The 230,686-nt window shown below is 72.0% G+C and carries 163 protein-coding genes and 3 pseudogenes (2 of these 166 cut by a window edge); 79 read left to right on the top strand and 87 right to left on the bottom strand.

Annotated features, from left to right (window positions below; translation table 11 throughout):
- From WMF42_RS03665 to WMF42_RS03700, 8 genes are all read right to left on the bottom strand, one after another.
- Nucleotides 1-727: the start of a hypothetical protein gene (locus WMF42_RS03665; RefSeq protein ID WP_437690191.1), read on the bottom strand. It extends 1,367 nt beyond the left edge of the window; 727 of the gene's 2,094 nt are visible here — the first part of the coding sequence; it begins with the start codon at nucleotides 725-727; its stop codon lies beyond the left edge, outside the window.
- Nucleotides 728-833: 106 nt separating this feature from the next.
- Complete coding sequence (locus tag WMF42_RS03670; RefSeq protein ID WP_061606917.1) at nucleotides 834-2,774, bottom strand: sigma 54-interacting transcriptional regulator; 1,941 nt, start codon at nucleotides 2,772-2,774, stop codon at nucleotides 834-836.
- Nucleotides 2,775-2,983: 209 nt separating this feature from the next.
- Nucleotides 2,984-4,738 carry a hypothetical protein gene (locus WMF42_RS03675; RefSeq protein ID WP_437690194.1) on the bottom strand — a complete coding sequence of 585 codons (1,755 nt, stop codon included), beginning with the start codon at nucleotides 4,736-4,738 and terminating at the stop codon, nucleotides 2,984-2,986.
- Between the two features lie 222 nt (nucleotides 4,739-4,960).
- A complete protein-coding gene (locus WMF42_RS03680; protein WP_437690195.1) occupies nucleotides 4,961-5,803 on the bottom strand; it encodes an SDR family NAD(P)-dependent oxidoreductase in 843 nt (280 codons plus the stop codon).
- An 84-nt stretch (nucleotides 5,804-5,887) separates the two neighbouring features.
- Nucleotides 5,888-7,036: an NAD(P)/FAD-dependent oxidoreductase gene (locus tag WMF42_RS03685; protein ID WP_434045534.1), complete on the bottom strand. Its 1,149-nt coding sequence runs from the start codon at nucleotides 7,034-7,036 to the stop codon at nucleotides 5,888-5,890.
- A gap of 6 nt (nucleotides 7,037-7,042) precedes the next feature.
- A complete protein-coding gene (locus WMF42_RS03690; RefSeq protein ID WP_437690197.1) occupies nucleotides 7,043-7,888 on the bottom strand; it encodes a 3'(2'),5'-bisphosphate nucleotidase CysQ family protein in 846 nt (281 codons plus the stop codon).
- The gene (locus WMF42_RS03695) at nucleotides 7,885-8,835 is read right to left on the bottom strand and encodes an aldo/keto reductase (RefSeq protein ID WP_081426293.1); all 951 of its coding nucleotides are present in this window, start codon (nucleotides 8,833-8,835) and stop codon (nucleotides 7,885-7,887) included. Before WMF42_RS03695 ends, WMF42_RS03690 begins: the two co-directional genes overlap by 4 nt.
- 111 nt (nucleotides 8,836-8,946) lie before the next feature.
- Nucleotides 8,947-12,378: a kelch repeat-containing protein gene (locus WMF42_RS03700; RefSeq protein ID WP_437690200.1), complete on the bottom strand. Its 3,432-nt coding sequence runs from the start codon at nucleotides 12,376-12,378 to the stop codon at nucleotides 8,947-8,949.
- A 513-nt stretch (nucleotides 12,379-12,891) separates the two neighbouring features.
- Here WMF42_RS03700 and WMF42_RS03705 point away from each other — a divergent pair.
- From WMF42_RS03705 to WMF42_RS03725, 5 genes are all read left to right on the top strand, one after another.
- Nucleotides 12,892-16,050 carry a DNRLRE domain-containing protein gene (locus tag WMF42_RS03705; protein ID WP_155798075.1) on the top strand — a complete coding sequence of 1,053 codons (3,159 nt, stop codon included), beginning with the start codon at nucleotides 12,892-12,894 and terminating at the stop codon, nucleotides 16,048-16,050.
- A gap of 366 nt (nucleotides 16,051-16,416) precedes the next feature.
- On the top strand, nucleotides 16,417-17,022 hold the full coding sequence (locus tag WMF42_RS03710) for a hypothetical protein (protein WP_061606192.1): 606 nt from the start codon (nucleotides 16,417-16,419) through the stop codon (nucleotides 17,020-17,022).
- Nucleotides 17,023-17,096: 74 nt separating this feature from the next.
- The gene (locus tag WMF42_RS03715) at nucleotides 17,097-18,203 is read left to right on the top strand and encodes a pectin acetylesterase-family hydrolase (RefSeq protein WP_437690203.1); all 1,107 of its coding nucleotides are present in this window, start codon (nucleotides 17,097-17,099) and stop codon (nucleotides 18,201-18,203) included.
- A gap of 240 nt (nucleotides 18,204-18,443) precedes the next feature.
- Entirely contained in the window at nucleotides 18,444-19,136 is a 693-nt protein-coding gene (locus tag WMF42_RS03720) for an ROK family protein (protein WP_061610765.1), read from the top strand.
- 113 nt (nucleotides 19,137-19,249) lie between these two features.
- The gene (locus tag WMF42_RS03725) at nucleotides 19,250-20,539 is read left to right on the top strand and encodes a cytochrome P450 (RefSeq protein ID WP_437690205.1); all 1,290 of its coding nucleotides are present in this window, start codon (nucleotides 19,250-19,252) and stop codon (nucleotides 20,537-20,539) included.
- A 49-nt stretch (nucleotides 20,540-20,588) separates the two neighbouring features.
- Here WMF42_RS03725 and astD read toward each other — a convergent pair whose 3' ends face one another.
- Nucleotides 20,589-22,058 carry a succinylglutamate-semialdehyde dehydrogenase gene (gene astD / locus WMF42_RS03730; RefSeq protein WP_061610766.1) on the bottom strand — a complete coding sequence of 490 codons (1,470 nt, stop codon included), beginning with the start codon at nucleotides 22,056-22,058 and terminating at the stop codon, nucleotides 20,589-20,591.
- Nucleotides 22,059-22,663: 605 nt separating this feature from the next.
- On the opposite strand from astD, the gene WMF42_RS03735 reads away from it, so the two are divergent.
- From WMF42_RS03735 to WMF42_RS03760, 6 genes are all read left to right on the top strand, one after another.
- A complete protein-coding gene (locus tag WMF42_RS03735) occupies nucleotides 22,664-24,199 on the top strand; it encodes a hypothetical protein (RefSeq protein WP_437690207.1) in 1,536 nt (511 codons plus the stop codon).
- A gap of 77 nt (nucleotides 24,200-24,276) precedes the next feature.
- A complete protein-coding gene (locus WMF42_RS03740) occupies nucleotides 24,277-24,534 on the top strand; it encodes an RAD55 family ATPase (protein ID WP_061606289.1) in 258 nt (85 codons plus the stop codon).
- Nucleotides 24,531-24,971, top strand: a complete 441-nt coding sequence (locus tag WMF42_RS03745; RefSeq protein WP_061606290.1) for a hypothetical protein — start codon at nucleotides 24,531-24,533, stop codon at nucleotides 24,969-24,971. The genes WMF42_RS03740 and WMF42_RS03745 overlap by 4 nt, the downstream gene beginning before the upstream one ends.
- Before the next feature lie 23 nt (nucleotides 24,972-24,994).
- Nucleotides 24,995-26,662 carry an ATPase domain-containing protein gene (locus WMF42_RS03750; RefSeq protein WP_063815702.1) on the top strand — a complete coding sequence of 556 codons (1,668 nt, stop codon included), beginning with the start codon at nucleotides 24,995-24,997 and terminating at the stop codon, nucleotides 26,660-26,662.
- 52 nt (nucleotides 26,663-26,714) lie between these two features.
- On the top strand, nucleotides 26,715-28,265 hold the full coding sequence (locus WMF42_RS03755) for an ATP-binding protein (RefSeq protein ID WP_437690209.1): 1,551 nt from the start codon (nucleotides 26,715-26,717) through the stop codon (nucleotides 28,263-28,265).
- Between the two features lie 96 nt (nucleotides 28,266-28,361).
- Nucleotides 28,362-28,637: a PRC-barrel domain-containing protein gene (locus WMF42_RS03760; protein ID WP_155798096.1), complete on the top strand. Its 276-nt coding sequence runs from the start codon at nucleotides 28,362-28,364 to the stop codon at nucleotides 28,635-28,637.
- Between the two features lie 113 nt (nucleotides 28,638-28,750).
- Here the strand turns inward: WMF42_RS03760 and WMF42_RS03765 are convergent, their stop codons facing one another.
- Both WMF42_RS03765 and WMF42_RS03770 read right to left on the bottom strand, forming a co-directional pair.
- Nucleotides 28,751-29,359 (bottom strand): nuclear transport factor 2 family protein, encoded by a 609-nt coding sequence (locus tag WMF42_RS03765; RefSeq protein ID WP_437690212.1) that lies wholly within the window; start codon nucleotides 29,357-29,359, stop codon nucleotides 28,751-28,753.
- Nucleotides 29,360-29,777: 418 nt separating this feature from the next.
- Nucleotides 29,778-30,908, bottom strand: a complete 1,131-nt coding sequence (locus WMF42_RS03770; protein ID WP_437690213.1) for a PAS domain S-box protein — start codon at nucleotides 30,906-30,908, stop codon at nucleotides 29,778-29,780.
- Between the two features lie 494 nt (nucleotides 30,909-31,402).
- Here WMF42_RS03770 and WMF42_RS03775 point away from each other — a divergent pair, with 494 nt between their 5' ends.
- Complete coding sequence (locus tag WMF42_RS03775) at nucleotides 31,403-33,985, top strand: bifunctional serine/threonine-protein kinase/formylglycine-generating enzyme family protein (RefSeq protein WP_437690215.1); 2,583 nt, start codon at nucleotides 31,403-31,405, stop codon at nucleotides 33,983-33,985.
- A 77-nt stretch (nucleotides 33,986-34,062) separates the two neighbouring features.
- On the opposite strand, the gene WMF42_RS03780 is transcribed toward WMF42_RS03775, so the two are convergent.
- The gene (locus WMF42_RS03780) at nucleotides 34,063-34,713 is read right to left on the bottom strand and encodes a hypothetical protein (protein ID WP_437690217.1); all 651 of its coding nucleotides are present in this window, start codon (nucleotides 34,711-34,713) and stop codon (nucleotides 34,063-34,065) included.
- Nucleotides 34,714-35,511: 798 nt separating this feature from the next.
- Between WMF42_RS03780 and WMF42_RS03785 the strand changes: the two genes are divergently transcribed.
- On the top strand, nucleotides 35,512-35,901 hold the full coding sequence (locus tag WMF42_RS03785) for a hypothetical protein (RefSeq protein WP_437690219.1): 390 nt from the start codon (nucleotides 35,512-35,514) through the stop codon (nucleotides 35,899-35,901).
- Between the two features lie 128 nt (nucleotides 35,902-36,029).
- Here WMF42_RS03785 and WMF42_RS03790 read toward each other — a convergent pair whose 3' ends face one another.
- Nucleotides 36,030-37,475, bottom strand: coding sequence for a sigma 54-interacting transcriptional regulator (locus tag WMF42_RS03790; RefSeq protein WP_061606312.1), 1,446 nt, complete (start codon nucleotides 37,473-37,475; stop codon nucleotides 36,030-36,032).
- A gap of 300 nt (nucleotides 37,476-37,775) precedes the next feature.
- Between WMF42_RS03790 and WMF42_RS03795 the strand changes: the two genes are divergently transcribed.
- Nucleotides 37,776-38,246: a hypothetical protein gene (locus tag WMF42_RS03795; RefSeq protein ID WP_061606296.1), complete on the top strand. Its 471-nt coding sequence runs from the start codon at nucleotides 37,776-37,778 to the stop codon at nucleotides 38,244-38,246.
- Nucleotides 38,247-38,450: 204 nt separating this feature from the next.
- On the opposite strand, the gene WMF42_RS03800 is transcribed toward WMF42_RS03795, so the two are convergent.
- Nucleotides 38,451-39,296, bottom strand: coding sequence for a GFA family protein (locus WMF42_RS03800; protein ID WP_437690221.1), 846 nt, complete (start codon nucleotides 39,294-39,296; stop codon nucleotides 38,451-38,453).
- A 148-nt stretch (nucleotides 39,297-39,444) separates the two neighbouring features.
- Entirely contained in the window at nucleotides 39,445-39,819 is a 375-nt protein-coding gene (locus tag WMF42_RS03805; protein ID WP_061606298.1) for a VOC family protein, read from the bottom strand.
- A gap of 174 nt (nucleotides 39,820-39,993) precedes the next feature.
- Here WMF42_RS03805 and WMF42_RS03810 point away from each other — a divergent pair, with 174 nt between their 5' ends.
- On the top strand, nucleotides 39,994-40,989 hold the full coding sequence (locus tag WMF42_RS03810; RefSeq protein ID WP_437690223.1) for a LysR substrate-binding domain-containing protein: 996 nt from the start codon (nucleotides 39,994-39,996) through the stop codon (nucleotides 40,987-40,989).
- A gap of 91 nt (nucleotides 40,990-41,080) precedes the next feature.
- On the opposite strand, the gene bioA is transcribed toward WMF42_RS03810, so the two are convergent.
- A complete protein-coding gene (bioA, locus tag WMF42_RS03815) occupies nucleotides 41,081-42,379 on the bottom strand; it encodes an adenosylmethionine--8-amino-7-oxononanoate transaminase (protein WP_437690225.1) in 1,299 nt (432 codons plus the stop codon).
- 299 nt (nucleotides 42,380-42,678) lie between these two features.
- On the opposite strand from bioA, the gene WMF42_RS03820 reads away from it, so the two are divergent.
- The 7 genes from WMF42_RS03820 (at nucleotide 42,679) to WMF42_RS03850 (ending at nucleotide 49,062) form a co-directional block, all read left to right on the top strand.
- Nucleotides 42,679-43,530 carry an alpha/beta fold hydrolase gene (locus tag WMF42_RS03820; protein WP_437690227.1) on the top strand — a complete coding sequence of 284 codons (852 nt, stop codon included), beginning with the start codon at nucleotides 42,679-42,681 and terminating at the stop codon, nucleotides 43,528-43,530.
- 102 nt (nucleotides 43,531-43,632) lie between these two features.
- Nucleotides 43,633-44,391 (top strand): RNA polymerase sigma factor, encoded by a 759-nt coding sequence (locus WMF42_RS03825; protein WP_437690229.1) that lies wholly within the window; start codon nucleotides 43,633-43,635, stop codon nucleotides 44,389-44,391.
- A 6-nt stretch (nucleotides 44,392-44,397) separates the two neighbouring features.
- Nucleotides 44,398-44,640: an anti-sigma factor family protein gene (locus WMF42_RS03830; RefSeq protein WP_434045557.1), complete on the top strand. Its 243-nt coding sequence runs from the start codon at nucleotides 44,398-44,400 to the stop codon at nucleotides 44,638-44,640.
- Nucleotides 44,641-44,655: 15 nt separating this feature from the next.
- Nucleotides 44,656-44,892: a DUF433 domain-containing protein gene (locus tag WMF42_RS03835; RefSeq protein WP_437690231.1), complete on the top strand. Its 237-nt coding sequence runs from the start codon at nucleotides 44,656-44,658 to the stop codon at nucleotides 44,890-44,892.
- A 1,049-nt stretch (nucleotides 44,893-45,941) separates the two neighbouring features.
- A complete protein-coding gene (locus WMF42_RS03840; protein ID WP_061606308.1) occupies nucleotides 45,942-46,673 on the top strand; it encodes a CPBP family intramembrane glutamic endopeptidase in 732 nt (243 codons plus the stop codon).
- Nucleotides 46,674-46,691: 18 nt separating this feature from the next.
- Entirely contained in the window at nucleotides 46,692-48,185 is a 1,494-nt protein-coding gene (locus WMF42_RS03845; RefSeq protein WP_061606309.1) for a B12-binding domain-containing radical SAM protein, read from the top strand.
- Between the two features lie 40 nt (nucleotides 48,186-48,225).
- Nucleotides 48,226-49,062 carry an acyl-CoA desaturase gene (locus WMF42_RS03850; protein WP_061606310.1) on the top strand — a complete coding sequence of 279 codons (837 nt, stop codon included), beginning with the start codon at nucleotides 48,226-48,228 and terminating at the stop codon, nucleotides 49,060-49,062.
- 81 nt (nucleotides 49,063-49,143) lie between these two features.
- Here the strand turns inward: WMF42_RS03850 and WMF42_RS03855 are convergent, their stop codons facing one another.
- Both WMF42_RS03855 and WMF42_RS03860 read right to left on the bottom strand, forming a co-directional pair.
- The gene (locus WMF42_RS03855) at nucleotides 49,144-51,210 is read right to left on the bottom strand and encodes a DEAD/DEAH box helicase (RefSeq protein ID WP_437690234.1); all 2,067 of its coding nucleotides are present in this window, start codon (nucleotides 51,208-51,210) and stop codon (nucleotides 49,144-49,146) included.
- A gap of 45 nt (nucleotides 51,211-51,255) precedes the next feature.
- Complete coding sequence (locus WMF42_RS03860) at nucleotides 51,256-51,702, bottom strand: hypothetical protein (RefSeq protein WP_061612933.1); 447 nt, start codon at nucleotides 51,700-51,702, stop codon at nucleotides 51,256-51,258.
- Between the two features lie 245 nt (nucleotides 51,703-51,947).
- On the opposite strand from WMF42_RS03860, the gene WMF42_RS03865 reads away from it, so the two are divergent.
- From WMF42_RS03865 to WMF42_RS03875, 3 genes are all read left to right on the top strand, one after another.
- Nucleotides 51,948-53,630 carry a protein kinase domain-containing protein gene (locus WMF42_RS03865; protein WP_437690236.1) on the top strand — a complete coding sequence of 561 codons (1,683 nt, stop codon included), beginning with the start codon at nucleotides 51,948-51,950 and terminating at the stop codon, nucleotides 53,628-53,630.
- Nucleotides 53,631-53,801: 171 nt separating this feature from the next.
- Nucleotides 53,802-54,872 (top strand): hypothetical protein, encoded by a 1,071-nt coding sequence (locus WMF42_RS03870; protein ID WP_437690238.1) that lies wholly within the window; start codon nucleotides 53,802-53,804, stop codon nucleotides 54,870-54,872.
- A 31-nt stretch (nucleotides 54,873-54,903) separates the two neighbouring features.
- Nucleotides 54,904-56,418: a hypothetical protein gene (locus tag WMF42_RS03875; RefSeq protein WP_437690240.1), complete on the top strand. Its 1,515-nt coding sequence runs from the start codon at nucleotides 54,904-54,906 to the stop codon at nucleotides 56,416-56,418.
- Between the two features lie 35 nt (nucleotides 56,419-56,453).
- Here WMF42_RS03875 and WMF42_RS03880 read toward each other — a convergent pair whose 3' ends face one another.
- Entirely contained in the window at nucleotides 56,454-57,923 is a 1,470-nt protein-coding gene (locus WMF42_RS03880; RefSeq protein WP_437690242.1) for a hypothetical protein, read from the bottom strand.
- The gene (locus WMF42_RS03885) at nucleotides 57,910-58,920 is read right to left on the bottom strand and encodes a hypothetical protein (RefSeq protein ID WP_061606740.1); all 1,011 of its coding nucleotides are present in this window, start codon (nucleotides 58,918-58,920) and stop codon (nucleotides 57,910-57,912) included. Before WMF42_RS03885 ends, WMF42_RS03880 begins: the two co-directional genes overlap by 14 nt.
- 459 nt (nucleotides 58,921-59,379) lie before the next feature.
- Here WMF42_RS03885 and WMF42_RS03890 point away from each other — a divergent pair, with 459 nt between their 5' ends.
- Complete coding sequence (locus tag WMF42_RS03890) at nucleotides 59,380-61,755, top strand: trypsin-like peptidase domain-containing protein (RefSeq protein WP_437690244.1); 2,376 nt, start codon at nucleotides 59,380-59,382, stop codon at nucleotides 61,753-61,755.
- Between the two features lie 228 nt (nucleotides 61,756-61,983).
- On the opposite strand, the gene WMF42_RS03895 is transcribed toward WMF42_RS03890, so the two are convergent.
- Together WMF42_RS03895 and WMF42_RS03900 are read right to left on the bottom strand one after the other, a co-directional pair.
- Complete coding sequence (locus tag WMF42_RS03895) at nucleotides 61,984-62,892, bottom strand: NmrA family NAD(P)-binding protein (protein WP_437690246.1); 909 nt, start codon at nucleotides 62,890-62,892, stop codon at nucleotides 61,984-61,986.
- Nucleotides 62,889-63,437 (bottom strand): nuclear transport factor 2 family protein, encoded by a 549-nt coding sequence (locus WMF42_RS03900; protein ID WP_437690248.1) that lies wholly within the window; start codon nucleotides 63,435-63,437, stop codon nucleotides 62,889-62,891. The genes WMF42_RS03895 and WMF42_RS03900 overlap by 4 nt, the downstream gene beginning before the upstream one ends.
- 147 nt (nucleotides 63,438-63,584) lie before the next feature.
- Between WMF42_RS03900 and WMF42_RS03905 the strand changes: the two genes are divergently transcribed.
- The 4 genes and pseudogenes from WMF42_RS03905 (at nucleotide 63,585) to WMF42_RS03920 (ending at nucleotide 68,335) form a co-directional block, all read left to right on the top strand.
- Nucleotides 63,585-64,526: a helix-turn-helix domain-containing protein gene (locus WMF42_RS03905; protein ID WP_437690250.1), complete on the top strand. Its 942-nt coding sequence runs from the start codon at nucleotides 63,585-63,587 to the stop codon at nucleotides 64,524-64,526.
- Nucleotides 64,527-65,261: 735 nt separating this feature from the next.
- Nucleotides 65,262-66,425 carry a hypothetical protein gene (locus WMF42_RS03910; RefSeq protein WP_437690252.1) on the top strand — a complete coding sequence of 388 codons (1,164 nt, stop codon included), beginning with the start codon at nucleotides 65,262-65,264 and terminating at the stop codon, nucleotides 66,423-66,425.
- Nucleotides 66,426-66,678: 253 nt separating this feature from the next.
- A pseudogene (locus WMF42_RS03915) lies at nucleotides 66,679-66,825 on the top strand (DUF1587 domain-containing protein); the annotation flags it as partial.
- Nucleotides 66,826-66,991: 166 nt separating this feature from the next.
- Complete coding sequence (locus WMF42_RS03920; protein WP_437690254.1) at nucleotides 66,992-68,335, top strand: DUF1552 domain-containing protein; 1,344 nt, start codon at nucleotides 66,992-66,994, stop codon at nucleotides 68,333-68,335.
- Between the two features lie 84 nt (nucleotides 68,336-68,419).
- On the opposite strand, the gene WMF42_RS03925 is transcribed toward WMF42_RS03920, so the two are convergent.
- Nucleotides 68,420-69,937: an L-fucose/L-arabinose isomerase family protein gene (locus tag WMF42_RS03925; protein ID WP_437690256.1), complete on the bottom strand. Its 1,518-nt coding sequence runs from the start codon at nucleotides 69,935-69,937 to the stop codon at nucleotides 68,420-68,422.
- Nucleotides 69,938-70,416: 479 nt separating this feature from the next.
- Nucleotides 70,417-71,880 carry an FAD-dependent monooxygenase gene (locus tag WMF42_RS03930; protein ID WP_437690257.1) on the bottom strand — a complete coding sequence of 488 codons (1,464 nt, stop codon included), beginning with the start codon at nucleotides 71,878-71,880 and terminating at the stop codon, nucleotides 70,417-70,419.
- A 357-nt stretch (nucleotides 71,881-72,237) separates the two neighbouring features.
- On the opposite strand from WMF42_RS03930, the pseudogene WMF42_RS03935 reads away from it, so the two are divergent.
- Nucleotides 72,238-73,119 (top strand): annotated as a pseudogene (locus WMF42_RS03935) (PA4780 family RIO1-like protein kinase); the annotation flags it as partial.
- 934 nt (nucleotides 73,120-74,053) lie between these two features.
- On the opposite strand, the gene WMF42_RS03940 reads toward WMF42_RS03935, so the two are convergent.
- From WMF42_RS03940 to WMF42_RS03955, 4 genes are all read right to left on the bottom strand, one after another.
- Complete coding sequence (locus WMF42_RS03940) at nucleotides 74,054-77,077, bottom strand: hybrid sensor histidine kinase/response regulator (RefSeq protein WP_437690259.1); 3,024 nt, start codon at nucleotides 77,075-77,077, stop codon at nucleotides 74,054-74,056.
- An 850-nt stretch (nucleotides 77,078-77,927) separates the two neighbouring features.
- Nucleotides 77,928-80,597 carry a hypothetical protein gene (locus WMF42_RS03945; RefSeq protein ID WP_437690261.1) on the bottom strand — a complete coding sequence of 890 codons (2,670 nt, stop codon included), beginning with the start codon at nucleotides 80,595-80,597 and terminating at the stop codon, nucleotides 77,928-77,930.
- A gap of 180 nt (nucleotides 80,598-80,777) precedes the next feature.
- The gene (locus WMF42_RS03950; RefSeq protein WP_437690263.1) at nucleotides 80,778-82,016 is read right to left on the bottom strand and encodes a GAF domain-containing sensor histidine kinase; all 1,239 of its coding nucleotides are present in this window, start codon (nucleotides 82,014-82,016) and stop codon (nucleotides 80,778-80,780) included.
- Between the two features lie 231 nt (nucleotides 82,017-82,247).
- A complete protein-coding gene (locus WMF42_RS03955; RefSeq protein ID WP_061610664.1) occupies nucleotides 82,248-82,661 on the bottom strand; it encodes a winged helix-turn-helix transcriptional regulator in 414 nt (137 codons plus the stop codon).
- 187 nt (nucleotides 82,662-82,848) lie between these two features.
- Between WMF42_RS03955 and gstA the strand changes: the two genes are divergently transcribed.
- Entirely contained in the window at nucleotides 82,849-83,469 is a 621-nt protein-coding gene (gene gstA, locus WMF42_RS03960; RefSeq protein ID WP_061610665.1) for a glutathione transferase GstA, read from the top strand.
- Nucleotides 83,470-83,635: 166 nt separating this feature from the next.
- On the opposite strand, the gene WMF42_RS03965 is transcribed toward gstA, so the two are convergent.
- Nucleotides 83,636-84,493 (bottom strand): LysR family transcriptional regulator, encoded by an 858-nt coding sequence (locus WMF42_RS03965; RefSeq protein WP_437690266.1) that lies wholly within the window; start codon nucleotides 84,491-84,493, stop codon nucleotides 83,636-83,638.
- Nucleotides 84,494-84,566: 73 nt separating this feature from the next.
- Between WMF42_RS03965 and WMF42_RS03970 the strand changes: the two genes are divergently transcribed.
- Nucleotides 84,567-85,028, top strand: a complete 462-nt coding sequence (locus WMF42_RS03970; RefSeq protein WP_199693938.1) for a DUF6326 family protein — start codon at nucleotides 84,567-84,569, stop codon at nucleotides 85,026-85,028.
- Nucleotides 85,029-85,776: 748 nt separating this feature from the next.
- Nucleotides 85,777-87,918, top strand: a pseudogene (locus tag WMF42_RS03975) (right-handed parallel beta-helix repeat-containing protein); the annotation flags it as partial.
- A gap of 245 nt (nucleotides 87,919-88,163) precedes the next feature.
- Here WMF42_RS03975 and WMF42_RS03980 read toward each other — a convergent pair.
- Nucleotides 88,164-89,477: an extracellular catalytic domain type 1 short-chain-length polyhydroxyalkanoate depolymerase gene (locus WMF42_RS03980; RefSeq protein ID WP_437690268.1), complete on the bottom strand. Its 1,314-nt coding sequence runs from the start codon at nucleotides 89,475-89,477 to the stop codon at nucleotides 88,164-88,166.
- Between the two features lie 265 nt (nucleotides 89,478-89,742).
- On the opposite strand from WMF42_RS03980, the gene WMF42_RS03985 reads away from it, so the two are divergent.
- From WMF42_RS03985 to WMF42_RS04005, 5 genes are all read left to right on the top strand, one after another.
- Complete coding sequence (locus WMF42_RS03985; protein ID WP_437690270.1) at nucleotides 89,743-89,982, top strand: hypothetical protein; 240 nt, start codon at nucleotides 89,743-89,745, stop codon at nucleotides 89,980-89,982.
- 61 nt (nucleotides 89,983-90,043) lie between these two features.
- Nucleotides 90,044-90,427 (top strand): hypothetical protein, encoded by a 384-nt coding sequence (locus WMF42_RS03990; protein WP_437690272.1) that lies wholly within the window; start codon nucleotides 90,044-90,046, stop codon nucleotides 90,425-90,427.
- Nucleotides 90,428-90,499: 72 nt separating this feature from the next.
- Entirely contained in the window at nucleotides 90,500-91,537 is a 1,038-nt protein-coding gene (locus WMF42_RS03995) for an aldo/keto reductase (RefSeq protein WP_437690274.1), read from the top strand.
- Between the two features lie 74 nt (nucleotides 91,538-91,611).
- The gene (locus WMF42_RS04000) at nucleotides 91,612-92,019 is read left to right on the top strand and encodes a bifunctional diaminohydroxyphosphoribosylaminopyrimidine deaminase/5-amino-6-(5-phosphoribosylamino)uracil reductase RibD (RefSeq protein ID WP_434048838.1); all 408 of its coding nucleotides are present in this window, start codon (nucleotides 91,612-91,614) and stop codon (nucleotides 92,017-92,019) included.
- A 353-nt stretch (nucleotides 92,020-92,372) separates the two neighbouring features.
- Nucleotides 92,373-93,677: an aminotransferase class V-fold PLP-dependent enzyme gene (locus WMF42_RS04005; protein ID WP_437690276.1), complete on the top strand. Its 1,305-nt coding sequence runs from the start codon at nucleotides 92,373-92,375 to the stop codon at nucleotides 93,675-93,677.
- A gap of 363 nt (nucleotides 93,678-94,040) precedes the next feature.
- Here the strand turns inward: WMF42_RS04005 and WMF42_RS04010 are convergent, their stop codons facing one another.
- The 5 genes from WMF42_RS04010 to WMF42_RS04030 all read right to left on the bottom strand — a co-directional run bounded on the left by WMF42_RS04010 (nucleotide 94,041) and on the right by WMF42_RS04030 (nucleotide 97,843).
- Nucleotides 94,041-94,967, bottom strand: coding sequence for a hypothetical protein (locus WMF42_RS04010; RefSeq protein WP_437690278.1), 927 nt, complete (start codon nucleotides 94,965-94,967; stop codon nucleotides 94,041-94,043).
- 111 nt (nucleotides 94,968-95,078) lie between these two features.
- Entirely contained in the window at nucleotides 95,079-95,921 is an 843-nt protein-coding gene (locus tag WMF42_RS04015) for a hypothetical protein (protein ID WP_437690280.1), read from the bottom strand.
- Entirely contained in the window at nucleotides 95,918-96,490 is a 573-nt protein-coding gene (locus WMF42_RS04020) for an RNA polymerase sigma factor (protein WP_437690282.1), read from the bottom strand. Before WMF42_RS04020 ends, WMF42_RS04015 begins: the two co-directional genes overlap by 4 nt.
- Before the next feature lie 97 nt (nucleotides 96,491-96,587).
- On the bottom strand, nucleotides 96,588-97,580 hold the full coding sequence (locus WMF42_RS04025; RefSeq protein ID WP_437690284.1) for a hypothetical protein: 993 nt from the start codon (nucleotides 97,578-97,580) through the stop codon (nucleotides 96,588-96,590).
- A 113-nt stretch (nucleotides 97,581-97,693) separates the two neighbouring features.
- On the bottom strand, nucleotides 97,694-97,843 hold the full coding sequence (locus WMF42_RS04030) for a hypothetical protein (RefSeq protein ID WP_437690286.1): 150 nt from the start codon (nucleotides 97,841-97,843) through the stop codon (nucleotides 97,694-97,696).
- 103 nt (nucleotides 97,844-97,946) lie between these two features.
- On the opposite strand from WMF42_RS04030, the gene WMF42_RS04035 reads away from it, so the two are divergent.
- Nucleotides 97,947-99,851, top strand: a complete 1,905-nt coding sequence (locus tag WMF42_RS04035; protein WP_437690287.1) for a response regulator — start codon at nucleotides 97,947-97,949, stop codon at nucleotides 99,849-99,851.
- 44 nt (nucleotides 99,852-99,895) lie between these two features.
- Here the strand turns inward: WMF42_RS04035 and WMF42_RS04040 are convergent, their stop codons facing one another.
- Complete coding sequence (locus WMF42_RS04040) at nucleotides 99,896-103,951, bottom strand: chemotaxis protein CheB (protein ID WP_061612082.1); 4,056 nt, start codon at nucleotides 103,949-103,951, stop codon at nucleotides 99,896-99,898.
- Nucleotides 103,952-104,350: 399 nt separating this feature from the next.
- On the bottom strand, nucleotides 104,351-104,878 hold the full coding sequence (locus tag WMF42_RS04045; protein ID WP_061612083.1) for a hypothetical protein: 528 nt from the start codon (nucleotides 104,876-104,878) through the stop codon (nucleotides 104,351-104,353).
- Between the two features lie 398 nt (nucleotides 104,879-105,276).
- On the opposite strand from WMF42_RS04045, the gene WMF42_RS04050 reads away from it, so the two are divergent.
- Nucleotides 105,277-105,783 carry a DUF1993 domain-containing protein gene (locus tag WMF42_RS04050; RefSeq protein WP_061612091.1) on the top strand — a complete coding sequence of 169 codons (507 nt, stop codon included), beginning with the start codon at nucleotides 105,277-105,279 and terminating at the stop codon, nucleotides 105,781-105,783.
- Nucleotides 105,784-105,829: 46 nt separating this feature from the next.
- Here the strand turns inward: WMF42_RS04050 and WMF42_RS04055 are convergent, their stop codons facing one another.
- Nucleotides 105,830-106,105, bottom strand: coding sequence for a hypothetical protein (locus tag WMF42_RS04055; RefSeq protein WP_061612084.1), 276 nt, complete (start codon nucleotides 106,103-106,105; stop codon nucleotides 105,830-105,832).
- Between the two features lie 350 nt (nucleotides 106,106-106,455).
- Here WMF42_RS04055 and WMF42_RS04060 point away from each other — a divergent pair, with 350 nt between their 5' ends.
- A complete protein-coding gene (locus WMF42_RS04060) occupies nucleotides 106,456-108,708 on the top strand; it encodes a prolyl oligopeptidase family serine peptidase (protein WP_437690290.1) in 2,253 nt (750 codons plus the stop codon).
- Nucleotides 108,709-108,814: 106 nt separating this feature from the next.
- On the opposite strand, the gene WMF42_RS04065 is transcribed toward WMF42_RS04060, so the two are convergent.
- Nucleotides 108,815-110,140, bottom strand: coding sequence for a trypsin-like serine protease (locus WMF42_RS04065; RefSeq protein WP_437690292.1), 1,326 nt, complete (start codon nucleotides 110,138-110,140; stop codon nucleotides 108,815-108,817).
- 543 nt (nucleotides 110,141-110,683) lie between these two features.
- Nucleotides 110,684-111,682, bottom strand: a complete 999-nt coding sequence (locus WMF42_RS04070; RefSeq protein ID WP_437690294.1) for a hypothetical protein — start codon at nucleotides 111,680-111,682, stop codon at nucleotides 110,684-110,686.
- Between the two features lie 482 nt (nucleotides 111,683-112,164).
- Between WMF42_RS04070 and WMF42_RS04075 the strand changes: the two genes are divergently transcribed.
- Nucleotides 112,165-113,046, top strand: coding sequence for a transglutaminase-like domain-containing protein (locus WMF42_RS04075; RefSeq protein ID WP_437690296.1), 882 nt, complete (start codon nucleotides 112,165-112,167; stop codon nucleotides 113,044-113,046).
- A 63-nt stretch (nucleotides 113,047-113,109) separates the two neighbouring features.
- Here WMF42_RS04075 and WMF42_RS04080 read toward each other — a convergent pair whose 3' ends face one another.
- The 4 genes from WMF42_RS04080 to WMF42_RS04095 all read right to left on the bottom strand — a co-directional run bounded on the left by WMF42_RS04080 (nucleotide 113,110) and on the right by WMF42_RS04095 (nucleotide 117,350).
- On the bottom strand, nucleotides 113,110-114,282 hold the full coding sequence (locus WMF42_RS04080) for a hypothetical protein (protein ID WP_437690298.1): 1,173 nt from the start codon (nucleotides 114,280-114,282) through the stop codon (nucleotides 113,110-113,112).
- A gap of 169 nt (nucleotides 114,283-114,451) precedes the next feature.
- Nucleotides 114,452-115,657, bottom strand: a complete 1,206-nt coding sequence (locus WMF42_RS04085) for a FecR domain-containing protein (protein WP_437690300.1) — start codon at nucleotides 115,655-115,657, stop codon at nucleotides 114,452-114,454.
- A complete protein-coding gene (locus tag WMF42_RS04090) occupies nucleotides 115,654-116,328 on the bottom strand; it encodes an RNA polymerase sigma factor (protein WP_437690302.1) in 675 nt (224 codons plus the stop codon). Before WMF42_RS04090 ends, WMF42_RS04085 begins: the two co-directional genes overlap by 4 nt.
- 74 nt (nucleotides 116,329-116,402) lie before the next feature.
- A complete protein-coding gene (locus WMF42_RS04095; protein ID WP_437690304.1) occupies nucleotides 116,403-117,350 on the bottom strand; it encodes a hypothetical protein in 948 nt (315 codons plus the stop codon).
- A gap of 240 nt (nucleotides 117,351-117,590) precedes the next feature.
- On the opposite strand from WMF42_RS04095, the gene WMF42_RS04100 reads away from it, so the two are divergent.
- From WMF42_RS04100 to WMF42_RS04110, 3 genes are all read left to right on the top strand, one after another.
- Nucleotides 117,591-118,493, top strand: a complete 903-nt coding sequence (locus WMF42_RS04100; protein WP_061608301.1) for a LysR family transcriptional regulator — start codon at nucleotides 117,591-117,593, stop codon at nucleotides 118,491-118,493.
- An 83-nt stretch (nucleotides 118,494-118,576) separates the two neighbouring features.
- Nucleotides 118,577-119,014 carry a DoxX family protein gene (locus WMF42_RS04105; protein ID WP_233561484.1) on the top strand — a complete coding sequence of 146 codons (438 nt, stop codon included), beginning with the start codon at nucleotides 118,577-118,579 and terminating at the stop codon, nucleotides 119,012-119,014.
- 232 nt (nucleotides 119,015-119,246) lie between these two features.
- On the top strand, nucleotides 119,247-120,971 hold the full coding sequence (locus tag WMF42_RS04110; RefSeq protein WP_437690307.1) for an ABC transporter substrate-binding protein: 1,725 nt from the start codon (nucleotides 119,247-119,249) through the stop codon (nucleotides 120,969-120,971).
- Nucleotides 120,972-120,996: 25 nt separating this feature from the next.
- Here the strand turns inward: WMF42_RS04110 and WMF42_RS04115 are convergent, their stop codons facing one another.
- The 5 genes from WMF42_RS04115 to WMF42_RS04135 all read right to left on the bottom strand — a co-directional run bounded on the left by WMF42_RS04115 (nucleotide 120,997) and on the right by WMF42_RS04135 (nucleotide 128,249).
- On the bottom strand, nucleotides 120,997-122,841 hold the full coding sequence (locus WMF42_RS04115) for a CotH kinase family protein (RefSeq protein WP_437690308.1): 1,845 nt from the start codon (nucleotides 122,839-122,841) through the stop codon (nucleotides 120,997-120,999).
- 340 nt (nucleotides 122,842-123,181) lie between these two features.
- Nucleotides 123,182-123,523, bottom strand: a complete 342-nt coding sequence (locus WMF42_RS04120; protein ID WP_437690309.1) for a hypothetical protein — start codon at nucleotides 123,521-123,523, stop codon at nucleotides 123,182-123,184.
- 54 nt (nucleotides 123,524-123,577) lie between these two features.
- Nucleotides 123,578-124,891 carry an endonuclease/exonuclease/phosphatase family protein gene (locus WMF42_RS04125; protein ID WP_437690311.1) on the bottom strand — a complete coding sequence of 438 codons (1,314 nt, stop codon included), beginning with the start codon at nucleotides 124,889-124,891 and terminating at the stop codon, nucleotides 123,578-123,580.
- A gap of 284 nt (nucleotides 124,892-125,175) precedes the next feature.
- A complete protein-coding gene (locus WMF42_RS04130; RefSeq protein WP_437690312.1) occupies nucleotides 125,176-126,624 on the bottom strand; it encodes a glucose/sorbosone family PQQ-dependent dehydrogenase in 1,449 nt (482 codons plus the stop codon).
- An 821-nt stretch (nucleotides 126,625-127,445) separates the two neighbouring features.
- Nucleotides 127,446-128,249, bottom strand: coding sequence for a DUF4339 domain-containing protein (locus WMF42_RS04135; RefSeq protein ID WP_061608305.1), 804 nt, complete (start codon nucleotides 128,247-128,249; stop codon nucleotides 127,446-127,448).
- A 188-nt stretch (nucleotides 128,250-128,437) separates the two neighbouring features.
- Here WMF42_RS04135 and WMF42_RS04140 point away from each other — a divergent pair, with 188 nt between their 5' ends.
- Nucleotides 128,438-129,229 (top strand): hypothetical protein, encoded by a 792-nt coding sequence (locus WMF42_RS04140; RefSeq protein ID WP_437690315.1) that lies wholly within the window; start codon nucleotides 128,438-128,440, stop codon nucleotides 129,227-129,229.
- A gap of 113 nt (nucleotides 129,230-129,342) precedes the next feature.
- Here WMF42_RS04140 and WMF42_RS04145 read toward each other — a convergent pair whose 3' ends face one another.
- From WMF42_RS04145 to WMF42_RS04160, 4 genes are read right to left on the bottom strand one after another with little or no spacing between them, the layout of a single operon-like run.
- Nucleotides 129,343-131,103, bottom strand: coding sequence for a chemotaxis protein CheA (locus WMF42_RS04145; protein WP_437690317.1), 1,761 nt, complete (start codon nucleotides 131,101-131,103; stop codon nucleotides 129,343-129,345).
- Entirely contained in the window at nucleotides 131,087-132,655 is a 1,569-nt protein-coding gene (locus WMF42_RS04150) for a methyl-accepting chemotaxis protein (protein ID WP_437690319.1), read from the bottom strand. Before WMF42_RS04150 ends, WMF42_RS04145 begins: the two co-directional genes overlap by 17 nt.
- Before the next feature lie 49 nt (nucleotides 132,656-132,704).
- Complete coding sequence (locus WMF42_RS04155) at nucleotides 132,705-133,283, bottom strand: YfiR family protein (RefSeq protein ID WP_437690321.1); 579 nt, start codon at nucleotides 133,281-133,283, stop codon at nucleotides 132,705-132,707.
- 27 nt (nucleotides 133,284-133,310) lie between these two features.
- Entirely contained in the window at nucleotides 133,311-133,670 is a 360-nt protein-coding gene (locus tag WMF42_RS04160; protein ID WP_061605452.1) for a response regulator, read from the bottom strand.
- Here WMF42_RS04160 and WMF42_RS04165 point away from each other — a divergent pair.
- Nucleotides 133,660-133,788, top strand: a complete 129-nt coding sequence (locus WMF42_RS04165; RefSeq protein ID WP_437690323.1) for a hypothetical protein — start codon at nucleotides 133,660-133,662, stop codon at nucleotides 133,786-133,788. The genes WMF42_RS04160 and WMF42_RS04165 overlap by 11 nt on opposite strands.
- Before the next feature lie 4 nt (nucleotides 133,789-133,792).
- On the opposite strand, the gene WMF42_RS04170 is transcribed toward WMF42_RS04165, so the two are convergent.
- The gene (locus WMF42_RS04170; RefSeq protein WP_437690325.1) at nucleotides 133,793-134,302 is read right to left on the bottom strand and encodes a chemotaxis protein CheW; all 510 of its coding nucleotides are present in this window, start codon (nucleotides 134,300-134,302) and stop codon (nucleotides 133,793-133,795) included.
- A gap of 657 nt (nucleotides 134,303-134,959) precedes the next feature.
- A complete protein-coding gene (locus tag WMF42_RS04175) occupies nucleotides 134,960-137,416 on the bottom strand; it encodes a hypothetical protein (RefSeq protein WP_437690327.1) in 2,457 nt (818 codons plus the stop codon).
- 84 nt (nucleotides 137,417-137,500) lie between these two features.
- On the opposite strand from WMF42_RS04175, the gene trmB reads away from it, so the two are divergent.
- The 5 genes from trmB to WMF42_RS04200 all read left to right on the top strand — a co-directional run bounded on the left by trmB (nucleotide 137,501) and on the right by WMF42_RS04200 (nucleotide 144,263).
- Complete coding sequence (gene trmB / locus WMF42_RS04180; protein ID WP_437690329.1) at nucleotides 137,501-138,169, top strand: tRNA (guanine(46)-N(7))-methyltransferase TrmB; 669 nt, start codon at nucleotides 137,501-137,503, stop codon at nucleotides 138,167-138,169.
- Between the two features lie 42 nt (nucleotides 138,170-138,211).
- Entirely contained in the window at nucleotides 138,212-138,694 is a 483-nt protein-coding gene (locus tag WMF42_RS04185; protein ID WP_061610404.1) for an SRPBCC family protein, read from the top strand.
- A gap of 340 nt (nucleotides 138,695-139,034) precedes the next feature.
- On the top strand, nucleotides 139,035-139,934 hold the full coding sequence (locus WMF42_RS04190; protein ID WP_437690331.1) for a DMT family transporter: 900 nt from the start codon (nucleotides 139,035-139,037) through the stop codon (nucleotides 139,932-139,934).
- Nucleotides 139,935-140,169: 235 nt separating this feature from the next.
- Complete coding sequence (locus WMF42_RS04195; RefSeq protein ID WP_437690333.1) at nucleotides 140,170-141,741, top strand: right-handed parallel beta-helix repeat-containing protein; 1,572 nt, start codon at nucleotides 140,170-140,172, stop codon at nucleotides 141,739-141,741.
- A gap of 194 nt (nucleotides 141,742-141,935) precedes the next feature.
- Entirely contained in the window at nucleotides 141,936-144,263 is a 2,328-nt protein-coding gene (locus WMF42_RS04200; protein ID WP_437690335.1) for a M48 family metalloprotease, read from the top strand.
- Between the two features lie 22 nt (nucleotides 144,264-144,285).
- Here the strand turns inward: WMF42_RS04200 and WMF42_RS04205 are convergent, their stop codons facing one another.
- Nucleotides 144,286-146,454 carry an alkaline phosphatase D family protein gene (locus WMF42_RS04205; RefSeq protein WP_437690336.1) on the bottom strand — a complete coding sequence of 723 codons (2,169 nt, stop codon included), beginning with the start codon at nucleotides 146,452-146,454 and terminating at the stop codon, nucleotides 144,286-144,288.
- Nucleotides 146,448-147,218 carry an FMN-dependent NADH-azoreductase gene (locus tag WMF42_RS04210; RefSeq protein WP_437690338.1) on the bottom strand — a complete coding sequence of 257 codons (771 nt, stop codon included), beginning with the start codon at nucleotides 147,216-147,218 and terminating at the stop codon, nucleotides 146,448-146,450. Before WMF42_RS04210 ends, WMF42_RS04205 begins: the two co-directional genes overlap by 7 nt.
- Nucleotides 147,219-147,481: 263 nt before the next feature.
- On the opposite strand from WMF42_RS04210, the gene gcvA reads away from it, so the two are divergent.
- Both gcvA and WMF42_RS04220 read left to right on the top strand, forming a co-directional pair.
- Nucleotides 147,482-148,384, top strand: coding sequence for a transcriptional regulator GcvA (gcvA, locus tag WMF42_RS04215; protein ID WP_437690340.1), 903 nt, complete (start codon nucleotides 147,482-147,484; stop codon nucleotides 148,382-148,384).
- Nucleotides 148,385-149,185: 801 nt separating this feature from the next.
- Complete coding sequence (locus WMF42_RS04220) at nucleotides 149,186-149,659, top strand: chemotaxis protein CheX (protein ID WP_233562027.1); 474 nt, start codon at nucleotides 149,186-149,188, stop codon at nucleotides 149,657-149,659.
- A 204-nt stretch (nucleotides 149,660-149,863) separates the two neighbouring features.
- On the opposite strand, the gene WMF42_RS04225 is transcribed toward WMF42_RS04220, so the two are convergent.
- From WMF42_RS04225 to WMF42_RS04235, 3 genes are read right to left on the bottom strand one after another with little or no spacing between them, the layout of a single operon-like run.
- Nucleotides 149,864-150,262 (bottom strand): hypothetical protein, encoded by a 399-nt coding sequence (locus WMF42_RS04225; protein WP_437690342.1) that lies wholly within the window; start codon nucleotides 150,260-150,262, stop codon nucleotides 149,864-149,866.
- Between the two features lie 23 nt (nucleotides 150,263-150,285).
- The gene (locus WMF42_RS04230; protein ID WP_061610396.1) at nucleotides 150,286-150,741 is read right to left on the bottom strand and encodes a hypothetical protein; all 456 of its coding nucleotides are present in this window, start codon (nucleotides 150,739-150,741) and stop codon (nucleotides 150,286-150,288) included.
- A gap of 18 nt (nucleotides 150,742-150,759) precedes the next feature.
- Nucleotides 150,760-152,292, bottom strand: a complete 1,533-nt coding sequence (locus tag WMF42_RS04235; RefSeq protein ID WP_437690344.1) for a hypothetical protein — start codon at nucleotides 152,290-152,292, stop codon at nucleotides 150,760-150,762.
- 479 nt (nucleotides 152,293-152,771) lie between these two features.
- On the opposite strand from WMF42_RS04235, the gene WMF42_RS04240 reads away from it, so the two are divergent.
- From WMF42_RS04240 to WMF42_RS04250, 3 genes are read left to right on the top strand one after another with little or no spacing between them, the layout of a single operon-like run.
- Nucleotides 152,772-155,753, top strand: a complete 2,982-nt coding sequence (locus tag WMF42_RS04240) for a nitrate- and nitrite sensing domain-containing protein (RefSeq protein ID WP_437690346.1) — start codon at nucleotides 152,772-152,774, stop codon at nucleotides 155,751-155,753.
- Nucleotides 155,750-156,289 (top strand): chemotaxis protein CheX, encoded by a 540-nt coding sequence (locus tag WMF42_RS04245; protein WP_061608811.1) that lies wholly within the window; start codon nucleotides 155,750-155,752, stop codon nucleotides 156,287-156,289. Before WMF42_RS04240 ends, WMF42_RS04245 begins: the two co-directional genes overlap by 4 nt.
- Nucleotides 156,290-156,325: 36 nt before the next feature.
- On the top strand, nucleotides 156,326-156,703 hold the full coding sequence (locus tag WMF42_RS04250) for a response regulator (protein ID WP_061608810.1): 378 nt from the start codon (nucleotides 156,326-156,328) through the stop codon (nucleotides 156,701-156,703).
- A gap of 20 nt (nucleotides 156,704-156,723) precedes the next feature.
- On the opposite strand, the gene WMF42_RS04255 is transcribed toward WMF42_RS04250, so the two are convergent.
- The 7 genes from WMF42_RS04255 to WMF42_RS04285 all read right to left on the bottom strand — a co-directional run bounded on the left by WMF42_RS04255 (nucleotide 156,724) and on the right by WMF42_RS04285 (nucleotide 162,398).
- A complete protein-coding gene (locus WMF42_RS04255) occupies nucleotides 156,724-159,171 on the bottom strand; it encodes a family 43 glycosylhydrolase (protein ID WP_437690348.1) in 2,448 nt (815 codons plus the stop codon).
- A gap of 151 nt (nucleotides 159,172-159,322) precedes the next feature.
- On the bottom strand, nucleotides 159,323-159,538 hold the full coding sequence (locus tag WMF42_RS04260) for a hypothetical protein (protein WP_061608809.1): 216 nt from the start codon (nucleotides 159,536-159,538) through the stop codon (nucleotides 159,323-159,325).
- A gap of 164 nt (nucleotides 159,539-159,702) precedes the next feature.
- Nucleotides 159,703-159,975, bottom strand: coding sequence for a hypothetical protein (locus WMF42_RS04265; protein ID WP_437690350.1), 273 nt, complete (start codon nucleotides 159,973-159,975; stop codon nucleotides 159,703-159,705).
- 165 nt (nucleotides 159,976-160,140) lie between these two features.
- On the bottom strand, nucleotides 160,141-160,497 hold the full coding sequence (locus WMF42_RS04270) for a hypothetical protein (RefSeq protein WP_233561577.1): 357 nt from the start codon (nucleotides 160,495-160,497) through the stop codon (nucleotides 160,141-160,143).
- A gap of 105 nt (nucleotides 160,498-160,602) precedes the next feature.
- On the bottom strand, nucleotides 160,603-160,851 hold the full coding sequence (locus tag WMF42_RS04275; protein ID WP_061608806.1) for a hypothetical protein: 249 nt from the start codon (nucleotides 160,849-160,851) through the stop codon (nucleotides 160,603-160,605).
- Nucleotides 160,852-160,870: 19 nt separating this feature from the next.
- The gene (locus WMF42_RS04280; protein WP_155798451.1) at nucleotides 160,871-161,332 is read right to left on the bottom strand and encodes a hypothetical protein; all 462 of its coding nucleotides are present in this window, start codon (nucleotides 161,330-161,332) and stop codon (nucleotides 160,871-160,873) included.
- Between the two features lie 292 nt (nucleotides 161,333-161,624).
- Nucleotides 161,625-162,398, bottom strand: a complete 774-nt coding sequence (locus WMF42_RS04285; RefSeq protein WP_061608812.1) for an acyl-CoA desaturase — start codon at nucleotides 162,396-162,398, stop codon at nucleotides 161,625-161,627.
- A gap of 385 nt (nucleotides 162,399-162,783) precedes the next feature.
- Here WMF42_RS04285 and WMF42_RS04290 point away from each other — a divergent pair, with 385 nt between their 5' ends.
- Nucleotides 162,784-163,602, top strand: coding sequence for a transglutaminase domain-containing protein (locus WMF42_RS04290; RefSeq protein ID WP_061608804.1), 819 nt, complete (start codon nucleotides 162,784-162,786; stop codon nucleotides 163,600-163,602).
- A gap of 97 nt (nucleotides 163,603-163,699) precedes the next feature.
- A complete protein-coding gene (locus WMF42_RS04295) occupies nucleotides 163,700-165,070 on the top strand; it encodes an MBL fold metallo-hydrolase (protein WP_061608803.1) in 1,371 nt (456 codons plus the stop codon).
- Nucleotides 165,071-165,129: 59 nt separating this feature from the next.
- Here the strand turns inward: WMF42_RS04295 and WMF42_RS04300 are convergent, their stop codons facing one another.
- On the bottom strand, nucleotides 165,130-166,278 hold the full coding sequence (locus WMF42_RS04300) for a hypothetical protein (RefSeq protein ID WP_437690353.1): 1,149 nt from the start codon (nucleotides 166,276-166,278) through the stop codon (nucleotides 165,130-165,132).
- 250 nt (nucleotides 166,279-166,528) lie between these two features.
- Between WMF42_RS04300 and WMF42_RS04305 the strand changes: the two genes are divergently transcribed.
- On the top strand, nucleotides 166,529-167,374 hold the full coding sequence (locus WMF42_RS04305) for a hypothetical protein (RefSeq protein WP_437690355.1): 846 nt from the start codon (nucleotides 166,529-166,531) through the stop codon (nucleotides 167,372-167,374).
- Nucleotides 167,375-167,410: 36 nt separating this feature from the next.
- Here the strand turns inward: WMF42_RS04305 and WMF42_RS04310 are convergent, their stop codons facing one another.
- From WMF42_RS04310 to WMF42_RS04345, 8 genes are all read right to left on the bottom strand, one after another.
- Nucleotides 167,411-168,517, bottom strand: a complete 1,107-nt coding sequence (locus tag WMF42_RS04310; RefSeq protein ID WP_437690357.1) for a substrate-binding domain-containing protein — start codon at nucleotides 168,515-168,517, stop codon at nucleotides 167,411-167,413.
- A 175-nt stretch (nucleotides 168,518-168,692) separates the two neighbouring features.
- Nucleotides 168,693-169,940 (bottom strand): PAS domain-containing protein, encoded by a 1,248-nt coding sequence (locus WMF42_RS04315; protein ID WP_437690359.1) that lies wholly within the window; start codon nucleotides 169,938-169,940, stop codon nucleotides 168,693-168,695.
- 321 nt (nucleotides 169,941-170,261) lie between these two features.
- A complete protein-coding gene (locus WMF42_RS04320; protein ID WP_437690360.1) occupies nucleotides 170,262-170,621 on the bottom strand; it encodes a hypothetical protein in 360 nt (119 codons plus the stop codon).
- Entirely contained in the window at nucleotides 170,618-173,044 is a 2,427-nt protein-coding gene (locus WMF42_RS04325; RefSeq protein ID WP_437690361.1) for a TonB-dependent receptor plug domain-containing protein, read from the bottom strand. Before WMF42_RS04325 ends, WMF42_RS04320 begins: the two co-directional genes overlap by 4 nt.
- Before the next feature lies 1 nt (nucleotide 173,045).
- The gene (locus WMF42_RS04330; RefSeq protein ID WP_061608796.1) at nucleotides 173,046-173,621 is read right to left on the bottom strand and encodes a YfiR family protein; all 576 of its coding nucleotides are present in this window, start codon (nucleotides 173,619-173,621) and stop codon (nucleotides 173,046-173,048) included.
- Entirely contained in the window at nucleotides 173,618-174,028 is a 411-nt protein-coding gene (locus tag WMF42_RS04335) for a response regulator (RefSeq protein WP_061608795.1), read from the bottom strand. Before WMF42_RS04335 ends, WMF42_RS04330 begins: the two co-directional genes overlap by 4 nt.
- A gap of 4 nt (nucleotides 174,029-174,032) precedes the next feature.
- The gene (locus tag WMF42_RS04340; protein ID WP_437690364.1) at nucleotides 174,033-176,273 is read right to left on the bottom strand and encodes a HAMP domain-containing protein; all 2,241 of its coding nucleotides are present in this window, start codon (nucleotides 176,271-176,273) and stop codon (nucleotides 174,033-174,035) included.
- Between the two features lie 204 nt (nucleotides 176,274-176,477).
- Nucleotides 176,478-179,117, bottom strand: a complete 2,640-nt coding sequence (locus WMF42_RS04345) for an ATP-binding protein (RefSeq protein WP_437690366.1) — start codon at nucleotides 179,115-179,117, stop codon at nucleotides 176,478-176,480.
- A gap of 217 nt (nucleotides 179,118-179,334) precedes the next feature.
- Here WMF42_RS04345 and WMF42_RS04350 point away from each other — a divergent pair, with 217 nt between their 5' ends.
- The 5 genes from WMF42_RS04350 to WMF42_RS04370 all read left to right on the top strand — a co-directional run bounded on the left by WMF42_RS04350 (nucleotide 179,335) and on the right by WMF42_RS04370 (nucleotide 198,734).
- Complete coding sequence (locus tag WMF42_RS04350) at nucleotides 179,335-180,105, top strand: SDR family NAD(P)-dependent oxidoreductase (RefSeq protein ID WP_061608792.1); 771 nt, start codon at nucleotides 179,335-179,337, stop codon at nucleotides 180,103-180,105.
- Nucleotides 180,106-180,621: 516 nt separating this feature from the next.
- Nucleotides 180,622-182,271 (top strand): PfaD family polyunsaturated fatty acid/polyketide biosynthesis protein, encoded by a 1,650-nt coding sequence (locus WMF42_RS04355; protein WP_061608791.1) that lies wholly within the window; start codon nucleotides 180,622-180,624, stop codon nucleotides 182,269-182,271.
- Nucleotides 182,272-182,298: 27 nt separating this feature from the next.
- Nucleotides 182,299-189,828, top strand: coding sequence for an SDR family NAD(P)-dependent oxidoreductase (locus tag WMF42_RS04360; RefSeq protein WP_437690368.1), 7,530 nt, complete (start codon nucleotides 182,299-182,301; stop codon nucleotides 189,826-189,828).
- A gap of 11 nt (nucleotides 189,829-189,839) precedes the next feature.
- A complete protein-coding gene (locus tag WMF42_RS04365; RefSeq protein WP_437690370.1) occupies nucleotides 189,840-197,684 on the top strand; it encodes a beta-ketoacyl synthase N-terminal-like domain-containing protein in 7,845 nt (2,614 codons plus the stop codon).
- Nucleotides 197,685-198,218: 534 nt separating this feature from the next.
- Nucleotides 198,219-198,734: a hypothetical protein gene (locus tag WMF42_RS04370; RefSeq protein ID WP_437690372.1), complete on the top strand. Its 516-nt coding sequence runs from the start codon at nucleotides 198,219-198,221 to the stop codon at nucleotides 198,732-198,734.
- Between the two features lie 320 nt (nucleotides 198,735-199,054).
- Here the strand turns inward: WMF42_RS04370 and WMF42_RS04375 are convergent, their stop codons facing one another.
- Nucleotides 199,055-199,276, bottom strand: a complete 222-nt coding sequence (locus tag WMF42_RS04375) for a YdcH family protein (protein WP_061612400.1) — start codon at nucleotides 199,274-199,276, stop codon at nucleotides 199,055-199,057.
- A 333-nt stretch (nucleotides 199,277-199,609) separates the two neighbouring features.
- Between WMF42_RS04375 and WMF42_RS04380 the strand changes: the two genes are divergently transcribed.
- Nucleotides 199,610-200,782 (top strand): tetratricopeptide repeat protein, encoded by a 1,173-nt coding sequence (locus WMF42_RS04380; protein ID WP_437690374.1) that lies wholly within the window; start codon nucleotides 199,610-199,612, stop codon nucleotides 200,780-200,782.
- Nucleotides 200,783-200,818: 36 nt separating this feature from the next.
- Here WMF42_RS04380 and WMF42_RS04385 read toward each other — a convergent pair whose 3' ends face one another.
- Nucleotides 200,819-201,952 carry a vWA domain-containing protein gene (locus WMF42_RS04385; protein ID WP_061612398.1) on the bottom strand — a complete coding sequence of 378 codons (1,134 nt, stop codon included), beginning with the start codon at nucleotides 201,950-201,952 and terminating at the stop codon, nucleotides 200,819-200,821.
- 1,271 nt (nucleotides 201,953-203,223) lie between these two features.
- Between WMF42_RS04385 and WMF42_RS04390 the strand changes: the two genes are divergently transcribed.
- Nucleotides 203,224-203,907 carry a hypothetical protein gene (locus tag WMF42_RS04390; protein WP_437690377.1) on the top strand — a complete coding sequence of 228 codons (684 nt, stop codon included), beginning with the start codon at nucleotides 203,224-203,226 and terminating at the stop codon, nucleotides 203,905-203,907.
- Nucleotides 203,908-204,023: 116 nt separating this feature from the next.
- Here WMF42_RS04390 and tmk read toward each other — a convergent pair whose 3' ends face one another.
- Nucleotides 204,024-204,725: a dTMP kinase gene (gene tmk, locus WMF42_RS04395; RefSeq protein WP_063815975.1), complete on the bottom strand. Its 702-nt coding sequence runs from the start codon at nucleotides 204,723-204,725 to the stop codon at nucleotides 204,024-204,026.
- Nucleotides 204,722-205,615 carry a pantoate--beta-alanine ligase gene (panC, locus tag WMF42_RS04400; RefSeq protein ID WP_061612396.1) on the bottom strand — a complete coding sequence of 298 codons (894 nt, stop codon included), beginning with the start codon at nucleotides 205,613-205,615 and terminating at the stop codon, nucleotides 204,722-204,724. Before panC ends, tmk begins: the two co-directional genes overlap by 4 nt.
- Nucleotides 205,616-205,658: 43 nt before the next feature.
- Between panC and ppk1 the strand changes: the two genes are divergently transcribed.
- Nucleotides 205,659-208,028, top strand: a complete 2,370-nt coding sequence (gene ppk1, locus WMF42_RS04405) for a polyphosphate kinase 1 (RefSeq protein ID WP_437690379.1) — start codon at nucleotides 205,659-205,661, stop codon at nucleotides 208,026-208,028.
- Between the two features lie 91 nt (nucleotides 208,029-208,119).
- Here the strand turns inward: ppk1 and WMF42_RS04410 are convergent, their stop codons facing one another.
- The gene (locus WMF42_RS04410; protein ID WP_437690381.1) at nucleotides 208,120-209,049 is read right to left on the bottom strand and encodes a hypothetical protein; all 930 of its coding nucleotides are present in this window, start codon (nucleotides 209,047-209,049) and stop codon (nucleotides 208,120-208,122) included.
- A gap of 1,404 nt (nucleotides 209,050-210,453) precedes the next feature.
- Between WMF42_RS04410 and rpsL the strand changes: the two genes are divergently transcribed.
- The 9 genes from rpsL (at nucleotide 210,454) to rpsS (ending at nucleotide 217,388) form a co-directional block, all read left to right on the top strand.
- Nucleotides 210,454-210,852: a 30S ribosomal protein S12 gene (gene rpsL / locus WMF42_RS04415; protein ID WP_012233473.1), complete on the top strand. Its 399-nt coding sequence runs from the start codon at nucleotides 210,454-210,456 to the stop codon at nucleotides 210,850-210,852.
- Between the two features lie 29 nt (nucleotides 210,853-210,881).
- A complete protein-coding gene (rpsG, locus tag WMF42_RS04420) occupies nucleotides 210,882-211,352 on the top strand; it encodes a 30S ribosomal protein S7 (protein WP_012233474.1) in 471 nt (156 codons plus the stop codon).
- Between the two features lie 318 nt (nucleotides 211,353-211,670).
- The gene (gene fusA / locus WMF42_RS04425) at nucleotides 211,671-213,785 is read left to right on the top strand and encodes an elongation factor G (protein ID WP_061612077.1); all 2,115 of its coding nucleotides are present in this window, start codon (nucleotides 211,671-211,673) and stop codon (nucleotides 213,783-213,785) included.
- A gap of 9 nt (nucleotides 213,786-213,794) precedes the next feature.
- On the top strand, nucleotides 213,795-214,985 hold the full coding sequence (gene tuf, locus WMF42_RS04430) for an elongation factor Tu (RefSeq protein ID WP_434045295.1): 1,191 nt from the start codon (nucleotides 213,795-213,797) through the stop codon (nucleotides 214,983-214,985).
- Nucleotides 214,986-214,995: 10 nt separating this feature from the next.
- Nucleotides 214,996-215,307: a 30S ribosomal protein S10 gene (gene rpsJ / locus WMF42_RS04435; protein WP_012233476.1), complete on the top strand. Its 312-nt coding sequence runs from the start codon at nucleotides 214,996-214,998 to the stop codon at nucleotides 215,305-215,307.
- Nucleotides 215,308-215,320: 13 nt separating this feature from the next.
- Nucleotides 215,321-215,944: a 50S ribosomal protein L4 gene (gene rplD, locus WMF42_RS04440; protein ID WP_061606796.1), complete on the top strand. Its 624-nt coding sequence runs from the start codon at nucleotides 215,321-215,323 to the stop codon at nucleotides 215,942-215,944.
- Between the two features lie 15 nt (nucleotides 215,945-215,959).
- Nucleotides 215,960-216,256 carry a 50S ribosomal protein L23 gene (locus WMF42_RS04445; protein ID WP_020733177.1) on the top strand — a complete coding sequence of 99 codons (297 nt, stop codon included), beginning with the start codon at nucleotides 215,960-215,962 and terminating at the stop codon, nucleotides 216,254-216,256.
- Between the two features lie 2 nt (nucleotides 216,257-216,258).
- A complete protein-coding gene (gene rplB, locus WMF42_RS04450) occupies nucleotides 216,259-217,089 on the top strand; it encodes a 50S ribosomal protein L2 (protein ID WP_061606795.1) in 831 nt (276 codons plus the stop codon).
- 2 nt (nucleotides 217,090-217,091) lie between these two features.
- The gene (rpsS, locus tag WMF42_RS04455; protein ID WP_061606794.1) at nucleotides 217,092-217,388 is read left to right on the top strand and encodes a 30S ribosomal protein S19; all 297 of its coding nucleotides are present in this window, start codon (nucleotides 217,092-217,094) and stop codon (nucleotides 217,386-217,388) included.
- A 113-nt stretch (nucleotides 217,389-217,501) separates the two neighbouring features.
- On the opposite strand, the gene WMF42_RS04460 is transcribed toward rpsS, so the two are convergent.
- From WMF42_RS04460 to WMF42_RS04485, 6 genes are all read right to left on the bottom strand, one after another.
- Nucleotides 217,502-218,548, bottom strand: a complete 1,047-nt coding sequence (locus tag WMF42_RS04460) for a tetratricopeptide repeat protein (RefSeq protein ID WP_437690384.1) — start codon at nucleotides 218,546-218,548, stop codon at nucleotides 217,502-217,504.
- Between the two features lie 5 nt (nucleotides 218,549-218,553).
- Nucleotides 218,554-222,807: a protein kinase domain-containing protein gene (locus tag WMF42_RS04465; protein ID WP_437690386.1), complete on the bottom strand. Its 4,254-nt coding sequence runs from the start codon at nucleotides 222,805-222,807 to the stop codon at nucleotides 218,554-218,556.
- A 471-nt stretch (nucleotides 222,808-223,278) separates the two neighbouring features.
- Complete coding sequence (locus WMF42_RS04470; protein ID WP_061611195.1) at nucleotides 223,279-223,923, bottom strand: tetratricopeptide repeat protein; 645 nt, start codon at nucleotides 223,921-223,923, stop codon at nucleotides 223,279-223,281.
- Nucleotides 223,923-225,515: a protein kinase domain-containing protein gene (locus WMF42_RS04475; protein ID WP_437690391.1), complete on the bottom strand. Its 1,593-nt coding sequence runs from the start codon at nucleotides 225,513-225,515 to the stop codon at nucleotides 223,923-223,925. The genes WMF42_RS04470 and WMF42_RS04475 overlap by 1 nt, the downstream gene beginning before the upstream one ends.
- Nucleotides 225,516-225,647: 132 nt before the next feature.
- Nucleotides 225,648-227,036, bottom strand: coding sequence for a GDSL-type esterase/lipase family protein (locus tag WMF42_RS04480; protein WP_437690393.1), 1,389 nt, complete (start codon nucleotides 227,034-227,036; stop codon nucleotides 225,648-225,650).
- Complete coding sequence (locus tag WMF42_RS04485) at nucleotides 227,033-228,175, bottom strand: SDR family oxidoreductase (protein WP_437690395.1); 1,143 nt, start codon at nucleotides 228,173-228,175, stop codon at nucleotides 227,033-227,035. The genes WMF42_RS04480 and WMF42_RS04485 overlap by 4 nt, the downstream gene beginning before the upstream one ends.
- Nucleotides 228,176-228,331: 156 nt before the next feature.
- Here WMF42_RS04485 and WMF42_RS04490 point away from each other — a divergent pair, with 156 nt between their 5' ends.
- Nucleotides 228,332-230,686, top strand: the 5' portion of a protein-coding gene (locus WMF42_RS04490) for a protein kinase domain-containing protein (RefSeq protein ID WP_437690397.1). Its footprint extends 1,260 nt past the window's final position; 2,355 of the gene's 3,615 nt are visible here — the first part of the coding sequence; it begins with the start codon at nucleotides 228,332-228,334; the stop codon falls past the right edge of the window.

The following is a 230,686-nucleotide window of genomic DNA, read 5'->3' on the forward strand; positions in this document are numbered from 1 at the left end:
CCTGGAGGAAGTGGAGCGCATAGGCGTGCTCGAGGAGCGCGTCGCGCCGCAGCGCCGCCCTCGCGCCGCCCGGCGCCTCCCTCGCGCGCGTCGCGAGCTGCAGCGAGCGCAGGTGGTGTCCGATGAACTGGCCGAGCGCGTTGTCGACTCGCCCTCTCCGCGCGACGTCCTCGGTGACCCGGGTCAGCGGCTCCCCCGCCGCCTGGAAGTGGGTGATGTTCTGCTTGGCGCGAGCCACGTAGTCGCCGTCGACGCCGAGGAGGTAGATATCGAGATCTCGGACGAGGTCGCTCCGGTCCGAGGGCGCCGCCGCGTCGTCGTCCTGCCGCAGCTTGCGGAGGAAATCGCGCCACTGGGTCCGAGCGCCGAACTGGAGCCGCTGCCCCGTCTCCCCAGCCTCGTCTCTTCGCACGAGACTCCACAGCTCCCCCGCGGTGCTCGCGTGGTCCCCCGCGAGCGCCGCGAGCGTGGCATAGGGGATACACGCGTCCCGCTTCAGCGAGGTCGTGGCGTAAAACGGCTCATCGAGCCGTTCGCACACGAGCGAGCTCGCGGCCACGTCCCTCACCGCCTCCCCGAGCGCCCCCCTGGCGCCCTCCGGCAGCCACGCCAGCCCCTCCTCGGCGAGCACGACGTGCTCGGGAAAATACCACGCGTTCGCCGTGCTGCTCAGTCCGACGAGCACCCCCGCCACGGCGCCCCCGATCCACCCCGCGCTCCGGAACATCGTAGTCTCATGCCCCGTCCGCGCCCCGACCGCCAACGCAACGCGACCGAAACGACCCGCTGTATCAAGCCCGCATTCCCCCCAACAGGAAGAGCCAGCGGGAGGATCAGATCCCGTATTGCCGGAGCTTCTTGTGGAGCCCCTCGCGCGTGATCCCGAGCGTCTTCGCCGCGTTGGTCTTGTTGTTGTTGTGCCCCCGCAGCGCCTCGAGGAGGAAGAACTTCTCGACGGCGTCCATCATCTCCTTGAGCGACCCCTTCGGCGTCCCCGCCCGCGCCACGAGCCCCTCGACCTGCCGGATCCGCGGCGAGAGCAGCTCGGGCGTCGCGAACGACCCCGGATCGAGCTGGATGACGAGCCGCTGCACCTCGTTCTGGAGCTCCCGGACGTTGCCCGGCCAGTCGTACGCGACCATGAGCTCCATCGCCTGCTGGCTGAACCCCCCGCACGGCTTGCCGATCTCGTCCGCGTACCGCTCCAGGAAGTGCCCCGCGAGCACCGGGATGTCGTCGCGCCGCTCGCGCAGCGGCGGCAGGCGGATCGGGAAGACCTTGAGCCGGTAATAGAGGTCCTCGCGGAACCTCCCCCGGGCCACCTCGTCCTCGAGGTTCCGGTTCGTCGCCGCCACGATGCGCACGTTGACGTGCTTCGGGCTCGTCGCGCCCACGGGGCGGATCTCGCCCTCCTGGAGCGCCCGCAGGAGCTTCGACTGGAGCGACAGCGGGGTCTCGGTGATCTCGTCGAGGAAGAGCGTGCCCCCGTCGGCGATCTCGAACAGGCCCTTCTTCTCCTCGGTCGCGCCCGTGAACGAGCCCTTCTTGTGGCCGAACAGCTCGCTCTCCAGCAGGCTCTCGGCGAGCGCCGCGCAGTTCTGCGCGACGAAGAGCTTGTCGCGGCGGCGGGAGCGGTAGTGCACGGCGGCGGCGATGAGCTCCTTGCCCGTGCCCGTCTCGCCCTCGATCAGCACCGTGACGCGCGTGTCGACCACCTTGTCGAGCTGGGCGATCACCCGGCGCATCGCCTCGCTCTTGCCGATGATGTCGACCGCGCCCCCGCCCCGGCGCTTCTCCTCGCGCCCCTTCAGGAAGCTGTTCTCCTTCTGGAGCCGCTCCTCCGCGAGCACGAGGCGCTTGATGAGCCGGGCGTTCGCCACCGCGAGCGACGCGTTGGCCGCCAGCACGAGCAGCGTCTCCAGGTCGCCCGCGTTCAGCATCCCGGGCACGCTCCGGTTGTCGGCCTGGAGCACGCCGATGATCTCCTCGCCCTTCCAGAGCGGCACGGCGAGGGTGCTGCGGATCGAGGCGCCCATCAGCGACTCGGTCTGGCCGACCTCGATGGGCGCGTCGGCCGCGAGCACCGCCGCCCGCTCCTTGATCACCTTCCGGTACACGCTGCGCGTGATCGGGACCGGCCCCGCCGGCGGCGCCCCGCGGCCCGACTCGGAGCGGACGCGCGTCAGCACCGGGACGAACGCCGCCGGCGCGGCCCCCGGCTCCTGATCGTCGTCGCGCAGCACCACGGTCACGTGCGTCGAGCTCGGCACCAGCGCGAGCACCGCGTCGGCGATCTCCGTCAGGACCTGGTCGAGATCGTTCGCGGCGCCGATGCGCTTCTGCGCCGCGTACATGGCCGAGAGCGCGCTCGGATCGCGCTCGATCTTCGCCTGGGCGGGCTCGATCTCGTCGAGGCGCCGGATCGAGACGACCCGCGCTTCGTCGGCCTCCTCCGGGATTGTCACGACCATCCGCGTCACCGCGTCGCCCGAGCCGAGCTCGATGACGTCCCCCGTCTGGAGCGCGACAGCGCTGCGCCCCGGGCCGAGCTCGATCCGCTCGCCCCGCCGCGTCACGCTCGTGCCGTTCGTCGAGCGCAGGTCCTCGAGGATCACCCCCTCGGCGCTGCTCACGATGCGCGCGTGCGCCCCGGAGATGTGGCGGTCGTCCAGCACGACCCGGTTGTCCGGCGAGCGCCCGAGCGTGATCAGCTCGCCCTGGAGCTCGAAGGTGCGCCCGGCAGCGAGACCCTGGGTTACCTCGAGCACGATCATGGTTCGTTCAGCCAGGAAGACCCGTGAAGAGGGCCCGGAGTAAACCGTCAAGACGGAGCAGATGCCAGGAAAAACCGGGGAGCCCGCCCCCCGGCGGATCCGCGGGCCCGGGCCGGTTGAATTCTTATGATGCTAGAAAAATCGCGTACTGCTGGACGGGGAGCCCCATCCCTGGCTGGCCGCCGGGATGGGGCGCGCGGCCGCCGCTGTCACTGGGCGCGGGCGGCGAGGCGGTAGATGACCGTCTTGAACGGCGCGTTGCCGGAGATCTTCTCGGCGTCCCTCGAGGCCTCGCCCTCGTCGACGATCTTCTGCAGCTTGCTCGCGACGTCGGCGTCGCCCTTCGGCGAGAGGGCGTCGATGACCGAGACCGACACGAAGCGGACGGCCGCGTTCGAGATCTTCGGCATGGCGTCGATGATCTGCTGCCGGACATCGGGAGAGCCGAGGACGCCGACCATGTAGGCGGACTTGATCCCCTGGAACTGCGTCTCCTTCGCCTGCGACGCCGGCTCGCTGAGCTTGCCGACGTAACACTCGACCTTGGCGCCGCAGGCGCCCAGCAGGTCCTTCGCGAGCTTGATCTCCTTCTCCATCGACTTGCCGACCGTGCCGCCGCCGCTCGTGCGGGTGTTCGCGAGCCGGTCGACGTCGGCGACCTGGTCGGGCTTCATCAGCTTGAGCGCCGTCTGGAGCGAGACGTCGCGGATCTGCGCGACGTCGTCCTCCTCGCCGCGCGCCTCGGTGGCCGTCTTCACGATCCACGGCACCATGCTGGCGTCGAAGAAGTTGCTCGCCGCCTCCGCGAGCATCACGCGCGCGTTGATGCCCGCCGGCGGGATCTGGAGCCCCGCGGGCGTCTTCTCGTAGGCCGCCTGGAAGGCCGCGATCGTCTCCGGGGTCCTGGGCACCTTGGTGAGCTCGCGCGCGATGATGGCGCGCGGGATGTCCTCGGCCTTGTCGAGCGCCGCGAGCAGCGGCTTCACCGACTCTTCGCGGCCGATGGTCGCGAGGACGAGCGCGGCGGCCGCCACGTGGGCGGTCTCCGCGGCCTTCTTCTGCTCCGGGCTCGCCTTGTCGCCGGCGCCCTTCAGGTTCTCGATCTTCGAGTACTCGATGAGCTCCTTCTGATCGCCCTGGAGCAGCGCGATCGCCGGCTGGATGGCGGGCTTGCCGATCTTCGTGAGGGCGAGGATGGCCGTCGTGGCGGCGTCCGCCTTGACCGGCGAGAGCACCACCTTGAGCAGCGGCACGACCGCCTTCTCGCTGCGCTGCCACCCGAGCAGCTCCGCCGCGGTGATCTGCCAGAACAGCTCGTTCCGCATCGTGGCGACGTCCTTGGGATCGTTGATCGGGCGCTCGACCATGGTGATGAGCTGCCCTTCCCAGGACGGATCGTTGATCTCGACCATCGCGTCGTGGACGTCGCGCGAGATCGTGGAGCCCTTCGGCTTGCCGTGCTGGAGCTTGATGAAGACCTCCATGAGCGGGCCGGCGGCGGCCTTCGACTTCATGGCCCCGAGGCCGCGGACGGCCCAGCGGACGTCCTCCTCGGTCGACTCGGGCTTGTAGTCCTTCAGCGCCTTGATGAGGCAGGCCTCGCCGCGCGGGTCCCGCGTGTCGGAGATGAACTTGATGAGCTTCGACCGCGTGCGCTCGTCGAGGTCGCCGCCCACGCACTTCTGCGTCATCGGCTCGATGATCTTGTCGAGGAGCGGCTTGACCGTCGGCCCGCTCCGGTCCTTGTTGTCGCGCGTCATCGCGTCCTCGAAGAACTGGACGAGACGGTTGACCGAGGGGGTGAGCGTCGCGGGGTCGTCGAGCCGCTTGACGTGCGTCTCGGGGTCGTTCTCGTCGGCGCATCCGGCGACGATGCCTGCGGAGAGCGCCATCGACGACGCGGTGGCGGCCCCCAGGAGGAGCGAGCGAACGAGCGGCAGGATGCTGCGTGCTGAGCGGGACATGGTGTTTCCTCCGGGACCTCGGTGATGCTGCCGGCCTGACCTCGCCGCCGCGCGGTGCGCGCAGCAGGAGAGGCGGTCAGCAACGAGCCTTCGTTAGCCTGAGGGGACGACAGCGGGCAACTACAGCGCGCGGCAGGGGGCGCGGCCCCCCTTCGGCCACGACGTGTCGCCGCCCCGTGACGGAAGCGGCGGAGCCGACGCTATTCGTCGTCAGAGAGCGTGTCAACGCGAGCGGGGTACCTGGACCAGCCGGCGGATCCCCGTGGCGAACAGGCGGTCGGGGATGACACGGCGCAGCGCGACGAGCGCGCGTGCGTCCCGGCCGATGAGGGTCCGGAACGGCGGCGAGGGGGCCTCGATGAGGCGGAGGATCGCGGCCGCGACAGGCGTGGGCGCCGGGGCCCTGGCGGCGTCCTCGAGGACGAGCCGCTCGATCGTCGTGGTCATGGCGGCGTAGGGCCCGTCGGGCGCGATGTGGGCGCCGCGGCGCTGGTTCTCGAAGAAGATCTCGGTCTTGAAGGTGCCGGGCTCGACGAGGCAGACCTGGACGCCGAAGGGGGCGACCTCCCAGCGCAGGGCCTCGCTGAAGCCCTCGACGGCGTGCTTGGTGGCCGCGTAGACGCTCACGCCGGGGAGGCCGACGAGCCCGGAGACGCTCGAGACGTTGATGATGCGGCCGCGCCCGGCGTCGCGCATCGCCGGGAGCACCGCGCGCGTCGCGGCCATGAGGCCGAAGACGTTGGTCTCGAACTGCGACCGGACGTCCGCGTCGGCCTGCTCCTCGAAGGCGCCGCCGACGGCGATGCCGGCGTTGTTCACGAGGGCGTAAGCGGGGCCGTGCTTCTGGAGGATCTCCCGGACCCTGTCGGCCGCGTTCGCCGCGGCGACGTCGAGCTGCTCGACCTCGAGCGAGGCGCCGCGCGCGCTGGCCGCGGCGAGGAGCGCGGCGGCCTTCTCGGGGCGGCGCATCGTGGCGACGACCCGGTGGCCCGCGGCCGCGCAGGCGACCGCCGTCGCGAGGCCGATGCCGCTCGAGGATCCGGTGACGAGGATGAGGTGACCCATGGGAGGGGGCGAGTATAGGCGATGCGCGGCTGGCGCGGCTGGCGCGGCTGGCGCGGCGGGCGCCGGGAGGCGGCAGGGCGCCGCTCAGCCGATGATCATCGCCTCGCTGAGGAGGCGGCCTTCCTTGAAGCGGCGCAGGTTCCAGCGGTCGAACAGGGGGAGGGAGGTGCCCTCGGCGATGTGCTGCGCGATGAGCTTGCCCATCACCGGCGCGATCATGAAGCCGTGGCCCATGAAGCCGGACGCCTGGTAGAAGTGCTCCACCTCGTCGACGCCGCCGACGATCGGGTTCTGATCCGGGGTGAGATCGTAACAGCCGGCCCACTGGCGCAGCACCTTCACGCTGCCGAGGATCGGGCACGCGGTGACGAGCGCCCGCGCGTAGAGCGCGAGGAACTTGTGGCTCGACCCCATGTCGAGGCCCTCGGGGACGTCCTCGTTGGAGACGCCGCCCACGATCTCGCCGCGCATCGACTGGGAGAAATAGAGGCCGTTCGAGAGGTCCGCGACCAGCGGGCCGAGCCAGGGCTTCAGCGGCTCGGTCGAGCAGATCTCGTGGCGGTGCGGGCGGTTCGGCAGCTCCACGCCGAGGAGGCGCGCGACCTCAGGGCTCCACGCGCCGGCGGCGTTGACGACCTTGTGCGTGCGGATCTCGCCGCGGTCGGTCACCACGGCGTCGATCCGCGCGCCGCGCGTGCGGAAGCCGAGGACGTCCGTGAAGGTGGCGATGTCGACGCCGAGCTTCTGCGCGCGCTCGGCGTAGCCCCAGACGAACGGCCAGGGGAAGACGACGCCGTCGTCGGGGTTGTAGCTCGCCGCGACGACGCCCTCGGTCGAGAGCTCCGGCACGATGGCGCGCGCCTCGTTGGCGGTGAGCATCCGCGTGCCGAGGCCGCACGCGTTCTGCACGGCGACGCTCTTCTCGAGCGTCCGGCGGCCGGCCTCGCTGCGCACGAGGAAGAGGTAGCCGCCCTGCCGGAACCAGACGTTGATCTTCATCTCGCGGGCGAAATCACGGCAGATGCGGATGCTCTCCTGCATGAGCCGGATGTTGCCCTCGCTCGAGAACTGCGCCCGCACCCCGCCGCCGTTGCGGCCGCTGGCGCCGCCGCAGAGGTAGCCCCGGTCGACGACGACGACGTCCGTGATGCCGTGGTGCCGCGCGAGGTTGTAGGCGATCGCGAGGCCCATGATCCCCGCGCCGACCACGACGATCTCCGCCTCGGACCGCATCGCGCCTCAGCCGAGCTCCGACCTCGCCGCGGCGACCACGGCGTCCTGGAGGGCGCCGTTCGATGCGATGATGCCGCGGGCGAGCTTGAGCCCGGGGCCGGCGTAGTCGATGGGCGCGCCGGAGAGGTCGGTGAAGCGGCCGCCGGCGCCCCGGAGCACCGCCTCGGGGGCGCAGCTGTCCCAGAGCTTGGCGCCGCCGCCGCCGTGCAGGTAGAGGTCGACCTCGGCCGTCGCGATCCGCGCGATCTTCACGCCGACCGAGCCGCACGGGACGACCCGCGTGATGCCGAGCCGCGCGAGGAGGGGCTCGAGCTCCTTCGGCCGGTGCGACCGCGAGACGATGAGCGACGCGTCGGCCGTCGAGCTGACGGAGGAGACCCGGAGGGGGCGGCGGCTGCCGTCCTTCGCCTCGAGGAAGGCGAAGCCGCCGCCGCCGTCGTCGCCGCCGACGCGGCCGGCCAGCGCCTCGCCTGTCGTGGGCATCACCACGACGCCGAGCGCGGCGCGGCCGCGGACCGAGAGCCCGATCATCACGGCGAACTCGCCGTTCCTGTCCGCGAACTCGCGCGTGCCGTCGAGCGGGTCGACGAAGAACACCCGCTCCCGCTGGAACCGCGCGGCGAGCTCCTCGGCGGCGGGGACGCTCTCCTCGGCGAGGATCGCCTCGCCGGGGAACGCGGCCTCGAGGGCGCCGCAGATGAGCGTGTTCGCCTCGCGGTCGGCCCGGGTCACCGGGTCGCCCGGGCCCTTCATCTCGACGGTGAACGGCGTCGCGTACACGTCCATCACGACCGCCGCCGCGGCGCGCGCGATGCGGACGATCTCGTCGAGCTCCCTGTCGTTCTGGTTCATCCTGCTGACACCTCGATGCCGGCGTGCTTGAGGCGCCCGGAGAGCTCCGCGAGCGTCGTGAAGTGGAGGTAGGGGGGCATCCCGGCCTCGCGCACGAGCTGGTCGAGCTGGGCGACCGAGCGGGGGCCGAGCACGGCGGACGAGACGATGTTGTTCGCCAGCACGAAGCGCAGCGCGACCGAGCGGAGCGAGACGACGGGGCCGCTGATCAGCGGCCGGAGCGCGTCGAGCTGGCGGATGCGGGTCCTGAACTCGTCCCGGTTCCACCGGTGCATGCGGTGATCGTCGGCGTAGAACTCGCGGTCGGGGCTCCACTGGCCGGCGAGGAGACCGTGCGCGAGCACCGAGCGCGCGAGGACGCCGGCGCCGCTCTCGGAGACGTCGCTCGCGACCTCGTGGAGGTCGCCGGGGAGGAAGGCGTTGTAGGCGATCTCGATGAGGTCGACCTCGTCGCGCAGCGCGGAGCGGGCGACGTCCGCGGAGCCGGCGCTCACGCCGAAGGCGCGGATCTTCCCCGCCTGCTTGAGGTCCCTGAGGAAGGCGAGGGGCTCCTTCGAGCGCATCGCGGCCACGGTGGGGTTGTGGAGCAGGACGACGTCGACCACGTCGCGGTCGAGCCGCTCCTGCGACCGCTCGAACGCGGTGCGGAGGTGCGCCGGGTCGAAGCGCTTCTTCGCGGGGAGCTCGTCGAGATCGGTGCCGATCTTGGTGACGACGAACGTCGGGCCGGCGCCCTTCAGCCGCTTGCCGAGGCGGCGCTCCATCTCGCCGCGGCCGTAGACGTCGGCCGTGTCGAAGAGGTCGATGCCGACCGCGAGCGCGCGGTCGATGACGCGATCGACCTCGGCCTCGGAGACCGGGCCATAGCCGTCGCCGGACAGACCCCAGGTGCCCAGGGCGAGCTCCGAGACCTCGAGGGATGTCTTGCCGAGGGGGCGCTTCCTCACGGGCGGCGATCTACACCAGCGCCGGAGGGGCGCCACGAAATAGGGCGCCGGGCCGCGTCTTCCGGCCGGCAGCCGCTCAGGCCGGGATCCGTGGGGCGGAGGTCGCCCGGCTCATGAGGCGCGGGCCTTTCCGCGGCGCGGCGCGGCGCCGCGCCGGACGCGCGGCGCGCGGCGTCGGAGGCGCGAGAGGAGCAGCCCCGCGGCGAGCCACAGCGGGCCGTACCCGGCGCCGCCCGCGCCGCCGCTGCTGGCGCAGCCGCCGCCGTGGAGCCGGAGCTGGCCCTTGCCGGCCTGGCCGGAGGCCGCCCCGGCGCCGGCTGGGCTGCCTCCAGCGCCGCCGGTCGCCGCGCCGTCCGGCCCGGTGCCAGGCTCGCCGCCGGCCCCGCCCGCGCCGCCAGCGGCGCCGCCCGCCCCTGGCTCGGCCCCGCCCAGCCCCCCGCCGCCGCCGCTTCCCGGGCCGCCTCCCTCGCCAGCGCCTCCGCCGCCGGGATCGAGCAAGCAGCCGCCGGCGATGCAGATCCCGCTAGGGCAGGGCGACCGCTCGAGCTTGTTGCGCTCGACGCACGCGCCGTTCTGCCCGTCGCAGGCCGTGAACCGGCACGTGCTCGGGTCGGGCTGCTCGCAGACGAACGGGTCGCCGCCGACGCAGCGCCCCCCGCGGCAGGTGTCCACCTGGGTGCAGGGATCGCCGTCGTCACAGGCGTCGCCGTCCTGCTTGGGCCTGTCGCAGCCGCAGGCCTGATCCGACGTGCTGCCCGCGTCCGCGACCGTGGGGCAGGCGTCGTCCGGGTCCAGCTTGCCGTCGTCGTCGTCGTCGTCGTCGCACGCGTCGCCCTGGCGGTCGTCGTCGCTGTTGGTCTGCGTGGTGTTCGGCGTATCGACGCAGTTGTCGACCGCATCGACGACGCCGTCGCGGTCGCGGTCGAGCGAGCAGGCGCCGCCGACGCAGGCGCCCTCGGCGCACTCGACGGCCGCGGCGCACGGCGCGTCGAGCGGCTTCTTCGCCCGGCAGACAGGGGCGTCGCAGTAGGCGCCGGCGTCGCATTGCTCGTGGCGCGAGCACCCGGTCAGGCACGCGCCGCCCGCGCAGACGTAGAGCCCGCAGTCCACGGCGGCGCGCGCGACGCAGGCGCCCTCCGCGGTGCAGACGCTCGGCGGAACGCTGGAGGTCGCGTCGTCGGTGCAGGCGCCGGGCGCGCACGCGGTCTCCGGCGCCGCGCGGGCGTCGTCGGGGCACGTGCCGCTGCTGCCGGTGCAGCGCTCGGCCGCGTCGCAAGGGCCGTCCGCCGGGCGGCAGACCTGGGTCGCCGGCGCGAGGGCGTCCGCTGGGCAGTCGGCGTCGGCGCCGGTGCAGGTCTCTGTCGCGTCGCACGGGCCCGCCGCCCGCCTGCACACGGTGGCGGCCGACGCGAAGGCGTCGGCGGGGCACGCGGTGGCGCTGCCTGTGCAGCGCTCGGCGACGTCGCAGGGGCCGTCCGCCGGCCGGCAGACCTGGCTCGTCGGCGCGAGAGCGTCGGCGGGACAGGCGGTGGCTCTGCCGTTGCAGCGCTCCTCGGCGTCGCAGGGGCCGCCCGCCGGCCGGCAGACCTGGCTCGTCGGCGCGAGAGCGTCGGCGGGACAGGCGGTGGCTCTGCCGTTGCAGCGCTCCTCGGCGTCGCAGCTCCCGGCCGAGGCGCGGCACACCTGGCCCGAGGCGCGGGGCCCGCACACGCCGTTCACCGCCGCGCCGGCCGCGGCGCTGCAGGCCTGACAGTCGCCGGGATCGCCCCCGCCACATGCGTCGTTGCAGCAGACCCCGTCGACGCAGTGGCCGCTCAGACACTCGCGGTCGGCGAGGCAGGACGCGCCGTCGGCGATCCCGGGGAGATAGAGCTCGGCGCTCGGCAGGGCGGCCGTTGTGTTCCGCCCTCCCGCGGCCAGGAGCCGGCCGTCGTCGAGCGTCACGAGCGTGTGGTAGCCGCGCGCGATCTGCATGTTCTCGGCCGCCGACCACGCGCCGCTCGCCACGTCGTACAGCGCTGTCGTGGCGAGGTAGCTGCCGTTGAAGCCGCCGGTGACCAGGACCGCGCTGTTCGAGAGGAGCAGCGCCGCGGCGTGGTTGCTGCGCGCAGCCGGCATGTCGCCGGCGGACAGCCATGTCCGCGTCACGGCATCGTACCGCTCCGCGCTCGTCAGGTGCGCCCCGTTGTTTCCGCCGGCCACCAGGACGTCGCCGTCCGGCAGGAGCGTCGCGCTGTGCGACCGCCGCGCCGTCGTCAGGCTGCCCGTCCGCGACCACGCGTTGGCGGCCGGGTCGTAGATCTCCGCGGTGGCCAGGTAGTCGGTGGAGTACCCGCCCGCGACGAGCACCGTTCCATCGCTCAGCCCGACGGCGATGTGCGTGTAGCGCGCGCTCATCGTCCCCGCGGCCGACCAGGCGCCCCTCTCGGCGTCGTAGCGCCGCGCGTCGCCGATCACGTTGGCGCCGTCGATCCCGCCGGCGACGAGCACGTCGCCGTCGTCGAGGCGCGTCGCGGTGTGGGACGCGCGACTGCCCATCTCCCCGGCGCTCGTCCAGGTATCGGCGTCGGGATCGTAGATCTGCGCCGTCCCCACGAAGCTCGCTCCGCTGCGCCCGCCCGCGACGAGCACCCGGCGCCCGTCGCCCAGCAGGGTCGCTGTGTGCTGGTACCGCCCCGTGGCGCCCATCGTGGCCGTGGACGACCACCTGTTGGTCAGCGGGTCATACAGCTCCGCTGTGTTCAGCGCGGCTGCCCCGTTGTACCCGCCCACGATGAGGACCTGGCCGGCCCTCGCGCCGCCCGCGATCAGGGTCGCTGTGTGCTCCCGGCGCCCCGCGCTCATCGTGGCGGGGACCTGCTCCCAGAGGGGGTCGACGAGCACCGCCTCTCCGTCGGCGTCGACGTGCAGCGCGAGCGTCGCGCCGTCCACCGACAGGCGCGCGCCGACGGGGCGCTCGCCCCCCGTGGCGTAAGCCTCCGGCGCTGTCACGCGCAGCCGCGGGACGCCGGCCCCGTCCACCGCGAGCACCACGTCGCCCGCCTGGCGCAGCGTCGCCCCCTCGACATGCCATGAGGCCACGGGGGCGCCGCGCCGGACAGCGTCCGCCTCGAGCAGCAGCCACTCCTCGGCCGCGCCGGGCTCGACGGTCCAGAACGACGTCCCTCCAGGCCGCCGGAGGGCGAGCGCGCGGCCTGCGCGCGTCACCTTTCCTCGCGCGCCCGCCTCGCGGACCCGGATCTCCAGCGCGTCCGGGCACTCCGTGGCTGGGCCGGCGCACCCTCCGGCGCCGGGGAGGCGGAAGCGGACCGGATCTGCGGCGTCGTGCGGCACCTCCACGGCGAGGCGCCCCGCGGCGCGATCCTCCGCCAGGGTGAAGACGGCGCCCTGCGCCACCAGCTCGTCACCTCGGTCGACGACGCGCGCCGCCACGGTGGGGAAGCGCGCCGAGAGCACCTCGGCCGCCGGCGGCTCCGGAGGCGAGCACGCGGCGGTGAGGGCCGCGAGCAGCCATCCCGTCAGCAGGCCAGTCCGGGCTGCCACGGTCTCGCACGGCGAAATGGGCACGCGCTTCATGCCGCCATGAGAGCCAGGCGCTCGAAACGGCGTCAAGGTGCAGGCCTGAGGCATCCCCTCAAATTTTGCGAAAAATTCACGGGGAGGCGGCGAGGCGGGGAGGGAGATCTTCAAACACTCCCTGTCTCCCCGCCTCCCTGTTCAATTTTTCGCTGAAAATGGCTGCACAATGAGCGAATTCCTCGGGGGGCAGGCACCTCCCGCGCGATTCCAGATTCCATCGTGAGCGGAGTACACTGGGGTGGAGGACGAGGACTCACTTCTTCGCGGAGCAGCGAATTCCATTGTCCTTCAAACGAGATCCGCGCGATGCGCGCGATGCGCGCGATGCGCGCGATGCGCCTACGGCCCGCGCCCCGCGGAATGCGCTGCGAATGAACGGTACGAACGGCGCCCCGGAGACAAAAAAGGATTCCATCGACCCCCGGGAGCATGCATTATCGTCGCGCCTCTTTGTGTGTGAGGCGAAACGAGGACAGGATGACGCGCAATGTTGGTCGGTGGGGGACCGCCGGCGCTCTGGTGCTTTGTTGGTGTCTACCCAGCGAGGCGCTCGCCGTCGGGCCGAACGCAGTGATCTATGACGAGGGTTGCTTCGAGAACACGCTGCCGCCGAACGACGACGGGTCGAGCGGCGTGCAGGGGCTCCCGTTCGAAGTCAATTTCTTCGATATCCGTTACAACAGCGTTTACGTCAACAACAACGGCAACATTACCTTCGACGGTCCGCTGAACGCCTATACGCCATTCCCGCTCGACACCACGGACCGCGCCATCATCGCGCCCTTCTTCGCCGACGTCGACACGACGGGCCCGGGCTCGGGGCTCGTCCACTGGGGCGTCGTCGAGAAGCTCCCCGGCGACGGCCGGCGGGCCTTCTGCGCGGTGTGGGCGAGCTACGACCCGAGCTCGGGGAGCGCGGCGGGCGTCGGTTACTTCTCGGCGAGCACCGACCGACTGAACCTCTTTCAGCTCCTGCTCGTGGACGCCCACACCTGCGACGCCGGCGAGCCGCAGTGCGACGACGTGATCTGCGACCCCGCCGACCCGGGCTGTCAGAACTGCAATCCCACGTCGCCCGAGTGCACTCCGCCCCCTGTCTGCGACCCCTCGGACCCGGGCTGCGCTCCGCTGCAGAACGCCATCTATCGCGCCCAGGGGGACTTCGACGTCCTCTTCAATTACGACCAGATCCAGTGGAACGCCGGCTCGGCGAGCGGCGGCGCCGCAGGGCTCGGCGGCGAGACGGCCCGCGTTGGCTATGCGCCCGGCGTGCTCCCGGACGGCACGCACCCGCGCGGGGCCTACGAGCTGGCGAAGAGCAAGGTCCAGCTCCCCTCGGATCCCGATCTCAACGACATCTTCATCGACACGGACCTTTCCTATCCGCTCGTCGGCCACAGCGAGCGGTCCCTCCAGCAAGGGCGCTACCTCTACTCGGTCAGGAACGGCAGCCTGAACGACGGGGACGGGGTCATCCGTGGGCGCGTCACGGCGGTCGACGACGCGGGCCAGGTGGTGGGGGTGGCCGGCGCGCCCGTGCAGATCTGCGAGAGCGCGACGCAGGGCCGTTGCCCCTGGTACGGGACGACCAACGAGCTCGGCGAGTTCACGGCGAACCGCATGCCGACGATCACGGCGTACAGGATCACGGCGTTCCCGCCGGCGGGGTCGAACCTGATCCAGAGCGAGGTCGACGTGGCGCCGTCCCCCATCTACGCAGCTCAGGAGATCGCGCTCGGCAAGCCGAGCGCGCCGCCCGCGGGCGTCGATCTCCAGCCCTCCTCCGTGGGCGGCGGCGACGTCCCCGTCGTCTACTGGCACGATCCCACCGCGCTGACCGCGCCCGGCTGCGCCGGCGGGACGGCGAGCTATGACGTGAAGTTCGGCGCCCTCACCTTCGCCGCGGGCCCGATGCAGCTCGACCAGGGAGGGCAGTTCCGCGCGGTGATACCGCCGTTCTACCCCAACCACGGCGCGGCTACCGTCCTCATCCGCACGCAGTGCGGCCCGACGACCTCGAGCTTCAGCTTCCCGATCTACATCGATCCGAGCGGGTGGATCCGCACCGTGGGCGGCGCGCCGGTCGAGGGGGCCACGGTCACGCTCCTCCGCTCCGACACCGGCGCTCCGGGCTCGTTCACCGTCGTGCCCGACGGGAGCGCGATCATGTCGCCGATGAACCGCGCCAACCCGAGCATCTCCGACGCGGAGGGGCACTTCGGGTGGGATGTCCTCACCGGCTATTACAAGGTCCGCGCCGAGAAGCCCGGCTGCCACGCGCCCGACGACGCCGAACGGCCGTATGTCGAGAGCGCCGTCATGCTCATCCCGCCGCCGGTCTTCGACCTGGATCTGCGGCTCGATTGCGGCACCGGCGCGGTCGGCGACACGACAGAGCCGACGCTCTCCGTGCCGGAAGACCTCGTGATCGAGGCGACAGGCGCGAACGGCGCGGCGGCCACCTTCACGGTCTCCGCGATCGATGACGTCGACGGCGCCGTTCCCGTGATCTGCACGACCCCCGAGGGCACCACCCTGCCGATCGGCGTGACCATCGTCCATTGCTATGCGCTCGACGCGACAGGCAACCTCGATTACGGCACCTTCGCCGTCGTCGTCGAGGACACGCGGGCGCCTGTCCTCTCCATCCCTGGCTCGATGACCGTGCAGCCGGAGGGGCCGTGGGGCGCGCAGCTCGCCTTCACCGCCGTCGCGATCGACGCGGTGAGCGGCCCCGTCGACGTGAGCTGCTCGCCGGCGCCGGGCGACGTGCTGCCGGTCGGCCTCACCGCCGTCACCTGCAGCGCGACCGACGCGGCGGGCAACACCGCGACCACCTCGTTCGACGTGGAGATCCCCGCGTGGGTCGACACCGACGGCGACGCGGTGAGCGACAGCCTGGACAACTGCCCCTTTGCGGCGAACACCGACCAGGCGGACGCGGACGCCGACGGCGTCGGCGACGCGTGCGACAACTGCCTCGTCGCGGCGAACGCCGATCAGGCGGACGCGGACGCCGATGGCGTCGGCGACCTGTGCGACAACTGCCCGGGCGACGCGAACCCGGGGCAGGGCGACGACGACGGCGACGGCGACGGGAACGCCTGCGATCCGATCTGCGTCGCGATCCACCGCGGCGGGGTCGGCGGCGCCGCCGACTCCTTCATCTCGTCCTCCGAGCCGAACACGAGCTCGGGCTCGTACCCCGGCCTCTTCACCGGCACCTCCGGCAGCGGCGTGAAGATGGGCCTCGTCGCCTTCGACCTCGGCGCGATCCCGGAGGACGCGACCATCGAGGGCGCGACGTTCTCGGTGCGGGCGCAGTACGCCGCCACGGCGGCGACGCTGGAGGTCCACGCGATCACGGCGCCCTGGTCCGAGGCCACCGTCACGTACAACACGCTGAACGGCGCCTTCGACGCGGCCGTCGAGGCCTCCCTCGCGGTGCCGGCCAACCAGACGACGACCGTGTCCTGCGACGTGACGGCGCTCGTCCAGGACTGGGTCTCCGGCGCGCTCGACAACCACGGCGTGCTCCTGCGCGAGGTCGGTCCGGGCAAGCGGACCCTCCGGTCGAGCGAGGAGTCCAGCGCCGCCGAGCGGCCGCGCCTCGATGTCTGCTACGTGACCCCGTGAGCAGCTAGGCAGTCCAGCGCGCCGCCGCGCTCCCGCGCGGCGCGCGCCTCCCCTCCACGACATCATCGCTCGCGCCGCGCGACGCGCTCGCGCCGGACGTCGAGGTCGAGCGCGAGCTCCTGTCGGTCCACCTTCCCGGCCCCGGGACGCCCTCGTCAAGCCTCCGCCCCCCCGGGCACACGGCGCGACGGCCCCACCCGCGTGCTGGACGAGATCGCCGGGGCGCCACGTCTTTGCGCGCTTCGCCGCGGAACGCTCCGTGCCAGGGAAGCCGGGGAAGGGGAGTGATGCGCGAGCGAGGGCAGGTCTCCGGGTGACATGCTGAGTCGAACCCTGCCAGTGGCCACACGAGGGGGGCTGTAGAACATGGCGAAAGGGCCTAATGAGGCAAGCAGGGCCGAACCTGCGAGCGACCGGAGATCGCGGCCGCCCGCGACGAGCGCCGCCGCGCGGCGCGCGCTGGAGCTCGTCGCCGTCCGAGGCAAGGACGTGATCGGCGTCCGGCACATGCTCGCCGAGGGGCGCGCGCACATCGGCGACACGCCCTCCTCGATCGCGCGCGTGCCGCTCGCGGAGCTCGACAGAGCAGCCCCGGTCATCGCGGAGGTGATCGGCGCCCGCTACGTGCTGCACGTGCCGCGCCGGACGCGGGCGCGCGTCCACGGCGCCGACGGGCTCGGGCGCCTGCTGACAGGCCCCGTCGACATCGAGCTCCAGGAGGGGGACCGCGCCGTGCTCGTGATCGGGCCGGTCCAGATCCGCGCGCAGATCGTGCCCATCGAGATCATCGCGCGGCTGGGCGCTTCCAGCCTGCGCTGGATCGGGCTCATCGGCGCCCTCTACATCACCGCGCTCGCCATCTGCGCCGTGCTCGCGCCGCGCGACAGGGCCCGCCTCGACGAGGGGTCGATCCGGCGCGCCGTCAGCGCGGCCGCGGCCCAGCTCTGGGCAGAGCCCGCTCCGCCGCGGTAGCGCACGGCATCATTCCGCGAAGGACGTCTCCGGGGGAGGAGCCCTGGAGTCGCGGAGTGCTATTCTCCACAATCATGCGAATCAAGGCCCTCTCGTTCCTTCATGTTCAACTACCGCTGTGCCTGTTCGCCCTCGCCGGCTGCGGCGGGCCGTCCGCCAAGGACGAAAGCCCGAACGGCGCGCCGCAGGCTGGAATCCTCAGCCTGTCGCCCGGGTGGAACACCATCGAGCCGGGCGGCGAGACGACTTGCTCGCGCGGCGATCCGTTCAAGTACTTCGTCCGCCCGGGCACCGTCAATCGCCTCGTCGTCGAGTTCCGCGGCGGCGGCGCGTGCTGGAACGCCACCACGTGCTCCGTCGCAGGCTCGCTCTTCCAGGAGACGGTGACCGATGAGCCGGCGGTCGTGAGCCAGCAGGGCGCGACCGGGATCTACGATCATGAGAACCCGGACAACCCCTTCAGGGACTGGCACCATGTCTATATCCCGTACTGCACCGGGGATATCCACTGGGGCGACAACGTGGCCACCTACGGGGAGGGGAGCCAGGCCGTCACCATCCGGCACAAGGGCGCCGTCAACGTCCGCGCGGCGCTCGGCTGGGTGTACGAGAACGTCCCCGCCCCCGAGAAGGTCTTCGTGACCGGCTGCAGCGCGGGCGCGTACGGCTCGATCATGTGGTCCGCGCACGTGCGGGAGCACTACAAGGGCGCCTCCGTGATCCAGTTCGGCGACAGCGGCGCCGGGATCATCACCGAGAGCTTCTTCCGGGACAGCCTCCCGTCCTGGAAGCCCGAGGGCGTCTATCCCACATGGATACCTGGCTTCGAGCCGGCCGAGCTCGCGCGGCTGTCCTCGCTCTACGAGGTGATCGGCGCCCACTACCCCGACATGCGCCTGTCGCAGTACAACACCGTCCTCGACGACGACCAGATCTTCTTCTTCAAGGCGATGGGCGGCGGCGGCGACCAGGCCTGGTCGGACGCCATGAAGTCGTCCATCGCCGGCATCGAGGCGTCGACGGCGAATTTCAGCTCGTTCCTCGCGCCGGGCAGCGCGCACTGCATCCTCTGGCGGCCGGAATTTTACACCGTCGAGTCGGGCGGGACGCGGCTCGTGCGGTGGCTCGACGACCTCGTGAACGGCGCGCAGCCGCCGAGCGTCGCCTGCGACGGCTGCTGAGCGGCGCGCCGGGGGCGCGGGAGGCCGGCGCTGCGGGGCGCGGCGAGGGCGCCTCGGGCGCGCTCGGGGGGGGGCGCGCCGGCGGCCGGAGCAGAGGGGCGGAGCCCGCGCCGGGGGGCGCGTTGCGGCTCCAGTTGACACTCCGCCAGAGCTCAAGATGATGGCCGCCGCGATCGCGGGGGCGCAGGTGCGCCCGCGGCAGCCCCGGAGGCAGCTCTCCGGGAGGAGACAGAGGAATTCATGCGCACGCTTTGCATCGATATCGGCGGAACGGGGATCAAGGCCACCATCCTCAACGAGCAGGGGACTCCGATGACGGATCCCGTGCGCGTGCCGACGCCTCAGCCGGCCTCGCCGGAGCCCATCCTCGACGTCATCGCGGACCTCGCCCGCGCGCAGGGGGAGTTCGACCGGGTGTCGATCGGCTTCCCCGGGGTCGTGATGGACAACGTGACCAAGACGGCGCCGCACCTCGACAACGAGGGCTGGAAGGGCTACCCGCTCGCCGAGGCCGTGGAGCGCCGCCTCGGGAAGCCGACGCGCGTCGCCAACGACGCGGGCATCCAGGGGCTCGCCGTCATCGAGGGCAAGGGGCTCGAGATGGTGCTCACCTTCGGCACCGGGCTCGGCTGCGCCCTGTACATCGACGGCCACTACGTGCCGAACCTCGAGCTCGGCCACCACCCCTACGGCAAGCGGGACCTCAAGTACGAGGACCGCGTGTTCGACGCCGAGTGCAAGCGCATCGGGCCGGAGCGCTGGAACGAGCGCGTGCGCCAGATGATCGCGCAGATCGAGCCGATCTTCAATTACCGCAAGCTCTACCTCGGCGGCGGCAATGCGCGCCTGCTCGACACCTCGCGCCTGCCCGAGAACGTTGTCGTGGTGGACAACGTCGCCGGCCTGCTCGGCGGCATCAAGCTCTGGGCGTAGCCACCCCGCGCGGGCTGCGGGGCGGGGAGCCGCCCCGCGGCGCGCGGTGTCGGACGAGCGCGGGGGTGGCCGCGCCGGTTCCCAAGCGGCCGCGACCGTCGTAGCCTGGCTCGATGAACTCGCCCGACGCACCGAAGCCCGACGCAACGCCCGCGGCCACTCCGGCGACGGACGCCGATCTCGACCCCTTCCGCCTTCAATCGCCGGAGACCCTCGCGAACCCGTACCCCGTGTACGCCAGGCTGCGCCAGGAAGCGCCGGTGTACTTCAGCGCGGGCTACAACGGCTGGCTCGTCACCCGCTACGACCACGTCGCCGCGGGCTTCCGCGACCCGCGCCTGTCGGCGAAGCGCTCGAGCGCCTTCGTGACGAAGCTGCCCGAGGAGGTGCGGCAGCGGCTCGAGCCGCTGCGCCGCAACCTGGCGTCGTGGGCCTTGCTGCTCGATCCGCCGGAGCACACGCGCATTCGCTCGCTCATCAACAAGGCGTTCGTGCCGCGGCTCGTCGAGGGGCTGCGCCCCCGGGTGGAGGCGCTGGTCAGCGATCTGCTCGACGCTGTCGCGCCGGCGGGGCGGATGGACGTGCTGCGCGACCTCGGCGACCTCCTGCCGCTGCTCGTGATCGGCGAGGTGCTCGGCGTGCCCGCCGAGGACCGCCACAAGCTGAAGGGCTGGTCCAACGCGCTCGGCGGGTTCCTCGGCGCGGGCCGGCCGACGCTCGAGATCGCGGGCGGCGCGCTGACCGCCGTGGCCGAGCTGGAGGACTATTTCCGCGGCGTGATCGCGTCCCGGCGGCAGAGCCCCGGGAGCGACCTGCTCAGCCAGCTCATCGTCGCGGAGGAGCAGGGGACGATCCTCGGCGAGCAGGAGCTGCTCTCGACGTGCTGCATGCTGCTCTTCGGCGGCCACGAGACGACGAAGAACCTGATCGGCAATGGCCTGCTCTCGCTGCTGCTCGACCGGTCCGCGCGCGACGAGCTCCGCGCGTCGCCGATGCTGCTCGGGCCGGCGGTCGAGGAGCTGCTCCGGTACGACTCCCCGGTTCAGTGGATGAGCCGGATGGCGCTGGAGGACATCGAGCTCGACGGCGTGACGATCCCGAAGGGCGATCGCGCCTTCCTTGTGCTCGGGGCGGCGAACCGCGATCCGGCGCAGTTCCCCGAGCCGGACCGGCTCGATTTCCACCGCACGGACATCCGCCACATCTCCTTCGGGCTGGGCGTCCATTACTGCGCGGGCGCGGCGCTGGCCCGGATGGAGGCGCAGGCGGCGATCTCCATGTTCCTGCGGCGGTTCCCGGACGCGGCGCTCGCTTCCGGGGGGCTTACCTGGCGGATGAACCCGGGGGTGCGGGGGCTGACGGCGATTCCGGTGGAGCTGGGCAAGGAGAAGGCGTCGACGTAACTTCCTGTCTCGATCCGGGGGGGGGCCAGGTCGAGCCGGCTTCGGGGGGTCATGAGCCGAGCTTCATCCCCGGCGCGAGCTGGGCGGGGAGGTTGATGCTGGGCGCCTCGAGGCCGGCGACGGGATAGGCGCAGTAGTCGGCGGCGTAATACGCGCTCGGGCGGTGGTTGCCGCTGCTGCCGATTCCGCCGAACGGCGCGGCGCTCGACGCGCCCGTCAGCGGCTTGTTCCAGTTGACGATCCCCGCGCGGGCCTCACGCCAGAGCTGCTCGTAAAGGTCCTTGCGATCGGAGAACAGACCCGCCGCGAGGCCGTAACGCGTGCGGTTCGCCAGCGCGATGGCCTCATCGAAGCTGCCATATCGCTGGACCTGGAGGATCGGCCCGAAATACTCCTCGTCAGGGAGATCGTCGATGCCGGATACATCGATGATGCCCGGCGAGAGGAGCGCCGTCCCCTCCTCGAGCCGGCGCATCTCGAGGATCACCTTGCCGCCGAGCGAGATCAGCCGCGCCTGCGCCCGGAGGAGCTGGTCCGCGGCGGCGAGCGAGATCACCGCGCCCATGAACGGCTGCTCCGCGTCGTCGTACCTGCCCACCTTGAGCCGGCTCGCCGCGTCGGCCAGGCGCTGCAGCAGCGCGTCGCCCTCCGGCGTCGACGGCAAGAGAAGGCGCCGGGCGCACGTGCACCGCTGGCCCGCCGAGATGAACGACGACTGAAGGATGTGGTGAATCGCCGCCTCCGCGTTCGAGACCTCCTGGACGATCAGCGGGTTGTTCCCGCCCATCTCGAGGGCGAGGATCTTGTCCGGATGGCCGGCGAGCTGGCGGTGCAGGGCGTTGCCCGTCGCGGAGCTCCCCGTGAAGAAGAGGCCGTCGATGCCGGGGTGGCCGGCGAGCGCGACGCCTGTGTCCTTCGCCCCCTGAACCAGGTTGAGCACGCCCGGCGGGACGCCGGCCTCCTGCCACAGGCGCGCGGTCTCCTCCGCGACCCTCGGCGCGAGCTCCGACGGCTTGTAGACCACGCAGTTGCCCGCGATAAGCGCCGGGGCGATGTGGCCGTTCGGCAGGTGGCCCGGGAAGTTGTAAGGACCAAACACAGCGACCACCCCGTGCGGCCGGTGCCGCACCACCGCCGTCGCGTCGCCCGCCTCGGCCTGCCGCTCGCCCGTCCGCTCCCTGTAGGCCATGAGCGAGACGTCGACCTTGCCGATCATCGTCTGGACCTCGGTGAGCGCCTCCCAGCGCGGCTTGCCTGTCTCCCGGCCGATCACGTCGGCGAGCCGCGCCTTGTGCTCGCCGAGCAGGCCCGCGAACCGCTTCACCAGCGCCGTCCGCTCCTCGAAGCCGCGATCGCGCCACGCCCTGAAGGCGCCGCGCGCCGCCTCGACGGCCGCGTCCACCTGCTCCTGCGCAGCGGCGCGCCCCTCGAAGACGACCTCCTGCGTCACCGGGTTCCGGCTCGCAAACGGCTCCCCCGCGCCGGCCACCCAGCTGCCGCCGATGAAATGCGTCGACATGATCCCTTCTCCCTCGCGGAACACCCCACGGGCTCAGCAGTCCACCCAGCGTCGCCGGGCTGCATCGGCCTTGCCCCACAGTGTGCATCGTACCAGAGCCCAGCGCAGCGAGCGCAGGCCCGCCCCCAGGCAGAACAGCACGCTCGCGACCCTCCCGCGGAAGAAACCCGACGTGACCGACGCGACGCGGCGACCGAGATGACGCGCGACCAAGGCGACCAGGCTTCACCGCCGAGGCCGTCGGGGCGCTCGACGAACGTGCGGGACGCGACCCACCGGGGGCGACCCCAACGGCGTGTGGGCTGATTCGATGGAGCCCCAACCGATGGTGGGCAGCGCACTCGGGGGCTCGCTCGATGAGAATCCTCGAAGGAAGGGCTCAATGCTCCCTGCGCCCGGCGCGCCGACAACGCACGTGGCGAACCCGCGACATTCACAGGAATGCACGGTGGCGAACGCGTGTGCGAGGCGTGTTCGCGCCTCCAAGCACGCTCCGGGCGCACCGCTTCAGGGCGGGCACGACAGCGGGTGACACCAAGTCTTGACCGTCCCGTGGCTGGCGTGGAAACGTGGACATGTCAGTTTCCCCGCCGATGCATCACACGGTGGCCATCTCAGACATCCATCTATGTGAGCTCGAGCCGACCGCCGGGCTCTGGATGCGCTATCGACAGGCGCCGTACTCCCCGGACGGGGAGATCGCGGCGATGCTCGACGCGCTCCGGGGCGAAGTACGGAGCGGGACGGGCGGCTCCGGGGGGCTCAGCTCGGCGCGTGACGAGCTCACGCTGGTCCTGAACGGCGACATCTTCGACCTGGATGCGCCGCGGGTGATCGACAACGAGAGCGTGGTCCACGACCTGCCGCGCACCGCCGAGCACGCCGTGCCAGCGATGGAGGCCATCCTGCGCGATCACCCGATCTTCGTCGGCGCTGTCGGCCGCGTCGTCGCGGACGGGCACACAGTGGTCTTCGTGGCAGGCAACCACGACATCCAGCTCACGCTGCCCGAGGTGCGCGACGCGGTGAAGCGGCGCATCGTCGACGCCGCCCTCGACGCGCGCTCCGCCCAGGGCAGCGGTGCTCCCGCTCGCCCCGGCGAAGCGCTCCGCGCGGCGCTCGAGGCGCGGGTGGTCTTCCGCGCCTGGTTCCACCGCACGACGGACGGCGTGATCGTCGAGCACGGCAATCAGTACGACGCGTACTGCAGCTATCGCTACCCGATGGCGCCGTTCGGCCGGAAGCCGGGCGAGATCCAGCCCACCATGGGCTCGCTGGTGAGCCGGCTGCTCGTGTCGCGCATGGGGTACTTCAACCCGCACGTCGACTCGTCGTTCATGCTCTCCGGCTTCGGCTACCTCGCGCACTGGGCGCGCTATTACCTGTTCTCGGGTCGATCTCTCGTGCTCGCGTTCGCCGTGGGCGCGCTCCGCACGATGGTCGAGCTCGCGCGCCGGCGCGACCCGTGCCGCCGCGCGCTCCGGCGCGCGGGCCTCCGCGCGGCCGCCCGCGAGACGGGGGCGCCGCTGCCCGCGGTGGCGAAGCACGCGCGGCTGTTCGCGCGGCCCGCCGAGGACTGCCTCGGCCGGGTGGCGCGCGAGCTCTGGCTCGACCGCCTCGGGCTCGCGCTGGCGGGGATCCTCGCCGCGCTCGCGTGCCTGTGCTGGATGCCCGAGGGGCTCGCGGCGGCGGCGCTGCTCGCCCCGACGCTCCTCGTCGCGTACGAGCGCGCGGTGCCGAAGCCGACGCTCGATGCTGTCTGGCAGGGCGTGAACCGGGCGGCGCGGCTCGTGGCCACGGCGCACGGCGCGAAGGCGGTGATCTTCGGGCACACCCACAGCCCGGAGGGGAGCTGGGAAGACGGGGTGTTCTTCGGGAACACCGGCTCCTGGTCCGCGGCGTTCGAGGACATCGCGTGCACGAAGCCCGTCTTCGAGGCGCGCCCGCTCGTCTGGCTGCGCTCCGAGGACGGCGCGGCCCCCGACGAGCCCCTGGCGGGCGGGCTCGTCATGTGGAAGGACGCGCGATTCCAGCCCTGGAGGGCCGACGCCACCCCGTCCGTGCCCCGGAAGGCCGAGATAGCCAGACGGCCGCGCCCGGCGGGGCTGCGACCTCAGGCGACAGCCGCCCTGCGCAGCTAGCACCTGGTCGCCAAGGCGCGCTCCTTCGGCCTGGGTGGTGGGGGCCGGAGCTCGACTTCGCCGGTTCCCCGCTCGATGTGCTCGCCGAGAACGTGATCCTCCTCCGTCATGTCGAGCTCCAGGGTGTCCTCAGGCGAATCCTGTCGATCCTGAAGATGCGGGAGACCGCCCACGACCACTCCATCCGTCAGTACGAGATCGGCGGCGAGGGGATCCGGGGGCTCGCACCGCAGGAGACCGCCGAGGGGCTGCTGACGGGGATCGCGAGGCTGCCGTCGGAGCGCCGGGTGAAGCGGCGGGGGACGGCCCCAGGCCGCCGCGGGAACGCGACGTGAGCGCGCCCGACGCCAGGGCTGGCGCGCTGTCGCGGCGGATCATCGAGCACGAGATCGCCGGCCGGGAGGCGCCGGCCGACGTCGCGGCGGTGATCGAGGGCGCCTTCCGCCGGCTCCACCAGGTCATGTCCACCGTGATCGGGCCGCTCGGCTTCCAGGCCGTCGTGACCCGCGCGGTTCACCTCACCCGGCGGGCCTGCCCCGGCTTCGACGCCTGCCATGTGACGTGCGGAGACACCGTCGTGATGACAGGGATGTCCGAGCTGATCGAGCGCGATGGAGCGGCGCAGGCGGGCGCGGCCGCGGCGGTGCTCCTCGCCAACGTCATCTCCTTGCTCTGCAGCTTCATCGGTGAAGACCTCACCTTCCGCCTGCTGCGCAGGGGCTGGACGGGTTTGCCCGGAGAAGGGGAACGCCCCGGCGCGGAGGAGGCCTAGGTGCCATGAGGGACGGAGAGAGAATGGGTCTGAAGCTCCTGTCGACCGGGATCCCTGGTCTTGACAAGGTATTCGGCGGCGGGCTCCCCGAGTACTCGTTCAACCTCGTCGCCGGCCCGCCGGGCGCCGGCAAGACGACGCTTGTCCACCAGCTCACGTTCGCCAACGCCTCGGCCGAGCGACCTGCCCTCTACTTCACCGTCCTGGGGGAGCCGTCCCTCAAGATGCTGCGCTACCAGCAGCAGATGGGGTTCTTCGATCCCGAGAAGGTGGGCACGGTGATCCGCTTCATCGACCTGAGCCGCGAGGTGATGTCGGAGAGCCCCGCCGCGCTGCTCGACAGCATCGTGAAGCACGTCGAGCAGACGAACCCCGCCATCGTGGTCGTCGACTCCTTCCGGACGGTGATGCGCTCGTACGTCGGGGGCGATATGGAGCTTCAGGCCTTCTTGCAGCGGCTCGCGCTCCACCTCACGAGCTGGCAGGTGACCTCCTTCCTGGTCGGCGAGTACGAGGAGAGCGAGATGCACAGCAACCCCGTCTTCACCATCGCCGACGGGATCTTCTGGCTCACGCACAACAAGGAGCGGAACACCGCCGTCCGCAAGATCGAGGTGATAAAGATGAGGGGGCAGGCGGCGATCCCGGGGCGTCACACCTTCCGCATCAGCCAGCAGGGGATCGAGGTCTTCCCGCGGACGATGTCGCGGCTCCCGGTCACAGCAGAGCACTCCGCCAGGCGCCGCGTCTCCGTGGGGGTGCCCGGCCTCGACGAGATGATGGGCGGCGGCGTGATCACGGGCGACGCGACGCTCGTGGCGGGCCCGTCGGGGACGGGCAAGACGGCCGTGAGCATCCAGTTCGCCGCCGAGGGGGTCCGGCACGGGGAGCCAGCGGTCCTCGCCCTCTTCGAGGAGCACCCGGAAGAGTTCGTCGCGCGGGCGAAGGAGATGGGGGTCGACTTCGAGGCCATGGCGCGGCAGCAGCAGCTCCGCTTGCTTTACTTCAGGCTGCTCGATCTCTCCGCCGACGAGATCCTCCACGAGGTGCAGCAGGCCGTGGCGCAGATCGGCGCCAGGCGTCTCGTGATCGACTCCCTGAACGGCCTCGAGCTGGCGCTGTCGCCCGGCTTCCGCGAGGATTTCCGGGAGTCGCTGTACCGCATGATCGGGGCGCTGACGGGCGGCGGCGTGAGCATCCTGCTCACCGTCGAGGTGACGGAGTCCTTCGACAAGATCCACTTCAGCCCGCACACCGTCTCTTTCCTGGCGCACAACATCATCTTGCTGCGCTATGCCGAGATCGACGGCCAGCTACGCAAGGTGCTCACCGTCGCCAAGATGCGCCGGAGCCAGCACAGCCCGTATCTGCACGCCTACGAGATCACGTCCAGCGGGATGCGGGTGACCGAGCCGATCACCGGCTACCGCGGCTTCTTGACGGGCGTGCCGACCCCGCGGCGCCTCGATCCGGCGGGATTGCCGGGGCTGATCGACAGGGAGCGCGCCGTGCTCGACCAGGCGCTGGCGCTGCGCGAAGCGACGGCCGAGCGCCTCGCCGAGGCGACCGGAATGGAGCTTCCCGCGCTGTCGCGGGCGCTGGCCCGCCTGGTCGAGCTCAACTACCTCATCGAGGTCCAGGAGAACGGGAGCGTGCTATACAGGTCGATTGCCCGACCGCTCGGACAGTAGACAAGGGAACACCTGGATGATGTACACGCTGTGCAGGGGTGAGGAAGCGCAAATGCCTGACCCAGACGTGGACCTCATCCACCGATACAGGCCTGCGGTCGAGCGATCTCTGCTCCCGACCCTCCTGACCGTGACGGAGCAGCACATCGTCCGTTATGCGAACCCCGCGTTCTGCGGATTGCCTGTCATGTCGCCGGAGTTGCCTGCCGAGGTGAGCTTCCCCAGCCTGTTCCAGGGCGCGGAGGCGTTGAGGGCGCTGCTCGATCGCGTGTTCCGGGACGGCGTCACCGACATGGCGGCGGACGTCGCGCTCGGGCGCCCGGGGGGGAGGGCCTTCCACGGGACCGCCATCGTGGCGCCGCTCCTCGACGAGCGGGCTCGCCAGCGCGGGCTCGTCGTGCAGATCCTCGACACAACGGAGCAGGTCATGGCGCGCGCTCGCGAGGCCCAGGCCGCCCGGGACGTCCAGGAGGCCAACGAGAAGCTCATCGTCGCCGGGATCCGGGAGCAGGAGCTCGCGGACCGGGCGAACCAGAGCGCGGCCGAGCTCAGGGCGCTCCTGGACGTGGTGTCCCAGGGCGTCGCGGTGTTCGGCGCCACCGGCGAGGTCGTCCTCGTGAACCCTGCCGGCCGCGCGAAGCTCGGTCTCTCCGGCGCGCGCCCCACGCTGGACGACTACCGCCGCTGCGACTTCAGGCATCTCGACGGAACGCCCCTCGATTTCGAGCAGGAGGTGCTGTCGCGGGTGATGCGGGGTGAGCCGTTCGCCGACGAGGACGAGGTGCTCCTGCACCGCCCGGACGGCGCCGTGCGGCACATCGTCCTGAGCGGCGGCGTCGTGCGCGACGCGCAGGGGCGGGTGGCGCTCGCGATGAACCTCTACCGGGACGTGACGCAGGTCCGCGAGCTCGAGCAGGTCCGCGAGCAGTGCATGTCGCTCATCACCCACGACCTGCGGAGCACGATGAGCGCGGCGATGTACGCCGCCGAGCTCATCAAGATCGGCCGGCCAGCGGACAACGTGCAGATGCTCGCGGAAAAGATCCTTCGCAGCATGAGCCGCATGGACGAGATGAGCCGCACGCTCCTCGACGTGCAGCGGCTCCGCGCCGGCCACAGGCTCCCGCTGCTGCTCGGCGCGTGCGACATTGTCGCGATCGCCCGCGAGGTGATCGACGATCTCGCGTCCTTTCATGACCAGCGCGTCGCCCTCCGGGGAGAGGCGCGCGTCGAGGGGATATGGAGCGCCGGGGAGCTGCGCCGCGCGATCTCGAACCTGGCGAGCAACGCGCTCAAGTACGGGGCCACAGGCGCGCCGGTCATCATCACGGTCGAGAAGACCTCGGACCGGGCCGCCGTCGCGGTGCACAACGAGGGCCCGCCGATCGCGCCCGAGGACCAGGCTCGCCTGTTCGCGCCGTTCGTCCGGACCAGGGCCGCCGTGGCGGGCGGGCAGCGGGGGTGGGGGCTCGGCCTCACGTTCGTGCACGGGTGCGCCGAGGCGCACGGAGGAAGGGTGACGCTGGAGAGCAGCGCGGAGCGCGGGACCACCTTCACCCTCGAATTGCCGCTCGACGCGCGCCCCTACCAGCAACCGGGCTGATCGCGGCGCCCTCGCGGCGGTGCGCGCGCGGGACACGGCGCGGCGGCGGCCAGGTGGCCTGCGTCGTGCTTTCGCCCCCGGCGCGGAGCAAGCGCCATGCGATTGACGTACGAGCAGGATGTGCGGGGGCACTCGGTTGTCGACGCCGAGGGGAGCGTGATCGGCGAGGTGGAGCAGCTTTACCTCGACAGCGACTCGTTCAAGCTGGCGGGGGTGCGGGTCAAGCTCCGGGCCGAGGCGGCCGACGTGCTCGGCGTGCAGCACGGGATCTTCCAGGCGGGGTTCCTCGACGTGCCGGCCGAGGCCATCCAGAGCCTCGGGCAGGCGGTCGTGCTGCGCACGGAGGCGCGGAACCTGCTGACGCCGAGCTAGCCCGGCCTGCGGTGGAGATGGGGGCTGGAGGCCGCAGTCCGCGAGTCCGTGCCTGCGGATCCATCGAGTCCGTGAAGCGGCCACGGCGCGCCCTCACGCGCTCGCGGCGCCGCTCAGGGGGCCGGCGCCTCGAGGGGCATGAACGCCTTGGTGCGGAACGTGCGCTTGCTGAGCCTCCAGCCCGAGGGCGTCCAGACCGCCTCGTTCTCGTACGTGCCGTGCGCCACCTGGACGCTGCCCAGCGGGTCGACGATGTGCGTCGCGATCAGGTACGAGGTGATCTTCGCGCGGTTGCCGCCAGGGAGGATGTCGATACGGATGTTGCTGATCAGGTGCTGCGTGTCGACGTAGCCGGACTCGGCGAACAGGACGCCCATGAAGTCGGCCCAGGCCTCGGCGCTGGGCACCGACACGACCGGCGGATCACCCGGAGCGGCGCCGGCCTCCCAGATCAAGACGGGGGCGTTCGGCGTGAAGCACCTCGAGAAGATCTGCTTGCCCTTCGCCAGATCGCCGCCGCCGATCGCGTCGGTCCCGGCCGCGTAGCAGTACTCGAGCTGCTCGATCTCCTGGAGCGCCTTGAGCTCCGGGAGACCATTCGAGCGCGTGCCCTCGGCGGGCCGCGCGAGCGTCAAGGTGACGGCGCCCGCCAGCGCGAGCGTGGAGACGACAGGAAAGACACGACGCAGAAAACTGCTGAGACCACCGCTGTTCGTGCTCATGGAACTCACTCCATTCGTTGAATGCCCCCACGTCGCTGAGAATCAAAGATCATTGTACAAATGTGTTAACAAATCCGTCAAGCGAAGTTCGCGGCCGGCGCGCGAGTTTCGGTGTTGCTGCGCCAGGACTCATGTCACACTCCTGATGTTCGAACTCCACAGGTCCAGCGCACGTGCGGACCCGTCGCCTGTGCGGCGCTCCCCGGTGACGTCGGCGCACGCTGTCAGACCGTCCGCCACCGCGGCGCGCTCTGCGCCCGGCTCGCCGCGGCCGCGGGGCTCGGTCTCCGTGTCGATGATCCGGTGCGCGAGCTCACGGATCCTGTGTTGATGATCCGGTGCGCGAGCTCACGGATCCTGTGTTGATGATCCGGTGCGCGAGCTCACGGCCTGCGGACGGCCACGGCGAGCGGCGGTATCAGCGCTCGCGGCCCATCCTTCGAATGCAGTACTCGAGCCCCTGCCGCAGCGTCGAGCGCGTCTCGATCGACGAGAGATCCACGCCGAGGCCGACGATGGTCTGGGCGATCGCGGGGTGGATCCCCGTGATGATCCCCTCGGCCCCGAGGAGCTTGATGGCCGCGGTGAGCTTCATGAGGTGGTTCGCCGTCTCGGTGTCCATCGCCTCGATCCCGGTGAGATCCACGATGGTGTAGCGCGCCTGCGTCCGGACGACCTCGCGGAGGAGCCCTTCCATCACGTCGGCGGCGCGCGCGCTGTCGAACATGCCCATGAGGGGCAGCGTGAGCACGCGGTCCCACACCTGGATGATCGGCGTCGAGAGCGAGCGGATGACCTGCCGCTGCCGCTCGATGAGATCGAGCTTCGCGCGGAGCTCCTGCTCGGTGCGCTTCGCGGGCGTGATGTCGAGCGTGACCCCCGCGACGTGGGTGACCTCGCCGCGATCGTTCAGGATGGGCAGGTACCAGGCCTCCCAGTGGACGCCGTCGATCTCGTTCACGAAGTAGGACATCTGGCCGTCGAGCGCCTTGCGCAGCACCGCCGTGCCAGATTCCGGGTAGAGGTCGAACAGGTTGAGCCCGATGAACTGCCCGGGCTTGAGCCCGGCGGAATCGAGCCCCTTCCCGTCGTGGAGGACGAAGATCCCCTTCCTGTCGATCGCCCACAAGCAGACAGGGAGATGGTCGTTGATCGCCCGGAGGAGCTTGAGCTGGATCTCGCTCTTGATCCGCTCCTCGACGTCGCGGAGCGCTCCATAGACCTCTTCCTTCTCGGGCACCCATCGCGCCGTGCACTGGAAGCACTTGAACGATCCGTCCGCCGTCTTCATCCTCAGGACGACGTCCATCGGCTTCGCCGCGGCGCGCAGGTGCTCCCACGCCTCGTCGAACGAGGCCCTGTCCTCGGGGTGAACCAGCTGGCCGATCTCCGCCTGCGAGCCCGCGTCGAGGAGCTCGGGGCCCATCGCCTCGGTGAGCGCGCGGCTCATCCGGAGGAGCCTACCGCCCTCGCCGGCGATGAAGACCAGCTCCATGCAATGCGAGAAAAAGTCGTCGAGCGTGCTGGTCGTGCTGTCTGGCTGGGCCATCCGACTTGGCAGAGTACATCGGTCAAGCGGGCAGTGTCGAGGTATAGAGCGCCCTCCGGCGCTGCGCGATGGCTCCGAGCAGCGTCGTTTGCTTCCAAGTGCGTGTCTGTAGGTGATGGATCGGCGTGATCGATCTCGGGCTCGTCTACAGGCGCACGGAGCACGTCTATCTGCACCTGGCCCTCGATCTCGTCAGGGGCTCGCCTGCGCCAACGGGTCTCGGGGACGAGCCCACGAGGCCAGCGACTCGCTCGTGCTCGGCCTCACCGGCGGCCCCGGCGTCCCGCTGGACACCCGGCCTGGCGCCGGGGCTGGACAGAAGCGCGCCAGGACGCCGCGGGCGCTTCTTCGGCGCGGTGGCCGCCGTGGGCGGCGCGCTTGCTCGGCTGCGCCCGAGCGCCCCGTCGGGTTGAGGCCCGCGCGAGCGGACGATAGAGTCGCCGCGGACCTCGCCTCGGGGAGCTTCCCGGCGCGATCCGCGGAGTCGACGGCGCATGAACCGCAGCCAGCGCGAGGAGATGGAGCGGACGAAGACCGCGTGCGCGCCGGCCGCGGCCGCGGCCGGCGGCGCGTCGCCGGCGGACGCCACGACGGACGTCACGTTCCGGCTGCGCGTGACCCCCCCGAGCCCCTCGTCGCGCGAGCCGCCGCCCATCTCCGTCACGGCGCCCGAGCGCCTCTCCGCCGAGGACCGCTACGAGGACCTCGGCTGCATCGGGCGCGGGGGCATGGGCGAGGTGCGCCGCGTGCGCGATCGCATCATGGGGCGCGTCCTCGCGATGAAGATCCAGTCGACCGAGGCGTGCGACGCCACGCCCGATCGCGCCCGCTTCCTCGCCGAGGCGCGCCTGACCGCGGCCCTCCAGCACCCGGGGATCGTGCCCGTGCACGACTGCGGCGCGCTCGCCGACGGGCGGCTGTGGTTCACGATGAAGGAGGTGCGCGGGCGCACGCTCGGCGACGTCATCGCCGAGATGTACGCGGCCGGCGGCGGGAGCCTCTCGCCCGCCGCGCTGCGGCGGGCGATCGACACGTTCCTCCGCGTCTGCGAGGCCGTTGCCTACGCGCACAGCCGCGGCGTGATCCACCGCGATCTCAAGCCGGCCAACGTCATGATCGGCGAGTTCGGCGAGGTCCTCGTGATGGACTGGGGCCTCGGGCGCCCCGCCGCGCCGGCGCTCGGGTCGCCCGAGGGCGCCGACGGCGCGGACGTCATCGAGGCGGCCCCGCTCACGCAGCCCGGCGAGGTGCTCGGCACGCTGCTCTACATGGCCCCGGAGCAGGCGCGCGGCGAGGGCGATCGCCTCGGCGCCGCCGCCGACGTCTACGCGCTCGGCGTCGTGCTCCACGAGATCCTCGCCGGGCGCCACCCCTACGACGGCCACCTCGCGGCCGTCTGGAGCGCGCTCCTCTCCGGCGGGCTCAGGCCTGTCGAGGCGCTCGCCCCGCACGAGGTCCCCGCGGAGCTCGCGGCCATCTGCGCCCGCGCGATGGCGCTCGCCCCGGAGGCCCGGTACCCCGACGCGGGCGCGCTCGCGGCCGACGTCCGGAGCTGGCTCGACGGCGCGCGGCGGCGCGAGCGCGCGCTCGCGATCGTCGCGAAGGCGCGCGCGATCCAGCCGGAGCTCGCCGCGACCCGGGCGCGGGCGCGCGCGCTGCGCGACGAGGCGCGGGCGATCCTCGACGGCCTGAGCTCGTTCGACCCGGCCGAGCAGAAGGCGCGCGGGTGGCGGCTCGAGGACGAGGCGGAGCGCCTCGATCGGGCGGCGTCGCTCGGCCAGATCGAGTGGATGCAGCTCCTCCGCTCGGCGCTGAACGAGGCGCCGGACCTCCGCGAGGCGCACGAGGCGCTGGCCGACCACTACGCGGAGGAGCTCGTCGAGGCCGAGGAGGCGCGCGACGCGCGGGCCGCCGCGCGCGCCGAGGCGCTCCTCCGGCAGCACGACCGCGGCCGCCACGCGGTGCTGCTCGCGGGCGACGGCGCGCTCGCGCTGGCGACCGACCCCGCGGGGGCCGAGGTCTCCCTGCACCGCTACGTCGAGCGCGACCGCAGGCTCGCGCCCGAGCCCGCGCGCGAGCTCGGCCCGGCGCCCCTCGAGGTGACGCTCCCGCGCGGCAGCTACCTCCTGAAGCTGCGCGCGCCGGGGCACCACGAGGCCTCGTATCCCGTGCTGATCGAGCGCGGGCGGCGCTGGGACGGCGTCCGGCCCGGCGAGGCGGCGCCGCGCCCTGTCCGCCTGCTCCGGCTCGGCGAGCTCGGCGAGGACGACGTCTACGTGCCGGCCGGCTGGTTCCTCGCCGGCGGCGATCCCGACGCCGGGGACAGCCTCCCGCGGCGGCGGCTCTGGTGCGACGGCTTCGTCGTCCGAAGGCACCCCGTGACCAACGCCGAGTACCTCGCCTTCCTCAACGCGCTCGTCGCGGCCGGGCGGGAGGACGAGGCGATCGAGTGCTGTCCGCGCCTCGCGCTGGGCCGCGCCGTCCCGGGCGCGGGCCCGGACTCGCTCCGCTTCGAGCGGTGCGACGACGGGCGCTTCCGCCTCGGGTGCATCCCGACCGACGTCCAGGAGGAGCCGAGGATGCCTGTCGCCTTCGTCCACTGGCGCGCGGCGATGCGCTACGCCGCGTGGTACGCCGCCGAGACGGGCGCGCCGTGGCGCCTCCTGAACGAGCTCGAGCGGGAGAAGGCGGCGCGGGGCGTCGACGGCCGCTGCGTGCCCTGGGGCGACTTCCTGGAGCCGACCTGGGCGTGCATGCTGGGCAGCCACGAGGGCGTCGCCGGCCGCCGCCCCGTCGACGACTTCCCGCTCGACGACAGCCCTTATGGGCTGCGCGGCGCGGCGGGCAACGTGCGGGACTGGTGCATCAACGCGTGGAAGCGCGAGGGGCCGCGGACCGAGCAGGGCGTCGTGCTGCTCGATCCGGCCGACGACGGCGACCCGGACTTCCGCGCGGCGCGGGGCGGCGCGTGGTCGACGTCGCCGAACTTCTGCCGCGCGGCGGCGCGCTTCGCGAGCAAGCCCGGGGATCGGTTCGGGGGGATGGGGTTCCGGCTGGCGCGCTCGCTGCCCGGGTGAGCGGCCGGCCGCCGCCCGGCGCAGGAGGCCAGTCCGGGCGCGCCTCAGGCGGCTTCAGGCGCGCGGGCAGCTCACGCCTACCGCGTGATGCAATGGTAGTGGTACCAGGTGGCCTGAGGGTCGATCTGCCTCGGATCGGTCGACGGGTCGTCGCCAGCGAACACCTGCGTGAAGGCCAGCTTGCTCGGGGTCTTCTGGAAGATCAGCCCGTTGATGGGCTGCTTCATCTTGTACCAGGTCATGCTGAGCAGCTCGTCGGCGCTCCCGCGCTCCACGAGCAGGCCGATCCGGTGTGTTGTCGGCTGATCCGGATCGACAGCCCAGTAGAGCGCGCTGTTCGGCGACTCGGGCACGTAGACGCCCTGAGCCCACTGCTGCGACGACACCTCCTGGGCCGTCGCGATGACGCTGCCCCCGGAGAGCCAGTCCTGGAGCTCCCCGGGGTACCCCGGCGTTCCCGGGCGGTTCGTGAACCCGACCGAGACCAGGGTCATCAAGGACGTCTTCAGGGGCCTGACCCTCGACCAGTACTCGACCTTGGCCGCGTAGTTGGGGGGAGGGTTCGAGCCCGTCACCGCCACCTGGAGGAGCGATACATTGGTCCTTGGATCGAGGAAGCGAAGCTTCGAGTCGACCGGGATCTGCGTCTGGATCGGCACCTCCGTGCCGTCCGGCACGAGGTCTCCGATGGTGTTCTCCGGCTCGCCGCTGTCCGATTCATCGCTCATGTCGAGATCATCTCCCTGATCGGTTGGGTGCACGTCCGGGATGATGACCGGTCCTTCGTCCACCCGGCATTCATCCTGCGGACAGCCGGACAGCTCCGCGCCTGACGCCCACGCGTTCGCCGGCAGGAGGTCCTGCGCGGCCATCTCTCCTGCGGGCGCCGCGACACAACCAACGAGCAACGAGACGGCCACCGAAGAAAACAATGCACGTACCATGGAGGGCTTCCTTTCGAGGGTTGCCTGCGCGCTCTCCTGCCGTGTCGGCGGCGGCTGCGCGCGGCGACCGGGGCTTTGCAGGCGCTGTGCCACGTGAGGATACGGGGATCGAGGCCGGATCCAGGGCGTGATCGCGCCGCGGCGCCGCGGTTCGAGTGTCCCCCGCGCGGGTTGAGCAGGACCTGCGCAAGCGCGGCGTGCGGTCCTGCGCGAGCCGTCGAGCGCCGATGCGCCGCGCTTCCAGCGCGCGGCGCGCTGGTCGGGGACGGCGCACCGCCGGGGCGCGCGCGGCCCGGAGCGCGGTCGGGGTAGACGTCGTGCGTCGGGCGCGACGGCGAGCTGCGGGTGCCCGCACTGCAATTCTTTACCCGCCGACGAGGGCGATGGACCGCCGCGCGGCGCGCGACCTATGCATTGCGGGCGCGAGCCAAGGTGTGATATGTGTCGCCTATGAAGGTTGGGGGAAGCTTTCTCATCACAGTCACCGCGCTCCTCGCCTGTGGGTGCGCGTCCTCCTCACCGCTGTCTCCCTCGACGCCGGAAGGCCTGGGGGAGCGCTCGTCCTCGATGGGCGGGTCCGATATGGCCGCTGGTGCGCCGGCTCCGGCCGCGGCCGCGCCGGCCCCTGCTCGTCCCCGGGCCCGCAGCTACCCGAAGGAGGAGCTGCAGCGGGTGGCCCGCGTCGCGTCCGCGCGCTGCAAGAAGGCGAATGCGCCCTCGGACTCGGCGTGTCTCCTCAACGAGGCGGCCCCGTTCCTCAAGTTCCGGCCCGAGGATCCGGATTGCCGTTACGTGTCCGGGACGGCGATCTCTGTGGCCGAGTGCTCCGATTTCAATGAGGGGTGCCAGAGCGTGGATCCGAAGGATCTCGATCATCAGATCGAGGCCCTGCAGAGCGCCGGCAAGGATTGCAATCGCGAGCCGACCGACTACGAGCGCGAAGAGCTGCTGAGGCTCCTCGGCTCGAATTGACGCCGCGGGCGCGGCGGCTCAGCCCTGCGCGAAGGCGAGCAGGTCGCGGCTGAGCCGTTCGCGGTGGGTGACGAAGAGCCCGTGCGGCGCGCCTCGTACACGACGAGGCGGCTCCCCGGGACTCCGGGTCAGTCGTTGCTCTTGCGCTTGCGCGGCCGCGGGATGCCGTAGGCGTCCAGCCGGGCCACGAAGGTGCGGCGGGGCATGCCGAGGAGCGCTGCGGCCTGCGTCTGGTTGCCCGCGCACTGCTCCAGCGCGTCGACGATCCGGCGCCGCTCGATCGCGTCGAGCTCGCGCCGCAGGTCGCCCGCGCTCTGGCCCGACCGCGCGGCGCCAGCGTCCTCGTCCGCCCTGGCGGTCGCCGCGGCGGGCGCGAGGCTCGTGTCCAGGGTCGGCGCCAGGGGAGCCGCCGCGGGGGGCGTGGCGGCCGCGTCGAGCAGGAGGTGCTCCGGGAGCACCGTGTCGCCGCCGGAGAGCACCACCGCGCGCTCGATGACGTTGCGCAGCTCGCGGATGTTGCCGGGCCAGGGGTGCGCCTCCAGGGCGGCGATCGTCTCGGGGGCGAACGCCGGCGCCCGGCGCCCGAGCGCGCCGGCGGTCCGCTCGGCGATCGCGCGCGCGAGCGGCGCGATCTCGGCGACGCGCGCCCGGAGCGGCGGGAGGGTCAGCGCGATGCCGTTCAGCCGGAAGAACAGGTCTTCGCGGAAGGCGCCGCGCTTGACCTCGGCGGCGAGGTCGCGGTTCGTTGCCGAGAGGAAGCGGACGTCGATGGGCCGCGGGCTCAGGCCTCCGACGCGCATCACCTTCCGGTCCTCGAGCACGCGCAGCAGCTTCACCTGGATGGAGGGCGGCAGCTCGCCCACCTCGTCGAGCAGCACGGTGCCCTTCTCGGCTGTCTCGAGCAGGCCGGGCTTCGCCTGGCCGGCGCTCGTGAAGGCGCCCTTCTCGTGGCCGAAGAGCTCGCTCTCCAGGAGCGACTCGGACAGCGCCGCGCAGTTGAGCCGCAGGAACGGCCCCTGCGCGCGCGGCGACCGCCGGTGGATGTGCTCGGCCAGCACCTCCTTGCCGGCGCCCGTCTCGCCGAGCAGGAGCACGGTGATCGGCGAGCCCGCCACGCGCTCGGCGAGCGCGTAGAGCTTCTGCATGGCCGGGTCGATCACGATGGGCTCGCCCGGCCCCTGGCCCGGCGCCGCGCTCGTCGCGCCCTCGCGCGGCACGATCACGATGAGCGCCGAGCCGAGGTTGACCGCGTCGCCCACGGAGAGCTCCATGGTCTTGCCCGGCTCGAGCTGGAGCTCGAGCAGCTTGGTCGTCGGCCCGGCGCTGCGCTCGCGGCGCAGGCGGGTGCCGTTGGCGCTCCCGAGGTCCTCGATCGCGATCCGCGGGCCGAGGTGGATGATCGCGTGCCGGCGCGAGACGGAGCTGTCGTCGATCGGGACGTCGTTCTCCTTCGAGCGGCCGAGCGACACCCGCCCCTCGGCCGGCAGCGGGTGCCGGGTCACGCGGCCCCCGGCGAACACCGTGAGCTCCAGGGCGGTGGGCGCGCCGCTCCGCGCATCGTTTCGGTTGGACATCGCGCCAGCCACGTCTCTCTCCTTGCTCACTGGGGCTCGTTCTACCTCGCCGCGCGGCCGGCGGGGCAGGTGTGGGCGCGACGCCTGTCGCCCTTGTCAGCGCGGTCACGGCGGCGGTGGGCGCCGGGGGGATCGGCCAGGCGGTGGTGGTGGGCGCCGGGGGGATCGGCGGCATCGGAGCGGCGCATACGCATCAGGCTGCCAGGATACCCGAACCCGCGCGCCGGGGCTGGCTTGCGGGAGCCGGAGGGGGGCGCGCTGGATTGCGGGGGCCGGAGCGGGCGTGGTACGTGTCGCTGCATGAGGCCCGAGGGATCTTCCTTGCTCGTCCTCGTCGTCGCGTGCGCCTTCCTCGCGTGCGCGTGCTCCGAAGCGGCGCAGCCCGCCGCGGGCCCGCGGACCGCCGGCGACGCGATCGCGCAGCCCGCTCCCCCTCGGGTCCGCACGTACCCGGCCGCCGACCTGGAGCGGATGGCGCGCATCGCCGCCGCGCGCTGCAAGAAGGCGAACACGCCGTCGGACGCCGCGTGCCTCGTGGACCACGCCTCCACCTTCCTGAGGTACCCGCCCGAGGACCCCGATTGCCGCTACGTCGCGGGGACCGCGCTCTCCGTCGCCGAGTGCTCGGAGTTCGAGGAGGGCTGCCTGAGCGTGGACCCCGGGGATCTCGTCCGCCAGCTCGACGCCCTGCAGGGCGTCGGCAAGGACTGCCAGCGCGACCCGACCGACGTCGAGCGGGCCGCGGTGCTGAAGCTCGCGGGCGCGAAGTGACGGGCTGAGTGCTCGGGTTCACGAGAGAGACAAGGAACCACAGAGGCACAGAGGGCACAGAGGCGAGAGAGGAGAGAACTGATGATTCATCTCTCTGACTCTCTTTCTCTCCTCTGTGCCCTCTGTGCCTCTGTGGTTCAAATTCTCTCCTCCGCGGCGCATTGCGTCGCGCGGGACGAACCGTGATAGCCTCGCTCTTCGTCGTCAGGCCTGGGGCGGGAGCTCGGCGTATTGCGGCAGGTCGCCCGTGATCGGGAACCAGCTCGCCCTGGAGGCGGTGAAAATGTGGGCTTCAGGGCGGACGCCGGGATCGGTGTCGAGCGTGCCCGCGGGCACCACGGCGAAGCCGTGCTCGGGCGACAGCCGCGGCGCCGCGCCGCCGCAGCGCGTGCAGAACGCCACGGTGAAGCGCCGCGCCTCGGGCACCCTGTAGCTCGCGACCTGCGCGTCACCGCGGACCCATCGGAACGTGTCCAGGGCGACGAAGACGTTGGTCGCGTGCGCGGCGCTGCGCCCGCGGCGGCAGCGCGAGCAGTGGCAGTTCATCATGCGGAGGGGCGCGCCGTCGAGCTCGAAGGCGACGTCGCCGCACAGGCAGCTCCCCTGGGTGACGCCCTCTCTGGGCGGGACCGCGGGGCGCGAGACGACCGGCGCCTGGCTCGGGGGCGGCCACTCCTCGAACTGCGGCAGGGAATCCGTGATCGTGTACCAGGGGGCCTTGAAGCGGACGAACTGGTGAAACTCTGGCGCGATGCCGAGATCGCCCTCGAGGCTGCCGGCATGGACAAGGGCGAACTGCCGCTCGGGGGCGAGCAGCGGCGTGGCCGAGCCGCACGTGGTGCAGAAGGAGCGATGACGGCTCGCGCACGACGCGCGGATGGCGTGCTCGCCGGCGAGCCAGCGAAAGCCCGAGAGCGGCGCGACAGCGGCCGTGGCGAACGCCGAGCCGTGGAACTTGCGGCACATCGAGCAGTGGCAGTGCAGCATGGCATGGAACGGACCGTCGATCTCGTAGCGGACCGTTCCGCATAGACACGCGCCCTTGGTCATGGTCGTACCTCCCGTGGTCGTGCTCGAACCGTGTGCGCCGGAGCGATGACCCGGGCGCACATTAGCACGCCCCACGAACATGATGATCGGCCAGGCGGCCACGCGCTCGGCGAGCGCGTCCGAGGCGACGTGCCCGGCGGAGGAGCCCTCAACGGGCAGGCTGCCAGAGCTCGATGGGGTTGCCGGACGGGTCATCGAGCAGAATCTGGGAGCCACCGACTCCGCTCACGATGTCGTTGCGGAACCGCAGCCCGGCCGCGCGGAGCCGGGCCACCTCGGCGGCGAGATCGGCCACGGGCAGCTGAATGCGGTTCCAGCCGCCGGGGACAGGCTGGCGCCCGTCGGGCATCGGTCGCGCGCCGGAGCTGGCCTTGCCGCTGAGCAGGAGCCGCAGGTCGCTGCGGGTGACGGCGGCGAACGCGGGACGGGCGTCCGATTCGAGCGCGAAGCCGAGGTGAGTCGTGTAGAAGGCAATGGCGGTGTCGACGTCGTCGACCATGTAGCGGACGCTGACCGTGCTCATGGGCCTCATTTCTTCTCGCGGTGACGTGCCTGATGAGGCGGCGCAGCCGGACAGCAACGTCAGCCACAGGACCGACAGGGCCCTGGACGCCGTCCTGGCGAGCGCTGATCTTCCGTTGAAGTACATGGGATTGCGCGTTCTCCGTTCCTCGATGGACACGATACGCGCGCGCGCGTGGATGACCAGCCGGAGCGCGGGCAAAGCATTGTCAACCACAGGTTAACGACCTATCCTCGCCGCGTGGACCTCTTCTCCGGCGTACTGCCGTTCGTCTGCGTGGCGGAGGCGGGGGGGTTCCGCGCCGCGGCCGCGCGCCTCGGGGTCACGGCCGCCGCCGTGAGCAAGTCCGTGGCCAGGCTGGAGGCCGAGCTCGGGGTCGTGCTCCTGGAGCGCACGTCGCGCCATGTGGCGCTCACGCCTGAGGGCGCCGTGTTCCTCGAGCGCTGTCGTGCGGCCATCGCGCAGCTAAAGGCGGGGCGAGAGCAGGTCGCCGGGGCACAGAGAGAGCCGCACGGCACCTTGCGCGTGACCTTACCGCCGATGCTCGGTCGAAGCGTCCTGCCGGTCGTCGCGCGGCTGTCGGCGCGTTACCCGCGGCTGGCGATCCGGCTCATCGCCACGAATCGCCTCCTGCCGCTCGCGCAGGAGGAGATCGACGTCGCGCTGCGCATGGGATCGCTCGAGAGCTCATCCCTCGTCGCGCGCGCTCTGCGCACGCCGCGCTGGATCACCGTCGCCGCGCCTGCCTACCTCGCGAGCCGGGGGGTCCCGACCTCGCCGGCCGACCTCGCGCGGCACGAGTGCATCAAGTTCGTGCTGCGCGGCAAGGTCGTCGATTGGCGCTTTCGTGCGGGCGATGGCGGCGTCGACGTTGCGACGCCCTCGCGCATCGTGCTCGATCAAGGCGATCTGCTCATGGACGCGGTGGTGCAGGCGATCGGGGTGGCGCAAGTCCTCGATTTCATGGCCGCTCCGCTGCTCGAAGCGGGGCTCATCGTGGAGGTGCTGGCGCCGTTCGCGACCGAGGGACCACCGCTGCACGCGCTCACGCCGGCGCGCCGGGCGTCCGTCCCGCGCGTGCGTGTCTTCCTCGAGGCGCTCGGCGACGCGCTCGGCCGCGGTGGTCACGGCCCTCGTAGCTCGCCGAAGATCCGCGCCCCGGCGGGCTAGTTCCTGGCGCGATTCCTGACGCACGGAGCTGGTGACGCCGTCTGTGGTGAGCCTCTTCCGTGCTGGCTTCGTCGGGATCTGCGCGCGCGGCTCAGAGCTCGGACACCACGCTCACGATCGCCCCGGTGATGCGCGACAGGTCTCCTGGCTCGATGATGTACGGCGGCATGGTGTAGACCAGCTTCCCGAACGGCCGCAGCCACACGCCGCGCTCGACGAACGCCGGCTGCACGCGCGCCATGTCGACGGGCTGCTTGAGCTCGACGACGCCGATGGCGCCGAGCACGCGGACGTCGGCGACCGCGTCGAGCGCGCGGCAGGGGGCGAGCTCGCGGCGGAGCTGCGCCTCGATGGCCGAGACGCGCGCGCGCCACGGCGAGTTGAGGAGCAGGCGGATGCTGGCCAGCGCGGCGCTGCAGGCGAGCGGATTGCCCATGTACGTCGGGCCGTGCATGAACGCGCCCGGCGCGTTGCCGGCGATCGTCTCGGCCACGCGCTCAGTGCAGAGCGCGGCGGCCAGGGTCATGGTGCCGCCGGTGAGGGCCTTGCCGAGGCACATGATGTCCGGCGCGACGCCCGCGTGCTGGCAGGCGAACAGCTCCCCGGTGCGGCCGAAGTTGGTCGCGATCTCGTCGAGGATGAGCAGCACGCCGTGACGGTCGCAGAGCGCGCGCAGCTCGCGCAGGTACTGCGGGTGGTAAAAGCGCATCCCGCCGGCGTTCTGCGCGATCGGCTCGAGGATGACGGCCGCTACCTCGTGCGCGTGCTGCTCGAGCAGCGCGGCCATGCTGCCCACGGCGTCCGGCGACCAGGGCGCGTCGAACGCCGGTCCGGGCGCCGGCGCAAAGAGGTGCTGCGCGAGCGCGCCGCGGAAGAGGTGGTGCATGCCGCCCACGGGATCGGTGACAGCCATCGCGCCGAACGTGTCGCCGTGGTAGCCGCCGAGCACGCTGATCAGGCGGCGCTTCTCGGGCCGCCCCTGCGCCAGGAAGAACTGCAGGGCGAGCTTGATGGCCACCTCGACCGACACGGATCCGGAGTCGGCGAGGAAGACGCGCGTCAGCGGCTCGGGGGTGATCGCCACGAGCGTCTCGCACAGCGCGACCGCGGGCTCGTGGGTGAGCCCCCCGAACATGACGTGGCTCATCCGCCCGAGCTGGTCGCGGACGGCCGCCATCAGCGCCGGGTGCGCGTAGCCGTGGATGGCGGCCCACCAGGACGACATGCCGTCGACGAGCTCGCGCCCGTCGGTCAGCGTGAGGCGGACGCCCTCGGCGCGCTCGACGGCGAAGAGTGGCGCGCTCGAGATGGGGGCAGCGTAGGGGTGGATGACGCAGCGCCTGTCGCGCGCGACGAGATCGTCTCGACTGGCCACGGAGCTCTCGGGCATCGCGACGCGTCTAGCCCAGAACGCGCAGCGCCACCAGGCTCCGGCGGGCGCGCCGTCGCCGTGCCCGGCAGGGCCTGGTGGGCCCGGCTGCCGCGCGGGAGGAGAGGCCGCGGCCCCCTCGGTACGATTTCGCGAACGGGCCGTAACGTTCGGGCCCCCTCCGAGACTGTGCTCGTAGCGGGATGAGCCGCCGCGGCGCCGGGAACACGCCCAGGCGCAAGGGCGCGCGTGTCCGTCGCACGAAGAAACACCGATGACGTCGCGCTCGAGGAGAGCCTGGCGACGATGAGGAGACATCCATGAACGGTCTGCTTCGCAGTGTCCTGCGGTTTGGCGCCATGATCTCGGCCGCGGCGCTCGTGTCGTCCGCGCTGCCCGGCTGCGGGGACGCGGGCGCGGACGGCGGGGAGGGGGGCGACGGCGCCCAGGGGTCCGAAAGGAACACGTATGTCCTTGTCCACGGCGCCTTCGTTGGCGGCTGGGCGTGGGACAAGGTGGTGCCGCTCCTCGAGGCGGGCGGAAACGAGGTGATCGCCCTCGATCTCCCCGCGCACGGCGACGACCAGACGCCGCTCGCGGACGCCAGCCTGCAGGCCTATACGGATGCCGTCGTCGAGGCCATCGACGGCGCCTCGCGCCCGGTGGTCCTCGTCGGCCACAGCATGGGCGGCACCGTGGTGAGCCAGGCGGCCGAGGCGCGGCCCGACAAGGTGAAGACGCTCGTCTATCTGACAGCGTTCCTGATGAAGGACGGTCAGTCGCTGAACGAGGAGTGGGCCGACGATGACGGGGCGGAGATCAAGGCGTACGCCGTCCCGTCGAGCGACGGCACCTCGCTCTCGTTCAAGGAGGGGTGGGCGGAGAACGCCTTCTGCCAGGACTGCTCTCCGGACGACATCGCGCGGCTCGAGAGCCACCTGCGCGAGGAGCCCGCGAAGCCGTTCGCCGAGCCCATTCACGTCACGGAGGAGCGGTGGGGGCGGGTCCCCCGGGTGTACATCGAGGCGCTCAAGGATCTCGCCATCAGCCCTGCCGAGCAGAAGCAGCAGCACACGGCCTCGCCCTGCGAGAAGGTCCTCTCGATCGACGCCGGCCACGCTCCCTTCCTGACGAAGCCGAACGAGCTCGCGGAGGTGCTGCGATCGCTGTGACCCGGGCGGCGTCCGCTGCCCTCCCTCCACCACGGGGCATGCCACCACCACGGGGCGCGCCGCCCCGGCGTCGATTGATGCGCCCCCGGGCGGCGTGATACCGTGCTCTGCGTGTCCCACGACGGCTCGACCGGCGCCGGCGCCGACGGCACAGCGGCCGCGCTGGCGTCGACGGCGAGGCGCGCGCCGGCCGACACAGGCCCGCTGCTCGCCGCGGGCGCGCCGGACGGCGTTGCTTCCTCGGATGTGCCCGCGGACGACGTCGCGCTCGTCCGCCGGCTGCTCGCGGGGGACGAGCAGGCCTTCGAGCGGCTCGTGACCCAGCTCCACACGCCCATGCTCCGGCTGGCCCGGACCCTCGCCGGCCCCGCCGGCGCGCAGGAGATCGTCCAGGAGACCTGGGCGGCGGTCTTCGACGGGCTCGTGCGCTTCGAGGGGCGCTCCTCGCTGAAGACATGGGTGTTCAGGATCCTGACGAACCGCGCCAGGACGTGGGGCACGCGAGAGAAGCGCACGGTGCCTGTCTCCTGGCTGGAGGACGGGGATCAGGGCAGCGAGCCGGCGGTCGATCCGGCCCGCTTCGACGGCACGGGCGACTGGGTGAATCCGCCCGCTCCGTGGACGGAGCAGAGCCCGGAGGGTCTCTTGCTGCGCAAGGAGATCGGCGCCGTGCTCCAGCGGGAGCTCGAGGCCCTGGTGCCTGGACAGCGCGCGGTTGTCCAGTTGCGGGATGTGGAGGGGTGTCCCTCCGACGAGGTCTGCGAGATCCTCGGCATCAGCGAGGCGAACCAGAGGGTGCTCCTGCACCGTGGCCGATCGAAGCTCAGGGCCGCGCTGGAGCGCTACCTGACGAGGGGGTGAGCGCGCATGGTCGTCACGTGCTGTCAGTTGACGGAGATGATCACCGACAGGAGAGAGGGGGCGCTCTCCTCGGAGCAAGAGGCGGGCTGCGCGCAGCACCTCGCGTGGTGTGACCGGTGTCGCACGTACCTGCGGCAGATGGATCTGACGATCGACGCGCTGAAGGGGATCCCGGGCGAGCCGCTGCACGACGAGGTCCGCGCCGCGCTGTTCGCCCAGTTCCAGAGGCGGAAGACCACCGCCGATTGAGGTGAGCTTCCCGGCATGCTGACGGAGCTGCTGGCAAGGATCACGCACGACCCCGCCGTGATGGGGGGCCGGCCCTGCATTCGAGGGATGAAGGTGACGGTGGGCACCATCGTGGGGCTGCTGACTGCGGGGCACCCGATCGAGAAGGTGCTCGAGCTCTATCCCTACCTCGAGAGGGATGACGTGATGGCGGCGCTCTCCTATGCGGCATGGCGCGCCGAGGAGGTCGAGCTCCCGCTGAAGGCATCATGAAGGTTCTGGTGGACATGAACCTCTCGCCGACCTGGGCATCGTTCCTGAGGGGCGAGGGGATAGAGGCCGTTCACTGGTCTTCAATCGGCGATCCTCGAGCATAGGGACGAGCTCGACCGAGGTGCGATTGTCACCCTCGACGGGACAACGTCACGGGTCAGGATCCTGCCGATTCGACGAGCGAAGGAGGATCCTGGTTAGCACCGTCGCCTCGGAGACCCTTCCGGGGGTCCGTGCCCGTCTCCCGTCCCGCGTCTCCCGTCTCCCGTCTCCCGGCCCGCGTCTCCGTGCGCGTCTTTCGTGCGCGTGCGCGTGCGCGTTCCCGATCCATCCCTTCTCCCGTCACCGTGAGACGTAGAGCGGAACACCGAGGACGGGAACGCGCACGCGCACGCGCACGCGCACGAAAGACGGGAGACGCGGGCCGGGAGACGGGAGACGGAGGACGTGAGAGCGCGGCGCTGCGGGCAGGGACACGGAGAAGGTCGCCAGGGACACGGAGAAGGTCGCCAGGGACACGGAGAAGGTCGCCAGGGACATGAGCCGACGCGCCAGGGACACGGAGAAGGTCGCCAGGGACACGGATACTGCCTCCAGGGACACGTGACAGGACCGAGCGTGACCGACAGGATTGTCGCCAGGGACACGGAAGTCGCTGCCAGGGATGAGAGGCGACCTGTCAGGGACACGGAGGCCGCCGCCAGGGACATGAGGCGACGCGCCAGGGACACCCCGGCGCGCCTTCGCCTGTCCCTGGCGGCTCCCACATCAGGCCGACCGCGGGTGTGGGCAAGTCCCACAGGGGCTCCCGCCGCGTCGGCAGCGCCGCCGGCGCATCCAGGAGCCTCCACCGCCCTCACGGACAGAGGGGGGACCTCCGTCCGGGTTGCGCCGTGTTCGCTCAATCGGCGCTGTCCCCGCGCAAAGAGCCCGCAGGAGAAAGGTAATCCGCGCCGCCCCCTGCTCCCTTGCGCGCAGCGGATCTCCCGCCCACGCCGCGCGCCGTTCGCGGGAAGTCTCATGGCATGTCGACTGCTCAGAGCGCCGGTATGACCATGAACGCTCCCGCGCTCACCGCGCCCGAGGCGCGCGCGCGCAGCCTCGATCCCGCCGGCGGGGCCGCCGCGCCCGATCTCCGCAGTGAGATATTCTCCTTCATCGGCCTCGCCGCGGCGCTGCTCCTCATGTCGCGCGTGGTCCAGCAAACGGTGGTCCCGGGCCTGCCCCCGGCGCGGCACATGGCGTATTCTTGGGGACTTCTGCTCGTCCTCCTCGTCCCCGTGGCGTGGTACGTGCGTCGCCAGCCGCTGCCGCTCGCGCGGATGGGCGTGACCACGACCGGTATGCGCCGCAGCCTCGCGGAGTCGCTGGTCGTCGCGCTCGCCCTCACGGCCGCCTGCTTCGCGCTGCGGATCGGCGCGTGGACCCGCGGAGAGCCCCTCGTCACCTGGGGATCGATCGCCGGTTACGACGCGACCTGGAGAGCGCTCTTCTTCGCCCTCTACGCGCCCCACTGCCTGCTCCAGGAGTTCGTGGCGCGCGGCGTGATCCAGACCTCCCTGGAGCGCTTCCTGCCGCGCTCGGGCCGGGCCGTCCACCTCGCGCTCGCCTCGGCGTTCTTCGGCGTCTACCACCTCCATGTCTCGCTCGGCTTCGCCTTCCTCACCTTCGCCATCGGCCTTCTCTTCGGCGCGCTCTACGCGCGGCACCGCACCCTGGTCGGGGTGACCCTTGCGCACGCCGCCCTGGGCCTCGCGAGCGTCGCCGTCGGCCTCAACTGAACCGGGAGCCCCCCCTCGATGCGCATCGCGATCATCTCGACCTACACGCACCCGAGCCGCCTTCACCGCAAGGAGCGCTCGATCATGCAGTCCTCGGTGCCCGAGCTCATCGCGGCCCTGTGCCCGCCCGGCGCCGAGATCGAGCTCTACAACGAGAAAGAGGCGGAGATCCCCCTCGATCGCGATTGGGACCTCGTGTTCTTCTCGTACCTGCACGCCTATTACGAGCACACCAAGGTGCTCTCCGCGCTGTTCCGGCGGCGGGGCATGACCACCGTGGCCGGCGGCCGGCACGCGAGCCACTTCCGCGAGGACGCGCTCCAGCACTTCGACGCGGTGATCGCGGGCGAGCCGGAGTCGAACGTCCCGGCCCTCCTCGCGGACTTCCAGCGGCGCGAGCTCCAGCCCGTCTACGCGCTCCCGCCGGTGCCGCCCGACCGTATCCCCACCTACCGCTACGATCTCATCGATTACAGGAACAACGTCGTTCGCCTGCCGGGCATCGAGGCGTCGCGCGGCTGCCCCTTCTCGTGCAACTTCTGCGTGCTGACCGGGCACGAGCAGTACCGCTATCGACCCGTCGATCACGTGATCCGGGACATCCGCGAACGGATGACCTTCAACCAGCGCATTCCGGGGGTGACCGGAGATTCGTTCGCCTTCCTCGACAACAACCTCGGGGGCTCGCCGCGCTACCTGCGGGAGCTCTGCGAGGCGCTGATGCCGCTCAAGAAGATCTGGGGCTGCGCGCTCACCTTCAACGTGCTGCGCGATCCGGAGCTTGTCCGCCTCATGGGGCGCGCGGGGTGCCGTTACGCCTACACCGGGCTGGAGTCGCTGAACCCCGAGTCGATCAGCGCGATGAACAAGGGCCAGAACAAGCTGAGCGAGGTGCGCGAGGTCCTGCAGGGGGCGTCCGCGAGCGGGATCGTCCTCTCCTTCGGGCTGCTCGTGGGCGCGGACGGGGACACCAACGAGTACCTCGCGCGGGTGCCCGAGTACCTCCACGACCTCGGGGATCACTGCCCGACCTTCCTCGGGATCGTCTGCCCCTACCCGGAGACGCCCTTCTTCGCGCAGGTGGCGGCCGAGGGCCGGCTCCTGCCCGGGGTGACGAGCCGGGATCTCGACGGGTACACCCTCTGTCACCGCCCGACCAGGCTGCACCCCTCCGAGACGATCGAGCACTTCCAGCGCCTGAGCCGCGCCCTGGGGAGCCTGCCCAGCGTGGGCCGCCACCTGTGGAGCCGGCTGATGACGAGCGATCTGCCCCGCTACAAGGCGTGCGTCGTGATGTCGGCGCCCGAGGTGCTGAGCCTGCGCGCGCCGCTCGCCAACCGCGCGCGCAGCTACATCGCCGGGCGCGACCCGATCGAGGCGTGGGACGCGGCGAGGATGCGGGAGCTCGACCTCGAGCCGCAGCGCATCGACGCCTCGTCCTGCCGGGCGGATCCACGGGGGCTGGCGCGGATCCGGTTGCGGCGGGCGAGCGGCTCCGTGGTGGCCGCGTGACGTGGCGCCGCGGCGGGCGGGGCAGGGGAGGAGGGCTGCGATGAAGGGCCGCGCGAACGGCGCCGCGATCGCCTACTTCGCCCTGGTGCACGCGCTGGCGGCCCTCGGGCTGATCCTGCCGATCCGGGCGAGCTCCGTCGCCCTCGCGGCCGCGCTGTACGCGGCGCTCCACCTCTCGACCATCGTCGGCCTGCACCGGCTGCTCTCGCACCGCGCGTTCCGGTGCCCGAGGTGGGTCGAGTACGCGCTTGTGTCGGTGGCGATGATCAGCGGGCAGGGCAGCCCGATCGCGTGGGTGGCGACGCACCGGCGGCACCACGCGCACACCGATCGCGAGGGCGACGTGCACTCGCCGCGGCGCGGGCTCTGGTACGCGCACATGGGGTGGATCATCGACGAGGGCTCGACCGACGCCCGCGATCCGGAGAAGTACTGCCGCGATCTGGCCGGCGATCCGTACTACCGGTGGCTGCTCCGGTGGCGCTTCGCGCCGCAGGTGGCGGCGGTGCTGCTCGCGGGGCTCGCGCTGGGCTGGGGCGCGGTGCCGTTCGTGTTCTTCCTGCCGCTCGTGGGCTGGATGCACGCGACCTACCTGGTGAACTCCGTCTGTCACGCGCCCGGCTTCGGCGGCCGCGCGTTCGACACCCGCGACGGGAGCCGCAACGTGGGCTGGGTGGCGGTCCTGACCTTCGGCGAGGGCTGGCACAACAACCACCACGCCTTCCCGCGCGCCGCCCGCTACGGGATGGCGCCAGGGCAGCACGACCTCGCGTTCCTGTTCATCCGGGCGCTCGCGGCGCTGGGGCTCGCCTGGGACCTCCAGCCGGGGCCGGAGGGCCGCGAGGGCGCGCGGGGGCAGGCGGCGGGGGACGGGTGACCTGAGCCAGGATCGGCTGTCGAGCCGCCGGCCGCCTCATCGCCGTGGCGGAGCGAGCGCGGGCGCGCTCCGCCGCGGACCTCAGGTCCGGGGACGACGCCGCGGGGGAGCCAGGCCCGCCGCGCCGCGGGCCTCGGCCGCGCCGTCCCGCGCCTCGACGGCAGCGCCGCGGACCCGGGGCTTGGCGGCGCCGCCGCGCGCCTCGTCGGCCGTGCTGGCGCGCGCACGAACTCCGGCCGCGATGACCCGCGGCCTGGCCTCGTCGGCCGCGCTGCTCCGCGGCCTGGCCTCGTCGGCCGCGATGACCCGCGGTCGGGCGCCGGCCGCGCTGCGCCGCGGCCTGACCTCGTCGTCCGCGCCGCCGCCGCCGCGGGCCTCGCCCGCGCCGCCGCGGGCCTCGTCCTCGCCGCCCCGCGCCTCGCCCGGAGCGTCGTGGTGGTCGCGGCGGACCTGGACCTTGCGGCCCTTGATGCGGGTGGCGCGCAGCGCCTCGATGACGGTGTCCGCCGCGTCGGCCGGGACCTCCACCACGGAGAAGCCGTCGGCGATCTGGATCGCGCCGATGTCGCGCGAGCTCAGCGACGCCTCGTTCGCGATCGCGCCGACGAGATCCGCCGGGCGGATCCCGGCGGTCCGCCCCGCGCCGATGTAGAGCCGCGCGACGTTGCCGTCGGCCTCCCCTCCCTCGCGCCGCGGCCGGGCCTGCGCCTCGCCCGGGCGACCGCGCGCGCCAGGAGGGCCGCGCCGCGCGCGGTCGTCGTAGGCGCGCCCCGGCCCCGGCGGAGGCGGCCGGAACGACGGGATCTCCGCCTCGTCCTCCTGCCGCTCCCCCTCCGTCGCGTGGTGGGCGAGCTTCACCGCCGCGGCGGCGATGTCCATGACGTCGAACTCCTCGGCGAGCTGCTCGACGACGACCCGGAACTGCTCGGCGCCGCCCTCGAGGAGCGCCTCGCGCAGCGAGGCGCGCGTCAGCTCGAGGCGCCGGGCGCGCAGGTCGGCCACGGTCGGGAGGGTGGCGGCCTCGATGCGCTGGCCCGTGAGCCGCTCGACGTTGCGGATCAGGTAGTGCTCGCGCGGCTCCACCAGCGTGATCGCCGCGCCCTCGCGGCCGGCGCGGCCCGTGCGGCCGATGCGGTGGACGTACACCTCGGCGGCGCAGGGGACGTCGTAGTTGATGACGTGCGAGACGTGCTCGATGTCGAGCCCCCGCGCGGCCACGTCGGTCGCGACGAGCAGGTCGGCCGTGCCGGCGCGGAAGCGGGCCATCACGCGGTCGCGGTGCTCCTGCGAGAAGCCGCCGTGGAGCGCCTGGGCGTCGTGGCCGCGCGCGCGCAGCGCCTCGGTCAGCTCGTCGACCTCGTTGCGGGTGCGGCAGAAGATGATCGCCGACGACGGGTCCTCCATGTCGAGCACCCGCGTCAGGGCGGCGGGCTTGTGCGCCCGCGGCACGATGTACGCCGTCTGGCGGACGCGGGGGAGCTCGCCGGGGGCCGCCTTCTCGGCCGCGATCTTGACCCGCACCGGCTCGCGGAGGTGCCGGCCGGCGATCGCGGCGATGCGCGGGGGCAGCGTCGCGGAGAAGAGCACTGTCTGCCGCTCGGCAGGCGTGGCCGAGAGGATCGCCTCCAGCGCCTCGGCGAAGCCCATGTCGAGCATCTCGTCGGCCTCGTCGAGCACGACCGTGCGGATGCCGTCGAGCAGCAGCGTGCCGCGGCCGATGTGGTCGAGCGCGCGGCCCGGCGTGGCCACGACGACGTGCACCCCGCGGCGCAGCGCGCGGAGCTGCTGCCCGAACGGCTGGCCGCCGTAGACCGACAGCACCTGCACGCCGAGGCGGCGGCCGTAACGGTGCATCGCCTCGGCCACCTGCATGGCGAGCTCGCGCGTGGGCACGAGCACGAGGGCCACGGGGCGGCTGGGCGGCTCGCTTCCGATCTCGAGCCCCTGGAGGAGCGGCAGCGCGAAGGCCGCCGTCTTCCCGGTGCCGGTGGCGGCCTGCCCGAGCAGGTCGCGCCCGGTCAGCAGGTGCGGGATCGCCTCGCGCTGGATGGGGGTGGGCTCTTCATAGCCGAGCTCGGTGAGCACGCCGAGGAGCGCAGGGCCGATGCCGAGCGCGGCGAAGCTGACAGACGAAGTGATCGGTTCCACGGGGCTCCCCGTCTCATGGGTTCACGCCGGCGTCATGGCAATCCGTCAGCCGAGCTTCGCGGCCAGGGCGCGGTACCGCTCCGGCAGGCGCGCGGCGTCCACCCGGCCGAGGAGCGCGCGCGCGCCCTCCTGCGCGCGGGGGTTGCCCTCGGGCGCGCGGCTCACCGCCTCCAGGTAGAGCTCGAGCGCGCGCCTGCGCTCCGCGGGCGCCTGCGCGGCCCGCCCCCGGAGCTCGAGGATCTCGGCCTGCTCCGCGCAGAGCGCCGCGTACGCGCCGATCTTCTCGTGGTCGCCGAGCAGGGTGGCCGCGCCCGCGGCGTCGAGCCGGTCGAGCATGTCCCGCATCGGGCCGAGGAGCCCGTCGGCGGTGGTGCGGACGAGCAGCTCCGCCTCGTCGAGCTGGCCGGCGCGCCGGAGCCCGGCGATCCGGCCGACGGCCTCGGCGAGCTGCTCGATCATGCGGAGGATGTAGTCGCGCTGGCGGATCGACATGAGCGCTCCTGGTATAGCCGCTCGCGGTCCGGGGCGCGCCCTGAACGTCCACGGAGGTGCGATGGCGCTGCACGCCTGCTCGTGGCACGCGGCGTGTCTGCTCCGCGGCGAGCGTGAGACCGGACCGCGATCGACAGCAGGACGACTGGAAGCGGAGCGACGGCGCCGAGGATTGACCCACATTCAGCGCGGCTCACCCGATGAGGTCCGTTCATGGCGCGCTGGCTCCGCCGCGAGAGAGGCTTATGTCAACGCTGAAGGCGCACCCACCTGCCGGCGCGGGTGTGACGATCAATGGCAAGTACAAGCTCGTCGCGAAGATCGGCGAGGGCGCCATGGGCTCGGTGTGGTCGGCGATCAACGTCGCCACGGGGCGCGAGGTGGCGCTCAAGCGGCTGATCCGCGCGGAGCCGGAGCTCCGGGTCCGCCTCGAGCGGGAGGCGCGGAGCTGCGGAGCGCTCCAGCACCGGAACGTCGTCGATGTCTATGACATGAGCGAGACGGACGCTGGCGAGCCGTTCCTGGTGATGCAGCTGCTCTCGGGCGAGACGCTGGCCGACCTGCTGCTACGCAGGCGCCGGGTCGCGCCGGAGATCGGCGCCGGCATCGGCAGGGACGTCGCGAGGGGCCTCGCGGCGGCGCACGCGCTCCACATCGTTCATCGGGATCTGAAGCCCTCGAACATCTTCTTGCACCGGGAGACCGGCGCGGACGGGTGGGTCGTCAAGGTGCTGGACTTCGGCGTCGCCAAGAACCTGTCGATCAACGACGGACTCCACACGATGCCAGGCGGGATGGTCGGGTCGCCGCTGTACATGAGCCCGGAGCAGGTCAGGGCGGAGAGGAACATCGATCATCGCACCGACATCTGGACGCTCGGCGTCGTCCTGTTCGAGATGCTCACCGGGGAGCGGCCGTTCCGTGGGGACGCGAGCGAGGTCTTCGCCGCCATCCTGACGGGCGAGATCCCGACGCTGGCGCGGGTCCTGTGGCGCGTGGACCGGCGGCTCGTGGACATCGTCGCCCGCTGCATGCGGCGGAACCGCGAGGAGCGGTTCGGGACGGCGGCGGAGGTGGCCGAGCTGCTGGATCGGATCGCGACGGCGCGAGGGGCGCCCCCGTCCGGGCCAGAGAGCGCGCGCGGAGCGCCGGAGGCGGCGCCGCCGCAGGCCACCGCGCGAGGTCCGCTCTCCACGCCGCCCTCGTCCCGGAGCTCGGGCGCCGACGGGACCGCGAGCGCCACGGACAGCGACAGGGCTGCAGCGAGCCCTCGGCGGGATCCTGGGAGCTCGACGACGCCGCTTGTCACGAGCTCGTCCCAGGTGAACCTCGCTGCCGGGGCCGTCCCGCCCGGAGCGCCTGCGCCGCCGACGCGAGGCGGTGGTCCGAAACGGAATCCCCGGGTCGCTGCCGCGGCCGCGGTGGCTGCCCTGAGCGCGGTCCTCGGGGCGGCGCTGGTCCTGCCGGGGCGACGTGCGTCCCGCGAGGAGGCGCGGGGCGCGCCGGCGGCGCCGGTGCCTGTGCGCGAGGGCTCCGGGGCGCCGGCGCCTGTGCGCGAGGGCTCCGGGGCGCCGGCGCTGCCGCCGCAGTGGCCGCCGGAGCCGCGCGAGCCGGGGCCTGCGCCCTCCGTGTCGGCGCCGAGCGCGGCGGCGCTGGTCCCGCCGCGTCCGGCGCGCGCCGAGGTAGGTGCGACGCCGATGTCGGCGGATGGAGCGGGCCTCGGGCCTGAACCCACGGCGCCGGTGCCATCATCCAAGCCGCGTGTGGACGCACGGCCTGCTGGCACGAGCGCCGAGAAGCCGCCTTTGCCCCTCCGGCCTGCGGCCAGACCGCCAAAGGCCGATCCCTGCGCGGGGAAGAAGGTATTTGAACGGATCCTCTGTCGCGACAAGGAAGCGCGAACGCGCGGCCCCCAGGACCCGTTGTGATGAGGAGGGGCGATATCCCGAGGAGGCGGTCGGGCGGACCTCCTGGGCCTGCCGCACCGCAGGGGGCTGGCGGGGCGGCGAGATGAAGGGGATGGCGGCGATCCATCGCCGCCCGGGCTCCCTCATGAATCCATGTCATCGACGCGCGGGAGGTACACCATGGCGGGTGTCTTGACGACTTCTGTCCGGCGTGCGGCCGGAGCGGCGCTGGGCGCGTTCTTCTGCGCGGCGACAGCCGGTGCTGTGGCGCTGGCGCAGACCGGCGGTGAGCCGGGGGCACCGCGCGACGACGGCGCGCTGGCGGCGAGCAGCTACAAGGTTGGGGTGGCGGCGGCCAGGGAGGGGCGCTGGCCGGACGCTTACGCGGCGTACCTCGAGGCGTGGAGGCTCAAGCGGCATTTCCAGATCGCGGCGAACCTCGCGCGGGCGGAGCTCAAGCTCGGAAAGCACCGCGACGCCGCGGAGCACATCGCGTTCTTCCTGCGCGAGGCCGAGGGCGTGAGCGAGCCCGATCGCGCGCTGGGGCGGCAGATGCTCGACGAGGCCAAGGCGCATCTCGCGACGCTCACGGTCGTCGTGAGCCGCGCGGGGGCCACGGTGCTCGTCGACGGCGTCCCGGTGGGGACATCGCCGCTCGGGCGGGAGGTGTACGTCGAGCCGGGGGAGAGGCGGCTGGAGGCGCGGCTCCAGGGCGAGACCCCGGCGCAGACCTCGGCGGCGCTGGCGCCCGGAGCGTCGCAGGAAGTGGAGCTCCGGTTCGCTGAGCGCGCCGCGGCGGGGGCGGTTCAGCCCGGGGCGCCGCAGCGGCGCTCGCCCGCGGCGCCGCGGCGCCCGCCAGCGGCTCCGGATCACGGCGCTTCCGGGCCGAGCACGGCGCTCATCGCAGCGGGCGGCGCGGCCACGGTGCTCGCGGCGGGGACGGCGGTCGTCTTGAGGGTCTTCGCGGATCGGAGCGCTCGGTCAGGCAGCGACGCCGCGGTGCCCGGCGCGGACTCGTGCTATTCGAACGGACCTCCGGCGCTCCATTACACCCGGTGCCTCGTGGTGGACGAGCACCGGACCGAGGCCGTGAGCCTGCGCAATGCCTCGACCGGCGTCTTCATCGCGGCCGGCGTGCTCGGCGCGGCGACGGTGGGCTATGCGCTGTACGGATCGTCGCGGGCCGGCGGAGGGCCAGCGGTGACGGCCGTTCCCGTGGCGCTGGCGCCCGGGGCAGGCGTCTCGCTGCGCGCGCGATGGTGACGATTGAAGAGTGACATGGAGGAGCGACAGCATGCGACATGGTCTGTTCGAGGAGGTTGGTCGATTCCGGTGCGCCGCCGTGCTCGGCGTGGCGCTGCTCGCGACCGCGTGCGAGGAGCCACGGCCGTGCTTGCACTGTGGGCCGGGGGCGCCGGATCCGCTGGACACGTGCGGGGTGTTCGCGAAGGCGAGCGCCGCGTCCCCAGGCACCGGGACAAGAGAGGCTCCGTACGCGAGCCTGCAAGAGGCGATCAACCACGCGGAGAGCATGACGGAGCGCCGGACTGTGTGCGCGTGCGCCGGCGAGCCGTTCACCGAGGCGGCGACGCTGCGCGCGAGGATCGATGTACGCGGGGACTACACGTGCGAGGCGGCGTGGAAGGAGAGCCCGGGCACGAAGAGCACGATCGAGGGGCCGCGGGGGCAGGTCGCGCTGACGTTGACGGAAGCGGCGGGCGGGGCGACGGTGCAGGGGTTCGAGATCAAGGCGGCGGCGGCGACGGAGCCTGGTGGGTCGTCCATCGCTGTTGCCGTGGCGAACATCGCGGCGACGCTGAGGCAGGTCAACGCCGTGGCCGGTGACGCGATGCGCGGCGCAGACGGCGAGACGCCGGCGGGCACGGCGACGGCCGGGGAGGACGCGCCGGCGGGGGATGCGGCGAACGCGTGCGGGGATGCCCCGAAGGGGGGCAACCCCGGAGTGAGGATGTGCGGTACCGTGAACACCAGCGGTGGCGCGGGCGGGCCTGGGGCGGTGTCGGGCTTGAGCTCCGGGACACCAGGTGCGGACGGCAAGCCGATCTCGGATGGGATGCAGACTGGCAAGGGGGGCTTTGTCCTCGAAGGGTACGGTTACCTCGGCCTCCCCGGTGGCCAGGGTGGCCCCGGGCAATCCGGCGGCAGCGGCAAGGATGCGAGGCTGACCCTCGCCGGTGCCTTGGGCGGCGACGGTGCTCCCGGTGGGATCGGGACACCGGGGCAGGGAGGAGGAGGGGGAGGAGGGTCCAACGTACTGGACGTCTGCCCGAATTCAAATGGAACCTTGAGAATCGGAGTCGGCGCGAGCGGCGGGGGAGGAGGCGCGGGCGGCTGCGGCGGTGCCGGCGGCATGGGCGGGAAAGCCGGAGGCTCCAGCATCGGAATCGTGAGCCTCGGGGCACTGCTGGTCCTGGACGAGGTGAGCGTCGAGGTCGGGAACGCGGGTGACGGAGGAAACGGGGCGGCGGGGCAACCGGGCGGGCGAGGGGGGCTCGGAGCAGCAGCCGGCGTTTGCACGAGCCACCCAGATGTGGACTATGCGGGAGTTGGAGGGAACGGCGGTCGTGGCGGTACTGGCGGTCCAGGAGGCGGCGGGCGCGGCGGGTATGCGACCGGCATCGCCTACGCAGGCGCCGCACCTGAGCGCGCGCCGTCGTTCGACCCGTTCCCCCATGGAAGGGCGGGCCTCGGCGGCCTGGATGGACGGAGCTCTTCCGCCGAGGCCGGCGAGCCCGGTGGCGCCGCCGCGTGCTGGCGCTTCGATACGAACACGCGCTGCGCGCAGTAACAGCGCTCCCCCGCGCCTCGATCGACGCCAGCGGCCTATCTGAACACAGGTGCGCTGTCGAACACCGTCGGCTCCGCGGTCTCCGCGGGGGCCGGCGGCGGCGTCCTGCGCTGCGTCCACCTCGCCGGAGCTCGCTGCGACCCCCGGCCCTGCGCCGTCCTGGTGCCTCGCGCAGCCGCCGGCGGCGCTTCCGGTGAGCTCGTGGCCATCCTCGCCTGCGAGGGCGCCGGCGCCGCCATTCCCGGCTCGCTCCCCATCACCGCTGCCGGCGGCGCCGCAACATCCGCTCTCCTCTCCTCCTCGCGCGCCGGCTCCGACAGGACGCCGAGCACCGACGCCACCGCGGCCAGCGTCGCGCTCGCGCCGACGACCGCCCCCTTGATCCAGCTCCGCCACGGCGGCCTCTCCACGACGGGCGGCTTCTGCGCCCGCCCGCCCTCCGCCGCCTCGGCTCGCCCGCCGGCACGGGTCGCATCGGCCGCGGCCTGCTCGCGCCGCGCCGCCTCGGCTTCCGGGCCCGTGCGCGCCGCGCCCTCGGGCGCACCGGCAGCCTGCGCGCCCTGCGCCGCGTAGCGCTCCCGCCAGCCCACAGGCTTCAGCTTCTCCAGCCCCGCGCCATACGGCCTCGCGCTGAATACCGTCCGGGCGATCGCCGCCTCGTCCTCTGGCACCTCCTTGATGCGCAGCAGCCGGCCCTGGCGATCCTCCGTCGTGACATCGCGCTCGGCCACGAGTCGCACCGAGAGCCCGCCCGGGATATCGGCCTCTCGACCGGTGGTGATCGCCGTCCACTTGATGCTCGAGCGGAACAGCACCGCCGCGAGCCTCGAAGCGACCCCCGCGACGGCCTCGAACGGCTCGTCGTCGCCGTGCACGATGACCACCCGCCTCGGCTGCGCGCCCGGATCGGCGGCCCACGCCAAGGAGAGGTCGCTCCGCGGCAAGCGCGGGAGATCGTCGAACGCCTCGACATAGCGCGCCAGCACCCGGGACACGCCGTCCGGATGCTCGAGGACCGCACGCACGTACGCCCGGTAGAAGGCGCCCGCGGGAGAGTCGGAGTCGCCTTCGTTCATCATGCGACGGTGGAACCCGGCCGCCGCTTCGAGCAGCGACGCCGGGCGCACCTCGCGATCGATCGCGGCGATGCCGTGGGCGAACGGCGGGTGCCCCCTGCCCGCGTGATCCGTCGCGCCGCCGATCCGGAACGCGAAGATCAGGGCGATCGCGCCGTGACCTGCCTCGTGCTGCGTGTCGTCGCGCGATAGATTGCCGATCGCGAACGCGTGCGTGCCGTTCGTCTGCGGCTCGATGTATTTCATCAGCCGCGCCATGTGGCTGAAATGCGTCGGGGTGAGCAGGCCCTGGGGGATCTCCGGGCCGTACATGAGATCGATCTGGTGCTCCGGGACGTTCCCGTGGAGCACATGGTACCACGCCGCGTCGTCCGCGGCGCGGTACCGCGGCGGCTCGTAGCCAGCGGCGCTGGTTTCATTTCTGCGCATGGGATCCGACCTGTGGCGCCGAGAGCCGCGCTGTCTGGGAGACGGCCGCCGGCGCGACGACATCCTGCTTGATGCGCTGGAGGAGCTGACCGTCGTAGGCGTGCTTCGGCAGGATGCGCTCGACGAAGTGCGAGAACAGGTGATGCGTGCTGTGGCCGTAGCTCGCCGAGCCCACGAGCACCCGCGTGTCGACGTGGTTCTTGAGCCGCTCGAGCGCGCTGATCAGCGGCTGGTAGTGCCTGTGCGCCTCCTGCTCGATCTCGGCCGGCGTCCCGGAGAGGACGTCCGACTTGTTGATGAACAGGACCACCGCCTTGCACGCGGTCAGCGTCTTGGAGCCGAAGAAGTAGCGCAGCGACTGCGGCTGAAACTCCCGGATCTGATCCTCGATCCGCGCCGGATCCACCTGCCTTCCGTCCTTGATCGCGAGATCGACAACCAGGAGGAGGCCGTGGACCTCTTCCACGACGAGCTCGTGCTGGGCCTCGACGAGGTGCTCTCCGCCCCAGTCGCCGATCTCGAAGACATGCTCGGTCAGCTCTTCCTTGGTGGACACGTGGCTCACGGTCCGCTCGTAACGCTCGATCTTCGTCCCCTGCAGCTTGCCGAGGTCGACGAGGGGGTTGGCCCACTTCAACGTGAGCGATGTCTTCCCGGTCCCTTTGATGCCGAGCGTCAGGATCTTGTACCGCTTCTGCGTGACCTTGGGCCGGGCGTCCAGCTCCCTCCGCAACCACTCGATCTCTCGTTGCTGCGCGTCGAGCCACTCGACCTTCTGTCGCTCCTCGCTCCGGGCGCGGTCGAGCGCCTCTCGGTCCTGGGCGCGCTCGGATCGCGCCTGCTCGAGCTGCGTGTTGGCCTGGCGGAGCGACTCTGCGTTCCGGGCGGCCTCGCGCAGCTGTCCTTTCAACGAGGCCGTCCGGGCTGCGAGCCAGGCCATGCCGGCGCCGCAACCGAGCGTCCCGAGCCCGAAGAGGATCGAATAATCTACAGCCATTTTGACACCCCTCGCCCCGTGGCAGGGTCGACCGAGTCGCTGTTCCCAGCGGACGGCCCGCGGGCGCCCGGGGCCCGTTGGCCTAAGTGCTATCACAGCGCGTCTGGACGACCAGCCGAGTCCGGGCGTTGCCGGTGGCCCGCGACGCCATGTCCGGAACGTCGCTCGCGACGGTGCGGGCCAACGCGCATCCAGCCGCAGGACGCGCTCGACGATTCCATCCCGGTGGCAAATGTCACACCTCGGCGCATTCAACGTTGCACGACCGCACCCTGGCCAACCGGCGGTCGGGCCGGGGACCCCACGGTAAATAGTCCGAAGGGGCGCGCCCCATGGCGGCATCAAGCGCTGTGTGCTGTCCTGGTCCGGGCGGCGAGCGGTCACCTGTGTGCTCCGGGTCGAGGCGCGCCTCCCTGGGGGCTGCTGGGCGGCCATCCAACTCCCGACAAAATTCTGCACATGCACACGAACCAGGGCATCAGGAGGCATCGACGGCGCGGCGCGGCGACGGCGTCGCTCGTCAGCGCGGCCGCATTGACCTTCGTTGCTTGCGCGGATCTCATGGATCCGCCGGCCCCCGACGGCGCGGACCCGCCCCCCGCGACGTCGGCAGAGCCGCACCTGATCCCGACGAGGCCGCCCCTGGAGGAGCCGCACCCGGCAGCGGTGGGGCCGCTCCGGACGCCGGAGCTTGTCTCCGGCCAGGACCCGAAGAACGCCCACCTCCGCGCCGTCGGTTCGATGTACCGCCATTGCACCGCTTCCCTCATCAAGACCGGCGACAACGTCGACGCGCCCGCCTACGCGCTCACCGCAGGTCACTGCGTCAAGTATCCTTTCGAGACGTCGATGTATTTCGGCGTGGGCGTCGACGAAGACCCCGAGGGCACCCTGGTCTTCACGTTCAACTATTTCCACGATACGCCCGATGACGAGCTGGTCCAGGCGATGGGGACCCGGATCGCATATGTCACGATGAGGGGAGCCAACCTGGCGCTTGTCGAGCTCGATCGCACGATCGGTGAGCTCCAGGCGCTCGGCATCGAGCCGCTCCCGCTGGCCGACGCGCCCCCGGCCGCGGGAGAGCCCATCGAGCTCGCCGTGGTGCCGGTGGAACACGACGGGGGCGAGTACCTGGAGGAGTACGTGCGCCGCGCCCGCTGCGCGGAGGGCGGCAGGAGACCCGACGTGATCGAGCACCAGTGGCACTGGGTCGACATGCACGTGAACGACTGCCAGGGAATGGGCCCCGGCGCCGCAGGCGGCCCGGCGCTCGACAGGCGCGGGAGGGTGTTCGGGGTCTTCAACACGCATTTCAGGACGGCCGAGCCGCCGGAGCCCTGCTATGTGGACTACCCGTGCGAGGTCGGCGACGGCAGGCCCGAGCGCGGCGTCGAGGGCGCCAGCTACGTCGCGGATGCCACGGCGATCGCCGCGTGCTTCGACGCCGGCGGCCGCTTCGACCTAACGGCCGCCGGCTGCGCGCTCGATCCGGGGGGCCATGCTTCCTTGAGCAAGGCGCCGTCGCGCGTCGCCACGCCGACGCTCGGCGAGCCGCCCGAGCCGAGCGGCTGGGACGTCCGCTTCTCCTCGGCGTCGGATACGCACTACCGCTACAAGGTCGGCCCGGCAGCGAGCGTCGACTGCCGCTCCGCCGACGGCTACTCCGACCCGATCGCGATCGAGGACGACCGGCTCGCGAAGCTCCCTGTGCCCGCGGAGGAAGGGCTCTATGCGATGTGCGTCCTGACCGGCTCGGGCGACGTCGGCGGCGCAGCGTGGCAGTCGACCGATCACCCGACGGTGATCGTCAAGAAGGTCCGCGCGGCCTCCAGGGTCGAATCGGGCCCCGACGCGGGCGATGTCACGACGGAGCAGGCGTTCGACCTCGCGAACCGGGCGGTGGACGCCTACCGGGACCACCTGCGGGATCACCGGGCCCGCTTCGCGGTGACCGTGGGGGTCGTGACCGACACAAGGATGGAGATCACGGCCGATCGCACCTGGTACATCCACCTGGGCCTCGACTTCCGCAAGGAGGGCGTGACGCCGCCCGACGTCGCCTCGTTCATCGCGTGCCACGAGATCGGCCATGCGCTCGGGGGGTTCCCCTTCAAGCGATCGCCTCCTCAGTACAGGCAGGTCGAAGGGCTGGCGACGGGGCAGTACGGGACGGTGAGCAGCGCGGAAGGCCAGGCGGATTACTTCGCGACCAAGGAATGTCTCCCGCGCCTCTGGTCCACCGAGCGCGATGTGAACGCCCTGTTCCGTGAGCGGGTGACCGAGTACGCGAAGGCGCGCTGCGACGCGGCGTGGGAGGACGTCGGCGCGCAGGACCTGTGCTACCGGATCGCCGCTGTCGCCGAGGGCTTCGGTCGCTGGGCGCGGAGGCCGGGCGACTCCCGTCCTGTCCCCGAGCTGAGCACGCCCCACGCCGGCGAGGTGATGGTGACGAACGAGAACAACCCGCCCCTGCAGTGCCGGGTCGACACCATGCTCCAGGGGGCGCTCTGCGGGATCAGGTTCCGCGGCACCGCCATTCCCGGCCTCATCCCGCCGTACGAGCAGGTGCTGACGTTCAGCCCCGAGGTGGAGGCGGCCGCGGCGCCCGACGCGTGCACCGAGGGGCCGGGCTCGCGCCCCCGCTGCTGGTTCGCGCCGAACGCCACGGCGGTCGACTGCACGGGCATCCCCGAGCTGGGGATGTGCGACGTGATCGATGGGCGACCCGCCGTCGTGCAGTGCAGCGCGGCACGCGGCATCGAGACGTTTGTCTGCGCGCCAGGCTCGAGATGCGAGCTCGAGGCAGACGGCTTCGCGCTCTGCACCGAATAGCACCTCTCCCCGGCCGTGCTTTCCTTCGATCCCATGAGGCCGGTCGGCGTCCGGAGAGCCGCCGTCCAGCCAGCACCGGACCCCATCACAAGAGCTCGGCCATGCGGACGCCAGGCGTGATCCACGGCGCGAGGACGATTGTCCTGTGGAGCCCGCAAGGCTGCTTTGCGCGGCGCGCGGCGCGCGGCGGGCCCAGGGCTCATGGCCCGGCCCGGTCGATCGGGGAGCTCACGCCGTCGCGCCGTCGCGGCGCGCGGCGGGCGGATCGCGGAAGACGTGCGCGTGGGCGCGCGCGACGTCGCGGAAGGCGCGCGGCGCGCGGCCGGTCACGCGCTGGACTGTGTCGGTCACGCGGTCTTCGGCCCCATCGCGGATGGCGAGATCGAGCCGCACGAGGAACGCGGCGTAGGCCGCGGGCATGCCCCCCTGGACGAGGTGCGCGCGGGCGGCGTCCTCGTCGGCGCGGACGTGGCGTATCGCGCGGCCGGCGACCTCGGAGAGGATGGCCGTCACGTCATCGTAGCTGAGCGCCTCCGGACCGGTGATGACGTGCGCCGTGTCATGCGGCGTGTCGTCGAGGAGCGCGCGCGCGGCGACCCCCGCGATGTCGTCGGCGTCGACGAAGCCGACGCGGCCGCCGCCCGTCGCGGTCGTGATCTCGCCGCGGGCGGCGATCGCGGCGAAGTGCGGGTGGCGCGGGTCGATGAAGTTCTGCATGAACCACGAGGGTCGCAGGACGGTCCACTCCGGCGCGCGCTCGCGCAGCGCGCGGTGGACGGCGCCGATCCCGGGGGCCCCCTCCGGCACGGCCGACGCGCTGAGCAGCACGAGGCGGCGAACCCCGGCGGCGAGCGCGCGGCCGACGAAGGGCAGCATGAGCGCCGAGGGGTCCTCGACGGCCGCGGGCGCGACGAGGTACGCGCGATCGACGCCGCGGAGCGCGGCGTCGTGCGTCGCGGGATCGGCCCAGTCGAAGCGCGCGTGCTCCAGGCCCTCGCGCGGGGCAGGCGCCGCTCGGCTCGCGACGCGGACGCGCGCGCCGGCGGCCTCGAGCCGCGCGGCGATGGCGCGCCCGGTGGTGCCGGTCCCGCCGGTCAGCAGGACGCGCGGAGCGCCGCTGTCAGCGCGCGCGCTCACGGCGCCACCGCGCGATCCGCGCCGGAGGCCGCGCCGGAGGCCGCGCCGGAGGCCGCGCCGGAGGCCGCGCCGGAGGCCGCGCCGGCGTGCGCGTCGATGTCGCCGAAGGCCTCGAGCGCGGGCGCCGGATTCCAGTACTCGCGGTACCGCGCGACCTTGCCGTTCCTCGTGACGACGAGCATCACGTAGTCCTGCTCGTAGCGCCTGCCCGCGGGCAGGATGGTCGCCGAGCCGTGCACCTCGGCGAGCGCGACGTCGGGATCGGTCGTCGGGTAACGGCGCAGGTCCCGGAGCGAGAGGTCGCGAAAGCGCTCCAGCATGCCCTCGAAGTGGCGCCGGATGGCCGCCTTGCCCTCGAGCACGGCCGGCGCGCCGAGCGCGGGCGCATACGGGAACTCCACGACAGCGTCGTCGGCGAAGAGGTCGAGCCAGCGCTCCGGGTCGCGGCCGATGAGGGCGAGGTGCGCGTCGAGCGCCTGCGCGGCGGTGAGCGGCGGGGGCTCGGGTGATGCATGCGGCGGGGATTGCGGGCTGAGGTGGTCCATCGGGATCGTTCCTTTCGTGGCGGCGAGGCCGTCGTGCGTTGTGACGAGGCCCAGCGTAGGGACGCCGCGATCGCCGGGCGTCCGGCTCCGCGATCCGCGCGTCCAGGGTTGGCGCCGGCCGTCGCGCGCCGTAGAGTCGATGGCGCCATGTCCGCCGCCTTCGACGAGCTGGCCCGGAGCGTCGTGGTCCGCGAGACCGAGGTGCTGCGCTTCGCGCTCGGCGATCGCTGGGGCAAGCGGCGGCCGGCGCAGCGCGCGTCCGCCCGGGTGTACGCGGCGATGCACGGCGGCGGCTGGGTCGACGTGATGGGCCGGCGGCTCGCGCTGGGCCCGGGAGAGCTCGTGTTCCTGCCGCGCGCCGACGAGCACGCCGTCCGCGATCGGCCGTCGACGCCGCTCGCGCACCCGGAGGCCGTCTGCGTCGGGATGCGCGCGGTCGGCGACGGCGCCCTGGCGACGGCGGCCGCGCCGGAGACGCGGCTCGTGATCGTCGACCTGCACCTCGACGCGGCGGGCGCGCCCTGGCTCGCGCTGCTGCCGCCGGCGGTGCATGTCACGGCGGAGGCGCCCGGGCTGGCGCGCTGGCTCAACGAGACGCTGGCGCTGCTCGCCGGGGCGCCGGATCTGTCGCCGGCGCTGCGCCGCGCTGTCGGCGAGGCGTGGGGGCACGCGCTGTTCGCGAGCGCGCTGCGCGACCCCGGGGCGGCGCTGCCGCGGCGGGAGGCGCTCCGGGACGAGCCGATCGCGGCCACGCTCGCGCGGGTGCGCGCCTCGCCCGAGCGCGCGTGGGAGCTCGCGGACCTCGCGCGCCAGGCGGGGCTCTCGCGCTCGGCGTTCGCGGCGCGCGCGACGGCGCTCCTCGGCGAGCCGCTCGGCCATCACCTGCGCCGCCTGCGCCTCTCGCGCGCCGCGGTGCTGCTCGGCGAGACGACGCTCCCGGTGAAGGTCGTCGCCGCCCGCGTCGGCTACGACAGCGAGCCCGCGTTCGCGCGCGCCTTCGCCCGCGCCCACGGCGTGAGCCCCGTCGCGTACCGGCAGGCGAGGCGGCGAGAGGAAGGCGCGCTCGAGGCCGGGCGCGCGGGGGGATGAGGCGGGGGCGCGGGGGAGCTCTCCGCCGCCCAGACAGCCACGCCCGCGTCCGGCGCGCCTGTGCCCGGTGCCGGCGCGTGGACCTCATGTCTCCCAGCGGGTCAGAAGAGCACGGCAGTCGAGGAAGTGGAGCCACCAGTTGTTGAGCTTGCCGTCGGACACGCTCGTGAAGCGCGGGATGGGGCCGGACATGAACTGATCATACCCATCGTCGGTGCAGCCCAGGCGGTGCACGACACGCCGGTGGTGACGTCCTGGAGGAAGGAGTAGTACTGCCAGCAACGGCGGTCGCGGAGGCGACGCCGGCGGCGGGCTGGGCGGCGCATCCGTCGGCATCGCCTACGTGGCGCCCAACTTCGCCGTTCGACCCGGGACCACCATGATTGCCGGACGCCCCGGTGACGGCGGCCCGGCGTGGCGCGACGAACGACTGGAGAGGAGCGGCCTTGGCCCCATCTCCTCCAAGCAGCGTCGTTCGTGACAGAAGGCGTGGGCGAGGTGAGCTTACGTGAACCCCAGCCGTTTCTCGATCATACCGAGCGCTTTGGGATTATTTTTACGTTCTACCCTCACCGAAGACTCTCTGTGCTATAGGCCCCGTGTTTGCACCTGGATCAGTACAATCGTCGAGGGTATCTCATGAAAATCTCTCCCGAACGCTTCGGGGTCGTAGCATCAGCGTGCGCCGTGGCCGGTCTCCTCGCTCGTGGAGCCTCTGCGCAGTCGGCGCCCTCCGTGGAGACCAAGTACGTCGAAGCGCCTGCGACCGATCCGGGGCGCGTGGAGGGCTGGTCACCGGGGTTGCTCCTCGGCGGCACGTTCAACCTGGCCAACAACCGCAGCGTCGTCGGGCAGGCAGACGGGACAGGCGTGTCCGCAGGCTTCATGCTGGAGGGCTCCCTCGACTTCAATCAGGCCGCCCATGAGCTCCGCATGACGCTCGGGGCTGGCGCTGGCGTGACGCGCACGCCGGCCCTGGATACATGGGTCAAGACGCGCGACGCGCTCGCCTTCGAGGCCATTTACCTTTACCACGTCGTGCCCTGGTTCGGGCCGTTCGGCCGCTTCGCCCTCGATACGCAGATGTTCCCTGGCAGCGACCCGCGCTCGACGCCGACGACCTACGCGATCACGCGCGCAGACGGGACGACCGAGGCGATCACCGGGACGCGCCTTCACCTGAGCGATCCGTTCCAGCCAGTGACGCTCAAGCAGTCGCTCGGCGTCTTCGTCCAGCCTGTCAATCGGGAGTCCATTCTTGTCGAGGCTCGCGCCGGCGCTGGCGCGCAGGAGGTCATCACGTCGGGCGTGCTCGCCCTGGGGGACGACGACGGGACGCCCGATGTCGAGGTGAGCGAGCTCTCGAGCTATAACCAGCTCGGCGCCGAGGCTGTCATCGAGGCCTCGGGCGCGCTCCGTGAGAAGCAGATCACGTACAGGGCGGGCATCGCCGCCCTCTTGCCGATCGTGTATTCGGATCTGGACGCAGGCGACGAGCGCGGCGCGCTGGACCTCATGAACGTCGACATCGTCGGGGGGCTCTCCTTCAAGCTCGTGGAGTGGGCGTCCCTCGACTACCAGCTCCATGTCGTGCGCCAGCCGCAGCTCATCGATGCGTGGCAGGTGCAGAACAACCTCCTGCTCACGCTCTCCTATGCCGTGGGCTCGAAGGTGCCAGGGCTGCCGCCCTGCGTGCCCTGCAGGCCGGTGCCGACCAAGGCGGAGCCCGCGCCAGCGCCTGCGCCTGCGCCGGCCCCGGAGCCTGCGCCTGCGCCGGCCCCGGAGTCTGCGCCTGCGCCTGCGCCGGCCCCGGAGCCCGCGCCCGCGCCTGACGCGGCGCCTGCGCCGGACGCTGCGCCTGCGCCTGCGCCTGCGCCTGCGCCTGCGCCGATGCAATGATTGAGCGCGGCGCGAGCACGCCGGCCGGGGTGCCCTCGTCGGCGCCAGGCGTGCGGCGATGCCGGCGACCTCCTCGCGCGCGGGGGGCGCGCTCCTCCCGGACCGCGCGCCGGTAGCGCGGCAGGGATCCACGTCGCGGCGAGCCGCAGGCTCACGCTGCGACAGAAAAACTTCGCTCCGGCAATATCTACTCTCGTGGTGAGCCGGTCCGATGGCGATCTGCTACTGCCATCGTTGAAACCACAACAACAGCGTGCGCGACCTCTTCGGCGGCACGACGGGGTCGGCCTTCCCGCTGCCGGGCGAGGACGTCGGAGATCGCTTTGGCAACGACGCGGACACGCTGGCGGTCTCGAGCCTCTTGGCCGAGCGGCCGGGCACCGTCGCGGAGGGCGTCGCCCAGCGCGCGACAGCCACGAACACGACGAACCCCGTGGTCCGCGGTTCGTCCGTGGCACAAAGTGAAGCAGCTCCTGATCGAGCTCACGAAGACGGATCCTTTTCACTACACGGCTGCACGATAGGGGGTGGTCATCATGTCGAAACTCCGCTTGAGCCGACGTGCCATGCTGCGAGGCGCCGGCGCCATCGCCATCGCGCTGCCGTGGCTGGAGGTCATGGGAACCGAGCGCCCGGCGCGCGCGCAACCCGCGCCCGCCCGGCGCTTCCTCGCCGTCTACACGCCCGGCGGGACCGTGATCGACCGCTGGCTTCCGACCGGCACCGAGACGAGCTTCACCCTGGGTCCCATCCTGGCGCCGCTCGCGCCGGTGCAGGACCGGCTGCTCGTCGTCGATGGCCTCGACATGAAGAGCGCGCGCGGGGAGCAGCACCAGAGCGGGATCATCGCCTGGCTCACGGGCACGGAGCAGATGATTGAAGCGACCGGCTACGCGAGCGGGCCGTCCATCGATCAGGTGATCGCCTCCCGGATCTCCGCCGGTCAGAAGGCGAAGGCGAGCCTCCAGCTCGCTGTGCGCTGGGCGACGGGCAAGTCGCACGGCCTGATGTCGCCGATGAACATCGCCAATTTCGAGGGCACCGCGCCGTACAGCCCCATCCCGCCGCGCCTCGATCCGGTGGATATCTTCACCGATCTCTTCGGCACGCTGGACCCCGGCGCCAGCGACGACGCCGCCGTCCGCCTCGCGCGGAAGCGATCCATCCTCGACTTCCTCGACCGGCGCTACGCGACCCTGTCCGCGCGGCTCGGCGCCGCCGACCGGCAGAAGATCGACCAGCACCTCACGAAGATCCGCGAGATCGAGGTGAGCCTCAGCAGCCTGCCGGCCGCGACGAGCGCCTGCCAGCCCCCGGATCTTGTCGACACGTCGGACTATAACCCGCTCACGGGGCTCAACGCGGACGACAACGGCTCGATCGTGGACAGCTCGACCGACGCGGCGATCCCCAAGGTGGGCAAGCTGATGACGGACATGCTGGTGATGGCGCTCGCCTGCGACATCACCGCGGTCGGCACCCTGCAGTGGAGCGACACCGAGGCGAAGCACACGTTCCCGTGGCTGAACCTGGCCAATAACCACCACTTCTACCAGCATAACGGCGGCTTCAGGCCGGCCGAGTGCGAGCTCATCCACACCTGGTACTCGGAGCAGCACCTCTATCTCTTGCAGGAGATGGAGAAGGTCGACATGGGCGGGCACTCGCTGCTCGACGAGAGCGTCGTCTTCTTCGGCTCCGAGATCTCGGATCCGGCGTCCCACAGCAAGGCGAACATGCCGTTCCTGCTGGCCGGCGGCGGCGGGGGCCTGCGGACCGGGCGCTGGGTCCGGTACCCGAGCCTCCCGCACAACAACCTGCTCGTCTCGATCTTGAACCTGTTCGGCGACCCCCGGACCAGGTTCGGCTCGCTGGCGTACTGCACCGGGCCGCTCACGAACCTCACGTAGGCATTCCCCGCGATGCATGGCTGAAGGCGAGCTCCGCCGCCGGCGCGGACGGCCGCGGTAGCGGCCCCGGGCACCGAGCTCCTGTCACAGATGCTCGACCGTCGTGTGCTCGTAATACTCGACGAGCTCCAGGCCGGACCCGTTGAGCCCCGCCTGGGCGTTGATGTAAGGCAAGGCGTCCCGGACGGCCTTCATCGTCGTGGCGATGGCACGCCGGGTCCCCACGACCAACGCTGTGTGGTGCTCCACCGCCCGCCGCGGATCGGTGACGTAGCGGAAGAGCCTCTGGATCTCCGGGATGTACACGCGCCCGCGCGTTCCGAAGGTCTGGATGCGCTCTTCCTTCACCTGGCCCACGCCGCCGTACATGAAGATCTTGCCTTCACGCGCGTTGGTACAGGGGCGCAAGAACGCGCAGGTCCCGGGCTTGAGGTCTCCGTCGACGGCTCCCCAGCTGTTCTCCCGCCCCACCACGTCCGCCAGGATCTGGTGCTCGGTGATCCTGGAGCCTGGGTGCATCACGCTCTTGGCCCACACCCCACAGTGGAAGAGATCCACCTCCTGCTTCTCGTCGTCGAACATGTTGTTCCAGTCCCCCAGGACCGGGATCAGCCCCGAGGCGCTCTGCAGCATGTACATGCCCATCCAGCCGGCAATGTCGGTCTCGCAGGCGGCGGGCAGCAGGCGCTCGGAGAGCATGCTCATGCAGGTGCAGGGCATGACCCCCACCTCGCCTCCCACCTGGTACTTCTGCATCTCCGTCCAGCAGCGCACGGCGATGCCGTCGAGGTCGTTCTCCTCGACGAAGCGGTCGAAGACGACGCCCATCCGCCCGATGGCGTCCAGCGACGCCGAGGGCACCTCCTCGGCCCCGAAGTGCTCGCGAATCTCGTCTTTCTTCGACGACAGGCGCGACGGAGGCACGTTGCGCATCTGGCGATCGAGGGCGATCAGCTCCAGCCCCACGGTGCTCAAGCCCAGGTGCCCCAGCAGCTCGGTGGACACGGTGGTCACGGTCTGGAAATCGTCCGGCCCGGAGCCGACCAGGCCGAGGCGCACGCCTCGCCCTCGCCGACGAAACTTCGAGGCCAGCACGCAGGTGGCGTGAAACGCCCGCAGGTCGTCGGCGAAGGCGACCGAGTCGACAGCTTCGCAGTGCTTCGAGGTGAGGGTGTAGGGATAGCCGATGTGGCGCAGGGCGTTGGTCGCGGAGAAGCGACCACAAGCTCCGTCCCGGCGCCCTCGCTGTCCCATCTTGCCCTGACCGCGCACGTCTGGCTCTGTGTGAATCAAGACGGGTACGTTCAGATCCGCCAGGCGCAGGAAGTCCCGGATGCCGTTCTCGTCCGAGAAGTTGTACATCGAGCAGACGACCCCGATGGCCCCGCCGCCGTCCACCCCGGCGCGGTGCTCCTGCGCCTTTGCCGCGGCACGCTTGGCGTCTGCATAGGTCTCTACATTGCCCAGGTCGACGTATTCCACTGCATCGCCGAGCAGCCCCCGCACCACGGAGGCCGTGGCCTGGGCGCCCTCCACGGCGAAATCGGTGGGAAAGCTGCCGCGGTTGCCCATGAATCCCAAGATCACCGGTTTCCGGCTCATTGTCGTCCTCCTGAAAAATGCTCCAAGTCCGCGAACTCGAAGCGCCTCGCCCCGAGCCTCTCTCGGCCCAGCCGCGCGGACGCCTCCGGGTAAACCCCAGTCTTCGGTCGTCCCATCAATGGGGACGTGCTGCGGCGGCACCTGGCGAACATCGCCGAGCGTGCCCGGGAGTCCCGAGGGGCCAGGGCAGCCGGCGCGACGCGCGTCGCGCGCAGCAGCGTCGGCCGGCTGTCTTCCCCTCGATCGCTCAGCTCATCGAATCCACCGATCGACGACCTTCTCGTGCAGCGCCTGCTGACCGCTCGTGAGCGCGACCTCACCACAAGGGAAGCGCTCTCTGCCTCCCGTCACGACGGTCATGAAGCTCTTCAGCCCGTGCTTTCCGTGTGTTTACATCAGAGGAGGGGCTTAGGCAAGACTATTTACGAAGTGGCGCCAGGGTGCCGGCCTCGGGACCTGGGTGGCGTCATCGCCTCCAGCTACGCCCCCGTGGGCGGACCGAACCACGTGGTCAGGGCCTCACGAAGGCCCTGGTCCGTGCCGTCTCCCACCCACGCGACGTATCCATCGGGCCGGATCAACACGGCCCTGGGCGCCGCGACCGCGCCGAGCACCGGGAGCGCCCACGCCCCGGCGTACAGCGCGTCGACCCGCTTCACCCGATGCGCCCAGGGACCGAGATCGAGGGCCCCGGGCTCACCGAGGTCGAGCAGCACCGGCCGGGCCTCGTGCAGCAGCGTGAACATCCGCCGTGGCCCGCCCTCGGTCTCCACGTCCAGATCGGGCATGCGGCGGCCGAGCAGCGGGTGTCCCGGGCCGAGGTCGTAGCGGATGTCCAGACCCGAGATCAGCCCGGCGTACCGCTTGCGCGCCTCCTCCAGCATCAACAGCTCGGCCATTGTCTCGCGCAGGGCCTTCGTCCGCTCGTCGCCCCGATGGACAGCGGTCGCCGCCATGGTGTGCTTGAGCACCCGCGCCCCGACCGGGTGCCGCTCGGCCTGGTATGTATCAAGCAGGCTCTCCGGCGAGGTCCCGTGGACCACCTGCGCCAGCTTCCACCCCAGGTTCACCGCGTCCTGCACCCCGAGGTTGAGCCCTTGCCCGTTCGCCGGGGAGTGCACGTGCGCCGCATCGCCTGCCAGCAGCACCCGCCGCTCCCTGTACGACGCCGCCTGCCGGGTCGCATCGCTGAACCGCGAGAGCCACGTGACGCCGTGCACCCCGAAGTCGGTCCCGTAGGAGGCGACGAGCGCCTCGCGCAGGTCGTCCACGGTCGGCTCCTCGTCTTGCCGGATCTCCCTCTCGCACAGCACCGCCCGCGCCCGCTTGCCGTCCTCGAGCGGCCCGATGCCATAGACACCCTTGTCCCCCTGGCGGATGCCCAGCGCCGGCTCGACCATCTCGCACTCGGCGACCAGGTAGCTGACCGACGGCTCCCACCCCGGGAAGCCGATCCCTGTCTTCTTGCGGATCAGGCTGCGCCCACCGTCACATCCGACGAGGTACGCCGCCCGCAGCGACAGCCCGTCGGACAGCGCGACATCGACCCCGGCGTCCTCCTGGGCGAACCCCGTCACCTCACACCCGCGGTAGATCGGCACCCCGAGCTCCGCGACCCACGCGGCGAGGATGCGCTCGAAGTGCTTCTGCCACAGCGCCAGCCCGTAGTTGTGGCGCGTCGGAAAGTCGCTGATGTCGAGGGGCGTCGTCGCGAACGACGCTGTCTGAGCGATCTTCCCTTCCGCGAGGAAGCGATCAGCAATCCCGCGCTGATCGAGCACCTCGATCGTGCGTGCGTGCAGCCCACCTGCGCGCGACCCCGCGAGCTCCTGGCTCTCGCGCCGCTCGACGATGGCGACGTCCACCCGCGCCAGCGCGAGCTCCCCCGCCAGCATCAGCCCCGTCGGCCCCCCACCAGCAATGACCACTGCGTGCTTTGTCATGGCCAGGGAGTGTGCGGCATGATCCGGGGCTTCCAGCAAGCCCCTATGTCTGGTATACGCTTGCAGCGGGAAGGGGAAAACGTGGCCTTCCCCCGCGCGCTCCGCGTGAGCTCCCCCGCGCGAGCCGCGGCGCGCAAATGCGGCGCGGGCGAACCACCGCCGCGGCGCTCGGATCGCGGGCGGCTGCATGGCGGACTCGATGAGGGTGAGCGTGCGGACAGCGGACGGTCGACGCGCCGCGGCGGCCAGCGCGCGACGCAGCCGCCGGAGCGTCCGATACGGTTGCAGCGCACCATCTTTTGCGGCAAGAGGACGCCGGGAGATTTTTCCTCCCACGAAACGAAAACCCACGAGAACATGCAAATTCCGAGCAACCTCGCGTCGCTGGTCGACGAAGGGCTCATCGACGAGGTTGTGCGGCCTCTGATGAGCGGAAAGGAAGCGGTTGTCTTCCTCGTCCGGTCGGGCGGCGAGCTGCGCGTCGCGAAGGTCTACAAGGACGCGCAGAACCGCAGCTTCAAGAACCGCGCGGCGTACACCGAGGGCCGCAAGGTGCGCAACAGCCGCGACCAGCGCGCGATGGACAAACGCTCGCGCCACGGCCGGGCTCAGGACGAAGCCGCCTGGCGCTCGACCGAGGTCGACATGATCTACCGCCTGCGCGGCGCAGGCGTCCGCGTGCCGACGCCGTACCAGGCGATCGACGGCGTGCTCGTGATGGAGCTGGTCGTCGACGCCGACGGCAGCCCCGCGCCTCGCCTCGCCGAGACGAGCCTCGACCGAGATCAGGCCACGTGGGTCTACCATCGCCTGATCGGCGAGGTCGTGCGGATGTTGTGCGCCGGCGTCGTGCACGGCGATCTGTCGGACTTCAACGTGCTCATGAGCGCCGACGGGCCGGTGATCATCGACTTCCCCCAATCGGTGGACGCCGCGAGGAACCAGAACGCCAGGAAGCTCCTGCTCCGTGACGTCGACAATCTCCATCGCTTCCTCGCGCGCTTCGTGCCCGAGCAACGGCGACCCGCCTATGGCGAGGAGATGTGGGAGCTCTACGCCAGCAGCGCGCTCACCCCGGAGACCCGATTGACCGGCCGCCATCGGGTCTCCGAGCGAAGGGTGGATACCCGCGCCGTGCTCGACCTCATCGGCGACGCGAACCACGACGAGCGCAAGCGCCGCGAGCGTCAGGGCATCAGCATGCGGGGAGCGCCGAAGACGGCCCAACCGCCCGCGCCCGAGGGGCGAACGACCGAGGGGCGAACGACCGATCCGCGGGACCGGCCGCGTCAGGCGGAGAGGCCGGCTGCGCATGCCGGGAACGGGGGCGGGCCAAGGCCGCAGCAACACGGAGCAGGGCAAAGGCCGCAGAACGCCGGGCCTGACCGGAGGCAGCAGCACGCGGGCAACGCGCCTGCCCGGAGGCCCCCGCAGCACCCCTCGGGACAACCGCCGGTGCAGTACGAGGCGAGCCAGCGACCCCAGCAGCATGGGCCAGACCATCGGCCGGCCCAGCATGCGACGGCGCAACGGCCCGCGCAGCACCAGGCCGCGCACAGGCCGCAGCACCACCACGAGGCGGCGCACAGGCCGCAGCACCAGGCGGCGCACAGGCCGCAGCACCACCACGAGGCGCCGCACAGGCCGCAGCACCACCACGAGGCGTCGCACAGGCCGCAGCACCACCACGAGGCGTCGCACAGCAGGCCGCAGCACCACCACGAGGCGTCGCATACGCCTGAACAGCACCAGGCGACGCAGGGGCCGCCGCAGCAAGGGGAGCCGCAGGCGGCGTCGCGGCCACGCCGCCGCGTCGTCATCTCGGTGAGCACCAGCGATCGGCGTTCGGGCACGCGCCGGAACCCCTGATAGGCCCCGCGTGGGGTCGCCCGCGGCGGGGCCGCGCGTCACCGCGTCTCAGGTGGACTCGGCCCTGCCTCGCCGTGCTCGGCGGCATGCAGCAGCGGTGGCTTCAGCCGCGAACGGCATCCCGGACCGCGTTACGCGCTGGGCCGCCAGTTGCCGTGGGACCCGAATGGCACGCGGTGCGGCAAGCGGGCGACAGCGACGGGCCAGCGGGAAGGTCCAGGCATCGAGCACCAGCAGGTCGCTGCGCTTCTCCTGTTCACGCCAGGCCACGGCGAGCAGCCAGCCGTCTCGTGCTCTTCCATGGCTAGGGCGGCCCCCCGTTGCCTGCCTGCGGCCGCGCCTTTCTCGCGCCGCGCGCTGCCAGTACCTCGATGGCCGCCATGAGCTCCGTCGGCTGGATCGGCTTCGCAAGGTGCGTCTGGAAGCCGGCGAGCAGCGCTCTGGTTCGGTCCTCGTTTCCGGCGTAGGCGGTGAGCGCCAGCGCCGGCACGTCCCCGCCGCGCTCCTGCGGCAGCGACCGGATCCGGCGGATGAGCTCGTAGCCATCCATCCCGCGCATCCCGATATCGCTCACGAGCACGTCCGGCCTCTCCAGCTCGAGCAGCCTCAGCGCCTCTTCCCCTGATCCTGCGAGCCTGACGCGCGCCTTGCCTTCCTCGACGAAGGCCCTGACCATGTCGCGGGTATCCGGGGCGTCGTCCACGAAGAGCACCGAGATGCCGCTCAGGTCGGAGAGCTCGCAGAGGTTGTCGCCGCTCGCCCGGGCGTCGACCTCCCGCCCGTCCGCGGCGCCCTCCGCCGGGGCGTGGGCGACGCCGAGCGGGAGCTCCACGGTGAAGGTCGTGCCCTTTCCCACGCCGGCGCTCGTCGCCCGCACGGTGCCGCCGTGGAGCTCGACAAGGTGCTTCACGATGGCGAGCCCCAGGCCCAGCCCGCCGTGCCGCCGCGTCGTCGAGGCGTCGGCCTGGCGGAAACGCTCGAAGACACAGGGGAGGAAATCGGGCTTGATGCCTTCTCCGGTGTCCGAGACGGTGATTCCGACGTGATCGCCGGCGCGGGAGACCTTCACCTGCACGCGCCCGCCCTCCGGGGTGAACTTGATGGCATTGCTCAGGAGGTTCCACACCACCTGTTGCAGCCGGCTCGGGTCGCCGCGCGTCACGCCCACGGCGGGGCTCGAGATGTTTTCGAGCTGGATCCCTTTCGCCTCCGCCGAGGGCGCGACGGACGAGACGGCCGCGCCGACCACCTCGTGCAGGTCCAGAGGCTGCACGTCCAGACGGATCTTGCCAGACGTGATGCGGCCCATGTCGAGCAGGTCCTCGATGAGCTGCGCCTGCGCGCGGGCGTTGCGGTCGATGACAGCGAGTCCCTTGCCGAGGTTCTCGTCCTCGCAGCTCACCCGACGGCGCAGGAGGTGCGCCCAGCCGAGGATGGCGGTGAGCGGGGTGCGCAGCTCGTGACTGACCGTCGAGAGGAACTCGTCCTTCAGCCGGTTCGCCCGCTCGGCCTCGCTGCGCGCGGCCTGCTCGACCTCGAGCAGGCGCGCCCGCTCCTCCTCGGCCTGCTTGCGGTCGGTGATATCGATGACCGAGCCGACATAACCGAGAAACTCGCCGCTCGGGCTGAACCGCGGGGCCGCAGCGTCGATGCACCACCGGTACTGCCCGTCACGGTGGCGGAGGCGGTAATCGAGGCGGAACGGCTCCCGCGCCGCGTTGGCGGCGCGGAAGATGCTCGCCGAGCGCTCGACGTCCTCCGGATGAAGCATGTCGAGCCAGCTGAACCCGAGGCCGGCGGCCTGGGCCTGTCCCGTGAAATCGGACCATACCTTGTTGAGGTAGGTGCAACAGGCGTCGGGCCCGGTCACCCATATCATCACGGGGGAGTTGTCGGCGATGTTGCGGAATCGCTCCTCGCTCTCTCGTATCGCGTCCGCGGCCGCTCGCTTCTCCGTGATGTCGGTGACCATGCCGATCATGGAACGAGGCTGTCCTGCCTCGTCGTGCTCGACGGTGCCGAGGTCCGTGACCCAGCGGATCTGCCCGTCGGGGCGGACGATGCGGAACTCGGTCGTAGAGCCCGCCCGCCCCTTGATGGCCGCTTCCGTCTCCGCCCGGACCCGCATCCGGTCGTCGGGGTGAATCCTCCGCTCGAACGCCTCGAGCGTCCCCTCGAACGTGCCAGGCGGGATCCCGAAGATGTCGCACACCTCGTCGGACCAGACGACGCGGCCTGTGACGAGATCCCAGTCCCACACGCCTGTCTGCCCGGCGCGCAGCGCCAGCCGCAGCCGCGCCTCGTTCTCCCGCAGCGCCGTCCCCGTCCGCTTGCTGTCGGTGACGTCCAGGTCGATGCCGCCAACGCCGATCGCTCGCCCGGCCGCGTCGCGGCGGATGTGCACAAGGTCGAGGATCCACTGCTCGCCCCGCCGGGGGTGAAGCACGCGAAACTCCTCCTGCCTGCCCTCGGCCCGCGATTCCAGCGCGCCCCGGACGGTCTCGCTGTTGCGTCTCTCGTCGGCGACGACAGCCAGCACCAGCGTGGTCAGGGTGGTAGCGCCGATGAACTCCTGGAGCAGCGCGAACTGCAGCGCCTCAGGGGGGCCGAACGGCCCGTGCCCGTGGGTCGTGGCGTGGATCGCGACGGCCGCGACGGGGAGCATCGCCGCTGTCGCGCCTCGAACGCCCCACGTCAATGCGGCCCAGGTCAGGGCGGGAAACGTCAGCCATGGGCGGACCATGCCGGAGGATTCAGGCCCGAAGCTCAGCCTGGCCAGGGCCCAGGCAGCCGCCATGCACAGCGCGAGGTGCAGCCACCGCCCCCTGTCCCGGCCGACCGGCTCGCCACGCGCCCAGCTCAGCACGAGGGGCGCCGCCACGATCACCCCCGTCACGTCGCCGGCCCACCAGTCGAGCCATGTCACGAGAGCCTGCATGAAGCCCTTGTCGAACGCGCCGGCCAGCGCGAAGGCCGCTGTCGTGGCGGAGACGGCCGAGCTGCCCAGGGCGGCGGCGCTGACGACGAGCACGTCGGTCAGGCGCGTGAGCGCCGGCCGCAGGCGAGCGCGACGCAGCGCCCACGCGCCGCCCAGAGCTGCCAGCGTGTTCCCGGAAGCAAGGGCGGCCTTGACCCACAGCGGGAGAGAGGGCGCTTCCACGAGGAACGCGGCCATCGTCCCGGCGAACACCGCCGGCCACAGCCTCGTGCCCCCGAGGAGGAGCCCGGCGAGCGCGACCCCCGCGGCGGGAAACACAGGGGAGGCGGCGCCGCGGACCGTCGCCCACCCGAGACCCAGCACGGCCAGGAGGAAATAGCTCGTAAACAACGCGGCGGCAGGGCCAAGGGAACGTGGCCAGTCAGCGTTTTCGCCTGTCTTCACGGCGCATCTCCTTCTGCCTTCGCGCGACGCGCGGGTCGTGACGGCCGGCTATTGCCCCGTTGGCGGTTTCAGCCTCTCGCGGATCACCTCGCCCGCAGGGCCGCCGATGCTGGAGCAGACCTCCTCGGCGATGCGTCTCCGAGGCGCCAGAGCGAATTGGATGGTGAGGGGGCATTTTACGGACAAAACGTCGCTCATGACCCGCGCGCGAGCTTTCTCTTACGCCTGAAGGAGGAGCCGTCCAGGCTCCCAGCCGCCGCGCTGGCGAGCGCGTCACGCGGCGGCAGCGCGGCGGCGACGCGGGCCGCGGCGGCGGCGGGCGGCTGCCGCCGGCCGGGCTGTCCCTTCGGACAATCCCCGCGAGCGCCTCCGCGGAAGGGACAAGGGTCTCTCCAGACAACACCTGCCGGACCTGTTCTTCGAGAAGACGCCATCCGGAACGATCGCGTGATGGTCTTGTTTCAAATCGAGGCCACTCCGGAGGCGCGTACACTGGAGCGGTGACCGCTGAGCCCAACGGGATACGCTTGCCCGCTAAAATTACCAGGGTCTTCCGGGTGGCACGACCACGTCGTTGTTGTGCGATGATGTCAACCGAACGTTGGGGCGAGCGGGCACTTGCCTTTGCAAAGGCGTTTGGACCCCTGCCCACCGAGAGCTGCGCCAGGAAGGGCATCGGTGTGGGCGTGGGGACCGGCCCAGCGGGGGACGGCGCCAGCACCCCCTGCGTGTCGATCGCCACGGTCCGATGCCCCCGCTTTGCGCCCGGCGTCCCCATCGTGCTCCCGACCCCTCTCTACCGCAGGGTAGCCCAGCCGGCGGCGCGGCGGGAGCCCGCGTGCCAGCGCGCTGCCCGGCGCGATCGCGGCCGCGCGGCGGCCGCCGCCAGGCAGAGCGCGAGCCCCGCGATCGCGGCCACCGGGCTGTCTCCCGCCGCCGCGCCGGCCACCCGGCACCCGCACCCCTCGTCGTGCGCAGCAGCGTCCCCGCCGCCGCCTTCGCCTTCACCACCGCCCGGGCCGTCGCCGCCAGCGCCGCCAGCGCCGCCGTCGGGCGCCACCTCATCGCTGAGGACGTAAGCCGCGACGCGATGACCTCTCGTGTCTCCCCAGATGATCTCGTAGGCGTCATGGGCGACGAGCGTTCGCCCGGCCCCGTTCGAGGCGACCTGCAGCTTCTCCTCCACCACCGACGGCGTGTCGGTCACCGCGAACGGCGCCGAGACCTCTCCTGTCGTCGAGAGCCGCACGGCGAAGACGTCGCACGCTTCCAGCTCCCCCACCTTCCTGTACCGCTGCTCGATCCAGGCCACGACGAACCGCTCCCCGTCGAACGCGACCGCCGGCTCGTGCACCACCGCATCGCCGTCGGTCGTCGGGATATCGGCCTGCGCGAGGAGCTCCCCGTCCGGCGCGACGAGCGCGGCGTGGACCGCCGAGTCCGCGCGCGGTCCGCCCCACACGATCAGGAACCGGCCGCCGCCCTGCGCGACGCGAGGCCGCGTGTTCGGCCCGGCGTTGAAGGAGGGCAATGCACGCAGCCGGGCGGCCGTGTACCCGCGCAGAGAGCGCGCCTCGAGCTCCCCGCTGTTGAACGCCGTCCAGACGACCATACAGATCCCGCTGTCGCAGGCGATGTCCGGAGCAGAGGGCTCCTGCTCCACGTCGAGCTCGATCGGTCCTGTCACCCTGCCGTCGGCGCGGATCCGCCCGATCTGCACGCCGCCGGCGTCGGAGGGCCCGCGGAAGCGGCTCGCCATCACGAAATCGTTGCCGTCCAAGGCGAGGCGCGGAGATTCCGGCGTCGTTTCGTTCCACGCGGAGAGGTCGAGCGCGCGGGCCTGACCCGTGGGGTCGAGGAGCGCCCCTTCGAGCGTCTGGTCCTGAATGTGCACGACGGCGTGCTGGGCGCCGTCGAACGCGACCGCCGGCTCCCCAATGTTGTTCGCGGTCGCGAGCACCGAGGGCGCGCCCTGGACCACGCCCTCAGGGGCGGTCCAGGCGACGCGGAGCTCCCTTCCCCGCTCTCCGTCCGTGCGCTCTTCGCTCCACGCCGCGAGGAAGCCGTCGCCGGAGGGGGCCGCGGCGACGCCGCGCTGATCGCTCGGCACATCCGAGAGCAGGACGTTGCCTTCGAGGCGCGCGCCCCCGGGCGACAGGCGCGCAGCATGGATGTCCGGGTTCCTCTGCGAGGAGGCGCTCTGCGCGTCGGCCCACGCGACGAGGTAGGCCGCGCCGTCGAAGGCCGCCGCGACCTCCGCGTCGGGCTCCGGGGTCGTCGACAGGAGCGTCAGCGCGGCGTCGGGCAGCCCTGTATCGCCGTCCACGCGCATCGCCGACGCCCGGTGCTCCCCCACGCCCGTGGCGTCGTCGTGGTGCGAGTACCCCACGACCACGAGGTAGCCGGAGCTGTCCGCCGCGATGGCGAACGGCCCACGCCAGCTCTTGCCCTGCACGAGGGAAGTCCCGGCGGCGTCGAGCACCGTACCCTCCGACGTCACGCGCGCCGCGACGACGCCCGGGGTGCCTTCGCTGGCATCGAGCCACGCGACGAGGCACTCGCCGGGGCGGCACGCGACCGCCGGGCGATCGCGGGGGGAGGTCGAGGTGGACGAGGAGGAGAGGGAGATGGTGAAGCTCTCGGGATCGAGGGCCACGCCCGTCGGCGTCACGCGCGCGCCGCGGACGTGGTCGCTTTCCGTTCCACGGGGGCCGCTCCAGGCGACGAGGTAGTTGGTCCCGTCGTACGCGACGGCCGGCGGTCCCCCGCCGTGCGTGGTCCCCGCGACGTCGATCGGGGCCTCGTCGAGGAGCGCGCCGTCTCCGCCGACGCGCCGGGCCCGCCGGTCGTTCGGCGTGTTCCACACGACGAGGAACGTGGCGCCGTCGGAGGCCACGGCGGCGCCGTCGAGCCGGTGTTCCTCGGCGACGAGGAGGGGCTCCGCGTCGAGCGCGGCGCCGTCGTGGTCGAGCCGCAAGGCCAGCAAGCGCTTGTCGCCGCCGCCGGCGGCCTCGGCCCAGATCACGAGGTACCCAGGGCCGCCGGCCGCGATGGCAGGCCTGGCCTGGGGCCCGGACCGCGGCGTCACCTCGAACGTCCATGGGTCGACCAGCGCACCGTCGAGGATGCGGCGCCCGAGCACGTTCCCGGGGAAGCCGCTCGTCTCTTCCCAGAGCGCGAGGCACCCGCCCGCGCCGCACGCCGCCGCCGGCGCGGTCTGGACGCCGGGCGCGGCGACAGGCGCCGGCTGCCCGAGCTGGAGCTCGTCCGAGACCTCGGTCGCGGCGGCCGAGCGCGGAGCCAGGATCAGGCCCAGGAGGAGCAGCGCGCCCGCGGCGCAGCGCCTCGCGGCGTCCTGCGCTGCGCCGCGCCGCGGGCGGCGCTCGGTCAGGCCAGCCCGCGTCCACCGCGGGGCCGCGCGCGTGCGCGACGACAGCGCATGTCGAACAAGGAGGGTATTCAGCATGGGTCTCCGTGCAGGGGGCGCAAGCGCGCTGCGCCGGTCGTGGAGCCCATCTTCTCATCGAGCGGCGGGCGGACGCCGCAGCGGAGCAGGATTTCACGGCTGCCCGGACCCGGGACGCCGCCCTCGGCGGCCTGCCCGCGGAGCGCCTCCGGCGTCGCGCCGGTTCTCGGTGGACGGCCTTCACTCTCTATCCAGCGTGATCGCGGGCGGTCCCGCGCAGGGCAGCTCGACGGTGAACGTCGATCCCGCGCCCGGCGTGCTGTCGACACGAACCGCGCCGCCGAGCGCCTCCACGATCCGTCGAACGATGTAGAGGCCGAGCCCGAATCCTCCGTAGTTGCGCGTCGACACGGCGCGCTCGAAGCGCTCGAACACGCAGGCGACGCGCGCGGGCGGGATGCCGATGCCGCGGTCCTCCACCGTGAGCTGTGCCACGCCGTTCCGCCGTGCAACGCTGATCGAGACGGGCTCGCCGGCGCCGAACTTGAAGGCATTGTCGAGAAGGTTCGCTATCACCTGCTCCAGCCTGAATCGATCCCACGTCCCGACGACGGGCGCCTCGGCGTGCACGTGGAGCGGCGAGCGGGATTGCGCCATGCGCTCGCGGAACGGCTCGACGGCCTCGCGCACGACAGCGGCGAGGTCGACCTGCTCGAGGTGGAGAGGGATCCGACCGGCATGGGCATGGATCCGGGAGACGTCGAGCAGCTCGTCGATCAGGCGCTGGAGCCGATCGATCTGCCGCTCCGTGGTCCACAAGGCGCGCGTGATCTGCTCCACGGTCGCGGGCTCGCGCTTCCGTCGCAAGAGCCCCTGAATGGCCAACCTCATCGCGGCGATCGGGGTCCTCAGCTCGTGGGAGGCGACGGTGATGAACTCCTCGCGCACGCGCATCCCCTCCTGGGCGTCGCGGTAGAGACGGGCGTTGTCGACAGCCATCGCGGCTCGACGCGCCAGCTCCTCGGCAACGGCCAGCTCCGAAGGCCCGTACGAGCGTGTCGGGTCCGCGGTGCCCATGGTGACGGCCCCCAGCGTCCTTCCCCGAGCGATCAGCGGCACGGCCATGGCGCTGTGCGCCCCGATCTCGCGGAGAAGCCGGGCGCGCTCGTCGTCTCGGCGATGAAATTGCACGACGGCCTCCGTGAGCCCCGGCAGCACGACAGGCACGCCGGAGGTGAGCACGCCGGTCGACAGCTGGGGTGAGGTCCAGTCAGGCGGATCCCGCTCGTGCAGCGCGCGGAGCGCCATCTCCTTTGCAGGATCGGCGTGCTTCTCGGCCACGCGCCGGATCTGTCCGTCCTCCTCGATCACGTCGATGAAGCACCACGCGGCGAGCGTGGGAACGACGAGCGACGCGAGGCTCCGCAGGGTCGTCGGGTAGTCGAGCGACGCGGCGAGCTCGCGCTCGCGGCCATACAAGCGCTTTGGCAGCGGGAGCTCCTTGCCCAGGTCGAGCCGGCCCAGCTCGAGCGGTCCTGCCGTTCATCGTGTGCCTGGAGATCACAAAATACCGGCAGCGGTGAATCTCGGAAGATGTCCCGGAGCTCCAGACCATCACGCTGGCCCCACGGTGGTTTAGGGCGCCGCTCTCGCGATGGCGAGCGCCCGTCCGGCGCCGGCCGAGCGGGTGCGAGGGGCCCGGCCCCGCTCTCAGTCGGCGTGGCTCCGCGCCGGGGCGGCCGCGCGCCTGCGCGAGCGCGCCCCGGGCCCTGGCAAGGTGTGAGGCTCCCGGATGTTGAGCTTTCTGCCGACCTCGACGATGGCACGGAGCGCGGGCACCAGCTCTTGGCCGAGCGGGGTGAGCTCGTACTCGACCGAGGGCGGCGAGGTGGGCATGACGCGGCGGCTGACCATGCCCCTGGCCTCGAGCTCGCGCAGGCGCGCGCTCAGCACCCGCGCCGAGATCGGCGGGATGTCGACGCGCAGCTCGCCGAACCGGCGCGGCTGCCCGCTGAGCGACCAGATGACGTTCGGCGCCCAGGCCCCGCGCAAGAGCGCCATGCACAGCGTCAGCGGGCAGAGGGGCGGCGGGGGGACGCGATTCTTTCGTACCGGCAGTGCCATGGGTAACCCCGAAGATACCCCTTTTTCAGGGATCCGGCACCTGGCCAGTATCCAGGAGTAACTTCGCGCGCTAGCTTGCCGGTCTCGATGGCGCCGGCCCATCGCCGCCCCGAACGCCCGGGGGCGCGTCGCCGGGGCGGGTTCGTTCGGGTTCTCACCAGCACAACATCATTCGAGGGATGCTTCTATGAAATTGTATTTCTCTCCAGGTGCCTGTTCTCTGTCTCCGCACATCGTCGCCCGCGAGGTCGGCATCGAGCTGACGCTCGACAAGGTCGACCTCGCGTCCAAGAAGACGTCGTCGGGCCGCGATTTCTCGGCCATCAACGCGAAGGGGTACGTCCCCGCGCTCGAGCTCGACGGCGGCGAGGTCTTGACCGAGGGGCCGGCCATCGTTCAGTACCTGGCCGACCAGAAGCCCGAAGCGAAGCTCGTGCCGCCGCCGGGCACGATGGCTCGCTACCGCGTGCAAGAGATGCTCGGGTACATCAACGCTGAGCTGCACAAGTCCTACAGCCCGCTCTTCAACCCGAAGACCTCGCCCGAGCAGCGGCAAGAGCGCGAAGAGTACCTGCGCAAGCGCTACGGCGTGATCGAGGCGGCGCTCGCGAAGGGGCCCTACCTGTTCGGCGAGCAGTTCACCGTGGTCGACGCCTACCTTTTCACGGTCACGAGCTGGTCCAATTTCGTCAAGCTCGACCTGTCGGCCTTCCCCAACTTGCTCGCGTTCCAGCGGCGGGTGGCCGCGCGCCCCGCGGTGCAGGGGGCGATGCGGGCCGAGGGGCTCCCGGTCGAGGGCGGCAAGTAAGGGGGGGCCGCGCGCGCCGCCCCCTGCGGCGGGGCGCGCCGCGGGCGCTCAGGGCGGGGCTGCCCCAAACCGCTTCACGGCTGCCCTTTTCGGACCAGGCCTCGGCCCTCGCGCGCATCCGCGGGGCGGACACGGACAGCAGCCCGAGCGGCGTGCGAGCGCGGCGTCAGACCGACAGGGCCTCGGCCATGTGATCCATGAACGCGCGGATGCGGTTCACGTTCTTCAGCTCAGGGAGCGTGAGGAGCCAGAGATCGCGGTCGTGCGCGGGGTCGATCGGGCCGATGCGCGCGAGCCGCGGGTCGCCGTCCGCCGCGATACAGGCGAGGAAGTGCGCGCCCACGCCGGCGGCGACAGCCTCGTGGATCGCCATCGAGCTGAAATCCACCCGCATCGCGATGCGCGCGTCCGGTACGTTCGCCGCCAGCCACGCGTCGAGCCAGCGCGGGTCGAGCCGCTCGTCCCAGTGGATCCAGGGGAAGTCGGAGTAGCTCGCCTGCGGTCCCGCGCGCTCGACGAGGGCCTTGCTCGCGTACACAGCGAACTGGATGCGGCCGACCTTGCGTCCCACGAGGTGCTCCAGGGGCGAGCTCGTCATGCGCAGCACGACGTCCGCCTCGCGGCGCGGCAGGCTGACCTCGCTGTCGCCGGCGGCGACCGTCAGCTCGATGCCCGGGTAGCGCTCGGCGAACGACGAGAACGCCGGCTGGTACACGCGAAAGAGCATGTCCATCGTGGACACGCGCAGCTTTCCCTGGAGCTGCGCATCCCGGCCGAGCACGCGCGCTTCGAGCGCAAGCAACTCGGCCTCTGTCCGCTCGGCGACCTCCACCGCGTCCTGGCCCGCCGCCGTGGCCTCGTAGCCGTCGGGCATCTGCGCGAAGAGCCGGACCCCCAGGCGCTCCTCGAGGGCCCGGATGCGGCGCGCCACCGTCGTGTGGGTCGTCCGCAGCTCGACGCCGGCTCGGCTCAGCGTCCGGTGCCGCGAGAGGGCGAGCACGTGCCGCAGGTCGTCCCAGTCCACCTGTGCACTGTTGCACAGCGGATCTGCCGATTCAATCAGCAACTGAACGTGGATGAGCCGCTACGCTGGCGGCATGCCGAGCACCGAACGCACGCTCTCGACGCCGTCCGCCGCGATCTCCCCGCCGCCCCGGGACATGAAAGGCCTCCTCTCGGCGCTGTGGGTCTTCGCGATGTTCAACTACCTGTATGCCGACGTCATGGGGCTGATGGACTCCACGCTCCTGACGCAGTACCTGCGCGGCCAGGTCGACTCGCTCCGGATCACCCGCGAGCTCCTCTTCGGCGCCGCCGTGCTCATGGAGATCCCGATCGCGATGACGCTCTTGTCGCGCGTCTTGCCGCATCGGGCCAACCGGTGGGCCAACATCGTCGCCGGCATCATCAAGACCGCGGCCGTCGCGGGGACGCTCTCGATCGGCTCGGCCACAGGCTATTATCTCTTCTTCGCGACGATCGAGATCGCGTGCACGACGCTCATCGTGGTCCTGGCCTGGCGGTGGGCGCCTCCGGCCGCTCGGGAGGCCAGGACGTAGAATGCGCCTTCTACCGCCCGGGCGTCGGTTGTCGGGGCGCCTCGGCCGGCCGCCGCTGCGCATCCCGCCGGATCGAGGACATCCGCGCGCCCGTCCATTTCGGTTGACGCCAGTCATGTGAACGTTCACATTTGCGCCAGGTATTCTCTGGCGTTGCCCTGGACAGGTGCGTCATGCGCGCCGGGGCTCTCTCCTCGTGCGCGTTCACGGTGCCTGTCGGGCTGCTGGCTCCAGGTGAGGCGCATGCAGGGGAGGGGCGTGCCGGCGGACGCGCTCGGCCGGCGTCGCTGCTTCGCGATGTACCGCTGCTTCGCGAGGCGCTGGCAGGGCTCGCGGCAGCATCGCTGCGGGTCGGTTCCTCAATCCTCACCGAGTCGACGTGATCTGGAAGCGGCGCGGTGCTCCGCGCAGGCGGCTGGCTCACCTGGCGTTCGAGGCAAAAATCATGCGTGAGAGTCACGATTCAACCGTTCGTCACGTCAAGCTGCTGGTCGCCGCGTCACTCACGGCGTTCGCCGGGCTGGCTGCCTGTTCATCGGACGGGACGGGCCCCGACCTGGCCGGCGGCGACACGTCGGCCGGGGGCAGCAGCGCAACCGGCGGAGCCGACGCCGCTGCAGGAGCCGGAGGAGCGGCAGCGGACGGGGGAAGCGACGGCGCCGGCGCGATGGCTGGTGGAGGAGCGGGCGGCGTCGGCGGTGGCGGCGGCGGCGAGGTTCCAGACGAGACAGGGACGCGGCAGGCGGCGTACTACGTGTCGCCTTCCGGTAGCGACGACAACCCGGGCACGGCCAGCGCGCCGTTCAAGACGGTCACCAGGGCGCGCGACGTCGTCCGCACCGTCAACGCCGACATGACCGGCGACATCTACATTTACCTCCGGGCTGGCACGTACAGCCTCACCGACGCCATCACCTTCGCGCCGTCGGACTCGGGCACGAATGGCCATCGCATCTACTATCAGGCTTACCCCGGGGAAAAGCCCGTCTTGAGCGGCGCGACGAAGGTGACCGGATGGACGCCAGACGCGGGCAATATCTACAAGGCCAGGCTGGACCGAACGACGAAGCTGCGCAACCTGTACGTGAACGACGCTCGTGCCCTGATGACGAGCAAGCGGGTCACGTCGCGCGGCGGGGTCGGGACGTACAGCGTGACGGCCGGGCAGCAAAGCTGGGCCTGGGCGAGCGGCCGCGGCAGCGACGGCGCCAAGTACGACCTCGACGCGGTGCCCGCCATCGCCAGCAACAAGGACGACCTCGAGATCGTGAACGGCACCACCTGGAACGAGAACATCGTCTGCGTCCGCGATGTCACCACAACGCCGGACAACTTCCGCGCGCTGCTCTTTCAACAGCCCTACGGCGCCATTGCGCAGACCCCCGGTTGGAACTCGGGCTTCAGCGTCTCTGGCACCCACACGATCTACAACGCGCGCGAGTTCTTGAGCTCACCTGGTCAGTTCTATTTCGACAAGGCGACGGGCACCCTCTACTACTACCCGCGGCAGGGCGAAGACATCGATCAGGCCGACGTGCAGGCGCCCGTCGCAGAGAAGCTGATCGACATCGCCGGCGCCTCCACGGCCAGCCGCGTCGAGAACCTCACGTTCCAGGGCATCACCTTCGCCAACACCGACTACAACCTGTACAGCGTGGGCTCGTCGCGCGGCAAAGCGACGGTGCAGGGCGCCACCATCTACGTCGCTTACGGCGACGGCAACTGGCACAACAGCAAGTACGAGATCACCGACACGCTGCCCGGGATGATCACGGTCAACAACGCCGACTCGATCGACTTCATCGGCAACGTGGTGAAGCACAGCGGCAACGAGGGCATCTCCTTCGTCAACGACGTCGTGAATTCCAGCATCGTCGGCAACTACATCACCGACATCGCCGGCAGCGGCATCACCGTCGGCCACCCGCAGCACCTGTACGTGGGCGACACAGGCCCGCACCAGAAGTTCGGCTCGGGCGTCGAAGGCATCTGCAAGAACGACACAATCAGCAACAACCTGCTGTACGACGTGAGCTCGCTGCCGGGCTTCGGTGGCCACTCGGGCATCACCGCGTTCTTCGTCGATGGCCTGAAGATCACCTACAACCAGATCCAGAAGACGGCCTACAACGGCATCAACCTGGGCTGGGGCTGGCGGAACTTCCCCGACTCGACCACGTGCAAAGACAACGCGATCAACAACAATCGATTCATCGATACGTTGAGCAGGCTGCACGACAGCGGCGCTGTCTACACGCTGGGTCAGATGCCGGGCACGACCATCAACGAGAACTACGTCAAGGGTATTCCGCCTGCGACGAGCGGCCCCACGTACGGCCTGCACAACGACGAGGGCAGCGCGTACATCACGCAGAACGACAACGTGCTCGACATCGATCCCGGCGTGAAATACACGATCAACTGCGAGGATTTCGGGGCCAAGCACCACCTCACCATCCTGAGGACGTACGCCACGGTGAACAAGATGGGCGTCAACCCGCCCGACAGCAGGATCGACCCGCCGATCGCGGTGCCGGACAACATGTGGCCGGCGGCGCAATACGAAGTCTGCCTGAGCTCCGGCGTCCAGGAGCAGCACCGGGGCATCATCCCCAGCAGCCTGCTCGCGGTTCAAGACTACGTGTTCCCGGCGAGCGCCTCGGTGGCATCCGGCACCGCGACAATCAAGATCAGGAGCGCCGGCGCGGCGGCCAACGCCGTCTGGCTCGCGCCGGCCGGCACCGGCACGTTCACGGAGGGCGCGACGATGACGAGGGCGGCGGGGGACGCCACGTCCATCGCCGTGCCGGCCAGCGTCGGGACGTACAAGCTGTATGTCGTCGATGCGCAGGGCGAGAAGCTCGGTGAATCGGCGGCGCAGCTGCGGGTGCGCTGACATGCCGCGGTGGGCGCCACAGCAGCGGCGCCCACCGCGTTCCCCCGACAGGCCGTGGCGGCGGGCGCTGGCGAGCGAGGCCGCCTCGAGCGTACGCTGAGCTCAGGCGCGCTGCGCCGGCTGCTGCAGCCACTATTCGAGCGGCAGCGCGCGGCGGCCGAGCTCGGCCCCCCGTTCCGCCAGCGTGGCGCGCGACGGCATCGAACGGCGTGGGCACGTGATCCGAGAGGGGTCCCGGTTCAGGTTGACCCCACCGCCGTCCTCCGACGACGACGACGGATCAAGGTCGAAGCTGCGGCTGCCAGCGCCACCAGGGAGGTCCCGACGGACTCGCCCGGATCGGACCTGCCGACCGCGCACGATCCGGAATCGGCGCTGCCCGCCGGGCCACCCGTCGTGACGGCGCCGCCCGCTCCGCCGCTCCCGCCGCTCCCGCCGCTCCCGCCTGCGCCTCCGCTTCCGCCTGCGGTGCCTGTCGCCCCCGTGCTCCCCGCGGCGACGCCGCCCATGCCACCCGGCCCCTGTCCGCCACCCCCACCGTCTCCGCCGGCTCCGCCTGCGCCTCCGCTTCCCCCCGCACCACCGCTGCACTGCTCTATCTCGGGGTCGACCGGCCCGGTCTTGTCGAGACCCAGAAAGGGGATGACGTACTCCGCGGGGAATAGCGCGTCGGACGGGCCGTGATCGCCGCCGATCGAGGTGAACGCGTCGAGGACCACGTAGCCGCACTCATTCGTCCAGCGCTGCCGCGTCGCATCGTGGTTGCCGAGCCGGACGCCCATGTCGGTCGACGTCGGGCTCGCGCTCACGCCCAGGACATCGGTCCATTGCTTGATGGCTTCCGTGTGGTTCGGGTACTTGATGATACTGTCGGCATCGCCGTGGAAAAGCTGCAGCCGCGGGCGATGTCCCGCGTACCCCGGGGCCAGCGTACGGGCGATGTCCCCCCACTCCTGCGCTGTGTGGGTCACCGAGCCGCCTGCGCACGCTCCGCTATACCCGCCGTTGTTGCCTGATTCGTTGGCTGCGCGGCACCCGGCCGGCATGCCCGCGAACGCGGCGCCTGCCTTGAAGACGTCCGGGTAGAGGGCAAGCAGGAGCTCGGTCATCATGCCGCCGGACGAATCTCCCGTCGCATAGACGCGATCCGCGTTGCCTCCGTACGTGTCGAGCGCGTACTTCACCATCTGCCTGATGGCGTGACTGTCGCCACCGCCTTCACGCGTGCGCGTCTTGTCCGACACGACGTCCCAGCACCGTCCGCTGCTGGGGACGACCATGATGAAGCCATGCTCGTCCGCCGCGTCGACGATGCCCCCGCCCCGCGCCTGGCCAAAGACAGCGCTGGCGGTCCCGCCGCAGTAGTGCACAAGAGCCAGAACCGGAGGATTCGGCGCCACGTGGTCCGGGACATAGACGTGCATGCTCACGTCACCTGGCAGACCGCTCGCTCCCCAGCCGTTGACCTGCTGCAACGTCGCCGCGCGCGCGGAGGGCACCGACCCCAGCATGGCTGCGAGCAAGGCGCCCCAGGCAGTCCAGTTTCGGCTCATGATGGAGTTCTCTCCTGTAGGTGAATTGGCTCTCTCGAACCAAGCAAGGCCGCGGCGTGGCAAAAAGGTGCCGAACGGGCGGATTGTGAACGTTCACATGAGCAGCGTCAATTCCAATCGACCGACCCGCTGTGTCGTCCAGTCCGAGGGAGAAGGGGCTGGCGGGGCGCCTCTGGAGCGCGGCGTCACGCGACGTGGTCCTCGCTCGATGCACGGACGAGCCACGGCGCGAAGCGCTGCCGGAGCCACCCGATGGCTGGGTAGCATGGGGGAACACCGGCGCGCGCCTGCGTCGGCGGAGGCGGCACTGGCCCGGGCGCCGGCGGGGGCAGGCGGGGCCGGCGGCGCAGGCGGGGAGACGCCCGGCGTCCCGGCCTACGGGCGCTTCGGCCAGGCCACGACAACCTTCACGCTGCCGGAGCCCGCGCCGAAGGAGGGCGAGCGCCCCGCGATCGCATATCCCGATCTGACCGAGTCCTTCCCGGAGGTCGACTGTCCACCATAACGTCCTCGGGCCGGGGGCGGTCCGGTGGCGGTCGGCGTTCGACCATTCCCAGGACGGCAACGTGCAATACGGCCAGCGCTACGGCAGATCGAGCTTCCACCACAACATCGTGATCGGGACGGGCGACCTCTTCGTCGAGCTGTTCCCGACGCGCGTGGCCGAGGACCCGCGCGCCGCCGGGGACACGATCTCGTTCACGGACAACTACTTCGCCGATACCTCGCTCTCCGGGGCGTACACGCACGCGGTGGACACGGGCGCCACGATCCGCTTCGAGCGCAACACGTTCCTGGGCTTCCACTTCAACGATGGCGAGGTGTACCCCCACACGTCCGCTGGCCGCCGCCGTAGCGCGCGAGCGCGGCGCGGGGGCGCCGCAGCGCGGCCAGCGCGGAGCCGCCTGGCCCGGGCGAGACCAGGCGCCCCCGGGGTGTGTCCGCTATGAGAGATGCTATGTCCGTTATGGTAGACGAGGGCGCCGTGCCGTGGTACCTGGCGATCAACGGACGGAACAGCAATGCACTACCGACAACTGGGTGACAGCGAGCTCCGGGTCTCGGAGCTCTGCCTTGGGACGATGACGTTCGGCGAGCAGAACACGCTCGAGGACGCCAGAGCGCAGCTCGATCGCGCGTTCGAGGCCGGGATCAACTTCGTCGACGCGGCCGAGATGTATCCAGTGCCGACCCGCGCCGAGACGCAGGGCCGCACGGAGAGCTACATCGGCGAGTGGCTGAGCCAGCGGCCGCGCGACAAGGTGGTCCTCGCGACGAAGATCGCGGGGCCGGGCCGGCCCATTCCGTGGGTCCGCGACGGCTCCCTCGCGGTCAACCGCGCGAACGTCCGGCGCGCTGTCGAGGACAGCCTGCGGCGCCTCAGGACCGATTACATCGACCTCTACCAGATCCACTGGCCCGATCGGTACGTCCCGCAGTTCGGCGCGACGGCCTACGATCCGGCGAACGAGCGGTCGAGCACGCCGATCCCGGAGCAGCTCGCGGCGTTCGCGGAGGTGATCCGCGACGGCAAGGTCCGGTATATAGGGCTCAGCAACGAGACGGCCTGGGGGGTGACGCAGTTCAGCCGCGTGGCGGAGCACCTGGGGCTGCCGAAGCCTGTGTCGATCCAGAACGCCTACAGCCTGATCAACCGCACGTTCGACTCGGCGCTCGCGGAGGCGTCGCGCCGCGAGGACGTGCCGCTCCTGGCCTACAGCCCGCTCGCCTTCGGGCTGCTCACGGGCAAGTACCTGGGCGGACCCCCGCCGGGCTCGCGGCTCGCCCTGTTCGAGACGTTCGGCCAGCGCTATAGGAAGCCCAACGTGGACGAGGCGGTGCAGGCCTACGTGAAGCTGGCGCGCGCGAACGGGCTGACCCCGGCGTCGCTCGCGCTCGCCTTCGTGCGGAGCCGCTGGTTCGTGGCGAGCACGATCATCGGGGCCACGACGCTCGATCAGCTCGAGGAGAACCTGAAGAGCGCGGGCGTGGTGCTCGGCAAGGACGTGCTCGCGGAGATCGACAAGATCCACGCCCGGTACCCGAGCCCGGCGCCGTGAGCGCGCCGGCCGCAGAGCCGCTGCCCCCGCGGGGCGCGCGGCGCTCGTTCGCCGAGGCCGAGAAGCGGCGCTTCATGGCGAGGGCGCTGGAGCTGTCGCGCGGGGCGCTCCCGCGCTGCCGACCCAACCCGCCGGTGGGCTGCGTCGTTGTGCGCGGCGCGAGCGTCGTCGCGGAGGGGTTCACGCAGGCGCCCGGCTGCCACCACGCCGAGGCGATGGCGCTGGCGAGGCTCCCCGGCGATCTCTCCGACTGCGCGGCGTTCGTGACGCTGGAGCCCTGCTCGTTCTTCGGCCGGACGCCGTCGTGCGCGCGGGCCCTGATCCAGCGGCGCATCGGCGCTGTGTTCGTGGCCGTGATCGACAGCGATCCAAGGAACCTCGGCCGCGGGGTGGCGATGCTGCGCGCCGCCGGCATCCCCGTCGAGGTAGGGACGCTCGCCGACGAGGCGGAGGCGTTCCTCGGCAGGTACCTCATCCGCTGACGCCACGGCGGCGCGCCGCGGCGGCCGGAGGAGCCCGCCCCGCGATCCGGCGAACGGCGCGCCCTCGAGCGGCGCGCCGCGCAGAGGGAGCCGTGGTGATCCGGGATTATCCTGCGCGCGCCGCGCGACGGGATTGCGCCGACACAGCGGACCGGCTGCGATCTGCCCACCATCGCGAAAATACGTTTCTTTTCGAATGCTTATGCTCGTTGGTGGCCGCCGTGCATACTCCGCGGGCTGCGCGGGGCGTGGGAGGGGGAGGCTCCCCTGCTCGCGGAGGCGCGGCGCGCGCCAGGCGGGCAATCCTGCGGTTCCGGAGGGGTTGCGCCCGGCAGGAAGGGAAGAGACGCAGAATGACGAAGCTACCCAGGCGAAGCTTGCTGGAAGGCCTGCTGGCGCTCGGCGCCGCGGGGTGCGCGGCCTCGGCGACGGCGACGGCCGCGAGCGATCGGCCGCAGGCGCGCCCGCCGACCGACGCGTGGCAGGGCGTCCGGGACGAGTTCGATGTGTCGCCGGCGTGGATCCACATGACGGGCTTCCTGCTCGCCTCGCACCCGCGGCCGGTCCGCGAGGCGATCGAGGCGCTGCGGAGGGAGCTCGACGACAACCCGGCGCACGCGCTCGAAGCGCACGAGGATCCGGCGCCGGTGCGGGAGGCGGCCGCGGCGTACATGGGCGCGGGGGCCGAGGAGATCGCGCTCACGGGCAGCACAACGATGGGGCTCGCCTCGCTGTACCTCGGGTTGCCGCTCCGGGCGGGCGACGAGGTGCTCACGACGGTGCACGATCACTACGCCACGCACGAGTCGCTCCGGTTCGCGGCGGAGCGGACGGGCGCCACGGTGCGCAAGATCGCGCTGTACGAGCGGAGCAGCGCCGCGACGGCGACGGAGATGGCGGGGGCGATCGAGGCGGCGATCACGCCGGCCACGCGGGTCGTGGCGATCACGTGGGTTCACTCGGGCTCGGGGGTGAGGACGCCTGTGCGCGCCATCGCCGAGGTCGTCGCCCGGGCGAACCAGGGGCGGGCGCCGGGGGATCGCGTCGTCTGCTGCGTGGACGGCGTGCACGGCTTCGGGGTCGAGGACGCCACGATGGCCGACCTCGGCTGCGACTTCTTCGCGGCCGGCTGTCACAAATGGATCTTCGGTCCGCGGGGCACGGGCGTGCTCTGGGGCAGGGCCGAGCTCTGGCCGATGCTGCGCCCGAGCATCCCGCACTTCGGCCAGGAGGGATACGGGGCCTGGCTCCGGGGGCAGCCGGCGCCGCCGACCACGGCGAACATGATGACTCCCGGCGGGTTCCACGCCTTCGAGCACCGCTGGGCGCTGCCCGCGGCGTTCGCGTTCCACCGGCGCATCGGCAAGGCCAGGGTCGCGGCCCGGATCCACGCGCTGAACCGGCAGTGCAAGGAGGGGCTCCGGGCGATGAGGCACGTCACGCTGCACACGCCGATCGACGACGCGATCTCCGCGGGGCTCGTCTGCTTCGAGGTCGCGGGGATGTCGACGGCGGCCGTCGTGGGGAGGCTCCGCGAGCGGAAGATCATCGCGTCGGCGGCGCCGTACGCGACGCGGTATGCCCGCGTGGCGCCGAGCCTGCTCAACTCGGAGGCGGACGTCGAGGCGGTGCTGCGCGAGGTCCGGGCGCTCGCCTGAGGGGAGGGGGGCGTTCGAGGAGCGCCCTGCGCGCGCGTACCGCGCTGGCCGTCGTTCAAGCGACCAGCACGGCGCGGAACCGCGCCTTGCCCTCGCGGGGGTCTAGAGCGACAAACGGATTGAAGAGGCGAAGAAAGAACGAGAATTTAACGCAAAGGCGCAAAGGCGCAGGGACAAGGATCTCTTTTTACGTCTTTGCGCCTTTGCGTCGTTGCGTTGATCTCCGGGCTTCCAAGCTGATCGATGCTCTAGTGTGATCCAGAACGAACAGGATGGACGGGCGGCTCTCCGTGTAGACACGCGCGCCTCGACAGGCGCGACGACGACGCCATGGCCGCTCCGGACGAGGCTCCCCCGCCAGACTCAGAACTCGCCCGAGACAGTGAGGCCCGCGGCGCCCTCGGGGCCCGACGGTGCGAGGCTCAGGCCGGCCCGGCGCAGGTCCTGCTGATAGGACTGCGCTGGATGGTCGAGCTGCAGCACGGCGAACGACCACGCGCAGGTGAGCAAGCCGGTCGTCACGCTCATCAGGCGCTGTGACTCCGGCAGGTCGGGGTCGAGCGCGGGCAAGGCAGCGGCGACCCCGCCGAGCGCGACCGGCAAGTGAATGGCCCAGCTCGGGATCGCAGGCGCGGTGCCCAGCAGATCCCGCTCGATGCCGGCGACCTGCGCGCCTGACAGCCGCGCGCGCCACGCGGGCGTCGCCACCAGGGCGTGGTCGGCGCGGAGACGGGAGACCGGCGTGTAGCTGGACAGCACCAGGTTCAGACCGGAGAGGGCGCCGGATAGGTAATATCCCGCCGAGAGGACCACCGGCGTCATCCTCGGGAGCGTGCGGCTGTCGAGGAGCGAGAACCCGAGCCAGAGGCTCCCTTGCGAGAGCAGCCCGGCCGTCGCCAGGGTGCCCCGCCGGTAGGTCTCCGGCGCAGCGAACCCGACGAGGCCTCCGGCGAGCATCGTCGCGGACCCCGACGCCCAGACGATGCGCAGCGGCGCGTCGAGGTCTCCGGCCAGGCTCACCGCCGCGAGGCTCGCCGCGCCGAGACCGCCGAAGAGGATCGGCAGCGCTTTGCCGGAGGAATGGAGCCTTGTCGCGTCGTGGAAGTGCGTCGCCAGCAGCGCGGCGCGCTCGCGCCGCTCGGCGACTTCCTCCGGACGCTCGCTCTCCTCCCATGTCGGGGCCATCGCCTCCTGCGCGGCGGCGCGCCCCGGCAGCGACAGGCACGCCGCCGCGGCTCCCACCATGACTGCCCACCGCGCGCGGCGCATGAACCATGACGACCAGACCATAGGAAGCCTCTCCGTTGAATCATCTCGTGTCGACTGCACTCGACACCTTCGACGAACCGAGCACGCCAATCCCCCTCTGGAGCGCTCTTCAAAGCACGTTCGCGCCGGTGATCACCTGTCCGTCGTCGCGCCGAGGAGCGCGCGCACGCCCGCTGCGTGCGGGCTCGTCGGGCGTGAGGCGAGGAATCGCTGGCCCAGATCGGCAGCGCGGGCCCGATCGCCGAGGCGGATCAGCGCCTCGATGCGGAGCACGGTGGCCTCCTCTCCCATCGCGCTCCGAGGGAACCTCGCGTCGTGGGCGTCGAGCGCTGCAAGGCACCCCGCCGCGTCGCCTGCGCCGAGGGCGTCCCGCGCGCGATCGATCATGGCGACCTGCTCGCCGAGCGCGTCGGCCGGCGCGACAGGCGCGGATCGCGCGCGCGACGCGGCGCCCTTCGGGCGCGGAGGGCTCGCGACGGCGGCGGGCGCCGCGCTCGGCGAGGCGCTCCCCTGGAGCGGGCCCGGCGCGCGCGTCACGGGCCCCGAGGGCGCCGGTGCGGGCATGACGGGCGGCGGCTCGTCGGCGACCGGCGGCGGCTCGTCGGCGACGGGCGGCGCGGTCACAGCCGGCGGCGCGCTCGGGGGCGCCGCGGAGGGAGGCGCCGGAGGACGGAGGAGCGCGACGCCCGCGCCGAGGAGGCCGGCGCCGATCACCGCCCCGAGGCCCCACTTCGCGAGCGTCAGCAGCTTGCCCGCGGCCGCCTTCGGCGCGGGCGCGGCGTGCGCGTCGGGCGCGGCGTGCGCGGCGTGCGCGTCGGGCGCGGCGCTCGTCCCCGCGGCGAGCCCGGCGATGGCGAGCGCGCGCGCCCGCGCCGACGAGGAAGGCGACTCGTGCTTCCACGAGCGGAGGAGCGCGCGCTCGAGCTCGGTCGTCTCCTCCTCTCCGAGCTCTTCGAGCGGCTTCGGATCGGTCATCGCTTGCCTCCCCTGTGCAGCGCCCTCGCCTGGGCGCGCTTCACGATGGCGTGAAACTCCTCGCGCGCCCGCCGGAGGCGAGACGCCACGGTGCCCCTCGCGAGCCCGAGCATCGCGGCGATCTCCTCGGTCGGGACGCCCTCGAGCTCGAAGAGGACGAAGACGACGCGGAGGTCGTCCTCCATCGCGTCGAGCACCTCGTCGAGCAGCGCGCGCGCCTGCTTCATCTCCATGAGCTGCTCCGGGTTCGGCGCGCCGTCGGCCGCGGCCGCCATCGCGTCGTCGTCGCAGCGCTCGCGCCGGCGCGCCCCGGCGCGGCGCGCGTTCGCCGCGACCCCCATCGCCGTCCCGAAGAGGAACGAGCGCTCGCGGCCGGGCGCGATCTCACCGAGCTTCTGGTGCGCGATCAGGAAGACGTGCTGCGCGGCGTCGTCAGCCGTCGCGGCGGGCACGCCGAGCCCGCGCAGCGAGCGCCAGATGAAGTCGAAACACGCGTCGACGAGCGCGCGGTAGCGCTCGGCGGAGGGCGAGGGCGCGCCGCGCTCGGCGCCCTCTGCGGGCCCGGTCACGGCCGCGTCGCGCGCCGCTTCCGCGCGGGCAGGGGGGCTGGCTCGGGTCGCGCTGATCATCGTCTACCGGCGCCATGTCCGGAGGCGGGGGCCGGGATCACGGAATCGCCCACCCGAGCCCGATCGCGGAGACGCCCTCGATCGGCGGCGGAGCGACCGCCTCGGCGCCCTCGACGAGGAGGCCGCCGCGCAGCAGCGGCATGCGGATGCCGGCCTCGGCGTCCAGCACGAGCGGGCCCCAGAGCAGCAGCCGCGCGCGCACCGGCACGGCGATCGCGAGCCACCCGCGCGCCGTGCCGCGCACGGGGGCGTCGCCCCGACGGCTCGCCGAGAGGAGGCCGCCCTCGACGCGCGCGCAGGGGGCGAGGCGCAGGGCGCCGTACGCCGCGCCGAACGGGCACGCGTCGGCGGCGACGGCCGCGAGCCGGAACGACGCCGAGCCGCCCGCCGCGGGGATGTCCGAGGACACCTCGAGGTCGGCGTGGAAGCGCAGCGGGCCGATGTCGCGGTCCGTCGCGCCGACAGGGGGCTCGGCGAAGAGGCGCGCGCCGAAGGCTCGCGGGCCGACCATCGCGCCGTAGAGGAGCTGCGCGCCGAGCGTCAGGCGCGCCGCGGCGTCCGTTGCGGGCACGGGCGGGGGCGGGGGCGCGGGCGCGGGCGGTCGCGGCAGCTCACCACCGACCGGCGCGGGCGGCGCGGCGGCGGCGCTCGCGGAGGCGGAAGCCACCGGTACGGCGGCTGTGGTGGGCGCGTCCGCGGCGTGGGCGCCGATGGCGAGCGCGGTCACCACCGCGAGCGCGGCGACGACATCGTCGCAGGTATCCCCCGAGACATCGCGGTCGGACGCCGCCCCGTCCGCCGCGCGGACGCCGAGGCGCCCGGTGAACCGGCGATCGCGCTTCTCGACGGTCACGACGTACGCGGTCGCCGCGTCCGCCGCCCCGAGGGGCCGGCGGAGGCGCGCGACGACGCGCTCACGAAAGTCCGCCTCCGTCGGGCATCCAGCCGCCGCGCGATATTCGAGCTGCAAGGGCGCAGCGGTCGGCTGCGCGCGCGCGACAGCGCCGCCGGCGAGCACCGCCGAGACCATGGCGAGGCGCGCCGCGGATCTCCCTCGAGGACCGCGTCGCGCGCGTCGGCCAGGAGGGCGCGACACAGCGGCTCCGGGACCCTGAGCCGCTTGAACGTCCGCGTGAACGCCCACTACGGAGCCTGGCGCGCGACGGCCGCCCTGACGGCGCGCTCAGGCGCCTCGCCGTCCTCGGTCGAGAGGGCGCGCACCGCGCCGTGGGCGGCCCGGGCGGCGTCGCTCGCGCCGAGGCACGGCATCTTGGGGAACGGGAGGAGATCCATTCCGGGCGACTATAACGCTGATGGCGCCGCCGGTCGTCAGATGCCGAGGAGGCTTGACTTCAGGGAAAGCCTCTGGGTCTCCTTGACCTTGGGGGGGTGATCCATGTCCGCAGAACCCGGCCGGGCTCCGCCGGCCCCGTGCTTTCGCCTCTTGCTGATCGAGGACAGCGCCATTGCGGCCTCGATCGTGCAAAGCCACCTCGACGCGGTGCCGTGGCAGCGCGCCGAGCTCGCGCACGCGGAGACGCTCGCGGCGGGGCTCGCCCGCGTGAAGGAGGGGTGGGACGTCGTCCTCCTGGACCTCGGTTTGCCGGACGGCGAGGGCCTCGAGGTGGTCGAGCGCGTTCGGGACGTCGATCCCCGTGTGCCCATCGTTGTGCTCACGGGCCATGACGATGTCGGCCTGGCCGAGCGCGCGCTCGGCGCCTCGGTGCAGGACTACCTGGTGAAGCGCCGGCTCGACGCCGACGCGCTGTGGCGCGCGATCCGCCACGCGGTCAGCCGTCAGCAGCTCGTCACGCAGCTCGCGCGGACCATGGCCGAAGCGCGGGAGAACGAGGCCAACCTGCACCAGCTCATCGCCCGGAGCGCCGACGGGGTGGTCGTGCTGGAGCCCGGCGGGACGGTGCTGTTCGCGAACCCGGCCGCGGAGGGGCTCCTGGGCGACGGGCGCCTCGTCCGCGGGCGGGGCTGCCCGGTGGCGCTCGGGGCGGGGGAGACGACGCTCGATCTGGACGGCCTCCCTGTCGTCCTCGACGTCCGCTGGGTCGACGTGGACTGGCAGGGTCGGCCGGCGAGGATGGCGCTGCTGCGCGACGTGACAGGGCGGCGCCGGGCCGAGGAGCTGAGGCTCCGGCTCGAGCGCAGCGAGCGGCTCGCCGCGGTGGGCCAGCTCGCGGCGGGCGTCGCCCACGAGATCAACAACCCGCTCGCGTACGTGGTGGCGAACCTGGAGCTGCTCGCCCGCGAGATCAAGCGCCTGGCCGACACCGGCGCTCCCACAGAGCGGCTCGGCCAGCCGCTCGCCGACGCGTGTCACGGCGCGGCGCGGGTGATGCACATCGTGCGGGATCTCGGGGTGTTCGCGCGCGGGGAGGCCAACGAGGCGATCGGGCCGACGGACGTCAATGCGGTGATCGAGAGCGCCCTCAACATCGTTCACACGCAGATGAAGCACCGCGCGCGCGTCGTGCGCGAGCTCGCCCCGATCTCCCGCGTTGGCGGGGCGGAGGGCCGCTTGACGCAGGTGTTCGTGAACCTGCTCATCAACGCGGCGCACTCCATGGGAGAAGGGCGCGTTGCCGACAACCTCGTCGAGGTGCGCACCCGCGAGCAGGACCGCGAGGTCATCGCCGAGATCGTCGACTCGGGCTGCGGGGTGGCCGAGGAGCACATGCACCGGCTGTTCGAGCCGTTCTTCACGACGAAGCGCGCGGGGGAGGGGACGGGGCTCGGGCTCGCGATCTGCCGGAGCATCGTCGAGTCGTGCGGCGGGAGCATCGGGATCAGCAGCAAGGTCGGCGTGGGCACGTGCGTCCGCATCCGGCTGCCCGTGTGGGCGAGCGAGGAGCCGGCGGCGCTGCCCGCGCCGGCGCGCGACGAGGGGGCGGCGCGGCGCGGCCGGATCCTGATCGTGGACGACGAGCCGCTGATCTTGCGCGCGCTGCGGGGGATCCTCGGGACGACGCACGAGGTCGTGGGCGTGGGCTCGGGGGCGCAGGCGCAGCGCACGCTCCTGCTGGACGCGGGCTTCGATGTGGTGCTCTGCGATATCGTGATGCAGGAGGGCACGGGCATCGAGCTGCACGAGTGGATGGAGGCGGAGCTGCCGGCGCTCGCCGAGCGAGTGCTGTTCATGACGGGGGGCGCGACGAGCGAGGTGAGCCGGCGGTTCCTGGCGGCGCACGGGGGGCGCGTGCTGGCGAAGCCGATCGAGCCGGCGGAGCTCGTGGAGCGGGTGGAGGCGCTGCTCGCGGGGAGGGCTGTCGACGCGGCGGGGGCGGCGTAGCGGCCGGGCGGCGCGGCGCCAGAGCGCCCCGCGGGGCGAGCGCGTCAGGCGCAGCGCTCGCCGGCCGCCGGCTCGCCGTCGGCGAGCAGCCGCTTGAGCGTGGCGAGGTCGACGGGCTTCACGAGGTGCTCGTCGAACCCGGCTCCGCGCGCCTTCTCGCGGTCGTTCTGCTGCCCGTAGCCGGTGAGCGCGATCAGATAGACGTCGTCGTGCTGGCGCTTCTCGCGGACGCGGCGCGCGAACTCCAGGCCGTCGATCCCCGGAAGCCCGATGTCCACGATGGCGATGTGCGGGCGCACCGCGTCCATGAGCTCGATCCCCGAGATCCCGTGGTCGGTAGAGTGGCACTCGAACCCGGCGCGCGTCAGGAGCGCGCAGAGCGCCTCGCGGCCGTCGGCGTTGTCCTCCACGACGACGACCCGCGATCCCTTGGGAAACCTCCTGAGGAGCGACCCGCTTGCCGTCTCCTTCTCGTACGCCCGCTGGGTGATCGGCAGCCGCACCTCGAACTCGCTGCCTTTGCCCTCTCCGTCGCTCCGCGCGCTCACGGTGCCGCCGTGCTTCTCCACGAGGCCACGGACGAGCGTGAGCCCCAGGCCGAGCCCCCCCGCCGACCGGTCCAGCGTGCGGCTCGATTGCACGAAGAGCTCGAACACGGTGTCGAGCATCTCCTTCGGGATCCCGACGCCATCGTCCCTCACGCGGATCACGGCGTGTCCGTCCACGCGCCTGGCCTCGAGGGTGACGTGACCGCCCCGCGGGGTGTACTTCGCAGCGTTGTTGAGCAGGTTCACCTGGACCTGCTGGAGCCGCGCAGGGTCGCCCTCGACCCAGATCGGCTCGGGATCGACAACGGCCGAGAACCTGACGCCGCGCCTGTCCATCAGGTTCTTGGCCGCGTCGGTGGCGTCCTTCACCACGGAGCCGAGGTCGAGCACGCGCTTACGAAGCTCGATCTTGTTCTGCGTGACGCGGCTCGCCTCCAGCAGATCGTCGAGCAAGCGCGCCATCTGCGCGGACTGACGCTCGAGGATCTGCAAGACCTTCTCGTCGACCCCGGAAGCGCCGTTCGACGCGGCGCTGTCTTCCTTGAGCAGCGCCGTGGCGTGGACGATCGCGCCGAGCGGATTGCGGAGCTCGTGCGACAGCATGGCGAGGAACTCGTCGCGCCGCCGCACGGCGTCCTTGATCTGCTCCTCCGAGCGCTTCTGCTCCGTGACGCTCCGGAAGATCCCGATGATGCCCACGATGTGGCGCGCGGCATCCATGAGCGGGAGCCGCGTGACGAGGTCCCACTCCACGCCCCCGTCCTGCCGCAGGCGCTTCTCGAGCTTGTAGTGCTGCGCCTCGCCGGTCCGCAGCACCACCTCGTCCTGCTGGTGAACGGCGAGCGCCGCCTGGTGCCCCGGGAGCTCGAAGCCCGTCTTGCCAGCGGCCTCGCGCGGGTCGGAGAGGCCGAGGCGCTCCGCCATGGCGTGGTTGGTGCGAATGAACCGGCCGCGCGCGTCCTTGAAATAGATCGCGTCGGGCACGCTGAGCAGCAGGCTGTTCAGGAGATAGCGCTCGTGGAAGAGCGCGTCCTCCGCCGCCTTGAGGCCGCTCACGTCGATCAGCGTGAGCACGACCCCCGCGACGGTGCCCTTGGCGCGGTAGGGGAGGATGCGGAGGAAGAACGAGCGATTGTGTCGATCGCGCAGCTCGCGCTCCACGCGCTCCCCCGTCGCGAGCACGCGCCGGAGATCCTCGGTGAGCTCCGGGTGATCGACCGCGTACGTGAACGTCTCGATCGGCCGGCCGACGTCCTGCAAGAGCAGGTTGAAGCTCTCCGCGATCTGCGGCGTGAACTTCCTGATCTTGAGCTCCTTGTCGAGGAAGATCGTGCCGATGTCCGTGCTCGACAGGAGGTTCTCCATGTCGTTTCCGAGCTCGGTGAGATCGGCGATCTTCCGCTGGTACTCCGCGTTCACCGAGTAGAGCTCCTCGTTGACGCTCTGGAGCTCCTCGTTCGTGCTCTGCAGCTCCTCGTTGGAGGCGAGGAGCTCCTCGTTCGCCGCCTGCAGCTCCTCGTTGCTCGCCTCGAGCTGCTCGGTCGTCGCCTGCAGGCTCTGCCTCGTGTACACGAGCTCCGCCTCGAGCGCGCTGAGCTGCTCGCGCGAGACGTCGTCGAGGTTGATCTCCTTCTCCGGCATCGCCGCCCGCCGCGGCGCCCCCTCGATCGCGTCGAAGGTGATGAGGACGTGGGGCAAGGTGCCTCGCCGGCTCTCGACCCGGCGGATCGTGACCTTGTACACGCCGCCCTCCGCGCGCACCCCCTTGAACACGATCGCCGAGGGCTCCTTGAGGGCGCGCTGGAGGCCCCCCGTCAGCATCATCTTGAGATCGCAGTCCAGCATCTCGAACGCGTTGAGCCCCTGTCTGCCATCCTTGACCTTCAGGAAGCGGCTCGCCCCGCCGAACGCGTGGACGAGCTCGCCCGCGTCGTTGACGAGGAGGCTCGGAGGCATGAACTCGTCGAGCAGCGCGTCGTAGGTCCCGAGGAGATGCGTCACCGGGTGGCGCGCGACGGGCGCGGTGATCCCGGAGCGCGGGGCGCCCTGGCCCTTCGGCGACGCCGGCTGGAAGCGCGGATCGACCTGCATCCGGCGGTCGCTGTACTTCCGGTAGATCCGCCACTGTTTGTTGACGACCTCGAAGTCGTGCGCGAGGTGCCCCGGGGTCTCGCTGGGCCCGAGGAGGACCACGCCCCCGCGGTTGAGCGCGAAGTGAAAGAGGCTCAGGACCTTCTGCTGCGCCGCCGGCTGGAGATAGATGAGCATGTTGCGGCAGCTGATGAAGTCGACGCGCGTGAACGGCGCGTCCTTGATCACGTTGTGGTGCGCGAAGACGACCGCCTGGCGCAGATCGGGGACGATCTGGTAGCTGCGTCCGCGCCGGATGAAATACCGCTCGAGGCGCTCGGGCGAGACGTTCCCCACCGCCTCTTCCTCGTAGATCCCGCGCGTCGCGAGCTCGAGCGAGCCGTGGTGCACGTCGGTCGCGAAGATCTTGAACGGGCGCTGGCCGCTCCGGGACGTGAGCTCGTGGAGGAGGATGGCGAGCGAATAGACCTCTTCGCCCGTCGCGCAGCCGGCGACCCACACGCGGAACGGCGCGTCGCGCGGCCCCTCCCGCAGGAGCGCGGGGAGCACCTCCTCCTCGAGGATGCCGAACGCCTCCTCGTTCCGGAAGAAGCGCGTCACGCCGATGAGGAGGTCGCGGTAGAGCACGTCGAGCTCTGTCGACTCGCTCTTCAGGCGCCTGATGTACTGGTCGAGATCGTCCGTGTGCGCGAGCTGGATCCGCCGCTCGATGCGCCGGGTGATGGTGCTCGGTTTGTAGTGGGTGAAGTCGATGCCGAACTGCTCCTCGAGCATCTGGTAGACACCGGTCATCGCTTGATCGACGCCGGCCACGTGCCGCTCCGGCCGGCGCCCCTCGGACCTCACGTGCTCGAGGAGGACGCGCGGCATGTCCTGCGGCGGCAAGACGCAGTCGGCGACGCCGGCGTCGCGCGCGGTCTTCGGCATCCCGTCGAACTGCGCGCTGTCGACGTCCTGCACGACGACGAGGCCGCCCGCCTCGTGGACCGCGCGGATCCCGCGCGAGCCGTCGCTCCCGCCCCCGGAGAGGACCACGGCGACCGCCCGCGTGCCGCAGTCCTGCGCGAGGGATCGGAAGAACACGTCGATGGGCAGCGTGAGCTCCTGGTCGGGATCCCTCTCGCTGAGGAGCAGGTGACCCCCGGAGATGATCATCTCCTTCTTCGGCGGGATCAGGTACACGTGGTCGGGCTCGACAAGCATCCCGTCCTCGACGAGGTGAATGGGCAGCTCGGTGCGGCGCCCGAGGATCTCGTCCATCAGGCTCCTGAAGTCCGGCGACAGGTGCTGGACGACGACGAACGCCATCCCGCTCTCCTTCGGGAGGTTGTTGAAGAAGTGCTCGAGCGCCTCGAGCCCCCCCGCCGATGCGCCGATCCCCACCACGTAAGGCCCGGCCGCCGGCGGGGCCGCGCGGGGTCTTGCGTTGGTCGCGTCGCGCATCTCGCGTTCGGTCGGCATCCCGAGCTCAACGGCAGCAAACGTGCCCAGGCTGTGTCCGCTCGGGAGAGCGTCCACGGGGCCGAACTTCCCGGATCTCGGGCAGCGGGCGGCCGTCCGAGCCGTGACAAAATGCCACACCTTGTGTCACATCGCGCGCCACCTCGTCACGTTCTCGGCGACGGAGCGCCGGCTCGCTGGGCGACAAGGTCAGCCGGCGCGAGGAGCGCGAGGCGGCGGCGCGGGCCTGACGCGGGCCGCCCTGGAGCCCGGGGCGGGCCGGCTTCCGCGGTTGGCCGGCACCCCGGATGAAGAGATCGACCGACAGCGTACGATTCCGTGAAATCGGTCCCTGCAATGGACAGCGATCCCGGCGCGCTGACCGCCGCGGCGCTGCTCATCTCCCGGGCTCCCCGGCGCTCAGCTACCGCCGCAGGCCTCGTACTGCGACTTGCACGCGTCCATCGCCGCCTGTTCCACGCAAGGCCCGCAGTCTGCCGTCAACCCCCTGCCGGCGCACTCCGACGCGCACGCGTCGGCGCAGACGTCTGCCGCGCACACGCACGCGATGAGCGCGTCCGTCTCGGGGTCCTGGTTGAACGCCGTGCTCGGATCGCAGCCTGGCACGCAGGCGCAGCAGATGCCGTCGCCCTGACAGCACCCGTCGCCGCGCCCCGTGGGGCAGGAGCAGTCGCTGCCGTCCTGTTCCATGCACGGCCCGTAGCCGCTGCCGTCGGCGAGGCACGTGGCGACGCCCGGCTCCCGGACGGCGTGGCAGGTGCACGACATGGTCGTTCCCGGCGCGCAGGCCGCCCCGGTGGCCGAGCTTTCGCTTGTCGAGGTGGCGGTCGACCCGCCGCTCCCGGTCGGATCCGGGTCGGTCGTCGTGGAGCCGCACGCGACCGAGAGCGCAGCCGTGACCAGGCAGAGAGAGAGGATGTCTCGCATGGTCACACCCTATATCCTGCCGCCGGAGCCGACGTCGAGTCGCATCACGGCGCTCCCACGAGGAGCCGGGCGCGCGCCCGGCGCTGCGCCCTGCACGTGGGGGCGGGCGCATGCGCAGTCGAGATGGTTCACACTACTTCACAGGCGCGCCTCGAGGGGCGCCCTGCGTGCCCTGTTCTGCGCGCCTGCGTGGTGGAGTCCGCGGGCGCGGCGCGCGCGGGCCGTGCTGGAGCATGGCAAGGCGGCGGGCGGTGCTGGCGCGACATCGCGCTTGCGCGAGGGGGATGGCGTCTCTATGTTCGCGCCCCGCGCTTCCCCGCCGGCGGCGCCCCTGCGCCGCGCTGCATTTGTCGTGCGGGGCCGCGCGGCTCGTCCCGTGCGGTAACAAGGAGATGAACATGGCGATCTCGATGTATCAGGCCTCGATTCCTGTGCTCGTGAGGATGTTTGGCAACCTCTCGGCGATCCTCACCAAGGCCGCTGCGTATGCCGAGGCGAAGAAGATCGAGCCGCGCGTCCTGCTCGACGCGCGCCTCGCCCCGGACATGCTGCCTCTCACGCGTCAGGTGCAGATCGCCTCGGACACGGCCAAGGGCTGTGGGGCGCGTCTCGCCGGGGTCGATGTGCCGAAGTACGAGGACAACGAGGCCAGCTTCGACGAGCTACAGGCCCGCATCGCGAAGACGGTGGCGTTCCTGAACGGCCTGCGGCCCGAGCAGATCGACGGCTCCGAGGATCGCGACGTCTCGATCCCCACGCGCGGCCAGCCGTTGCAGTTCAAGGCCCTGCCTTACCTGCTGAACTTCGCCCTGCCCAACTTCTATTTCCACGTGATGACCACCTACGCCATCCTGCGCCACAACGGCCTGGATATCGGCAAGATGGACTACCTGGGCCAGCCTTGAGGAGAGGCGGCCGGGCAACTCGGGCTGACCCCGACCCGCCGCGAAGCTACCTCTCGCCCTCTTCGCCGTCGTCCTCCGCAGGAGGAGCCGGCCGCTCGCCCGCCGCTACCTGGAGCTCCCGGACGATCGAGAGCAGCGCCGGGCAGCAGAAGCGCTCGACGACGGACCCGTCGGGCGCGAGCTCGAAGCTCGGCGGCCCGCCGTGCATCGGACACGCAACGTCCGCGTACCTCGACTCGAGATCCTTCAGGACGCTCTCATCCACCTCGCGGACCTCGATGTCCCCGGTCCCGAGCGCTTCTTCCTTCTCGTCGATCGCCATGCGGCGCACGCTAGCACGAAGAGCTCCGCGCCTCGCGCGCTCACCTCGTCGCCTGACGAGCTCATCTTCCGGCGCAGGGACGTCAACAGCCGTCCGAGATCAAGAAACAAAATAGCAGCGCCGCCGGGCGCCTCGGGGGGTAGCGGAGGCCGCCGGCGGTGCTGGCTGTCGGATAAGCACCCTTCGTACCAGGCGCAGACCCCCGAAATCCCCGAGATTCTGTCCAGGGCATGCCCGACGCCTTGCGATCCTGCGAGGCAGGGGCTTGCACGGCTGCAGGATCGTGCCCCCGCCCCCGGGCCGATTCTTTCTTCCTCGCGGCGCCTGCGGCGGCGGCTAGCTTCGCAGGCATGAGCCGCCCGCACACGACCACAGCCGTCACCCTGGCGCTGCCGCTGCTCGCGGCGTGCAGCGCGCCCTCGCCCCGGCCGCCGGAGCAGCCCGCCGCGGCCCCGCCCGCCGCGGCCTCGTCGCCGTCCGCCGCGCCCGCCGCCCCCGGAAGCGGCGCGCGCCTGCCGTATCCGGAGACCGCGAAGCGGCCGGTCACGAACGAGTACCACGGCACCCGCGTCGTCGACGAGTACCAGTGGATCGAGAGCGGAAGCTCCCCCGAGGTCCAGCGCTGGATCGCCGACCAGAACCGGCTCACGCGCGGCTACCTCGACGCGCTGCCCCTGCGCGCCGCCGTCCGGGCGCGCGTCCAGGAGATCCTGTCGGCGACGTCCGCGAACTACTTCGCGCTCGACGAGGCCGGCGGACAGCTCTTCGCGCTCAAGGCGCAGCCGCCGAAGCAGCAGCCCTCCCTCGTCGTCCTGAAGTCCGCGAGCGACCCTGCGGCCGAGCGGATCCTCGTCGACCCGGAGGTCGTCGACCCGAAAGGTCACACGACGATCGACTGGTTCGTCCCCTCGCGCGACGGCAAGAAGGTCGCTGTGTCCATGTCCGAAGGCGGCACCGAAAACGGCACCGTGCGTGTCTACGACGTCGCGACGGGCAAGGAGACGGGCGACACAGTCCCTCACGCGAGCAGCGGCACCGCCGGCGGCAGCCTCGCGTGGAGCGGCGACGGCAAGGGGTTCTACTTCACCCGGCACCCGCACCCCGGCGAGCGCCCGCAGGAGGACATGGGGTTCTTCCAGCAGATCTACTTCCACAAGCTCGGCACGCCGGAGAAGGAAGACCAGTACGCGCTCGGCAAGGAGTTCCCCCGCATCGCCGAGGTCGAGCTCACGACGAGCGAGAGCGGCAAGCTCGTGCACGCCAGCGTGCAGAACGGCGATGGAGGCGAGTACTGGCACTACCTCCTCGACGCCTCGGGCAAATGGACCCGCTTCGCCGACCTGCCGGACAAGATCCTCCGGGTCAGGTTCGGCGTCGACGACCGCCTCTATCTCTTGTCGCGCAAGGACGCGCCGCGCGGCAAGGTGGTGCGCCTCGCCCCGGGCAAGCTCGACCTCGCGCAGGCGGAGCTCGTGGTGCCCGAGGGCGAGGCGGTGATCCAGGACTTCCTGCCCACGAAGACCCGGCTCCACGTCCTGGACCTCCTCGGCGGCCCGTCCCAGGTCCGCGTCTTCGACCTGAAGGGCAAGGCGCTCGGGGAGGTGCCGATCCCGCCGATCTCCTCGGTGCGCCAGCTCGTGCGCGCGACCGGCGACGACGTGCTCTTTCGCGGCGTGAGCTACACCGAGCCGGCCGCCTGGTACGCGTACTCGGCCAGGGACGGCAAGGTGACGAAGACGGCCCTCGCGATGACGGCCCCTGTCTCGTATGCCGACGTGGAGGTCACCCGCGAGGTGTGCACCTCGAAGGACGGGACCAAGGTGCCAGTCAGCGTCCTGCGCCGCAAGGGGACGGCGCTCGACGGGACCGCGCCGGCGCTGCTCACGGGGTACGGGGGGTACGGGGTCAGCCTGTCTCCCGGGTTCAACCCGCTCTGGCGGCTCTGGTTCGACGAGGGAGGGGTGCTGGCCCTCGCCAACCTGCGCGGAGGCGGCGAGTTCGGCGAGGCATGGCACCGCGGCGGCAACCTGCTCAACAAGCAGAACGTCTTCGACGACTTCGCCGGGTGCGCGAAGCACCTCGTCGACAGGCGCTTCACGAGCCCGGATCGGCTCGCCATCCTCGGCGGCTCGAACGGCGGCCTGCTCATGGGCGCGCAGCTCACCCAGCACCCGGAGATGTACAAGGCGGTCGTCTCGCACGTCGGCATCTACGACATGCTCCGGGTCGAGCTCACCCCGAACGGCGCCTTCAACGTGACCGAGTTCGGCACGGTGAAGGATCCCGCGCAGTTCAAGGCGCTCCACGGCTACTCGCCGTACCACCATGTCAAGGACGGGACCGCGTATCCGGCGACCCTGTTCCTGACGGGCGCGAACGACGCGCGGGTGGATCCGTTCCATTCGCGGAAGATGGCGGCGAGGATGCAGGCGGCCACGTCGGGCGCGGCGCCCATCCTGCTCAGGGCGAGCGGCTCGACGGGCCACGGGCTCGGGACGCCGCTCTCCGAGCAGATCGAGGAGCAGACCGACGTGTTCTCGTTCCTCTTCGCGCAGCTCGGGCTCGACTTCCCGCCGGCGAAGGGAGAGGGGGCGCCCCGGTGACGAGAGCGGCCGCGGGCCGCGCGCCCGGTCAGGCGTGCGGCCCCGGCCCCGTCGAGGCGCGCCTCGGTCGACGCGCCTCGATCACCAGGTCTTCACAGGTCCCGGGCTACCAGGTGCTGAAGTAGGCCCACGCCTGGTTGCCGGCGGACGCCTCGAAGCAGTAGCCGCCGTTGCGCTTGGCGGGCAGCGTGATGTTGCCGCCGTTGCATGTCACGGTCGTGCCGTTGACCTCGAACGTGCGGCCGCTCGCGAAGTTGCCGCAGTTGGCGCCGGTCAGGTTCGCCGTTGTCTCGAAGCAGACCGCGCTGGTGCCGAGGTTGCCCGAGTTGTAGCTCGGGCCCGAGAACAGGGTGGGGCTCGTGCAAAGGCCGCTGCACGCCGTCCCGCCGCCGGCCTGGCAGACCCCGGCCACGCAGTTCGCGCTTGTGCAGTCCGCGTTGACGCTGCATGTATCGCCGTTCGCGCAGTCGGCCGTGCAGGTGCCGCCGCAGTCGACGTCGGTCTCGGTGCCGTTCTGCACGCCGTCCGTGCAGGTCGGCGCGGTGCCGCCGTTGATCACGCTCACCCCGAGGGCCTGGAGCCACGAGGTCACCGTGTAGCGCGCCGAGGTGTCGAGCCGCGTGTGCCAGTTGGTCTGCGACGGGTTCGAGCCGGGCGCGGAAGGGAACGTGTAGTAGGCGTTGACGCCCACGACGATGAGATCGGTCGCGCTCTGGCGGTAGAGCGGGCCGCCCGAGTCGCCGGGGCACAGGCTGGCGTTGGAGGTGCTGGCGTAGTAGCCCGGCGTGAGCACGTACGACGCCGCGACGTCGTTGATGGCGGTGCCGGAGACGTAGGAGCCGGGGTGATTCAGGATCGAGGAAGCCGCCGCGGTGAGGTTCTGGAGCTTGAAGATGTTGGACATCCCTGCGCCGGGCGTCTCGCAGCCGTAGCCGGTCGCGACGACGGGATCCCCCACCGCCACCGCCGCCCCGTCCACCGAGGCCGCCGGGATCGTCGGCGAGAGCTCGTTGACGACGACCACCGCGAGGTCGGGCGTGTGTCCCGGGTTCAGGACGTTGACCCCGCAATCGGGCGCTCCCCCCGCCCGCGCGGCTGTGCAGTCCGCGATCCACTGCGGGTGGATGTACGTCTGCTCGATCGTCAGGTTGACGTAGGGCGAGATCGGGGGCGTGTTGTCGGCGCTGACCGAGTAGGACCCGCCCGGCCCGAACCACGGTTCCACCGTGGCGGTGTACAGGTCATCCACGCAGTGAGCGGCGGTCAGGAAGTGACGCGGTCCGACCTTCGCCGCGGTGCAGCCCCCTGCGAGGACGGTGGAGGGGTACTGCGTTTCGAGCGCCGGCGTCCCGCCGATCAGCTCGTCGTTCGCCGCGGCGATCTCCTCGGAGGTCTCGTCGTAGCCCTCCACGCTGCAGGCGGCCAAGGACAATGAGAGCAAAGCATAGACAGGTGCGCGCACTGGTTGCTTCTCCTGTCGTCCCGATGCGCGATGGCCCCGCGCGCCGCCGCCTGCCTCGCGCGCGTCCCCCCGGGGGTGGCGCGCGAGCCCGCCTGTGGCGCCCGCGCCCCGCGCGCCGCCCGCTCGGAGCGCGGCCTCGGGGCGCGGATGCGCGGATGTCAGGGGGTCGCGTGCCCCTCCAGGGGTCCACGTCGAGCGCTCAGGAAGCGCGGCAGTCCAGGGGGACTGCCCGCGCGGGATCACGTCGTGATCGGTCCGACGCCCACTGTCTAGTCCGCCCGGCGGCCACCATCCAAGTCGTAAACAGCATGGACGTCATGCAGTGCGTGCATAGCACTTTCCCGACGCCAGCCATGATGCGCGACTCCGGCCGTTCGCGGTCCGCGCTGGACTATGAACCGATTAAGTTCTCCGCTCGCCCCCGTTCCTTGCACGTTCTGGAGCCGGGCCAGCGCACCGCCGCGACCGTCCCGGCGAGCGCTCACGCGCCCGACGGCGCTTACCAGCGACGCTTCAGAGCTTCGGCGCGAGGAGGTCGCGATGGACGTCCACGACGTAGCGCATCGTGCGGCGCACCTTGTGCCAGTCGTAGGCGCGAACGGAGTCGAGGATCCCCGCGACATCGAAGGACGGCAGATCGGAGGACTGACGCACGAGGCTGCCGCCGAGCGAGAGGAAGAGCTGGGTCCGCTCCGAGCCCGTGCCGACGATCTTCTCGAACTTGTCGTCGAGCGTGCCGCTGAGCGGCTCGATCTCGATGGCGAGGCGCGGCAGGAGCATCGCGAACATGTCGTCGACGGTCTCCACCTCGGCGGCACGGACATGCTGGAGATTCCAGATCAGGTAGCGGCGCAGGCGGCTCTCCGCGAGCGTCTTGATGCTGTCCCCCTGTTCGACGCGATCGAAGATCTCCATGCCACGGACAGCGGTATCGATGTAGTCCCGGGCGATCTGCTCGAGGCTCTGGTTCTCCGGCTTCACGCGCGCGCGCCATGCGATCGCGGTGGCGAGCGACACGGCATCGGCGATGTAGTCGATCTCCTCCAGGACGACCGAGGCATGAGAGACGCCGGAGTGATTCGATGTATAGAGGCCCTGATCGAGGTGCAGGGTCTCGTGCAGGACCATGATCTGGACGAAGCGCTCGAGCGTCGCGGCATCGAGCTGCCGCATGGTCTCGATCATGCCTTCACCGAACTCGATGTAGCCGTCGAGGAGGTTCAGATCGTAGAACCCGGCGGAGGCCTCCGGCCTGAGCTTGATGCGTCGGAAGTGACGGACGAACTGCTTCTTGTCGGAGGTCCCATCGGACGGCACGTCTTCAGGGGCGATGGTGCTCTGGATCTCCTCCAGGGCGTGCCTGATGCCTTCGAGCACCTGGGCGCGCACCGCGCGGTGTTCATCGGCGTGGCTGATGGACTGTGGACTGGTCGGCTGATAAGGCCGGTGCGTCGACGGGTTGATGACAGACGCCGCGTCCGTTACAGCGACACTCGTGCTCTCGCCGATCATGGATCCTCCGCGTGGGTTGAGGGGATCCAGGAAGAGCAAAACGGTTGACCGATGTCAAGGCGAACGTGTTGCGCCTTACCGTTGCGGCGCAAATTCATAGTGCGAGCGGCGTGTCTTCCGGAGATGCTGTGCCAACTCCGTAGGTTGTCTGGCCCGGTCGTTCGGAGGCTCAGGACGGACACCGTAGGGCCTTCCCGCCCAATCGTCGGCTCGAGCTCCGCTGGCGCCAAGAGGAGGCGAGAGTTCAGGGTATTCATTCCCCTCGCGCCCCTGCGTTTTCGCGTCTTTGCGTTGAAGCCCGCGGGATTTCTGTCGCGCGACATCAGCGCGCGGCAGGGAGTCTCCAGCGCGCGGCAGGGCGTCTCTTCGCGCCCTCTCGCCACCTCGCTTCCCGCGCTCCCGCCTTCATGCGAAGCTCTTCCGCGCAGGCGGCAGCGCCCCCCGGATCAACATAGCGCGACACTGCTCGTGGAGGACGCACGATGAAGGCACCCCAGGAGATCCTCGACTTCTACACGCGCCCCGCGGCGATGACGTCCGCCGGCGCGCACGCGCCCCGGCTCGACGGGCTCCCGCGCGACGTGCCCTCGCTCGTCCGCGTCGTGCAGGGCCTCTTGCTGCACCAGCACTGGGCGCAGGCCTACGGCGTGGAGCTCTCGGACGAGCGCCGCGACGAGTCCCACCTCCGCCCGGTGGACCGGATGCTGGATCGCCTGCTCGCCCTCGACGATCGGCCGCTCTCCGCCGCCCGGCCGCTGGAGACGCGCCTCGTCGGCGTCTGCCGCCACTTCACGGTGCTCCTCACCGCCCTGCTGCGCGCCAGAGGGGTCCCTGCGCGGGCTCGCTGCGGCTTCGCCGGGTATTTCAACCCCGGCACCTTCGTGGACCACTGGGTCTGCGAGCACTGGAACGCAGCCGAGGCGCGCTGGGTGCTCGTCGACGCGCAGCTCGACGACGCGCAGCGGGCGGCGCTGCAGCCCGACTTCGACCTGCTCGACGTGCCGCGCGACCGCTTCGTTGTCGCGGGCGACGCCTGGGCGAAGGGCCGCGCGGGGGAGGCGGATCCGATGAAGTTCGGCTTCCTCGACGAGGGCGGGCTCTGGTTCATCGCCGGGAACGTCGCGCGCGATCTCGCGGCGCTCAACGGCATGGAGATGCTGCCCTGGGACGACTGGAGCGCGATGGTCGGCCCCGACGAGCCGCTGCGGGACGACCAGCTCGCGCAGCTCGACCGGCTCGCCGCGCTCACGCGCTCCCCCGACGCGCGCTTCGCCGAGCTGCGCGCTGCCTATGAGGGCGACGAGCGCCTGCGGGTGCCGGCGACCGTCTTCAACGCCGTGCTGAACCGTCAAGACACGATCTGAACGGCCGCCCCCCGCACCGCGCTGGGCCCCGGAGCGCGTTCGCCGTGCTCCGGGGGCCGCGGTTCACCGCGGGACGTCGAACGGCTGGCACACGCCGTTCGAGCACACGTCGCTGGCCCAGCAGCAGTCCGAGTTGGCCGCGCACTCCGCACCTGACTCGCTGCAGGTCTCGCCTTCGCCCGGATCCTCGCCCGGATCCTCGCCCGGATCCTCGCCCTCGTCGCCCCCGGGCGGGTCGTCGTCCTCGCACGTCGACTGGCACGGCCCCGGCGTCACGGTGAGCGTGTCCGACGGGTACTTGCTCGGCGACGCGTGCACGTAGCTGATCGTCGCGTCGCCGAAGCCCGCCGCGCCGAACGCCGAGGCGCTCAGCCACACGTCGTACACGACGCGGTAATCCCAGTCCGGCGACTCTGCATTGGGGGTGTAATTCTCGTCCGTGGCCGGCGAGTCGACCGTGTACCCGCCATAGCCGCACGCGTTGAGATCGCGGTCGAGCGACGTGGTGGCAGCGACGATGGCGCTCGCGTCCCCGAGGAGCATCTTGCCCTCTCCGCCGAGCACGCCGAGCGACCCGTAGCCGGAGGGCTTCGCCTCATCGGCCGAGAGATAGTCGACGAAGAAGTCGAGCACGAGCGCGCCTGTCCCGTCCGTGATCTGGAACTGGGCCTTGTCGCTGCCCACGAGATCCTTGAACGTGTGCCCCTTGTGCCCCTTCGGCTTCGGCGCATCGCCGGGCTTCGGCGCATCGCCGGGCTTCGGCGCGTCGCCGGGCTTCGGCGCGTCGCCGGGCTGCTCGCCGCCGCCCCAGCCGATGGCGGTCTCGCCGTACGTGTTGTCGACGAACGCAGGGTTCAGCGTCAGCCGCACGTGCACGAGCTCCTCGCCCTCGGCGATCTCGACGACGCGCTCGACGAAGGCCATCGGGGTGGTCTGATCGCCGTTGGCGTAATAACAGTCGATCTCGGCGGTCTCCTCCACCGGGGTGAACCGGCCGCGCCCGCCGCACGACAGCGGATCGAGGGCCGAGGTGATGGGATCGCCGGCGCCGGACAGGCCCGATCCCGGGAAGGTCGGGGCGGGCGTGCTCCCGCCCTCGTCCGAGGAGACGCACTCTTCCCCGGCGACGACGCCGCCGCCGGCGGTCCCTGTGCTCGGTCCGGTGCAGGCCGCGCCGACGACCGAGAGAAACAGCAGCCCACCACCCACCGATCCTGTGAACGCGAACGAACGCATGGAAGTCCTCCCTGCTCGAAGACGAGCACGACTTGGAGCGCGCCCGGCGATGCCGATCGCGGGCGCGATGATCTCCTCGATGCAGTGGAAGTAACCGGAGGCGCCGAGAGCAGGCAGCCGTTCGTCAGAAAGTGGCGAGGGCCGTCCGCCGGCCGTCAGCCGCGGGCGATCACGGGCGCGCCCCGCCGGCGCGGGACGCGGACGTGGCCTCCTCGTGCCCGAAGCCCCGCGGGTAGTCCTTGAGGTACCGGCGCGCCTCGGCCGCGGTCCGGTCCTTGTCGCCGAGCATCCCGATCGCCCGCAGCCGCTCCACGCGGGCGATCTCGGCGAGCGGCGAGTCCGGGTAGCGTCCGAGGAGGCGGTCGAGCCGCTCGATCGCCCGCCTGGGCTGCCCCTGCCTCCGGGCCTCCATCGCGCCCTGGAGCAGCTCGTTCTCGGCCGCCAGCGACGCGCGCGCCGGCCCTCCGCGCGCCCCGCGCGGCTCGCCGGCCCCGCCCTCGTCGCCCTCTCGCGCCGCGCCGTCCTGCTCCCGCGGCGGCGCCTGCGCGTCGCCGCGCTGCTCCTCGGCGGGCGGGTCCTGCCGGCGGGCCGGCTCGTCGTCGCGCGATGACCACGCCTCGCCCGGGCTCAGGAAGCGCTCGACCTCGCCGCGGCGCACGGCGACGCGCCCCTCGACGACCGACACGCGCGTCTCGGCCGCCTCGTCCGCCGCGCCGGGCCGCCGCTCGACCGAGAACCGCGTCCCGTGGACCGTGACCACCGCGTCCGCTGTGCGCACCGACAGGGTCACGCCCGCCGGCAGCGGCGGCACGTCGACCGAGATCCGCCCCCGATCGAGGGCGACGACGTCGTCGAAGCGGTCGCGCCCGGCCCCGGACGGCGTGAACCTCACGCGCGTCGACGGCCCGACCTCGACGGTGGCGCCCGTCGCGAGCGACGCCCTCGCCATCGCGCCCTCGCCTGTCCGCAGCTCCTCGCCGCTCGTGAGCGGCACGAGGGCGAGCGACGGCGGCGAGCGCGTCGCGTCCCCGGCCGCGATCTCGACAGCGCCCTGGAGCGCCGTCACCTGCGCCGCGGCGTCGGGGAGGGGGCGCGCCCGGAACACGACAGCCACGCCCGCGGCCGCCGCGGTCAGCGCGGCCGCGAGCGCCGCCGCGGCGATGGCGGCGCGCCTCCGCCGGCCAGCGCGGGCGCGCCGCGCCGCTTCCTCGGCGGCGAGCCTGTCGATGCGGCCGGCGATCTGCTGCTGGAGGTACCGCGCCTGGGCCCTGGGCAGCGGCGGCACCGGCTGCTCGACAAGCGCCCGCAGCGAGGCCTCCACGACCGGCGCCGCGGGGCGCTCCTCCGGGGTGGCGTCCACGTCGTCCTGCTTCATCGTAGCTCCTCGGGTCGAGCGGGGTCGGGTCGCGTCGCCGGGCCGGATTCCCAGCGCGCCTGGAGCTCCCGCCGCCCCCGCGACAGCCGGGACTGGGCCGCGGCCGCGGAGACGCCGGTCAAGTCTGCGATTTCATTGAGGGAATAGCCCATGACATGGAGCAGCAGCGCGGTCGCGCGGTCGCCGTCCATCGCCGCGAGGTGCCGGCGAAGCGCCTCGAGGTCGCGCTGCGCGCTCACCTCCCGCTCGGGGTCAGCGCTCCGCGAGGGCGGCTCGGGCCCGCCCTCGGGGGCCGGCGTGCGATCGATGACCCTGCGCTCGCGCCGGCGGGCGCGCAGCGCGGTCAGCCCGATGTGGCAGGCGATGACGGACGCCCAGCCGGCCAGGCTGCACTCCCCCGCGAAGCGGCGCTTCGCGAGCGTGCTCACGATCTGCTCGAACGCGCCCTGCACGAGGTCGGCATGGTCCTGCTCCCGGCAACCGAGGATCCGGTACAGGGTCCGGTCGACCACGGGAAGCAGGTGCTCGTACAGGCGCAGGCCGATGCCTCGCTCGCCCCGCTGGAAGGCGAGCAGGAGCTCCTCGTCGCTGGCGGGCGCGGGTTGCTCGGCGCCTGGAGCGGAGACGAGCCTGAGCCGGCGGCTCGCTTGTCGTGGCTCGGCGGTTCCCATGCTGGTGGAGTAGCCGCTCCGCCCGGAAGCAGGCTGAGCCGCTGATCTTCCTCGCGCGGCGGCGCCTCGCCGCCCTACTGTAGGCGGAGCTGGAGCCCCAGCATCCCCGTGAAGCCGCCGATCGGCAGCGTGGTCCTGGGCTTCGGGGGCCCCTCGAGCGCGGTCCCGTGGATCCGCACGAGCGCCTCGGCGCTGCCGACGAGCGCCACGTCGCCGTCGGCGGGCCACAGCAGGTCGACCGCCGTGCGCGTCCCGAGGGCCCACCCGCGCCCCGCCTCCGGCGGCTTCTTCGGGTCCTTCGCGGAGGCCGTCACCGCGTCGACGGTGGCCTCGACCCTCGCCCGCACGAGCGCGTCGAGCGGGCGGATCGGCGCGGCGAGGCCGCCTCCGCCGCCGAGCGTGAGCCACTGGACCGACACCCCCGGGGCCGGCTCGCGCAGGGTCGCGGCGTAGGACACCGACAGCGTCCCGAAGAACCCCGAGCGCCAGTCGAGCGCCGTGGCCATGATCCAGCCGCCGGCCCGCGCGGGGCCGCCGTCGAGCCCGCTCCCGGCGAGCCCGCCGGCGCCGACGAACAGGCCGAGCGGGCGCGGCGGCTCCGTGGCCGAGGCCTCCTCGGCGTCCGTGGCCGGGTCGGCGCCTGCCGGCGCGGGGGCCGCCGGGGCGCCGGCGGCGGGGGCCGCCGGGGCACCGGCGCGCTCCGCGGCCAGGGCGGCGACAAGCAGCCCCGCGGTGCGGTAGCGGTCGGGCAGCGGGTCCTCGGCGCGGAACTCGATCTGGCGCGACGACAGCGTGCCTTCGGGGGCGCCGAGCGAGGCGACGTCGACCCGCAGGCGCAGGTGGTCCGGCCCGTCCAGCCAGACGACGGCGAGCGCCCTCACCGCCGTCCCTGTGCGCTGCGGGGGGCCGAGCGCGCACCCGCCGCCCCCCGCGGCGCGAGAGCACGCTTCCACGAGGAGCGCCGCGAGCTCGCCATCCATGGCGGGGCCCGACGCGAGCTCAACGACGATCGGGGCCGCCACGGAGACTCTACCTGGAGCCGACGCTACCGGCCGCGAGGCGCCAAGGCAAGACGGAGTTGCGCCGCCCTCCGGCGGACCGGCAGGGCGCCCCCCGACGGACCGGCAGGGGCGCCCTCGGTCCGACCTGATCGAGCTGCTGCAGGGCCACCGGGCACCCGCGAGCGCCTGAGTCGCCCGCGCGCCCGCGCCGCGGGTTGTTCTCGGTTGCGAACAGTTCGCGCCCTCGCGCACCCTGGGCGCATGATCGACCCCCTCTTCGACGATCTGCCCGGCATGCTCTGCTTCGCCCGCGTGGTGGAGCGCCGCTCCTTCACCGCGGCAGCGGCCGAGCTCGGGGTGTCGAAGTCGATGGTGAGCACCCGGGTCGCGCGCCTGGAGGAGCGCCTCGGCGAGCGGCTGCTCGTGCGCACCACGCGCAAGCTCACCGTCACGGACGCGGGCATGAACCTCTACGCCCGCTGCGCGCGCGTGCTCGAGGAGGCCAGCGCGGCGGTGCGGGGCGCGTCCGACGCCGACAGGGGCCGCATCCGGCTCAACGCGCCGGTCACCTTCGCGCAGATGTACCTGGCGCAGCCGCTCGCCCGGTTCCTCAGGGCGACCCCGGGGGCGCACGTCGAGCTCGCGCTGAACGACAGGCTCGTCGACCTCGTGGAGGAGCGCGTGGACCTCGCCCTCCGGATCACGAAGCTCAGGGACTCGAGCCTCGTCGCGCGCCAGATCGCCGTGACGGCGCTGAACGTCGTCGGCGCGCCGGACTACCTCGAGCGGCGCGGGCGGCCCGAGCAGCCGGGGGATCTGCTGGGCCACGACTGCCTGCGCTACGTCCACCTGCGCGTCGAGGACGAGTGGCGCTTCTACGGCGCCGCCGGGCGCATCTCCGTCCCCGTCGCGGGCCCGCTCACGGCGAACAACGGCACCGCGCTGCGCGAGGCGGCCGTGGCCGGCGTCGGCCTGGCGGTGCTGCCGCGCTTCATGGTCGACGAGGATCTCCGGGCCGGGCGCCTCGTCGCGCTGCTCGAGCGGTTCGCGCCGCGGCCCATGGGCATCTACGCGGTGCACGCGGCCGGCCGGCGCCCGCCCGCGCGGGTGCGGCGGCTCATCGACTTCCTGGCGGCCGCGTTCCGCGGGACGTCGTGGGCGTAGCCGGCAAATCGTTCTCCTGCGAGAACAATTCGTTCCCGGGCGCGCTCTACCGCGGCGCGGTTCCGCGGCTTATTCATCGAGCCATGGAACAAACACTCATTCACCGTCTCGACACGACCCTCTCCGTCCCCCGCTCGACCGATCTGGCCGCGCTGACACTGCGCCTCGGCCTCGGCGCCGTGTTCCTGGCGCACGCGCTCGCCAAGCCGCTCGTGTTCACGATGCCGGGCACAGCGGCGTTCTTCGCCGCGAGCGGTTTCCCGGGCTGGACGGCGTACCCGGTGTTCCTCGCCGAGCTGCTCGGCGGCCTGGCGCTGCTGGCCGGGCTCAGGACGCGCCTTGTCGCGCTGGCGCTCTTGCCCGTGATGGCCGGCGCGCTGCTCGTGCACCTCCCCAACGGCTGGATGTTCTCCGGTCAGGGGGGCGGCTGGGAGTACGTCGCCTTCCTGATGATCGCGCTCGGCGCGCAGGCCCTCCTCGGCGACGGCGCGTTCGCCCTGGGACGGCGGCAGCGCGCGTAGCCCGGCGCCGCCCGGGCCCGCCAGCGCGCCCCCGCCGGCGGGCCCGGGGACACTGACCTCCTGCGGGTTGACATGCTCCGAGATGAACCGGTAAAGTTCGCGCCTCGATGGGTCGCGGCGGACGCGACCGGCGGTCCCGACGTCGCATCGTTCTGCCGCACCGGGCGGCGGTGCCGCCTGATGGGCTGACGTGGACTGTCGCGGGGACGAATCGCCCGCGTGGAGCATGCCGATGAAGACTCGAACCATGACGCGCCGCGTGTTCGCGCTGGCGGCGCTGGCCCTCTCGGCCGGCGCCGCGGGCTGTCCTTCCAGGGACGAGGCGCGGCCCGCGCCCGGCGCGAGCGGCTCGGCGGCCGCGCAGCAGGGCGCGGCGCCCGCGAAGAAGGGCCCGGCGCTCGTCACGATCTCCAGGGAGCAGCAGGCCTCCTGGGTGCGCAACTTCAACCCGCTGCTCGCCGAGGGGAGCGTCCGCTTTCCCACGCTCGCCGGCATCTACGAGCCGATGCTCGTCTTCAACACGATGAAGGGCGAGTACACGCCGTGGCTCGCGACGAAATACGCGTGGAGCGACGGGAACAAGAAGCTCACCTTCACGACCCGATCCGGCGTCAAGTGGTCGGACGGACAGCCGTTCTCGGCGAAGGACGTGGCGTTCACGTTCGCGCTCCTGAAGAAGCACCCCGCGCTCGACCTCTCGGGCGTGTGGAAGTTCGTCGAGTCCGTGAAGGCGACGGACGACGCGACGGTCGAGTTCGCGCTGGCGCGGGCTTACGTCCCGGGGCTCAGCTACATCGGTCACCAGCCGATCGTGCCGGAGCACACGTGGAAGGACGTCGCCGACCCGGTCACGTTCTCGAACGAGAGCCCCGTGGCGACAGGCCCGTTCACCGAGGTGAAGGTCTTCCAGAACCAGGTGTACGAGCTCGGCAAGAACCCGAACTACTGGCAGCAGGGGAAGCCTGCCGTCGACGGGCTCCGCTTCCCGGCGTACCCGGGCAACGACCAGATCAGCCTGGCGATCATCAACGGCGAGGTCGACTGGGCGGGCGCGTTCGTCCCCGAGATCGAGAAGGTCTATGTCGCCAAGGACCCGGCGAACCACCATTACTGGTTCCCGCTCGTCGGCGGCATGGCCACGCTCTACCCGAACAGCACGAAGAAGCCGTTCGACGACGCGCGCGTGCGCAAGGCGATCAGCATGGGCATCGATCGGGCGCAGATCGTGAAGATCGCGTCCAACGACTACACCCAGCCGGCGGACGCGACAGGGCTCGACGACTCCTACGAGCGCTGGCGCAACCCGAAGGCCGTGGCGTCGGGCGACTGGGTGAAGCTCGACGTGGCCAGGGCGAAGCAGCTCCTCGACGAGGCCGGGTGCGCTGTGGGCCCGGACGGGATCCGGGTGAAGGACGGCAAGCCGATGCGCTTCGAGATCAACGTCGTCACCGGCTGGTCCGACTGGGTCCGCGCGGTGCAGATCATCGCGCAGAACCTGAAGGCGCTCGGCATCGACGCCTCGCTCAAGGCGTACGATTTCAGCGCGTTCTTCGCGGCGCTCCAGAAGGGCACGTTCGACATGTCGATGGGGTGGACGGTCGTCGAGCCCACGCCCTACAACTACTACCGCGAGCTCATGTCCGCGGAGCTCGTGAAGCCCGTCGGCGAGGCGAGCGCGCGCAACTGGCACCGTTACGGCGACAAGGAGGTCGACAAGCTGCTCCAGCAGTTCGAGTCGGCGACGGAGTTCGCCGAGCAGAAGCGCATCCTCGACGAGGTGCAGATGCTCTACGCGCAGAACGCGCCGGTGATACCGCTCTTCAAGAACCCGTCCTGGGGCGAGTACAACACGAAGCGCTTCACGGGCTTCCCCACCAGGGAGAACCCGTACGCCAAGCTGTCGCCGAACAACCCGCCGGAGTACCTGCTCGTCCTGACCGAGCTCAGGCCGAGGTGATCCCGGGCGGCCGCCGAGATCGTGGTCAGGGCAGCCTGCAGACGTAGGGCAGCTCGGTGTCGCAGGGCATGTCGTTCCAGCGACCGCTGGCCCCGTCCGCGAGCTCCACGCAGTGCTCGCCGCCGCCGGCGTCGTTCGGCTCGCCGCCGTTCCAGCGCTCGTAGTCGAGCGGCGTGCCGTCGGTCCAGACGAAGTCCCCCTCCGATTCCGCGTCGGTGAGCCCGATCCACCAGTCGCCCTGCTGGAGGTCGGAGGCGGCCGAGAACACGAGATCCTGCGTCTCCATGTCATGGATGGACACGAGGTGCCCGTCCTGCGCGGTGCAGTCGCGCTCCGCGTCTTCCCACGTCGCGGGCCTGAAGCAGAGCGCGAGGGCGCCGCCGTCGGGCAGCGGCTGCTGGACGCAATGCGGGCACGACGGATCGTCGTCCACGACCCCGTCGCAGTCGTTGTCGACAAGGTCGCACAGCTCGGGGGCGCCCGGGTACACCGAGGCGTCGCCGTCGTCGCAGTCCTCGTCGCAGCCGGACGAGAGGTCGCCGTCCGCGTCGATCCCCGACGGGTCCTCGCACGCGAGCTGCGCCCGCACGCCGGCGGGGCGGTCGTTCAGGAAAGCGATTGTCGCGTCGATGCTCGCGCTGACGATATCGGGGCTCGAGTCCGTGCGCGGATCCTCGAGCACGTGGGGCCAGATCAGGGCGCGCGCCGCCTCGGCGTCGCTCGCCAGGTCGAGCTCCGCCGCGCGCTCGAGGACGCGCTCGAACGCCGCCGCGAGCGCCTGCCGGCAGGGCGGCGAGGCGGTGCACATCTGCTCGAGGCGGGCGACGCCGCCGAAGGGATAGAGGTCGTCCTCGAATGTCTGATCGAGGCCCCACGGCAGGAAGGTCCAGCGGCCGTCGTCCGGGCGCCGCGCGATGAAGTAGTTGTTGCGCAGCCAGACGTAGCCGTCCCAGTGGCCGATGAAGGTCTCGGTGGCCGCGAACGCGAGGTATCGCTCCATGTCGATGCGCTGCGACGCCTCGGCGAGGAACGTGTCCCGGCGGTTCATGTCGTCGAGCGCCTCGACGAGCTCGACGAGATCGGCGAACGCGACGTCGTCGCCGTTGTCCTGATCGAAGGTATCGATGAGCTGGGGCTCGAGATCGCTCCCGTACGCCCCCTCGTACAGGTTGCCTTCGTGGTCGCCGAGCCAGCGATCCAGAAAGCGAGGGTTATCCGCTGCTTCCACGGTGGCATACAGCCCGTAGAGCGAGCCGTTCAGCCAGACCGTCGCGTGGGCCGAGCGCGCCGCGGGCACGTCCATCGCGCGGAACAGCGCGTAGGCCAGGCGCTCGTGGATCATGCTGCGATCCTGGACCATGTTGTTGAGCGCGAGCTTCTCCACCCCGAGCAGGGTCTGGTCGTCGGTGAACTCGTCGAATTTCAGCAGGAAGGCGGCCTTCTGGTCCAGGGTCCGGAACGACCCGTGCTCGCCCTTGAGCCGCACGCCGATCTCGGAGAGCTCGATCACCTCACCGTCCAGCGTCACCGTGAGCTGCCCGGGGACGTACTCGTCGGGGGTGGCGTCGAGCTGATCGATCGACGCCTGAGAGAGCGCGATGTCGAACCGCGGGACGCTCGTGCCGGCGAAGAGCCGCGCTGCGGGATCGGGGGGCGGGGGCTCGTCGCCGCCGGAGCCGCCGGAGCCGGTGGAGCCGCCGGCGCTGCCCAGGCCGCCGGCGCCGCCGATGCCGGACGCGCCACCCGAGCCGCCCGCGCTGCTGTTGTCCGGCCGAGGATCCTCGGTGGAAGTGCTGCATGCGGCGAGCAGCGCAAGGGACATCGCGAGCGGACCGGTCCAGCTCGAGGAATGTGGGAATGACTTTCTCACGTTCCGTCTCCTTTACATGGGTTGTTCGCTGCTTGCACGTCCGCTCGAGTTGATGTGCGTCGCGAAGTCCAGCGGCCGCGTCCGTGCAATGCCCGGAGAGGATCTCCCCTGGGACCCGCGCGCGAGACGTTCATCTTCCACGTAGACGTTCCTACACTGGACCACACAGGTGCAAGGTGAGAACCCACGACGGCCTTGATCATGAGGCGAATCGGCCGATCGGTAAGGCGCTCAGGGGCTCGGCGCCTGCCGCTCTCGGCTGCGCGCGGCGCGACGCGCTGAGCGCTGCAGCCCGACGGTGGCGCGCGCCGCTGCTACGTGGACCGCAAGGGTTGTGCCCTCATTCGGGCGCCTTGGACGTGGTGATCCGCAGCTTGCGCGTCGGAGCGCCGCCCGTCGCGTCGGTCCGCGCCGAGGCCGTGATCCGGTACGAATACCCCGTCGGCATGACATCCGTCTCGAAGCCGGCGGCTGGCCCGAGGCATACGTTCTGATTCCGGAAAGCGCCCCAGACTCCGCGCTTCGTCTGGATGTCCTGTCCCACGTACTGGGACCCGTCCCACTGGTAGAGATAGGCGGTCAACCAGAGCGCTTCGCAAGCGGCTTTGCTGGTCGGAACGCTGTAGTTCCAGGCCACTGTCGTGGTGGGCAGCGGCCCGCGCGCATGGTCGTCGATGTCCACGTTGACCGCCTTGAAGCAGCCGGCAGCGACGCGCGGGTCAGGAGGACGCCCTGGTCACGGCGCCTCGGCGCCCGCCGCGTCGGCGGGGAGCAGGAAGTCGCGCACGACCCCCATGTGCTGCATCGAGCTGGCGCCGCTGTCCGTGGCGAGGGCCGGGCTGAGCTCCTCGATCGGCGAGTAGACGCGCGTGTCCACCACCAGGCCGCTGGTGAACCGGCTCCCGCCGATCACGACGGCGGTCTCGAGCCGATCCAGATCGTCGTCGACGAGCACCCAGTCGTACGGCTTGCTCCTGCCGGCGTTGGTGTCCGTGTCCCCGTTCCCGTCGGCGGGGTAGGGCCCTGACGTGACGACGACGTCCGACAGGGTGGAGATGCAGGGCTCGCTGCGGTTGTCGGTGTTGAAGTCGCCGCCGATGACCAGGTAATCGCCCTCGGGGACGATGGCCTGGATGCTCGTGACGAGCTGCCGCGCCTCGTCCCGGCGCACGGTCGAGCTGCGGGTCAGGAAGTGGACGCTGACGGCCCAGAGATCGATCGGGCCAGGGATGTCGATGCGCGCCCAGGCGAAGTCCCGGTTGCCCACCTCGCCATCGTCCCACTCGCCGGCCTCGACGATCGGATAGCGGCTGATGATCCCGTTCGGGATCTGCGCGCCGTCCTCCTGGTAGTAGCTGAACGTGCTGCCGAACGTGCCGTCCACGAACGCGCGGAGCTCGTCCGCGCCGTTGTCGCCGTAGTTGAACTCCTGGATCAGGACGATATCCGGTCCGACGCCCTGCATGATGCGCTGGCCATGGCCGGGGTCGTAGCTCTGGCGCGTACCGCTCGTGAGGTTCGCTGTCATGAGCCGGAGGCGCACCGTGGGCGTCCCGCCGTCGTCGCCACCAGCGCCGCCAGAGCCGCCCGTGCCGTCAGAGCCGCCCGCGCCGTTGGAGCCGCCCGCGCCGCCAGAGCCGCCCGCGCCGCCAGAGCCGCCCGTGCCGCCAGAGCCGCCCTCGCCTCCCGCGCCACCACCGATACCGCCGGCGCCGTCCTCGCCGCCGGCGCCACCCTCACCAGCACCGGTTCCACCGCCACCGCCGACGCCCTCACCAGCGCCGGTTCCACCGCCACCGCCACCGCCGCCAGCTCCGCCCTCACCACCGCCACGGCCACCCTCGCCGCCGGCGCCGCCGACCCCGCCGCCGCTGCCGTCACCGCCGCCCTCCTCGACGCCTCCCTGCCCGCCGCCCCCTCCGCCGGACGATGACGAGGATGTCGAGGACGAGAGGCCCGCCTCGCTCCCCGGCGGGTCGGACCGACATGCGGCGCCGGAGAGCGCGGACAGGAGCAATGCCAATCGCAGGAGCTGGCGCCCCTGGGCCATGGAGGACGAACTGCGCATCTCGTTGCACCGGACCTTTCCTGGGTTTCCTTTGATGAAAGCACGGACGAGGACGCGCCAGGAACCCTGAACGCCCGCCGGACGACGATCCGCGGGACCGATGGCCATCGTGTGCGGAGGCAGCGCACATCGCGGGCCGTCCACGCGCGCCGCCACGAGCGTTGCCTCAGCGACGAGGCCGCGCCTGCGGCGCGCCAGGCGCTGTCATCGGGTCGAGGTCGCGGACCTGCGCCGGTTCGACGCAGGTCCTGCGCCGCCGATGCTGCTCAGTTGGATCCCGTGTACTTGAACTCGAGGATCGCCCCCGGGTTCTCCAGGGCCGTCGTGGCGCCGCCGTTCGGTCCGCTCGTGTTTCCCGCGGTGTCCGTGATGATGTAGAACGTCCGGCGGTCCGGGCTCATCGCGAGATCGCGGTAGCGGTTGGTGGTCGGGAAGAGGGCGATCGGCTCGCCGACCACGGACTTCCCGTTCGGGCTCAGCTTCACCTGGAACAGCGCGCCCTCCTTGAGGGCCGTCATCAGCAGCGTGTTCTCCCACCCGGGGACGCCGAACCCCGCCGGGTAGTAGTGGAGCGACGAGGGCGCGACCGTCGGCCAGCAGATGTACTGGAGGAAACCGCACGCCGGATCGAAGAAGTTGTAGTTGTCAGGGACGGTGTAGAAGGTGAGCATCGGCTCCTTGAACGGCGTGGTGAAGGCGCTCTCCTCCTGCTGCGGGACGGAGGGAGGGGCCATGTAGTCGTTCCAGAAGAGCGACTCGCAGGACGCCGGGCTCGAGGCCGACCAGTTGTCGTACGTGTAGGCCTGGTCGTCCTGATAGCCGGCGACGTGGGGCCAACCGTAGTTCTTGCCGGGCTCGATGAAGTTCAGCTCGTCGTCGGTCTTCGGCCCATGCTCGTTCGCATAGAGCTTGTCACCCCGGCCGAACGTGAGGCCCTGCGGGTTGCGGTGGCCGTACGAATACACATGGCTGCGGACCCCGTTGATCACCGGGTTGTCCTTCGGGATCGAGCCGTCGAGGTTCATGCGCAGGATCTTGCCCTGGTACGTCTGCCAGTCCTGCGCCGCGACCTGGGCCGCCGTGGGCAGCTCCTGCGCGCGGATCGGGAGGCACTTCCTGTCGAACTGGTTGTTGCCCTGATCACCGATGGTGTAATAGATCCTGTAGTCGGGGCCGATCAGGATCCGCGCGGAGTTGTGGTCGTTGCTCCCCGGAAGGCCCGTGATGATGTCGACAGGGCTCCCCAGGGTCTCGGTCGCCGGATCGTACTTGTAGCGGCGGATCTTCGTCCTTCGGTCCACGCCTTCGCCGGGATCGATGTCGTAAGTGTACGAGACGTAGACGTATTCTCTCCCCATGCCCTTGAACATGTCCGGGTGGAGGGCCAGGCCCAGCACGCCGTCCTGTCCACCCGACTGGAACGCCTCCGTGATCGTGATCGCGGGCTTCAGCAGGCCGTCTTCCGGCCTCACGCGCACGACCCGCTTCGCCGTGCGCTCGGTCAACCACAGGTGATCGTCCGGCCCCCAGACGATCCGCATCGGGTACGAGAGATTTCGCAGGATCTCGCGCGAAGCGAAGGTGGCTTCCCCGGGGGCGGGGCCCCCGCCGCCCGGCTCGCCGACGACGACGGCCTGGCCCTCGGCGCCGACGGGATCGTCCAGATCCGCGGCGTCATTGCATCCGATAAAACTCCATGAAGCGACGGTGAGCAAACCAACCTGAGCAAGGGTAATGGCTAGACCACGTGAGATGAACAGGGACATGGTGCTACCTCTCTGCTTCTTTCAGGCGACGGCGCTGACCAGGTCCTACCGCGCCAGGGCGCGGTGGACGTGATGGGCGAGCTTCAACATGGAACCGGTGAGCACACTGCTCCCGGTAAGGCGCCCCCCAGTTAAGGTAAGGTCTTTACTATAGCAAGCGCCCGGGACCCCCGCACTGTCAAGTTCAATCCGCTTTGCAACACGGATGGCACAGCGCACGAAAGCCGCGCTGAATCAGATTTCTGGCACGGCCGTTGCGGAGCTCGTGATACCCCGCCGAGCCTCACGAGACCGGCGCGCGGCGTTCACGGAGCACCTTGTCGTCAAAGGGCGCTTGTTCTGCGCCCCCGGGGGATGCCAGCGGCGACGCTGCGGTGGGCCGGCGCGGACAGCGAAGCCCCACAGTCGAGGAGAGCTCGGCGCGGCAATCGAGGGCGACAGGACATCTCCTGGCTTGCTCACCGACGCGCGCTGCTCGCTTATCGAGGCGCGGCGGTCGCCCGTGAGGGCGCCTCTCGCGCGACGGGATGGAGCGGCGTCCACCTCGCGATGACCCGGAGCGGCCAGGGAACCCCCCCATCGGCAGCCTTTTTCAGCGGGGAAATGGAGCAGGGAGGCGGGGAGTATCGAGAAGATTTCCCTCCCCGTCTCCCGGCCTCCCCGAGAAATCTTCTTACAATTTCAAGGGAATGCCCCACCTCGGCCGCGCCGTTCGCGCGGGGGGACGCCGCGGCCGTGGGTGGGGCAGGGGAGGCGCGGCGCCTCCTCGGCTACGGCGCCTTCTCCGCCAGGCCGAGCTTCTCCAGCGAGCGCGGGGTCCCGAAGCCGGGCCCGCCGAGCGCGGACTCGATCCGCTGATACTCGTTCTCCCGCCCCGCGGAGCGCGCCGCGTCGAGGAGGACGTCATTGCGGTAGAGCGTCAGCGTCAGCCCCGCCACGACCGACAGCGCGAGCATCAGGCGCTGCGCCCGACCCGTGCCGCGCGCGCGCGGACCCGTCCGGACCGTGTCCCGCAGCGACATCGGCGTCAGCATCTGCTGCGCCGCGGCGCCCGGCAGGGCCAGCGTCGACATCATCTGCGGCGCCGGCGTCGCCGGGTCCGGCAGCATCAGCTGCGCCAGCATCTGCGGCTGCGGCGGCGGCGGGGTGGGCCGAGACGCCGCGAGCATCGCCGCCGGCGGGGCGGCCACCTCGGTCCGCGTCACGATGTTCGTGAAGCTGTCCACAGGTCCGAGGAGCGCGGACGCCGAGAGGCTCGTCACCACGGGCGTCGGATCGTCGGAATCCATGGCCCGCGGGATCATCGGGCCCGGACGAGCCGGGGCCCGCGCCGGCTCCGGCGTCTCCGGATCGAGGCCGGCCACGATGCCGAGCGGCTGCCAGTTCGCCATGCCCGGCCGCCAGATCTTGGTCGACTCGTCGATGAGATCGAGGCGGAACAGGTCGTCGAGCTTGTCCAACGTGAGCACCTTGATGTCGTCTGGCGCGACGGCGACATGCCACAGGGTCTCGCGCTCATCGGTCGCCGGAACGGGCGGCGCAGGGCGCCTGGCCGGAAGGGGCGGCGGTTTCATACAAAGTCCTCCCTTGCGAGGCCGAGGATGCCACGACACGAGCGCACCTGTACACACTGACCTGAGACGCCGCGTTCTTTCGAGGTAGTGCGGATTTTTGCAGCGTCTGGCGCGCGCACCGTGACGCTGGCGAGATCGTCGTCATGTAGGTATTCTCGCCCGCGGCGGGGCGGACCATGGAGGAATTCATGAGCACGGGACATGAGGGGATCGCGGCCGGCAACAGCGCTGGATCCTCCAGCTTCTCGCGCTGGGTCCGGGCGATCACGGCGCTCCTCCTCGTCGCGAGCGCGACGTTCGTGGCGGCATATTACGTTCCGCTCCGCCGCGCTCACCTGCTCTTGATTCAGGAGCAGCAAAAGTCGACCGAGAAGGCCAGAGAGCTCGAACAGACACTGAGCCAGGTGCGCGGGGAGCTCCAGGCCAAGGCCGCCGAGGTCGACAAGGTCGAAGCGGAGCGGCAGCAGGCGGCGGCCGCGAAGCGATCGGGGCTCGAGCGGGCCGAGCAGCTCAAGGCCGAGCTCGCGGGGAAGCTCGACAAGCTGATCAAGAAAGGGGTCGCCGCGGTCGCCGTCGCCGACGGCCGTGCGTTCGTCGCGCTCTCCGAGAGCGCTGTGTTCCTCCCCACCACGGTCGACGTGAGCCCGCAGGGGCAAGGCCTCCTGTGCCAGGTGTCGGCCGCGCTGTCCGCGAGCGTCGACCAGGCGCCGCTGCGCGTCGGCGCGGTCAGCGGTCCTCCGGAATCGGTGCCGCCCGCCTTGCAGGCCGCCTATCCGACGCCGTGGGAGCTCTCCGCGGTCCGGGCGGCGACAGCCGCGCAAGCCCTCCAGGACAAGTGCGCGGTGGCAGGAGCCCGGCTGTCGGCGGTCGGGCACGCCGCGCACGACCCCGCGGCCGCCGCGCTCGGCGAGACCAAGCTGCCTCCGGGGCGCGTCGAGATCTCCATCGCGCTGCCGGACGCCTCACCCGCGGGCAAGTGACGGTCGCGAGGGCGCTCGCCGCGCGAGCCCGGTGAGCCGGGCCCGTCGCGCGAGGCCGGGATGGCACGGGGCCAGCGCGCGATCCACGGGCCGAGCCGCCGGGGCGCGCGCCGTCACGCGCCCCCCAGGCTGGCCGCGGCGAGGGGCGCCTCCCGGGGCGGCTGCCGGGCGCACGCGAAGACCCGCTCCACGTCGAGCAGCAGCAGCGCCTCGCCGTCCGCCGTCGGCGCCACGGCGCGCACGAGCGGCGAGGTGAACGGCAGCTCCTCCGAGCGCACGAGCGAGACCAGCCGCGGGTTCTCGTAGCCGTCCACGCTCACCGCGAACAGGCCCGCGGCGTGGTGCAGCACGAGCGCCGCGTCCCCCGGCGCGGGCTGGCCCCCGTCGCCGAGCACGGCCGCGAGCGAGAACAGCGGCACGAGCTCCGCGCCCGGCTCGCCTGTCACGCGCGCGCGCGGCCCCTCCGGGGTGTGCAGCGCCTCCTCGAGGAGCACGACCGAGTGTACGGCGTGCGTCGGCACCGCGCATCGGAAGCGCCCGCTCGAGACAGGGACCACCTCCTCGCCGTGCAGGCTCGCCGGCAGGACGAGCAGGATCGTCGTCCCGAGCCCTGGCCTCGAGTCGACCCGGACCTGCCCGCCGAGCGCGCCGATCTCCCGCGCCACGACGTCGAGCCCGACGCCCCGGCCCGAGATCGCGCCGACGCTGCGGCTCGTCGTGAGCCCGTGCGCGAACAGGTACGGGATCAGCTCGGCGTCGTCGAGCGCCGCGACGCCCGGGACCGACGGCGCGAGCACCTCGCGCAGCCGCGCGAAGTCGACGCCGCCGCCGTCGTCCTTCACCTCGACCCGCACCGACGCGTCGGTCTGGACCACGGTCACCGCCACCGTGCCGCGCGCGGGCTTGCCGCGGCGCGCGCGGACGTCGGCCGGCTCGATCCCGTGGTCGACGGCGTTGCGCACCAGGTGGAGCAGGGCCGGCTCGAGGCGGTGCTCCACCCGCGCGTCGAGGAGCCCCGCCCCCTCGACCCGCGCCTCGACGTCCTTGCCCAGCATGCGCGCCGCGCTCCGGGCCGCGCGCGACACCTGGCTGAGCAGGCGCTCGGTGCGCACGACCGACGCCGCGCGGACCACCTCGTCGAGCTCGCCGAGCGCGCGCCCGACAGCGAAGTCGTTGCTCGACCAGTCCGCCCGCACGGCCCCGAGCGCCCGCTCGATCTCGGCGCCGTAGCCGAGCGTCTGCGTGACGCGCTCCGCGCCCCGGTCCACATCCGCCCCCCGGGGGTCGATCTCGACGAGCAGCGCGCGCAGCATGCGCTGGGCCTCGCGGAGCCTGCGCTGGAGGACGTCCTGCTCGCCGTGCAGCCGCTGCAGCTCCCGCAAGAGCGCCCCGACGGCGCCCGCGTCGAGGACCGCGGGCGCCGCGTCGAGCCGCGGCGGCGCGGCGCTCTCCGCCGCGCGGCCCGGCGGCGGCGCGGGCTCCTCGGCGGGCGAGCCCCCGCCCAGGAGCGCCGCGCGCGCGGCGCGGAGCGTCTCCCTCACGCCCTCGAGGTCGGGCGCGGCCTCCTCGCCGCCGCTCGCCGACAGGACCCCGAGCGCCTCCAGCGCGGCGAGGAGGCTGTCGCCCGTGAGCTGCGTCGGGCGCCCGCCGCCCGGCAGCGCGTCGATGACGCTCTCCGCCAGCTCGGCCAGGTCGCCGCACGGGAGCAGCTCCAGCATGTGCGCTTCGCCCTTGAGCGTGTGCAGGAGGCGGCGCAGCACCGGCAGGTTGCCGCCGTGGCCCTGCTCGTAGCCGAGCCAGAGGTCGGTCGCCTCGGCCACGCGGTCCGGCATGGCCCGGTGGAACGCGGCGACGAGGTCAGCCCGGCTCTTCATCCGCCTCCGCGGCCGCCGGCCCGTCGCCCTTCGCCCCGGCGGGCTTCACCCGGAAGGCCCTCGCCGTCGCCTTGAGCGCGCGCGAGAGCCGGAGCAGCGACTCGGCCGAGCGCGTCGCGTCCGCGCTGCTCGTCAGCGTGTCGTTCACCGCGCCGACGATGTCGACGATCGCCGTCTTCACCCGCGCCGTCCCCTCGCGCTGGTGGTCGACAGCGTCCGAGATCTTCGCGGCGGCGGCCGCTGTGTCGCGGGCCAGCTTGATCCCGTCCTCGGTCGCGAGCACCGACGCGTGGGAGGCAGCGCGCATGTCCGCCACGAGCTTCCTGATGTCGCGCACCGAGTCCATGACGTGCTCGGACAGCCGGCGCATCTCCGCGGCCACCAGCGAGAACCCGCGCCCCACCTCGCCGGCCTTCGTGCCCTCGAGGGCGGCGTTGAGCGCGAGCAGGTCGGATTTGTCGGCGATGCTCTGGATCAGCGACAGGATCTCGCCGATCCGGCCCGAGTGGGCGCTGACGAGGCGCGTCTGCTCCGCCGTGTGCTGGACGCTGACGAGGCTCCGCTGCGCAGTCTCGCGCACGGTGGCCGCGTCCTTCGCGATGTGGTCCGCGCTCGCGGTCAGGGCCTCCACCGTCCGCCGGATCTCCTCCAGCGCCGCGTTCTGCTGGCCGGCGGTCGTCTCCTGCTCGCGCACCGACGAGAACATCCCGGCGGCGGCCGAGGCGACCTCGGCCGACGTGTTGCCGACGCGCGTGGCGAGCGCCTCGAGGCTCGTCACCATGGCCCGGAACGCGGCGAACAGCTCCCCGTCGCCGGTGATCGTGCAGGTGAAATCGCCGCCCGCGACGCGCGCCGCCGTCTCCTGGAGCTCGCGGAGCTGGGTGTTCATCCGCTCGAACGCGGCCGCCATCTCCCCGAGCTCGTCGTCGGAGATCCGCAGGGACAGCCGCGCCGACACGTCGCCGCGGGCGATGCGGTCGGCCGCCTCCTTGATGTGCGCCATCGACCGGGTCATGCGCGCCGAGACGATCCACGCGAGGCCCAGGCCGAGCAGCACGACCCCGGCCGACTGCAGGGCCATGGTCCTGCGCGAGTCGGCGCGGCGCTGCGCGATCCTGTCGCTGCGCAGCCCGACGGACAGCGTCCCGAGCGGGCGATCGCCGCTCCGCGAGCGGATCGGGGCCTCGCTGACGACGACGCTGTCGTCGCCCCCGCGGCGGGCGCCCTGCGCGATCCCGGGCGCCTGCGCCGCGCCGATGGCGGCGACGCGCTCGCCCTTCGCGTCGTACACGGCGACCCAGCTCACCAGCGGATCGGTCATCGCGGTGCGCAGGGTGTCCGGGAAGGTCTCCGGCGGCTGCTCGAGGTCCATGGCCACGCCGATCGGCTCCTTGAGCATCGTGGCCAGGATCCCGGCCCGCTCGCGCAGCTCGGCCTCGCTCGCCCGCGCGGTGCGGTCGGGGATCAGCCACAGATCCAGCGCCGACAGCGCGATGGCCACCGACGCGACGAGGGCAGCGATCTTCCAGCGGATGGATCGAAAATTGACCATCAATTGAGCATGAGTTGATGAAGTGCGCGGCGTCGGTGCGCCGAGGGCCTCAGTCGACGATGCGGGCGAGCCGGAGGAGCTGCGGGTCGAAGCGGAGGCCGACGGCGTTGGCGTGCTTCACGTTCAGCAGGAGCTCGGGCTTGGCGCCGGCCAGCCCCACGGCGACGGCGCAGCCGCGCTTCGCGTCGTCGCCGTCGCCGCACACGACGATGCGGATCACGGCGCCCTCGCGCGGCGGGATGTCCGGGATCGCCGCGGCCAGCCCGCGCGCCACGTAGACCACCTCGGCGCCGCCGGCGCGCAGCGCCTCCGCGAGCTGGGCCTTCGAGGTGTACGTCACGCGCTGCACGGTCGCCGGCCGCCTGGCCACGGTGGTCTTCGCCGCCAGCTTCGACAGCACGGTCGCCATCGCGCGCGAGTCCTCCGCGCTCTCGCCCGACGCCCCCCCGACGACGGCGAGCACGGCCGTGCCCGTCCGGCTCGTGAACCCTCTCTCGTAGCCGAGCGAGCGCAGGAGGATGGCCCCTCGCAGCTCGTAGGGGACCGAGGGGGCAGCGTGGGTCTCCGCGCTCGCGGTGATGAGGAGCGCCAGGGCCGCGAGCGCTCGAATCGCGGCCGCCGGAGACACAGTGTTTCCCTGCCCGGCCTTCAACCGTCACCGCTCCCGGGCGGCGAGCCGCTTGACGAGGGCCGGCAGGCGATCGAGGTGCCGCTTCGACAGGACCGCGTCCGCCGGCACATCGAGCTGCAGCCCCTCGAGCTCCCGCTCGGAGTGCCCCGACATCAGGATGACGCCGAGGTGCCCGAGCCGCTGGTTCTTCCGGAACAGGGTGAGCAGCCGGTCCCCCCGGATGGTGGGCATGAAGATATCGACGACGACGACGCGCGCGTGATGCCGCACGATCGCCTGCGTCGCGCCGAGGGGGGACGGGAGCGCCACGACATGATAGCCGGCCGCGCGCAGCACGCGGGACGCCTCGTCTCGGGCGATGTCGCTGTCGTCGATGACGAGCACAGGCGCGCTCGGCGACGTCCGCGACATGGGCGGCGCGCTCAGCGGCGCGCCCGCCTCGTCGACGGGCAGCTCGTGCAGCGGCCTGACCCTCGACGCGGGCGACCGGGAGCTCGGCTGATCGCTCATCGCCCCGACCCGGCGGCACGAGCCTCGCGCGGCGCGGCGACCGGCTGCGGCGCGCCCCCGGCAGCGTCGAGCAGATGGGTCACGTCGAGGAAGGTGACTTTGCCCTCGCTCGTGTCGACCACCACGTCCGGCGAGAGCTCCCCGAACACCTCGACCGCGGCCACACACCGCGTCTTGCCCGCGGGCAATCCCAGGTAGCCGCGCGCCGTCCGGCAGACGACGATCCGGAGCGGCGCCTCCGCCGGCTCCGCGAGCGGCACCGAGACGATCACGACGATCCTCCCCCGGTCCTGGAGGATGCCGCGCACCCGCGGACCCACGCGGGGCAGCGGCGCGGGAGCGCGCCACGCGATGACCTCTTCCACCTGCTTCGCCCGCAGCGCGAAGGTCACCCTCCCGCTGTCGAAGAGCAGGAGGTCGAGAGCGGCCGTCTCTCCGGGGCCCTTGTCCGGGGCGTCGCCCTGCAGGGCGAGCGGTGCTTGAAGCTGAGCGAGCGCTTCAGACAAGGTTTTCTGGATTTATCACAATGGTTGAGTCCGGGTAGGCGCTTTCGTAACGGGTGACACCGAATCAGGAGAATGCTTACCTCACCTGGGAGATGGCTCCGCCATTCTGGGGTGCTCCGGCCGCACGATTGATGCATTGCGACAGACGGCCAGCCGTTCGCCGCGGGTGCGCGGGCGGCGCCGGGGGTGCTGTCCATTGCGCCACGGGCGCGGAGCGGCTCCGCGTGGGGGTGTTTCGAGCGTACTTGTCGAGAACCCTTGGGCTTTATTGCCTTCGTGGCGAGGCGGAGCGCTGTCCATCCCGTGGGCGCCTACCTCCCCACAGGTCCTGCGCGATCCGGCGCCATCCCTTCTGTCGTGGGCGCTCTGAACGGGCTCAATCGCTCACCTCCACCAGGGGGCCGACCAGCGGGCGACAGGTCGTGAGGTGGATGTGGGCCTTGTTGCTCGGAGGCGTTTGTCTCTCTCCCTCGTTGTCGGCGACTCCGAGGTAGAGAATGCCACCTGCGTTGTGCTTCTGCCGTCGTGCAGGACGAGCGTCCTGGCCTTGTCGTCGATGAGGATCCCGCGCACGGCGATGGGCGGCGCGTCGCCGGGCGGGTGGCGGCGATCGCGCGGGGGATCCGGGCTCACGGGGGCGCCGCGCGGCGTCCGGCGTCACCGCCCGGTGATCCAGTAATGGAAGGCGTGGAATCCGGAGCCGCGCCGCAGGGTGACCGCGATCGAGGTCGGGCCCGCCAGGCGCGCGGCAGGGAGGGGCAGCGCCCGCTCGACCCAGGGGCCGCCGGGCACATCGACGGTCCCGACCTGCTCGCCGGCCACGGAGACCGCGAGCTCGGCGCGCTCGTCCGAGGCCACGCGGAGCACGAGGCGCGCCTCGGACGGGGGCGCGACGAGGTGGACCGTGAAGCTGTCGGCGGTCCGGTTGTACCGGCCGCCGTCGGCGATCTCCGGGCGCGTGGGGTCGGGCTCCCCGGGCGCGCTGCTCTCGGGCGCCTCGAGCGAGATGGCCGCGTTGCGCAGGTCCGCGTGCGGCTCGAGCGCGTAGGCGTGGGCGGCCTCGGACTCGAGGTCCGAGACGTCGAGCTCGTCGAGGATCCGCTCGCCGGGCACGGCCCGCACGGGCAGCGCCCCGGAGCCGAGCAGGTCCCAGCGCGCCTCGTAGGCCACCATGGTCGTGCCGCCGAGGATCGCCTGGTCCTCGACGGTGGCCGCGATGAGCTCGCGGCCGAGCACCGGCGGGCACGCCATCCAGTGCGGGTAGACGATGAAGTGCGTCGGCCGGCGCTCGGGGGGCAGCTTCTCGTAGTGCTCGAACCTGGAGCCCGCGCCCGCGACCCAGTAGCGCGCCTCGCCCTCGGTCGTCAGGCCGACGACGTCGAAGGTCCTGCGGCCGCTGAAGTAGGCGAGCGCGCCTGTGTCGTTGACGCCGATCCTGGCGTCCTCGGGCAGGTGCTGCGCGGCCCAGCGGCCGAGCCATACCTGCTGTCGATCGATGGCGCGCGCGGAGTTGGCGAGGTCGTGCACGGCCCACGGGATCCGCGCGGCGAGGGCGCCCGCGAAGGCGCCGGCGACGAGCGGCGTCACGTGGTGGATGGGGCGCCGGAGCCGCCGGGCGGCGTCGCCGAGCTCGCGCGCGAGGCACGCGGCCATGACGATCCCCGCCGGGGCGAACGGCCAGACGTAGCGCACGCGGTTCCAGAGGAAGCTCAGGTAGGTGCAGGGCAGCAGCGCGCCGAGCGCGAGGGCGACGACGACGGCGGCGTGCACGGGGCGGCCCCTGCGGTACGCCGCCACGACGAGCGCCACGGCGCCGAGGGCGAGGACGGCGGCGGAGCCCTCGGGGAGGAAGACGGCCGTCCACTGGCCGCCATCGACGATGTCGGTGACGAGCAGCCGGAGGTTGGCGAGGATGGCCGCCCGGAGCGTCGGGCCGTCGTAGTTGGGGTTGCCGATCAGCCATTTGACAGCGGTCGTCGACGATGTCGCGTGGCCGGCGAGGAGCTGGTTCAGCGCGGGGACGACGAGCGGCCCGAGGAGCGGGACCAGGGCGAGCAGGCGCCCGGCGAGCAGGCGGGAGGCGGCTGCGCGGGCGCGGAGCGGCAGGCGCGAGGGCGCGGGGGAGGGCGCGGGCGACGGAGGCGGGGGGCGCGGCGCCGAGGCGGCGAGCGCGAGCGCCGCGAGCAGGGAGGCGAGCGCGCCCTCGGGGCGGAACAGGGGCGCCGCGAAGCCTGCGAGCGCGAGGGCGCGGGCGACGGAGGCGGGGGTCGGCTGCGCCGGGGCGAGGGGCGGCTGCGCGGGGGCTGGTTGGGTGGAGGCGGGGGCGCCGCCGTCCTGCGCGGGATCGGCGCCGTCGGTGGCGGCCTCCGGCGGCGCGGCCTCCGGCGGCGCGGCCTCCGGCGGCGCGGGCTCCGGCGGCGCGGGCTCCGGCGGCGCGGGCTCCGGCGGCGCGGGCTCGCAGAGGGCGGCGGCGAGGCGGGCCGTGCGGGTGAGGATCCAGGCGAAAGCGACCGTCTCCATCCCGCTCCAGGCGAACCAGGCGAACGCCGCGAACCCGGCGCACATCGCGCCCGCGCCGGCGGCCGCCGCGCGGCCGGCGAGGGGGCGCGCGAGGCGCGCTGTCTCGACGGCGAGCGCCGCGTGGAACACGAGCCCGAGCGCCCAGGTCGCATGGACGAGCGACATGTCGCGCAGGCCGAGCGCGTGGAAGGGGGCGAGCAGGATGGGCCAGAGCAGGCTGGTGGCGCCTGTCGAGTAGCCGTCGCCGGCGACGAAGCTGAAGAAGCCGCCCTCCGCGAGCCGGCGGGCGTACTGCATGTGGATGAACGCGTCGTCGAGCGGCACGGCCGGGCCCCCCGCCTGCGCGAGGACGGCCCGGATGCAGAGCGCGCCCACGGCGCCGCTCGCGACGAGCGCGGGCGCGTAGGGCGAGGCGCGCGCGGCGAGGGCGCGCAGCCGCGAGGGGGCGGCGGAGGGCGCGGGCGCGGCCGGGGCGCGCGGCGTGGAGGGCGCCGCCGCCGGACCTGCGGCGCCGGGCCGCGATGCGGGAGCAGCGGCGCCCGCGGCGCCGGACTGCGACGCTGGACGCGCTGCGCCGTGATCACCTTCCGCCATGGGGCCCGACGAATACCACCACCCCGCCGGGGGCGCGATTTCCCGCGCGTGGGCGGCCGGCATTTGGTAGAGCGCCGGGGCTCCATGGTCTTCCAGCCGCGCCCGAACCACCCCTACGCCGACGCGCCTCGCTTCCCCGACGGCGACGACGTGTCCATCGACGACCTGCTCCCCGGCGCCGGCCCCGTCGAGATCGAGATCGGCCCCGGCCGGGGCGGCTTCCTGTTCGAGCGCGCCGCGGCGAGCCCGGAGTCGCGGCTGCTCGGGCTGGAGATCCGCCTGAAGTGGTCCGCCATCGTCGACGAGCGCCTGCGCAAGGGCGGGCTCGGCGGCCGCGTGCGGGCGCTCAACGCCGACGCGCGCGAGGCGCTCGCGCGGCTCCGGCCCGACGCGTCGATCGCGCGGTTCTTCCTGCACTTCCCGGATCCGTGGTGGAAGAAGCGCCACGAGAAGCGCCTCGTGATGGGCCCGGCGCTGCTCGACAGCCTCGCGCGCCTGCTCGTGGACGGCGGCGAGCTCTTCGTCCAGACCGACGTCGAGGAGCGCGCCGCGCTCTACGCCGAGCAGATCGGCGCGCACCCGGCGTTCGAGCCCGCCGGCGACGCGCCCGGCTCGCCGCACCTCGGCGAGAACCCCTACGGCGCCCGGAGCCCCCGCGAGCACCACGCGATCGCCGACGGGTTGCCTGTCAATCGGCTGCTCTATCGGCGGCGGCCGCGGGCGGCGGGGGGCGCGCCGCCGGACAATGGATAGCCGTGCGCTTGATTCTGGTGTTTGCTGCTGAAAGGAGCCGACATGGACGATCTCCAGCTCACGCAGGTGCCGATCGTGAAGACCGGGATGCTCATCCGCAGGCCTGTCGCGGAGGTGTTCGAGGCCTTCATCGACCCCGGGATCACGACGAAGTTCTGGTTCACCAGGGGCAGCGGGCGGCTCGAGGCAGGCAAGCAGGTCCAGTGGGACTGGGAGATGTACGGCGCCTCGGCCCTCGTGGACGTGAAGGTCGTCGAGCCGTGCAAGCGCATCGTCATCGAGTGGCCGGGAGACAACGGCCCCACCACGGTCGAGTGGCTCTTCACGCCCCGGGAGGACGGCTCGACGTTCGTCAGCATCACGAACACCGGGTTCACCGGCGACGGGGACTCGCTCGCGCGGCAGGCCACCGACTCGACGCAAGGGTTCTCGCTGGTGCTCGCGGGCCTCAAGGCGCTCCTCGAGCACAACGTCAGGCTGAACCTCGTGGGCGACCGTTACCCCGCAGGCCTTGAAGAGCACTGACACGGCACCATGCCGAGCTGCTGTCATGGCAGCTCGCCAGGTGTCGCGGCGGGCGCGCTGAGGCGCGCGTCTGCGCCGGCTTGCGGGCCTGCCCCAGCCACACCGGCAGATGCGCGGCGACGAGCCGGAGCGGTTCCTCGCCCATCCAGGACGGTCAGGCTGTCCGTGGCCAGACGTCTGGCTGTCCGTGGCCAGACGTCTGGCTGTCCGTGGCCAGACGTCTGGCTCCTGGACAGGACATGCTCTTCGCCCTCTGCCAAGGTAGCTTCGCTCCCCCGGAGGCTCCTCCTCGTACCTCCCGTCCCCTGACGCCCCGGGCGAGCGAGAACCCCCGCCCTCCATGCGATCCGCCTGGTTCCCCCGCGCCGCCCTGATCCTGGCGATGATCCTCTGGGGCTCGTCGTTCGCGGCCCAGAAGTACGCGTTGCTCGCCTTCTCGCCGATGGCGATGAACTTCGGACGCATGGCCGTGGCGAGCGCCTGCTTCGCCGTGCTGCTCCCCAAGCTCGACGGCGTCCGCCGGCACTACCTCCCCGGCGACTGGTGGAGGCTGCTGTTGCTCGCGCTGTTCGAGCCGTGCCTCTACTTCGTCTTCGAGGCCTGGGCGCTCACGAAGACGAGCGCCTCGCAGGCCGGCATGATCGTGGCCCTGATGCCGCTGCTCATCGCCCTGGTCGCGCGGATCACCCTGAAGGAGACGCTGCCCCCGCGCATGCTGCCAGGGGTCGCGGTCACCATCGCCGGAGCTGTCTGGCTCTCGGCCGCGGGGCGGGCCACCGAGCTCGCCCCGGAGCCCGTGCTGGGCAACCTCCTCGAGCTCGTCGCGGTTGTCTTCGCCACCGGATACACGATCTCGAGCAGGCAGCTCGCCCCGCGCTATCCGCCGCTCTTCCTCACCGCCGTGCAGGCGCTCGTCGGCGCCCTCTTCTTCCTGCCCCTCATGCTGATCACGGGAGGCGCGGGCGCCGTCGAGCTCTCCCTCGCCAACAGGCCGCTCCTCGCCGTGCTCTATCTCGGCGTGTTCGTGTCGCTCGGCGCCTATGCCCTCTACAACTACGCGCTGAGCAAGGTGTCCGCTGTCCGCGCGGCGCCCCTCATCAACCTCATTCCGGTCTTCTCCCTCCTCGTAGGGCGCGTCTTCCTCGGCGAGGAGCTCACCCCCGGCCAGTACGCCGCCTCGTGCCTCGTCCTCGTCGGCGTCCTCATCGGCCAGAGCGGTGGATCAGGTCAACCAGGCTGAGATCCCGCTCGCGATGTCCATCCGACAGCGCCTCGCACGAGGCCGGTGCGCCACATCCTCCCACCTGAAATAGACAATCCGCCATGACGGCGGCGTCCGCTCGCATGACAATCGACGTCAGCGTGTCATCTTGCCTCACCGCAAAGGGCTCACGCTCTGCATGTAAAATTCCAGTGAAGCTTTGGTGGTGTAAAAATTCAGTGGAGCTTTGCAATTCGTTGAGGAGGACGCCTCTATGAGAGCTCGAGCTTGGTTGACGGGGTTGCTCCTCGTCGTGGGCTGCAATGGCGAGATCGGCGAGACGATGCCTGAGGGCGCCGAGCAGCTCCCGGGTGGCACGGCGCCCGTTTCCGGCGGCGCCGCGCCCGTCCCTGGGCCCGTCAACACCCCTCCGGTGCAGGTCGCTTGCACCCACGTCGGGAGCGGCAAGGATTACCAGGTCGGCCCCGGCAAGGAGTTCGAGGCGATCGGTGATGTGCCGCTCGAGTCGCTCGTCGCCGGCGACACGGTGCGCATCTTCTGGCGCGCCGAGGGGTACCACGAGAAGATCATGATCGGAGGGCAGGGGACCGCGGCGCAGCCGATCCGGGTCTGCGGTGTCCCGGGGCCCGGCGGCGAGCTGCCGGTGATCGACGGCGAGGACGCCACCACCCGACCCGAGCTCGATTTCCCGTTCGACGGCCACCAGGTGAGGGGGCTCGTCGTCATCGGGCACAAGCACGACGACGCCTATGATCTCCAGCCCAGCCACATCACGATCGAAGGGCTCGAGATCAGGAACGCGTCTCCCCCCTTCCGCTTCACCGACAAGGCGGGCGCGGTGACGCCCTACGCCCGCAACGCCGCCGGCATCTTCGTCGAGCGAGGCGAGCACGTGACGATCCGCGGCTGCGAGGTCCACGACAACGCCAACGGCCTCTTCATCGGCACGGGCGGCGCGGAGATCCGCACGAAGGACGTGCTCATCGAGTCGAACCACGTCCACGACAACGGGAGCGAGACCGATTTCACCGAGCACAACGTCTACAACGAGGCGTCGAACGTCGTTTACCAGTTCAACCGCTTCGGCCCCACGCGCGGCGGACAGGGCAACAACATCAAGGAGCGCTCGGCCGGCGTCGTGATCCGGTACAACTGGATCGAGGACGGCGCCCACCTGATCGACCTCGTGGACGCGCAGGAGGCGACCGACTCGGTGGACATGCCGTCGTTCCACGAGACGTTCGTCTACGGCAACGTGCTGCTGCGCACAGGCTACGGGCCCTCGATGGTCCACTACGGCGGGGACAGCGGGCAGACGCAGTATTACCGGAAGGGCACGCTCCACTTCTTCTCCAACACCGTCTTCGTCGACAACGCGACGTACCGGGACTACGAGCGCTCCGCGGTGTTCGAGGCGTCCACCATGGACGAGCGGATCGACGCCCGGAACAACGTGTTCGCGAGCAGCCAGGAGCCGACGGACATCCGCGCGATCACCTTCCTCGGCGACCGCGACGACGTGGCCGCCGGGACACTCCTCCTCGCCGGGAACTGGGTCATGCAGGGGTGGACGGCGTTCGACCCGGTCCCGGGCGCGCGGCTGCTCGGGAAGGTGAACGGCCTGGAGAGCTCGATCATCGGGCTCGATCCGGCGTTCGCCTCGGCGGAAGCCCACGACTTCACGCCGGCGAGCGGCGGCCCGCTCGCCGGCGCCGGCGCGGCGCTCGACGGCCTCCCGGCTATCGATCACCAGTACTCGCCGCACCAGCAGGCCACGCCGCGCAACGACGGCCAGAAGCTCACGATCGGCGCATTCGGGCTGTGACCTTGACGGCGGCGGCCGAGCCTCGCGCGCGCGACGCGCGAGGCCAGGACCGCCGCGCAGGCCGCGGCGAGCGCGCCGCCGGCTGGCCCGCCGCGGCGGTCACGCGGCTCGCAAGCGTAGAGTTTACCGCTACTTGCGCGCAGCGCCGCGGGCGCCCGTGACGGGCAGGGGGCCTGTCGTGGTATCGTGGCGTGATGGTGGAAGCGAATGACTCCGAGGATCATGACGAGCTCCCATCGACGCCGCGGGAGGGGGAAACAGGGGACGCGGCCCCCAGGAAGCGCGACGTCTATCCCGTCGGGCCGGCAGGAGACCTGCCGCCGGTCCAGGTCACGCCCGGGTACAGGCTCCGGGTCGTCCTTGTGCTCGCCTCGTTGCTCACGTTCGTGGCGCTCTACCTCGCGCTGCTCGCCGCCTCAGGCTACCTCGTCTACCTCACGCTCTTCGAGATGGCGTGGCTGCCCGGCAAAGGGATCATCCTCAACCTCGGCGCGATCGCGGCGAGCGGGATGCTGTTCCTCTTCCTGCTGAAGGGCCTCTTCCACAACCGCCCGTTCTCGTCCGAGGGCCTCGTCGAGGTGACCGAGGCGGACCAGCCACGCCTCTTCGCCTTCCTCCGCCGGCTCTGCGAGGACGCGGGCAGCCGCCTCCCGGGCAAGGTCTATCTCTCGCACGACGTGAACGCGGCGGTGTCCTATCCGCAGTCGCTCCTCAGCCTGATCTGGCCTGTCCGCAAGAACCTCGTCATCGGGCTCGGCCTCGTGTCCGCCCTCGACCTCTCGGAGCTCAAGGCCGTGCTCGCCCACGAGTTCGGGCACTTCTCGCAGGCGAGCATGAAGCTCGGCCAGTATGTGTACGTCGCGAACGGCGTCGTCGCAGACATCGTGTTCGGCCGCGACGCCTGGGACAGAGCGCTCAATCAATGGCGGAGCGTGGACATCCGGCTGAGCTTCCCCGCCTGGATCCTGAGCGGCATCGTGTGGGTGCTGCGCAAGCTGCTCGAGCTCGTCTTCCGGGGGATCAACCTCGCGAACCTGTCGCTGGCGCGTCAGATGGAGTTCAACGCCGACCTGCACGCCGTGCGCATCGCGGGCAGCGACGCGATCGTCTCCGGGCTCTGGAAGGCGGAGCGGGCGGCGCTCGCCTACCGCGACGCGCTGGGCGGCCTCGCGAGCGTCGCCGAGCACGGCAAGTACTCCGAGGACGTGTTCGCGCAGGTGGAGCGGTCGCTGACCCAGCTCGACGCGCGGCTCGGCAAGGCGCCCGGCGCCCGGGAGCGCCTCGGGCCGATCCTCGCGCGGTACGAGCGGGGGCCGACGCTGCACTTCGCGAGCCCCGCGGAGCGGGTGAGCTCGCTCTGGGCGACCCACCCGCCGAACCACGAGCGCGAGGCGAACGCGAAGCGCGTGTACGTCGCCGCGCCGGAGGACAGGCGGCCGGCGTTCTCGCTGTTCGTGAAGCGCGAGGCGCTGCGCAGGAAGATGTCGCGCGCCGTGTACGAGGCGCTCGGGCGGAAGGCCCGCGAGCTGCTCCCGGCCGACGAGATCGCCGCGCTCATCGAGGAGGAGCGCGGCGAGATGCGCCAGGCGGAGCACTACCACGGCCTCTACGAGAACCGCTTGCTGGACCCCGGCGACCTCGACGCCGCCGCGGCCGCGATCGACGCCGGCGCGGCGAGCGGCGCGCTCGATCGCGGCGGGCTGCGCGCCGCCGTGCTGCCGTTCACCGGCGACGCGCTCAAGGAGCGCATGGCGCGCGTGGACGCGCTCCGCGGCGAGAGCGAGCTCGTCGAGGCGCTGTCGGCCGACCGCGTCCGGCTGAAGGGCAAGACAGCCGAGTTCCGCGGCGCGCAGCGCACCCGGGACGGGATCATCGCGCTCGCCGCGGACGTCCAGCGCGAGCTCAGGGCGGAGCTCGCGGCGCTCCAGGGGGCCGATCAGGCGTTCTTCCGCCACGTCTACGCCTGCTCGGCGGGCGACCCGGAGGCGCGGGAGGAGCTCCTCCAGCGCTACAGGTTCCTCCTCGTGATCCAGCGGCTCGTCGTGAAGCACAACGCGCTCGACGAGGCGCTCGACGGCGCGCTCCAGGGGCTCCGGGGGGGCACCGAGCTGTCCGAGGACGATTTCCGCCGCCTCGCGGAGGTCCTCTCCGCGGCGCGCGCCGCGCTCGAGGAGACCTTGCGGACGACGAAGCCGCTCGTCCCGCCGAAGCTCGCGCTGCTCCAGCGCGGCACGCTGCTCCACCGCTTCGTGCTGCCCGAGCCGCTTGTCGCGCCGCTCGAGGGGGGCGGCATCTCCGGGGCGTGGATCAACGAGCTCATGCAGCAGCACACGGGCGCGCTCGGCCGGCTGCGGAAGCTGCACTTCAAGAACCTGGGGCAGCTCCTCGCGCTGACGGAGCGGCTCGATCCCGCGCTGTTCCCCGGGCAAGCGCCGCGCGAGGAGGCGGGAGGGAGCGTCGCCGCGGCCGCGTCGACCCGCGCGCCGGCGACCGCCGGACCGCGCGGGGCTCCGCAAGCGTAGCCGAGCCCGCGGCCGCGCCGGCTCAGATCCACTTCTGCGTGGAGGCGTCCCAGCGCTTCCAGGTGCCGTCGTCGTCCCTGTAGATGTCGCTCTCCCCCGCCAGGGTGCGGAACCGCTCGCTCTGCACCTCCAGGTCGCCGCGCTTCGCCGTGTAGTCGGTCTTCACCGCGGTGGCGTCGATGCTCCGCATGTCGACGACGAGCTCGTCGCCGCTCGCCTCGACCACCACGTAGCCGTGGGCGTAGCTGTTGGCGTGGGCGAGGTGCGGGTTGACCTTCGTCGTCCTCGACGTGAGCAGGTTGTCGATGCCGGCGGCGAGCAGCGCGGCCCCCGGGATCGCGCTGAGCACCGGATCGCCCGCCACCTGGCTCACCAGCATCTCGCGGAACGACGCCGACGAGACAGCGCCGCCCACGAACTCGACGATCTTCTTCGCGGGATCGCCGTCGAGGCCGGCCGTCCCCGCGTAGAAGGCGTGGATGTCGCCGGTGATCGCCACGACGTTGCCCACGCCGACGAGCCTCTCCAGCAGCTCGTTCCGCTTGTTGCGGAAGCCGTCCCACGTGTCGAGGTTCATGTAGAAGCGCCGCTTGAACTGCTCGGGGACGTTGTTCGCGGAGAGATCGATGGCGAGCGGGAGGAGGCAGTACTCGTTGCCCCAGATCTTCCATGTCGCCTTCGAGCCGTCCATTGTCTCGAGGAACCAGGACTCCTGCTCGGCGCCCATGACGTCCTCGCTCGCGCCCTGCGTCTCCTTGTAGCGAATGGCACCGTAGATATCGACGGTGTCCTTGACCGTGAAGTAACGGGAGCCGATCGAGCTGTGCATGCTGGCCTTGCCGAGATCCACGTACGCGATGCCCCGGTCCAGGAGCGCCTGCTCCTCGGCGCCGATGAGCGGGATCTGCATGTCCTCCGGCAGGCCCTCGTTCACGCCGGCGACGACCTGGTTGATGAAGGCGACGCTGATGTTCCCCGTCACCTCGGCGGCGTCGTAGCCGGCGGCCTGGGCGGCCCCGGCGAGCGCCGATGCATAGATGCCGTCGCTGTAGCCCTCGATGTCCACGTAGGGCTGGGCGACCTCGGGGACGTCCCCGAGCTCTTCCTGGAGCCTGGCCTGGTCGAGCGCCACCTTGCCGGGGAAGGCGCCCTCGGGGATGAGGTGATCCGGCCGGTAGCTGCGCAGATCCGTCATGACCAGGTGGACGTGCCGGCCGAAAACGAAGTCGCGGTAGATGCGGATATCGCCCGGGAATTCCGCGCCGGGGTCGTACTCGAAGGCCTCGCCGTAGTCGACGGGCTGGTACTCGAACCAGGCCTGGTTGGCGGCCTTGCGCCGATCGACGTCGGTCTCGTCGGTGCGGCCGTCGGAGTACGTGGCCGTGGCGCCATAGGCGTCGTTCGAGAACTCGTGATCGTCCCAGGTGGCGATCATCGGAAAGCTCTCGTGAACCTTCTGGAGGTTCGCGTCGGAGCGGTACGTCCTGTAGAGCTCCCTGTAGTTGCTGAGCGACTTCGCCGCGTGGAAGGCGCCGTCCGCGAGCGGGATGGCGCCGTCCACGTCGGTGAGATCGATTCCGCGCCCGGTTGTGTTCTGGAAGCTGGGGTCGCCGGTCGTCTCGTAGATGTAGTCGCCGAGGTGGACGAAGAAGTCGAGCTCCTCCTCGGCGAGCGCGAGGTACGTATTGAAGTGGCGCCCGATGTAATCCTGGCAGGACACGTAGGCGAAGCGCACGTTGACGTCGGCCTCCTCGGCCGGCGCGGTCCTGGTGCGTCCCACGCGAGATACGTAGTTCGTGTCCCCCTTCACGTAGATGAAGCGGTAGTAGTAGACAGTGCCCGCCGCGAGGCCGCGGACCTTCACCTTGACGCAGTGATCGTGCTTCGCGAGCGCCTTCACCTTCGACTGGCCGGCGTCGAGCGCCACCCGCTTCGTGAACTCCGCGTCGGTCGCGACCTCGACCTCGAGGTCGCGATCCTCCTCGCCGTCCTGCACGCGGGCCCACAGGATGACGCTGTCGGGGCGAGGATCGCCAGACGCGATCGACTGGGGGAAGAGCGCGGCGCCGTCGGTCAGATCGCGGTCGTCGACGACCGGGTCGATGATCTCGGGATCGTCGCCGCAGGCCGGGACGGCGAGCGCGCCGGCGGTGACGAGGGTGGCTCGAAGGAAATCTCTGCGCTTCAGCATCGAGGATCAGGGAATCCTGGAACTTTCGTCGGTGTCAACGGGCTCGTGGACCTCGCCGTGCCAGCGCTCACCGCGCGGCGTGTCGCCGGGGGGCGCGTCGCCAGCAGGCGGTCGACGAGCGCATCCACCTCGCGCTCCGCCCTCGTGATCGACGCGCCGAGCCGCTCGTCGCCGAACTCGTCATACTCGATCGCCACGGACTCCACGTCGGTGATCCCGATGTAACCGAAGGCCGTCCGGATGCTCGGCTCGACGTGGTTCATGGCCTCGATCCGCCCGCCCTTGTCATATCCGTGATCGCCGCGCGACGTCAGGATGACGAGCTTCTTGCCGTGCTCGGTGAGCAGCGGCCAGTAAGGATCACCCGCCCTCGAGCGGTCGAAGCCGAACGTGCGCCCCACGCGGACGACGTTGTCGATATAGGCCTTGAACTGCGCGGGCACGTTGAAGTTGTACATCGGCACGCCGGTCACGAGGATGTCCGCGGCGATGAGCTCGTCGACGAGCGCGTCGCTCTCCGAGAGCACCTCGCTCATCCAGGGCTCGCGCAGGTGGGGCTTCGTGAAGGCGGCCTGGATCCAGCGGCCCGTCACCGGCGAGGGCGGGCGCTGCCCGACATCCCGGTAGCGGATCTCGTCCTCCGGGCGCGCTGCGCGCCAGCGCGCGACGAAGCGGGCCGTGAGGCGGCGGGTGTGAGAGCCGTGGCGGCGCGTGTCCGAGCTGTCCGGACGAGCGCTCGAGTCGATGTGCAGGATCGTGGACATGGCCTGTCTCCTCCGTTGTGGGGTCCGCCCCCACGAGCCCGAGCCGCGAGGGCTCCCCGGCGCGCGCGGCGCCGCCCGCGCCGGGCGTGGTCAATCGTAGATGATCTATGCTCACCTATTGGGGGCGCTCGCAGCGGCCGCAGCGTCCGCGCGCTCGGGCCCGTGATGGGTGCGTTCCTCGTCGATCATGGGTCGCGCCTCGCCCTGTGGCAAACGCGTATTTTTCAGCGGATAGATGAACCTGGATCAGCTATCGCTCCCCCATGCGAAGGCTCCCTCCGCTCACGGCGCTCCGCGCCTTCGAGGCCGCCGCGCGTCACCTCAGCTTCAAGCGGGCCGCGAAGGAGCTCGGGGTGACGCCGACAGCGATCAGCCACCAGGTCCGGCTGCTCGAGGAGACGATCGGCGTCCGGCTGTTCGAGCGCCACGCGCGGCAGGTCCTGGCGACGCGCGAGGGGCAGCTCCTGTATCCGGTGCTCCGCGACGGGTTCGACGCGTTCGCGAGGGCGCTGGACGAGCTCGCCGCCCGCCGCGCGCGCCGCGCGATCACCCTGTCGGCCACGACGGCGTTCACCGCCAGGTGGCTGGTGCCCCGGGTCGCGGCCTTCCGCGAGGCGTGCCCCGGGGTCGACCTGCGCCTCCACGCGTCGGACGAGCCCGTCGATCTGCACGCGGCCGAGGTCGACGCGGCGATCCGGTACGGGCGAGGTCCGTACCCCGGGCTCGCCGCCGAGGTGCTCATCGCCGATCGCTTCGCGCCCGTCTGCAGCCCCGGGCTCGGCGTGCGCCGCCCCGGGGACCTGCGCGGCAAGCCGCTGCTCCACTTCGAGTGGCGGCGCGAGGGCCGCGACACGCCGACATGGCGCCTGTGGCTCGAGCGCGCCGGCCTCTCCGGCGTCCGCGCGGAGGGCGGCGTCACGTTCTCCGACGAGGGCCACGCCATCCAGGCGGCCATCGCGGGGCAAGGCGTGGCGCTGCTGAGCCTGTTCCTCGTCGCCGACGATCTGAAGAGCGGCGCCCTCGTGCAGCCGTTCGGTCCGGTGCTCGACGGCCATCGCTATCATCTCGTGCATCGCGAGGGCGCAGCGGCCCGCGAGGAGATCGCGGCGCTCCGCGGGTGGCTCTCCGCGGCCATGGGCGGCGAACGACCCGAGGAGCAGCGATGAGCCGCGCGCCTTCCCGATGAACACCCGCGCTCATCTGGCCAGTCTGTACACGGCGCTGCTCCAGAGCTTCAGTCGACAGGAAGCGCCTCGAGGCGCGCGCGCCGCAGATCGCGTCCGGGCGCGCGACGCGATACGCGAGGAGGGCGAACATCGCTCCTTCGCCTGTGGCCTCTAGGACGTGCTCCGCGTCGAGGGCGGCGATATCGTCGAGCATTGGGGCTCTCGGCGCGCCGTGCCCGCCTCGACGATGAGCGGGCTCGGTATCTTCTGATGCGCTGTTTGTGAGCATGAAAAACTAACATGTGAGCGGATGCGGCGCAGAGAGCGACGCGCCGCGGCAATCACGCGTCGATCGCCTGGCATACAAGAACCCAGGGGCACGTGTCGGCGGACGTGCGTATTCGAGTTTCGTCCGCGAACGGCATTGCCGGAGGGGGCACAGGTAGGGTACGCTGTGCGTTTATCATGGTGCGTCGGCGTGGTACCATCGGGGAACGTCGGGCCGACACGCGGCCGGGGCACAGCATTGCTGAGCCCTCGAGCACCGAGCGCCGCGAGGTGAGCCCCTCGCAGCGGAACGTGCCGTCGACAGCGCCCTCGCGCCCGTCGAGCGAGCCCTCGTCGCGGAGCATTCCGCCGCCCGCGCCCTCGCGTCCCGCCCCGCCCAGCGAGCCGTCGCGGCGAAGCGTGCCGCCGCCCGCGCCTTCGCGTCCCGCCCCGTCGAGCGAGCCCTCGCCCACCTCACGACCACCCCCGTCGCGCAGAGTACGGACGATCGACGTCCTCGTTCAAGGCGCGACAGTGGAGCTCTTTCATTTTTACGGTGTGGCCATTGCGCCGGTGGACACAGGCGATTGCCGTGAAGACGCGCGCCTCCACATCGACCCGGCGAGCATGATCGATTTCTTTGCTCCCGGCTTCTGTGGTGTGCTCGCCCTGTCCGCGAACCCCGGCGTGTTCCGGGCCATGAAGGGGCTGCCGCCGATGCCCGAGGGCTTCAGCGACTGGATGCGCGAGGTCGCCAATCAGCTCATGGGCAAGGTGAAGAGCCGCCTCGCGCGGTTCCAGATCTCCCTGCACACCGAGCTGCCGCAGCTGCGCCACCCGAGCGACGTGGAGCGCCGGCACCGGAGCTGTAGGCAGCTGTTCTGCTATTCTTTCAGGACATTGAAGGGCGAGGTGTTCGTCACGTTGAGCGGCGACTTCGACGACGGCTCCCTGATCTTCTCGAACGCGTCCCCGCTCCCCCTCGACGGCAAACTCATCCTCTTCTGATCGGCGCCCGCTTCGGATACGGGCCCACCTCGGCGTCTTCGGTGCTCGGCGCACCGGAGTGCGCCTGTGCGCCGAAGACGCCGATCTGGGCCCGTATCCGAAGCGGGCGCGCCTCGTTGAGAGGGGTGGGCGGATGGGGAGAGGGAAGGGGACGGGGCGTCAGGAGGGGTTGAGCTTTTCTGGGTGTTTGAGCCTGATCGGCCTCTAGGCGCCGCCGCGACCCGCGCTGGCGCCGCCGCCGCCGGTTCCGCCGCCGCCAGTGCCGCCTGCACCGCCGTCGCCGCCCGCGCCAACGGTGCCACCGTTGCCGCCCGCACCGCCGTCGCCGCCCGCGCCACCGTCGCCGCCCGCGCCGCCGGTGCCAGTGGCGTCGCCGGTGCCGGTGGTGCCGGTGCCGCCCGCGCCACCGGTGCCGGTGGTGCTGCCGGTGGAGCCGGTCGGTGGCAAAGGAGCCAGGCACGCGTTCATGAAGACGGTCTGGCCAGGATCACAGGGGTCCGAATCCCAGCAACCCATGAGCATCGCCGCGCTGACGGCGAAGAGCGCGACGACCAGGGCCCGGCAACGGGGGGGCGGCATGATGCGAGACGGGCGGATGTCCATCGTTCGTTCCTCTCTCCACAGGCTCACGGCGGCACGACCTGGCCGTCGCGGATGCGCGCGATCACCTTGACGGAGGGGTTGACGTCGCCGGCGGTGACGTAGCCGATACCGCCCGCCTGCTCGCCCACGATGCGGAGGACGGCGCTCGGACTCGACGCCTTGCGCGGCGGCCGCTCACCGCCGCGGATCTTCCTGTCGATCCAGTAGCGGGCGACACCCTCGGGATCGAGGCCCAGCACCGCCATGTCGAAGCGCTGCCGGAGCGAGGAGTCGTCGGGCAGGTTCACCGGGACCGCCGACTTGCCGTACCACTCGGTCCGCGTCGTCTGGAAGATCGGACGGAGCGTGTCGCGCCCAGCCGCCCGGACCGGGTTGGCCTGGTTGACGACGACGACGATCTCTTCCTCCACGGCGAAGGACGAGGCGGACGGGGTCATGCCGAGCAGGGCCAGGAGGAGCAGAAGGGATAAACGCTTCATGGTTGCGTCGAACCTCTCTCAGAAGGCCAGGATCAGGCGAGCGAGCGCGGCCGTTGTATGGAAATCCTCCACCGGGGGGACCCCCGGCACCGCGCTCTCCTCGTCTCGCAGGACGGTCATGATCGTGCGCAGCACCTGGGACCTGAGTGTGACGTCTGGGGTGATGTAAAAGTTCAGACCGCCGCCGACCTGGAACATCGTGTCGTGCCCGAAGAACGGCGCGTGAAGGGCGGCGCCGATGACGAACGGCTCCATGTTCAGGAAATCGAACCGGTGCGCCGCCACGGCGTACGTGGAGGTCTTCCAGGCGTCCGGCGCGAAGAGCCCGCCACCTCCCTGGCGCTTCCCTTCGTCGTACGTCACGCGGACAAACGCCGCCTCCGCGCGCAGGCGCGTCGACCCGAGGTCGAGCGAGACGTCTCCTGCCCCGATGTACTCCTGGAACGACCACGTAGAACCGATGGTCGGCGTGAACTCTCCGAGCTTGTAGTCCGCGACCCAGTCGCGGGCGCTGCTCGCGATGAACGACGCCCCGAGCTTCAACGCCAGCTTGCCCGGGTCCTCGTAGCTGGCGTGCAGGCGGCCGCCGAACCCGCGCGTGTCGTCGAAGGCGAACGGCGCGTTCTCGTTGCGCCCGTTGCTCACGTAGGCGTTGTACCCGAGCTCCCACGGGCCCGTGAACGTGCTGCCGTAGAGCATGACGCCGGTCTGCCGCGTGGGGAACAGGCGCGATGTGATGAAGTAAGGGATGGCAGCGGTGATGAGCACCGGGCTCCCGTGGTCGACGTTGTAGATGCCGAGCGGGGTGAAGAACTGCCCGACGCGCACCTTGAAGAGGTTGAAGCGCGTCCAGTCGATGTGGGCGCGCTCGATCGACACCAGACCGCCATAGGTGGTCGGCGAGCCGAGCGCGATCGCTGTCGCGTCGAAGGTCCCGTACTCCTGCGTGGTCGTCCGGCCCACCACCCCGGGCGGCAGCGGCGTCGTCGCCGGGACCGGCACCGGGGCGCCGCCCGGCGCGGTCGTGAACCGCAACTCCCCGAGGAAGCGAAAGTTGTCGCTCGGCTGCGCGTCGAGGTAGAGGTTCAGGTTCCCCACGACGAAGTTCGTGGCGTTCGCCTGCGGGGCCGCGGCCGCGAGGCCCGAGTTCTCCGGGACCCACATGCGCTGGACGCCAACGTCGATGAACCCGTAGATCCGGAGCAGCTCTTTGCCGTCGTCCTGCTCCGGCGCTGCCTGCGTGTCCTCGATCGCCGCGAGGCGCTTTTCGAGATCCGCCGCCCTCTTCTCCGCCGCGGCGAGCCGCGCGTCGACGGCAGCCTCTCCGGCCGTCGCTGGCGCTGAGGGGGCGTCTGCTCCGGTCGCGACGGGCGCGGCGGCTGCCCCGGGCGCGACGGGCGCGGCGGCTGCCCCGGGCGCGGCGGGCGCGGCGGCTGCCCCGGGCGCGGCGGGCGCCGCGTCTGCTCCGGTCGCGGCGGGCGCGGCGGCTGCTCCGGGCGCGACGCCGGTGCCCTGGCCCTGCGCGTGCGCGAGAGATGCCGTGACGAGCACTCCGCCGATGGCAGCGCTCGAAGCGCGCGCGAGGCGCCACGCGCGTGCTCGCCGCTGTGATCTCCGACCCATCACCATTGCTTTCTCCCTTGCCGCAGAGCTCGGTATGCGGCCGGCAGACGTCGCACGCGCTCTTGCGGACTCGCGACAGTCACGGGTAGCATACACAGGGAATGATTGAGTTGTGAACTCCACGCGCCCCGCCCGGCGCATCCGGCGCACTGGTCACGAGGGCACGTGAAACGTCGCATCAGGAGAGTGCCTGTCTCATGAGGACGCACATCGTGCGCGGGGGAGATTCGGCGACGACTCTGGTCCTGGGCACCCCGGTGATCGTTTGCGGTGCTCGATTCATCCGATGCTCCAGGTGAGAGCCAGGCGAGGGGCGGCAGGCGTTCGCCCTGAGCCCCTTCTTCGAGAGCGCATGAGAGGCGAGCGGCCTTCCTGTCGCGCGAGCCACTCCGGGGGGACGGGCGTGCATGCCGAGACTACGTGACGCGTCGATCCGCTTGAAGCTCTGGTCGCTCGCCGGCGTCCCGGTCGTGGGCGCCCTGCTGCTGGCGGCGATGATCGTGGGCGACGCGCGGCGACAGGCCGAGAGGGCCGCGGGGATCGGCTCGATCGAGGACCTCGCGCAGCTCTCTTCGATCATGGCGCAGCCGCTGCACGCGCTGCAGAAGGAGCGGGCGCGGACCGCCCTCGTGGAGGGGCTGGAGGTCCGGCCGCAGGACGCGAGGGACGCCGAGAGCGCGCAGGGCACGCAGGGCGCCTCGCGGCCATTCCAGCGCGACGCGGCGCTCGCGCGCGCGGGCCGCGAGCTCAGCGCCGCGCGGGCGGCGACCGACGAGCGCCTCGCCCACCTCGACGCGTTTTTGGCCGAGCGCGACCTCTCCCGGCTGCCGCCCCGGCTGGCCCGCGATCTCGCCGAGGCGCGCAGCCGCGTCCGCGAGCTCGGCGCGTTCCGGGGCCAGGCCGACGCGAAGGCGGCGTCGCTCGACAGCGTGCTCAAGGTCTTCGACGGCATCAACGCGAGCCTGATCCGGGCCAACGCCGGGCTCTCCGAGCTGAGCGACGACGGCGAGCTCCTGCGCAGCATCCAGTCGCTCGTCGCCGTGCACGAGCTCGCCGAGCGCGCCAGCCGCCAGCACGCGCTGCTCGCGCACGCCTTCGCGTCCACGCAGTTCGAGCCCGGCGCCTTCAAGACGCTGGTCACCTTGATGACGGAGGAGGAGCTCTATCGCGAGGTGTTCATGGCCAACGCGTCCGAGTCGGCGCGGGCGCTCCACGACGCCTCCCGCGCGGACGCGCGCGTGCGGCGCGCCCACGACATGCGCGCCGCGGCGGTCGCGTCGACGGACGAGGCGCTGGCCGTCGATCACGGCGCGTGGTTCGACGCGCAGCAAGGGCGCCTCGACCGGCTCGCCGCCATCGAGATCGAGGCGCTCACGGGCATGCGGCGCGCCGCGGCGGCGAAGGTCGCGGACACGCGCCGGACGGTGCGCAACGGCGTCGCGGTCTCGGCGTTCGTGCTCCTCATGTCCGTCGCGCTCGCGTTCGTCCTCGTGCGGGGGATCTCCCGGTCGCTGGAGGTCCTCGGCGAGGCCGCGGCCCACGTCCGGCGGACGCGCGACTACACGACGCGCGCCAGGAAGACCGCGGACGACGAGTTCGGGGCGCTCACGGACGCCTTCAACGAGATGCTGGCGGGCATCCAGGCGCGCGACGAGGCCCTCGAGGGCCACCGGCAGAACCTCGAGGCCACGGTCGCCGAGCGCACCGGCGAGCTCGAGAAGCGCAACGGGGAGATGCGCCTCGTGCTCGACAACGTCGATCAGGCGCTCGTGACAATCCGCCGGGACGGCACGATGGAGCCCGCGTACTCCGCCGCGTTCGAGCGCCTCTTCGGCGCGCCGCCGCCCGACGAGCACTTCGCCGATCGCGTCGCCGACCACGACCCCCGGGCCCGCGCGTTCCTCAGGATGGGGTGGGAGGCCGCCAGCGAGGATTTCCTCCCGCTCGAGGTCGTCCTCGATCAGCTCCCGAAGCTCCTGCTCCGCGGCGGCCGCCACCTCACGCTCGGCTTCAAGCCGATCCTGTCCCGAGAGGGCCAGTTCAACGGCGCGCTGATGGTGATCACCGACGTCACGGCGACGATGGACTCCCTGCGGGAGTACGAGCGGCAGCGCGAGTACATCCAGGTGTTCGAGCGGGCCGTGAAGGACCGGCTCGGCCTCGTCGGGTTCGTGAACGACACGAGCAAGCTCGTCGACGCGGTGTGCGCGCGGGCGATCTCCGAGGTGGACCACGTGATGCGCCTCGTGCACACGATCAAGGGAAACGCCGGGCTCTGGGGCGTGACGAGCGTGGCGAACGTGGCGCACGAGATCGAGAGCTTCGTCGTCGAGGAGCGCGCGCTGCCGCCGGACGGGCAGATCGACGCGCTGCGGGACGCGTGGTGCGCCTTCGTGGCGCGCGTGAGCGGCCTGCTCGCCTCGACGGCGCAGGCCATGCGCGTCGACGTGGCCCACGAGGAGATCGAGGCCCTGCTCGAGATGGCGCGCCAGCGCCGCGAGCACGCCGAGCTGGAGCGCGCGATCGAGGCGCTCCGCAACGAGCGGACCGACGTGCGGTTCAACCGGATGAAGGATCAGGCCGAGACGCTGGCGCGGCGGCTCGGCAAGCCGAAGCCGGACGTGCGCATCGACGCCGGGGGCGTGCGGCTCTCGGCGGCGCGCTTCGCCGCGATGTGGCAGGCGCTGGGCCACGTGGTGCGCAACGTGATGGACCACGGGATCGAGATGCCGGAGGCGCGCGAGCGCGCCGGCAAGCCGCCGAGCGGCGCGCTCACCCTCCGCTCGCGCCTGACGGCGGACGAGATCGTCATCGAGATCGGCGACGACGGCGCGGGCATCGACTGGGAGCGGGTGCGCGAGAAGGCCGCCGCCGTCGGGCTGCCGAGCGCCACGAGGCGGGATCTCGAGGCCGCGCTGTTCGCCCCTGGCTTCAGCACCGCCGAGCAGGTCACGGACGTCTCGGGCCGCGGCGTCGGCCTCGGCGTCGCGCTCCACGAGTGCCGGCGGCTCTCGGGCCGCGTCGAGATCGACACGACGCCCGGCGACGGGACGACGTTCCGCTTCCGGTTCCCCCGGGAGCTGAACGAGGCCTCCGCCCTGCCCGCGGGCGCGCCGTCCGCCTCGCTGCCCCCGTCGAGCCGGCGAGGCGGGCTCCTCGCCGGCGCCTCGCGCGGCGGGTCGAGCCCGAGCTACCCGCCGCTCGGCGGGTCGAGCCCGAGCCTCCCGCCGCTCGGCGGGTCGAGCCCGAGCCTCCCGCCGCTCGGCGGGTCGAGCCCGAGCCTCCCGCCGGGCGGCGCCGGCGGGGCGCCGAGCGCGAGCCCGACCGGAGCGCGCGGCGCCGTGAGCGCATCGACAATGCAGAGCGACAGATCGAGGAGAGCTGAATGAATCCGGAGAGCTGGCACCGCATCCATGACGAGCTTGCGGCGTCGTGCGTCCATCTTTTTCGCGACAACGGCGTCGCGCTCCGGCTGCTGGAGGACGCGGAGCCGCCGCAGGTGACGCCGGGCAACGCGGTGGTCTCCTTCATCGGCTTCACGGGCGATCATCTCCGCGGGAGCTTGACGCTCGTCGCCCCCGTGCCGCTCATCACGCGCAGCCATCCGCTGCGAGACAGGCGCCCGATCGACGAGGACATGGTGTGCGACTGGGCGAGCGAGCTGTCGAATCAGCTCCTCGGGCGGGTGAAGAACCGCCTGCGCCCGCTCGGGCTCGTCATCGTGCTCTCGACGCCGAGCGCCGCGGTCGGCGATCACCTGCGCGCGAGGGAGGAGCAGAGCGAGGGCTTCCGGCGGCTCCTGTTCGACGCAGGGCTCGACCGGCTCGTCGTGCTCTTCGACGCGCTCGCCCCCGACGCGGCGCTGAAGCTCGAGGAAGTGAGCACGCCCGACCCGCAGCGCGAAGGAGAAGTGCTGCTGTTCTGATCTGCGCGGCCGCGCGCCCAAGGAGAGACACGACAGATGCCCAGGAAGATTCTTCTCGTCGAGGATTCGAGCACGGTGCGCCAGCAGGTAGGCATGCTGCTGCAGGGGGCGGGCTACGGCACGCTGGAGGCGGACAACGGCCGGGACGCGGTCGCCGCCGTCGCCGCCAGCAAGGGTGATCTGGCCATGATCATCGCGGACGTGAACATGCCTGTGATGAACGGCATCGAGATGATCCAGAGCCTCCGGGACAGGAACCTGGCGGCCGGCGTCCCGATCCTCATGCTCACCACCGAGGGGCAACCCGAGCTCATCGAGAAGGCCCGGAAAGCCGGCGCCAAGGGCTGGATCATCAAGCCGTTCAAGCCGGACCTGCTGCTCGCCGCGGTGAAGAAGCTCGCCGGCGAGCCCTGAACGCCCGGAGGCGCGGCAGGTCAGTGGGCGGGCACGAAGCGCAGCGATGCGAGGCGGAGCAGCTCGCCCTCACCGCCCGTCGCCTTCAGGTACACCTCGTGGGTGCCCGTCGTGGGCGCCACGGCGCACTTCACGGTCGCCCACTTGTCCCAGCCGCCCGTGGCGGGGATGGTGCAGGTGCCGATGGCCGCGCCGCCGGCCAGCGGGTCGAGCCAGACCTCCAGGGTGCCGCCTTGCCCGACGCTCGAGGCCTTCAGCTCGATGGCGTCCGCATGCACGCGGCTGTTCCCGAGGTAGACGCTGCCGTACATGGCCCAGTCGCCGCTCTCCAGCCCCAGCGCCGATCCTGCCGCTTCGCTCGACACGATCTCGGTGCCGGACTGCTGGTTCGCCTCCGCGGCCGGGATCGAGGTGAACCCGTCACGGTAGGCGAAGAGGTCGAAATCGGCGCTCTTGTTCGTCGCGAACATGCCGGCCTGGTTCCCGATCCATGTGTGGGCCATCGCGTAGAACTGATCGAGCGGGGAGATGTCGATCTCGGAGCCTACCTGGGTCCACTGGATGCCATCCTTGCTGAACCAGCCGGTGGCCTTGTGGTTGGTGCGCTCCAGCTTCAGCCAGACCATCTCGCCGGTGGGGGCCGGGACCGACTCGCTCACCACGACCGGCGCGTCGAGCTCGGTGTACGCGGCTTCCCCTTCCTTCAGGGGCTTGACGGCGCGCGAGCGGAAGGCGAACCGGATCTTGTCGGCCCCGTCCTCCATGACCCGCGCCACGGAGACCTCCATGGCGGCGGGCAGCGCGAAGTTCTCGCCGCTGGTCATCCACGTCGGGGCAGAGAGCACCTGCTCGTCCTGCCAGTAGCCGTTGCCCACGCGGACGCCGGCGGCGTCGCCGTCATCCCTGGGCGTGAACTCCAACCTCGCGATCATGCTGCTCGAGTGCAGCGCGTCCTTCTGCACCACCCACGTGGTCTGATCGGCGTCCGGATCGATCCGCAGCCATCCCGGGCGGTCCGTCACCGAGTAGTTGTCCTGGGACTTGCCGTAGGTGGTCCAGGCCGGGCCGATCTCGTCCGACGAGAACTCGTCGTTCACGGGCAGCAGGAAGGGCACGCCGCTCTGCGGCAGCTTGGGCGCCGGCAGGTCGCGCACCTGGCTCGGGTACCGCGGGACCGGGATCGTCTGCCCGCCCACCTCCTCGTCCTCCCAGGTCACCTGCAGGAGCAGCCCCTCGCGGGCCAGCCCCTGCCACTCGCCGTTCTTCCAGTCGTTGGTGCCCACGTTGGTGCAATCGTACGAGTGGGCGAAGATCCACCAGGTCCCGTCGTCGAGCTCGATCGGCGCCGTGCCGTGCTGCACGCCGGCGTACGGCTCCTCGCCGGTCAGGACATAGCCGAGCCACGTCCAGTCCTCCGCGGTGCTGCCGACAAGCTTCTTCGACGCCCAGGCGTGCATCTGGCCGCCGCAGGCCGTGTGCGTCGACACGAAGTAATAGTACCAGTCGCCGCGCTTGGCCATCGTCGGCCCCTCGGCCCACTTGCTCCAGTCCGCGTTGCTGAACTCTCCGCAGCCGCCGGTCTCCTGATCCCAGTTGATGAAGCTCAGATCGATGGTCGTCTCCGGCAGCAGCATCCCTGTCTCGGGGTCGATCTCCGTGACGATGTTGATGCCGAAGTCGTTGGGGTGCTCAGCGTCCCATTTGCAGAGGCCGTTCTTGATGATCATGTACGTCTTGCCGCTGTCCGGATCGACGAACACCGAGTTGTCGGAGCCGGTCCCTCGCATGTACGAGGTGTCGCTGCCGGGCGGCGTGTACGGGAAGACCTCGACCTTGGTGGGCTCCGACCACGGGCCCTCGAGGCTCGGCGCCGAGGAGAAATGCTGCGTGGCGCCGATGGAGTAGTAGACCCTGTAGACGTCATCGGCCTTGACGATGAAGCCACCCCAGGTGCCCTGGCCGGGGCCGACCTGGTCCTTCAGCGTGGCCGCGGTGGAGTTGACCACCCGGTTCAGGCGCTCCCAGCGCACGAGATCCGTCGAGCGCAGGATCTCGAAGGCGGGCATCATGTGGAAGTTCGACCCGACCAGGTAGAAGGTGTCGCCCTCCCGGTAAATGTTCATGTCCGGGTGATCGCCGGGCAGGACCGGGTTCTGGTAGGTCGCCGGGGTGAAGGCCGTGCCGAACGTGGCCGTCAACGTCTTGCTCGCGTCCAGGGAGACGGTCACCGGGTTGCTCAGCCCGGCGCCGCCGCCGCTCCATCCCAGGAAGTTGAAGCCCGGGGAGGGCGTCGCGGTCACGGTGACCCAGGTACCAGCCTCGTGCTTGTACGTTCCGGGCGCGGGGTCGGTCGTGCCCTCGCCGCTGGCCTCGATCGTGAGCGCAACCTCGGCATCGCTATCACCGCAGGCCCCGATCAGAGACCCGGCCAGGAGAACCATCATCACATGCGCGCTGCATCGTCTCATCGTCTGCTCCTCGCTGGCACCTTGCCAGCGGTCAGGGGCGCCCCGGGATCGGGCAACGAGCACCCGAGCTCTGAATGTTCGTTCCACAACAGGAGCCCGCCCGGGGGGTGTGTGCCCACGTGGAACAATGTGAACGCTCACAACTCCGGCGTCAATAGTTCACCGAGGCGGCCCTCATCACCGCCTGTGCATCATTGAGCTCACCCATCCGACGCTCGTGCTCGCGGTGTTCGCGTCGGAGCGGGCAGGGACGTGGAGTGGCCTCGGCCGAGGAGAGCACGACGGCGGACGCCGAGCCGAGGCCGTAGTTCGCCAGGAACGCCGCCTTCAGGCGCTGATCGAACAGCGTGTCGTGCCACCGGCTCACGTGCTCCGCCGGGTAGAGCGTGAGCGGATCCCCCGCAGCGAGCTTGCTGCGCGGTGGACGAGGTGCAGCCGGTTAGGTGCCTGTCTAGGTGAGCGCGTGGGGCTTGCCCTTCGCCTCGCCGATGTCCGCGATGGCGCTGGCCATCATCGCCTGCTGCGGGGGGCTCACGTACGCGGCGTCGAGCCCGGTGAGCTCTCGACGAGGCGCGCTCGGAGCATGTCGCGAGAGAGGCTCTCAGGGGCCCTGACGTTCGCCTCGGCGGGCGTCACCTTGCTGTCGCTCGGCTTCCGCAGCTTGTCGGTCGAGCAGGCGAAGATCACGCTCTCCATCCCCGGCTCGCTCCGGACCGCCTCGGCGAAGGCGCGGTACGCGTCGGGGCCGGTGACGGCCTGTTCATCGCCGAGCAGGGCCCCGCAGTTCCGCAGGGCTGACCCCACCAGAACCAGGCGCCGGCGTGCTCGTGGAACGATGGCTTCGCGCGCGAGCGCACCCGAAGCGCGCGGCCAGGGCGGCCGAGCTGGGATGTAGGATTGCAGGGAGAGTATTCACCGGGCTCTGCCCGGTCGCGCCGTCGAGGTGAGGGCGATCGATCCGGCGACCGCTCAGACGCTGCCGCTCACCTTGGCCGTGCGGGTGCTTCCGTCGAGCGACGACTCGATCGAGTACAGCGCTCCATGGAAGGAGATGCTCCCGTCATCGCTCAGGTTTCCGCCGCGCAGCACGTTGGCGGCGCTCTCGTACAGGAGATAGGAGGCGCGGCCGGTGGGAAGCGCGCTGGCCAGCGTCCAGGTGCCGTCCTCGCCGGCCGATTCGATCACGAGGTGCTGCGGAGAGCCGGCCGCGTCGATGAGCACGCCGAGCGTCGAGCCGCTCCGGTCGCGCGACGTGGCGCGAAAAGTGAGGAGGGCCGCGGTGGCGAGCAGCAGGGCGGAGGCGACTGGCTTCTGGGGGATGGACATGGCGATGATATACAACTCCGTTGGTGGCCGTTTCTTGCGGCTCGAATGACGTGTGTCTCTCCGGGGGGGGCGGCCTCGCGGCTGCCGGGCGCCGGTGGGGTGGCTCTATCGGCCGGAGACGGCGATCGCGCTCGTCGGCTGCCAGACGAGGCCACCGTACTTCCGGGGAGAGCCCGAGCGATCCAGCCGCTGGAACGTCTCGCCCGACCTGAGGTGGCGCTGCCTGTCGCGATCGAACGGGCCGCGCAGGTTGAGCGCGGGCTCGTACACGACATCGCTCCTCCCGTGCACCTGGAAGCGCCAGCAGAGCCTCTGCTCCACGCCGTCCACCACCCGCGACATCGACTCTTTCATGATCGAACCCTCTCTGCGCTCAGGGCGCGAGCTGCTGGAGCGGAAGCATGGGGCGCGGCGGGATCAGCGAGGGCGGCCTCCCCGTCCGTGCCTCGAACCGCGCGAGCGCCTCCCCGAAATCAGCCTCGACCTCCGCGACCATCCACGCCTCGTCCTGCGCCGAGAGCGGCGACGCGTCCTCGGCGGAGCGGAGCGCGAACAGCGCGCTCAGCAGGAAGTGAGGCCACGAGCGCACGTCGTCGCCGGCCTCGGCGACCGCTCCCTGGGCCTGGATCAGCTCGGCGAACCCGTCGCAGTGGAGGGCCAGGCAGCGCCGCGCTCCCTCGGAGAGGCCAGCGAAGGGGCCCGCGAGGCAGAGCGCCAGCGCGCGCAGGTCGGTCGGCATCCGCTCGGTGCGCGGCGGCGCGCCCGAGGCAAGGCCTTCACCCGGCACGGCGCCCCCCGGCGCGGCGAGGGTGGTAGGCGTGGACGCATGGATCATCTCGACGTTCTCCCGAGGCGGGAAGGCACGCGTGGCGCGTGCGTCCCAGGGCTGTGCATGAGTTGCCTCGAACGTCGAGCGACGGCCGTGCTTGCCGTCCCTGGTCGATGGTCCAGGCGGCAACGCCAACAACTTCTCTGCGTGTGTGCAGGTGTATAGCAGAAACAGGCGCCGCGGCACCACGCTTATCGGTAAAGCGCGCGCTGATTTCTCCGACGCTCGCCGGCGCGGCGATCCTGGTCGAGGTTGCCGCTCGGGCAGCAGGGAAAATGGTTCTTCCGGGGAGGGTCGCTCAGCCCTCGACGCCTGCGGCCCCGGTGTCCAGGCGGGCGACCTGGCGCCTCTCGGGCATCTTGAGGATGCCTGCCCAGGCGAACACGCGGATGACCTGGTACGCCGGGTCGATCTCGAACCGACGGACCGCGAAGTTGGGGCTCTGCGCGTACTTGTGGTGGTTGTTCTGGAAGAGCTCGCCGAGCGTCACGACGTCGAGGGCCAGCGTGTTGCGCGAGTCGTCGTCGCTGTTGAAGTTGCGGTAACCGTAGCGGTGGCCGCACCAGTTCACGATGGCGCCGTGGAGCGGGCCCATGGTCCAGTGGAGCGGGACGAAGAGGAACTGCCACCATTGCGTGGCGAAGGCGATGTAGAAGAGCGCGTAGCCCGTGCCCCAGGCGAGGCGGCTCGCCCACGAGTTGCCGATGCGATCGAGCGTGGGCCACTCGGGATAGCCGCCGAGGAAGCGCGGCTCGATCTCCGCGGTGCCGTCGCAGATGGCGTCGTAGCGCTTCGCGGTGTCCCTCATCATCGTGGCGACGTTCGAGTAGTACCGCGGCGAGTGCGGGTCCTTCGGCGTGTCGCTGTAGGCGTGGTGCATGCGGTGCAAGATCGCGTATGCCCGGGGCACAAGGTACGAGGAGCCCTGCGTGAGGTAGGTGAGGAGATGGAAGGTCCGTTCCCAGCGCTTCGACATCGTGAACATCCGATGCGACGCGTACCGGTGCAGGAAGAAGGTCTGAAAAAAGACCGACAGTGTGGAGTGGGCGATCAGGATAGCGACGAGTTCCATGGCTCGCTTGTACATGGATGTTGGGCCGATGTGTGGTCAGCGCATCGTCACACGTCGACAGGCCCGGATCCGCGCGTGGCGCGCGAATACGTCCTCACGCCGCGCGATTCCGTCCATGCGCCGAGTCAGCAACGGGCGAGTTCATCGACCCGAAACAATAGCGCAGGCGCAGGCGCAGGATCGGTCGATCGAGAGGTTAACCGCGGCCGGCGCCCGATCGTTCTTGACATACTCGCGCGCTGCGCGCAGGATGGCCGCTAAACCGTTCGAGCGTGCGCTGGAGATGCTCTCGCGCTCGCGGTTCAGGTGTCTTCAGCGGCGTCGCTCGGCTGGCGCGCGGTGCGTGCTCGTGACTCGCGCCGCGCAACCATCCCGAGGTGTCCGCATGCAGATCCGCGTAGGTTACGAGCTGCTCTACGAATTCCCACAGCCCACGCCGGTCATCCTGACGCTGAGCATCCACTACTCGCGCGTATCGGATCTGGTGCGGCCGGATCACATGCTCACCAGCCCGCCGATCCCGGCCCGGTCCTACCGGGATGCCTTTGGCAACTGGTGCAGCCGCATCGTCGCGCCGGCCGGCGAGCTGAAGATCTCCGCCGACGCGGTGGTGAACGACACAGGCGCGCCGGACCGCGTCGTTGTGTCGGCCGAGCAGCACGCCGTCGACGCGCTGCCGGAAGAGACGCTGGTGTTCTTGCTGGGCAGCCGGTACTGCGAGACGGATCGCCTGTCGGAGGCGGCGTGGGGCCTGTTCGGCCAGGCTGCCACCGGCTGGGGGCGCGTGCAGGCCATCTGTGACTTCGTCCACCGGCACATCGCGTTCGGCTACGAGTTCGCGAGCCCCACCAAGACGGCGTGGGAGGTGTTCAATGAACGGAAGGGCGTCTGCCGGGACTACGCGCACCTCGCGATCGCGCTCTGCCGCTGCATGAACATCCCGGCGCGCTACTGCACCGGCTACCTGGGCGACATCGGCGTGCCTCCTCCCCACGGGCCCATGGACTTCTCCGGCTGGTTCGAGGCCTATCTCGGCGGGGAGTGGCACACGTTCGACGCGCGCAACAACGTGCCTCGCATCGGGCGCGTGCTGATCGCGCGCGGGCGCGACGCCGCCGACGTGGCGATCTCGACGACCTTCGGCCCGAACACGCTGAAGGGGTTCCGCGTGTGGACGGATGAGGTCGCGGGCCAGCTCGCCTGAGCTGGCGGACGCGCTCATCGGTGCATTGATGTGCCCGTCACTCCGAGGCTGAGCGCACATGCCTGCTCGCGGGCAGCGTGGTAGTGTGCGCGCTCCTATGGACCATGCGTCGAACGACAGCGGGAGAGACAGCGTCGATGAGGGCGACTGGGGTAAACTTCACGTCACGCGCGCCTGCTGCGGCGCAGGTGTTTGCAGGAACTTCGCGCCCGAGCTCCTGGGCGAGGTCTCTCCGGCCCACTGGGCGCGCATGGACGGCGACGACGGCGGCGACGTCCAGCGCCGCGCGCCCGCCGTGCTGGAGGGCACGTACGACGAGGGGGCGTTCACGGGCGTCCTGCGGCAGCCGCGGAGCCTGGCCGATCTCGAGGCGGCGCGCTCGGCGGTCGCCGCCTGTCCGGTCCACGCGCTGCGCCTGAAGACGTCCCCGGGGCGGGTGCGCCCCGGCGCGCTCGGCGCGCCCTTTCGCACCTGGCCGCGCCGCATCGAGGACGAGGTCTGGGCGCTCGGCCACCCCTCGGCCGACAACATCGGCGCCACGACCTACTTCATCGAGCGCCCCGGCGGCGGCGTGCTCGTCGACCTGCCGGAGCCGAGCGACGCCATCTTTCGCTTCCTCGAGGAGCACGGCGGCGTGCGGTGGATCTTCCTCACGCACCGTGATCACACCGAGCACCACGCCGAGTTCGCGGCGCGCTTCCCCGGCTGCCGCCGCATCCTCGGCGCGGCCGACGTGACGCTGCGGGGCGGCGCGTACCGCGCGTCCACGGGCGACGTGGAGATCCAGCTCCCCGATCGCCCCGAGCCCATGACGCTGGAGGGCGCGCCGCTGGCCGACGGCGAGCTCGCCGGCGCCGAGCTCGCCGTGCTCTCGCAGCCCGGCCACACCGCGGGCTCGATGTGCCTGCTGTACCGGGGCCGCTTCCTGTTCACGGGCGATCACCTCGCGTACTCGCGGAGGCTCGGCCATATCGCGGCGTTCCGGCTCCAGTGCTGGGACGACTGGGAGCGCCAGAGCCGCTCCGTGCGCCGCCTGGCCGCGCTGGCGGAGGCGGGCCATCTCCGCTTCGCGTGGCTCTTGCCCGGGCACAACGAGTGGCGTCGCCTCGAAGGCGACGGCAGCGCTGCAGCGACCGCCGCCGAGCTCCAGCGCGTCGTCGCCTGGATGGAGCGGCAGGCCCCAGGCCACGTGCCCATGCTCCGGTTCGTCCCGTGGGTGCAGAGCCGCACGAGGCCCAGATCCCGCCTTGCCCGCGTGGTGCGCGCGTTCGGCGGCGAGGGCCCGGGGAGCGAGTCGTGGGTGCTGCCGCGCGCTGTCCGCCCCTATTTGCCCGATCACCGGCCGGAGAAGGACACAGCGGCGCTGGTCCGGGTCTCCCTGGCCGCGACCGCTGCGCTCGGCGGCGCGGCCGCGGTCGGCTGGCTCGCTGCCCGCGCGGCGAGGGCGATGGTGGCCAGGCGGGCGTGACGCGGCCCGGGCCGGGGGCGCTCGGGCCGAGCGCCGCGCGGGCGCGCGCGCCGTCCGGATCAACTCGTGTGCAGCAGATACCGCGTGTCCGGGTTGTCGCGGCGCCAGATCACGCTGTCCATGAAGTAATGGTGGATGTTTACGAATACGTAGATGGCGGCGAAATACGGTGTTTCGCCCAGGCCGGCCGTCGTCTCTCCCGCGCTCGCGCCCAGCACCAGCGCCGTGTCGAGGAACGCGGGCGCGCCGCGGAAGACGATCCAGCCGAGCGCGACGGCGGACGCCGCCAGCACCCCGAGGCGCAGCGCTGTCGGCTTGCCGAACGACGGCGGGCCCTCGGCCTCGCGCGCCTCGTTCCGCTTCAGGAGCCAGACGAAATACAGATACTGCACGGAGTGCAGGGCCGGGATCATGTACACCATGAGCCGGTCGAGGCTCGAGTACACAGTCCAGAGCCAGACCGTGATGAGGAACCCTACCAGCGGCTCGAGCGGGGGTAGCCGCCGCTCCGCGCGCCACCTGCGCGCGAGCACCCAGAGCAGCGCGAGCGCGCTCGCGCCGAAGGCGATCCCGGTGGCGAGCTCGAGCCCCGGCGGGTGCGCGAGCGACGTGTAGACAACGCCCTTCTCCGCAACCTCACGGCCCGGATCGGCGGGGCTCGCCCACGCATACGCCCAGCCCGCGAAGCAGTGTGCCAGGACCGCCCGGCGCTCGGTCGGGCTGAAGCGGTATCCACGTCGCCCCGAGAGCACCGTCAGGATGCCGAAGCCCTGCTTCACGTAATGCCAGCCCACCAGGAAGAACATGAGCTGGATCATGAAGCCCAGGGTCCGCGCGGAGCCGGTCGCCAGCGCTGCGATCGCCCACGCGAACAGCGCGAGGGGCACCAGGAGCCCGGCCGCGATGTAGCGAGCGCGCTGCACGGGGGCGAGCTCGCCGCCGAGCGCGCGGCGCCGCGCGTCCTTGTAAAACAGCAGGTAGGTCACCGCGAAGTGCGGGTCGTTGATCAGGGACGCCGCGTGGAACGTCAAGAAGCCGACCGCGAGCTCCGCGGGATCGAGCCCGACGGCCCTGCGCAGGAGCCACGCGAGGGGGAAGAGCACGAGCGTCGCGCCCCCCACCAGCAGGAACTCGACGAGGCGAGCCCGCCACGCCGGGGGACGCGACACCTCGGCCGCGCCGAGCAGCGTCACTGTCGCGCTGGTCATGCGGACAAGCTACCACGGCAGGGGGACGTCCATACGGTCGACGCGGGCGGCGAGGCGCGCACGGCGACAAGCGCGGTCGGATCCTTCCGCGCCGACAGCTCGGTGTAGCGCCGCCGTCGGCCTCGCTCGCCCGGGGTGACCCGAGGGGCGCGTCGGGGTAGGCTTGGCAGACGGACAGACTCCCGCGCTCCTTGCCGCCGGGCGGCCGGCCTCGAGCAAAACCTTCGCCGCCCCCGCCGTCCAAGCCGCCATGACCACCCCCTACCGAGATGACGTCGATGCCCTCAACGCTCGCCGCGCCCAGCTCGCCGAGGAGCTCGCGGCCGTCAAGGAGAGGGTGAGGGAGCTCTCGGCCCTGGAGCAGACCCAGCGGCGCCTCGAGGAGGAGCTCGCGACCGTGCGCGAGCGGCTCGACGGCCTCTCGGCGCGCCGGGGCCTGCCGCTGCTCGACAGCCTCCGCGTCGCGAGCCCGTGCCCCGCCCACTGGGACGAGATGGCCGGCGACGACAGGGTGCGCTTCTGCCGCACCTGCGAGAAGAGCGTGTACAACCTGTCGGCGATGCCGCGCGACGAGGCGGAGCGGCTCGTCCGCGCGTCCGCGGGCGACCTCTGCGTGCGGCTCTACCAGCGCGCCGACGGGACGGTGCTCACGGCCGACTGCCCGGTGGGGGTGAGCCGGCGCCGGATCCGCAATCTCACCGTCGCGGCCGTGGGAGGCAGCCTGCTCGCCGTCGGCACGGCGCTCGCCCCCTCGACGGTCGTCATGGGCGGCATCGCCCCGCCGCCCGGCGCGATCGCGCCGGATGTCGGCAGCTACGTGGGCAGCCTCATGCCGCCGCCGGCCGCAGCGCAGCCAGGCCCCGCCGGACGGACCGGGATGAGCGTCGCCCGCCCGCCCGCGTTCGGCGAGGCGCCGGCGCCCGCGGCGGAGCAGCCGCCCGCGCGCGGCGAGGCGCCGGGGACCCCCGAAGAGGCGCTGGAGCAAGCCGCCGAGGCTGCCCCGCAGGGGGCGGAGCCCCGCCGCGGGGACGGCGCCCCGGGCGCCGAGGTGGGCTGCGCGTGCGTCGCGGGGGATCCGCTCTGTACGTGCCTTTGATCGCCGCGGGCGGCGGCCGCGCCGGGCACCCCGGGATCAGGGGAGCAGGGTGCACTCCGAGAGCTGCGTACGGTAGTCCATCGCCTGCGTGTTGCGCTCGAACTCGTCCAGGTTGTTCGGACACACGACATACCAGCCAGCATCGGTGAAAGGGCTCACCTGCCGGTTGGTTGTGACCAGGTCGTACGCGAGCAGCACGGTGTCGTAACCCCAGCCGAACAGCTTCTGGCCGAGCAGCACGTCCACGTATCCGGCGCGCATTCGATCCATGTACTCGGGCAGCGTATCGAAGGCCACCGAGTGAATTGTCTTCGCCGCCGCGCGCTCGGCGAGCAGCGGCGCGTTGACCTCGAGGTCCGGCTCGCCGAGGAGCTTGCTGTAGGAGAAGAAGAATCCCACGATCTCCGGGTCGTCCTCCAGCGCCTTCTGCGCTTGCCCCGTGCAGAACGGGTCCTTGTAGTCGCAGCAGAGGCAGGGGAGGCTCGCGACGCTCGTCATGTCCGGGTATCTCGCCAGCGCCTCGGAGAACCCGGCGGATCGATCGATGAACGTCCCCGCGGCGGTGGGCGTGTAGCCGCCGTCGCCGTCCTCCTCCATCATCGTCTGGAACGCGATCTTGCCGGTCTTCCCGTTGATGGTCGCCAGGGCGTCCATGAGGAACGCGGCAGCGGCCTTGTTGTCCATTCCGTAGTAGGTGTGGCGCTTGCTGGCCGGCGCGTCGCCGCCATACGTGACGACCTTCATGCCGCTGTCCACCGCCCGGTTGATGATGTCGTTCTCGCAGACCCCGTCGAAGACATCGACGACCATCGCGTCCGCTTTCATGTCGATGACCTGCTGGATCACCTCCATCTGCGGCCGGGAGAAGTAGCAGGGATCGTCGGGATCCTTCGGGTCGCCGTCGTCCTCGAGCTCTGGACACTTGGGATCCATGACCATCACCTCGACCGGCCGCGTGCTCGTGCTCGACAGCTCCGTGCTCGCCTGCCTGGCGCCAGCGCGGCCCAGATCGCCGAACCGGTTGCACTCGCTGTGCGTGATGTAGGCGATCGTCACCGGGGCTCCCGTCGTGGCGTCGCCCTCGCTGCAGGCGATCACGCCGGTCGACAAAAGGATGCCCCCGAAGATGGCGCGATGATCCATGATTCCCCTCCTTTACCGTGTGGATTGACGCGTTCGATTGTCAGAGAAACCAGCAGCACACTCGACACGGAGCCAGCGCCTGCCCCCGGCGCGCGGCTGTCCCCGTCGCGGAGCAGGGCGGCGGGGCAGCCGGCCTCCTCGGCCAGCGCGTGGCAGCGCGTGGCCGAGATTGCCGTCATTCGCGGTGCAGGTGCCGCGGATCGACTCCCTCTCGAGCTTGCCCGACCGGGACCGCATACGCGATGCCGCTCTGCAGGGTCCCGGACGTGATCAGGCCTCGCAGGTCGACGCCGAGCTCGATCATCGTCTGCGCGATCGCCGGCTGGATGCCGGTGAGCACGACCCTGGCCCCGAGCAGCCCCGCCGCGCGCGCGGCCTGCACCAGCATCTCCGCGACGTGCGCGTCCACCGCCTTGACCCCGGTGACGTCGAGGATCGCGATCCGGGTCGCGTGCCGCGCGACGCCCTCGAGCAGCGTCTCGATGATGCGGCTCGCCCGCGCGCTGTCGAAGAAGCCGATGAGCGGCATGACGAGCACCCCCTCGGCGATCGGCAAGAGCGGCGTCACGAGCTCCCGGATCGTGTCCTGCTGCGCCGCGATGAGCTGGTCCCGCGCCGCCTCCCGCTCGCGCTCCGCCGCCTTGACGCGCGTTATATCGACGGAGATCCCTGCGACCGAGCCCTCCGGGACGCCCTCTCCCCGGACCGGGAACTTCACCGAATAGAAGGTCTTCTCGCCCTCGGCGCGCGGATCGGTCTCCTCGGCCTCGAACGGGGCGCCGCTGCTGCGCACGAGGTCCTCGATGTCCTTGTAGATGGCCGCGACCTCCGGCGGATGGACATCCCTGTCGGTCTTGCCGATCAGGCCGCCCGGCCCGGCGCCGGCGCGCTCCTCCAGCGAGCGGCTCGCCAGGAGGAACGCGCCGTCTCCATCCTTTGCGTACAGGAGGACCGGCGCGCGGTCGCAGACCTCCGCGAGCAGCGCGTGGCTCCCGAGGCGCTGCTCGGCGCGCCGCCGCTCGGTCACGTCCTCGGCGCAGATGATCACCTCGCGCGCGGCGCCGTCCTCGCCCCGGGAGAAGACCTCCGCGCGCGCCGCGAAGCGCCGCTCGTCGCCCTCGCGCCCTCGCGCCCTCAGCTCGCCCTCGACGACCTCGCCGTCCCGCGCCGACTCGAGGCTCGCCGCGCGCGCAGCCAGGCCGTCGAGGTCGTCAGCGTGGATGCAGCCCGAGAGCGCCTCGACGCCGCGCGCCGACAGCTCCCCGGCCGAGCACCCGGCCGCGCGGGCCAGCGCAGCGTTGTGCGCCGTGATCCGCGCTGCCTTGATGTCGATCACACACACGATCGCCGGCACCGCGTCGAGCATGCGCTGGGCTCGCGCGCTCATCGGTTCCTGCGCCTGGCTGGCCTTGGTCTCCGTCATCGCAGGACTACCTTCCAGACTTCCCGGTCAGGTCAGGGCATCAGGCGCTTCGACAAGGTTGTTCCGCGGGCCTGGCCGGCGCCGCGGGGTGCGCTGGACCCCGCGCGGGTCATGCGAGCCACGCTCATGAGATCGCTCGTCATGTCGCTGTCCTCCCGCCAGGCAAGCATGCTGGTCGGCATGAGAACACCCTCGGCGACGCTCCGGTAGCCCATGAACCCCCCTCCGAGACTGGCACGCGAGGATGCAGTTCAGATTCAATGTTACAATTATGTGAGGTGAAGTCGGCTGTCAACATCGGCGGTCGTGGTCCGCTCACCCTCACATCCGGGTGCCGCCGTCACCGCCGTCACCGCCATCTCTGTTGTGACCGCCATCACCGCTGTCGCCCACGTGACCGCCTGCCCCGCCGTCACCGCCGTCACCGCCGTCACCGCCGTCACCGCCGTCACCGCCTGCGCCGCCCGCGTCCGGCCCAGCGGCGCCGCCGCCTCCGCCGGTCGACGTGCTGCCGCTCGCGCGTGACGAGGTGGTCGCGCCGCCCTGTTCGCGGCAGTTCGGGGTGTCGTACTCGACGCAGCCCACCTCGATGGGGTGGCCGACCTCGATACAGCCCCAGGCGATGAGGCCGGAGGCGGCCGACAGGCCGACGAGGAGCGAGGGGAGGAGTGTACGTTTCACGGTTCAGCTCCGAGCGCGGCGCGCCCGACCGTCGCGCCAGGAGGAGGCTCGGCCGCCTCGTCCTGGCCGCCTGCCGGCTCGTCGTCCAGGTGAAGCGCGATCCCGGCAAATAGCGTGAGCCGGTTCGCCAGCGCGAAGTCCGCTGTCGGGCCGCTCTCCACGAGATAGCGCGGCAGCCCCTGGTTGGGCCCGACGACATAGGGCTCATGGGGCGAGAACGCGTACTGCCCGCCGAGCGTGTACCCGGCGCCCTTCACCCCGGGGAACGCGCCGGTCAGCGCCGCGCGGAGCTGGAGCTGCGGCGGCACCTCGGGGCGCGGCGCGATGTTCGACGGATCCCCGCCATAGTACGCCTGATCGGCGATCCGCCGGCCCATGTACGCGGCGGCCAGGGACACGGCGCCTCGCGCGTGCTCGTACGAGACGCGCGCGTTGCCGTACACCTGCGGCGCGACGGTGATCGGGACCTCGTCGCCGGTGCCGAACCGCGCGTTCCTCGCGATCTGCTGCTCCGACATGCGGCGGCGCGTCAGGGCGAACGTCGAGTTCAGGCCGAGGCGCAGCTTCCGGTCGAGGAAGCTCGTCTCATAGGCCAGGTTCGCCCCGTAGTTCTTGATGCCGGGGACGTTGTTGTACTTCGAGACGCTCGGCGCCTGGGCCTTCACGATCTGCAGCTCGATGACGTCCCGCCAGTCCGAGTGGAAGCCGCCGATGGTGAAGGCGTGCGCGCCGCTGCGGAACGACGAGACGGCCTCCAGCGAGGAGACCTTCTCCGGCTTGAGGCCGTCCGGGTTCGGCTGCAGCCTGCCGGTGACCGTGTAGAGCTCGACGAAGCTGGGCGCGCGGAACGCGCTCGAATAGATGAGCTTCAGCGAGACGCGCTCGTCCGGCGTGGCGATCAGCGCGGCGCGCGGCGAGATCGCGCTCGCCGCGTAATCGAGCGGGATCCGCGAGTCGAGGTCCACCCGGATCCCCGCGTTGATCGACAGGGGCCGCAGCGGGCGGAGCGTCTGCTGCACGTAGGCCCCCAGCGCGGCCTCGTCCTTGAGGCGGTGTCCGCCGCCGTGCCAGTGCGTGAGCCCCGGGTCGGAGCCATAGCTCTTGCCCGTGAGGTCGTCGAACGTGACGAACTCATAGGCCGACGTGCGCAGCCGCCCGTCGACGCCCACCATGGTCGAGAACGCGCCGTCGCCCAGCCAGTCATACCGCCCCTGGAGCTCCAGCCCGACCCAGCGCGAGAGGAACAGCGCCTCCTTCCGGCAGGGCCCCGAGGGGCCGCGCGGGCATTGCTCGGGGGAGAGGACGCCGAGCGGCACGCCCGGCACGAGCGGGTCGTGGCCCACCACATAGCGCGAGCGCAGGACGCGGCTGTACCCGAAGTAGCCGCGCGCCACGCCCTCGAGCCGCTCGCTCAGGCGGGCGCGGGAGCGGACGCTGCTCAGGATGAGCGACTGCGTGTTGTCGTTGCGCGCGTCGTCGTAGGCCCCGACGCGGTTCTCGTAGAGGTCCATGTACGGCGCTGCCCACGCCGAGCGCGTCGCCTGCGCGGTGGCGCTCAGGTCGCCGACGTCGAGGCGCAGGTAGGCCCCTGCCTTGCGCCGGAACCACTGCTCTTCCACCGGGCCGCCCCAATAGCCCGGCTCGGCGTGCGGGCCGAGGTCCATGAACGACCTGCCGTCCGCCTCCCTCGGGAGCGGCTGCTTCGGGAAGCGGACGTGAGGCCCCTCGAAATCGTCGACCTCGAGCGCCGCGACCACGCCGGCGGGCTCCCCGCGCAGCATGAAGCTGCGCCCGAAGCTCAGCGACAGCGCGCTGTCGTGCCCGACGCCATCGGCCATCGGGGTCCTGATGTCCCCCGACGCGTCGAGCGGCGGCGACGCCCCGAGCATCACGGCGGCGTGGAGGCCGCGGTGATCCGCGGCCTTCTTCGTGACGACGTTGATGACCCCCAGCATCGCCTGCGCCCCGTAGAGCACGGAGCCCGGGCCGAGGATCACCTCGATATGGTCGACGACGTCGATCGGGATGTCGTGCAGGAAGACGGCCCCGCCGCCCTGCTCGTTCACGACCATCCCGTCGAGCACGACCAGCACGTGGCTGTTCGCGTCGCGGGTCAGCGCCACCCCGCGCGCGCCGACCTCCGGGACCGACATGCGGGTGTGCGCGAAGGCGCCGTTGGCGAGGAAGTTGAGGGCCTCGCCGAGGTGCCGCAGCCCGAAGAGCTCGAGCTGAGCGCCGGTGATCACCGACGACATGGCGGGCGCGTCGCTCGCGCGCTCCGCGGCGCGAGAGGCGCCGGAGACGACGTTCTCCTCGAGGATCTCGAGGAGCGAGCCGACATCGTCGGCGCGCGCCTCGCGCGGGGCGGCGGACGTCCAGGCGAGCGACGCGGCGCAGAGCAGTGCCAAACGAGCCGAGCTCACGTCAATAGATCCTTGCCAGTCTGAGGATAGAAGACGGGAAATCGATCCCCTGGGAGCGGGCCTGCGCGAGGTTGATGCTCATGCGCGGCTTGCCGTTCGCGACGTCGACGCCGAGCACGACGCCGAGCGGCACGTACGTCTCCACGGCCGCGACGGTCAGGACGCCGCTGTTGGCGAGCGCGCCGCGCATCGCGGCGACCTCCCTCACCAGGCCGGAAGAGACATAGACGACGTTGATCTGGCGCGCGCGGCACGCCGCGGCCAGCTCGGCCGGCGTCGTGTAGTCGGCCCTGTCCACGTGGATCGGCCTGTCGCGCACGTTGCCGACGTCGAGCAGCGCCTTCTTCATCTGCTGCGCGGCGCTCGCCGAGTCCGCGTCTCCGGCCTTCGAGAGCAGCAGAAAGGCGACCTGATTCCTCGCCTTGTCCGGGAAGCCGCGGTCGTACGGCAGGAGGCGCGCGACGATCTCGGCCTGCACCGCGAAGGGCGCGGTGGCGGGCTCCGCCCGGGCGCGCCGCGGCGCGCTCGCGGCCGCGGCGGCGAGGCCGAGCAGGAACGATCGCCGGAGGAGCGTCACGCCTTGCGGTCCTTGCCGCGCGACAGCCCGGAGAGCTTGCGGATGCGGAGCGCCGCCTGCACCTGCGGCGTGAGCGCGAGGAGATCGCCTTTCCTGCCGAAGACGCCGTCGAACCCGAGCTCCGCGTAGCGCGCGCCGGCCGCGGCGTCCGTGGTGTAGAGATAGAAGAGCGGCGGCCGCTCGCCCGCCGGCAGCGCGGACTTGAGCGAGCGCAGGACGGCGCCGCCGTCCAGGCCGGGCATGAAGAAGTCGATGATGACAAGATCGCAGCCGCGCAGGTGGCGGGCCGTGCCCACGAGCTGCGTTGTCGTCACCACGTCGTAGCCTGCGCTCGACAGCTCGACGTGGATCCGCATCAGCACGATCTCGCTGTCATCAACGACCAGGATGCGTCCGGCTTGCGACATCGCTTCATTCTCCGTTGCGGCGAGGGACAGCCTGCGTGCGGGGTCGGATCACGAACGCCGTCCCCGTCCGGCGCGACGCGTCCACCTCGATGCGCCAGCCGACCGAGAGGAGGTCGGCCCGGACCGCGGACAGGCCGACGCCGCGGCCGGCCAGGTCGCTCACGTCGCCCTTCGTGCTCACGCCGGGGGCGAAGAGGAGCTCGCGCGTCTCGCGGAGATCCGAGGGGTCGACGCCGGCGCTCGCCGCGAGGGCGTCGAAGTCGATGCCCTGGCCGTCGTCCTCGACGACGATCGTGGGCAGCGGCTGACCCTCGATGCAGGTGGCGCGGATCACGCCGATCTCGGGCTTGCCCAGGCGGACGCGCGCGTCGGGGCGCTCGACGCCGTGCGCGATCGCGTTCCGGACGAGGTGGATGAGCACGCCCGGGAGCACGCGGGCGAGGTCGGGCGGGATCGGGATCTCGCGGCCGTCGACCTCGAGGCACGCGCGCTTGCTCTCCTGCTCGGCCCAGCGGGGGACGCGCTCGGCCAGCGACGCGAGCACCTCGCCGAACGGCCGGGCGCCGAGGCGGCGCACGAGCTCGGCGGCCTCGCCGCCCTGCCCGCCGATGAGCTCGCCGAGGCGCGCGACGTCGGTGCGGCGGACGGTGATCTGGTCGAGGATGACCCGGCCGACGGGCGAGGCGTCGACGAACGTCTCCTGCGCGCGCGTGAGCTCCTCGGCGACGCGTTCGAGCCGCGACCGCCAGGACGCCGACGACCCCTCGACGGAGATCCCGGTCTCGGAGCGCGCGCGCGCCTGGACGACGGCGAGCTCGCCCTCGAGCGTCATGACCTCGTCGGCGAGGCGCTCCAGGTCGAACGAGCGGGCCTCGCCCTTCATCGTGTGCAGGAGCTGGAGGAGCTCGTCGATGTCCGCGGGGCTCAGCCGGTCGCCGCCCTGCAGGATCTCGCTGCACCGGGCCACGCGCTCGCGCGAGACCTCGATGAAGCGGACGAAGACCTGGCCGCCGCCGGCGATCAGGCGGCGCATGGCGGCGATCTGGCGCGCGTGCTCCTCGTCCTTGGTCTTGACGCTCTCCTCGAGGCGCCGGAGCTCGGTCTCGTCGGTCGCGAGCAGCATGATGCGCGCGATCTTCTGGCCGGAGACGACGGGGCAGAACTCGAGCCGCAGGAACCGGCGGTCGCCCGGCGCTCGCTCGATCCACGCCTCGCGCGGGGCGAGCTCGGCGATCTCCGGGAAGACGTCGATCTCGGCGTCGAACGCGACGTCGATCCACTGCCGGAGCGCCTGGGTCTCGACGCAGAGCGGCCCGCCGCTGTAGAGGAGCTCCGCGACGTGGTGGCCCGCCTCGGCGCGCTCGCCGAAGATCTGCCGGGCTCGCCTCGACACCTCGCTGCCCAGGCGGCCGTCGGGGCCGAACGCCACGATGGCCTCGCGCATCGTGTCGAAGAGCTCGCGGAGGCTCTTCGTGGCCATCTCCAGCTTCCCCTCGCGCTCGAGGATGGCGGCGCTCATCGCGTTGAAGACGTCGGCCAGCCGCCCGAGCTCGTCGTTCGTGCCGACGTTCACGCGGACGGTGCGGTCGCCCTCGCCGAGGCGCCGCGCCGCGTGGACGAGCCGCGAGAGCGGGCGCACGATCTGCCACCGGGCGAAGCCGAGGAGCAGGAAGGCCGTCATCGCGCCCACGATCCCCGCGAACTCGAGGATGTCGCGGCGGGCCGCGGCGAACGCCGCGTTCTCGGGCTCGAGGGACAGGACGAGGACGACCGTCCCGAGGCGTCGCCCGTCGTCGCGCAGGACCGGTCGAGCCACGCGGATCTCGCGCTCGAGGACCTGGTTCTCGGCGCCGCGGGCGGTGAACGCCGACAGGCCCTCTGGCGGCTGCCCGACCCGGGCGACGGGCTCGGGGTCGCTGCCCCAGGCGACGGCGCCGATGAGCGCGCGGTTCGAGCGGAGCTCGTCGAGGTCGCTCTGCGCCGCGTCCCGATCGCCGAAGTCCAGCGGCGCGGTGAGGGCCGCCGAGAGCAGATCGGCCATCATCGACGCGGCGTTCGCCTTGGCCGACACGAGATCATCTCGTGTCTTCTCGATCACCTCATGGGCGACAAGGATGGTGACGCTGGTGAGGACCGCCACGGTCGCCGCGGCGAGCTTGACGCCGATGCCGACAGGGACGCCGCCGCGCCGGGCGCGCTCCCGGTGAGGCGTTGACGGCGGGTGGACAGCGGCGGAGTCCAGCATCAGGCGCGCGGCGCGGCGGAGCGTCTCCGATGCAAGGAACCGTCGAAGCCAAGAGCGAACGTCATCCGCGCCCCCACGAAGGAAAACGAACCCCACGCGCGCCGTCGGGGCTCCCGGAGGAAGCGAGGACAGGCGCGCGAAGGTGCCTTCCCGACGTCGACGGTACGTAGCTCATTTCATTTTTGCAACAGGAAATTCCTGTCCTCAGCTCGCCCCGTCCGACGGCATCGCGGGCAGCCACAGGCGCACCGTGGTGCCCTCGCCGGGCTGGCTCTCGACGCGGATGTTGCCCTGGTGCTCCGTGATGAACCGGTGCGTCAGCGACAGCCCGAGTCCGGTCCCCTGTCCGGGCGGCTTCGTCGTGAAGAACGGCTCGAAGATGCGGCTCAGGTCCTCGGCGCGGATGCCGCAGCCGGTGTCGCGCACGTCGATCTCCACGCCATGGACCTCCCCGTGCGGGAACGGGCGAGCCCCGACGACGACCGCGCCGCCGTGGGGGCTCGCGTCGAGCGCGTTGCCGATCACGTTGAGCAAGGCGGAGTCGAGCTGCGACGTGTTGACGAGCACCGCGGGCAGCGCGGCGGCGCTGCTCGCCTCGAGGTGGACCCGGCGCTCGCGCGCCCGCGGCGCGGAGAGGTCGACCGCGCGGCGGAGCGCCTCGCGCACGTCGCACGGCTCCCGGCCGATCGGCTTGCCCCGCGCGTACTCGAGCAGCGCCGTCACGAGCTCCGAGCAGCGGTTCGCCTGCCGCTCGATGGTGGCGAGCACCTTCAGGAGCGCCGCCTCGTCAGGCAGGCCGTGCCCCCTCCGCTGCCGCCTGAGGAGGTGCTGGGCGTTCATCAGGATGACGGAGACCGGGTTGTTCATCTCGTGCGACATCCCCGCGACAAGCGTCCCTATCGCCGCCATCTTGCCCGCCTGGAGCAGCTCCTCCTGCGTCTCCGAGAGCCGCGCCAGCGCCGTCGCGAGCTCGCGGTTCTTCGCGGCGAGCTCCAGGTAGGCGCGGTGCAGCCGCTCGGCCGCGCGCACCCGCGCCCGGAGCTCCAGCGGGTCGAACGGCTTGCTCACGTAGTCGTCGGCGCCGACCTCGAGCCCCACCACGGCCTCCGCCCGGCTCGCCCTGGCCGTCAGCAGGAGGATCGGGATGTCCCGGAGCTCCGGATCCCCCTTGAGCCGGCCGACAAGCTCGAAGCCGTCCATCTCCGGCATCATCACGTCCGACACGACGACTTCGGGCCGCGCCGCCCTGATCGACTCGATCGCTTCCCGGCCGTTCGCCGCCAGCGTGACCTCGTGCTCGGGCGACAGGACGCTCTCCAGGTAAGAGGCCATGTCCGGGTTGTCCTCCACCACGAGCACCCGCGCGCGGGACGAGGGGTGCTCGCCCGCGCGCCGCTCGTCCCGCGCGCGCGGCGCCGGCTCCGCGGCGCAGGCCGACCTGCCAGGCGACCCCAGCGCCCTCAGCGCGTCCCGCGGCTCGTGCGACGCCGGCGCGTCCTGCGACGCCGGCGCCTCCTGCGCTCCCGCCGGCCCCGGCGCGCCGGCGGTCCTCGTCGCGCCCGCGCCCTCTGCGGCGCGCGGGAGGCGCACGAAGAAGCGGGAGCCGGTCCCGGGCTCGCTCTCCACGCCGGGCGCGCCGCCCATCAGCTCCGTGAGCTCCTTGACCAGCGACAGCCCGATCCCGGTCCCCTCGTGCTTGCGCGTCGCCGACGCGTCGATCTGCTGAAACTTCTGGAAGAGCAGGTGTCTCTTGTCCGCCGGGATGCCTGGGCCGGTGTCCTCGACGGAGAGCTCGAACATCGCGTCGAGCGTCCGCACGTCGACCGCGACGCGGCCTCCCGGCGGGGTGAACTTCAGCGCATTGCCCAGCAGGTTGAGCGCGATCTTCTCGAACTTGCGCCGGTCGAGGGCGACTGTCTGCAGCGCGGGATCCACCTGAATCGAGAGCTGGATCCCGCCGCGCTCCGCCGCGGGCCGCGCCTCTTCCACCATGTCCGCGACGAGCTGTCCGACGTCGACGGCCTCCCGGTGGATCTGCATCTTTCCGGCCTCGATCTTCTGGTAATCGAGGACGTCGTCGACGAGCCGGCGGAGCCGCCGCCCGCTGCGCTGGACGCGCTCCAGGTCCGCGCGCACCCGCGGCGAGAGCGGCTCGTCCGAGCTCGACAGGAGGGAGTCGATCGGACCGAGGATGAGCGAGAGCGGGGTCCGGAGCTCGTGGCTCATCACCGTGAGGAACTCTCCCTTGGCGCGGGCGGCGGCGTCCGCGGCCTCCTTGGCCTTCTGGAGCTCGATCTCCATCTGCTTGCGCTCGGTGATGTCGGCGTAGATCCCGAGCAGCCCCGTCACCTCGCCGCGCTCGTCGCGGAGGGGCACCTTGCTGGTGAGCAGCACCCGCCGCTGGCCGTCCGGGCGGAGCAGCGGCTCCTCGATGTCGAGCATCGGCGTGCCGCGCTCCATGACCTCCCGGTCGACCTTCACGAAGAACTCCACGTCGTTGCGCCTGCCCCACACGTCGAAGTCGGTCTTCCCGACGAGGTTCTCCAGGACCTTCGTATTCGTGTCGTTGAGGAAGTTCTGGTTTCCTCCGAGGAAGCGACCCTGGCGGTCCTTCCAGAAGATGGCGTGAGGGACATTGGCGATGACGTATTTGAGCACCGCCTGCTGCTGCTCCGGCCCGCCCCGCGCCTCCCGCGCCGGCCCCCGTTCGTCCGCCGCTGCGGCCGTGCTCGCCTGTGCCTCGGCTGGCCGTGCTGCCCCGGACGTTCGTGCCTTTGTGGCGTGGGTTCGACTGGCCGGGACGAGCTTGCTGATCTTGTCGGAGAGCCGGTAAAGACGTCGCATTGTCCGAGTCGCAGCCAAGCATAGGACGGGCGCGAGCGACCTCAAAGCTTCGCGGCGCAGGAACGCCGCCGAGCACGAGCGGTCGTGTCGCCGGCGCGCCGGCAGGCGGGCGCGGCGGCGCGCGGCCTCCACGACCTCGCCCGGCGGGCGGCCCGGCCGTCACCGCCTGCGGGCGCGCGTTTCCGCAGCGGCACCGCCGTGGTAGGGCGCCGTGCGCATGTCAGATCGAATCGCGCTCATCACCGGGGCGGCGTCGGGCATCGGCGCGGCGACCGCGCGGAGGCTGTCGCAGAGCGTGGGCGGCCTGGTCCTCGTCGACAGGAGCCGCGAGGCGCTCCACGCCCTGGCCGAGGAGCTCCGCGGGCCGGAGCTCTTGCTGCGGGACTGCGACGTGGGGAGCGAGCCCCCGTGGTCCGAGCTCGAGGAGGCCGTCGAGCGCCGCTTCGGCAGGCTCGACCATGTCGTCGCGAACGCCGGCGTCGCCCACGGCGCGCCGCTCGCGGAGACGTCCTTCGAGGACTGGCGGCGCGTCCTCTCCGCGAACCTCGACGGCGTCTTCCTGACGCTCCGCGCGGGCCTTCGCCTCCTCCGGAAGGCGGGCCAGGGCGGGACGGCGGTCGTCGTCTCCTCTGTCGCGGCGGTCAAGGCCGAGCCTGGCATCGGCGCGTACGCGGCCTCCAAGGCGGGCGCGGCGCAGCTCGTCCGCGTGGCGGCGAAGGAAGGCGCGCCCGACAGGATCCGCGTGAACGGCGTCTTGCCCGGCGGCGTCGAGACGCCGATATGGACCCAGACGCCCTTCTTCCAGGCGCTCGTGACAACCGCCGGGAGCGAGCGCGCCGCGTTCGACCAGATGGCCGCGATGGCGACGCCGCTCGGCCGCTACGCGACCGCCGACGAGATCGCCGGGATCATCGCCTTCCTGCTCTCGGACGCGTCGGCCACCATGACCGGCGCGCTCGTGGTCAGCGACGGCGGCTATTCGCTCTAGCGCTGCGGCGCGCGGCTCTCCCCTGGTTCATGAGAGAGTTTGAACCACAGAGGCACAGAGGGCACAGAGGTAGAGAAAGAGACAAGGAGAACAAGATTTCTCCTCTATATATATCTGTCTCTCCCCTCTGTGCCCTCTGTGCCTCTGTGGTTCAAATTCTCTCTTCACGTTCCTGACGTCTCGCCGCTGCCATCTCCCGTGTTCGAACGGCGCGCTCCCGCGCTGTCCGGCGCCCGGTGATCGACGCGGAGGCCCGCTGTCCGTGGATCCAATGAACGCGGAAAATTGAACTATCATCGTCCGCGTCCGGCGAACGGCGCGCGCCATCTTTTCGAAACAGAGGCGCAGCGCGTCACGACGGCGCGCGCCCGTGCAGGCCGAGGAAAGCGCTTTCATGACGCGATCAGGGGTCGAACGAGATCGGCCATCCACGTGGCTCCATGACCGAACCATTACCGCGCGGCGATCACCACGGATGTTATAGAGCGCGAGCTTGTCATTAGGAGGCAGCTCAGCATGGTAGAGAACCCGCAGGCACTCCGCGGCGCCGGACTCCAGCCCATCGGGATCTGGCGCAGCGGGCCTTGGCTCCCCGCGTTCACGTCGGCCGACCTGCGGGAGGCCGTGTCCTGCGTGCGCGAGCCGGTGCACGTGGTGCGCGAGACGCCGGAGGGGCGCGTCGGCGTGTCCCGCGGCGGCGCGGTCATCCGCGACGACCAGGTGAATGGAGTCCCCACGTTTCCGCTCCTCGGTACGCTGCCCGCGCTGTACCCGGAGTGGCTCGGAGACCGCTCCTTCCTCGAGGTCCACGGCCTGCGCTTCCCCTACGTGGCCGGCGCGATGGCGAACGGTATCCACACCACGCGGATCACCATCGCCATGGCGAAGGCCGGGATGATGGGGTTCTTCGGCGCCGCCGGCCTCGGGCTGCACCGGATCGAGCAGGCGGTCGACGAGATCATCGCCGCGCTCGGCACGGAGGGCCCCACCTGGGGCTGCAACCTCATCCACGCTCCGAACCAGCCGCGGCTGGAGAGCGACACAGTGGAGCTCTACCTGAGAAAGGGTGTCCGCCGGGCCGAGGCCGCCGCCTACATGGGCCTGAACCCGATGGTCGTGCGGTTCGCCTACAGCGGTGTCAGGCGCCTGCCCGACGGCCGGATCGACCGGAAGAACCACCTGTTCGCGAAGATCTCGCGCCCGGAGGTCGCCGCCCGCTTCCTCTCGCCGGCGCCCGCCGAGATCCTCGACACCTGCGTTCGCAACGGGTGGCTCACCCGCGACGAGGCGGAGCTCGCGCGGAGCCTCCCGGTCGCCGAGGACATCACCGTGGAGGCCGACTCCGGGGGTCACACCGACAACCAGCCCCTCGTGGCGCTGTTCCCGGTGATCCTCGGCGTCCGGGACGATCTCGCAGCGAAGCACGGCTATCAGCGCCCGATCCGCATCGGCGCCGCCGGCGGCCTCTCCACGCCGTCCACCGTGGCCGCGGCGTTCGCGCTCGGGGCCGCCTACGTGCTCACCGGCTCGGTCAACCAGGCGTGCGTCGAGTCGGGCCTGTCCGACGACGGCAAGAAGATGCTCGCCCAGGCCGACCTCCCGGATGTCGTCATGACGCCGGCCGCCGACATGTTCGAGCTCGGCGTGCAGGTCCAGGTGCTCAAGCGCGGCACGATGTTCGGCGTCCGCGCGCAGCGGCTCTACGACCTCTACGTCGCCCACGATTCCATCGAGTCGCTGCCCGCCGACGTGCGGGCGCGCGTCGAGCGAGAGATGTTCCAGATGTCGTGCGACGAGGTGTGGTCGGGCTGCGAGCGGTTCTTCGCGGAGCGCGACCCCGCCGAGCTCGAGCGCGCCGCGCGCGAGCCGAAGCACAAGATGGCGCTGATCTTCCGCTGGTATCTCGGCATGTCCAGCAAGTGGGCTATCGCCGGGGACCCGAAGCGCCGCGCCGATTACCAGATCTGGTGTGGCCCCGCCATGGGCGCGTTCAACCGCTGGGTCAAGGGGTCGTTCCTCGAGGACCCGCAGAACCGCTCCGTCGTCCAGGTCGCGCGCAACCTGCTCGAGGGCGCGGCCGTCGTCTCGCGCGCGCAGCAGCTACGGACGTACGGCGTCCCCGTGCCGAGCGCCGCCTTCAGCTTCACTCCCCGCCCGCTCGCCTGAGCGCCTGATCATCTGCTGAGGTCCTTCATGCACCCTTCGTCCTCCCGTATTCCGCCCATCGCAGTCGTCGGCGTGAGCGCCATCTTCCCCGGCTCGCTCGACGCTCACGGCTTCTGGCGCGACATCCTGGCTGGAACCGACCTCATCACCGACGTCCCGGAGACGCACTGGCTGGTCGAGGACTACTACGATCCCGACCCGTCCGCCCCCGACAAGACGTACGCGAAGCGCGGCGCCTTCCTGAAGAACGTGCCGTTCGATCCGCTGGAGTGGGGCGTGCCGCCGTCGATCGTGCCGGCGACGGACACGACGCAGCTCCTCGCGCTGATCGTGGCCAAGCGGGTGCTCGAGGACGCGGCGCAGGGGCAGTTCGAGTCGATGAACCGCGAGCGGATGAGCGTGATCCTCGGCGTCACCTCGGCGCAGGAGCTGCTCGCCTCGATGGTGAGCCGGATCCAGCGGCCGGTCTGGTCGAGGGCGCTCCGGGAGCTCGGGTATCCGGAGGACGAGGTGACGCGCGCCTGCGACGCGATCTCGGGCAAGTACGTGCCGTGGCAGGAGTCGAGCTTCCCGGGCCTGCTCGGCAACGTCGTGGCCGGGCGCATCGCGAACCGGCTCGACCTCGGCGGCACGAACTGCGTGACGGACGCGGCGTGCGCGTCGTCGCTGTCGGCGATGTCGATGGCGATGAACGAGCTCGCGCTCGGCCAGTCCGATCTCGTGATCGCGGGCGGCTGCGACACGATGAACGACGCCTTCATGTACATGTGCTTCAGCAAGACGCCGGCCCTGTCGCGGTCGGGCGACTGCCGCCCGTTCTCCGACAAGGCCGACGGCACGCTGCTCGGCGAGGGAATCGCCATGGTGGCGCTCAAGCGGCTCGACGACGCCGAGCGCGACGGGGACCGGGTGTACGCGGTGATCCGCGGGATCGGCTCGTCCTCGGACGGCCGGAGCAAGAGCGTGTATGCGCCGGTGCCGGAAGGGCAGGCGAAGGCGCTGCGCCGGACCTACGCGGCCGCCGGGTACGGCGCCGAGACCGTGGAGCTGATGGAGGCCCACGGCACCGGGACGAAGGCCGGCGACGCGGCCGAGTTCGAGGGGCTGCGCGTCATGTTCGACGAGTCGGGGCGCGCCGACAGGCAGTGGTGCGCGCTCGGCAGCGTGAAGTCGCAGATCGGCCACACCAAGGCGGCGGCCGGCGCGGCGGGGCTGTTCAAGGCGATCATGGCGCTGCACCACAAGGTGCTCCCGCCGACCATCAAGGTCGACAAGCCGAACCCGAAGCTCGAGATCGAAAAGACCGCTTTCTATCTGAACACCGAGGCGCGGCCGTGGATCCGCGCTTCCGACCACCCGCGGCGGGCGTCGGTGAGCTCGTTCGGGTTCGGCGGCTCGAACTTCCACGTCGCGCTGGAGGAGTACACGGGCCCGGCGCCGCGGGCGTGGCGGGTGCGGTCCGCGCCGGCGGAGCTCGTCCTCCTGTCGGCGGACACGCCGGCGGCGCTCGCGGATCGCGCGCGCGCGATGGCGAAGGCGGCGGAGACGCCCGAGATCCTGCGCTTCCTCGCGCGGGAGTCGGTGCTCTCGTTCGACGCGTCGAGGCCGGCGCGGCTCGGGCTGTGCGCGACGGACGAGGCGGATCTCGCGAGGAAGCTCGAGCAGGTCGCGGCGCACCTCGCGGCGAAGCCGGAGCAGGCGCTCGCGGCGCCGCTCGTGCACTGCGCGAGCGGCGAGGCGCCGGGGCAGGTGGCGTTCCTGTTCCCGGGGCAGGGGAGCCAGTACGTGGCGATGGGCGCCGACGTGCTGATGACGTTCGACGCGGCGCGCGCGGCGTGGGACGCGGCGGCGGGCGTGGCGATCGGGGACGCGCCGCTGCAGGAGGTGGTGTTCCCGCGGCCGGTGTTCTCGGACGAGGAGCGCCGGGCGCAGGAGGCGCGGCTGCGCGAGACGCGGTGGGCGCAGCCCGCGATCGGCGCGACGAGCCTCGCGCACCTCGGGCTGCTGGCGGCGCTCGGGGTGCGGGCCGACGCGTTCGCGGGCCACAGCTTCGGCGAGATCGCCGCGCTGCACGCGGCGGGCGCGCTGTCGGCCGCGGACCTCCTGCGCGTGGCGCGGCGGCGGGGCGAGCTGATGGGCGCCGCGTCGTCGGAGCGGGGCGCGATGATCGCTGTCCCGCGGGCGATCGACGAGGTGCGGGCGCTCGGGCTCGGCGACGTGGTTGTCGCGAACCACAACGGGCCGAAGCAGGTGGTGCTGTCGGGCTCGGTCGCGGCGATCGAGGCGGCGGAGCGGCGGCTCGGGGAGCTCGGGATCCAGGCGCGTCGCCTCGACGTGGCCGCGGCGTTCCACTCGCCGCTCGTGGCGGAGGCGAGCGCGCCGTTCCGCGAGTTCCTGGCGGGGATCGAGGTGGGGGCGCCGGCCGCGCCTGTGTACAGCAACGCGGAGGTCGAGCCGTACCCGGGCGGCGGCGACGGGGCGCGCGACCGGCTGGCGCGCCAGCTCGCGGAGCCGGTGCGGTTCGTGGAGCAGATCGAGCGGATGTACGCGGCCGGCGTGCGCACGTTCGTGGAGGTCGGCCCGGGGTCGGTGCTGACGAACCTGGTCGGCGACATCCTGAGCGGCCGGCCGCACCGCGCGGTGGCGCTCGACCGCAAGGGCAAGCACGGCGTGACGAGCCTGTTCGAGGCGGTGGCGCGGCTCGCCGTGGCCGGGGTCCCGGTGGACGCGCGCGTCCTCTGGGAGGGCTTCGCGGCGCCTGTCGACCCGCGGACGCTGCCGAAGCCGAAGCTGGCGCTGCCGATCAACGGCAGCAACTACGGCAAGCCGTACCCGCCGCAGGGCGGCGCGAAGGAGCTGCCGAAGGCGAGCGCGGCGCGGCCGGCGCAGAGGCCGGCGCCGGTGGCGAGCGCGGCGCGGCCGGCGGCGAGCGCGGCGGGGCCGACAGCGAAGGCGGCGGGGCCCGCAGGGAGCGCAGCGGCGCCGGCGGTGAGCACGGCGCGGCCGGCAGTGAGCGCGCCGCCGGTGGTGGCGAGCGCGCCGCGGCCGGCAGTGAGCGCGCCGCAGGTGGTGGTGAGCGCGCCGCGGCCGGCAGTGAGCGCGCCGCCGGTGGTGGTGAGCGCGTCGCAGCCGGCGGTGAGCGCGCCGCCGGTGGTGGTGAGCGCGCCCGCGCCGGCCGTCAGCGCGTCGTGGCTGGCTGCTTACCAGGAGGCGCAGCGCGCCACGGCGGAAGCCCACGGCGTGTACCAGCGCACGATGGCGGAGAGCCACATCGCCTTCTTGCAGGCGGCCGAGGCCTCCTTCGCAGGGCTCGCCGCGCTCGCGACCGGCGCGCCGTACACGGCCGCCGCGGCGGCGCCTGCGGCGCGGCCGGCGCCCATGCTGCTTGCGCCTGTGCATGCGGGGCCGATCTCGGAGGCGACCCTGGGCCATGCAGGGGCGCTGACGAGCAACGGCAGGGGCAGCGTGGGCCAGGACTACCTCCTCGGCGCGCGCGGGGAGCACCCTGCGGCGGTCGTGACCTCGGCGCCTGCGGCAGCAGCGAAGGTGACCGTCGCAGCGCCGGTGGCAGCGAAGGCGGCAACCGCAGCGCCGGCGCCCGCCGTGGCGGCGCCGGTGCGGGTCGCTGCGGCGCCCGACGCGGCAGCGAGCGCGAAGCCCGCGGCGCCCGCCGCGGCAACACAGGCGGCGGTGGCCGCGTCGGGGGTCGAGCTCGAGCGGCTGGTCCTCGAGGTCGTCGCGGACAAGACGGGGTACCCCGTCTCCATGCTCGGGCTGGAGATGGAGCTGGAGAGCGACCTCGGCATCGACAGCATCAAGCGGGTGGAGATCCTGTCGTCGGTCCGGGACCGCACGCCCGGGCTGTCGGAGGTGGACGCCTCGGCGCTGGCGCAGCTCCGCACGCTCGGCCAGGTCGTCGAGCACCTCCGCGCGTCGCTGCCTGCGGCGCCGGCAGCGACCGCTGTGAACTCGCCGGCCGCGGGCGCGAGGCCCGCCGTCGCCGCAGCGCCTGCCGTCGCTTCCGCGCCTGCGCCGGCTGCGTCCGCGGAGGTCGAGCGGGTGGTGATGGCTGTCGTGGCCGAGACGACGGGCTACCCGGCCGAGATGCTCGGGCTGCAGATGGAGCTGGAGAGCGATCTGGGCATCGACAGCATCAAGCGGGTGGAGATCCTGTCGGCGGTCCGCGATCGCACGCCCGGGCTGTCGGAGGTGGACGCCTCTGCGCTGGCGCAGCTCCGCACGCTCGGCCAGGTCGTCGATCATCTGCGCGCCTCGCTGCCCGCGGCGCCGGCGATGGCCGCCGTCGCCTCGCCCGTCGCGGCGCCTGCAGCGGCTGCTGCCGCGACACCCGCAGCGGCCGACGTCGAGCGGGTGGTGATGGCTGTCGTGGCCGAGACGACGGGCTACCCGGCCGAGATGCTCGGGCTGCAGATGGAGCTGGAGAGCGACCTCGGCATCGACAGCATCAAGCGGGTGGAGATCCTGTCGGCGGTCCGGGACCGCACGCCCGGGCTGTCGGAGGTGGACGCCGCTGCGCTGGCGCAGCTCCGCACGCTCGGTCAGGTCGTCGACCACCTCCGCGCGTCGCTGCCCGCGGCGCCGGCGGTGGTCGCCGTCGCCTCGCCCGTCGCGGCGCCTGCAGCGGCTGCTGCCACGGCGCCCGCAGCGGCCGACGTCGAGCGGGTGGTGATGGCTGTCGTGGCCGAGACGACGGGCTACCCGGCCGAGATGCTCGGGCTGCAGATGGAGCTGGAGAGCGATCTGGGCATCGACAGCATCAAGCGGGTGGAGATCCTGTCGGCGGTCCGGGACCGCACGCCCGGGCTGTCGGAGGTCGACGCCGCTGCGCTGGCGCAGCTCCGCACGCTCGGCCAGGTCGTCGACCACCTCCGCGCGTCGCTTCCCGCGGCGCCGGCAGCGGCCGCTGTGACATCGCCTGCCGCCGTGCCGGCAGCGGCCGCTGTGACGTCGCCTGCCGCGGCGCCCGCAGCGGCCGACGTCGAGCGGGTGGTGATGGCTGTCGTGGCCGAGACGACGGGCTACCCGGCCGAGATGCTCGGGCTGCAGATGGAGCTGGAGAGCGACCTCGGCATCGACAGCATCAAGCGGGTGGAGATCCTGTCGGCGGTCCGCGATCGCACGCCCGGGCTGTCGGAGGTCGACGCCGCCGCGCTGGCGCAGCTCCGCACGCTCGGCCAGGTCGTCGACCACCTCCGCGCGAACCTCGGCCCGGCCGCTGGCGCCCCCCCGGCCGTGCCCGTCGAGGACCCGGCCTCGACAACCGCGGACCTCGGCCGGTGGACGCTCGCCGCGGTCCCCGCGCCCGCCGCCGGCCTCGCGATGCCCGGCCTCTTCGACGCGGGCACCGTGGTGGTCACCGGCCACGACGCGATCGGCCCCGCGCTCGTCGCCGCCCTCGGGGCGCGCGGGATCGCGGCCGAGTACGCCCATGCCGTGCCCCGCGGCGCCCGCGGCGCCGTGTTCCTCGGCGGCCTGCGCGACTTCGCGACGGTCGACGAGGCGCTCGCCGTCCACCGCGAGGCGTTCCTGGCGGCTCAGGCGATCGCGGCGAGCCCGGCCCTGTTCGTCACGGTCCAGGACACCGGCGGCGACTTCGGCCTCTCCGGCTCGGACCGCGCCTGGACGGGCGGCCTGCCCGGCCTCGCGAAGACAGCGGCGCTCGAGTGGCCCGACGCGTCCTGCCGCGCCATCGACATCGAGCGCGCCGGGCGCCCCGCCGCCGAGCTCGCCGAGGACATCGCCACGGAGCTCTTCTCCGGCGGCGTCGAGCTCGAGATCGGCCTGCGCCCCGACGGCCGCCGCACCGCGCTGCGCAGCGTCCGTGAGGACGCGCAGCCCGGCCCGCTCCCCCTCGGGCCGTCCGACGTTGTCGTGGCGAGCGGCGGCGCCCGCGGCGTCACAGCGGCGACGCTGATCGCGCTCGCCAGGGCCAGCCGCGCGCGGTTCGCGCTGCTCGGGCGCACAGCGCTCGAGGACGACCCGGCCGCGTGCCGCGGCGTCGGCGGAGAGGCCGCGCTCAAGGCGGCGCTGGTCAAGGCGGCGGCCGCCGCGGGCCAGAAGGCGACCCCGGCGGAGATCGGCCGCCAGGTCGCGAGGATCCTCGCGAACCGCGAGGTCCGCGCGACGCTCGACGCGATCCGCGCGGCCGGCGGCGAGGCCCTCTACGTCTCGGCCGACGTGAACGACGCGCGGGCGGTGGCCGCGGCGCTCGGCGACGTGCGGCGCGCCTTCGGCCCCGTCACCGCCGTCGTCCACGGCGCAGGCGTGCTCGCCGACAAGCTCGTCGCCGAGAAGACGGTCGAGCAGCTCGACCGCGTGTTCAACACGAAGGTCGACGGCCTCCGGGCGCTGCTCGGCGCGACAGCGGGCGACCCGCTCAAGGCGATCGTCCTCTTCAGCTCGATCGCCGCGCGCAGCGGCAACAAGGGGCAGTGCGACTACGCGATGGCGAACGAGGTCCTGAACAAAGTCGCCGCCGCCGAGGCCGCGCGCCGCCCCGGCTGCGTGGTGAAGTCGCTCGGCTGGGGCCCCTGGCAGGGCGGCATGGTGAACGCGGCGCTCGAGGCGCACTTCGCGCAGCTCGGCGTGCCGCTCATCCCGCTCGCGGCGGGCGCGCGGATGCTGATCGACGAGCTCTGCGACGGCCCGGGCGTCGCCTCGCCCCGCGCGGTCGAGGTCGTGCTCGGCGCGGCGCCGACGACCCTCGCGGCCCCCGAGCACGGCCGGCGGGTCGCGCTCGCCGTCCGCGCCGACCGCGCGACGCACCCGTACCTCGCCGATCACGCCATCAACGGCGTCCCCGTCGTGCCGGTGGTGATCGCGCTCGAGTGGTTCGCCCGCGCGGCGCGCGCGTGCCGGCCGGATCTCGTCGTGACCCAGTTCCGCGACGTGCGGGTCCTGCGCGGGATCAAGCTCGCGGCGTACGAGTCGGGCGGCGAGGTGTTCCGCGTCGACTGCCGCGAGGTGACCAACGGCCACGGCGCGGTGCTCGCGGCCGAGCTGCGCGGGCCGCAGGGGGCGCTGCACTACGCGGCGACCATCGAGATGCGGCCGCTCGCCGATCGCGTGGCCCCGAAGGGCCCCGCCGCGCCGTCGCTCGGCCCCTGGGACGGCGGCGACGACCTGTACGACGGCCACACGCTCTTCCACGGCCGCGACTTCCAGGTGATCCGGCGGCTCGACGGCGTGAGCCGCGAGGGCATCGCGGGGACTGTCGTGGGCCTGCGCGAGGCCGGCTGGGTGGCCCAGCCGTGGAAGACCGATCCGGCGGCGCTCGACGGCGGGCTGCAGCTCGCGACGCTGTGGACGCAGCACGTGCTCGGCGGCGCGGCGCTCCCGATGTCCGTGGGCGCGCTGCACACCTTCGCCGAGGGCCCGTCCGAGGGCCCGCTGCGCGCGGTGGTGCGCGGGCAGATCGTGGCCCGCGACCGCACGAAGGCGGACATCGCGTTCGTCGACCGCGACGGCACGCTTGTCGCCGAGCTGCGCGACGTGCAGTACGTCCTCCGCCCCGACGCGGCGCGCGGCCAGGCGTGATCGAGGACCCCGTGTTCGAGCCCATCGCCATCGTCGGCCGCGGGTGCGTCCTGCCGGGCGCGCTCCACCCCGCCGCCCTCTGGGACAACGTGCTCGCGGGCAGGGACCTCCTGTCCGCCGCCCCCGAGGGCCGCTGGCGGCTCTCGCGCGAGCGCGCGGTCGTCAGCGACCCGCGCGACGCGAAGGACCGCGCGTGGAGCGACCGCGGCGGCTACGTCAACGGGTTCGACGAGCACTTCCGCCGCGTGCTCGCCCGCGACCCGCTCCCGCGGCGCGGCGGCCCGCCCGAGGCCCTGCTCGCGCTCGACCCGCTCTTCCAGTGGGTGCTCTACGCGGGCCGCGAGGCGCTGCGCGAGGCCGGCCACGAGGGCCGGTCCGACCGCGCGGGCGCGGTGCTCGGCAACCTCTCGTTCCCCTCGTCGGCGATGTCCGCGTGGGCCGAGTCGACGTGGCTCGGCGACCTCGCCGGCGTCCCGCGGCCCGATCCGCGCAACCGGTTCATGTCGGGGCTGCCCGCCCACCTGCTCGCCGACGTGCTCGGCCTCGGGGCCGGGGCGTTCGCGCTCGACGCCGCGTGCGCGTCGTCGCTGTACGCGATCGCGCACGCCTGCGAGCGCCTCCAGCACGGCGAGGCCGATCGGATGCTCGCCGGCGCTGTGTGCCGGTCGGACGATCTCTTCATCCACATCGGCTTCTGCGCGCTGTCGGCCATGAGCCGCACCGGCCGCAGCCGCCCGTTCTCGTCCGAGGCCGACGGCCTCGTCCCGGCGGAGGGCGCGGCGTTCGTGGTGCTGGAGCGCCTGTCCGACGCCGAGGCCGCGGGCAAGCCCATCCTCGGCGTGATCCGCGGCGTCGGCCTGTCGAACGACGGCCGCGGCCGCGGCCTGCTCGCGCCGGCTGTCGAGGGCCAGCTCCGCGCGATGCGGGCCGCGTACGCCATGGCCGGCGTCGATCCCCGCGACGTCTCGCTGCTCGAGTGCCACGCGACGGGCACCCCCCTCGGCGACGCGACCGAGATCGCCACGCTCACCGAGATGTTCGGCCGCCGCGAGGTCCCGCTCGGCTCGCTCAAGTCGAACCTCGGCCACCTCGTCACGACGGCGGGCGCGGCCGGGCTCCTCAAGCTGCTCGGCGCCATGGCGGCGGGGGTCCGCCCGCCCACGCTGCACGCGGATCCGCTGAGCGACGCTGTCGCAGCGAGCCCGTTCCGGGTGCTGCAGCGGGCCGAGCCCTGGGAGGGGCGGCGCCTGGCGGGCCTGTCGGCGTTCGGGTTCGGCGGCAACAACGCCCACCTCCTCGTCGAGGCGTACGAGCCCGCCTCGCCGCCGGCCCGCGCCGGCGCCGCGCCGCGCCGCGAGGCCTCGCGCGCCGCGCCCGCGCGCTCCGCCCCGGCGGGGCACCTCGCCGTCGTGGCGATGGGCCTTTGCGTCGGTGAGCTCAGCGGCGTCCCGGCGTTCGCGGAGGCGCTCCTCTCGGGCGGCGGCGCGGATCCCCGCCGCGCGACCGTCGCGTTGCCCGCGGATCGGCTCCGGTTCCCGCCGCGCGATCTGCAGCAGGCGCTCGCGCAGCAGACGCTGCTGCTCGAGGCGGCGATCGAGGCGACCGCGGGCCTCTCGCTGCCGCGCGACCGCACCGCGGTGCTCATCGGCATGGGCGCCGACACCGAGGTGTGCCGGTACATGGCGCGCTGGCGGCTCGCCGAGACGGCGCCAGCGCGGCTCGGTCCCTCGGTCGACGTCGGCGCGCTGCAGGACGCGGTGATCCCTGCGCTCCAGGCGGCTGGCGTCGTCGGCAACATGCCGAACATCCCGGCGAACCGGCTGAACAGCCAGCTCGACGTCGGTGGGCCGTCGTTCACTGTCGCGGCCGAGGAGCTCTCCGGGCCGTGGGCGCTTCGCATCGCGGGGAGCGCCCTGCGCACCGGCGCCGTGGACGCCGCGATCGTCGGCGCGGTGGACCTCTCGTGCGAGCCGGCCCACGTGGCCGCGCTCGAGGCGCTCGGCGTCCGCTTGCCGCCCGGCGACGCGGCGGTCGTGCTCGTTGTCGAGCGCCTCGACGACGCCGTCCGCCAGCGGCACCCGGTCCTCGCCGTGGTCCTCGACGAGCCGGCCGACCCTGGCCTCGTCCTGTCGGCCACGGACCTCGCGCCGCGGTTCGGCCACGCGCACGCCGCCTCCGGCCTGCTGCACGTCGCGGCCGCGGTGCTCGCCTGCCGCCATGCCCGCAAGCCCGACGGGGCGCCGTGGGCCGACGACGTCCGCGTCGCCGAGGTCCGCTGCGCCGGCCTCGGCGGGGGCTCGCTGTCGGTCCGCATCGGGGCCGGCGGTCCGGCTGCGCCCCTGCCGCCGCCGCGGCCTTCGGAGGGGCCGAAGCTCACGTTTCCCGCCCACCCGCCGGCGATCGTCGTGCCCGGCGCGGCCTCCTGCTCATCTCCCGGAGACTCCATGGAACCTGCGCCGCCTCTGCCGTCCGCCCTCGACGACCTGCCGCCGCTGTACCCCGGCCCGACGGGCTTCTCCGCCGCGGAGGATCTCCCGGCGCTGTCCCCGGACGAGCCCTTCCGGGCGGCGCCGGCGCCCGTCGCATCGCCTGCCGCGGGCGTCGCACACGAGCCGCTGTGGGCGGCGCCGGCGCTCGTCGCGTCGACCGCCGCGGAGGTCGTCGACTGCGAGCCGCTGCAGGTGGCGCCGGCGATCGTCGCTCCTGCTGCGGGCATCCCGGGCGACGTCGTCGCCGGCGCGGCGGCGTTCACCGTGCAGCTCGCGCGGCTTCACCAGGAGTGGGTGGAGCAGCAGGCGCAGGTCCACCGCCGGTTCTTGCAGATGCGGCAGCGCGCGCTGGACACGCTCGTCCACGCGTCGTCGGGCGCGCTCGCGACGGTGCAGGCGGCCCCCGCGGCGCAGGTCTCGCGCGTCGCGCCGCTCCTCGCAGAGGCGCCGCGCCCCGTCGACGCGCCGCGCCCCGCCACGGCGCCGCAGCCTTCGCCGATCCTCGCGGACGCGCCGCGCCTCGCCCGCGCCGAGGCGCCGCGCCCGATCGCGGCGCCGCCGCCCGCGCCGCGCCCCGCCGAGCCGCCGCGCCCCGCCGCGCTTCCCGAGCGCCCCGCCACGACCGCCCTCGCGCCGAAGGGCCCCCGGTTCAGCCGCGAGCAGCTCGAGCAGCTCGCCTCGGGCCGGATCTCCGACGTGTTCGGCCCGCTCTTCGCCCAGCAGGACGGCTACCGCCGCCAGGTGCGCATGCCCATGCCGCCGCTGCTGCTCGCCGATCGGGTCACCGGGATCGACGCCGAGCCCGGCTCGATGAAGCTCGGCACGATGTGGACCGAGACCGACGTGCGGTGGGACTCCTGGTACCTGCACGACGGCGCGATGCCGGCCGGCATCATGATCGAGAGCGGCCAGGCCGACCTGCTGCTCATCAGCTGGCTCGGCGCCGACTTCGAGAACCGGGGCGAGCGCGTCTACCGGCTGCTCGGCTGCGAGCTCACCTTCTACGGCGGCCTGCCGCGCCCGGGCGACACGCTCGTCTACGACATCCACGTCGACGGGCACGCGAAGCACGGCGACGTCCGCCTGTTCTTCTTCCACTATGACTGCCACATCGGCGGCGAGCTGCGGCTGAAGACCCGCAAGGGCCAGGCCGGCTTCTTCACCGACGAGGAGCTCGCGGACTCCGGCGGCGTCCTCTGGGACGCCGAGACCGCCGAGCCCGCGGCGGCGGCTCGCCTCGATCCCCCGCGGATCCCGTGCCAGAAGCCCGCGTTCGATCGCGCCGACATCCTCGCGTTCGCGGCCGGCGACGGCGCGGCGGCGTTCGGCCCCGGCTTCGAGCGCCTGCGCACCCACGTCCAGACGCCGCGGATCAGCGCGCCGCCGATGCTGTTCTTCGACAGCGTCGACGTGTTCGACCCGGCGGGGGGCCCGTGGAAGCGCGGCTACCTCAGGGCCACGCTGCCGATCACGAAGGACGGCTGGTACTTCGAGGGCCACTTCAAGGACGACCCGTGCATGCCGGGCACGCTCATGTTCGAGGGCTGCCTGCAGGCGCTCGCGTTTTACATGGCGGCGATGGGCTTCACGGTGGACGGGGACGGCTTCCGTTTCGAGCCCGTGCCCGAGATCCCCTACCTGCTGCGCTGCCGCGGCCAGGTGGTCCCGTCGAGCCGGCTGCTCACGTACGAGGTCTTCATCGAGGAGGTGCACGACGGCCCGCGCCCCACGGTGGTTGCGGACTTCCTCTGCACTGTCGACGGCCTCAAGGCGTTCCACGCCCGCCGCGTGGGCCTGCGCCTGAGCCCCGACTGGCCGCTGACGAGCCATCCGGAGCTGCTCGACGGTCACGTCGAGCCGAAGCCGGTCGCGCGCGTCCCCTGGTCCGAGCTGGGGGCTGCGGCCCCTGGCGGCGCCGCGTCGGGCGCGTCGCCTGCGTCGGCGGCCGGCGGCTTCCCGTTCGACTACAGGAGCCTGCTCTCGTGCGCCTGGGGCCGGCCGTCGGACGCGTTCGGCCCGCTGTACCGCCGGTTCGACGAGGGCCAGCACGTCGCCCGGCTCCCGGGGCCGCCGTACCACTTCATGAGCCGGGTCCTCTCGGTCTCGAGCCCCATGGCGGCGATGAAGGCCGGCGCGAAGGTCGAGGTCGAGTACGACGTCCCGGAGGACGCCTGGTACTTCGACGAGAACGCGAGCCTCACGATGCCGTTCGCGGTGGTGCTCGAGGCCGCGCTCCAGACGTGCGGCTGGCTCGCGAGCTACGTCGGCTGCGCGCTCTCGTCCGAGAACGCGCTGTACTTCCGCAACCTCGACGGCAAGGGCACGCTCCACGCCGAGGTCCTCCCGTCCGCGGGCGCGCTGCGCACGACGTCGCAGCTCACGAGCATCTCGCGCTCGGGCGGCATGATCATCCTCGCGTTCCGGGTCGAGTGCAGCGTCGGCGGCGCCCGGGTGTACGACCTCGACACGGTGTTCGGCTTCTTCCCGAAGGCCGCGCTCGCCACGCAGGTCGGCCTCCCGCCGAAGCCCGAGGAGCTCGCCGCGCTCGAGGCCCCGTCCGATTTTGAGGTCGATCTCCGCGAGCGCCCCGCGCGGTACTGCGGCGGCAAGCTCGGGCTCGCGCGGCCGTCGCTGCTGATGATCGACAGCGTCGACGGCCTGTGGGAGGCCGGCGGCCGGAAGGGCCTGGGCCGCGTCCGCGCGCAGCGGGACGTGCACGCGTCGGAGTGGTTCTTCAAGGCCCATTTCCTGGGCGATCCGGTGCAACCCGGCTCGCTCGGCATCGAGGCGATGCTGCAGACGATCCAGTTCTGGATGCTGCACCATGACCTCCACGCGGGCCTCCGCGACCCGCGGTTCGAGCCGGTGATGACCGGGCACGAGCACGCCTGGCGGTACCGCGGCCAGGTGCTGCCGGGCAGCCGCCGGGTGACGGTCGAGACCGACATCCTCGAGGTCGGCCGCGACGACAGCGGGCCGTACGTCATCGCCGAGTCGTACCTGTGGGTGGACGGCCTTCGCATCTACGGCGCGACGCTCGGGGTGCGGATCGTCGACGGCGCCTCCCCCCGCGCGCGGCGCGACGTCGGCTTCGACGTGCGCGGCAACGCGCGCCGCCTCGCGTCGCTCCCGGGCGCCGTCCACCGGAGCGCGCGGCTTCAGGGGCCCGCGGGCCGAGGCGCTGCGTCGCTGGATCCCGCGGACCGAGCCGCTGCGTCGCTGCCGGCCGACGACGCCGAGGAGGTGCTGGATCCGGACGGGTGGGTGGCCGATCACCGCCCCACCTGGGCGCTCCCGGCGCTCCCCGGGATGAGCATGGTCGACCGGCTGGCCGGCGCCGCCTTGCGGGCGCGCCCTGGCAGCGTGGTCGTGGCGGTGGAGGACGTCGTGGTGCAGCGCTGGCTGCCCGTGCCGGGGCCGGTGCGCATCAAGGCCGAGGCCAGCGGCTCCGGCGATGTCCTCGACGTCCGGCTCCTCGCGTGGCGCGAGGCCTCGAACCCGGCGCTCTCGCGGTTCGAGCCCGTGTGCACCGGCCGCGTGCGCGTGGCCGGCGCGTACCCGCCCGCCCCTGCGCCGGAGCCTGCGCTGGACGGGCCGGAGGCGGACGACCCCTACGCGGCGGGCACGCTGTTCCACGGCCCGGCGTTCCAGTACCTGACGGCGCTGCGGCTCGGCGCGCGCGGCGCGTCGGCGACGCTCGATCCCCGCAAGGGCTCGGTGCCTCCCGGGGCGCTGCACCAGGGCATGCTCGACGCGCTCACGCACACGATCCCGCACGACCGGCTCTCCCTGTGGGATCCGGGGTGCCCGCCGGCCCAGATCGCGTTCCCGTCGCGCATCCCGTCGCTGCGCCTGTTCGGGCCGGCGCCCGAGGGGCCGGTGCGCGTCGAGGTGCGCTACGAGGGCCGCGACGATCGCTTCGTCTCGTTCCGGGTTCAGGCCATCGCGCAGGCCGAGCCCGCCGCCGGAGCCGGGGCCGCGGCTGGCGCGGCGTCGGGGGCTGGAGAGCGCGTGTGGCTCGAGCTGCATCTGGTCGAGGTGCTGCTCCCGCAGGGCCCGATCGGCGGCGCGCCGCCCGGGATCCGCCGGGCGTTCCTGCGCGACCGCGCGCCTGTCGAGCTCGGTGTCTCGCGCGTCGACGCGGCGTCGGGCGAGACACGCTGCGGCCCTGCGGACGTGCGCACGATGGACTGGATGCCGGGCACGGTGGCGGAGCTCTACGCCGCGTCGGGCGATCTCGTCGAGGCGGCGGCGGTGAAGGACCACGTCGCGCGGCGCGCGGGCGTGCACCCGTCGACCGTCTCGCTCTCCGGGATCTCCTTGGCGCAGCCGCTGACGCGCTGGCCCTTCACGGTGGCGCGCGAGGGCTCCGAGGTCGTCGTCCGCGCCGCCGGCGCGCCCGCGATCGACCTCGAGCCGGTCCGCCGCTACTGGGGCGCGGCCATGGGCCTCGGCCGCTGGCCCGCGGAGGACCTGTATTTCGGCCTGATCGAGCGGTTCATCCGCCGCGTGCACGTCGTCGACCCCGCGGCGTTCCGCGCGGTGAAGGGCCGGAGCCTGCTTTACCTGGGCAACCACCAGGTCGGCGTGGAGTCGCTGCTGTTCGGCATCGCCGTGTCCGGCCTCACGGAGGTCTCCACGGTGACGCTGGCCAAGGCCGAGCACAGGGCGACGTGGCTCGGCACGCTGCTCGCGCACTGCTTCGCGTACCCGGGCGCGCGCGATCCGAAGGTGATCACGTACTTCGACCGCGAGGACAAGGCTTCGCTCGGGGGCATCATCGCGGAGCTCGGGGCCGAGATGCAGGGGGCAGGCAAGGGGGTGATGGTGCACGTCGAGGGCACGCGGTCGATCGAGTGCCGCACGCCCGTGCGCAAGATGAGCGGCGCGTTCATCGACATGGCGCTCGCGGCGGGCGTCCCGGTGGTGCCGGTGCGCTTCACCGGCGCGCTGCCCCCGGAGCCGCTCGACAGGCGGCTCGAGTTCCCGCTCGGCATGGGCGTGCAGGACATCTGGATCGGCCGCCCGTTCCTCCCCGAGGATCTCGCCGGTCTGACCTACAAGGACCGCAAGGATCTCGTGATCAGCGGCATCAACGGGCTCGGCCCGAGCAGCGCGGTCGAGCAGCCGTTCCCCGGGGATCCTGCGTTCGCTGCGTCGGTGGACGCCTGGGTGGCGGAGGCGGGCGTCGCGCACGAGGACGCGACGATCCTCCGGGTGCTGGAGGCCTGCGCCGACCCGACGCCCGAGACGGCCGCGATCCTGGAGGCCGCGCGCACCGGGCGGCTCGTGCCGCCCGACGCGCGGCGCGCCGACTGGCTGCGCAAGCTGGCGGCGCGGCTCGTCGGGAGGCGGCTCCTGGGGTGAGCCGGCTCGGCTCTCCCCGCGCCCGCACCCGCTCTCCGTCGACCTGATGGTCGGGCTCGAGCGGGTCCAGCAGCCCCGGCACGAACGCAGGGGAGACGCGCTCTGGCGCGATCGTGCCGGGGTCGTGGAACGACAGGAGATCCGTCACGAAGGCCTGGAGTTGCCGCTCGAACCCCTCGGCATCGCCCCGGAGCATCGCTGTCCGGAGTCGCTCGATCCCCACCGCCGGTCCGGGCGAGCCGCCCTTCCAGTCATTGCCGGAAGGTGCCTGAAGAGACCTCGCGGCTGGGGATGGTGAGCCGCCACGGCGCCTGTCCTGGCGGGCCGATGGCCTCTTCGGCGCGGAGATGGCCGGTGAAGACCAGCGGGCTCCATCCCGCGCCGCGGCGGCCGGCCGCGGCGCGGCGCCATCCCCGACGCGCCGGGCTGCGCGCGTCAATCCGCGCGGCGCGCAGCCAGCGCTGCGGCGGCAGCCCCCCGGGATCGCCGTCTTCCCGCTTGATCGCGCCGCGACGCGGGAGATACCCTCCGCGCATGCGCCGCCTGGTCTCGTGCGTCCTCCTCCTCTCCTCGTTCGCCTTCGCGCCCGGGTGCGCGACCTACACGCAGGATCTCGATCGGGCCCGCAGCCATTACGAGGCGAACCGGTTCGAGCAGGCGCTGGCGCTGTTCCGCGTCCTCGAGCACGACATGGACTCGTTCTCGACCCCGGAGCGGGCGCAGTACGCCTACCTGCGGGGCATGACGGACTACCGCCTGGCCGATCTTGCGCCGCAGGGCTCCGGGGTCGCCGATCCGCGCAAGGGCTACCGCGACAACGCGCGCCACTGGCTCGGGCTCGCCGCGGCGATCGAGAAGCAGACCCCCGGCGGCATCAGCAGCGAGCAGAAGAACCGCCTCACCGAGACGCTCGTGGACCTCAACCGCGACGTGTTCGGCGGCGCCGAGACGCTGCCGGAGGGCGACGCCGCCGCCGGCGCCGCGCCGCAGCCTGACGCTCCCGCGACGTCGCCCGCGGACGCGCCGGAGCCGGCCGCACCGACGCTCTGAGCTGCGCGCTGGCGTCCGCGGTCCTGGCGGACGGCGCTCCACCCCCGTGACGGGGCTGCGAGCCTGGCGCCGCGTGTGCGTGTGCGCTGGATGCCGTTGCACTCCGGGCGCCGCGTGTGCGCTGGGCGCCGCATGTGCGACGGGCGTCGCTGCACGCCGGGCACCGCGTGCGAAGCCTTGCGCTGGACGCTGCGTGCGCGTCTGGCGCCGCGTCGCGCTGCATCAGCGCGTCGGATGGCCGGGGGCAGGAACGTAGGGGGAAACGAGCGGGCGGGGCGCCGTGCGCGGCGCGTTCTGGATCGCTGGTCAGCAGGGGTGCGCTACGACAACCTTCGGCGCAGGGATTCGATCTCGTCCTTCGCTGCGAGCTTGTGTTTCTTGAGCTGGGCTGCCTCCATCTTCTCCCCGGGTGTCAGGAAAGCCCGCCGACCCAGCTGCCTGAGGCGCGAGTCGAGCTCACGATGACGCGCTTCGGCCAAGCTCAGCCGCTGCTCCGTGCCGATTGCCATCACCGTGCGAGGAGAGATGATTTGATGCTTCATGTACCCACCTCCAAGGCCCCACAAGGGCCGTGATGCCTTCGAGGGCCCACGACAGAAGCCCTCGTTCTGATCGTCGCTGGAGAGGAGATCGCCGCTGACCGAGCTACGAGCCATGACAACGGCCTGACGAACGAATGCGAGATTACCGCATGGTGGCGCCCTGTTGCAGCCCTTTTGTCGGGGGGTGCCGCCCCGCATTTCCCAGAAATATCGGCCGGATACAGGAATCGCCGTACACGCACGGCCATCCACCTTCGTTCCGGACGGCCAGGCTTCGATCTCCGTCCAGGCACCAGCGGAACAACCTCGGACGTGGGGCTATCCTTCCCCGGCATGTCGAGTTCCTGCTTCACCCCGGTCGCTGCCCTGGTCCTCGTCGTCGTCCTGGGCGGGTGCACATCCGGGGCCACGGCGCCGACCCAGGCGCGATCCCCGCAGCCGGCGTCCCCGCGAGGGCCTGTCGAGCTCGCGCCGGTCGTCGTGTCCCCCTACTCGGACGCCGAGCTCGCGGCGGAGTTCGAGCGGGCGCGCGCGCTGCTCCTGGCCGACAAGGCGCGCGAGGCGGCCCCCCTCTTCGATCGGCTCGTCCGCCTCTCGCCCGACGGCGAGGTCGCGCCGCCGAGCCTGTTCAACGCCGGGCTCGCCCACGAGGCGCTCGGCGACCGCGGGCTCGCCGCCGAGCGCTACAGCGAGGTTGCGCGGCGCTTCCCGGACCACCCTGTCGCGCGCGGCGCCCGCTTCCGGCTCGCGCGCGCCGCGGCCGCCCTCGAGCGGTGGCCCGAGCTCGTCGAGGTGTCGCGCCGCCTGCTCCGCCTCGGCGACCTGAGCGTCCTCGAGGCCATCGAGGCGCGCGGCGCCCTCGCGCTCGGCCTTGTGGAGCAGGACCTCGTCGACGAAGCGGCGCGTCAGGTCGCTGTCGCGCGCGATCTCATCGAGGCGCACCGGCTGGGCGAGTCGGGCAGGCCGCCGATCGAGCTCGCGCAGGTGAGCTTCGCGCTCGGCGAGGTGCGGCGGCGCCGCAGCGAGGCGATCACCTTCGTGCCGGTGCCGGCGGACTTCGCCGACGCGCTCGAGCGGCGCTGCCAGGGGTTGCTCGACGCGCAGAGCGCCTACACCGAGGCCATGCGCAGCCTCGACGCCCACTGGTCGGCGATGGCGGGCTACCGCATCGGGCAGCTCTACAAGGAGCTCCACCGCGACGTGATGCAGGTCCCGCCGCCGCCGAGCGCCGCCACGCCGAGGAAGAAGCAGCTCTTCGAGGGGGCGATGCGCCTGCGCTACCGCGTGCTCCTGGAGAAGGGGCAGAAGATGCTCGCCGGCACCGTCCGCATGGGGGACCGCACCGGCGAGTCGTCCGCGTGGGTCCTCCGGGCGCGCGACGCGCAGCGCGAGATCGATCTCGCGCTCGCCGACGAGCAGGCGGCGCTCGCGAAGCTCCCGTTCACCGAGGCCGAGCTCTCGGCGGCGCTCGACGCCCTGAAGACGGAGCCGCCGAGGAGGCCGTGAGCCCCGCGCGGGCGCGGGCGACCCGGCGCCAGGGGCTCAGTTCAGCTTCGGCTCGCACCCGAAGAGCACGTTGAGCTCCGCCCGCACCTCGGCCTGGACCGTCGCGCAGGACGCGGGGCAGAGGATGATCTTCTTCGGGAGCTCCTCGTCATCGTAGTACCACCCGGGCCCCGCGCCGCAGTCGGCCTCGTTGTCCGCCCTCGGGATCTCCATCTCGCTGGAGGTCCCGGGCGCGAGCTTGACCGCGACCCGGGTCTTGTCGAGGGTCGCGCCCTCCGGCGGCTCGGGGATGAGGAGCTCGCACGGGAGGGCCGACGCGCGGATGTCGGCCATCTTCGTCGAGAACGCTGTCACGTCCGCGGTGACGTCGAACGCGCGCGTCGTCCCGCCGGCGGCGGCGATCTGGTCCAGGTTGGAGAGCGTCGACCCCTCCACGGCGATGACATAGGTCTGAACACCGTTGTAGTTGAGCGCCCGCTGCGCGATCTCGGCGGTATCCGCGACGGTGTTGTCGGCGCAGCCGGACGGATCGCCGTCGGTCGCGAGCACGACGATCACCTTGTGGGACGGGTTCGCGTCCTTGTAGGCGGTCGCCCTCGCGAGCGCCCCCTGGAGGGCGGGTCGCATCGGCGTCCCGCCGCCCGGCGAGGTGCCCCGGATGGAGGCGGTGAGCTCCGGCGTGTGCAGCGGCAGCTCGCCGATCTCGACAGCGAGCTCTCTATACGTCGCGTGCTCGCAGTCGTTCAGCCCGTTGTTGCCCCGCGGGAAGTACGTCAGCCCCACGTTCATCCCGGCGGAGGCCGTGTCGTTCACGAAGGTCGAGATCGCGCTCGTGACGCCGCTCCATTTCGAGCCGAGCATGCTGCCGGATCGGTCGAGCAGGACGAGCATATCGAGCGGCAGCAGCGCGGCCGCCGCGCTCGTCTGGGCGCAGGAGGCCCCCTCGTCGAAGCCGCCCTCGCCGGTCGCGCCGTACCCTCCCTGGCCGAGCGCCGGGTCTCCCGTCGCGCTGCTCGGCCCGAAGGAGCCGCCTCCGCCGCTCTCGGCCTGCTCCGGCGGGGCGACGCTCGGCGGCCTCTGCTCGTCCGTCGCCGCGCAGCCGCCCGACGGAGCTGCCATCCCGGCGGCGACGAGGAAAGGGGCAAATACGAAATGACGTCGGAAGGACATCTCTGCGCTCCTCTGGAAATTGGTGCGATGTGGCTCGCGGACGCGAGATCTCCACGCGCGAAGTGGTCTGTCTGTCGAGGGAAGCCGAGCTCCAGACGCTCTCGTCAGCATACCGCGACTCTCGATGAAGGGGCGATAGGGGCTCTCCGGTTTGTTGGGCTTCTTGGTATCGTGGTCTCTTTGCTGTCGTCGCTGTCGCTGATCTCGTGTCTCTCGTCTCTCTCTCAGTCCCTCTCCGTGTCCATGGCTCGCGCCTCGCCATCGTCGCTCGTCGTCGCTCGTCGTCGCTCGTCGCCGCCCGCGCTGACCGTTCCGGGTGCTCGCGCGCCGGAACATCATGTTTCCTTGCGCTGCCGCGAAGAACGCGTAATTCCCACGAGGAGCGTCACGCTTGCTGGAAAGAGGCGAACATGACTAGGTGGATTCCATGGGTACTTTCCGCTGTCGCCCTGACGGATCTCGGCTGTTCGACCGCGACGTCCGCGGGGAGCTCGGGCGCGACGGGGGATGGGGGCGCCGCCGCGGCGCCGGCTGTTTCGAGCGGCGGGGGCGCCGCTCCGTGCCAGATCGACTGCGCGCTCGTCCCGACCCCGCAGTGCATGAAGGCCGTGTGCAACGAGGCGACGAGGCAGTGCGAGCTCGTCTCCAGCGCGGGTGGGGAGCCGTGCGATGACAGGGACTCTTGCACGGTCGGCGAGACCTGCGAGGACGGCCTCTGTCGGGGCGGCGCGCAGGAGGACTGCGGCCTCACGCCGGACGCCTGTCATGTCGTCACCTGCGTTGACGCGGGCGGCGCTCCCCGGTGCGGGATGTCGCCGAAGGAGAACGGGTCGCCGTGCGCGACGGAAGATCGCTGTGTCCTCAACGCGGCCTGCGTGGACGGCGCGTGCGTCGGGACTCAGCGGGATTGTTTCTTCTTCCAAGTTCCGGACTCCTGCCATGTCGGAGCGTGCAATCCGGCCACCGGTGCGTGCGAGGCGGTCCCGGGGAACGACGGGGCGCCGTGCGCGGACTCCGGCGACCTCTGCATGGTCGGCAAGGCCTGCCAGAGCGGCCGCTGCGAGGGCGGCGTCCCCAAGGACTGCAGCGCGCTGAGCGCCGGATGCAACCTTGGTGCCTGCGATCCGGGATCTGGCAATTGCCATGCTGAGCCGATCGCGCCGGGCGGCGCCTGCGTCTCCGGGACCGACGAGTGCAACCGTGGTGTCTGCGACGAGCACGGCGCCTGTAATTCCATCCCTACCCCCGGCGCGTCGTGCCCTTCACAGACGGTGGGCTGTACGCGCGGTATCTGCAGCGACGCCGGGGTGTGCACGGCGCGCTCGGTCCCGGACGGGGGCGCCTGCGCGGACGGCGACTGGTGCACCGCGGGGGAGTCGTGCCTGGCCGGCGTCTGCCAGGGCGGCAGCGCCGCGGCGCCGCCGACGGTCTATTTCAGAGATACGTTCGAGGGCAACGCGGCCGGGTGGGAGCTCGGTCCGACCTGGCAGATCGGCGCGGCGACGGCGTCTTCCGGGCAGACCTACGGTCACGCCGATCCGGCGCTCGATCACACGGCGACCGCGGACAACGGGCTGGCCGGCGTGGTCATCGGAGGGAACGCGCCCCTCGGCGTTCACCCGTACTTCTACCTGACGAGCCCCGTCATCAACGCCGATGTCGCGGGCGGCGTGTACCTGTCGTTCTGGCGCTTCCTCAACAGCGATGAGGCGCCCCACATGACGAACCGCGTGGAGGTCTTCGACGGCGTCCGGTGGGAGGTGATCTACGAGTCGGGGGCGTACCCCGGCGTCCGCGACGCGGCCTGGACGAAGGTCCGCTACGATCTGACCCAGCACAAGAGCGCGAATCTGCGGATCCGCTTCGGCTACGCCGTCGAGCGGGACTCCTTCGTCGACATGGTGTCGGGCTGGAACATCGACGACGTGGAGATCGCGAACGCCGCCTGTCCGTAGCGTGGGACGCGCGTCACAAGAGCGCGCCGCAGAGGCGCAGAGGGCGCGAGGACACCATGCTCTCCGCGTCCCGGCGCCCGGGCCGATCTCCTCGGCTCAATCCATCGACACCCGGCTCACCGCTCCACGATCGGCCCGAGCGCCCCGATGATCGCGCGCGAGACCTCCTCGACCGGGCCGCCCCCGTCGATGTGGATGACGCGGTCGCCCGGCACGAGCTCCTCCGCGCGCCTGTACGCCTCCGCGAGCCGCGCCTGCAGCTCGGTCTGCTCGAACAGCTCCTCCGCACCCCCGCGCGCGCGGCGGCGCTTCTCGGCGATCTCCGGCGCCACGTCGATCACCACGGTGACGTCGGGCCTCCGCGCATGGCGGTTGAGCTCCCGGATCCATTGAAGGATCTCCCCGGTGTCCCGCTCTCCGCCGGCCGCCGTCGTCGACTGGTACGCGAGGCTCGACAGATCGTACCGGTCGGAGATCACGACGTACCCGTCGCGGAGGAGCGGCTCCACCTCGGCGCCCAGGTGATCGAGGCGGTCGGCCGAGAAGAGCAGCGCCATCACCTCCGCCTGGCGGGCGCCGGGCAGCGACACCCGGTGGGTCAGCATCAGCCGGAGGAGCGAGCCCACGGGCCCGCTGCTCGGCTCGCGCGTGACGCGGACCATGCGCCGCGCCGCCCTGAGGTGCTCCGCATAGCGCTCGGCCTGCGTGCTCGTGCCCGCGCCGTCGATCCCCTCGAACACGATGAAGGCGCCGCGCCGGGGCTCGGCGGGGGGGCGCGACGACGGCGCGGGGGCCTCCCTGTCGGAGCTCGTCGTCATCCGCCGGCCTCCTCGCCCGCCCCCGCGATGGGCGGCGCGTCCTCCCCGAGCACGGCGTTGTCGATGAGGCGCGCCGACCCGAGGCGGACGGCGACCGCGAGCAGCGCCCGGTCGCCGACAGTCGCCTCGTGGCTCCAGATCGCCAGCGACTCCGGGTCGGCGAGGTCCACGTAATCGATGCTCGTCGCGACGGCCGCGAGGCGCGCGCGCGCGGGCTCGAGGAGTGCGGCGGGGCGCCGCTCGCCGCGGGCGAAGGCGCGGCACGCGTCGGTGAGGGCGAGCGGGATGGCGCGCGCCGCGCTCCGCTGCTCGGGCGAGAGGTAGGCGTTGCGCGACGACATGGCCAGGCCGTCGGGCTCGCGCACGGTCGTCGCGCCGACGACCTCGACGGGCAGGAACAGGTCGGTGGCGAGCCGCCGGATCACCTGGAGCTGCTGGTAGTCCTTCCGGCCGAAGACGGCGACGCTCGGGCCGGCGAGCGCGAACAGCTTGGTGACCACGGTGGCGACGCCCTCGAAGTGCCCGGGCCGGTGGACGCCGCAGAGCGGGGCCGCTGTCGCGCCGACGCGCACGCGCGTCTCCTCGCCGGGCGGGTACATCGCGGCGACCTCGGGCGCGAACACCCCCGAGGCGCCGGCTTCCGCGCAGGCGGCGAGATCGCGCTCGAGCGTCCGCGGATAGCGCGCGAGATCCTCGCCCGCGCCGAACTGCGTCGGATTGACGAAGAGGGTCACCGCCACGAAGCCCGCTCTCCGCCGCGCCTCCGTGATCAGCGCGAGGTGGCCTGCGTGGAGCGCGCCCATCGTCGGAACGAGGCCGACGCGGCGCCCCGCGGCGCGCGCGCGCTCGCAAGCGAGCCTCAGCTCGTCCGGCTGTCGCCAGAATTCCATGGGCGGACCGTATCAGACCTGCAATAAAATCGAAGCTTCCACCATGATTGACGTGCCCTCCTCCACCGACGCCACCCTCGTCTCCGGTCCCAGCTCCGGGGGCGATCCGGATGCCGCTCAGGTCGCCAAACCCACCGCGGGCTCGGGCGACTCGGCCGCCGCGAGGTCTGGAGGGAGCGCCGCCCCGTCGAGCGGCCCCGTGTCGATCCCGGCGGCCTCGGGGCCGATCCCGATCGAGGGCGACCCGGCGCACTACCTGAACCGGGAGCTCTCGTGGCTCGAGTTCAACGCGCGGGTGCTGTCGGAGGCGCGATCGCACGAGGTTCCGCTGTTCGAGCGCCTCAAGTTCCTGAGCATCTTCTTCTCCAACCTCGACGAGTTCTTCATGGTGCGCGTCGCGGGCCTCCAGGCGCAGACGCTGCGCACGATCGCAGAGGTCCCGCCGGACGGGCTCACGCCCCACGAGCAGCTCGTCGCGATCGGCGCGCGCGTGCACGCGCTCGTCGACGACGCCTACCAGATCTGGAACTCGGACCTCATCCCGGCGCTCAGGCGCGCCGGCATCGTGATCGTCCGGCCGGACGAGCTCGACCCGCCCGAGCTCGGCGCGCTCGACGACAGGTTCCGCACGGACATCTTCCCGATCCTCACGCCGATCGCGATCGACCCGGGGCACCCGTTCCCGCACCTGCGCAACAAGATGATCAACCTCGGGATCATGTTCTCCCGGGAGCATGAAGCGCAGGAGCCCGGCTTCGCTGTCATCCAGGTGCCGCCGATGCTGAGCCGGCTGATGCGGGTCCGCGTGGACGGCGCGACGCGCGCGTTCGTCCTGCTCGAGGACGTGATCGCGCGGCACGTGAAGGATTTCTTCCCCTCGGGCAGGCTGCGCGGGACGTACCCCTTCCGCGTCACCCGGAACTGGGATCTCGAGATCGACGAGGAGGAGGGCGAGGACCTCCTGGAGACGATCCAGGCCGAGCTTCGCCGGCGCGATCGCGGCAACGCCGTGCGCCTGGAGATCGGCATCGGCGAGGGCGCCGGCACCTCGGTCCAGCGGCTCTGCCGCGCGCTCAAGGTCGACGGGTCGCTCGCTGTGTACCGGGTGCCGGGGCCGCTCCACATCGCCGACCTCATGGGCATCGTCGCGGACGACGAGCGCCGCGAGTACCGCGACGAGCCGTTCTCGCCGCAGGTCCCGCCGCTCTTCCGGGAAGTCGAGGACATCTTCGCGGTGATCCGGGAGCAGGACGTGCTCCTGCACCACCCGTACGAGTCGTTCGACCCCATCGCCGAGTTCGTCTCCCGCGCGGCCGACGACCCGAACGTCCTCGCGATCAAGCAGACGCTCTACCGGACCGGCGGCGACTCGCCGATCCTGAAGGCGCTCGCGCGCGCGGCCGAGAGCGGCAAGCAGGTGACCGCCATCGTCGAGCTGAAGGCGCGCTTCGATGAGGCGAGCAATATCCAGTGGGCGCGGATGCTCGAGCAGAGCGGCGTGCAGGTGATCTACGGCCTGCTCGGGCTGAAGACGCACGCGAAGGCGCTGCTCGTCGTGCGGCGGGAGAAGGACAAGCTGCGCCGCTACGTGCACCTCTCGACGGGCAACTACAACCCGCAGACGGCGCGGCTCTACACCGACATCGGCCTGTTCACGGCGAACCGCGAGATCGGCGAGGACATGACGTCGCTCTTCAACCTGCTCACCGGCTACAGCGCGCCGCCCAAGTGGAACCGCCTGCTCGTGGCGCCGCTCGGCCTGCACGAGGCGGTGCTCGGGTTCATCGCGCGCGAGGCGGCGCACGCGCGGGCCGGCCGCAAGGCGGAGATCGTGGCGCAGATGAACGCGCTCGTGGACGTCGATGTCATCGACGCGCTCTACGCGGCGTCGCAGGCGGGGGTCGACATCAAGCTCGCGGTGCGCGGCATCTGCTGCCTGCGCCCGGGCATCCCGGGGCTGTCGGAGCGGATCCAGGTGCGCGCGATCATCGACCGCTTCCTCGAGCACAAGCGCCTGTTCCGGTTCGCGAACGGCGGCAACGAGGAGGTCTACATGTCGAGCGCCGACTGGATGCCGCGCAACTTCCACCGCCGCGTCGAGCTGATGGTCCCCATCATCGAGCCTGCGATCCGCGCGCGCGTGGAGGACATGCTGAACATGGTGACCTCCGACACGGCGAAGACGTGGGAGCTCGCGAGCGACGGCAGCTACCACAAGCTGCAGGTGCCCTCCGGCGCCGCCCCGCTGCGCTCGCAGCAGCGCTTCATCGAGCTCGCGCGCGAGCGGGTGAAGCTCAGCGATCCGCTCGCGCGCGGCGGCGGGCGCTTCCACATCCTCCGCGTGCCCGCGAGAGCGTCGGACGGGGAGTCGCGTCACCGCAAGGGCGCGAAGAAGAAGAAGAGCCTCCCCTGAGCGACCCGGCGGCCTCGCGGTCGCCGGAGGCGGCAGAAGGAGCGCGTGGGGGCCGTGTCGGCGCGCCGGAGCACGCGGAGGGCGAGCGGATTCAGAACCGCGTGTGCAGCGTGGCGGATCCGGGGCCGAGCGAGAGCGTTGTCTGGACCGGCGCCCTGGGCGCCTCGTCCGTGGCCGGCACCTTCTTGCCGCCGATGATCCAGAGCGGGATGCCCACGGCGAGCATGACGCCGCCTGCCACCGAGATGAGCGCCCCGGCGACCTGGCGGGGGCCGTCGGAGCGCGTGTCGCAGACGTCGGTGAACCCCCCGAAATCGCAGTAGATCTCGTAGCGCTCGCTCGCCGAGGCGAGCAGGCCCGTCCCCGCGAAGAACGCGATGGTGCCGCCGGCGGTGAGCGCGATGCCGCCCAGCATCAGGCCCGGGTTCTTCCGTCGCAGCGGAACCGGCGGCGGAGAAGGCGGGAGCTCCGCCGCGGCGGGCGGATAGCCGGGCGGCGGGTAGGCGCCGCCGTACGGAGCGTAGCCGCCCTGATAGCCGGGCGGCGGATAGCCTGGCGGCGGGTAGCCTGGCGCAGCCTGAGGGACCTGCTGAGGCGGCGCGGGGTAGGGCGCCGCGGGGTAGGGCGGCGCGGGGTAGGGTGGCGCGGGGTAGGGGGGCCCAGGCGGGTAAGGCGCCGCGGCGCCGGGAGCCGCCGCACCGGGCGGCGTCGCAGCGCCGGCCGGCGGCGCGGGAGGCGCGCCGCCGGGCTGCGGCGTGGCGGCCGACGGCGGGGCGGCTGGCGGTGCCGCGGGTGGCGCTGCGGCGGCCGAGGGCGCCGCGCCTGGCTGCGCCGCGGCGCCGCCGGACTGCCGCGGAGCGGCCGCGGGCGCGGGCGACCCCGCAGCCGGCTGTCGTTGGGGCGCCGGCTGCGCGACCGCCGTCGTCGCGGCGAGGAGGCCGGACAGCGCGACGCCGAGCGGCAGGGCGAGCGCCCGTCCGCCGGAGAGCGGCGAGCGGCGCGGCGTTCGGGCGTTGGCCAAGGCAATCAAGCGAAGCATCTCGGGCGTCCTTTCATCGCGGCGATTTCGATCGTTCCTACGGGGTCTCGGCGGGCCGCTGCGCCGGCTGCATTGCGGGCGTGGCACCGGCCGGCGGCGTGGCTCCAGGCGGCGCAGCGGCCGGCGGCGTGGCGCCGGCCGGGGGCGTGGCTTCAGGCGGCGGAGCGGCTGTCGGCGTGGCACCGGCCGGGGGCGTGGCTTCAGGCGGCGCGGCTCCAGCTGGCGGAGCGGTCCCGGCCGCCGGCGTTGTTGTGGTCGTCGGCGCGGCTCCGGCCGGCGGCGTGGCTCCGGGCGGCGCGGCGCCCGGCTTCGCCGCAGGTCGCTTCGGCGTCGCGGTGGTTGCCGCCCCGGCGGCAGCGCTGGCCGCTGTCCCCCGCGGGGCGGCGCTGGCGGCCGTGTGCTGTGACGTAGCGTCGCTCGCGGGCGTACCCGCGGCCGCCTCCGCCGTGACGATCGTGGGGGGCGACGAATCGACGGGAGGTCGAGCCGACAGCTCGCCTGACGTTGGCGGTGCAGCGGGGCCCGCGCTCGCGGGCTCCTCGGCAGCGCGCTCCCGCGGCAACGGAGCGGCGCTCGCGGGCTCGGCCCTCGGGCGCTCCGGGGCGCGGGGGGACTGCGCGGCGAAGACGATCACCGCGGAGAGCGCCACGATGCCGAGGAAGACCAGGAGCACGCGCTCTCTCCCCGTCTTGGTCCGCGCGCCCCCGCCGCGCGCTCGGGCGGCCTGCGCGCTCTTCGGTGCACCGGCGTCGCGCGCCAGCGCGGCCTGCGCGCTCTTCGGCACGGCGGCCTGCGCGCTCTTCGGCACGGCGGCCTGCGCGCTCTTCGGCACGGCGGCCTGCGCGCTCTTCGGCGCGGCGTCGCGCGCTCGCGCAGGGAGCGCGTCGTCGCCACGGCCCTTCGCCTCCGGCTCGAGGCGCGCTTCGGTGGATCGTCGTTCCGTCGCCTTGTCGCCCGGATCGCTCCGTGACGAGGGCGCCGTGATCGTCGTGTCCGCGCGGGACGCAGTCCCCGGCGTGACGCCGGGCTGCGGCGCCTTCCGCCGGCTTTCCCTACGCTGGGCGCGTGAAAGCTTCTTCGCCACGCAGCGACCGTACCGAACAGCAGCCGGGTCGCCAAGAGCCGCCCGCGCGTCTCCGCGTTCGCTTCGTGCCGCGCGCGGCCGCAGCGCGTGGTCAGCCGCGCATCACGAGCGCGCCGCTGCGCGGGCAGCACCTCGCCCCGCGCATCGTCCACGAGCGCGCGTGCCCCCCGGCGTCGCGCAAGATCGCCCAGAAGCCCCGCACGCGGAAGCATCCAGCACGAACGGGTGACGTCACCCTTGACATGATTCTGCTGCTGGGTATCCTGCGCGTCCCCATCCCTCAGGTGGAAATCCGCGTCTCTATGCCGACCATCAGCCAGCTCATTCGCCAAGGCCGCGAGGCCGCCCGCTACAAGACGGCCTCTCCTGCGCTCAAGTCCTGCCCGCAGCGCCGAGGCGTGTGCGTCCGTGTTTATACCACGACGCCGAAGAAGCCCAACTCGGCGCTCCGCAAGGTCTGCCGCGTCAGGCTGAGCAACCAGATGGAAGTGACGAGCTACATCCCGGGTGAAGGCCACAACCTGCAGGAGCACTCGGTCGTCCTCATCCGTGGCGGCCGTGTGAAGGACCTGCCGGGCGTGCGCTACCACGTCGTCCGCGGCACGCTCGACGCGTCCGGCGCCGCCGGGCCGAGCTCCACCAACAAAGCGACCCGCAACCGCAAGCGCTCGAAGTACGGCGTGAAGCGCCCGAAGGCCTGACCGGGCGATAGCCGAGCAGAGGAACGAAGATGCCCCGTCGTCGCGAAGTCCCGAAGCGGAAGATCATTCCGGACCCGAAGTACAAGGACAAGCTCGTCGCCAAGTTCACGAACTCCCTGATGCAGTCGGGCAAGAAGGCGACCGCCGAGGGGATCCTCTACGGCGCGTTCGACATCGTGCGCGACCGCTTCAAGGAGGAGCCGATCGACGTCTTCCGCAAGGCGCTCGACAACGTGAAGCCGAAGCTCGAGGTGAAGAGCCGACGCGTCGGCGGCGCGACCTACCAGGTCCCCGTCGAGGTCCGGCCCGAGCGCCGCGTCGCGCTGGCGATGCGCTGGCTCGTGACCTACTCGCGCGGCCGCGGCGAGAAGACGATGCGCGAGCGGCTCGCCGCCGAGCTCGTCGACGCGGCGCAGAACCGCGGCAACGCGGTCAAGAAGCGCGACGACACGCACAAGATGGCGGAGGCCAACAAGGCGTTCGCCCACTATCGGTGGTAGGTGACGACGCCGCCAGCGCAGATCATGGATCTGCGCTGGTTCGTCCATTTCACGTACTTCACGTACCGGTGACCAGGCGAGGAGACGCGTAGAGCGAGATGGCACAGTCGACATAAGGATCGGGTTACAGAGCCGGTCTTCTCGAGGGAGCGCGACAGCGCTCACCGTCGCGAGACCTAGAAAAGCTGCTGCTGTACCCCGACACCCTCTCCAGGTTCAAGTGCCCGCCACAACAGCGGCGGGCCGGGCTGGAGAGGGTGTTTTGCATCCTGAGTCCGGAACACTCACCCCACGCATCAACACGACGGAGAAGGAACAGTGGCACGCGAGTACAGCCTGGAACGGACGCGCAACATCGGGATCATGGCCCACATCGATGCGGGCAAGACCACGGTCACCGAGCGCATCCTTTACTACTCGGGTGTCAACTACAAGATCGGCGAGGTCCACGAGGGCGCCGCCACGATGGACTGGATGGTTCAGGAGCAGGAGCGCGGCATCACGATCACGTCGGCCGCGACGAACTGCTTCTGGACGCCGGAGCAGGGATCTCACAAGGGCATCTCGCACCGGATCAACATCATCGACACCCCCGGCCACGTCGACTTCACCATCGAGGTCGAGCGAAGCCTCCGGGTGCTCGACGGCGCCGTGGCGGTGTTCGACGGCGGCAACGGCGTCGAGCCGCAGAGCGAGACCGTGTGGCGGCAGGCGGACAAGTACGAGGTCCCGCGCATCGCGTTCATCAACAAGATGGACAAGGTCGGCGCCGACTTCGACATGTGCGTCGAATCCATCCGCGAGCGCCTCGGCGCGAACCCGGTGGCGATCCACTACCCGCTCGGCTCCGAGGACACGTTCCGCGGCGTGATCGACCTCGTGACCCTCCGGGCCGCCGTCTTCGACGAGGAGACGAAGGGCCAGCGTTACGAGTGGCAGGAGGTCCCGGGCGACCTCCTCCCCCGGTGCAAGGAGCTCCGGGAGAAGCTCCTCGAGGCGTGCGCCGACTCGAGCGACAAGGTGATGGAGAAGTTCATCACCGGCGAGCTCGACAAGGTGACCGAGGAGGAGATCCACGCGGCGATCCGCGCGGGCACCCTGAGCTTCAAGATGGTCCCGGTCCTTTGCGGCTCGGCGTTCAAGAACAAGGGGGTCCAGCTCCTGCTCGACAGCGTGGTGAACTACCTGCCGTCGCCGGTCGACATCAAGGCCGTCGAGGGGACGCTGCCGGACAAGAAGGACAAGGTCGTCTCGCGCAAGGCGAGCGACGACGAGCCGTTCGCGGCGCTGGCGTTCAAGATCATGAACGACCAGTTCGGCAACCTCACGTTCTTCCGCGTCTACTCCGGCACGACGAAGAGCGGCGTCAGCGTGCTCAACTCGACGCGCGGCAAGCGCGAGCGGTTCGGGCGCATCCTCCGGATGCACGCGAACAAGCGCGAGGAGATCGACGTCTGCTACGCCGGCAACATCTACGCTGCCGTGGGGCTCCGCGACACCCGCACCGGGGACACGCTCTGTGACGAGAAGCACCCGATCGTGCTGGAGCGGATGGAGTTCCCCGATCCCGTGATCTCGATCGCGATCGAGCCGAAGACCAAGGTCGATCTCGACAAGCTCGGGGTCAGCCTGCAGAAGCTCGCCTACGAGGATCCCTCGTTCCGCACCTTCACGAACGAGGACACCGGGCAGACGATCATCGCCGGGATGGGCGAGCTCCACCTCGAGATCATCGTCGACCGCCTGAAGCGCGAGTTCAAGGTCGACGCCAACGTCGGCAAGCCCGAGGTCGCCTACCGCGAGACCATCGCGAAGAAGGCGACGGACGTCGAGGGGCGCTTCGTCCGGCAGTCGGGCGGGCACGGCCAGTTCGGCCACGTCCGGATCGACATCGAGCCGGCCGAGCGCGGCGCGGGCTTCCTCTTCGAGAACGATATCGTCGGCGGCATCATCCCGAAGGAGTTCATCCCCTCGATCGAGAAGGGCATCCGGGATGCGATGGGCCGCGGTGTGCTCGCGGGCTACCCCGTCGTCGACATCAAGGTGCGGCTCCACTTCGGCAGCTACCACGAGGTCGACTCGTCGGGCCCCGCGTTCGAGGTCGCCGCGTCGATGGCCTTCCAGGACGGCGCCAAGCGGGCGGGCCTCGTGCTCCTCGAGCCGATGATGGCCGTCGAGGTCGTCTCTCCCGAGAACTACCTCGGGGACGTCATCGGAGATCTCAACTCGCGACGTGGCCGCATCCTCGACATGGGGCAACGCGCGAACACCCGGGTGATCAGAGCGGAGGTCCCGCTCGCCACCATGTTCGGTTACGCGACCGACGTCCGTTCAAAGACGCAGGGCCGCGCAACCCATTCGATGCAGTTCTCTCATTACGCACCGGTTCCAGCAGCGATCCAGGAAGAGATCGTCGCCAAGCAGCGAGGTTAAAGATACGCCATGGCCAAGGAGAAATTCACTCGTACGAAGCCGCACGTGAACGTGGGCACCATCGGTCACATCGACCACGGCAAGACCACGCTCACCGCGGCGCTCGTCAAGGTGCAGTCGAAGCGCCAGCTGGCGAAGGCGATCTCGTACGCCGACATCGCGAAGGGCGGGACGGTCCGTGACGAGACCAAGACGGTGACCATCGCGGCGGCGCACGTGGAGTACGAGTCGGTCAACCGCCACTACGCGCACGTCGACTGTCCCGGGCACGCCGACTACATCAAGAACATGATCACCGGCGCGGCGCAGATGGACGGGGCGATCCTCGTCGTGTCGTCGCTCGACAGCGTGATGCCGCAGACGCGCGAGCACGTGCTGCTCGCCCGCCAGGTCGGCCTGAACCACATCGTCGTGTTCCTCAACAAGTGCGACGCCGTGGACGACCCGGAGATGCTCGACCTTGTCGAGATGGAGGTCCGCGAGCTGCTGTCGAAGTACAAGTTCGACGGCGACAACGCGCCGGTCATCCGGGGCGCGTCGCTGCCTGCGCTGCAGGGCGACCCGAAGTGGGAGGAGACGATCCAGCAGCTCCTCAACGCGCTCGACAGCTACATCCCCGAGCCGGTGCGCGACATCGACAAGCCGTTCCTGATGGCGATCGAGGACGTGTTCTCGATCAAGGGCCGCGGCACGGTGGCCACGGGCCGCATCGAGCGCGGCGTGATCAAGGTCGGCGACGAGGTCCAGATCATCGGCTTCAAGGACACGAAGAAGTCGGTCGTGACCGGCGTCGAGATGTTCCGGAAGCTGCTCGATCAGGGGCAGGCGGGCGACAACGTCGGCTGCCTCCTCCGCGGCGTGGAGAAGGAAGAGATCGAGCGCGGCCAGGTGCTCGCGAAGCCCGGGTCGATCACGCCGCACACGAAGTTCACCGGTGAGGTGTACGTCCTCAAGAAGGAGGAGGGCGGGCGCCACACGCCGTTCTTCACCAACTACCGGCCGCAGTTCTACATCCGGACGACGGACGTGACCGGCACGGTGAACCTCCCCGAGGGGGTGAAGATGGTGATGCCGGGCGACAACATCACGATGACGATCGAGCTCATCGCCCCGGTCGCGCTGGAGGAGCAGATGCGCTTCGCCATCCGCGAGGGCGGCAAGACGGTGGGCGCCGGCGTCGTCACCAAGATCCTCGCGTAGGAAGAGCACCATGGCTGATACAACGAAGATCCGGATTCGCCTCAAGGCGTTCGACCACCAGCTTCTCGACAAGTCGACGAGCGACATCGTCGAGACGGCGAAGCGGACCGGCGCGCACGTCGCGGGACCCATCCCGCTGCCCACCGAGATCCGCCGCTACACGGTGCTCCGGGGGCCCCACGTCGACAAGAAGTCGCGCGAGCAGTTCGAGATCCGGACTCACAAGCGGCTTCTCGACATCATCGAGCCGACACAGCAGACCCTCGACGCGCTGATGAAGCTCGACCTTTCGGCCGGCGTCGACGTCGAGATCAAGAGCTAGGAGTCCAGGTACCATGAAGGTTACCGTTTACAACCTCAAGCGGGAGCAGGTCGGCGAGCTCGACCTCTCGGACGAGGTCTTCGGGACCGAGGTGAAAGAGCACCTCTTCTACGAGGTCGTGAAGGCGCAGCTCGCGTCGCGCCGCTCGGGCACCAAGGCCACCAAGGAGCGGAGCGCGGTCGCCGGCTCCACGAAGAAGCTCTATCGCCAGAAGGGCACGGGCCGCGCTCGCCAGGGCTCGATCCGCGCGCCGCACCACGCGGGCGGCGGCATGGCGCACGCGCTGGAGCCGAAGGACTGGTCGTACCGTCCGCCCCGCAAGGTGCGCATCGGCGCCCTGAAGAGCGCGCTCTCCCTCTTCGCGAAGGAGGGCCGGCTCATCGTGCTCGACAGCCTGGAGGTCCCCGAGGTCAAGACCAAGGCGATCGCGGCCACGCTCACGACGCTGCAGGCGGATCGGAAGTCGCTGGTCGTCGACACGGCCGGTAACGAGAAGCTGGTGAAGAGCCTCCGCAACCTGGAGAACCACCAGTACCTGCCGCCGGAGGGGGTCAACGTCTACGATCTCCTCAGGCACGACCACCTCATCGTCTCGAGGGACGCCGCCAAGGCGCTCGAGGCGCGTTGCCTTCGCTAGTCAGGGGAGTCCGCCATGCAGCCCGAGCAGATCATCCGCCGGCCCATCATCCTCACGGAGAAATCGAGCCGGCTCCGCGACCAAGGCAACAAGGTCATCTTTGAGGTCCGCCGCGAGGCGAACAAGATCCAGATCAAGGACGCCATCCAGACGCTCTTCAAGGTGGGCGTGGTGGACGTCAACACCATGATCATGCGCGGCAAGGAAAAGCGCATGGGGCGCGGCTATGCGAAGCTGCGCAATTGGAAGAAGGCGATCGTCACCCTCAAGGAGGGTGACGAGATCCAGTTCTTCGACGAGAAGGCGGAATAGCCATGGGAATCAGATCCTTCAAGCCGACCTCGCCGGCGCGGCGTTACTACTCGGTCAGCGACTTCAAGGAGATCACCAAGGTCGAGCCCGAGCGGTCGCTGCTCGAGCAGCAGACTTCCACCGGCGGCCGGAACAACAACGGCCGGATCACGTCGCGGTTCCGCGGCGGTGGTCACAAGCAGCGGTACCGGGTCATCGATTTCCGGCGCGACAAGATCGGCGTCCCGGCGAAGGTCGCCGCCATCGAGTACGACCCGAACCGGACGGCGCGCATCGCGCTGCTCCACTACGTGGACGGCGAGAAGCGCTATATCCTGGCGCCCGACGGCCTCGCGGTCGGGACGACGCTGCTGGCGAGCAGGAACGCGGACATCAAGCCAGGCAACAGCCTGACGCTCCGCTTCATCCCGCCTGGCACGTCGATCCACAACGTCGAGGTCAAGAAGGGCAAGGGCGGCCAGCTCGTCCGGTCGGCCGGCGTCGCTGCCCAGCTCATGGCGAAGGACGGCGACTACGCGCAGGTCCGCCTCCCGAGCGGCGAGATCCGCAAGGTCCACCTCGATTGCCGCGCCACGATCGGGCAGGTGTCGAACTCCGACCATGCGAACATCAGCCTCGGCAAGGCCGGCCGCTCGCGCTGGCTCGGCCGCCGGCCGCACAACCGGGGTGTCACGATGAACCCGGTCGATCACCCGATGGGCGGCGGTGAGGGCCGGACGAGCGGCGGGCGCCACCCGTGCTCGCCGTGGGGTCAGCTCGCCAAGGGGCTCAAGACGCGGAACAACAAGCGCACGGACTCGATGATCGTCCGGCGGCGCGGGACCAAGGGTTAGTCATGCCGAGGAGCATCAAGAAAGGGCCCTTCATCGATGGTCACCTGCTGGAGAAGATCCAGGCAGCGCAGGCGACCAATGCGAAGAAGGTCATCAAGACGTGGTCGCGCCGCTCGACGATCCTGCCCGAGTCGGTCGGCCTGACGTTCGCCGTGCACAACGGGAGGAAGTTCGTCCCCGTGTTCGTGACGGAGAACATGGTCGGCCACAAGCTGGGTGAGTTCGCCCCGACGCGCACGTTCCACGGTCACTCCGGGGACAAGAAGTCCAAGGTCGGCAAGGGCCCCGGCGGTCGCTGATCTCTCCGCGGTCAGCGCGAGAGCATCGACGGCAAGCGGGCGGGATCGCAGCAGCGATCCCGCCCGTTCGTCTTTGGAGCGCAGCGCTGACGCTCGCGCGGCCCGGAGCCGCTTCAGAACGCGCCGCGCACGCCGACGTAGCTGGGCGCGACGAGGAGCTGCGGTGAGGTGGTGGCGCCCTGCGGCTCGCCGGAGCCGCCGCCGGTGAAGCTCAGGATGAACAGCGTGGTGCCGGTGACGAGCCCGAGCGCGCCGACCACCAGGCCGACGTTCGCGACAGTCTTCTGGGTCTTGCCCGCATCGACGTCGTCCTGACGCTCGATGGGACAGGGGCCTCGGCACGTCTCGGCGAGATCGCTGTAGGAGCTGTTCGCCATCAGCCCGGCGATCGTGAACACGCCGAGCCCCGCCACGCCCACGGCGCCAGCGACGTAGGCGTAGGGGCGCAGGTACGCCCTCGGCGAGGGCGACTCCAGCGCGGGCGGGATCGAGCCCTCGTCGAGGAGCGTCGCATCGTCGTCAGGCGCCCCCGGCGGACCGCTCGCGTCGGCGTCGATCGGCAGCGTCTTCGCTTCGCCCGGCGACAGATCGACGGTCTGCGGGATCGAGGTGATCCTGGTGCGGAGGACGATCTCGGCCTTGCCGGGCTTGACCGGGTACGGCTTGCCCCACCGCTCGCGCGGGACCTCCTTGCCGGCGATCGTGAGCGACGTCGCCGACTCCGGGCGCGCGACCGTGACCGTCACGAGCGCGATCTTGCGCGCGAGCTCGTCTCGCTCCAGCTGCGCCGTCTGCTCCGTCTGGGCGTAGCGCGGCTCGGTCTTCGCGCGCGCCGCGGCCTCGGCCGCGACCCCGTCGAACTCGAGGTACGCCTCGGTGAGATCGTCGAGCTCGGCGAGGCAGCGCGCGATGTACAGGCGCGAGTTCGGGCTCGCCACCGCGGCGTACGAGGCCCGGAACTGCTCGAGCGCGAGCGCGTAGCGCCTGGTCTCGAAGAGGGCAGCGCCCTTCTTGAACAGGCTCTGCGCCTTTTCCACCGCGTCCGGCGCCGGCGTCGACGCGGCGTCGTCCGCGGCCGCTGCGGGTCCGGGGAGCGTGCACAGGCAGAGGCAAGACGCCGCACCGAAGAGCAGCGCACGGAGCCAGGGTCGAGATCGCACGGTGTTCAGATACCCGAGGGGTTGTACTTCTTCTTGGTGGTCGGTTTGCCGGTCGCTGCGGGCTTGGGCGCAGGCTTCGTCGTCGTGGAGGTCGTCCGGGCACGCGCTGTCGTCGCCGGGCGCGGCGGCTGCGGCGCGGCAACGGGCTTCGGCGTCGCCGCCGCCCCCTGCGCCGTCTGAGGAGGCTTCGGCGTCGCCTCGGGAGGCGGCTCGGCGGGCTTCGGCGGCTCCTCCGGCGGCGGCTGTGTCGTCGGCTGCGCCGCCTGCGGCGGCTCCGCCTGCGGCGGCTCCGCTGTCGCCGGGGTCGCTGGCGGGGCGGCGCTCGCAGCGGGCGCGGCGTTGTCCGCCGTCGCTGTCGCGGGCAGCGCGTCGACGCGCGCCTTGCCGATCTCGGTGGTGTTGCGCTCGTCGCCGCTGCGCGCGACCAGCGCGACGGCGCCGAGCGCCACGCAGAGCATCGCCGCGCCGGCCACGATGAGCTGGAGCCGCTTGTGCCGCTGCCCTGTCTCGTAGGAGCGGTCGACCACCGTGACCTCGCCGACGTCGTTGGCAAGGCTCCGGGACCCGCCCCTCGCGAACCGGGCGCTGAGCGCCGCGGCCCTCGAGGCGGGCGGATCCGCCGCCGCGAGCACCTTCGACGCGGGCGTGCCGGCCGCCGGGAGGACCCGCCGGACGGACGCGCCGAGCGGCTTGCCCTCGCGGGGAGAGGGCGGCGAGCCCGCCGCCTCCGCCGGCCCGCCGAGCGGGAGATCGGCTTGCAGCGCCGGCGCGATGATCAGCCGCGGCGGGGTCTGCGGCGGCTGCGCCGGCGCGGCCATCTCCTCGATCGAGATCGGCTCCAGGCTGATGGGGGTCTCGTCCTCCTGCGCCGCAGGCGGAGAGGCTTGCGTTGCGTTCGACTTCAGGCCGGCGGCAGCCGCGGCCGTCGCTGCTGCCGCTGCAGCAGCGGCCGGCGCCGCGCCGGCGATGCCGAGCCCGCGCTCGCTCGATCCCGGGCTGACGTCGGCGAGCGAGGCCTGGAGCTCCGGAGAGATCGCGGGGCGGGGCTCCGAGTTCTGGGCCGCGCCGGCGTCGACCGCCGCGATGGCGTCGCGGAGCTCCTGCGCGCGCCTCGCCTGGGTATCGCCGATCGCCAGCCGCACGAAGGCGGCCACGTCCTCGTCGGTCGTGGGCTCGCCGAGGCTCGACGCCACCTGATCGATGGCCCGCTGCATCTCGGCGCACGTCGAGAAGCGGTTGTCGCGATCCTTCTCGAGCGCCTTGAGAATGATCCTCTCGAGATCGGAGTGGATCGCGCTGTTCAGCTCGCGCGGCGGGAGCGGGGCCTTGATGGTGATGTTCTCGACGGTCGAGAGCTCGGTCTCGGCGCGGAACGGGTGCATCCCCGTCGTGAGCACGTACAGCAGCGCGCCGAGCGAGAAGATGTCGCTCCGGCGATCGATGGGGAGCCCGCCGAGCTGCTCCGGCGAGAGGTACGGCGTCTTGCCCTTGATGATGCCGCCGGCGCGCGTGATGTGCAGGCGTCCCTTCGACTTCGCCACGCCGAAGTCGACGATCTTCACGAACCCGGCGGTCGAGATGAGCACGTTCGCCGGCGAGATGTCGCGGTGGACCAGATCGAGCAGCGCGCCGCTGTCGTCGCGGAGCTCGTGCGCGTTGTGGAGGCCCGCGCAGATCTGCGAGGCGATGCGGAGCACGATCCGCTGCGGGATGCCGCCGAGCTTCTTCGCGGCCTTCTGGAGCGTGCCGGCCGTCTCGCCGTCGACCCACTCCATGACGATGTAGAGGACGTCGTCCTCCTCGCCGAGATCGAGGATCTCGACCACGTTGGGGTGACGGACGCGCGCCGCGACCCGCGCCTCGTCGAGGAACATCGACTCGAAGTCGGGGTCGTCGGAGACGTCCGGCAGCATCGTCTTGATGGCGACGATCTTCCGGAAGCCGCGGGTGCCCTGCAGGCGCGCGGCCCAGACGGCCGCCATGCCTCCCTTGGCGACCGGAATGAGGATCTCGTAGCGGCCGAGGGTGCTCCCCGGGCCCAGCCGATCCACGGCCGACGCCGCGCGGCCCCACAGCTTCGTCGGGCCCTGTGACCCGGTCGGCGTGTTGAGCGTCCTGGCGGAGATCGGCGGCAGGTCGATGCCGCGCGCGCTCTCCGGTGTCACCGCGGTCGCCGCGCCTGCCGAGACGACGGTTGACGCGGACGACGGAGCCTTCTGCGTGGCAGGGATCGCCGGCGCGGCGGCCGACGGCGGGGCCGGCACCGGCGTCCGCGGAGCCGCGGCTGCAGCGGGCGCCGTCGCTGCTGCGGACGACGTCGCTGCCGCGAGGGTGGCGGCGACCGCAGGCGCCGCGGGTGCAGCGGGTGATGTCGCTGCTGCGGGTACAGCGGGCGCCGCAGGCGCTGCGGGGCCGCGCGACATGGCAGGCACCGCCGGCGCCACGGGCGCGCGAGGCGTGGTCGGCGCCGCGGGCGCGCGGTGCGCGGCAGGCGCCGGCGGCGCCGCGGGCACCACCGGGACGCGCGGCGGCGGTCGGCTCGACGACCTCGCAGGCGCGGCGGCCGGGGACGCCGCGATGGAGGTCTTGCCGGGGACCTCGGGAGGCGCCGGCACCGCCCGAGCTGCCGGCGGGCGCGGCGGCCTCGGGGGCCCCGGCGGGACAGGCGTCGGCCGCTTCGGCACCGCACCCTCGGCGGGCGTCGGCGTCACGCGCGCCGTCGCGAGGCCGTCGCCCGCATCACCGGGCCGCGGCACCGCGGCCCGCGCCGGCCGCTGCTCCCTCACGGCGGCCGCCGGCGGCGTCGGTGTCGCCGCTTTCGCCTCGTGGCCTGCCACCGCGGCGCCGCGGCTCTCGGTTCGTTCGCTCGCCGGCTCGATCCGCGGCAGGGTATCCGCCGGGGGCCGCGGCGCGGGCAGGCCGCGGGCGGGGCCTTCATCCACCGAGCCCCACGCTGTGTCGACGTCGGCGTGCGCCACCCCGGGGCCCGCCGGCGCGGCGCCGTTCGAGGCGCCCGCCGGCCTGGTCGCCATGCCGTTCTTCGGCGCGACCGCGCTGCCCGAGGGGCGGAGCTGGCTCGCGCTGACCGCGCCGCCCACGGCCACGGGCGGGGTGCCCGGCGTGGTCGGCGCCCCGCGCGGGCGCGGAGACGGCGCGGTGATCCCGTGCCGCGGGCCGTCGCCGCGCGGGGACAGCGCCGCCTCCGGGATCGCCAGGCCCACCAGCGTCGCCCCGCGCGCGCGTGGCGACGGCCGCGACTCGGTCGCGCCCGCGGTGCCCGCCATCGCCGCGGCGATCATCGTTCTGCGCGGCTCGATCGTCTTGCCGGCCAGCCGGGTCAGCGCCGCGGCCACGTCCTCCGGCGCGGCGATGCGCGCCGCGCCCGCGGCCTCCAGCGCCGCGAGCATCGCCGACGCGCTCTCGAAGCGGAGCGCCGGATCGCGCTCGAGCGCGGTCCGGACGACGTCGCCTACCTCGGCCGGGACCGCGCCCCCGGCGACGCCCGCGAGCGGCGGGATGGGCGCCGTCAGCACCTTCTGGATGACCGCCGTCTCCAGCTTCGACGAGAACAGCCGCTGCCGCGAGAGCAGCTCCCAGAGGATGACGCCGATCGAGAAGAGATCGGCGCGCGCGTCGAGCGGAGCTGCTGTGTGCGCCGCCATCGCCTTGACCCGCTCCGGCGCGGCGTAGGCCAGCCGATCGGGGTTCCTCGTCCCCATCGGCGCGAGCCCGGCGATGGCCCGCGCGACGCCGAGCCCGCCCACCCGCGTGACGCCGTCGATCCCGACGAGGACGTGCGTCGGGTTCAGCTCGCCGTGCACGAGCGCCGGCTCCGCCGCGTGCGCCGACGCGAGCGCGCGCAGCACGTCGGCCGCGATCCGGAGGACGACCGGGAGCGGAAGCCCCTCGGCGCCGGCCGCCGACACCAGCGCGCCGAGCTGCTCGCCCTCCACGTACTCCGAGACGATGAAGACCTCCCCGTCGGCGATGCGGGCGTCGAGCACCGAGACAACGTTGGGAAAGCGGAGCTGCTGCGCCGAGCCGGCCTCGCGGAGGATGGTGTCGGCGGTCTCGGACTTCCTCGTGAGGTGCCGGTAGATGCGCAGGATCGTGACAGGCGGCGCGCCCTTCGCGTCGCCCTCGGACGACGCGCGCGCGAGCCACGTCGAACCGATGCCGCCGCCGGACAGCTCTTTCAGCAGCTCATAATTGCCGAGTCGCGAAGCAGAGCCCGCACTGGGCGGCCTGTCGAGCGCCATGGGACTTGCATGCTATCAGGACGGCAGAAGCTGGATCCAGCGTTCATGGCCGGTTACACGGCGGGTTTGCGCGTGTCCGGAGCGCCCTGTCAGGCGAGCTTCGCATGCAGCGCGCGCGGCGCGCCGCGCGCGCTGACCAGCGCCGCGCGCCGCGACGCCCTCGCGTCGGCGAGCGCTCGCGCGCGCCTCGCTGCTCGTCCCGCGGCTTGACACACGCCCGCGCGGGGCTCCAGGAATTCCCGCGAGATCGCCGCGAAAAGCGGACGCGGCCGCGGCGCGATCACGCCCGCGACGATGGTCGCTGGCGCCTCCGCGCGCACAGGTGATCGAGTGTGGGGAGCCCGGCGCGCGCCGATCCCGCCAGCACCGCGCGCGGCCGACCGGACCAGGCGGAGCCCGTCAGGAACCGGAATCGCAGAGGAAAAGTGCGCCGTACGTCATGCCGCGCCAGGGGCCGACGGTCCGTCGAGCTCAGGGCTCCGATGCGCTGCTCGGGACGGGATGAACGGTCAACGTCACGAACCGGGTGCGGCGCTCGTGGCTCGAGAACGCGCTCGCCGCGACAGGGATCCCGTGCCGGAGCGCCACGGCGACGTGAGGGCCCGGATCGACCCGGATCGCCCGCGACGGCTGCGCCACCTCACCGTCGAGCAGCACGGTCACGCCCTCGGTCGCGCCCGCGAGGTTCAGCACGATCCTCGGCATCCGCCCCTCGAGGTCCTGGAGGCGCGCGTCGATCTCCGCGAGCACCGCCGGCGTCGCGGCCCGCGATGTCGCGCGCGCGTCCTGGTACGTCCGCTCGGCCTTTCGCAGCCGGCCGAGCCGTTCGTGGCAGAGCCCGATGTGGAACGTGACGTTCGCGGTCGGCCGGCGGCGGGCGATCGCCTCGAACCGATCGAGCGCGTCCGCCCAGCGTCCAGCGCCCTCGAGGGTCAACCCCCGCGCGAACTGGAGCCGCAGCGCGCGCGTCGCGCCGTCGTCGTGCGCGCCGGTCGCGCCGTCGTCCTGCGCGTACAGCCAGGAGGGGGAGAGCAGCGCCCAGAAAATGAGCCCGAGCGCGGCGGCGCGCCGGCGGGAGCGCCTGCGCAGGGCGGAGGTGGGTGCGGCGTTGATCATCAGAATCCAGGGCTCGTGATGCGGGAGCGCGGTGTCCCGCGCGGCGCCTGCGAGCGCGGGGGCTTGTCCTCGGAGGCGGCCTCGATCGCGGCGCTCACCGGGGCCGTCGAGGTGAGCTCGGGCGAGCCGGGCGCGCCGTCGCGGCTCGCCGCCTCCTGGGCCGGCGCGCCGCCGCTCGCCCTCGCCGGCGCGCCGTCGCCGCGCCGGGACGCGGCGCCGCTCTCGGCGAAGGCCGCCGCCAGCACGGGGCGGAGGCTCTCGCGCGCCGCGCCCCCGGCCTCCGCGTCCGTCTGTTCTCGCAGCGCGGCCGAGGTGAGCGCCGCGACGAGCGCCGCTGCGCCCGCGAGCCGGAGCGTGAGGCTCGCCCTCGCGCGCCGCCCCGCGTCCGGCAGCGGCGCGACGCCGAGCGTGCGCTCGAGCGTCGGCGCCTCGCGCCACCGACGCGCCTGCGGCCGCGATGCCCAGAGCCGCTCGAGCGCGCGCAGGGCGAGCCTCGGCCGCGCGGCGCGCGCGAGGAGCTCCGGCAGCGCGTCGAGCACGAGGCGCCTCGGCGGCACGGCGCGCGCGAGGAGCTCCGGCGGCGTGTCGATCGCGACGGCCCTCCGTGGCGCGGCGCGCGCGACGAGCTCCGGCGGCGCCGCGAGCGCGCCGAGCTCCGGCGGCGCCGCGAGCGCGCCGCGCGGGCGCGTCGCCTCGACCGACCGCGAGCCCGCGGATTGCGGCGAGAGGATCACGAGCGGCGCGGGCGCGCTCGCGCCGAGGTCGTCGAGCGTGGCCTGCAGATCCGCGCGCAGCGAGGCCGCGTCCATGTAGCGCCGCGCCGGGTCCTTCTCGAGGCAGCGGCCGACGATCTTCCGGAGGCGCGGCGGGATCGACGACGGGAGCGGCGCCGGCTCGGTCTCGAGGATGCGCCGGAGGACCGCGTGGTGGCTGCCTCCCCTGAACGGCTGCGCGCCGCTGAGCGCCTCGTAGAGCATGACGCCGACCGCCCAGAGATCGGCGCGCGCGTCGATCGTGCGCTTGCCCAGCACCTGCTCGGGGCTCATGTACGAGGGCGTCCCGAGGAGCTGCCCGTCGATGGTGAGCGCGTCGCCCGCGCCCGTGAGCTGGCTGATGCCAAAGTCGACGATCTTCGGCACGACCCCCTCGCCGGGGACCATGGCCATCACGATGTTCTCCGGCTTGATGTCGCGGTGCACGACGCCCTCGGCGTGGGCGGCCGAGAGCCCGCTGCACACCTCCATGAGGACCGGCAAGACCTCCTCGGGCGGCAGGGGCCGGTGCGGGATCAGGCGGTCCGCGAACGGCGACCCGCGCAGGAGCTCCAGGGCCAGGAAGAGGTAACCCTCCTCCTGGAGCTCGCCGGCGTCGACCACGCCGACGATGTTCCGGTGCTGGAACTTGCCGATGATCTTCGCCTCGCGGACGAACCGCCCGATGACCTGCTCGTCCTGGATCGCCGGGGACAGCTTGAGCGCGACGTCCCGGCCGATGAGCTCATGGCGCGCCCACCAGACGCTCGACATCCCGCCCGAGCCGATCGGCTGGATCAGTCGGAAGCGACCTCCCGCAACGTCTCCGGCATGCAGCATGTGCCCCCTTCGCCCATCGCGCGTGAGAGAAGCCTTCACGCCGACCAAGCACGAGAGCCGAAAAGCACGAGCAAGGCCATCCGAGCGGATCCGCCGTCGCCGTCGGACGGAGCCCGCAGGCGAAACCGCCCGTCAGGGGCGGTACCGCTCGAGGATGTCGTTCGAGAGCTTCACGCCGAGCTCCCGGTAGCCGCGGAACGTCAGGTGGACGCCGTCGCGGGACGCGCGCGGCGGGCGCTCGCGGTACCAGGCCTCGATCGAGCCCCTCCCGCCCATCGCCTCGTACGTGTCCCAGAACGCGCAGCCGCCCTCCTGAGCGGCGTCGCGCAGGACGTCACGGATGACGGGCGTGCGCTCCGGCGCGTCCTTCCGGTCCGTGGGCGCGAGGACCAGGCAGTCGACGTCGGGCTCGACCCTGCGGGTACGGGCGAGCAGCTCGGCGAGCTGCTTCGCGTAGAGGGACGGATCCGTGGTGACGTCGCCGGCCTCGTTCGTGCCGTACTCCAGCACCACGAGCTCCGGCGAGCGCCGCGCGAGCTCCGCGGCCCAGGCGAGCTCGCTCCACCGCAGCGCCGTCGCCAGCCGGGCGCCGTTGATGCCGAGCGTGTCGACCACCACCCCGGGTCTCGCCTCCGGGTCGGCCTCGACGACCAGCCCGCAGAGCTCGGGCGCGCCCGACGGCACGACGCCGAGCTTCGTCGCGCCCACGCTCGCCAGCTTCGCGTGCTGCAGCGCGCCGGGGGCGTCGCCCGCGGCCGCGCGGAGGATCTCGCTCGGACCGCCCTCGATCGTCACCGCGAGCTCGTCGGTCGGCGCGCTGGAACGAAAGCACACGTCCCAGAGCAGCCGCGCGGAGGGCCCGGCCCCCGTGACCGTGATCTCCGCGCGCACCGGGCCCCTGTGCGCGCTGAAGAGGATCCCCCCGAGGCCGAAGACGCCGTCGTCGGCCGGCGTGGAGCCGCCCGGCGTCTTCGGGCGCGTCCGCCACTTGCCCTCGGTCGTGAGCCGCGCGCCGTCGTGGCGGTAGGCGGCATAGCCGAGGTGCACGAAGCCGAGCCCGCCGTCGCCGAAGCGCCGCTGCAGCGCCGTGCGGAGCGCGCCGCTCCAGAAATCCGCGGCGGCGTGCGAGTCGCCGAGCCAGGCGACGCGCACGTGGTCCTTGCGGCGCCCCTGCTCGAGCGCGCGGAGCGCCGCGAAGAAGTGGGCGTAGGGCCCGTCCTCGGGGCGCACAAGATCCAGCTCCGGCGGGCGCGCCGGCGCGGGCTCGGCCCGGCGCGGCGCGGTCGCCTCGGGCGCGGCGGAATCGGCCCGGCGCGGCGGGAGCGCCGCCGGCGCGGGGGCCACCTCGGGCGTCGGCGGCGCGACGTGCTCGCGGGTCGAGCTGCAGCCGAGCGCCGCCGCGGCGAGCTGCGCCGCGGTCGCGAGCAGCGCGACGGAGGAGCGCCGCCGCGGGGGGCGCGGGAGAGCCGCGCCGCGCTCCGGGACCTCCGCGCGGGCCGCGGAGCATGCCGCGGCGCTCACGACAGCGGATCCTCGACGTCGAGGTCGGCGTCCGTGCTCGCCTCGATCTCCAGGCGCTCGCGCCGCTCGCGGACGCGCTCCTGCACGGCGCCGACGAGCACGTCGACGTACGACTCGAAGGGCGGGCACGCGACCCCCGCGCCGGTGAGCACGAGATCCGCGTTCCGGGCGTCGTAGCGCACCGGGGTCATGAGCTGCTCGACGAACGCGCGCGGGCTGCGGACGAAGCGCTCGATCCCGGGCGTGCGGAGCAGCGCCTTGGCGAGGTTCGACGGGATGTGGCCGCGCGCGGCGCGGCGGCCGCTCGCCCGGGCGATGAGGTCGAAGACCCGCCGCGCCGAGAGCGGGTGCGGGTCGGCGACGTGGAAGGTGCGGCGCGCCGCGAGCCGGTGCAGCCCGATCGCGTGCGTCGCGCGGACCACGAAATCGATGGGGACGATGTTGAGCGGCACGTCGCCGCGGCCCGGCATCGGGATCGCCATGTCGGCCGGCGCCGCCATGATGAGCAGCACCAGGAGGTACAGGCCGTCGAGCCGGTCGATCTCCCCTGTCGCAGAGTCACCCACCACCGTCGTCGGCCGGACCACCGCCACCGGCAGGTGGCGCATCGCCCGCCGCACGAGCACCTCGGCGCGCATTCGCGTCTCCTCCACAGGATTGCGGAACGCCTGACCGGCCTCGAGATCATCCTCGTACACCGTACCGGTCCGGTCGCCCGCGACGAACGCGGTCGACTGATGGACGAGGCACTGGAGCGAGGCGCAGGCGCGCGCGAGCTCGAGCACCTCGGCGGTGCCGACGACGTTGACGGTGTGGGCGGTGCTCCGGTCGGCGCCGGCGTGGCTCACGTACGCGAGGTGGTGGATGCGGTCGACCTCGCGGGCGAGCTGCCGGAACTCGACGCCCGACAGCCCGAGATCCATCGCCGTGACGTCCCCCTCGAGCAGCGCCACGCGCTCGCGGTCCGCCGGCGGGAGCGCGTCGCGCTCCGCGCTCGCCTGCGCGGACGACTTCGCGAGCACCACGGCGTAGACGAGCGTGCGCGGCTCCGACGCGAGGATGTGCTGCAGCATCTTCCGCGCGACGAACGAGGGGAAGCCGGTGATGAGCACCACGCTGTCGTGGCCGGGGCGAGGCATCGGCCGGAGCTTACCGCAGCAGTGCGCCTGCTCCGCAGCTTTCCGTTGACGCCGCCTCGGACGAGCGCGGAGCGGCGCGGGCGTACGCTGCAGTGCGCACCGGGGCGCGGGCTTCCCCTATCAGCGACCGCGGCCCGACGTATAATCGCCCGGTTGATGCGCCCGGGAGTCACGGTCGCGGACCGTTTCAGGATCGAAGGCCTGGCGGGATCGGGCGGGATGGGCTCGGTGTACCGGGCCACGGATCTGACCGACGACAGCCCCGTCGCGCTGAAGGTCCAGCACCGGGGGGCCGAGCACCAGGAGAGGCGGATCGAGCGCGAGGCGCGGCTCCTCGCCGAGCTGCGCCACCCGGGGATCGTCCGCTACGTGGCGCACGGGGTCACCGGGGACGGGCAGCGCTACCTCGCGCTCGAGTGGCTCGACGGCGAGGACCTCGCCGCGCGCGTGGCGCGCGAGCGCCTCGGCGTGGACGGCGCGGTGACGCTGCTGCGGCGCCTCGCGGGCGCGCTCGGCGCGGTGCACGCGCGGGGGATCGTCCACCGCGACGTCACGCCCGGCAACATCTTCCTGCCGGGCGGCGCGCTGGAGGCCGCCAAGATCGTCGATTTCGGCATCGCCCGCGCCGTCGCAGGCGCTGGACCCGACTCCGTGCCGCGTCGCCTGCCCGCGCGCGCGGGGGCAGGCGACGTCCTCCGGCAGGGCGCGCGCAACGGGGTGACGCTCGGGACGCCGGGGTACATGGCGCCCGAGCAGGCGCGCGGCGGCGCGCGCGTCGACGCCCGCGCGGACGTGTTCTCGCTCGGGTGCGTGATCTGGCACGGCCTCACCGGCCGGCCGCCGTTCGCCGGCGATCAGGTGATGGCGATCCTCGCGAAGGCCGCCCTCGTGGGCCCGCCCAGGCTGTCCGAGCTGCGGCCCGACGTGCCGGCCGCGCTCGACGACCTCGTCGCCTGGATGCTCGAAAAGGAGCCGGACGGCCGCCCGCGGGACGGGAACGAGGTCCTCGCGAGCGCGGCGGAGCTCTGCGCCGCCAGCGAGCAGGCGAGGGACGCCGGCGACGACGCCGCGGCGAGCGCGCGGCCCGCGCGGGCGCTGGCCGAGAGCGTCGCGGTCGAGCAGCGGCACATCAGCGTGGTGCTCATCCACGGCGCCCTCGCGGGCGACGCTGCCGCGGCGGCGCCCGCCCCGGACACCGCGACCGGCGCGGCGCGGGCCGAGGTCCCCGAGCGCGCGCCGGAGGCCGCTGCGCCGCGCGCCTGGCCCCACGAGCCCGCGCCCAGGGCCGCGACGGAGGCGGCGATCCGGGCGGCTGTCGCGCCCTTCGGCGGGCGCGTCGACAGGCTCGCTTCCAGGTGGCTCGTCGTCACGCTCTCCGGCGGCGAGGCCGATCCGCAGGCAGCGCCGCCGCGCGCCGCCGGGGCGGAGCCGCGGACGCCGACGGACCAGGCCGCCCGCGCTGCGCGCTGCGCGCTGGCGCTGCGCGCGCTGCTGCCCGCGGACCTCTCCGTCGCGCTCGCGATGGGCCAGGACGTCGCCTCGGGCCGATGGCCCGCGCGGCAGGTGATCGAGCGCGCCGCGGCGCTCCTCGGAGCCCGCGCGCGCGGCGGGGCCGAGCGCGCCGCCGGCGGCGTGAGCGGCGGCGCGCCCGCGCACGGCGGCGTCCTGATCGACGACGTGACGGCCGGCCTCCTCGCGCTCGGCCGCCCCGAGGTGGAGCGCCTCTACGCGGAGCTCTGGGCCGGCCGCGACGCCATCGAGGCCCGGCTCGACGGGCTCTCCCGCGGCGCAGAGGGGGAGCTCGTCCGCGAGGTGCCCGGCCAGGAAGCCGCGGCGCGGGCGCGCGTCGATGGCGGCGCGGCGGTGCGCCCCTTCTGTCTCGAGGAGCTGATCCGGTCGATCGCCCGCGGCGACGCGGAGGCCTCGCCTGAGACGGTGCTCGCGATGGCACACGCCCGCCTCGATGACCTGCACCCGGCCGTGCGGCGCATCCTCCGCGCGGCGAGCGTCTTCGGCGAGGCGTTCTGGCGCGGCGGCGTGGCCGCCCTGCTCGGCGGCGCGCAGAGCGCCCCGGATCTCGATCGGTGGCTGTCCGAGCTCGTCGCGCGCGCGCTCGTCGAGCGGCGCCCCGCGTGCAGGTTTCCTGGCGAAGAGGAGTACGCGTTCCGGCACGCTCGCCTCCGCGAGGCCGCCTACGCGACGCTCACCCGGGGCGACCGGCTCCTCGGCCACCGGCTCGCCGGCGCGTGGCTCGAGCAGGTCGGGGAGCCCGACGCGCTCGCGCTGGCGGAGCACTTCGACCACGGCGGAGAGCACGGCCGGGCGATGCGGTGGTTCCTGCGCGGCGCCGAGCAGGCGCTCGCGCGCGGCGATCTCGCCGCGGCGATCGCGCTCGCCGAGCGCGGGGCGCGGCACGGTGACCTGTGCGACAGGCTCGCCGACGCGGATCCCGACGAGGACGGCGGCGCCTCGGCCGGCCCGCGCAGCGCGCGCGGCGGCGAGACGCTGGCC

Source organism: Sorangium sp. So ce176 (genome assembly GCF_051519835.1).
Lineage (GTDB): Bacteria > Myxococcota_A > Polyangia > Polyangiales > Polyangiaceae > Sorangium > Sorangium cellulosum_G.

Bases quoted from the DNA above. Each gene is read 5' to 3' on its own strand.
- rplB (WP_061606795.1), top strand. From the start codon at position 216,259: ATGGGAATCAGATCCTTCAAGCCGACCTCGCCGGCGCGGCGTTACTAC.
- WMF42_RS04105 (WP_233561484.1), top strand. From the start codon at position 118,577: ATGGAACAAACACTCATTCACCGTCTCGACACGACCCTCTCCGTCCCC.
- WMF42_RS03795 (WP_061606296.1), top strand. From the start codon at position 37,776: ATGAGGCCCGAGGGATCTTCCTTGCTCGTCCTCGTCGTCGCGTGCGCC.
- trmB (WP_437690329.1), top strand. From the start codon at position 137,501: ATGGTCTTCCAGCCGCGCCCGAACCACCCCTACGCCGACGCGCCTCGC.
- WMF42_RS03715 (WP_437690203.1), top strand. From the start codon at position 17,097: ATGCGAATCAAGGCCCTCTCGTTCCTTCATGTTCAACTACCGCTGTGC.
- WMF42_RS03890 (WP_437690244.1), top strand. From the start codon at position 59,380: ATGCACACGAACCAGGGCATCAGGAGGCATCGACGGCGCGGCGCGGCG.
- WMF42_RS03865 (WP_437690236.1), top strand. From the start codon at position 51,948: ATGTCAACGCTGAAGGCGCACCCACCTGCCGGCGCGGGTGTGACGATC.
- WMF42_RS04295 (WP_061608803.1), top strand. From the start codon at position 163,700: ATGGACCATGCGTCGAACGACAGCGGGAGAGACAGCGTCGATGAGGGC.
- WMF42_RS04015 (WP_437690280.1), bottom strand. From the start codon at position 95,921: ATGACCGATCCGAAGCCGCTCGAAGAGCTCGGAGAGGAGGAGACGACC.
- WMF42_RS04035 (WP_437690287.1), top strand. From the start codon at position 97,947: ATGTCCGCAGAACCCGGCCGGGCTCCGCCGGCCCCGTGCTTTCGCCTC.
- WMF42_RS03920 (WP_437690254.1), top strand. From the start codon at position 66,992: ATGCTGCGAGGCGCCGGCGCCATCGCCATCGCGCTGCCGTGGCTGGAG.
- panC (WP_061612396.1), bottom strand. From the start codon at position 205,615: ATGGAATTCTGGCGACAGCCGGACGAGCTGAGGCTCGCTTGCGAGCGC.
- WMF42_RS04005 (WP_437690276.1), top strand. From the start codon at position 92,373: ATGACGAAGCTACCCAGGCGAAGCTTGCTGGAAGGCCTGCTGGCGCTC.
- WMF42_RS04075 (WP_437690296.1), top strand. From the start codon at position 112,165: ATGAAGGCACCCCAGGAGATCCTCGACTTCTACACGCGCCCCGCGGCG.
- WMF42_RS03875 (WP_437690240.1), top strand. From the start codon at position 54,904: ATGCGACATGGTCTGTTCGAGGAGGTTGGTCGATTCCGGTGCGCCGCC.
- WMF42_RS03725 (WP_437690205.1), top strand. From the start codon at position 19,250: ATGAACTCGCCCGACGCACCGAAGCCCGACGCAACGCCCGCGGCCACT.
- bioA (WP_437690225.1), bottom strand. From the start codon at position 42,379: ATGCCCGAGAGCTCCGTGGCCAGTCGAGACGATCTCGTCGCGCGCGAC.
- WMF42_RS03830 (WP_434045557.1), top strand. From the start codon at position 44,398: ATGGTCGTCACGTGCTGTCAGTTGACGGAGATGATCACCGACAGGAGA.
- WMF42_RS04195 (WP_437690333.1), top strand. From the start codon at position 140,170: ATGAGAGCTCGAGCTTGGTTGACGGGGTTGCTCCTCGTCGTGGGCTGC.
- WMF42_RS03905 (WP_437690250.1), top strand. From the start codon at position 63,585: ATGTCCGCCGCCTTCGACGAGCTGGCCCGGAGCGTCGTGGTCCGCGAG.
- WMF42_RS04345 (WP_437690366.1), bottom strand. From the start codon at position 179,117: ATGCGACGTCTTTACCGGCTCTCCGACAAGATCAGCAAGCTCGTCCCG.
- WMF42_RS03785 (WP_437690219.1), top strand. From the start codon at position 35,512: ATGGCCGCTGGTGCGCCGGCTCCGGCCGCGGCCGCGCCGGCCCCTGCT.
- WMF42_RS03685 (WP_434045534.1), bottom strand. From the start codon at position 7,036: ATGCGGTCCGAGGCGGAGATCGTCGTGGTCGGCGCGGGGATCATGGGC.
- WMF42_RS04125 (WP_437690311.1), bottom strand. From the start codon at position 124,891: ATGGCCCAGGGGCGCCAGCTCCTGCGATTGGCATTGCTCCTGTCCGCG.
- WMF42_RS04200 (WP_437690335.1), top strand. From the start codon at position 141,936: ATGGTGGAAGCGAATGACTCCGAGGATCATGACGAGCTCCCATCGACG.
- WMF42_RS04240 (WP_437690346.1), top strand. From the start codon at position 152,772: ATGCCGAGACTACGTGACGCGTCGATCCGCTTGAAGCTCTGGTCGCTC.
- WMF42_RS04300 (WP_437690353.1), bottom strand. From the start codon at position 166,278: ATGACCAGCGCGACAGTGACGCTGCTCGGCGCGGCCGAGGTGTCGCGT.
- WMF42_RS03860 (WP_061612933.1), bottom strand. From the start codon at position 51,702: ATGTCGATCCGCCAGCGCGACTACATCCTCCGCATGATCGAGCAGCTC.
- WMF42_RS04485 (WP_437690395.1), bottom strand. From the start codon at position 228,175: ATGCCTCGCCCCGGCCACGACAGCGTGGTGCTCATCACCGGCTTCCCC.
- WMF42_RS03675 (WP_437690194.1), bottom strand. From the start codon at position 4,738: ATGTCCCGCTCAGCACGCAGCATCCTGCCGCTCGTTCGCTCGCTCCTC.
- WMF42_RS04070 (WP_437690294.1), bottom strand. From the start codon at position 111,682: ATGATCGGCGAGAGCACGAGTGTCGCTGTAACGGACGCGGCGTCTGTC.
- WMF42_RS03720 (WP_061610765.1), top strand. From the start codon at position 18,444: ATGCGCACGCTTTGCATCGATATCGGCGGAACGGGGATCAAGGCCACC.
- WMF42_RS03755 (WP_437690209.1), top strand. From the start codon at position 26,715: ATGCCTGACCCAGACGTGGACCTCATCCACCGATACAGGCCTGCGGTC.
- WMF42_RS04175 (WP_437690327.1), bottom strand. From the start codon at position 137,416: ATGGCGGAAGGTGATCACGGCGCAGCGCGTCCAGCGTCGCAGTCCGGC.
- WMF42_RS03790 (WP_061606312.1), bottom strand. From the start codon at position 37,475: ATGTCCAACCGAAACGATGCGCGGAGCGGCGCGCCCACCGCCCTGGAG.
- gstA (WP_061610665.1), top strand. From the start codon at position 82,849: ATGAAATTGTATTTCTCTCCAGGTGCCTGTTCTCTGTCTCCGCACATC.
- WMF42_RS04290 (WP_061608804.1), top strand. From the start codon at position 162,784: ATGCAGATCCGCGTAGGTTACGAGCTGCTCTACGAATTCCCACAGCCC.
- WMF42_RS03780 (WP_437690217.1), bottom strand. From the start codon at position 34,713: ATGAGCGATGAATCGGACAGCGGCGAGCCGGAGAACACCATCGGAGAC.
- WMF42_RS04060 (WP_437690290.1), top strand. From the start codon at position 106,456: ATGAGCCGCCCGCACACGACCACAGCCGTCACCCTGGCGCTGCCGCTG.
- WMF42_RS04040 (WP_061612082.1), bottom strand. From the start codon at position 103,951: ATGCCGACCGAACGCGAGATGCGCGACGCGACCAACGCAAGACCCCGC.
- WMF42_RS04080 (WP_437690298.1), bottom strand. From the start codon at position 114,282: ATGCGTTCGTTCGCGTTCACAGGATCGGTGGGTGGTGGGCTGCTGTTT.
- WMF42_RS04230 (WP_061610396.1), bottom strand. From the start codon at position 150,741: ATGAAGCGTTTATCCCTTCTGCTCCTCCTGGCCCTGCTCGGCATGACC.
- WMF42_RS03970 (WP_199693938.1), top strand. From the start codon at position 84,567: ATGCCGAGCACCGAACGCACGCTCTCGACGCCGTCCGCCGCGATCTCC.
- WMF42_RS04150 (WP_437690319.1), bottom strand. From the start codon at position 132,655: ATGGTCAATTTTCGATCCATCCGCTGGAAGATCGCTGCCCTCGTCGCG.
- WMF42_RS04475 (WP_437690391.1), bottom strand. From the start codon at position 225,515: ATGCTGCATGCCGGAGACGTTGCGGGAGGTCGCTTCCGACTGATCCAG.
- WMF42_RS04470 (WP_061611195.1), bottom strand. From the start codon at position 223,923: ATGATCAACGCCGCACCCACCTCCGCCCTGCGCAGGCGCTCCCGCCGG.
- WMF42_RS03760 (WP_155798096.1), top strand. From the start codon at position 28,362: ATGCGATTGACGTACGAGCAGGATGTGCGGGGGCACTCGGTTGTCGAC.
- WMF42_RS03690 (WP_437690197.1), bottom strand. From the start codon at position 7,888: ATGAACCAGAACGACAGGGAGCTCGACGAGATCGTCCGCATCGCGCGC.
- WMF42_RS03880 (WP_437690242.1), bottom strand. From the start codon at position 57,923: ATGCGCAGAAATGAAACCAGCGCCGCTGGCTACGAGCCGCCGCGGTAC.
- WMF42_RS04165 (WP_437690323.1), top strand. From the start codon at position 133,660: ATGACGAGCACAGGCGCGCTCGGCGACGTCCGCGACATGGGCGGCGCG.
- WMF42_RS03680 (WP_437690195.1), bottom strand. From the start codon at position 5,803: ATGGGTCACCTCATCCTCGTCACCGGATCCTCGAGCGGCATCGGCCTC.
- WMF42_RS04465 (WP_437690386.1), bottom strand. From the start codon at position 222,807: ATGGCGCTCGACAGGCCGCCCAGTGCGGGCTCTGCTTCGCGACTCGGC.
- WMF42_RS03925 (WP_437690256.1), bottom strand. From the start codon at position 69,937: ATGAGCCGGAAACCGGTGATCTTGGGATTCATGGGCAACCGCGGCAGC.
- WMF42_RS03835 (WP_437690231.1), top strand. From the start codon at position 44,656: ATGCTGACGGAGCTGCTGGCAAGGATCACGCACGACCCCGCCGTGATG.
- WMF42_RS04350 (WP_061608792.1), top strand. From the start codon at position 179,335: ATGTCAGATCGAATCGCGCTCATCACCGGGGCGGCGTCGGGCATCGGC.
- WMF42_RS04185 (WP_061610404.1), top strand. From the start codon at position 138,212: ATGGACGATCTCCAGCTCACGCAGGTGCCGATCGTGAAGACCGGGATG.
- WMF42_RS04010 (WP_437690278.1), bottom strand. From the start codon at position 94,967: ATGGTCTGGTCGTCATGGTTCATGCGCCGCGCGCGGTGGGCAGTCATG.
- rpsS (WP_061606794.1), top strand. From the start codon at position 217,092: ATGCCGAGGAGCATCAAGAAAGGGCCCTTCATCGATGGTCACCTGCTG.
- WMF42_RS04445 (WP_020733177.1), top strand. From the start codon at position 215,960: ATGCAGCCCGAGCAGATCATCCGCCGGCCCATCATCCTCACGGAGAAA.
- ppk1 (WP_437690379.1), top strand. From the start codon at position 205,659: ATGATTGACGTGCCCTCCTCCACCGACGCCACCCTCGTCTCCGGTCCC.
- WMF42_RS03800 (WP_437690221.1), bottom strand. From the start codon at position 39,296: ATGACCAAGGGCGCGTGTCTATGCGGAACGGTCCGCTACGAGATCGAC.
- WMF42_RS04055 (WP_061612084.1), bottom strand. From the start codon at position 106,105: ATGGCGATCGACGAGAAGGAAGAAGCGCTCGGGACCGGGGACATCGAG.
- WMF42_RS04025 (WP_437690284.1), bottom strand. From the start codon at position 97,580: ATGGTCTCGGCGGTGCTCGCCGGCGGCGCTGTCGCGCGCGCGCAGCCG.
- WMF42_RS04210 (WP_437690338.1), bottom strand. From the start codon at position 147,218: ATGTCCACGATCCTGCACATCGACTCGAGCGCTCGTCCGGACAGCTCG.
- WMF42_RS04380 (WP_437690374.1), top strand. From the start codon at position 199,610: ATGTCGAGTTCCTGCTTCACCCCGGTCGCTGCCCTGGTCCTCGTCGTC.
- WMF42_RS04140 (WP_437690315.1), top strand. From the start codon at position 128,438: ATGAGCACGGGACATGAGGGGATCGCGGCCGGCAACAGCGCTGGATCC.
- rpsJ (WP_012233476.1), top strand. From the start codon at position 214,996: ATGGCTGATACAACGAAGATCCGGATTCGCCTCAAGGCGTTCGACCAC.
- WMF42_RS03770 (WP_437690213.1), bottom strand. From the start codon at position 30,908: ATGGCCCAGCCAGACAGCACGACCAGCACGCTCGACGACTTTTTCTCG.
- WMF42_RS03805 (WP_061606298.1), bottom strand. From the start codon at position 39,819: ATGAGCACGGTCAGCGTCCGCTACATGGTCGACGACGTCGACACCGCC.
- WMF42_RS03710 (WP_061606192.1), top strand. From the start codon at position 16,417: ATGGCGAAAGGGCCTAATGAGGCAAGCAGGGCCGAACCTGCGAGCGAC.
- tuf (WP_434045295.1), top strand. From the start codon at position 213,795: ATGGCCAAGGAGAAATTCACTCGTACGAAGCCGCACGTGAACGTGGGC.
- WMF42_RS04385 (WP_061612398.1), bottom strand. From the start codon at position 201,952: ATGTCCTTCCGACGTCATTTCGTATTTGCCCCTTTCCTCGTCGCCGCC.
- WMF42_RS04310 (WP_437690357.1), bottom strand. From the start codon at position 168,517: ATGGATCATCGCGCCATCTTCGGGGGCATCCTTTTGTCGACCGGCGTG.
- WMF42_RS03750 (WP_063815702.1), top strand. From the start codon at position 24,995: ATGGGTCTGAAGCTCCTGTCGACCGGGATCCCTGGTCTTGACAAGGTA.
- WMF42_RS03840 (WP_061606308.1), top strand. From the start codon at position 45,942: ATGACCATGAACGCTCCCGCGCTCACCGCGCCCGAGGCGCGCGCGCGC.
- gcvA (WP_437690340.1), top strand. From the start codon at position 147,482: ATGCGAAGGCTCCCTCCGCTCACGGCGCTCCGCGCCTTCGAGGCCGCC.
- WMF42_RS03955 (WP_061610664.1), bottom strand. From the start codon at position 82,661: ATGGCACTGCCGGTACGAAAGAATCGCGTCCCCCCGCCGCCCCTCTGC.
- WMF42_RS03900 (WP_437690248.1), bottom strand. From the start codon at position 63,437: ATGGACCACCTCAGCCCGCAATCCCCGCCGCATGCATCACCCGAGCCC.
- rpsG (WP_012233474.1), top strand. From the start codon at position 210,882: ATGCCCCGTCGTCGCGAAGTCCCGAAGCGGAAGATCATTCCGGACCCG.
- WMF42_RS03885 (WP_061606740.1), bottom strand. From the start codon at position 58,920: ATGGCTGTAGATTATTCGATCCTCTTCGGGCTCGGGACGCTCGGTTGC.
- WMF42_RS03995 (WP_437690274.1), top strand. From the start codon at position 90,500: ATGCACTACCGACAACTGGGTGACAGCGAGCTCCGGGTCTCGGAGCTC.
- WMF42_RS03930 (WP_437690257.1), bottom strand. From the start codon at position 71,880: ATGACAAAGCACGCAGTGGTCATTGCTGGTGGGGGGCCGACGGGGCTG.
- WMF42_RS04340 (WP_437690364.1), bottom strand. From the start codon at position 176,273: ATGCTGGACTCCGCCGCTGTCCACCCGCCGTCAACGCCTCACCGGGAG.
- WMF42_RS04335 (WP_061608795.1), bottom strand. From the start codon at position 174,028: ATGTCGCAAGCCGGACGCATCCTGGTCGTTGATGACAGCGAGATCGTG.
- WMF42_RS04050 (WP_061612091.1), top strand. From the start codon at position 105,277: ATGGCGATCTCGATGTATCAGGCCTCGATTCCTGTGCTCGTGAGGATG.
- WMF42_RS03850 (WP_061606310.1), top strand. From the start codon at position 48,226: ATGAAGGGCCGCGCGAACGGCGCCGCGATCGCCTACTTCGCCCTGGTG.
- WMF42_RS04315 (WP_437690359.1), bottom strand. From the start codon at position 169,940: ATGACGGAGACCAAGGCCAGCCAGGCGCAGGAACCGATGAGCGCGCGA.
- WMF42_RS04250 (WP_061608810.1), top strand. From the start codon at position 156,326: ATGCCCAGGAAGATTCTTCTCGTCGAGGATTCGAGCACGGTGCGCCAG.
- WMF42_RS04145 (WP_437690317.1), bottom strand. From the start codon at position 131,103: ATGAAGAGCCGGGCTGACCTCGTCGCCGCGTTCCACCGGGCCATGCCG.
- rplD (WP_061606796.1), top strand. From the start codon at position 215,321: ATGAAGGTTACCGTTTACAACCTCAAGCGGGAGCAGGTCGGCGAGCTC.
- WMF42_RS04000 (WP_434048838.1), top strand. From the start codon at position 91,612: ATGGCGAGGGCGCTGGAGCTGTCGCGCGGGGCGCTCCCGCGCTGCCGA.
- WMF42_RS03670 (WP_061606917.1), bottom strand. From the start codon at position 2,774: ATGATCGTGCTCGAGGTAACCCAGGGTCTCGCTGCCGGGCGCACCTTC.
- WMF42_RS04285 (WP_061608812.1), bottom strand. From the start codon at position 162,398: ATGGAACTCGTCGCTATCCTGATCGCCCACTCCACACTGTCGGTCTTT.
- WMF42_RS03820 (WP_437690227.1), top strand. From the start codon at position 42,679: ATGAACGGTCTGCTTCGCAGTGTCCTGCGGTTTGGCGCCATGATCTCG.
- WMF42_RS04280 (WP_155798451.1), bottom strand. From the start codon at position 161,332: ATGATCCATGCGTCCACGCCTACCACCCTCGCCGCGCCGGGGGGCGCC.
- WMF42_RS03985 (WP_437690270.1), top strand. From the start codon at position 89,743: ATGGGGGAACACCGGCGCGCGCCTGCGTCGGCGGAGGCGGCACTGGCC.
- WMF42_RS04110 (WP_437690307.1), top strand. From the start codon at position 119,247: ATGAAGACTCGAACCATGACGCGCCGCGTGTTCGCGCTGGCGGCGCTG.
- astD (WP_061610766.1), bottom strand. From the start codon at position 22,058: ATGTCGACGCATTTCATCGGCGGCAGCTGGGTGGCCGGCGCGGGGGAG.
- WMF42_RS04370 (WP_437690372.1), top strand. From the start codon at position 198,219: ATGCGCCGCCTGGTCTCGTGCGTCCTCCTCCTCTCCTCGTTCGCCTTC.
- WMF42_RS03705 (WP_155798075.1), top strand. From the start codon at position 12,892: ATGACGCGCAATGTTGGTCGGTGGGGGACCGCCGGCGCTCTGGTGCTT.
- WMF42_RS04255 (WP_437690348.1), bottom strand. From the start codon at position 159,171: ATGAGACGATGCAGCGCGCATGTGATGATGGTTCTCCTGGCCGGGTCT.
- WMF42_RS04355 (WP_061608791.1), top strand. From the start codon at position 180,622: ATGGTAGAGAACCCGCAGGCACTCCGCGGCGCCGGACTCCAGCCCATC.
- WMF42_RS03945 (WP_437690261.1), bottom strand. From the start codon at position 80,597: ATGCTGAATACCCTCCTTGTTCGACATGCGCTGTCGTCGCGCACGCGC.
- WMF42_RS04190 (WP_437690331.1), top strand. From the start codon at position 139,035: ATGCGATCCGCCTGGTTCCCCCGCGCCGCCCTGATCCTGGCGATGATC.
- WMF42_RS04205 (WP_437690336.1), bottom strand. From the start codon at position 146,454: ATGCTGAAGCGCAGAGATTTCCTTCGAGCCACCCTCGTCACCGCCGGC.
- WMF42_RS04030 (WP_437690286.1), bottom strand. From the start codon at position 97,843: ATGGATCTCCTCCCGTTCCCCAAGATGCCGTGCCTCGGCGCGAGCGAC.
- rpsL (WP_012233473.1), top strand. From the start codon at position 210,454: ATGCCGACCATCAGCCAGCTCATTCGCCAAGGCCGCGAGGCCGCCCGC.
- WMF42_RS04375 (WP_061612400.1), bottom strand. From the start codon at position 199,276: ATGAAGCATCAAATCATCTCTCCTCGCACGGTGATGGCAATCGGCACG.
- WMF42_RS04305 (WP_437690355.1), top strand. From the start codon at position 166,529: ATGACCACCCCCTACCGAGATGACGTCGATGCCCTCAACGCTCGCCGC.
- WMF42_RS04090 (WP_437690302.1), bottom strand. From the start codon at position 116,328: ATGGGAACCGCCGAGCCACGACAAGCGAGCCGCCGGCTCAGGCTCGTC.
- WMF42_RS03775 (WP_437690215.1), top strand. From the start codon at position 31,403: ATGAACCGCAGCCAGCGCGAGGAGATGGAGCGGACGAAGACCGCGTGC.
- WMF42_RS04275 (WP_061608806.1), bottom strand. From the start codon at position 160,851: ATGAAAGAGTCGATGTCGCGGGTGGTGGACGGCGTGGAGCAGAGGCTC.
- WMF42_RS04100 (WP_061608301.1), top strand. From the start codon at position 117,591: ATGATCGACCCCCTCTTCGACGATCTGCCCGGCATGCTCTGCTTCGCC.
- WMF42_RS04270 (WP_233561577.1), bottom strand. From the start codon at position 160,497: ATGTCCATCCCCCAGAAGCCAGTCGCCTCCGCCCTGCTGCTCGCCACC.
- WMF42_RS04045 (WP_061612083.1), bottom strand. From the start codon at position 104,878: ATGCGAGACATCCTCTCTCTCTGCCTGGTCACGGCTGCGCTCTCGGTC.
- WMF42_RS04085 (WP_437690300.1), bottom strand. From the start codon at position 115,657: ATGAAGCAGGACGACGTGGACGCCACCCCGGAGGAGCGCCCCGCGGCG.
- WMF42_RS04360 (WP_437690368.1), top strand. From the start codon at position 182,299: ATGCACCCTTCGTCCTCCCGTATTCCGCCCATCGCAGTCGTCGGCGTG.
- WMF42_RS04135 (WP_061608305.1), bottom strand. From the start codon at position 128,249: ATGAAACCGCCGCCCCTTCCGGCCAGGCGCCCTGCGCCGCCCGTTCCG.
- WMF42_RS04245 (WP_061608811.1), top strand. From the start codon at position 155,750: ATGAATCCGGAGAGCTGGCACCGCATCCATGACGAGCTTGCGGCGTCG.
- WMF42_RS03980 (WP_437690268.1), bottom strand. From the start codon at position 89,477: ATGAGCCGAAACTGGACTGCCTGGGGCGCCTTGCTCGCAGCCATGCTG.
- WMF42_RS03845 (WP_061606309.1), top strand. From the start codon at position 46,692: ATGCGCATCGCGATCATCTCGACCTACACGCACCCGAGCCGCCTTCAC.
- WMF42_RS03765 (WP_437690212.1), bottom strand. From the start codon at position 29,359: ATGAGCACGAACAGCGGTGGTCTCAGCAGTTTTCTGCGTCGTGTCTTT.
- tmk (WP_063815975.1), bottom strand. From the start codon at position 204,725: ATGACGACGAGCTCCGACAGGGAGGCCCCCGCGCCGTCGTCGCGCCCC.
- WMF42_RS04225 (WP_437690342.1), bottom strand. From the start codon at position 150,262: ATGGACATCCGCCCGTCTCGCATCATGCCGCCCCCCCGTTGCCGGGCC.